Origin of the sequence: Wolbachia endosymbiont (group B) of Schoenobius gigantella, from assembly GCF_964031005.1 — a bacterium.
Taxonomy (GTDB): domain Bacteria; phylum Pseudomonadota; class Alphaproteobacteria; order Rickettsiales; family Anaplasmataceae; genus Wolbachia; species Wolbachia pipientis.
This window is the reverse complement of sequence record NZ_OZ035002.1, coordinates 115343-346028: the sequence shown is the minus strand read 5'-3', so window position 1 is coordinate 346028 and position 230686 is coordinate 115343. Positions and strand designations below refer to the sequence as shown.

207 protein-coding genes, 8 tRNA genes, 1 rRNA gene, 1 other RNA gene and 17 pseudogenes (1 of these 234 only partly in view) are annotated in these 230686 nt (G+C 35.0%); 123 read left to right on the top strand and 111 right to left on the bottom strand.

From position 1 onward, the window contains the following. The 10 genes and pseudogenes from ACQH2O_RS01755 to ACQH2O_RS01710 all read right to left on the bottom strand — a co-directional run. Positions 1–1550 carry the 5' portion of a ribonuclease J gene (locus ACQH2O_RS01755; RefSeq protein ID WP_038198529.1) on the bottom strand. 85 nt of this gene lie to the left of the window's left edge, so 1550 of the gene's 1635 nt are visible here — the first part of the coding sequence; its start codon is at positions 1548–1550; its stop codon lies off the left edge, out of view. Between the two features lie 141 nt (positions 1551–1691). Beyond that, positions 1692–2879, bottom strand: coding sequence for a molecular chaperone DnaJ (dnaJ, locus tag ACQH2O_RS01750; RefSeq protein ID WP_425385237.1), 1188 nt, complete (start codon positions 2877–2879; stop codon positions 1692–1694). Between the two features lie 82 nt (positions 2880–2961). Next, a tRNA-Arg gene (locus tag ACQH2O_RS01745) sits at positions 2962–3039 on the bottom strand. A 63-nt stretch (positions 3040–3102) separates the two neighbouring features. Then, entirely contained in the window at positions 3103–4050 is a 948-nt protein-coding gene (locus ACQH2O_RS01740; protein WP_070356716.1) for a hypothetical protein, read from the bottom strand. Between the two features lie 214 nt (positions 4051–4264). Beyond that, a pseudogene (locus ACQH2O_RS01735) lies at positions 4265–4576 on the bottom strand (Rpn family recombination-promoting nuclease/putative transposase); the annotation flags it as partial. A 95-nt stretch (positions 4577–4671) separates the two neighbouring features. After that, positions 4672–5697 carry a group II intron maturase-specific domain-containing protein gene (locus ACQH2O_RS01730; RefSeq protein WP_197907114.1) on the bottom strand — a complete coding sequence of 342 codons (1026 nt, stop codon included), beginning with the start codon at positions 5695–5697 and terminating at the stop codon, positions 4672–4674. Beyond that, a complete protein-coding gene (locus tag ACQH2O_RS01725; RefSeq protein ID WP_218936969.1) occupies positions 5643–6359 on the bottom strand; it encodes a reverse transcriptase N-terminal domain-containing protein in 717 nt (238 codons plus the stop codon). Before ACQH2O_RS01725 ends, ACQH2O_RS01730 begins: the two co-directional genes overlap by 55 nt. Before the next feature lie 512 nt (positions 6360–6871). Next, a pseudogene (locus tag ACQH2O_RS01720) lies at positions 6872–7174 on the bottom strand (PD-(D/E)XK nuclease family transposase); the annotation flags it as partial. A gap of 52 nt (positions 7175–7226) precedes the next feature. After that, a pseudogene (locus tag ACQH2O_RS01715) lies at positions 7227–8606 on the bottom strand (IS4 family transposase). A 54-nt stretch (positions 8607–8660) separates the two neighbouring features. Then, positions 8661–9273: pseudogene (locus ACQH2O_RS01710) on the bottom strand (DUF6444 domain-containing protein); the annotation flags it as partial. Between the two features lie 424 nt (positions 9274–9697). On the opposite strand from ACQH2O_RS01710, the gene ACQH2O_RS01705 reads away from it, so the two are divergent. From ACQH2O_RS01705 to ACQH2O_RS01670, 8 genes are all read left to right on the top strand, one after another. Beyond that, entirely contained in the window at positions 9698–10339 is a 642-nt protein-coding gene (locus ACQH2O_RS01705; RefSeq protein ID WP_010962336.1) for a protocatechuate 3,4-dioxygenase, read from the top strand. 96 nt (positions 10340–10435) lie between these two features. Next, positions 10436–11938 carry a leucyl aminopeptidase gene (locus ACQH2O_RS01700; protein WP_010962337.1) on the top strand — a complete coding sequence of 501 codons (1503 nt, stop codon included), beginning with the start codon at positions 10436–10438 and terminating at the stop codon, positions 11936–11938. Positions 11939–12632: 694 nt separating this feature from the next. Continuing rightward, positions 12633–13820, top strand: coding sequence for an MFS transporter (locus ACQH2O_RS01695; protein ID WP_425385236.1), 1188 nt, complete (start codon positions 12633–12635; stop codon positions 13818–13820). Positions 13821–13880: 60 nt separating this feature from the next. Then, positions 13881–14186, top strand: coding sequence for an integration host factor subunit alpha (locus ACQH2O_RS01690; RefSeq protein WP_006279881.1), 306 nt, complete (start codon positions 13881–13883; stop codon positions 14184–14186). Continuing rightward, a complete protein-coding gene (locus ACQH2O_RS01685; RefSeq protein WP_006279880.1) occupies positions 14186–14512 on the top strand; it encodes a MerR family transcriptional regulator in 327 nt (108 codons plus the stop codon). The genes ACQH2O_RS01690 and ACQH2O_RS01685 overlap by 1 nt, the downstream gene beginning before the upstream one ends. A gap of 45 nt (positions 14513–14557) precedes the next feature. Further along, positions 14558–15154 carry a murein hydrolase activator EnvC family protein gene (locus ACQH2O_RS01680; protein ID WP_006279879.1) on the top strand — a complete coding sequence of 199 codons (597 nt, stop codon included), beginning with the start codon at positions 14558–14560 and terminating at the stop codon, positions 15152–15154. A 12-nt stretch (positions 15155–15166) separates the two neighbouring features. Continuing rightward, positions 15167–17683, top strand: a complete 2517-nt coding sequence (gene leuS / locus ACQH2O_RS01675; RefSeq protein ID WP_010962340.1) for a leucine--tRNA ligase — start codon at positions 15167–15169, stop codon at positions 17681–17683. 128 nt (positions 17684–17811) lie between these two features. Further along, positions 17812–18447 (top strand): membrane protein, encoded by a 636-nt coding sequence (locus tag ACQH2O_RS01670; protein WP_010962341.1) that lies wholly within the window; start codon positions 17812–17814, stop codon positions 18445–18447. A 429-nt stretch (positions 18448–18876) separates the two neighbouring features. On the opposite strand, the pseudogene ACQH2O_RS01665 reads toward ACQH2O_RS01670, so the two are convergent. Next, a pseudogene (locus ACQH2O_RS01665) lies at positions 18877–19965 on the bottom strand (IS3 family transposase). A 136-nt stretch (positions 19966–20101) separates the two neighbouring features. On the opposite strand from ACQH2O_RS01665, the gene ACQH2O_RS01660 reads away from it, so the two are divergent. After that, positions 20102–20809 (top strand): pyridoxine 5'-phosphate synthase, encoded by a 708-nt coding sequence (locus ACQH2O_RS01660; protein WP_006279877.1) that lies wholly within the window; start codon positions 20102–20104, stop codon positions 20807–20809. Here ACQH2O_RS01660 and ACQH2O_RS01655 read toward each other — a convergent pair. The 3 genes from ACQH2O_RS01655 to rplM all read right to left on the bottom strand — a co-directional run bounded on the left by ACQH2O_RS01655 (position 20802) and on the right by rplM (position 22184). After that, on the bottom strand, positions 20802–21113 hold the full coding sequence (locus tag ACQH2O_RS01655) for an HU family DNA-binding protein (protein WP_010082594.1): 312 nt from the start codon (positions 21111–21113) through the stop codon (positions 20802–20804). The genes ACQH2O_RS01660 and ACQH2O_RS01655 overlap by 8 nt on opposite strands. A 146-nt stretch (positions 21114–21259) precedes the next feature. Beyond that, positions 21260–21715, bottom strand: coding sequence for a 30S ribosomal protein S9 (gene rpsI, locus ACQH2O_RS01650; RefSeq protein WP_006279875.1), 456 nt, complete (start codon positions 21713–21715; stop codon positions 21260–21262). A 10-nt stretch (positions 21716–21725) separates the two neighbouring features. Next, complete coding sequence (gene rplM, locus ACQH2O_RS01645) at positions 21726–22184, bottom strand: 50S ribosomal protein L13 (protein WP_010082596.1); 459 nt, start codon at positions 22182–22184, stop codon at positions 21726–21728. A gap of 129 nt (positions 22185–22313) precedes the next feature. On the opposite strand from rplM, the gene ACQH2O_RS01640 reads away from it, so the two are divergent. The 9 genes from ACQH2O_RS01640 to ACQH2O_RS01600 all read left to right on the top strand — a co-directional run bounded on the left by ACQH2O_RS01640 (position 22314) and on the right by ACQH2O_RS01600 (position 31474). Further along, the gene (locus ACQH2O_RS01640) at positions 22314–23537 is read left to right on the top strand and encodes a TolC family protein (RefSeq protein WP_010082597.1); all 1224 of its coding nucleotides are present in this window, start codon (positions 22314–22316) and stop codon (positions 23535–23537) included. Between the two features lie 19 nt (positions 23538–23556). After that, positions 23557–24132, top strand: coding sequence for a PopZ family protein (locus ACQH2O_RS01635; RefSeq protein WP_010082598.1), 576 nt, complete (start codon positions 23557–23559; stop codon positions 24130–24132). Between the two features lie 76 nt (positions 24133–24208). Next, positions 24209–24787, top strand: coding sequence for an RlmE family RNA methyltransferase (locus ACQH2O_RS01630; RefSeq protein ID WP_010962344.1), 579 nt, complete (start codon positions 24209–24211; stop codon positions 24785–24787). A 1207-nt stretch (positions 24788–25994) separates the two neighbouring features. Continuing rightward, positions 25995–28397, top strand: a complete 2403-nt coding sequence (locus tag ACQH2O_RS01625; protein ID WP_138265074.1) for an ankyrin repeat domain-containing protein — start codon at positions 25995–25997, stop codon at positions 28395–28397. 148 nt (positions 28398–28545) lie between these two features. Beyond that, positions 28546–28857, top strand: coding sequence for an ECH_0659 family protein (locus ACQH2O_RS01620; protein ID WP_425385235.1), 312 nt, complete (start codon positions 28546–28548; stop codon positions 28855–28857). A gap of 136 nt (positions 28858–28993) precedes the next feature. Next, the gene (locus tag ACQH2O_RS01615; protein ID WP_095742630.1) at positions 28994–29542 is read left to right on the top strand and encodes a head-tail connector protein; all 549 of its coding nucleotides are present in this window, start codon (positions 28994–28996) and stop codon (positions 29540–29542) included. A gap of 306 nt (positions 29543–29848) precedes the next feature. Then, a complete protein-coding gene (locus ACQH2O_RS01610; RefSeq protein ID WP_010962350.1) occupies positions 29849–30259 on the top strand; it encodes a hypothetical protein in 411 nt (136 codons plus the stop codon). Continuing rightward, positions 30234–30623: a phage tail tube protein gene (locus ACQH2O_RS01605; RefSeq protein ID WP_010962351.1), complete on the top strand. Its 390-nt coding sequence runs from the start codon at positions 30234–30236 to the stop codon at positions 30621–30623. The genes ACQH2O_RS01610 and ACQH2O_RS01605 overlap by 26 nt, the downstream gene beginning before the upstream one ends. 65 nt (positions 30624–30688) lie before the next feature. Further along, on the top strand, positions 30689–31474 hold the full coding sequence (locus ACQH2O_RS01600) for a hypothetical protein (protein WP_070356729.1): 786 nt from the start codon (positions 30689–30691) through the stop codon (positions 31472–31474). Positions 31475–31937: 463 nt separating this feature from the next. Here ACQH2O_RS01600 and ACQH2O_RS01595 read toward each other — a convergent pair. The 3 genes and pseudogenes from ACQH2O_RS01595 to ACQH2O_RS01585 form a co-directional block, all read right to left on the bottom strand. Beyond that, positions 31938–33017: pseudogene (locus tag ACQH2O_RS01595) on the bottom strand (IS3 family transposase). A gap of 162 nt (positions 33018–33179) precedes the next feature. Continuing rightward, positions 33180–34352: a porin gene (locus ACQH2O_RS01590; RefSeq protein WP_070356730.1), complete on the bottom strand. Its 1173-nt coding sequence runs from the start codon at positions 34350–34352 to the stop codon at positions 33180–33182. 62 nt (positions 34353–34414) lie between these two features. Continuing rightward, entirely contained in the window at positions 34415–35230 is an 816-nt protein-coding gene (locus tag ACQH2O_RS01585) for a PAS domain-containing protein (RefSeq protein WP_010962355.1), read from the bottom strand. A 233-nt stretch (positions 35231–35463) separates the two neighbouring features. Here ACQH2O_RS01585 and ACQH2O_RS01580 point away from each other — a divergent pair, with 233 nt between their 5' ends. Beyond that, positions 35464–36249 (top strand): enoyl-ACP reductase FabI, encoded by a 786-nt coding sequence (locus ACQH2O_RS01580; protein ID WP_006280349.1) that lies wholly within the window; start codon positions 35464–35466, stop codon positions 36247–36249. A gap of 16 nt (positions 36250–36265) precedes the next feature. Here the strand turns inward: ACQH2O_RS01580 and secD are convergent, their stop codons facing one another. Then, on the bottom strand, positions 36266–37708 hold the full coding sequence (gene secD / locus ACQH2O_RS01575) for a protein translocase subunit SecD (protein WP_425385003.1): 1443 nt from the start codon (positions 37706–37708) through the stop codon (positions 36266–36268). Here secD and ACQH2O_RS01570 point away from each other — a divergent pair. Next, positions 37608–37889: a hypothetical protein gene (locus ACQH2O_RS01570; RefSeq protein ID WP_039964338.1), complete on the top strand. Its 282-nt coding sequence runs from the start codon at positions 37608–37610 to the stop codon at positions 37887–37889. The two genes, secD and ACQH2O_RS01570, sit on opposite strands and share 101 nt — an antisense overlap. Positions 37890–37935: 46 nt before the next feature. Here the strand turns inward: ACQH2O_RS01570 and ACQH2O_RS01565 are convergent. The 3 genes and pseudogenes from ACQH2O_RS01565 to rsmA form a co-directional block, all read right to left on the bottom strand. Further along, positions 37936–38916: pseudogene (locus ACQH2O_RS01565) on the bottom strand (IS3 family transposase). Between the two features lie 63 nt (positions 38917–38979). Continuing rightward, positions 38980–40473, bottom strand: coding sequence for an IMP dehydrogenase (gene guaB, locus ACQH2O_RS01560; RefSeq protein ID WP_425385234.1), 1494 nt, complete (start codon positions 40471–40473; stop codon positions 38980–38982). A gap of 116 nt (positions 40474–40589) precedes the next feature. Then, a complete protein-coding gene (rsmA, locus tag ACQH2O_RS01555; RefSeq protein ID WP_425385376.1) occupies positions 40590–41402 on the bottom strand; it encodes a 16S rRNA (adenine(1518)-N(6)/adenine(1519)-N(6))-dimethyltransferase RsmA in 813 nt (270 codons plus the stop codon). Between the two features lie 78 nt (positions 41403–41480). Between rsmA and ACQH2O_RS01550 the strand changes: the two genes are divergently transcribed. Further along, positions 41481–41553: transfer RNA gene (locus ACQH2O_RS01550), tRNA-Thr, on the top strand. Positions 41554–41577: 24 nt separating this feature from the next. Then, positions 41578–42306 carry a triosephosphate isomerase gene (locus tag ACQH2O_RS01545; protein ID WP_015588848.1) on the top strand — a complete coding sequence of 243 codons (729 nt, stop codon included), beginning with the start codon at positions 41578–41580 and terminating at the stop codon, positions 42304–42306. Positions 42307–42380: 74 nt separating this feature from the next. Here ACQH2O_RS01545 and dprA read toward each other — a convergent pair whose 3' ends face one another. Next, positions 42381–43469, bottom strand: a complete 1089-nt coding sequence (gene dprA / locus ACQH2O_RS01540; RefSeq protein ID WP_425385233.1) for a DNA-processing protein DprA — start codon at positions 43467–43469, stop codon at positions 42381–42383. Positions 43470–43530: 61 nt separating this feature from the next. On the opposite strand from dprA, the gene ACQH2O_RS01535 reads away from it, so the two are divergent. The 8 genes and pseudogenes from ACQH2O_RS01535 (at position 43531) to ACQH2O_RS01500 (ending at position 50825) form a co-directional block, all read left to right on the top strand. Beyond that, entirely contained in the window at positions 43531–43905 is a 375-nt protein-coding gene (locus tag ACQH2O_RS01535) for a ferredoxin family protein (RefSeq protein ID WP_010082601.1), read from the top strand. A gap of 193 nt (positions 43906–44098) precedes the next feature. Further along, complete coding sequence (locus ACQH2O_RS01530; protein ID WP_425385232.1) at positions 44099–44884, top strand: hypothetical protein; 786 nt, start codon at positions 44099–44101, stop codon at positions 44882–44884. Positions 44885–44963: 79 nt separating this feature from the next. Next, positions 44964–45917, top strand: a complete 954-nt coding sequence (locus ACQH2O_RS01525) for a D-alanine--D-alanine ligase (protein ID WP_010082603.1) — start codon at positions 44964–44966, stop codon at positions 45915–45917. Then, the gene (locus ACQH2O_RS01520) at positions 45898–46656 is read left to right on the top strand and encodes a cell division protein FtsQ/DivIB (RefSeq protein ID WP_010962363.1); all 759 of its coding nucleotides are present in this window, start codon (positions 45898–45900) and stop codon (positions 46654–46656) included. The genes ACQH2O_RS01525 and ACQH2O_RS01520 overlap by 20 nt, the downstream gene beginning before the upstream one ends. Before the next feature lie 877 nt (positions 46657–47533). Next, positions 47534–48640 (top strand): D-alanyl-D-alanine carboxypeptidase family protein, encoded by a 1107-nt coding sequence (locus ACQH2O_RS01515; protein WP_010082605.1) that lies wholly within the window; start codon positions 47534–47536, stop codon positions 48638–48640. A gap of 117 nt (positions 48641–48757) precedes the next feature. Continuing rightward, complete coding sequence (locus ACQH2O_RS01510) at positions 48758–49054, top strand: DMT family transporter (RefSeq protein ID WP_264711491.1); 297 nt, start codon at positions 48758–48760, stop codon at positions 49052–49054. Between the two features lie 16 nt (positions 49055–49070). Beyond that, positions 49071–49415, top strand: a complete 345-nt coding sequence (locus ACQH2O_RS01505) for a DMT family transporter (protein ID WP_006279756.1) — start codon at positions 49071–49073, stop codon at positions 49413–49415. A gap of 266 nt (positions 49416–49681) precedes the next feature. Further along, positions 49682–50825, top strand: a pseudogene (locus ACQH2O_RS01500) (transposase). A gap of 141 nt (positions 50826–50966) precedes the next feature. On the opposite strand, the gene putA reads toward ACQH2O_RS01500, so the two are convergent. The 3 genes from putA to secB form a co-directional block, all read right to left on the bottom strand. Then, positions 50967–54107, bottom strand: a complete 3141-nt coding sequence (gene putA / locus ACQH2O_RS01495) for a bifunctional proline dehydrogenase/L-glutamate gamma-semialdehyde dehydrogenase PutA (protein WP_190321123.1) — start codon at positions 54105–54107, stop codon at positions 50967–50969. 134 nt (positions 54108–54241) lie between these two features. Beyond that, positions 54242–56827 carry an aconitate hydratase AcnA gene (acnA, locus tag ACQH2O_RS01490; protein WP_425385231.1) on the bottom strand — a complete coding sequence of 862 codons (2586 nt, stop codon included), beginning with the start codon at positions 56825–56827 and terminating at the stop codon, positions 54242–54244. Positions 56828–56841: 14 nt separating this feature from the next. Beyond that, complete coding sequence (gene secB, locus ACQH2O_RS01485) at positions 56842–57345, bottom strand: protein-export chaperone SecB (RefSeq protein ID WP_006279761.1); 504 nt, start codon at positions 57343–57345, stop codon at positions 56842–56844. 164 nt (positions 57346–57509) lie between these two features. On the opposite strand from secB, the gene ACQH2O_RS01480 reads away from it, so the two are divergent. From ACQH2O_RS01480 to ACQH2O_RS01470, 3 genes are read left to right on the top strand one after another with little or no spacing between them, the layout of a single operon-like run. Beyond that, positions 57510–58160: a Tim44/TimA family putative adaptor protein gene (locus tag ACQH2O_RS01480; protein WP_010962367.1), complete on the top strand. Its 651-nt coding sequence runs from the start codon at positions 57510–57512 to the stop codon at positions 58158–58160. A gap of 17 nt (positions 58161–58177) precedes the next feature. Continuing rightward, the gene (gene dnaQ / locus ACQH2O_RS01475) at positions 58178–58873 is read left to right on the top strand and encodes a DNA polymerase III subunit epsilon (RefSeq protein ID WP_010082574.1); all 696 of its coding nucleotides are present in this window, start codon (positions 58178–58180) and stop codon (positions 58871–58873) included. A 44-nt stretch (positions 58874–58917) separates the two neighbouring features. Beyond that, positions 58918–59526 carry an SCO family protein gene (locus ACQH2O_RS01470; protein WP_010962368.1) on the top strand — a complete coding sequence of 203 codons (609 nt, stop codon included), beginning with the start codon at positions 58918–58920 and terminating at the stop codon, positions 59524–59526. A gap of 477 nt (positions 59527–60003) precedes the next feature. Here the strand turns inward: ACQH2O_RS01470 and ACQH2O_RS01465 are convergent, their stop codons facing one another. Continuing rightward, positions 60004–61632 (bottom strand): recombinase family protein, encoded by a 1629-nt coding sequence (locus tag ACQH2O_RS01465; protein WP_425385230.1) that lies wholly within the window; start codon positions 61630–61632, stop codon positions 60004–60006. A gap of 312 nt (positions 61633–61944) precedes the next feature. Here ACQH2O_RS01465 and ACQH2O_RS01460 point away from each other — a divergent pair, with 312 nt between their 5' ends. Continuing rightward, positions 61945–63141: a hypothetical protein gene (locus ACQH2O_RS01460; protein ID WP_007549549.1), complete on the top strand. Its 1197-nt coding sequence runs from the start codon at positions 61945–61947 to the stop codon at positions 63139–63141. Further along, entirely contained in the window at positions 63107–64216 is a 1110-nt protein-coding gene (locus ACQH2O_RS01455) for a hypothetical protein (protein ID WP_012673262.1), read from the top strand. The genes ACQH2O_RS01460 and ACQH2O_RS01455 overlap by 35 nt, the downstream gene beginning before the upstream one ends. A gap of 15 nt (positions 64217–64231) precedes the next feature. Here the strand turns inward: ACQH2O_RS01455 and ACQH2O_RS01450 are convergent, their stop codons facing one another. The 5 genes from ACQH2O_RS01450 to ACQH2O_RS01430 are packed head-to-tail and all read right to left on the bottom strand — an operon-like array spanning position 64232 to position 69345. Continuing rightward, positions 64232–66247, bottom strand: a complete 2016-nt coding sequence (locus ACQH2O_RS01450; protein ID WP_425385229.1) for an AAA family ATPase — start codon at positions 66245–66247, stop codon at positions 64232–64234. A gap of 22 nt (positions 66248–66269) precedes the next feature. Beyond that, positions 66270–67496 (bottom strand): AAA family ATPase, encoded by a 1227-nt coding sequence (locus ACQH2O_RS01445; protein ID WP_264711411.1) that lies wholly within the window; start codon positions 67494–67496, stop codon positions 66270–66272. Continuing rightward, positions 67493–67981, bottom strand: a complete 489-nt coding sequence (locus ACQH2O_RS01440; RefSeq protein ID WP_264337671.1) for a hypothetical protein — start codon at positions 67979–67981, stop codon at positions 67493–67495. Before ACQH2O_RS01440 ends, ACQH2O_RS01445 begins: the two co-directional genes overlap by 4 nt. A gap of 23 nt (positions 67982–68004) precedes the next feature. Next, positions 68005–68802, bottom strand: coding sequence for an ATP-binding protein (locus tag ACQH2O_RS01435; protein WP_264711410.1), 798 nt, complete (start codon positions 68800–68802; stop codon positions 68005–68007). Positions 68803–68853: 51 nt separating this feature from the next. After that, the gene (locus tag ACQH2O_RS01430) at positions 68854–69345 is read right to left on the bottom strand and encodes an RNA polymerase sigma factor (RefSeq protein ID WP_236514589.1); all 492 of its coding nucleotides are present in this window, start codon (positions 69343–69345) and stop codon (positions 68854–68856) included. 876 nt (positions 69346–70221) lie between these two features. On the opposite strand from ACQH2O_RS01430, the gene ACQH2O_RS01425 reads away from it, so the two are divergent. The 30 genes from ACQH2O_RS01425 to ACQH2O_RS01280 all read left to right on the top strand — a co-directional run bounded on the left by ACQH2O_RS01425 (position 70222) and on the right by ACQH2O_RS01280 (position 95504). Continuing rightward, a complete protein-coding gene (locus ACQH2O_RS01425; protein ID WP_077188250.1) occupies positions 70222–70692 on the top strand; it encodes a Holliday junction resolvase in 471 nt (156 codons plus the stop codon). Between the two features lie 135 nt (positions 70693–70827). Next, the gene (locus ACQH2O_RS01420) at positions 70828–71298 is read left to right on the top strand and encodes a hypothetical protein (protein WP_007549853.1); all 471 of its coding nucleotides are present in this window, start codon (positions 70828–70830) and stop codon (positions 71296–71298) included. Between the two features lie 19 nt (positions 71299–71317). Continuing rightward, the gene (locus tag ACQH2O_RS01415) at positions 71318–72796 is read left to right on the top strand and encodes an ankyrin repeat domain-containing protein (protein WP_264711408.1); all 1479 of its coding nucleotides are present in this window, start codon (positions 71318–71320) and stop codon (positions 72794–72796) included. Continuing rightward, the gene (locus ACQH2O_RS01410) at positions 72793–74616 is read left to right on the top strand and encodes a phage terminase large subunit family protein (protein WP_425385228.1); all 1824 of its coding nucleotides are present in this window, start codon (positions 72793–72795) and stop codon (positions 74614–74616) included. The genes ACQH2O_RS01415 and ACQH2O_RS01410 overlap by 4 nt, the downstream gene beginning before the upstream one ends. A 3-nt stretch (positions 74617–74619) precedes the next feature. Beyond that, entirely contained in the window at positions 74620–74844 is a 225-nt protein-coding gene (locus ACQH2O_RS01405; RefSeq protein WP_187297528.1) for a gpW family head-tail joining protein, read from the top strand. Beyond that, positions 74844–76271 carry a phage portal protein gene (locus tag ACQH2O_RS01400; protein WP_264337665.1) on the top strand — a complete coding sequence of 476 codons (1428 nt, stop codon included), beginning with the start codon at positions 74844–74846 and terminating at the stop codon, positions 76269–76271. The genes ACQH2O_RS01405 and ACQH2O_RS01400 overlap by 1 nt, the downstream gene beginning before the upstream one ends. Then, positions 76268–77356, top strand: a complete 1089-nt coding sequence (locus ACQH2O_RS01395) for a S49 family peptidase (protein ID WP_236515170.1) — start codon at positions 76268–76270, stop codon at positions 77354–77356. Before ACQH2O_RS01400 ends, ACQH2O_RS01395 begins: the two co-directional genes overlap by 4 nt. Next, positions 77349–77720 carry a head decoration protein gene (locus tag ACQH2O_RS01390; RefSeq protein WP_164224825.1) on the top strand — a complete coding sequence of 124 codons (372 nt, stop codon included), beginning with the start codon at positions 77349–77351 and terminating at the stop codon, positions 77718–77720. The genes ACQH2O_RS01395 and ACQH2O_RS01390 overlap by 8 nt, the downstream gene beginning before the upstream one ends. 43 nt (positions 77721–77763) lie before the next feature. Continuing rightward, positions 77764–78768 carry a major capsid protein gene (locus tag ACQH2O_RS01385; RefSeq protein ID WP_164224824.1) on the top strand — a complete coding sequence of 335 codons (1005 nt, stop codon included), beginning with the start codon at positions 77764–77766 and terminating at the stop codon, positions 78766–78768. A gap of 83 nt (positions 78769–78851) precedes the next feature. Beyond that, positions 78852–79172: a head-tail joining protein gene (locus ACQH2O_RS01380; RefSeq protein WP_174516711.1), complete on the top strand. Its 321-nt coding sequence runs from the start codon at positions 78852–78854 to the stop codon at positions 79170–79172. Next, complete coding sequence (locus ACQH2O_RS01375; RefSeq protein WP_164224822.1) at positions 79165–79653, top strand: phage tail protein; 489 nt, start codon at positions 79165–79167, stop codon at positions 79651–79653. The genes ACQH2O_RS01380 and ACQH2O_RS01375 overlap by 8 nt, the downstream gene beginning before the upstream one ends. Continuing rightward, the gene (locus tag ACQH2O_RS01370) at positions 79634–80161 is read left to right on the top strand and encodes a hypothetical protein (protein WP_425385227.1); all 528 of its coding nucleotides are present in this window, start codon (positions 79634–79636) and stop codon (positions 80159–80161) included. The genes ACQH2O_RS01375 and ACQH2O_RS01370 overlap by 20 nt, the downstream gene beginning before the upstream one ends. Next, entirely contained in the window at positions 80151–80720 is a 570-nt protein-coding gene (locus ACQH2O_RS01365) for a phage baseplate assembly protein V (protein WP_205517798.1), read from the top strand. The genes ACQH2O_RS01370 and ACQH2O_RS01365 overlap by 11 nt, the downstream gene beginning before the upstream one ends. A gap of 39 nt (positions 80721–80759) precedes the next feature. Next, positions 80760–81212: a PAAR domain-containing protein gene (locus ACQH2O_RS01360; protein WP_425385226.1), complete on the top strand. Its 453-nt coding sequence runs from the start codon at positions 80760–80762 to the stop codon at positions 81210–81212. 5 nt (positions 81213–81217) lie between these two features. Next, a complete protein-coding gene (locus ACQH2O_RS01355; RefSeq protein ID WP_191110937.1) occupies positions 81218–81553 on the top strand; it encodes a GPW/gp25 family protein in 336 nt (111 codons plus the stop codon). A gap of 9 nt (positions 81554–81562) precedes the next feature. Continuing rightward, a complete protein-coding gene (locus ACQH2O_RS01350; protein WP_012673241.1) occupies positions 81563–82360 on the top strand; it encodes a baseplate assembly protein in 798 nt (265 codons plus the stop codon). Positions 82361–82366: 6 nt separating this feature from the next. After that, positions 82367–83584: a phage tail protein gene (locus ACQH2O_RS01345; RefSeq protein WP_264337888.1), complete on the top strand. Its 1218-nt coding sequence runs from the start codon at positions 82367–82369 to the stop codon at positions 83582–83584. Between the two features lie 20 nt (positions 83585–83604). After that, positions 83605–84291 carry a hypothetical protein gene (locus ACQH2O_RS01340; protein WP_264378050.1) on the top strand — a complete coding sequence of 229 codons (687 nt, stop codon included), beginning with the start codon at positions 83605–83607 and terminating at the stop codon, positions 84289–84291. 6 nt (positions 84292–84297) lie between these two features. Further along, positions 84298–86244 carry a DUF4815 domain-containing protein gene (locus ACQH2O_RS01335; protein ID WP_264688624.1) on the top strand — a complete coding sequence of 649 codons (1947 nt, stop codon included), beginning with the start codon at positions 84298–84300 and terminating at the stop codon, positions 86242–86244. 20 nt (positions 86245–86264) lie between these two features. Further along, complete coding sequence (locus ACQH2O_RS01330; RefSeq protein WP_264336323.1) at positions 86265–87461, top strand: hypothetical protein; 1197 nt, start codon at positions 86265–86267, stop codon at positions 87459–87461. Positions 87462–87468: 7 nt separating this feature from the next. After that, positions 87469–87654, top strand: a complete 186-nt coding sequence (locus ACQH2O_RS01325; RefSeq protein WP_174517025.1) for a hypothetical protein — start codon at positions 87469–87471, stop codon at positions 87652–87654. Then, a complete protein-coding gene (locus tag ACQH2O_RS01320) occupies positions 87651–89126 on the top strand; it encodes a hypothetical protein (RefSeq protein ID WP_264688622.1) in 1476 nt (491 codons plus the stop codon). The genes ACQH2O_RS01325 and ACQH2O_RS01320 overlap by 4 nt, the downstream gene beginning before the upstream one ends. Positions 89127–89132: 6 nt before the next feature. After that, positions 89133–89690, top strand: a complete 558-nt coding sequence (locus ACQH2O_RS01315; protein ID WP_208571640.1) for a hypothetical protein — start codon at positions 89133–89135, stop codon at positions 89688–89690. Positions 89691–89705: 15 nt separating this feature from the next. Next, positions 89706–90863: a phage tail sheath subtilisin-like domain-containing protein gene (locus ACQH2O_RS01310; RefSeq protein ID WP_264711403.1), complete on the top strand. Its 1158-nt coding sequence runs from the start codon at positions 89706–89708 to the stop codon at positions 90861–90863. Positions 90864–90877: 14 nt separating this feature from the next. After that, entirely contained in the window at positions 90878–91378 is a 501-nt protein-coding gene (locus ACQH2O_RS01305) for a phage major tail tube protein (protein ID WP_065094343.1), read from the top strand. Between the two features lie 16 nt (positions 91379–91394). After that, the gene (locus ACQH2O_RS01300) at positions 91395–91646 is read left to right on the top strand and encodes a phage tail assembly protein (RefSeq protein WP_015588509.1); all 252 of its coding nucleotides are present in this window, start codon (positions 91395–91397) and stop codon (positions 91644–91646) included. Between the two features lie 112 nt (positions 91647–91758). Next, positions 91759–93930, top strand: a complete 2172-nt coding sequence (locus tag ACQH2O_RS01295; protein WP_264711401.1) for a phage tail tape measure protein — start codon at positions 91759–91761, stop codon at positions 93928–93930. A gap of 3 nt (positions 93931–93933) precedes the next feature. Further along, complete coding sequence (locus ACQH2O_RS01290) at positions 93934–94350, top strand: phage tail protein (protein WP_191110947.1); 417 nt, start codon at positions 93934–93936, stop codon at positions 94348–94350. Between the two features lie 10 nt (positions 94351–94360). Further along, positions 94361–94534 carry a tail protein X gene (locus tag ACQH2O_RS01285; RefSeq protein ID WP_255586148.1) on the top strand — a complete coding sequence of 58 codons (174 nt, stop codon included), beginning with the start codon at positions 94361–94363 and terminating at the stop codon, positions 94532–94534. A gap of 1 nt (position 94535) precedes the next feature. After that, entirely contained in the window at positions 94536–95504 is a 969-nt protein-coding gene (locus ACQH2O_RS01280) for a phage late control D family protein (RefSeq protein ID WP_191110948.1), read from the top strand. On the opposite strand, the gene ACQH2O_RS01275 is transcribed toward ACQH2O_RS01280, so the two are convergent. After that, positions 95481–96017 carry an ankyrin repeat domain-containing protein gene (locus ACQH2O_RS01275; protein ID WP_191110949.1) on the bottom strand — a complete coding sequence of 179 codons (537 nt, stop codon included), beginning with the start codon at positions 96015–96017 and terminating at the stop codon, positions 95481–95483. The genes ACQH2O_RS01280 and ACQH2O_RS01275 overlap by 24 nt on opposite strands. Before the next feature lie 124 nt (positions 96018–96141). Between ACQH2O_RS01275 and ACQH2O_RS01270 the strand changes: the two genes are divergently transcribed. Both ACQH2O_RS01270 and ACQH2O_RS01265 read left to right on the top strand, forming a co-directional pair. Next, a complete protein-coding gene (locus tag ACQH2O_RS01270; RefSeq protein ID WP_264711399.1) occupies positions 96142–96360 on the top strand; it encodes a hypothetical protein in 219 nt (72 codons plus the stop codon). Between the two features lie 4 nt (positions 96361–96364). After that, positions 96365–97280: pseudogene (locus ACQH2O_RS01265) on the top strand (patatin-like phospholipase family protein). Positions 97281–97481: 201 nt separating this feature from the next. Here the strand turns inward: ACQH2O_RS01265 and ACQH2O_RS01260 are convergent. After that, on the bottom strand, positions 97482–97634 hold the full coding sequence (locus tag ACQH2O_RS01260) for a hypothetical protein (protein WP_174516912.1): 153 nt from the start codon (positions 97632–97634) through the stop codon (positions 97482–97484). 517 nt (positions 97635–98151) lie between these two features. Between ACQH2O_RS01260 and ACQH2O_RS01255 the strand changes: the two genes are divergently transcribed. From ACQH2O_RS01255 to ACQH2O_RS01225, 7 genes are all read left to right on the top strand, one after another. Beyond that, complete coding sequence (locus tag ACQH2O_RS01255; RefSeq protein ID WP_425385225.1) at positions 98152–99615, top strand: ankyrin repeat domain-containing protein; 1464 nt, start codon at positions 98152–98154, stop codon at positions 99613–99615. Position 99616: 1 nt separating this feature from the next. Next, a complete protein-coding gene (locus ACQH2O_RS01250; protein ID WP_425385224.1) occupies positions 99617–100753 on the top strand; it encodes an ankyrin repeat domain-containing protein in 1137 nt (378 codons plus the stop codon). 95 nt (positions 100754–100848) lie between these two features. After that, on the top strand, positions 100849–101928 hold the full coding sequence (locus tag ACQH2O_RS01245) for an ankyrin repeat domain-containing protein (RefSeq protein ID WP_174516910.1): 1080 nt from the start codon (positions 100849–100851) through the stop codon (positions 101926–101928). Positions 101929–102300: 372 nt separating this feature from the next. Continuing rightward, positions 102301–109725 (top strand): ankyrin repeat domain-containing protein, encoded by a 7425-nt coding sequence (locus ACQH2O_RS01240; protein WP_425385223.1) that lies wholly within the window; start codon positions 102301–102303, stop codon positions 109723–109725. Between the two features lie 380 nt (positions 109726–110105). Further along, on the top strand, positions 110106–112946 hold the full coding sequence (locus ACQH2O_RS01235; protein ID WP_264954042.1) for an ankyrin repeat domain-containing protein: 2841 nt from the start codon (positions 110106–110108) through the stop codon (positions 112944–112946). A 442-nt stretch (positions 112947–113388) separates the two neighbouring features. Beyond that, positions 113389–113844 (top strand): Hsp20/alpha crystallin family protein, encoded by a 456-nt coding sequence (locus ACQH2O_RS01230; RefSeq protein ID WP_007549102.1) that lies wholly within the window; start codon positions 113389–113391, stop codon positions 113842–113844. Between the two features lie 212 nt (positions 113845–114056). Then, entirely contained in the window at positions 114057–115145 is a 1089-nt protein-coding gene (locus tag ACQH2O_RS01225; protein WP_264688613.1) for a hypothetical protein, read from the top strand. A gap of 310 nt (positions 115146–115455) precedes the next feature. On the opposite strand, the gene ACQH2O_RS01220 is transcribed toward ACQH2O_RS01225, so the two are convergent. From ACQH2O_RS01220 to tnpC, 3 genes and pseudogenes are all read right to left on the bottom strand, one after another. Next, complete coding sequence (locus ACQH2O_RS01220) at positions 115456–115701, bottom strand: hypothetical protein (protein WP_146038228.1); 246 nt, start codon at positions 115699–115701, stop codon at positions 115456–115458. A 72-nt stretch (positions 115702–115773) separates the two neighbouring features. After that, positions 115774–115947 (bottom strand): hypothetical protein, encoded by a 174-nt coding sequence (locus ACQH2O_RS01215; RefSeq protein ID WP_007549098.1) that lies wholly within the window; start codon positions 115945–115947, stop codon positions 115774–115776. 46 nt (positions 115948–115993) lie between these two features. Continuing rightward, a pseudogene (gene tnpC / locus ACQH2O_RS01210) lies at positions 115994–116796 on the bottom strand (IS66 family transposase). A gap of 375 nt (positions 116797–117171) precedes the next feature. On the opposite strand from tnpC, the gene ACQH2O_RS01205 reads away from it, so the two are divergent. Then, complete coding sequence (locus ACQH2O_RS01205) at positions 117172–118137, top strand: IS110 family transposase (RefSeq protein ID WP_425385222.1); 966 nt, start codon at positions 117172–117174, stop codon at positions 118135–118137. 70 nt (positions 118138–118207) lie between these two features. Here the strand turns inward: ACQH2O_RS01205 and ACQH2O_RS01200 are convergent, their stop codons facing one another. The 4 genes from ACQH2O_RS01200 to ACQH2O_RS01185 form a co-directional block, all read right to left on the bottom strand. Continuing rightward, on the bottom strand, positions 118208–118630 hold the full coding sequence (locus tag ACQH2O_RS01200) for a DUF6444 domain-containing protein (protein ID WP_425385221.1): 423 nt from the start codon (positions 118628–118630) through the stop codon (positions 118208–118210). Between the two features lie 31 nt (positions 118631–118661). Continuing rightward, a complete protein-coding gene (locus ACQH2O_RS01195) occupies positions 118662–118994 on the bottom strand; it encodes an ankyrin repeat domain-containing protein (protein ID WP_007549517.1) in 333 nt (110 codons plus the stop codon). A gap of 24 nt (positions 118995–119018) precedes the next feature. Continuing rightward, complete coding sequence (locus tag ACQH2O_RS01190; protein WP_007549519.1) at positions 119019–119636, bottom strand: ankyrin repeat domain-containing protein; 618 nt, start codon at positions 119634–119636, stop codon at positions 119019–119021. 391 nt (positions 119637–120027) lie between these two features. After that, positions 120028–120354, bottom strand: coding sequence for a hypothetical protein (locus ACQH2O_RS01185; protein WP_007549972.1), 327 nt, complete (start codon positions 120352–120354; stop codon positions 120028–120030). Positions 120355–120637: 283 nt separating this feature from the next. Here ACQH2O_RS01185 and ACQH2O_RS01180 point away from each other — a divergent pair, with 283 nt between their 5' ends. From ACQH2O_RS01180 to ACQH2O_RS01170, 3 genes are all read left to right on the top strand, one after another. Beyond that, a complete protein-coding gene (locus ACQH2O_RS01180) occupies positions 120638–122002 on the top strand; it encodes a hypothetical protein (protein ID WP_425385220.1) in 1365 nt (454 codons plus the stop codon). Between the two features lie 9 nt (positions 122003–122011). Next, positions 122012–122521, top strand: a complete 510-nt coding sequence (locus ACQH2O_RS01175; protein ID WP_425385219.1) for a hypothetical protein — start codon at positions 122012–122014, stop codon at positions 122519–122521. A gap of 68 nt (positions 122522–122589) precedes the next feature. Beyond that, positions 122590–124275, top strand: coding sequence for a hypothetical protein (locus ACQH2O_RS01170; RefSeq protein ID WP_425385218.1), 1686 nt, complete (start codon positions 122590–122592; stop codon positions 124273–124275). A 287-nt stretch (positions 124276–124562) separates the two neighbouring features. Here the strand turns inward: ACQH2O_RS01170 and ACQH2O_RS01165 are convergent, their stop codons facing one another. Further along, positions 124563–125585: an IS110 family transposase gene (locus ACQH2O_RS01165; RefSeq protein WP_114517465.1), complete on the bottom strand. Its 1023-nt coding sequence runs from the start codon at positions 125583–125585 to the stop codon at positions 124563–124565. A gap of 617 nt (positions 125586–126202) precedes the next feature. On the opposite strand from ACQH2O_RS01165, the gene ACQH2O_RS01160 reads away from it, so the two are divergent. Then, positions 126203–128983: an ankyrin repeat domain-containing protein gene (locus ACQH2O_RS01160; protein WP_264377396.1), complete on the top strand. Its 2781-nt coding sequence runs from the start codon at positions 126203–126205 to the stop codon at positions 128981–128983. Positions 128984–129435: 452 nt separating this feature from the next. Here the strand turns inward: ACQH2O_RS01160 and ACQH2O_RS01155 are convergent. From ACQH2O_RS01155 to ACQH2O_RS01120, 8 genes and pseudogenes are all read right to left on the bottom strand, one after another. Continuing rightward, a pseudogene (locus tag ACQH2O_RS01155) lies at positions 129436–129555 on the bottom strand (zinc ribbon domain-containing protein); the annotation flags it as partial. Between the two features lie 50 nt (positions 129556–129605). Further along, positions 129606–129782, bottom strand: a complete 177-nt coding sequence (locus ACQH2O_RS01150; RefSeq protein WP_007552506.1) for a hypothetical protein — start codon at positions 129780–129782, stop codon at positions 129606–129608. A 12-nt stretch (positions 129783–129794) separates the two neighbouring features. Next, positions 129795–129842, bottom strand: a pseudogene (locus tag ACQH2O_RS01145) (hypothetical protein); the annotation flags it as partial. 83 nt (positions 129843–129925) lie between these two features. Then, complete coding sequence (locus tag ACQH2O_RS01140) at positions 129926–130045, bottom strand: ankyrin repeat domain-containing protein (RefSeq protein WP_425385375.1); 120 nt, start codon at positions 130043–130045, stop codon at positions 129926–129928. 9 nt (positions 130046–130054) lie between these two features. Next, complete coding sequence (locus ACQH2O_RS01135; protein ID WP_007551899.1) at positions 130055–130186, bottom strand: ankyrin repeat domain-containing protein; 132 nt, start codon at positions 130184–130186, stop codon at positions 130055–130057. A 297-nt stretch (positions 130187–130483) separates the two neighbouring features. After that, on the bottom strand, positions 130484–130858 hold the full coding sequence (locus ACQH2O_RS01130) for a helix-turn-helix domain-containing protein (protein ID WP_007549999.1): 375 nt from the start codon (positions 130856–130858) through the stop codon (positions 130484–130486). 22 nt (positions 130859–130880) lie between these two features. Continuing rightward, positions 130881–131210 carry a helix-turn-helix domain-containing protein gene (locus ACQH2O_RS01125; RefSeq protein WP_007549995.1) on the bottom strand — a complete coding sequence of 110 codons (330 nt, stop codon included), beginning with the start codon at positions 131208–131210 and terminating at the stop codon, positions 130881–130883. 51 nt (positions 131211–131261) lie between these two features. Next, positions 131262–132185: a hypothetical protein gene (locus tag ACQH2O_RS01120; RefSeq protein WP_012673225.1), complete on the bottom strand. Its 924-nt coding sequence runs from the start codon at positions 132183–132185 to the stop codon at positions 131262–131264. Positions 132186–132383: 198 nt separating this feature from the next. On the opposite strand from ACQH2O_RS01120, the gene ACQH2O_RS01115 reads away from it, so the two are divergent. Beyond that, positions 132384–133466: a hypothetical protein gene (locus ACQH2O_RS01115; protein WP_012673224.1), complete on the top strand. Its 1083-nt coding sequence runs from the start codon at positions 132384–132386 to the stop codon at positions 133464–133466. 136 nt (positions 133467–133602) lie between these two features. On the opposite strand, the gene ACQH2O_RS01110 is transcribed toward ACQH2O_RS01115, so the two are convergent. From ACQH2O_RS01110 to ACQH2O_RS01095, 4 genes and pseudogenes are all read right to left on the bottom strand, one after another. After that, the gene (locus ACQH2O_RS01110; protein WP_425385217.1) at positions 133603–133794 is read right to left on the bottom strand and encodes a hypothetical protein; all 192 of its coding nucleotides are present in this window, start codon (positions 133792–133794) and stop codon (positions 133603–133605) included. Positions 133795–133818: 24 nt separating this feature from the next. Next, positions 133819–133905, bottom strand: a pseudogene (locus ACQH2O_RS01105) (helix-turn-helix domain-containing protein); the annotation flags it as partial. A 103-nt stretch (positions 133906–134008) separates the two neighbouring features. Next, positions 134009–134341 carry a helix-turn-helix domain-containing protein gene (locus tag ACQH2O_RS01100; protein WP_041582615.1) on the bottom strand — a complete coding sequence of 111 codons (333 nt, stop codon included), beginning with the start codon at positions 134339–134341 and terminating at the stop codon, positions 134009–134011. 103 nt (positions 134342–134444) lie between these two features. Next, the gene (locus ACQH2O_RS01095) at positions 134445–135104 is read right to left on the bottom strand and encodes a JAB domain-containing protein (protein ID WP_012673223.1); all 660 of its coding nucleotides are present in this window, start codon (positions 135102–135104) and stop codon (positions 134445–134447) included. A 425-nt stretch (positions 135105–135529) separates the two neighbouring features. Between ACQH2O_RS01095 and gyrB the strand changes: the two genes are divergently transcribed. The 3 genes and pseudogenes from gyrB to ACQH2O_RS01080 all read left to right on the top strand — a co-directional run bounded on the left by gyrB (position 135530) and on the right by ACQH2O_RS01080 (position 139709). Then, entirely contained in the window at positions 135530–137917 is a 2388-nt protein-coding gene (gyrB, locus tag ACQH2O_RS01090; protein WP_425385216.1) for a DNA topoisomerase (ATP-hydrolyzing) subunit B, read from the top strand. A gap of 93 nt (positions 137918–138010) precedes the next feature. Then, positions 138011–138268, top strand: coding sequence for a hypothetical protein (locus tag ACQH2O_RS01085; RefSeq protein WP_010962372.1), 258 nt, complete (start codon positions 138011–138013; stop codon positions 138266–138268). Positions 138269–138614: 346 nt separating this feature from the next. Further along, a pseudogene (locus ACQH2O_RS01080) lies at positions 138615–139709 on the top strand (IS3 family transposase). A 186-nt stretch (positions 139710–139895) separates the two neighbouring features. On the opposite strand, the gene ispG reads toward ACQH2O_RS01080, so the two are convergent. From ispG to ACQH2O_RS01000, 16 genes are all read right to left on the bottom strand, one after another. Then, positions 139896–141176, bottom strand: coding sequence for a flavodoxin-dependent (E)-4-hydroxy-3-methylbut-2-enyl-diphosphate synthase (ispG, locus tag ACQH2O_RS01075; RefSeq protein ID WP_070356735.1), 1281 nt, complete (start codon positions 141174–141176; stop codon positions 139896–139898). Between the two features lie 25 nt (positions 141177–141201). Beyond that, complete coding sequence (locus ACQH2O_RS01070) at positions 141202–141822, bottom strand: TRP75-related protein (RefSeq protein ID WP_070356736.1); 621 nt, start codon at positions 141820–141822, stop codon at positions 141202–141204. 197 nt (positions 141823–142019) lie between these two features. Then, positions 142020–142565 carry a hypothetical protein gene (locus ACQH2O_RS01065; RefSeq protein ID WP_095742623.1) on the bottom strand — a complete coding sequence of 182 codons (546 nt, stop codon included), beginning with the start codon at positions 142563–142565 and terminating at the stop codon, positions 142020–142022. A gap of 155 nt (positions 142566–142720) precedes the next feature. Further along, on the bottom strand, positions 142721–144835 hold the full coding sequence (locus ACQH2O_RS01060; protein WP_010962378.1) for an FtsK/SpoIIIE family DNA translocase: 2115 nt from the start codon (positions 144833–144835) through the stop codon (positions 142721–142723). Then, a complete protein-coding gene (locus tag ACQH2O_RS01055; protein WP_006279515.1) occupies positions 144836–145114 on the bottom strand; it encodes a YggT family protein in 279 nt (92 codons plus the stop codon). 171 nt (positions 145115–145285) lie between these two features. Further along, positions 145286–145561 carry a type II toxin-antitoxin system RelE family toxin gene (locus ACQH2O_RS01050; RefSeq protein ID WP_425385215.1) on the bottom strand — a complete coding sequence of 92 codons (276 nt, stop codon included), beginning with the start codon at positions 145559–145561 and terminating at the stop codon, positions 145286–145288. Continuing rightward, entirely contained in the window at positions 145552–145773 is a 222-nt protein-coding gene (locus tag ACQH2O_RS01045) for a hypothetical protein (RefSeq protein WP_006279415.1), read from the bottom strand. Before ACQH2O_RS01045 ends, ACQH2O_RS01050 begins: the two co-directional genes overlap by 10 nt. Positions 145774–145856: 83 nt before the next feature. After that, positions 145857–146168 (bottom strand): type II toxin-antitoxin system RelE family toxin, encoded by a 312-nt coding sequence (locus ACQH2O_RS01040; RefSeq protein ID WP_010962380.1) that lies wholly within the window; start codon positions 146166–146168, stop codon positions 145857–145859. Beyond that, positions 146149–146370, bottom strand: coding sequence for a hypothetical protein (locus ACQH2O_RS01035; protein WP_095742622.1), 222 nt, complete (start codon positions 146368–146370; stop codon positions 146149–146151). Before ACQH2O_RS01035 ends, ACQH2O_RS01040 begins: the two co-directional genes overlap by 20 nt. A 98-nt stretch (positions 146371–146468) precedes the next feature. Then, positions 146469–146675 (bottom strand): type II toxin-antitoxin system RelE family toxin, encoded by a 207-nt coding sequence (locus tag ACQH2O_RS01030; RefSeq protein WP_231115925.1) that lies wholly within the window; start codon positions 146673–146675, stop codon positions 146469–146471. Positions 146676–146742: 67 nt separating this feature from the next. After that, the gene (locus ACQH2O_RS01025; protein WP_006279413.1) at positions 146743–146961 is read right to left on the bottom strand and encodes a hypothetical protein; all 219 of its coding nucleotides are present in this window, start codon (positions 146959–146961) and stop codon (positions 146743–146745) included. A 200-nt stretch (positions 146962–147161) separates the two neighbouring features. Beyond that, a complete protein-coding gene (locus tag ACQH2O_RS01020) occupies positions 147162–147599 on the bottom strand; it encodes a ClpXP protease specificity-enhancing factor SspB (RefSeq protein ID WP_006279412.1) in 438 nt (145 codons plus the stop codon). Positions 147600–147620: 21 nt separating this feature from the next. Continuing rightward, positions 147621–147960: a transfer-messenger RNA gene (gene ssrA / locus ACQH2O_RS01015) on the bottom strand. 124 nt (positions 147961–148084) lie between these two features. Further along, positions 148085–148675, bottom strand: a complete 591-nt coding sequence (locus ACQH2O_RS01010; RefSeq protein WP_425385214.1) for a CvpA family protein — start codon at positions 148673–148675, stop codon at positions 148085–148087. 57 nt (positions 148676–148732) lie between these two features. Next, positions 148733–149329 (bottom strand): riboflavin synthase, encoded by a 597-nt coding sequence (locus tag ACQH2O_RS01005; RefSeq protein WP_010082169.1) that lies wholly within the window; start codon positions 149327–149329, stop codon positions 148733–148735. Between the two features lie 181 nt (positions 149330–149510). After that, positions 149511–151241, bottom strand: coding sequence for a hypothetical protein (locus ACQH2O_RS01000; protein ID WP_138264796.1), 1731 nt, complete (start codon positions 151239–151241; stop codon positions 149511–149513). 146 nt (positions 151242–151387) lie between these two features. Between ACQH2O_RS01000 and pheS the strand changes: the two genes are divergently transcribed. From pheS to metK, 6 genes are all read left to right on the top strand, one after another. Then, positions 151388–152431, top strand: a complete 1044-nt coding sequence (pheS, locus tag ACQH2O_RS00995; RefSeq protein ID WP_425385213.1) for a phenylalanine--tRNA ligase subunit alpha — start codon at positions 151388–151390, stop codon at positions 152429–152431. After that, positions 152432–153724 (top strand): bifunctional UDP-N-acetylglucosamine diphosphorylase/glucosamine-1-phosphate N-acetyltransferase GlmU, encoded by a 1293-nt coding sequence (gene glmU, locus ACQH2O_RS00990; RefSeq protein ID WP_151808042.1) that lies wholly within the window; start codon positions 152432–152434, stop codon positions 153722–153724. It abuts the gene before it with no gap. A 1020-nt stretch (positions 153725–154744) separates the two neighbouring features. Further along, on the top strand, positions 154745–155047 hold the full coding sequence (gene rplU, locus ACQH2O_RS00985) for a 50S ribosomal protein L21 (protein ID WP_010082251.1): 303 nt from the start codon (positions 154745–154747) through the stop codon (positions 155045–155047). 10 nt (positions 155048–155057) lie between these two features. Further along, the gene (gene rpmA, locus ACQH2O_RS00980; RefSeq protein WP_010082252.1) at positions 155058–155327 is read left to right on the top strand and encodes a 50S ribosomal protein L27; all 270 of its coding nucleotides are present in this window, start codon (positions 155058–155060) and stop codon (positions 155325–155327) included. Positions 155328–155336: 9 nt separating this feature from the next. Then, positions 155337–155413 (top strand) — tRNA-Ile (locus ACQH2O_RS00975). Positions 155414–155470: 57 nt separating this feature from the next. Beyond that, a complete protein-coding gene (gene metK / locus ACQH2O_RS00970; protein ID WP_425385212.1) occupies positions 155471–156643 on the top strand; it encodes a methionine adenosyltransferase in 1173 nt (390 codons plus the stop codon). A gap of 193 nt (positions 156644–156836) precedes the next feature. On the opposite strand, the gene ACQH2O_RS00965 is transcribed toward metK, so the two are convergent. Further along, positions 156837–157669, bottom strand: a protein-coding gene (locus ACQH2O_RS00965) for an IS5-like element ISWpi1 family transposase (RefSeq protein WP_264374449.1) whose coding sequence is annotated in 2 segments (ribosomal slippage) — positions 156837–157300 and positions 157300–157669 — 834 coding nt in all. Because the reading frame shifts where the segments join, the coding sequence is not laid out codon by codon here. 115 nt (positions 157670–157784) lie between these two features. Here ACQH2O_RS00965 and ACQH2O_RS00960 point away from each other — a divergent pair. From ACQH2O_RS00960 to ruvC, 4 genes are read left to right on the top strand one after another with little or no spacing between them, the layout of a single operon-like run. Beyond that, positions 157785–158372: a TenA family protein gene (locus ACQH2O_RS00960; protein ID WP_223823049.1), complete on the top strand. Its 588-nt coding sequence runs from the start codon at positions 157785–157787 to the stop codon at positions 158370–158372. Positions 158373–158416: 44 nt separating this feature from the next. Then, positions 158417–159076 carry a TenA family protein gene (locus ACQH2O_RS00955; protein ID WP_425385211.1) on the top strand — a complete coding sequence of 220 codons (660 nt, stop codon included), beginning with the start codon at positions 158417–158419 and terminating at the stop codon, positions 159074–159076. Positions 159077–159123: 47 nt separating this feature from the next. Next, positions 159124–159951, top strand: coding sequence for a cytochrome c oxidase subunit 3 (locus ACQH2O_RS00950; protein ID WP_006279354.1), 828 nt, complete (start codon positions 159124–159126; stop codon positions 159949–159951). Further along, positions 159952–160440: a crossover junction endodeoxyribonuclease RuvC gene (gene ruvC, locus ACQH2O_RS00945; RefSeq protein WP_425385210.1), complete on the top strand. Its 489-nt coding sequence runs from the start codon at positions 159952–159954 to the stop codon at positions 160438–160440. A 47-nt stretch (positions 160441–160487) separates the two neighbouring features. On the opposite strand, the pseudogene ACQH2O_RS00940 reads toward ruvC, so the two are convergent. From ACQH2O_RS00940 to ACQH2O_RS00915, 6 genes and pseudogenes are all read right to left on the bottom strand, one after another. Next, a pseudogene (locus ACQH2O_RS00940) lies at positions 160488–161320 on the bottom strand (IS5 family transposase). A gap of 57 nt (positions 161321–161377) precedes the next feature. Beyond that, positions 161378–161929 (bottom strand): annotated as a pseudogene (locus ACQH2O_RS00935) (sugar phosphate nucleotidyltransferase); the annotation flags it as partial. 112 nt (positions 161930–162041) lie between these two features. After that, positions 162042–163280 carry a hypothetical protein gene (locus tag ACQH2O_RS00930; protein WP_425385209.1) on the bottom strand — a complete coding sequence of 413 codons (1239 nt, stop codon included), beginning with the start codon at positions 163278–163280 and terminating at the stop codon, positions 162042–162044. Between the two features lie 84 nt (positions 163281–163364). After that, positions 163365–163721 (bottom strand): succinate dehydrogenase, hydrophobic membrane anchor protein, encoded by a 357-nt coding sequence (gene sdhD / locus ACQH2O_RS00925; RefSeq protein ID WP_010963113.1) that lies wholly within the window; start codon positions 163719–163721, stop codon positions 163365–163367. Continuing rightward, on the bottom strand, positions 163718–164095 hold the full coding sequence (gene sdhC / locus ACQH2O_RS00920; RefSeq protein WP_010963112.1) for a succinate dehydrogenase, cytochrome b556 subunit: 378 nt from the start codon (positions 164093–164095) through the stop codon (positions 163718–163720). Before sdhC ends, sdhD begins: the two co-directional genes overlap by 4 nt. Positions 164096–164195: 100 nt before the next feature. Next, a 16S ribosomal RNA gene (locus ACQH2O_RS00915) occupies positions 164196–165700 on the bottom strand. A gap of 153 nt (positions 165701–165853) precedes the next feature. Here ACQH2O_RS00915 and ACQH2O_RS00910 point away from each other — a divergent pair. Beyond that, positions 165854–166468: a hypothetical protein gene (locus ACQH2O_RS00910; RefSeq protein ID WP_010963111.1), complete on the top strand. Its 615-nt coding sequence runs from the start codon at positions 165854–165856 to the stop codon at positions 166466–166468. A gap of 879 nt (positions 166469–167347) precedes the next feature. Here ACQH2O_RS00910 and ACQH2O_RS00905 read toward each other — a convergent pair. The 3 genes from ACQH2O_RS00905 to ACQH2O_RS00895 all read right to left on the bottom strand — a co-directional run bounded on the left by ACQH2O_RS00905 (position 167348) and on the right by ACQH2O_RS00895 (position 171609). Beyond that, a complete protein-coding gene (locus ACQH2O_RS00905; RefSeq protein WP_006279814.1) occupies positions 167348–168199 on the bottom strand; it encodes a ParB/RepB/Spo0J family partition protein in 852 nt (283 codons plus the stop codon). Then, positions 168196–169038 carry a ParA family protein gene (locus ACQH2O_RS00900; protein ID WP_006280226.1) on the bottom strand — a complete coding sequence of 281 codons (843 nt, stop codon included), beginning with the start codon at positions 169036–169038 and terminating at the stop codon, positions 168196–168198. Before ACQH2O_RS00900 ends, ACQH2O_RS00905 begins: the two co-directional genes overlap by 4 nt. Positions 169039–169128: 90 nt before the next feature. Beyond that, a complete protein-coding gene (locus ACQH2O_RS00895; RefSeq protein WP_425385208.1) occupies positions 169129–171609 on the bottom strand; it encodes an ATP-binding protein in 2481 nt (826 codons plus the stop codon). A gap of 160 nt (positions 171610–171769) precedes the next feature. Here ACQH2O_RS00895 and hemF point away from each other — a divergent pair, with 160 nt between their 5' ends. From hemF to sucD, 10 genes are all read left to right on the top strand, one after another. After that, positions 171770–172594 (top strand): oxygen-dependent coproporphyrinogen oxidase, encoded by an 825-nt coding sequence (gene hemF, locus ACQH2O_RS00890; protein ID WP_022626154.1) that lies wholly within the window; start codon positions 171770–171772, stop codon positions 172592–172594. Positions 172595–172675: 81 nt separating this feature from the next. Then, a complete protein-coding gene (locus ACQH2O_RS00885; RefSeq protein ID WP_419198757.1) occupies positions 172676–172963 on the top strand; it encodes a hypothetical protein in 288 nt (95 codons plus the stop codon). A gap of 27 nt (positions 172964–172990) precedes the next feature. After that, on the top strand, positions 172991–173473 hold the full coding sequence (locus ACQH2O_RS00880) for a hypothetical protein (RefSeq protein ID WP_425385207.1): 483 nt from the start codon (positions 172991–172993) through the stop codon (positions 173471–173473). A gap of 50 nt (positions 173474–173523) precedes the next feature. Then, a complete protein-coding gene (locus ACQH2O_RS00875) occupies positions 173524–173886 on the top strand; it encodes a hypothetical protein (RefSeq protein ID WP_223823129.1) in 363 nt (120 codons plus the stop codon). Between the two features lie 68 nt (positions 173887–173954). Next, positions 173955–174026: transfer RNA gene (locus ACQH2O_RS00870), tRNA-Glu, on the top strand. A 28-nt stretch (positions 174027–174054) separates the two neighbouring features. Continuing rightward, entirely contained in the window at positions 174055–174741 is a 687-nt protein-coding gene (locus ACQH2O_RS00865; protein ID WP_006279818.1) for a 16S rRNA (uracil(1498)-N(3))-methyltransferase, read from the top strand. A gap of 218 nt (positions 174742–174959) precedes the next feature. Then, positions 174960–175033, top strand: a tRNA-Pro gene (locus ACQH2O_RS00860). Between the two features lie 199 nt (positions 175034–175232). Further along, entirely contained in the window at positions 175233–175433 is a 201-nt protein-coding gene (gene rpsU, locus ACQH2O_RS00855) for a 30S ribosomal protein S21 (RefSeq protein ID WP_006279819.1), read from the top strand. A 37-nt stretch (positions 175434–175470) separates the two neighbouring features. Then, a complete protein-coding gene (gene sucC / locus ACQH2O_RS00850; protein ID WP_425385206.1) occupies positions 175471–176622 on the top strand; it encodes an ADP-forming succinate--CoA ligase subunit beta in 1152 nt (383 codons plus the stop codon). 3 nt (positions 176623–176625) lie between these two features. Further along, the gene (sucD, locus tag ACQH2O_RS00845) at positions 176626–177501 is read left to right on the top strand and encodes a succinate--CoA ligase subunit alpha (protein WP_010963102.1); all 876 of its coding nucleotides are present in this window, start codon (positions 176626–176628) and stop codon (positions 177499–177501) included. An 8-nt stretch (positions 177502–177509) separates the two neighbouring features. Here the strand turns inward: sucD and dapF are convergent, their stop codons facing one another. Together dapF and ACQH2O_RS00835 are read right to left on the bottom strand one after the other, a co-directional pair. Beyond that, positions 177510–178298: a diaminopimelate epimerase gene (dapF, locus tag ACQH2O_RS00840; RefSeq protein ID WP_425385374.1), complete on the bottom strand. Its 789-nt coding sequence runs from the start codon at positions 178296–178298 to the stop codon at positions 177510–177512. Next, complete coding sequence (locus tag ACQH2O_RS00835) at positions 178279–178866, bottom strand: nitroreductase family protein (RefSeq protein ID WP_095742826.1); 588 nt, start codon at positions 178864–178866, stop codon at positions 178279–178281. The genes dapF and ACQH2O_RS00835 overlap by 20 nt, the downstream gene beginning before the upstream one ends. A gap of 85 nt (positions 178867–178951) precedes the next feature. Here ACQH2O_RS00835 and ACQH2O_RS00830 point away from each other — a divergent pair, with 85 nt between their 5' ends. The 6 genes from ACQH2O_RS00830 to petA all read left to right on the top strand — a co-directional run bounded on the left by ACQH2O_RS00830 (position 178952) and on the right by petA (position 184934). Then, positions 178952–179479 carry a biotin transporter BioY gene (locus tag ACQH2O_RS00830; protein ID WP_015589442.1) on the top strand — a complete coding sequence of 176 codons (528 nt, stop codon included), beginning with the start codon at positions 178952–178954 and terminating at the stop codon, positions 179477–179479. Beyond that, positions 179476–179865, top strand: a complete 390-nt coding sequence (locus tag ACQH2O_RS00825; protein ID WP_425385205.1) for a DUF1284 domain-containing protein — start codon at positions 179476–179478, stop codon at positions 179863–179865. Before ACQH2O_RS00830 ends, ACQH2O_RS00825 begins: the two co-directional genes overlap by 4 nt. Positions 179866–180033: 168 nt before the next feature. Next, positions 180034–180909, top strand: a complete 876-nt coding sequence (locus tag ACQH2O_RS00820) for a tetratricopeptide repeat protein (protein ID WP_010082043.1) — start codon at positions 180034–180036, stop codon at positions 180907–180909. A 505-nt stretch (positions 180910–181414) separates the two neighbouring features. Continuing rightward, positions 181415–181487 (top strand) — tRNA-Val (locus ACQH2O_RS00815). Between the two features lie 52 nt (positions 181488–181539). Further along, a complete protein-coding gene (gene gyrA, locus ACQH2O_RS00810; RefSeq protein ID WP_070356997.1) occupies positions 181540–184242 on the top strand; it encodes a DNA topoisomerase (ATP-hydrolyzing) subunit A in 2703 nt (900 codons plus the stop codon). A gap of 92 nt (positions 184243–184334) precedes the next feature. Further along, positions 184335–184934, top strand: coding sequence for a ubiquinol-cytochrome c reductase iron-sulfur subunit (gene petA / locus ACQH2O_RS00805; RefSeq protein WP_010963095.1), 600 nt, complete (start codon positions 184335–184337; stop codon positions 184932–184934). An 18-nt stretch (positions 184935–184952) separates the two neighbouring features. Here the strand turns inward: petA and priA are convergent, their stop codons facing one another. Continuing rightward, complete coding sequence (gene priA, locus ACQH2O_RS00800; RefSeq protein WP_425385204.1) at positions 184953–187295, bottom strand: replication restart helicase PriA; 2343 nt, start codon at positions 187293–187295, stop codon at positions 184953–184955. A gap of 144 nt (positions 187296–187439) precedes the next feature. Here priA and ACQH2O_RS00795 point away from each other — a divergent pair, with 144 nt between their 5' ends. Beyond that, a complete protein-coding gene (locus tag ACQH2O_RS00795) occupies positions 187440–189224 on the top strand; it encodes a hypothetical protein (RefSeq protein WP_010963093.1) in 1785 nt (594 codons plus the stop codon). A 72-nt stretch (positions 189225–189296) separates the two neighbouring features. On the opposite strand, the gene thyX is transcribed toward ACQH2O_RS00795, so the two are convergent. From thyX to acpP, 6 genes are all read right to left on the bottom strand, one after another. Beyond that, on the bottom strand, positions 189297–190151 hold the full coding sequence (gene thyX / locus ACQH2O_RS00790) for an FAD-dependent thymidylate synthase (protein ID WP_010082033.1): 855 nt from the start codon (positions 190149–190151) through the stop codon (positions 189297–189299). A gap of 9 nt (positions 190152–190160) precedes the next feature. Further along, the gene (gene murA, locus ACQH2O_RS00785; protein ID WP_006279833.1) at positions 190161–191438 is read right to left on the bottom strand and encodes a UDP-N-acetylglucosamine 1-carboxyvinyltransferase; all 1278 of its coding nucleotides are present in this window, start codon (positions 191436–191438) and stop codon (positions 190161–190163) included. Between the two features lie 155 nt (positions 191439–191593). Next, a complete protein-coding gene (locus ACQH2O_RS00780) occupies positions 191594–192418 on the bottom strand; it encodes a CPBP family intramembrane glutamic endopeptidase (protein ID WP_022626149.1) in 825 nt (274 codons plus the stop codon). 122 nt (positions 192419–192540) lie between these two features. Next, positions 192541–192666, bottom strand: coding sequence for a hypothetical protein (locus tag ACQH2O_RS00775; protein WP_255322260.1), 126 nt, complete (start codon positions 192664–192666; stop codon positions 192541–192543). A gap of 3 nt (positions 192667–192669) precedes the next feature. Further along, a complete protein-coding gene (gene fabF, locus ACQH2O_RS00770) occupies positions 192670–193941 on the bottom strand; it encodes a beta-ketoacyl-ACP synthase II (protein ID WP_010082030.1) in 1272 nt (423 codons plus the stop codon). A gap of 13 nt (positions 193942–193954) precedes the next feature. Further along, the gene (gene acpP / locus ACQH2O_RS00765) at positions 193955–194215 is read right to left on the bottom strand and encodes an acyl carrier protein (protein ID WP_006279836.1); all 261 of its coding nucleotides are present in this window, start codon (positions 194213–194215) and stop codon (positions 193955–193957) included. A 145-nt stretch (positions 194216–194360) separates the two neighbouring features. Between acpP and ACQH2O_RS00760 the strand changes: the two genes are divergently transcribed. After that, complete coding sequence (locus tag ACQH2O_RS00760) at positions 194361–195368, top strand: polyprenyl synthetase family protein (RefSeq protein ID WP_010082029.1); 1008 nt, start codon at positions 194361–194363, stop codon at positions 195366–195368. After that, positions 195361–196302 (top strand): FKBP-type peptidyl-prolyl cis-trans isomerase, encoded by a 942-nt coding sequence (locus tag ACQH2O_RS00755; protein WP_010963087.1) that lies wholly within the window; start codon positions 195361–195363, stop codon positions 196300–196302. Before ACQH2O_RS00760 ends, ACQH2O_RS00755 begins: the two co-directional genes overlap by 8 nt. A gap of 68 nt (positions 196303–196370) precedes the next feature. Here the strand turns inward: ACQH2O_RS00755 and hslU are convergent, their stop codons facing one another. After that, positions 196371–197861, bottom strand: coding sequence for an ATP-dependent protease ATPase subunit HslU (gene hslU / locus ACQH2O_RS00750; RefSeq protein ID WP_425385203.1), 1491 nt, complete (start codon positions 197859–197861; stop codon positions 196371–196373). A 1-nt stretch (position 197862) separates the two neighbouring features. Further along, positions 197863–198417 carry an ATP-dependent protease subunit HslV gene (gene hslV / locus ACQH2O_RS00745; RefSeq protein WP_006280198.1) on the bottom strand — a complete coding sequence of 185 codons (555 nt, stop codon included), beginning with the start codon at positions 198415–198417 and terminating at the stop codon, positions 197863–197865. 115 nt (positions 198418–198532) lie between these two features. Here hslV and gshA point away from each other — a divergent pair, with 115 nt between their 5' ends. Then, on the top strand, positions 198533–199693 hold the full coding sequence (gene gshA, locus ACQH2O_RS00740) for a glutamate--cysteine ligase (RefSeq protein ID WP_010963085.1): 1161 nt from the start codon (positions 198533–198535) through the stop codon (positions 199691–199693). A 3-nt stretch (positions 199694–199696) separates the two neighbouring features. On the opposite strand, the gene ACQH2O_RS00735 is transcribed toward gshA, so the two are convergent. The 3 genes from ACQH2O_RS00735 to ACQH2O_RS00725 all read right to left on the bottom strand — a co-directional run bounded on the left by ACQH2O_RS00735 (position 199697) and on the right by ACQH2O_RS00725 (position 202334). After that, positions 199697–200494: a hypothetical protein gene (locus tag ACQH2O_RS00735; protein WP_208571599.1), complete on the bottom strand. Its 798-nt coding sequence runs from the start codon at positions 200492–200494 to the stop codon at positions 199697–199699. A gap of 70 nt (positions 200495–200564) precedes the next feature. After that, complete coding sequence (hemH, locus tag ACQH2O_RS00730) at positions 200565–201512, bottom strand: ferrochelatase (RefSeq protein ID WP_010082099.1); 948 nt, start codon at positions 201510–201512, stop codon at positions 200565–200567. Continuing rightward, a complete protein-coding gene (locus tag ACQH2O_RS00725) occupies positions 201513–202334 on the bottom strand; it encodes a hypothetical protein (protein ID WP_182282735.1) in 822 nt (273 codons plus the stop codon). A 113-nt stretch (positions 202335–202447) separates the two neighbouring features. On the opposite strand from ACQH2O_RS00725, the gene ndk reads away from it, so the two are divergent. The 3 genes from ndk (at position 202448) to ACQH2O_RS00710 (ending at position 206130) form a co-directional block, all read left to right on the top strand. Next, positions 202448–202867 (top strand): nucleoside-diphosphate kinase, encoded by a 420-nt coding sequence (gene ndk / locus ACQH2O_RS00720; RefSeq protein ID WP_010082097.1) that lies wholly within the window; start codon positions 202448–202450, stop codon positions 202865–202867. A 1433-nt stretch (positions 202868–204300) separates the two neighbouring features. Then, entirely contained in the window at positions 204301–204906 is a 606-nt protein-coding gene (recR, locus tag ACQH2O_RS00715; RefSeq protein ID WP_010963080.1) for a recombination mediator RecR, read from the top strand. A 3-nt stretch (positions 204907–204909) separates the two neighbouring features. Further along, positions 204910–206130, top strand: a complete 1221-nt coding sequence (locus ACQH2O_RS00710; RefSeq protein WP_010082095.1) for a KAP family P-loop NTPase fold protein — start codon at positions 204910–204912, stop codon at positions 206128–206130. Positions 206131–206175: 45 nt separating this feature from the next. Here the strand turns inward: ACQH2O_RS00710 and ACQH2O_RS00705 are convergent, their stop codons facing one another. Both ACQH2O_RS00705 and ACQH2O_RS00700 read right to left on the bottom strand, forming a co-directional pair. Beyond that, the gene (locus ACQH2O_RS00705; protein ID WP_007550761.1) at positions 206176–207000 is read right to left on the bottom strand and encodes a hypothetical protein; all 825 of its coding nucleotides are present in this window, start codon (positions 206998–207000) and stop codon (positions 206176–206178) included. A 69-nt stretch (positions 207001–207069) separates the two neighbouring features. Further along, positions 207070–208434, bottom strand: a complete 1365-nt coding sequence (locus tag ACQH2O_RS00700) for a pyruvate dehydrogenase complex dihydrolipoamide acetyltransferase (RefSeq protein ID WP_425385373.1) — start codon at positions 208432–208434, stop codon at positions 207070–207072. A 220-nt stretch (positions 208435–208654) separates the two neighbouring features. Here ACQH2O_RS00700 and ACQH2O_RS00695 point away from each other — a divergent pair, with 220 nt between their 5' ends. Continuing rightward, positions 208655–208996 carry an SH3 domain-containing protein gene (locus tag ACQH2O_RS00695; RefSeq protein WP_010082091.1) on the top strand — a complete coding sequence of 114 codons (342 nt, stop codon included), beginning with the start codon at positions 208655–208657 and terminating at the stop codon, positions 208994–208996. Here ACQH2O_RS00695 and ACQH2O_RS00690 read toward each other — a convergent pair. From ACQH2O_RS00690 to ACQH2O_RS00655, 8 genes are all read right to left on the bottom strand, one after another. Next, complete coding sequence (locus ACQH2O_RS00690; RefSeq protein ID WP_010082090.1) at positions 208993–209478, bottom strand: WBM0748 family T4SS-associated protein; 486 nt, start codon at positions 209476–209478, stop codon at positions 208993–208995. The genes ACQH2O_RS00695 and ACQH2O_RS00690 overlap by 4 nt on opposite strands. Positions 209479–209598: 120 nt before the next feature. Beyond that, a complete protein-coding gene (locus tag ACQH2O_RS00685) occupies positions 209599–212460 on the bottom strand; it encodes a hypothetical protein (RefSeq protein WP_182282585.1) in 2862 nt (953 codons plus the stop codon). Further along, positions 212441–214795 carry a hypothetical protein gene (locus tag ACQH2O_RS00680; RefSeq protein WP_010082026.1) on the bottom strand — a complete coding sequence of 785 codons (2355 nt, stop codon included), beginning with the start codon at positions 214793–214795 and terminating at the stop codon, positions 212441–212443. Before ACQH2O_RS00680 ends, ACQH2O_RS00685 begins: the two co-directional genes overlap by 20 nt. Positions 214796–214839: 44 nt before the next feature. Then, complete coding sequence (locus ACQH2O_RS00675) at positions 214840–215214, bottom strand: hypothetical protein (protein ID WP_022626145.1); 375 nt, start codon at positions 215212–215214, stop codon at positions 214840–214842. A gap of 101 nt (positions 215215–215315) precedes the next feature. Beyond that, positions 215316–216083, bottom strand: a complete 768-nt coding sequence (locus ACQH2O_RS00670; protein ID WP_425385202.1) for a hypothetical protein — start codon at positions 216081–216083, stop codon at positions 215316–215318. Beyond that, positions 216074–216538: a hypothetical protein gene (locus ACQH2O_RS00665; protein WP_425385201.1), complete on the bottom strand. Its 465-nt coding sequence runs from the start codon at positions 216536–216538 to the stop codon at positions 216074–216076. Before ACQH2O_RS00665 ends, ACQH2O_RS00670 begins: the two co-directional genes overlap by 10 nt. Positions 216539–216660: 122 nt before the next feature. Beyond that, a complete protein-coding gene (locus ACQH2O_RS00660) occupies positions 216661–217689 on the bottom strand; it encodes an NAD(P)H-dependent flavin oxidoreductase (RefSeq protein WP_010082023.1) in 1029 nt (342 codons plus the stop codon). A gap of 5 nt (positions 217690–217694) precedes the next feature. Continuing rightward, on the bottom strand, positions 217695–218216 hold the full coding sequence (locus tag ACQH2O_RS00655) for a cytochrome b (protein ID WP_010082022.1): 522 nt from the start codon (positions 218214–218216) through the stop codon (positions 217695–217697). A gap of 823 nt (positions 218217–219039) precedes the next feature. Between ACQH2O_RS00655 and ACQH2O_RS00650 the strand changes: the two genes are divergently transcribed. The 3 genes and pseudogenes from ACQH2O_RS00650 to ACQH2O_RS00640 all read left to right on the top strand — a co-directional run bounded on the left by ACQH2O_RS00650 (position 219040) and on the right by ACQH2O_RS00640 (position 221513). Then, the gene (locus ACQH2O_RS00650) at positions 219040–220236 is read left to right on the top strand and encodes a phosphoglycerate kinase (protein ID WP_010963073.1); all 1197 of its coding nucleotides are present in this window, start codon (positions 219040–219042) and stop codon (positions 220234–220236) included. Positions 220237–220285: 49 nt separating this feature from the next. Next, positions 220286–221065, top strand: a pseudogene (locus tag ACQH2O_RS00645) (EndoU domain-containing protein). Between the two features lie 97 nt (positions 221066–221162). Further along, on the top strand, positions 221163–221513 hold the full coding sequence (locus ACQH2O_RS00640) for a diacylglycerol kinase (RefSeq protein WP_007549043.1): 351 nt from the start codon (positions 221163–221165) through the stop codon (positions 221511–221513). 11 nt (positions 221514–221524) lie between these two features. On the opposite strand, the gene ACQH2O_RS00635 is transcribed toward ACQH2O_RS00640, so the two are convergent. The 3 genes from ACQH2O_RS00635 to ACQH2O_RS00625 all read right to left on the bottom strand — a co-directional run bounded on the left by ACQH2O_RS00635 (position 221525) and on the right by ACQH2O_RS00625 (position 226381). Further along, the gene (locus tag ACQH2O_RS00635; protein WP_425385372.1) at positions 221525–222469 is read right to left on the bottom strand and encodes an RluA family pseudouridine synthase; all 945 of its coding nucleotides are present in this window, start codon (positions 222467–222469) and stop codon (positions 221525–221527) included. Then, positions 222460–224157: a hypothetical protein gene (locus tag ACQH2O_RS00630; protein ID WP_010082004.1), complete on the bottom strand. Its 1698-nt coding sequence runs from the start codon at positions 224155–224157 to the stop codon at positions 222460–222462. Before ACQH2O_RS00630 ends, ACQH2O_RS00635 begins: the two co-directional genes overlap by 10 nt. Before the next feature lie 61 nt (positions 224158–224218). Then, on the bottom strand, positions 224219–226381 hold the full coding sequence (locus ACQH2O_RS00625; RefSeq protein ID WP_265017999.1) for a ComEC/Rec2 family competence protein: 2163 nt from the start codon (positions 226379–226381) through the stop codon (positions 224219–224221). 62 nt (positions 226382–226443) lie between these two features. On the opposite strand from ACQH2O_RS00625, the gene ACQH2O_RS00620 reads away from it, so the two are divergent. Continuing rightward, a tRNA-Met gene (locus ACQH2O_RS00620) sits at positions 226444–226520 on the top strand. A 3-nt stretch (positions 226521–226523) separates the two neighbouring features. On the opposite strand, the gene pdxH is transcribed toward ACQH2O_RS00620, so the two are convergent. Together pdxH and mutM are read right to left on the bottom strand one after the other, a co-directional pair. Then, positions 226524–227117: a pyridoxamine 5'-phosphate oxidase gene (gene pdxH, locus ACQH2O_RS00615; RefSeq protein ID WP_022626142.1), complete on the bottom strand. Its 594-nt coding sequence runs from the start codon at positions 227115–227117 to the stop codon at positions 226524–226526. Between the two features lie 16 nt (positions 227118–227133). After that, positions 227134–227949, bottom strand: a complete 816-nt coding sequence (mutM, locus tag ACQH2O_RS00610; RefSeq protein ID WP_010963068.1) for a bifunctional DNA-formamidopyrimidine glycosylase/DNA-(apurinic or apyrimidinic site) lyase — start codon at positions 227947–227949, stop codon at positions 227134–227136. A 247-nt stretch (positions 227950–228196) separates the two neighbouring features. On the opposite strand from mutM, the gene ACQH2O_RS00605 reads away from it, so the two are divergent. Further along, positions 228197–228269, top strand: a tRNA-Thr gene (locus ACQH2O_RS00605). Between the two features lie 53 nt (positions 228270–228322). Here the strand turns inward: ACQH2O_RS00605 and ACQH2O_RS00600 are convergent. From ACQH2O_RS00600 to ACQH2O_RS00590, 3 genes are all read right to left on the bottom strand, one after another. After that, positions 228323–229849 carry an acyl-CoA carboxylase subunit beta gene (locus tag ACQH2O_RS00600; protein WP_425385200.1) on the bottom strand — a complete coding sequence of 509 codons (1527 nt, stop codon included), beginning with the start codon at positions 229847–229849 and terminating at the stop codon, positions 228323–228325. A gap of 107 nt (positions 229850–229956) precedes the next feature. Then, the gene (locus ACQH2O_RS00595; RefSeq protein ID WP_010963066.1) at positions 229957–230259 is read right to left on the bottom strand and encodes a hypothetical protein; all 303 of its coding nucleotides are present in this window, start codon (positions 230257–230259) and stop codon (positions 229957–229959) included. A gap of 24 nt (positions 230260–230283) precedes the next feature. Next, the gene (locus ACQH2O_RS00590; protein WP_223823154.1) at positions 230284–230640 is read right to left on the bottom strand and encodes a hypothetical protein; all 357 of its coding nucleotides are present in this window, start codon (positions 230638–230640) and stop codon (positions 230284–230286) included. Between the last annotated feature and the right edge of the window lie 46 nt (positions 230641–230686).

Sequence of the window (230686 nt, the reverse complement as noted above, 5' to 3'; positions counted from 1 at the left end):
TTTTTAATTTTTTTTGTTGGCTGCAAACTAAACAACGACTCAACTTTCTTGACAATTTTCTGTATGGTAGCTGCATCTTCTAGCACTTCAAAAACACCAGGTACAAATACTTTTGGTTTAGCAAGCAATTTATTTTTCTTGTTTACAACTGCTGTTACCACAATAACTCCGGCATCTCTCATTCTTTTACGCATTTTTATAACACTGCTCTCCGGATGACGTAGCAACATACCATCAATACCAAAGTAGTCAACATCAATTGAATCAACCTTTCCTCCGTTCTCCAAATTAACAATATCACCTGGTGCAATCATTATTGCTTTTGCCACACCGCACTCTTTAGCAAATTTTACATGTGCATGCGTGTGAATATATTCGCCGTGAACTGGAATAGACATCTTCGGTTTTATTAAAGAATACATTTCCTTTAGCTCTTCTCTTGTTGGATGCCCAGAAGCATGAACATGCTCTGTTTTTTCAGTAATAACTTCTACCCCCATCTCAATAAAGGCATTGAGCATGTTGTGCGCACGAGTTTCATTTCCAGGAATGATTTTTGACGAAAAGATCATGGTATCACCTTGCTGCATTTTAAATGCTTGATGACTCTTAGCAGCAAGTCTTGCGGTAGCTGCCAGTGGCTCACCTTGACAACCTGTGCAAAGTAGCACCAGTTCTTCCCTTGGAAAATTTACTGCTTCCTTTGCTTCAAGAAACTGAGGAGAATCAGTTAAATAACCACTATCTTGCGCAACTTTCACTATTCTCCATAAAGATCTACCAAGTAAAACTACTTTTCTATTTAGTGCTTTTGCAGCTTGGCTTATCGTTTCAATTCGTGCCACATTTGAAGCGAATAGCGAAACAGCAACTAATTTTTTAGACCGCTTTATTATGTTATAAATATTATTATAAATTTCACCTTCTGACTCAGGGTGATGCTTGCTTAATATATTGGTTGAATCGCAAATTGCTGCAAGCAGGTCACCTTTATCGCCAATTTCTTTTAGACGCTCCATATTAGAAGTTAATCCAACAACAGGTTTTGGATCAAATTTCCAGTCTCCGGTATGGAGTGCACTACCCATTTCAGTGCTAATTAATATTGAATTTGCCTCAGGAATTGAATGAGTTACATTTATAAACTCGACGGTAAAAGGACCCAAATTTATGCTGCCATTTATGTCTACCTCTTTCACAGGCACTATACCTTCCAATCGAAATTCTTTTAGTTTCTCTTTAAGAAAATTAACCGTAAACTTTGTTGTATATATGGAGCACTGCAACTCTTCCCACAAGTGGGGCACTGCACCGCAGTGGTCCTCATGTGCATGTGTAATTATTATTCCAAGTAAATCTTTTTTTCTTTGAGCAATAAAATCTATATCAGCAATGAGCAGCTCAACACCTGGCATAGTTTCATCTGCAAAACCAACACCAAGGTCGATCATAATCCACTTACCTTGGTAATGATATAGGCTAACATTCATCCCGATTCTTCCTACTCCCCCAAGCGGAAGAAATAAAAACTCATTTTTGTTTATATTCATTAAATTTAAATTATTAAAACCTGAGAATAGCAAAACTTCGACCTTAAATAAAGAAATTTATTGCTTTTACATAGTTTTAAGGAACTAAGAAGTTTCTGTTGGCTAATAATAACACTATTGTTAAGTTTTCCATTAATAAGGTCAAAGAATTGCAGGATTAAATGAAAACCCGTAAACAGTTACCCCTTTAATGTCATTTAGCAGATTTCTTATTTTTTTTTTTACTTTACTAAAAAACCCTTCAGATTGCTGTTGTACACTTGCATTTTCCTCTTCTTCAAGCGCTTTTAATAGTTCAATTTGCTTTTTAGTTAAATTTTTTGGATTTAAAGTCTCAACTATTACCTGTACGTATAAATCACCACGAGCATGTGAGTTCATATATGGCATACCCTTTTCCCTACAACGTAGTTTGGTACCAGTTTGAGTGCCTTCAGGGACCTTTACTTTTATTTTAGCTCCATCAATTGATTGAATATCGATTTCACCACCAAGCACTGCTAGTGTCATTCTTATAGGCACTTTACAGTGTAAATCTGCTTTATTTCTAGCAAAGATTTTATGGAAAATTATTTTCACGTATACGTATAAATCTCCACTTTTTCCACCTTTTGTTCCAGCTTCTCCTTTACCACTTATCCTTACCTTAGCTCCTTCTTCTATGCCTTTTGGAATTGAAACGGATATATTTACTTCATCTCTTCTACGTCCACTTCCACCACATTTCTTACATTTGTTTTGTATTATTTCTCCTTCCCCATAGCATGTAGTACATGTTCTTTCGATGGTAAAAAAGCCTTGTTGAGTTCTAATCCTACCGCTTCCCTGGCATGTGTGGCACTGAACTGGTTTAATTGCTCCTTCGCCACCTGTGCCTTGGCATGTATCACATTTTACATTTGTCACATAATGTATAGGCGCTTGTATTCCTTTAAATGCATCTTCTAAGGTAATTTCAAGATCATAACGTAGGTCTGCTCCAGATACTCCTGTTGTACTTCTTTTTGCTCTCGATCTACTTGCACCACCACCGAATCCTCCACCAAAGAAGTCATTGAATATGTCGCTAAAATCTCCTGCAGAGCTAAAGCCTTGAAATCCACCAGAAGCACCTTCGTGGCCATAACGGTCATAGCCTGCCCTTTTCTCAGAGTCAGACAGAACTTCATATGCAGCTGTTACTTCTTTAAATTTTTCCTCTGCTTCTTGATTGCCAGGATTTCTATCAGGATGATATTTTAATGCTAATTTTTTATACGCTTTTTTTATCTCATCAATACTGGCATTTCTGCCTACTTCCAGCAGATCATAGTAGTCTTTTTTGCTCATATATAATAGTTTAGTGCTTAACCTTTAAAGATAGGTATTACATATATTAATTTCAAGTGTGACTTCTGTTTCCTATAAAATGTGGTGCACCCTGAGCGACTTGAACGCCCGACCTTTTGATCCGTAGTCAAATGCTCTAATCCAACTGAGCTAAGGGTGCTTTCACAAAGTTAACTTTAGCAGGTTTTGTAGCTTGATTCAATTAATTTGGCTAAAAATAAAACTATTGATTTCTATCATACGTGAACCCCTCACAATTTTCAAACTGCCGTTTCGCATTAGAATTATCAAATTCACTACAAGGAGGAGCAGTTGGAGTAGTATTAGGATCTTGAGAAAAGTAAGGAGGTGGTGCATCATAACGAGAAGAATCTCCATAACCATGCCCTTGTCTAAGACAGCTATCTACCGCTCCTTTAGCTTTCTCGATATTTTCTAATTCTTCCTCATGCTTCATATGAAAAGCTAAACCACCAGCAAAACATACGAGAGAATTAACGCCAAGGATAGCTAAACCCCACACTGGTAAGACTGGGTAAACAGCACAAGCTACCAAAGCTGCCAAAGAAACAACGCCAACCGCAAATTCTATATTTCTGAACGTTTTAAATTTACTATCCAGGTAATCTATTTTTTCTTCTTTTCTAGCCACTTTTCTGCTGCTGTTATACCAAAAACACATACCAGCATGGAAAGCAACACACACAACTGCAGCTACTATACCCAAAGCTAATAGCTTTCTACTGTCTTCTGATTCTTTTTTATTCTCTTTTCTCCCTTGATGAGTGGTATTACCATTGTTAATATTCGTTATATTATTAACCGTAGTGTGACCACGTCCACCGAATAAAGAATCCATCCAGCATTGTAATAGCAAATAATCCCAAAAGTCTAAACCTCTATTGTGTACATGTATATGTGTAATCTGAGAGCCTGTAGGTTGTGCGTTATTCCCTGCGTTATATTGATCATTTCTGCTTCCTGTATCGTGCCTATTGCTTGAATTTGGATGTGTAAATTCTTCATACACATTTTTAAAATTCTCCTTGCTCCAAGTTAAATTCGGTGTATTATTACAATACTGTAGAAACCCTTCAATATTATTATTATTACCTAATTTCTTTATATAGGCTAACGCATACCTTTTTAAAACACTATCACTTGCTACCATAAATACCCTCTTAAGTTAAGATTAAATTAATAAATATTTATTATAACAAGATAACATCTACTTGTCAACTTGAGCCTGATTCAAGTATCCGTTCAGAGTGTGGCAGAAGAACTTATTCAAATAAAGTAGGTGGTAAAATATAAACATTTTATAAAGTGAAAAATGGACTTTTCAGACCACTGCCGAGCTAAAAAAGCCCTGAAAAACGTGATACTTAGGCCACTTCTTGCTTAAGCTGTACAATTTCAGCTTGAGAAAGGCCAGTGGATTCAGCTATTAAATTAACAGATACACCAGCTTTAAGTAAATTTTTTGCAACTTCGATTTTTCCTTTCTCTATACCTTCCTCAAGTTTGTATTCAAGAATGGCTTCTTCTTTCCGCAGATCCATTATTCTTTCTTCATATGCTACTAAATCTTTTTCATTCCAGCTAAACCTGTCTAATTCATCGTAGGCTAACTTTATTATTGGTGATTTTTCTGCTATATTCCTTAGGTCTTCATCTGTAGTTTCATCTGCATACTGTTGTCTAAGTGAAGAAGGTCGCCCCTCCTCACTCGACTTCAAAACCGTACGTGAGACTTTGCGCCTCATACGGCTTCTCTCTAATTTGGTGCTTGTCATGCACACCTCCTGTGTAATTCATCGTGACAATGCCCATGTAACAAAGATAAATTTTTGATCATATTGTTTCGTCTATTCCGGTCTTTATGATGTATTTCTATTATATCATCACTTTCAAACCATAGTCTACAATTACCGCATTTACTTTGTTGTAACTTCAATAGTTTTATTACTCTCGATGGCTTATCTGGTATTTCTCTAAGACGATTACCCCAATATACCCAATCACCATCATATGGAGATCTGGTTTTTTGCACTTTGATATGTCGTTTAATAACATGATCGCTGTGTATAATAAGATGTATCTTGTTACTTGTCATAAAACGCCAGTTATCGTTATTATACTTTTTAAAGTATTTTCTTTTTATCCAGCATTTCCCTTTGTTTGGGTGCCTAAAGACTGCCCACTTCCAGAGCTTTCTATGTATAGTATTATCCAATGAGCTAAAGATTTTACATGAAACTACCGAAGAGTAATATTGACTCCATCCTCTGTTTATTGGATTGAGATTCCTTATTATTACTTCCTGTGGCGCCCCACGCATTTCTCTAAGTTTATGTTTAATAGCAAATGTATGCTGCTTTATAGAATTACGACTTGGTTTTATTAATAATGTGTAACCTTTTTTACTTTCTTTTGTTGGATATTGTCTTATTGAAAATCCAAGAAAATCAAATCCTGGTTTTGTTTCGTCAATGGTTCTTAATGTATGAGAAATTCTTGTTTTAGAGGGCTTTAATTTTAGTCCAATGGTTTCTAACCATTCTTCAACTAAAATTTTTGCTTTAAGAATAATCTCTTCGTTTTCATGTATGATGACAAAATCATCACAGTAGAAAATTACACTAATAGACTTTTGCGCGTTTTTATGCGATATCCTACCATATTTTCTTTTCATGCATTGAAAGAGTTCGTTTGTTAATGCTTTTTTGACATGTTGCTCTAATCCGTGTAATGCAACACAAGCTAGCAACGGTGCCTCCTTGAATTGTACCACGTTTTGTGGATTGAAGCTTTCCATCTTCCATAACACCCGCTTCTAACCATCCTCTTATGATTTTCTTTAACGCTGGTGTGGTTTTCAAGCAGTTTATTATGGTTAATATTGTCAAAGCATCCAGAAATATCAGCATCTAATACATATGCTGTTTTCTGTTTTAGCACATTAAATATGGCTTCAATTGCATCATGACATGATCTACCAGGTCTAAAACCATAAGTGTTTGGCTCAAGTTTTGCCTCCCATTCTGGTTCCAACACCATTTTTACAAGTGTTTGTTTTGCTCGACACGATATAGTTGGTATACCAAGCGGGCGATATTCCGATGGCTTACCAGGTTTTGGGATCCAGACACGTCTTGATGGCTTTGCTTTCTCTCTTATATCTAAGGAGTTTGCCAATTGCAATCTTTCTTTTTGACTAAGGTTAGCTTTTCCATCAATACCTGCAGTTTTTTTCCCTCTGTTGTCCTGAGTTACCCTTCTAACTGCGATCGTTCTTGCACTTGTTGATTTGAGTAATAATCTCTGAAGGTTGTGCATCTTTTTGATATCATTACATTTAGAGGCTTGGTAAATTCGTTTTTGTAGCTTAAATGAAGATTTCTTCAGCTTTCGCCAAGGAATTCCATTCCATTCATACCTAGCTTTTTGCTGGTCCATAACATATTCACTACTATTCACCACTTTACCTTCCAAATTAAAGTGTTTACGTCTGCATATCCCAGATATTACTTTGTGGGCATTAGCTTCTTAAACAATCCTTCCACATAGCGGCTTGTGGTTGGCTACCTACTTATATTTAATGAATATAAGAGCTTTTATGTGGTTACTCCGTTCCATAGCTTCGTTTCACGTTAAACTTAGATTCCTACTATTTGCCGGAAGCTGGGAACATCAATAACTAAAGTCTTCAATCTTTAGTTCCCCTTTTGCTTCGTACCATTTTGGTCTATGCGTAGTTCAACCTCTTTTCGCATACTATGCTTTGACGACAATTCAAACATAGGTTCCTCTCGTAATCATATCTAACTCTGTTTGCAGGGATTCACCATGAGGTTTAGTGTTACCTGCTTTTATCTCATGCTTGCATCCCAAAGGTTGCCATCCTTTGAAATGTGAGACATACATTATCCCCGATGTCTAGGGAAGATGGAATTTAACCATCACAAAACCACGGCTTTCCGGGTCGCACTGAAGAAAAATAACCAACGATCCACTATGCTTTCTAGCTGTTCTTCCTTATTCTTAGGAAATTTAGGTAGTTCAATAAATACAAATTGAAAATCTTTTAAGTCATGCTCATAGGTTTTCTCACCTCTTATAGTGTGGCTGGATATATAATCAAGCTTATCAGGAAATAAATTACAATTAGAGATAGCAATAAAGAAAACCTTCTTTAAATCAATGTACTTACCAGATTTATCAGCTTGCCTTGAGTAAGCCTTAGCAGCATATAGTTGAGCTCGTTTCTCAAAACCTTTATCACGAGCAAACTGGTCAGGTAAGGAAGCAGTATTACTACTACTCCCTCCCTTAGAAACCTTACTATTACCCACAAATATGAGGTTCATGAGCAAGTCTCCATCCTTCTGCTAGATCAAAGAGACGTCTCCACCCTTTCCAAAGAGTAATTGGTCCTGGTTTTGGGTCGCTTTTTCTTGCTAAATGACCTCCAAGTTCACGAAACGGCTTCTTTTATAGTAGGGGCTATATTTGGACATGGTTTCCTGTGTATTTTAACATATAAAACTTTCCATTCTTCCTCAGCTAATAAGGCAGTACATAGTAATGTTGGGTTAGTTCTTGCAATTGATGTAATAAAGAAAATTCTCCAAGCAATAATGCTCATGACTGTTAAATACCTCATTAATCTTTCTGCTGTTCCAAGTCTACATTCCTCAACTTTGAGACCAGATTTTAAAATCTTATGCAATATCTCTATTTTCCATCTCAAACAATACCAACTAACTTTTTCAACAGCTTCTTCAAAAGTACTGACCGGAAAAAAGCATCCACTCTAGAGGACTTGCTTCGGGAGGAGAGTTTTTTTCAACAACATGAATTGCGTGAAGTTGTAGACTCTGTCGGTTTATATTTTATGTGACCTTCTTTACATTTTATATGGCCTTCATGTGATAAATTTTCCGAATCTAATTTCTAAAAACGCTGTCCTTTTTTGCTTGTTATCTCTAGCAGGGATTTCAACTTCTACTTTTCCAGCGCAAGGGAGGCCTTGGATAAATGACCATAATTTTTGCTTGTTCCTGGTATGCATGAATTTTTTATTTACATTTCTGTTGTGGCGAGCTCTTACTAAAATTGCTGAGTTAAGATTATGTGCAAGTTCAAAAAAATCATGCATATCTGCTTCTCTGTCACATACAGTTATAGCTTCGGTTTGGGCCAGATCTATAATATTATTTGTTTTCTTTAAACTTTCTAGCCATTTCATACTTTCTTTATCCTCAATATGAACGTTGTTACGATGGCTCTTTAGTCTTTTTTCTTCTTCAGAAATGAGTTGCCTCGAGTAAATCTTTTGATCCAGTATTCCCAGCTTCCGTACTAACAGCAAGGGCTGTATGCATTACTGCTCCTTTTCCAGCAATAGTTCCCAATCCGCTTATGGCTTGAGTATGAAATATAAGTTGTATCTTGAATCACAAGAATTCTTTTATGAGCTTTTGTTCTTTCAACTGTTTTATCAATGTGTGAAGCTAGAATATCGACTTCTTTTACGTTCTCATTTTGAAAAAAACGTTATGCTGCTTTTGCTTCTGACCAACTTCCGCATGCCTCATTAATTGAGCTTTCAGGTAAACTTATCAAACTATCAGCAATCTTTACTAATCGGTCAGTTAATCTTTTATCTCCAAGTACAGCATCTCCAAATTCATTTTTAGCCCATTCATTACTCTCGTTTGCCATTTTTATACCCTCAATATTTGCAAACTTTAATATTGTAATACTTTATTTATAAGTACATTTATATTTGTGGGTAATAGTAAGATTTGATATGCTGCCAACACTTATGTTCAAATTAAAAATGTCATTTATGATACTAGCCACTTCACGCTTTGAGTTTTTGTAAAATCCGCTGAGTGCTGCAATTATAGACTTAACCCTTGGACCAAATGTATCTGGCGTAACACCTTCTGGTAACTTGCTACTTTTTCTTTTTCTGCATCTCCAACAACGACCATGTTCCAATTACTACATAAGGCCTAATTTCCGGAAGATCAACTTTTTGGTGAACATAAGGTTTTTCGCATATTACAAGCTCTCCTCCGCATTCGCAAATATTAGGCAACTCTATTTTTACTACTTTATCCGCTTCCATTGTGGCATGAAAATTTCCTTTATGCCCAACCTGATCGCCAACATTCCTTTCGCTTTTTGGCTTGTCCTTTTTTGTTTTGTACAATTCTTTAGAGCTCGGTAGAGATGAATTTTTCGAGTTTAAACCAAGCCTTTCCTTTAATTCAGCGTTCTCTATCTTTAAAGCTTTATTTTCTGCTTTTAAGTTTTCTATCTCTGCTTTCAGTTTTTCTATTTTTTGCTGTAAATTTTTGCAAAGTTCTAAAAGGTTTACCACATTACCTCACTTTTGCTCTATGATTATCTTTATTATCTTGCTTTGTCTACCTTATTCTACCACTCCGCTGAACGGATACAATTTACTAAACAGAAAAAAAGGCAAAAGAAACCCTAGGGTAGCTAGTTATTCACTATCCATTTTTTAAGTTGGCGTTTTTTAATGTTTTAAATAGCGCGTTTCAGCTTGTGTAGGTAAAAACCTAGAAATATTGTGAAGACATAAGGTGCACATAGTGCAAAAAATTAAAAATAAGACGCCAACTACGTTGTTTTCTTGCTGTTTAATCTGCACAGATGAAGATAACTGAATACCTTCAGTTTCATGATAAGGGGGCTGGCGAAGGGTGTCAAGCAAGTTTTTTCGTTTCTATTTCCAATAAAAGTTTGTTATATGGTTATGCAAGAAGTCTATTATAAATGAAATGAATGTGAAAAATATCTTGTTAGCACTTTTAGTACAAATGATATTCAGTTTGCCGCTATTTGCAGCTGATCCTGTTTTGCTCAACTGCATTAAAACTCCGGAAATATATGACCTTGATGCAAGGCCAAAAAATTTTAGCTCTTCAAACAATTTAAGAAGGAAACCTGGTTCTCCAAATAGTGCAATAGGGGAATTAATACACATAGTGGGTAGAATTACTGATATAAACTGCTTACCAATACAAAATGCTGTAGTTTCTATATGGCACGCGAATTCACGCGGCGTGAACCATTACGATAAGAATATAGAGGATGATCTGAATTTTGCTGGATCAGGAAGGTTTGTAGTGAATAATCTTGGCTATTATAATTTTATTACGATAGCACCTGGTAAAATTGGTGATAGAGCTCCACATATCAACTTTCTAGTTCAACATCCGGATTTTCCAGAATTCACAACGCAAATGTTTTTTGCTGACCATAATTGCGATAATTGCGCTGATCCTGTTCTTGAAGATTTTGTTAGTAATGGGCTTGCAAGCCTTCTCATAACACCATTTACTTACAGTGATCAGGTCATAAAAACCTATACGTTTAACATTACCTTGGGCGGATATAATAAGTTCTCTAATAAAAGATAAAAAACCTTGCATGTAAGGGAGTCCATAGTAAACTTAAGTGTTATTGTACTTAGGATGTATATGAAAAATATCTTACTGATGTTTTTGCTGTGTTTTATGTACAGTTTACAATTATTTGCAACGGAGATACCAGCAATGAAAATAACAATTTCTAAAATTTCGCCCGATTTTAAAACAATAGTAATGGGTTTATTTGAAGACAACGAAACCGTAAATGATGGCGGAGTTTTGCAAGGAAAACAGGTCATAGATAATATAAAGCAATTTAGCGATTTCAATGGAAGTTTTGGTGAATTTTTCTCTACTGCTTTGCCAGAAGAAAAAAATGTTATAGTTGTTGGACTGGGTAAGAAGGATGAATGGAATGAAAATAAAGAATTAAATATTGGTGGTAAAATATATTGTGAGCTAAGCAGATTAAAAATTAAAAAAGCAGCGGTTTTAATCGAAGGTAGTGCAGCAAATGTTGCATATGGTGCGTTTCTGCGTAGTTTTAAGTTTGATAAGTATAAAACTAAAAAGGATGAGAAAATTACAGAGGTAGAGGAGATTACCGTATTAGTAAAAGATGAACAATTAAGTAATGCTGAAAGATCATTTGAGCACTTAAGGCAAGAAGGTGAGAGTATATTCCTTGCGCGCTCTTTTATAACAGAGCCTCCTAACATTCTATATCCAGAATCCTATGCTGATCATATAAAAAAAGAACTTACTAAGCTTGGCCTTGAAATCGAGGTGCTTGATAAAAAGCAGATGGAAGAGAAAAAAATGGGAGCCTTGCTTGGAGTTGCACAAGGAAGTAGTAAAGAACCAAAATTAGTAGTGATAAAATGGAATGGAGCTTCTAAAGAACAAAAGCCTATAGCTTTTGTTGGTAAAGGTATAACGTTTGACACTGGTGGAGTATCACTCAAACCTTCACGTGGTATGGAGTCAATGAAATATGACATGGCAGGCTCTGCTACTGTGGTTGGGGTGATGCATGCTTTAGCAGGACGAAAAGCAAAAGTAAATGCGATCGGTGTGGTCGCACTTGCAGAAAATGCAGTGGGTGGTAATGCTCAAAGACCAAGTGATGTAGTAACTTCAATGTCTGGACAAACAATAGAAGTGTTGAACACCGATGCAGAAGGAAGGCTCATACTTGCAGATGCTTTATGGTATACGCAAGATAGATTCTCACCAAAATTTATGATTGATCTTGCAACTTTAACTGGTGCTATAGTGGTTGCACTTGGAAATAACGAATATGCTGGTCTTTTTTCAAATAATGATGAATTAGCAAACCGTCTGATTGATGCAGGAAATGAAGTAAATGAGAAGTTATGGCGTTTTCCTATGAATGAAACTTATGACAAAATTATTGATTCACCGATTGCTGATGTTCAAAACATCGCTCCTGCAGGCTCTGGTGGAGATAGCATAATGGCTGCACAGTTTTTACAGCGTTTTGTGAATGAAACTTGCTGGGCACATTTAGATATCGCAGGCACTGCTTGGCACGAGAAAGGTACTGACATTTGTCCAAGAGGAGCAGTAGGTTTTGGTGTAAGGTTACTTAATAAGTTGGTTGAGAAGTACTACGAAGCCAATGATTAAAGGTCTTTATACTGGATTTATGGCTTAGCTACATGAACGTTTATTTTCGAGGCGCAGCAAATGAAAGTAGCTGATACATATTTCTTTTTTTCTGGATTCCAGTGTCAGCTACTTTCATGACACCCTGACAACCGTCATCCCGCTACTTGTTAGCGGCTGAGATACCGCGAATGAATCGCGGTATGACGGTTCGTGGCGGCGTGACGATAAGCTCGTCATCCCGCTGCTTGTTAGCGGGATCTAGAGATACCGCGGCGGTATGACGTAGGACTGCTGTCATCCCAGTGCTCCTTTTTTTGTCATCCAAGTAGCCTCCTATGGTGTCATCCCAGTGCCCAGACACTGGGATCCAGTTGAGCTATTTCAACAAAAATACTGCATTTTGAGATGAACGTTTATTTTCACCAGATTATTTACAAGTATAACAATTAAAGTCTGGATTCCAGTGTCAAGCACTGGAATGACACCGTCTTGGATGGAAACCAGTGTTGGCTACTCGGATGACATCATAGGGGCGCTGGGATGACACCCTGACAATCGTCATCCCGCTGCTTGTTAGCGGCTAAGAGATACCGCGGCGGCATGACGTAGGGAAACCGTTTTTTGGGTTAGCTATAACAGTAGTCAGGAAACAATAGCTTAAAAAGAGACTTAGTGTTAAATTTCTAATAGATTACTTATAAAAATAAATCTTATGGAAAGCAGAGCTAAGGCTTGGTTCATTTGGCTGATTAGTAACTTGGTTGTTATATTCAGCAACATGCAGATAATTTATACCTTTATAAGTGTAAATCTCGAAAAGGAACTTGGACTTACAATCGCGCAAGTTGCACTGGCTAATTCAGCATATACTTGGACTTTCGCCATCTTACAATTTTTTAGTGGAGCAACGTTTAATGTTTTTTCCAGTAAAAAAATTTATTTTTTCTCGTTATCAACTATGATCTTGGGGTTTTTTGTCCTTATTAATAGTGACAATTTCTCCCATTTGATTTTGTCTCAAGTGTTGATTGCAACTGGAGCATCATTTGGTTTTATTGGTGCTGCTCACACAAGTAGCATATGTTTTTCCGCTGCCCAATTTGGACTAATGTTTTCACTAGTGCAGACAATTTCAAGCCTTTCTGCTTTGGTAATTCAAATACTGTTCTCTAACTTGCTTGCCGAAGATGCATATTGGAAAAATCTGATTGTATGCATAATACTATTTGGTGTGTTGATATTTGTACTTACGCTTTTTTGTCCAAACACACTTCCAGAAAGCAGCTCAGAAAAGCGCACAATAAAAAGCTCTATGAAGACAGTAATGTGCTCTATATTAACAGTGCTAAAATTAAGAGATATCTGGATAACTTCAGTGGTGGGTGCTATTACTTTTGGAACATTTTTAGCACTTAATACCTTGTGGGCTCCAAGGTTACTGGGCAACTCAGAACTCAATGCAATGGAGTCAGGTATAGCAACTGCAATACTATGGCTTGGTCTTGCAGTTGGTGCTCCAATTGCAGATCGAATCTCAAACTTATTTAAAAATAGGAAACATGTAATTTCTGCTTTTGCTTTATTGCAAGGCGTCTCAATTATTATTTTACTATACAGCCATTTAACAGTCCACGTTGTGTACTTTTGTATGTTAATGTTCGGGTTTTTTGCGGGAGGACATATGCTTAATTTTACTGTCGGCAGCGAGATTGTGAAACGAAAATACATCAGCACATCATCATCCATTATCAATGGATTTATGTTTATTGGCAGTGGAGTTATAGTGTCAATGTTAGCACTTTTTAAAGATCATAAAATGGAACTTTTTGCAATATTTGCGATATTGATAGTTGCCGGTATTTTAAATTATGCAACAAAAGAGACATACTCTAAAAAATAAAGTAGCTGAATCTCGAGTCGATTGCTATATTATATTTACGTATTGTAATATTTATCAATAATGGATCACGTTACAACAAAAGACACAACAGTAACTAAGGCAACGATAGCTGGAGATATAAACCAAGAAATAGGATTATCAAAGGAAGACTCTGTTTCGATAATAGATGATATATTGGACGAAATAAAGACAAGCTTGGTAAAGGATGGAATAGTAAAAATATCGTCATTTGGAACATTCTTGGTTAAGAAAAAGAAGGAAAGACCAGGAAATATACCAAATACATCGGAGAAAGTGATGATTCAGGCAAGAAATTCAGTTTCTTTTAGGCCTTCAAAAATTATAAAAAAATCAATCAATAATTAATGAACAAGGAAAAATTATTTTATACGATTGGGGAAGTAGCTGAAGAGCTACATTTGGAACAGCATGTTTTGAGATTTTGGGAAGGTCAATTTCATCAAATTAAGCCTACAAAGCGTAAAGGAAGAAGGCTATATGATCGCAAGTGTATAGAGGCCATAAAGAAAGTAAAATACATGCTATATGATAAAGGATATACAATAAAAGGAGTGCAAAAAGAATTTGGTAATGATATAAAAGTCACAAAGAATTTGTTGCAAGAACTCACCGATTTGAGGGACTATTTAACTAGTAAAATAAATAACGAGGAAAGTAACAAGCAGGCGTGAAACACTACGTCTCGCTAAAATTTTGGAGTTTTGTGAGAGTTTAAAATGTGGCATATAGCCTCATTTCTTATGTTATTAGCAATATTAATAGGCTGTGGCCTGCAAAAACCTGCACCTGTGCTGCTTAAAGGCGAAGAATTTTACGGAAAAAGAGATCTGGAATATACAAGAGAGTACCATTTAATTAGGGAGCCTTCAGTGCAAAAAGAAAGTAGAAAAGCCATCATAAATAGGATATACAAAGATAACAATAATACACAAAATGTGGGGGTAAATTGTAAATTTGTAATGCCAGTTAAAGGTTCAGCTACCTCTTCTGATGAAATGTGTAAGGATGGCATAAAAATTGCTGCTCAAAATGGAACGAACGTAGTTTCCTCTGCACCAGGCAAAGTGATATATGTAGGCAAAGGGCTGAGATGGTATGGGAATTTAATTATAGTGGAACACAAAGATAATTACATGACTGTGTACTCCTATTTAAAAAACATACATGTTGAAATTGGCGATAAAGTAAAGCAAGGTCAAGTAATTGGATCTGCAGGTAAATCAAGCACACAAGATAAAGATCCACAGATGTGTTTCACAATACGACATAATGGCCAAGCGGTTGATCCTTTGATGCATATGAACTGTAATTGAATTTGGATTTATATGAAATATGATTTTAAAAGTGTTGAAAAATTTTATCAAGATAAATGGGATTTTTCTGTAAGCAAGAGTGGTAAACAAGAAAAGTGTTACGTGTTGGAAATGTTTCCATATCCATCTGGTAAAATTCATATGGGACACTTACGTAACTATGCAATAGGGGATGTGATAGCGCGTTACAAGAGAGCTAATGGATTTGAGGTTTTGCATCCAATTGGCTGGGATGCGTTTGGATTACCAGCTGAGAATGCAGCAAGGGATAACAATATTAGCCCCGAAACATGGACAAAAGAGAATATAGATAATATGCGTACACAGTTGAAATCTATAGGTCTTTCTTATAATTGGGAGCGTGAACTCTCCACATGTGAACCTGACTATTATAAACACGAACAAAAATTTTTCCTGGATTTTTTAAAGCATGGGCTTGCCTATCGAAAAGAGTCATGGGTTAACTGGGATCCAGTGGACCAAACAGTGCTTGCAAATGAACAGGTGGTTGATGGAAAAGGATGGCGATCAGGTGCAGTTGTTGAAAAACGTAAGTTGTCCCAATGGTTTTTAAAGATTACTGATTTCGCTGAAGATTTACTCAAGTGCCTGCAAAGTTTGAAAAATTGGCCAGAAAAAGTCAAAACAATGCAGGAGCGTTGGATAGGAAAATCTGAAGGAGCAACTATAGAGTTTGAAGTAGTTGGCCTGAATAAGAAATTAAAAGTTTTTACAACTTATCCTCATACTTTGTTTGGGGCTTCTTTTTGTGCAGTGGCAGCAGAGCATCCTATTGTGCAGGATTTAAAGAATGGTTCTTCTGTTGTCATCCCAGTGCTTGACACTGGGATCCAGGAAATAAAATCAAAAAGAGAGAACGATGAAAAAATAGGAGTTTACACCGGATTAAACGTCAAACATCCATTTCTTGATAAGGAATTGCCGCTTTACATAGCGAATTTTGTGTTGATGGAATATGGGGAAGGCGCGATTTTTGGTTGCCCTGCACATGATCAGCGTGACTTTGAATTTGCACAGAAATATAATTTGCCGATAATTCCCGTTATTTCTTCAGCCCACTTAGGTGTCATTCCAGCGCGTGACCAGAATTCTTACAATGGATCCCAGTGTCAAGCTACTCAGATGACAAAGGAGGCGTATACTGGAGACGGGACAATGTTTAACTCCGAATTCTTAAACGGATTAATGGTTAGTGAAGCAAAGGAAGCCATAGTTAAAAAATTTGAAGAAAAAAAAATAGGCAAAAAAACAATAAACTATCGTTTGCACGATTGGGGAGTTTCAAGGCAGCGTTATTGGGGATGCCCTATACCTATCATATATTGCAAAGATTGCGGAACTGTTCCAGTGCCAGAAAAAGACCTTCCTGTAGTTCTACCAATAGATGTAGAATTTACAAGTGGTGGCAATCCGCTGGATAAGCACCCAACTTGGAAATTTGTTGATTGTCCAAAGTGCGGAAAGCAAGCAGAGCGTGAAACTGATACATTCGACACCTTTTTTGAATCTTCCTGGTATTTTGCTGCATTCTGTAGTGAAGATAAATCAATAGACAAAGATGCATGTAATCGTTTTATGCCTGTTGATTATTATATAGGTGGGATAGAACATGCAATTCTGCATTTGCTTTATTCAAGATTTTTCTGCCGTGCTTTAACCAAATGTGGCTATTTTGATATTAAAGAGCCTTTCTCTACTTTAATCACTCAAGGAATGGTCTGCCATGCAACTTATAAAGACGAAAATGGTAAGTGGCTATTTCCCGCAGAAGCAAAAGAATTAATAGCGCGAGGTGCAAAAGTTCAAGTGGGCAAAGTTGAAAAAATGAGCAAATCGAAAAAGAATACAGTTGACCCAAACTTTATCATAGAAAAGTATGGTGCTGATACTGCTCGCTTGTTTGTGTTGTCCGACACTCCTCCGGAGAAAGATATGGAATGGTCCGATGATGGCGTGGAAGGTTGTTCTCGTTATGTAAATAAATTGTGGCGTATGGTCATGCAGCTAAGACCTGTAAATATACACTATGATAATGAAAATGTTACGGGTGGACTTCTAGAGTACAGAAAAAAAATTCATAAACTCTTACACGGACTTACAGATGACTTGGAAAACTGCAGATTAAACTGTGTAGTGGCAAAATTTCGTGAGATGACGAATTTAATAGCTGAAATAGACGTAAAAACTGGAAAATCTCTTATTGATGAAGGTATATGTATATTAATCAGAGTAATCGAACCATTCATACCACATCTAGCTGAAAGCCTATGGCAAGAAATAGGAGGTCAACCTTGGCCAAAAGCTGATGAATCATTATTAGTTGACGATACGGTAACTATAGCAGTGCAAATCAATGGAAAATTACGTACAACAATCAAGGTGGCAATTAACTTACCTCAAGAAGAATTGAAGAAAATAGCGATAGACTCTGTGTCCAGTAAGATCGATCAAAGCAAAGTTCGCACTGTATATGCTGTACCAAATAAGATAGTAAATATAGTTATATAAAAGACCTGAGTAGTACGTTTTATATAATCTGATTTTATGGCTATACTTTTTTTGACATGTAGTTATATCTTTTTTAATATAAAGGATATATACTTATGCATTATATATTTTTTTGTATGAGGAGTTATATGAAAATAAAGAGATTGTGCGTTTTGGCTGTGTTGCTTACTTCATCTCTAGCAGGTGCAGCTAGTAATAGTGCAAGTAAGTCAGAAGATAAGTACTATGCAGGTTTAAACTTTGGTGCTGGTTGGGGTGGTGGCTTTAAAATGAAACCTGGTGTTGTTCTTGGTTACCATTATGACCAAAACTCTAAATTTGAACTTGAGGTTCTCAGTAATATTAAGTCATTAAAGAGCATAGGAGCTAGCTTATTGGCAAACTACCGCTTCTATCCTGACCTTGATATTGATCCCGTTAAACTATATGTCAGCGGAGGTTTAGGAGGATATCTCCAAATAACACCTTTTGGCTTTGGTGTTAGTGATACAGTTGATGGTGATGGCAATAGTTCACAAGAAGAAAAAGAAAAGGAAGAAGAAACACAAGGTGCTCCAGAATCAGGTGGTGAAGCTGCTGGTTCATCTGTAGTAGATAAAATACTGAGTTCTATTTCCTATAAACTAAAGTTAGGTGTTGATTATGAAATTACTCCGCAGATAATTGGTGCAGTTGGTATGACCATGGGTGGGCAACTAAGTGGTATAAAAGCAAAACAAATACCAGATGCAACTCTAGAGATAGGGGTACGTTATAATTTTTAATGCTGCTACTTAGTTCATAAAGGTAGAGACGATGTTGAGGATGAAATAAACAGCATTAAAAAAAATCCGAAAACGTATTTTCGAATATGGTTTTGAACGCTAGCTATAGATTAGAAAAATAACAAGAAAAAGGGTAAACATACTGTAATTGCTGTTGAATGATGGAGTCCATTATTTTAGCACGAAGTAACGAATTCAGTAGAATAAGTTCTTCAAAAATAATTTAAACTTTTATTAGTAGGAGCAGTCTCATGGAATATTATAGCGATCTCACTAAAAGAAACTTTTATAAGTATCGTTGATGAGAAAGGAAAAATTGTTAAGGAAGAAGTTGTTGCAAGAGAAAGTAAGGCAATAGCTGAATTTTTTCTTGGTCAAGGCAAAAATGACCTTACCCAGAAAAAGTGGAGAGAAAGTGTGGAATGTTTTTTACAAAAAGAATGATGCATCAAATTGTTCTGGAATGCAATAGTTAATAGTGACGTTGTTTGTTATAAAAAATTTCTATGTATTCAAATATTGCAGTTCTAGTTTGTTGAGCAGAGTGTTGTGAAGTATCAATAAGTATTTCTCTTTTCAATGTGAGCTAAAGAAGCTTTCTGCAACAGAATTGTCGTAACAACAGCCTTTATTACTCATCTATATTCTTTACAGCTAAGAGATATTGATACCCTTGCGCAGTATATTGTGAACCTTGGTCACTGTGCAGCAGTAGATTTTTAACAGGTTTACGCCTATTAATGGCCATTAATAAAGAGTTCATAACCAATTGTTTATTTATTGCACTACTCATTAACTACCATACGTGAGAATTATTGCTGCCAAATATAGCCATCCCTCCTTGGTTTTGATGTAAGTAATCCCATACTTTATTTGGTTGATCAACAATAAAGTTTTGATCTAGTATATTGGGAGCTACAGCTCTATTATCTGTTTGTTGTTTTTTAATTTTAAACTTTCTTCTCAGTATAGCCCTGATGTCATTTTTCTGCATAATACTTTGCACCGTTTTCAAATTGCAACTTTTACCCAAAGCCTTCAATTCAGCATGAATTTTAGGAGCTCCATATCTACATTTAGAAACTTGATATATTTTTTGAATAGCTTCGAGTAGCTCTTTATTTGCTGATTCTCTACTGCTTATTTTTCTTGTGGTCCACTTATAGTAGCCACTAGCAGAAAATCCTACATAATTCCTGTACTTTATAGCAGTTACTATATAAAAAAATATTTTACTCTTTTTGACTGGCCAGGGCTTTTTTTTAAATGTCTCTTTCCCTTGTTACTCTTGCTTTGTAAATCAAATCTCTCTTTGTCGTAAGGAGCCATGTTACCTCTACCTGGAAATGCATCTGCTGCCGACTTTTTTTCGTTGTGTTTCTTTATCCATTTTCCTAATAAACCACCCTTTATTCCTAAATCCTTTGCTGTTTTTGTAATTGTTTGACCTACCTTTCTTTGTTCATTTGCCAGCTTAACAGCTTCCAATTTGAACTCTGCCGTATATTCTCTTGCCATTTCTAATCCTCCAAAATTTTATTTTACCCAAAAAAACTCTTTTCTTTCTCTCCACTTTTTCTGGATAAGGTCAAACAATGACTATGCAAAAAACCTAATAACATGTATAATCTATAAATAATTTCTGAGGTAGATTGTGAAACTAGGTGTTAATATCGATCACGTTGCAACCCTCCGCAACGCACGTGGAACTTCTTATCCAGATCCATTGAAAGCAGCAGAAATAGCCATTGACGCTGGAGCAGACTTTATTACTGTACACTTACGAGAAGATAGAAGGCATATTAGAGATGAAGACGTATTTAACCTAAAAAAAAGCATTAGCACTGAGCTAAATCTTGAAATTGCAGCCACGGAAGAAATGCTTGAAATAGCAAAAAAGGTAAAACCCTATTCGATTAGTATAGTACCAGAAAAAAGAGAAGAATTAACAACCGAAGGTGGCCTGGATATCGTGAATATGCACAGTAAACTTTCTAGTATAATAGAGGAAATGCATAGCTCTAGCATAAAAGTCTCACTGTTTATCGATCCAAATATTGATCAACTAAAATATCTTGAAAAGCTAGGGACAAAACCTGACATAATAGAAATTCACACAGGGGATTACTGTGATAATCCATCAGAAAAAAAGTTACAGTTAATTACTAATGCTGCAGAGTACGTCAATAAATTAGGAATAGAATGCCACGCAGGACATGGCATAACTTATAAACACGCTAAGAAGATGACAAGAATACCTCACATCTCAGCTCTTAACATAGGCCACTATTTAATTAGCGAAGCTGTATTTTACGGCTTACACAGCGTAGTAAAAACAATGAAAATGACAATGTCTAACTAACTGCTGCTTTTTCCTTCTCATTTAAAATACTTAAAAGAGTTTGGCTTGCTTTAAATTTTACCCTTGTCTTTTTAGGAACAGTCATGATCTGACCACTTTGGGGGTTACGACATTGTTTTTCCTGACTGATAGCAGTAGAAAACGTTCCTATTCCATGCAAACGTATTTCACCTTTCCCATGCAGCTCATTCTTTATTATTTTAATAAACGCATCATGAATCTTGCTCAAATCAGATTTTGTTATATCTATATTCTGACTAGAACAATCTTCCTTTAATTGTTTTATTATATCTTCTTTACTCATAAATTACCTTAATATTGAAAAAATCACATAAATAGCATATTATGTTGACACCGATAGTCAACTAAATTCATCACAAAAATAGAGGATATCATACATTTTTGCAAATATTTGTATAATACTTACAAAAAAACACCCCTATAAAATAACTATCTCTTAGAAAATTGACACTTTTTCCGAGCTTTATGTTGACCATATTTCTTACGTTCAACAACACGTGAATCTCTAGTTAAGAACTCACCATTACGTAGTATAGAATGCAAATCTTGGCTTACACTACTTAAAGCTCTGCTTATTCCATGAGCTAGAGCACCTGCTTGACCAGATAGCCCTCCACCTTTTACAGTTGCAAATACATCGTATTTATCCAATGTGGAAGTTGCAACAAATGGCATTTTTACTATTTGGCACACTGACTCTCTTTTAAAATAAGAAATTAGATCGCCTTTTTTGTTAACACTAAATTTTCCACTCCCCGGCTTTATCCATACTCTTGCTACAGATTCTTTTCTTCGGCCTGTAGCATATAAACGACCAAGCGAATCAACTGCTGATTTAATTGTCTTTTCTGACCAATCATTGTTATTTATTGTAGAACTCTTCATTTTTACTCCATTACTTTTTATTTTTACGATTCAAAGAGGCAAAATCTATCTTTTCAGGTTGCTGTCCTTGATGCTTATGCTCTGAACCAGAATAAACATACAAATTTTCAAAGCGTCTACGTGCCATAGGCCCATCATCAAGCATCCTTTTCACTGCCATTTCTATTACACGCTCAGGAAATTTGCCATTTAAAATATTATCTGGAGTAGTTTTCTTCAAACCACCAGAATAACCTGTATGCTTATAGTAAATTTTATCTTTAAGCTTCTTTCCGGTGAAATGCACCTTTTCTGCGTTGATAATAATTACATTATCGCCACAATCCATATGAGGTGTATACTCAGGTTTATGCTTTCCACGTAATAGTGTCGCTACAAATGCTGCAAGCCTCCCTACCACTAATCCTTCTGCATCTATGACAAACCACTTTTTATTGATTTGTTTCTCCTTTAAGAAAAAAGTCTTCATTATTTGATCCAACAATAGTAAGCTATGATATACTTAATTTCTCAATAGTGTCAACAATATTAGTTATTGATTATTAAAGTAATTTATGTTAGTAATTGAGCTGCGCAACCAATATGCATAGGAATTAGAATGTTTCGATTGATTATCACACTTGCGATCATTTTTAATACTATAAGTTGCTATGCAACCGATGTGGGAGAAGTGATAAGCAAAGCCATCAAAAATAGCTCAAAAATAAAGTCTCAATTTTACCAATATAAAAGCGCAGAAAAACACTATAAATCTTCTGGGTTAGCTGGATTTTTACCTGACATTAATTTGCAATACAATTTCGATAGTAACTTTAATCTTGATACATCTGAAAAAAAACTTACATTGCGCCAGAAATTAATCGATGGCGGTGGTACCTTTGCCACATTCAGTCGATCAAGCCATCTTCTCAAAGCAGAAAAGATGCGATTTCAGCAATTAAAACAAGAGCTTGCACTTAATGCTGTGAAAGCATATGTTAATGTTTTACAAAAGACAGAAATATTAAAGCTCAGAGAACATAAAGAACGCGTTTCTTTGGAACATTTGTCAGCTATGAAAAAACGCTTTTCCCTTGGAGAGGTAACCAATGCTGAAGTTTTGTTAGCAAAAGCAAAATTTTCGTCTTCTATATCCGAAAGAGTTGATGCTGAAGGTAAATTAAAGTTGGTAAATATTGCTTATTATCATTTGATTGGCGAAGATGCTGATGACCTTTCTGAAGCTAATGATAAACTACCTTCTGTTCCAGAGCTAAATGAATGTTTACAGTTAGCAAAAACCAATAATTTATCTCTAAAAGCAGCAGTTTATCAAAAAAGAGCAGCCGGAATGGAAGTGATTGCTGAAAGCTCCAAGTGGCTTCCTTCTTTAAATCTAAGTGCAAGCAAAAATTTTGGGGAGGATGGTATGAAGGTAGACAAACTATTAGAAAATGTTCATGTAGTTTTTACTCTTGATGTTCCAATCTTTAAGAGAGGAGTTAATGCTTTTGGTGTCAGTAAAGCTAAAATGGATGCAAAAAAATCTACCTACGATTATTATGAAACGGTAAAAAATATAGAACAAGCAGTTGTAAATGCTTGGAATAATGTGTTGACAGCAAAGGCCATTATCAAAGCAAGTCAAGAAGCGGAAAAAGCAGCAGCTCTAGCATTGGAAGGAGTTGAGCAAGAAGTAAACTTAAATTTAAAGAGTACATCTGACCTTTTGGACACTGAAGATGCATTATTTAAAGCACGTTCAGACTTAGTTGAAGCAAAAAGCAATTATGTGATTAGTGTTTACAACTTGCTTTTTATGATAAATAGTATAAACCTCTAAATTTAATGGTATTAGCACTATGCATGATGAACAAGGTAATCAATCTGTAAAAGATATCCTAGAAGATATAAAAAAAGCTATATCGGGTAAAAACGCGAGTAACGATAAAGCAGAAATAAAGGATGAAAATGATGATGTGCTATACCTTGAGGAAGAGTATCCAGAAGAAATAGAAGAAGATGGCAAAAAAGAAAATAATGAAAAAGAGGACATTGATAATGATGACCAAAGTGAGGAAATGGCTTGCAACAATAACCAATTTAATGGCCATAGCTACAATTCAGAAGAAAAAAAAGATATTTATTTGTACGATAATATCCAAATGAGTAATAACAAAGCGAGTAATAGCGGCTTACAAGCGCAAAATAACGATCATCTAATTTTAAAAGAGAATATGGAAGAGATCAAAGCGTTGCTTGGAAAAATGCAAAACGAATTACAGCATAAACAACAAAAAAAAGCGAACCTTACTGTTGAAGAATTAGTTACATCTCTTTTAAAACCTCAGCTCTCAGAATGGCTGAATAAATATCTACATGCACTGGTAAAAGAAGTAGTTGAAAAAGAGCTTAAAGATATAATCAATAATAAGTAGGGTATTAGCAATAAAAACTAGAGTAAAGACGGCTAGAGGCAGAAAACTATCTTCAACAAGGTGGCTACATCGTCATTTGAATGATCAGTATGTGCAAAAAACTAGCAAGGATGGTTATAGGTCACGCTCAGCATATAAGCTGGTAGAAATGGATAACAAATTTAAATTATTCCAAGAAGGGCAAAAAATTATTGATCTTGGTGCTTCTCCTGGTGGATGGTCACAAGTTGCATCTCAGAAAGGTGCAAATGTGGTTGCTCTTGACATAAAACCAATGAACGCAATTAATGGAGTAGAGTTTATACAATGTGATATTATCAATGAGTTTGAAATTTTAAGAGAAAAATTCAAGGATCAAAAATTTGATGTAATTTTATCTGACATGGCGCCCGAATCTTGTGGTTTAAAATCGTTGGATCATATCAGAATTATGCTTTTATGCGAAGCAGCGCTCAATTTTGCAAAGCATTTCTTGAGTCATGGTGGCACGTTTGTAGTAAAAATTTTCCAAGGAGAATCTGACAAAGATTTTTGTAACGAGCTAAAAAAAATGTTTAAAACAGTAAAATACTTTAAACCAAAGTCAAGTAGATCTGAATCTACAGAAATGTATTTGGTAAGTTTAGGCTTTATTGGCAGCAAACCTTCTATATAATATTAATCTAGGTAGTCCGCAGAAACAAAAAACTTGCTTGACAAACCTCGCCAGCCCCCTTATCATGAAACTGAAGCTATTGTATTTGCTTTCGCCAATCTGCAGATTAAAAGGTAAGGATTACTTAATGTATCGGCGTCTTATGTTCAATTTTTTGCAGTATATAGATACTGTATGTCTTTACAAAACTTCATCTACATCTAGATTTTTATCTAAATAAGCTGAACGCGCTTATAAAGCGTTACAAGACATCAAAAAATGCCAATACTCGACAGAGATAGTAAAAGACTAGCTAACTCGGGGATTCTTTGTCTTTTTTTCTGCTTGGTAAATTTCTTAAACATTTGCAGCATAGGTGAGTTGCAATTAAAAGCAGCTAAATCTTGCTTGTCAAGCGTTTAAAACATAAAAAACGCCAATATTTTAAAGCAGATAATAACCCCAGGGCTTCTTTTGCCTTTTTTTTCATTTGGTAAATTTCTTAAATATTTATAGCTAAACGACAATCGTCATCCCAGCGGGATCTGGAGATACCGCGGCGGTATGACGGTTCGCGACGGCATGACGATAAGGTTTATATCTTGTCATCCCAGTGCTTGACACTGGGATCCAGGAATTTTATTAAGTTGGTGAGCATAAAAATAGCTGTTTTACGTTAAAATACAATGTTTTGATGATTATGGAAAGGCTGGATTCCAGTGTCAAGCACTGGAATGACACCATAGGGGCACTGCCATCATAAAGGAACCAGTGTCGGCTACTCGGATGACATCATAGGGGCGCTGGGATGACACCCTGACAATCGTCATCCCGCTACTTGTTAGCGGGATCTGGAGATACCGTGACGGTATGATGAGGGAGAACAGTTAGCGGATGAGATACCGCGAATGAATCGCGGTATAAAGGTTCGCGGTGGTATAGTAACTCGTCATCCCGCTACTTGTTAGCGGGATCTGGAGATACCGTGACGGTATGATGAGGGAGAACAGTTAGCGGATGAGATACCGCGAATGAATCGTGGTATGACGGTTCGCGGTGGCATGATGTAGGACTGCTGTGACACCATTATAGAATGAACCAGTGTCAGCTACTTGCATAGAAAATGTTTATGACTAATTTTTAGATCAAACATGGAATTTCGACAAACTTAACTTTTTTGTGAGATGGTTCAGCAATAATAAATAAATTGAGAGGAAAGGTTACGGCAATGGAAAAGAAAAAGTTTTTTGAAATAATAAATGAGGTAAGCAAGAGTGAAGGTTTAAATGAGAATAATTTACTTGAAAGAATAGGGAATAAGCTAAAAGATGCAGACTCAATAGTATATAGCACTTATAACAATTTGAAGATAGATAAGATGTTCAGTATATTAGATTCAGACAAAATTGTAAATTATATGTTGGTACATCTTGCTGTGGAATGTAACAGTGTACCAATAGTAAAACTCCTACTAGCAAAGGAAGCAAAAGTTAATGAACCAATATATGAACTTGATGAAGCTAAGTCTAAGCTAACTGCTTTGCACATTGCTGCTTTGCATGGTCATCAAGAGATAGTTCAGCTTTTATTGAATAATGACGCAAATCCTTTACTAAAAGATAGTCAAGGCCGAACTCCAAGGGATATTGTCGGCGATGTAGAAGGTAAAAAGGCTATAATAAAAATGTTAGAGGAAGGAGAACAACGTTATGCTGAGACAAGAGCTACGAGAAGACAACCTTATAGACAAGGCACTTTACTGCAGCCTAATAATAAAACTCCAGGAAATTTAGCTTTGAACGGAAATAACGTAACTGCTGCAGTACAAGCATGGGGTGCAAAACATCAGGAAGAGAATAGTAGAATTACACCAAACAACAAAAAAGTCTATGTACAAGATGAGGATGAACAGACTTCTTCAAACTCAATCGTTAATGAAAACAATACAGACAAAGTAGATGATACATTAGAAAAAGAACAGGCTATAAGAGAAAGAGATGCTATGGCGCAAAAGTTGCAAGAGGCAGAACAAAGACTTGCCAATAATCAGAAGCGCATAGAACATAATGACTTGCACAGTCAACATCCAGAGCAGTATACTACATATAATGGGGAACAGACCTTTTTAAATAAAAGTAATAGTGGCGATAGTGGAATATATTTTGATGCAGATGAATCTGAAGCTTTAGGCCAATCTATATTAGAAAATGGAGAAGATATTAATGCACAAGATAAAGATGGCGTGACCCATTTACATTGGGCTATTGCAGATAACAATAAAGAATCAGTGGAACTTTTGGTAAAATGTGGAGCAAAAGTTGATGTACAGGATAAAGATGGACTGACCCCTTTACATTATGCTGCTGCATATGGTTGTGTAGAGATTGCAGAATATCTAGTAGAAGGTGGAGCAAATGTTAATGCACAAGATAAAGTTGAGCATACTCCCTTATATTATGCTCTTGCAAATGACAATAAAAAATTAGCAAAGCTTTTGATAAAGCATGGAGCAGATCGCTCATTGATAAAGGATGAAGACCTAATAGATAGACTAAACAGTATGTGTGATCAGCCATCTGAGGTTGTACCTAGTACCTTTTCTCATTCCAAAACACACAACGCAACGGAAACTCCAGAAAAAGCAGAAAAGGTTGAAAAACGTAAAGCTAAGTTAAAAGAATTACGTACTCAGCTAAAGGATGAGCAGAAAAAGAATGAATTGCTAAAACAAAAAATACAAGATCTAGAAAGTAAAAACACAACGCTTAATAGTGAATTAGAAAAAACAAAAACTAAAACAGACGAAGTACCATTAGAAAAAGCGCAAAAGGAACTAACAGAATTGAAAAGTTATATCACTGGACATGGAGCTAGGCTGGACACACTGGAGAAACTCAATGAAGAGAATGAATCACTAAGACAAGAAATAAAAAATCTAAAAAATGAAAACACAACACTTAAGGGTGAATTAGAAAAAACAAAAACTAAAAAAAACGAAGTACCATTAGAAAAAGCGCAAAAGGAACTAACAGAATTGAGAAATTGTGTCACTGAACATGAGACTAAATTGGAAGTACTGGAGAAACTCAATGAAGAGAATGAATCACTAGAACAAAAAATACAAGATCTAGAAAGTAAAAATACAACACTTAATAGCGAATTAGAAGAAAACGAAAATAAGCATTCTAAAACAAAAGTGTTGTTAGAAAAAGCGCAAAAGGAACTAGCAGAATCAAAAAGTTGCATAGTTGGACATGAGACTAAGTTGAAAGAATTCAATAAAGAGAATGAATCACTAACACAAAAAATAAGAAGTCTGGAGAATGAAAACACACCACTTGATGGTGAACTGGGCAAAACTAAAACAAATGAAGTGTCACTAGAAAAAGTAGGAAAAAGACAATTTTCCCCAAAAGTTGCCTATGCGAGCCTTGCAGCTATGTTAGCAGTAGGTGCTGCTCTTAGTATTGCTTCCGGATTGTCTGCTCTATTAATAGTTGCAGCTTCTGTGGTATCTGCACTGATAGCTGGTGGCATTACATACACAATATCAAAACCCATCGCTGAACCAAAACCTACCACTGAATTGAAAGAAGTGAATATTCAAGATTCAGCACAACGGTGTTTGTAAAATTTAATTTGTACACTTGCTATAGATTCCAGCGCGTGACGCTGGAATGTAGTAAAAAGTATTTGTAAGTTACACAGTAGTGTGAATTTTTTACTTCGGTAGTTTTTCATTGTCATTATAATCATAATAATAGTTGAGTTTAATTGATATGAAAACTTTTACGAAAAATTTTAAAAATAACGAAAAAAAGCTAGAGGAGTTTAATAAGGAAATTGAAGATATAACAACTATAGCTCAAGATAAATTTGCACATGAACTTGAAAATATCGCATATGACAGTGTGCAAAAATTTCGCAGTCTGCTTGCTAAAGAGTTAAACTCCACCTTCAATAATATTCATTCTCAAAATGTCAATCTACTAAAATCCAACCTAGTTGAATATGCTATAAGTTCAAATTTTATCAACAAAAAAGGAGAAACAGCTTTAATACGTTCTCTTCTTAATATATTCATACGATAAAGCACTCAGAGTTGTTGCTGCGCCAATTTAACTTAATGTTGCATGCAAGCTGCATAGCTAAAGTAAGTAAGATTTGCCCCACGCTGTCACGAGGTAAACCTTACTTATTCTAGCTATATCAAAAAGGAGGGTTATTATGTCAATAAGATCTACTTCACCAAGAATATCTGTGCAACGTAAATCTAAGCCTGAATCTTTTCCAGTTACTTTAGAAGAGGTTAAATCTTTTTTACGCATTGAGAACGACCAGGATGATAAGTTGATTTCAGATCTAATTTTTATGGCAACTGATTACGCTGAATGGCATATGGAAAAGTCACTGGTGAAACAAACATGGCAAGTTTCATATGAAGATTATGTACCTCGTAGGATCTATTTAAGCTATGGCCCTGTGAGTAAGATAGTATTGGCTACTGCAATGATGTCTAAAAATCAAGAGAAGAGTACACTTAAGTATTATTTTAGTGATGTAGGGGGCTATGTTGAGTTTTTCAATTGTTTGAATGCAATAAGAGTTGATGTTGTATACGAAGCTGGTTATGACAATGTTCCTGAGCAGATAAAACTAGGTATTATGCGGCATGTTTCTGCTCTTTACAAAAATCGTGAATCGGAGGTAAGTAGCCATTTATCTGAAGTGAAGAAGGTATATTCTCCATTTCGCGAACCAAAGGTTGTTTTGTAGCTCTTTCTGGTCATTCAAACTGGGCTACTACGTCATACCGTTACGGATAGATCTCGCTAACAAGCAGCGGGATGACGAGGTATAAACCTTATCGTCATACCGCCGCGGTATCTCAGCCGCTAACACGTAGCGGAATGACAGCAGTCCTACGTCATACCGTCACGGATAGATCCCGCTAACAAGTAGCGGGATGACGAGGTATAAACCTTATCGTCATACCGCGATTCATTCGCGGTATCTCTTAACATAGATCCCGCTAACAAGCAGCGGGATGACGAGTTTCTATATATCTTTCGAGGGTTAATTATGAAAAAAATTCAAGCTATAAACGAGTTGTACAGTAGCATTTATGAAGCACTAAAAGCAAACTCTGATTTAAGGAAATATGTTACTAACATTTATGACTACTTACCTAAACAGGTCACCATTCCTTACCTGAGATTGTGTGTAGTGAATTATAATAACCTGCATATGCTGTCCAATTTTGCTACAAAGGCAAGATTTTCATGCGACATATATACTTATCATATAGACAGTATGTTTGCCATTATAAGGCATATTAACTTGATACTTAAGAGCATTGAAGGTTTTAATAATGAGGCCATTTTAGAAAGTAATTGTGCTATGGATCAGCACGATGAAATTTTACATTCAACAATTAATTTTGATATTTTAATAAAAGGAGGTGATAATGAGCAAATTACAGCTAAAAATTAAAGATCATGACAATAATTTTATTGTGTTAAATAATATAAGAAACCTAAGGTTTACTTTGCGTAATAACAGAGAAGAGGTGAAAGATATTTCTTCTTTTGGCTGGAGGAAAGTGCTCGATTGTGCTGGAAGCAGACACATTACGATAAAAATTAATGGAATTTTAGACTCTGTATTAGCTGATGAATTATTACGTAATTCTGCTATGCTAAACTCTAATAATGATTATGAAATTAGTTTTAATGCTAAGGAAAAGATAAGGCTTAGGTGTTCAGTTGAATTGTATGAGAGGTATTATGATCCTGTTACTTTTGACAGCTTTACTGTAGTTTTAAATAGTGCTGAAGTTGTAAACGCTTTTCATTAATGTTAATTTAATTTTTTCATATACAATAATAACTGGTGAGAATTTTAACTAAATTAAAAAAAATCATGAATGACGAAAACCTTTTCGAGGAAGACGGTGATAATATTGAAGAAAATAACGATGATAAAAGAGAGAGAAGTTTAGAAAATGAAAATCAGCAAAATCAAGAAGAACAACACAAAGAGGAAGATAAGCAATACATAATACAGTATATTCAAGACTATTTGAAAGTTTTTGAGGATATTCTAAATCAGATCGACGAAGGAATTGATAATTCGGATAGTTACGAAAGGACTATGCAAATAAAGCGAAGCATAGACAGGCTCATAGAGACTTTATATAGTCAGGCTGCGTCCGAAGATATTGATGCAGAATTTGAAACTACCAAACACACTCGCGATAAATCAGAATCTATGAAAAGAGTTAGAGAGAAGAGAAGAAAGCAAGTGATAGAAGAAGTATTAAGTAGCATGTTTGCCCAGCAACAAAAGGAGCTAATGAACGCTAAACACTTAAGTCATGGACATGAAACAGCAAAAGATGGGGATGTCCACGAAGCAAAGGAAAAAGTGAAGTCTTCAATCAGGGGAGTGTTGTTTTCGGTGATTGCTCATAGGATGGATCCAAGAAGGAGGGCAGGGGAAACTGCTGACGGTAACGAAAAGCAAGCTCATATATATGGCAGGGAAGCAGTTGGTGGAGCTTTAGGTGCATTGTTAAAAACGTTTTTAACAGCAGTTATTGCCGTTGTGCGTGAAATTGCTAAGCCACTTCAGAAACCGGAAACATCTTTTGCAAAACAAGTTGAAGAAAGCAGAAACGCAGATTCACAAAAGGGTCGATCTGTGTAGATTTCTCCTTGTAATAATCTTTCGATTCTACTGTCTGTTAATTCAAATTAGGGTTATAAAATTTTAGAAGCCAGCTCTTATATAACCAATTTATAGCAAGAAATTACGATACAAAAATCAGCGTCCGTTAGAAAATAAACATAACACAGGGTGATAGAGTTGCCCCTATCCATAAGCGTCAGTTAAGCTCAAAATTGTAAGCTTAAAATATGGTTGAATAATTATTAATAATAGTATATAATTATTAACGTTTTTCAGGCATTTTTGTTATGGGTGCGCCAAGTAAGCGTTTAGAATACAGTTGGTGAAAATCCAACTTAGGCAAAGTCTAGCCAACAGCCTAGAACAGACCATTATGCTGCGTGAGGTAACGAGCGTAGTAAAGCTAATGGAATGGACAATATAGGGTGCAATGAAAAATGACCTTACCCAGAAAAAGTGGAGAGAAAGTGTGGAATGTTTTTTACAAAAAGAATGATGCATCAAATTGTTCTGGAATGCAATAGTTAATAGTGACGTTGTTTGTTATAAAAAATTTCTATGTATTCAAATATTGCAGTTCTAGTTTGTTGAGCAGAGTGTTGTGAAGTATCAATAAGTATTTCTCTTTTCAATGTGAGCTAAAGAAGCTTTCTGCAACAGAATTGTCGTAACAACAGCCTTTATTACTCATCTATATTCTTTACAGCTAAGAGATATTGATACCCTTGCGCAGTATATTGTGAACCTTGGTCACTGTGCAGCAGTAGATTTTTAACAGGTTTACGCCTATTAATGGCCATTAATAAAGAGTTCATAACCAATTGTTTATTTATTGCACTACTCATTAACTACCATACGTGAGAATTATTGCTGCCAAATATAGCCATCCCTCCTTGGTTTTGATGTAAGTAATCCCATACTTTATTTGGTTGATCAACAATAAAGTTTTGATCTAGTATATTGGGAGCTACAGCTCTATTATCTGTTTGTTGTTTTTTAATTTTAAACTTTCTTCTCAGTATAGCCCTGATGTCATTTTTCTGCATAATACTTTGCACCGTTTTCAAATTGCAACTTTTACCCAAAGCCTTCAATTCAGCATGAATTTTAGGAGCTCCATATCTACATTTAGAAACTTGATATATTTTTTGAATAGCTTCGAGTAGCTCTTTATTTGCTGATTCTCTACTGCTTATTTTTCTTGTGGTCCACTTATAGTAGCCACTAGCAGAAAATCCTACATAATTCCTGTACTTTATAGCAGTTACTATATAAAAAAATATTTTACTCTTTTTGACTGGCCAGGGCTTTTTTTTAAATGTCTCTTTCCCTTGTTACTCTTGCTTTGTAAATCAAACCTCTCTTTGTCATAAGGTGCTACATCTGGAAATGCATTTGCCGCTGACTTTTTTTCGTTGTGTTTCTTTATCCATTTTCCTAATAAACCACCCTTTATTCCTAAATCTCTTGCTATTTTTGTAATTGTTTGACCTACCTTTCTTTGTTCATTTGCCAGCTTAACAGCTTCCAATTTGAATTCTGCCGTATATTCTCTTACCATTTCTAATCCTCCAAAATTTTATTTTACCCAAAAAAACTCTTTTCTTTCTCTCCACTTTTTCTGGGTAAGGTCAGTTTACTGGCCTCTCCATGAGTGAGATTGAAAAATTAAGTGTGAACGGTTACCTTGGATGACAGAAAAGAGTGTTGGAAGGAGGCAATATTAAAAACTTAATTTCAGTCCAGCCAAGAGCACATAACCAGAGTTGTTATTTTCTATTTTAGGTTCTTTGGTACTAAATTTTACAATATCGAAATAGTATGAAGTACCTAAAAAAAGAGAATTTTCAAGGCTTAAAGCATATGATGTTAACTCGTTTGTACCTTCGCCTGCAATATCCCTACCACTACTAAAATATGTTAAGCTTGATTTGTAAGAATCAGAATGGTAAGCGATACCTGCATTCATATAATACGTATTATTTATTTCAGGATTACGCCTCTCACCAGATTCACCACCATTACCATACGAAAAAATGCAATCAAGATCGAACAATTTTAGCTTCAAACCAAAATTCCAGTGCAGTAATTGATTGCGACATTCATAATTTTTAGAAGTTCCATCTGAGCAACCAGTTAAATTTTCTCTTGCAAATTCACCAGTCAAAGCAGTAGTAAAACCTATATCATTTGACAAGCTGTTTTTATAGGAAAGGCCAGCAGCAATTAAATTGCTGTACTGTAAGTTATTTTTTCCTGGAACATAACTGAATCCGAGTTGAAAGTTATAGATTTCAGGGGAGATGTAGTTAATTGATGATTGTTTTAACCCTAGTTCGAGTTCATTATAATCGCTATAAATATTGGGCTTGACCCAGAACACCTTGTCTTGATTATATCCAGGGTCACCATCTTTTTTATGATCACCGCGCAAATTTGCATAGTTTGTCCAATGACCATTTACTCCTCCAGCAGCTGCATAAATTTTTGAAGTGTTAATTAACATGCTCTGACCAACTAAACTTCTTTTACCATATTCAATTGATCCAAGTTCCTGGTTTTTTATGATAAAATACCATTCCTCCATGTCTAACTTTTCTATGTCTAACGCTTTTAGGTTTGCAATACCAGAAACCCCTGCCTTAACATTAACCCCCATTTGAGTATTTGGATAAACTTGCTGTAAATAAAGAAAGCGCAAGTATGAATAACTTGAAGTTTTATCCTTAGGCTTAGCATTGAAAGAATCTCTGTTGAAGGCGTAGCCGAATCTCAAATCTATTTTTCCGTCTAGTTCTGCATAAAATATTTCCTTATCCAAAATTGTTTTAGAGCTAGCACTATTCTGCAAAAACAATGATGAAAGCAGTGCTACCAGGTAGTACTTTAACTTCATAAATAAACTTAAATCTTTATAAAAATTTAAGTTTAAACTCAATATAAATAAAAAACAACTTTTCAGAAGGCACCGCTGGTAGATTTTGCTGCCTGTTTTTGAGCTATATTCCCATAAATTATTGATACACTTGGTAATTTTCGCTTTAATAACTGCTTATTAATGGCAGAATGTATACGATTAATTATTTTAGATATACTTTTTACATCGCAGTTAATCAAAACAAAAAGCACTTTATTCTCATCAATATACCCTAGAAAATCATCACTACGGCAATTTTTATAAAAATGTTCTATGATAACTTTCAGTGCATTATTTGTCTCACTACAGCTACTATTTAAGCCAATCACTCCTATAGCTGCATTAATTTGATGTTGAAAGGCAAAATTTAATATAACGTATAACTCTAGAATAGTGGACTCATTGCCCGGTATATCGAATAAGTCATGGTTTTTATATTTTTTACCCATTAGATATTTATCTCTAAAGATTCCTAGTTTATGGGACAAACTGATATCACGTATTAATAGCTCATAATTTATTTTATTACTGGCAAATTGTGCAGTGCGGAAAACTTTTACTTTTGTCCTGATATCTTCTCCCTTAGCATCAATTAAGGAAAAATCTATCACTTTAGGTAGTATATCAAGTAAATCGTGTCCATTTTCGGTATACTCTAAATAATTCTTCACGTTGTCAGCTGCTCTTGTGCTTAAGATATTAATTAATGGCTTATTAAGCAAATTCTTCTCTTCATATTTTAACAAATCCCTTGCAACTTGATTGAGCCCTAAAATTAACACGTTTTTTTTCTTATTATCCTGACAAACAGATACCACAGCATCATCTTTTCTTCTTGCAGTTATGAAATCATCCATACTTTCATTCTATACAGCGTATTTATAAGTATAATAAGATTATATTAAGATTTACTTACTTATTAATATGCTTAATTGGGTATAGGCAGAATGTCATATGGAATGGCTTTGTTGTAGAAGAATCAAGATTACTGTTTATAGACTTCAAGTTACTGCAAAAAATATTTTAAAACATAGTGATATCTTGACTTTACCTAGTTAATATTCCAAATTATAAAAAAACAGATAGTTCTATGACGACAAGTCTATTACAAGGCAAAAAGGGATTAATAACCGGAATAATAAATAAGAGATCAATAGCATACGGTATAGCAAAAACTCTCTCAGAGCACGGAGCAGAACTTGCAATCACCTACCAGAATGAAATAATAAAAGAAAAACTATCACCAATAGCAGATGAACTAAATGTGGAGCTAATATTACACTGCGACGTTTCAAATGAAAAAATCATAGATAACGCTTTCGAAATAATAGAGAAAAAATGGGGTACTCTTGACTTTTTGGTGCATGCAATAGCATTCTCCGATAAAAATGAGTTAGATGGTAAATATGTCAATACTTCACTGGATAACTTCCTCAATGCAATGCATATATCGTGCTATTCTTTTACTGCTTTAGCGCAAAGGGCTGAAAAAATGATGTCAAATGGTGGTAGTTTACTTACTTTATCTTATTATGGCGCTGAAAAAGTTATGCCAAATTATAACGTTATGGGTTTATGTAAAGCGGCACTTGAAGCAAGTGTAAAATATATAGCATGTGATCTCGGGCCACAAAATATCAGAGTAAATGCAATTTCCGCTGGTCCAATCAGAACTTTAGCATCTTCTGGAATAAGCGATTTTCACTCCATATCAGAATGGAATAGAAATAACTCTCCGCTCAGACGCAATGTTACAATAGAGGATGTTGGCAAGGCAGCGTTATACTTATTAAGCGACTTAAGTAGTGGCACTACTGGAGAAATTTTGCACGTTGATTCAGGATATAACGTTGTGGGAATGAAGGTGGTTGACTGAGATCTAAATCCTTAATTCAAAGCGCTAGTTCCTTCGGGTTCATACACAACTCTATCAGGAGTTTTGTGACTGTGATTGCAGAAAACATCGAACATAAAATTCCTATTGATAGAGTGACAGAAAAGCCTCTTATTGCTCCACTGCCAATAATGAACATTATTCCTGCAGCAATTAATGTAGTGATATTTGAATCCAGTATTGTCTTTATAGCGTTTTTAAACCCTTCTTCAATAGCACGTTCCACTCTCTTGCCAGATTTGATTTCCTCACGAATTCGCTCAAATATTAAAACATTTGCATCCACCGCCATACCAACAGTAAGTGCAATACCGGCAATTCCAGGTAAAGTTAGAGTTGCTTCAAGCAGAGTGAGAATTGATAATATAAGAACTACATTAGAAAAAAGTGCAACAGAGGCCAATACACCTAATTTGCCGTAAGTGATGATTATAAATAAAGCCACGGCTATAATAGAGATTGTTGCTGCCATTTCCCCTGCCTTTATTGATTCTTCTCCAAGACTTGGGCCAATGTTTTTTTCTTCAATTATTTTAAGTGGTGCTGGCAGTGCTCCAGATTTTAAAAGTATTGCAAGTTCGCTTGCTTGTTTTTCAGTGAAATTACCGCTAATTTCTCCCTCTCCATTTAAAATTGGCTCACGTATTGTAGGTACTGTTAAAACTGTGTTATCCAGAACAATTGCAAAAGGCTTTCCTACATTTTCTTTAGTGATTTTCGCGAATCTTTTACTCGCTATACTGTCAAATTTAAAATGCACTGTCGGTTTACCTAAATTGCCGAATCTAACTGATGCGTTAACCAGCGAATCACCACCTATTTCAGTTTTGCGGAATATTGGATAAGAATTACCTAAAGAATCCTTGAGCATGACAGTGGTTTCATGGTCTATATCCTGCACCTTGGCTATGTTAGTGTTTGCCAAATGAAAAGCTAGCTTAGCAGTTTTGCCAAGCAGAGATTTTATCTGCTTGGTATCTTCTACTCCAGGCACCTGCACTAATATTTTATTCTGCCCTTGTTTTTGAACGCTGACTTCCTTTGTGCCAAGTTTGTCCAAACGGCGCTGGACATTGTTTATTGATTCTGCAGCTACTTCACTGATCAAAGAATTTTTATAATGTGGTTTATACGAAATGAGAATCGAAGAATCTTTTCTATTTAGCTCTAAATTTGGATTTATCGCATTAATCAACACAGATGCTTTTTTATAATCATCAATACTATTTAAAGTTATAACGCTATTTTGTACGTTAGATTCAATATTTTTTGTTAGCAATGTCTCTTTTATTTCGTTAGCTAGCATGCTTAGCTTTTCCTTAAAATAGAAGTCTAAGTCTATGTTTAAAAGCAAAGATGCCCCTCCTTTCAGGTCAAGGCCTAAGTTTATTCTTTTTTTCGAAATAAAAAGCTTATTATCAAAGAAATTTGGCAGTGTTATGTATAAAGCAAATAAACAGATGCATAATACTGAAAAAGATTTGACTATAAGTCTGTTATACATAAGTTGTAGGTTTAAAATTGTAATAATTGATTGTAAGTTAAAAATAGATTTTTGTAAAATTCTCTATTTGACCTTACCCAGAAAAAGTAGAGAGAAAGTTAAGACGTTTTTATCATGAGAATAAATTGTGCAGGAATGCAATAGTTAATAGTAGAATGTCTACGTTATTTGTTATAAAAGATTTCTATGTATTCAAATATGGCAGTTCTGGTTTGTTGAGCGAGAAGTATCAATAAGCAGCTCCCTTTTAAGTGAACTTTTCTGCAACAGAGTTATCGTAACAACAGCCCTTATGGCTCATGCTGGAAATGATGTTTTTTGTATTCAATAGAAATTGGTAATTTTGAGAGGTATACTGTGACCCTTGATCGCTATGTAACAGCAGATTTTTATCGGGTTTGCGTTTATCAACGGCCATCAATAAAGAATCTATAACTAATTATCATGTTACTCATTAACCACCATGCGTGAATATAGGTCAATTATTGCCGCCAACAACCTTCTTTAGTTTTTATGTAGGTAATCCCAAACTTTATTTGGCTGATCAGTAGTAAAATTTTGATCCAATGTGTTCGGAGCCACAACTCGGTTGCTTATTTGCTGTTTTTTATTTTTGAACCTTCGTCTAAACTTGGCTTTAATGCCATTTTCTTGCATAACACTTTGTACTGTTTTAATTTTTGCCTAAAGCTTTTAATTCAGCGTGAATTTTAGGGGCTCCATATCTGCATTTAGAAGCTTGATGTATTTTTTGAATATCTGCTAGAAGCCCTTCTTTTGCTAATTCTTTACTGCTTTTTTCCTTAGCAACCCATACCACCAGTACAAAACCCTACATAGTTCCTGTGTTTTATAGCAATTTCTATATAAAAGAATACTTTACTCTTTTTCTTTGCCCAGGGCTTTTTTTAAGATGTCTCTTTCTCTTATTAGCTCTTTTTTTAGATCAAATCTTTCTTTGTCATAAGGAGCCTTTGCCTGGAAATGCGTATGCTACAGACATTTTTCCATTATATTTTCTTACTTAACATACTGCCATCTATACCTAGATCTTTTGCTATTTTTGTACTTGCTTGACCTGTTTCTTTAACCAGCTTAACAGCTTCTAATTTGAATTCTGCTGTATATTCTCTTCTATTTGTCATATTTTGAAAAAACGTTTTATTTTACTCCAAAAACGTTTTAACTTTCTCTCTACTTTTTCTGGACTACTCCGAATCGGTTGACAAATTGGACGTTTGATAAGCATAATTTGGAGCTTCTTGTGTAATGACTATATCATGAGCGTGACTCTCTCTTAATCCTGATGCAGTAATAGTAACAAATTTACAATTTTTTTTCATCTCTTCTATATTCCTATTACCAGTATACCCCATTGCAGCTTGCAATCCGCCAATCAATTGATGGATTACTCCTGAAGCTGGACCTTTGAATGGAACTCTTCCTTCCACTCCTTGTGGAACTAATTTGAGTTTTGAATCTTTATCTTGAAAATAACGGCTAGCTGAACCTCGTTTCATTGCACTAATAGATCCCATTCCTCGATAGCCTTTATATGCTCTGCCCTTATACATAATAATCTCACCTGGGCTTTCGTCAGTGCCAGCAAAAATCGAACCAATCATCACAGAGTCAGCACCAGCTGCAATAGCTTTTGCAACATCTCCTGAGTATTTTACCCCACCATCAGCAATTAGTCTGACGTTTCTTGCTCTACACGCCTCTGCAACATTCTTGATTGCAGAGAATTGTGGCACACCAACACCTGTAACTATTCTGGTTGTACAGATTGATCCTGGTCCTATTCCAACCTTCACTGCATCAACACCCGCATCAATCAACGCTTCAGCAGCCTCCTTTGTTGCAATGTTTCCGCCAATTAATTGCGTATTAGGATACATCTTTTTTATTTCCCTAATGGTATTGATAACGTTTTCGGAATGACCGTGAGCAGTATCCACAACAACTACATCAACTTCTTCTCCGATCAAAGCTTCACATCTGTCTATACCATCTTTTTTACCAGTGCCAATTGCAGCGGCAACTCTGAGACGCCCTTTACTGTCTTTACATGAATTTGGGTATCTATTGTATTTTTCAATGTCTTTAACCGTAATTAAACCTATACAACAAGAATTTTCATCTACGACCAAAAGCTTTTCTATTCTATTTTCATGCAACAATTTCATTGCTGAGGCACTATTCACTCCCTGCTCCCGCACTGTCACTAACTTATCTTTTGTCATCACTTCGGAAACTTTTACATTCATGTTCTGGTCTTCAATAAATCTCACATCTCGGTTAGTTAAAATTCCAGCTAACTTGCGTTGATCGACTACAGGAATGCCAGAATAATTGTGCTCTCTCATTAATGAAATTGCTTCCGCAACTGTTTTATCCGGTGAAATCGTAATTGGGTTATACACGATCCAACTTTCATATTTTTTCACCCTTCTCACTTCTAAAACTTGTTCATCTATTGATAAATTCTTATGTATGCAACCTATCCCTCCATGTTGGGCAATAGCTATTGCAAAGCCCGATTCAGTAACAGTATCCATTGCAGAGGATATGAGAGGGATATTTAGTTCTATACTATTTGTTAAATAAGTTTTTGTATCTGCATCGCAAGGCAATATATTAGAATAGGCTGGCAAAAGAAGTATATCGTCAAACGAATAACAAGCTTCCATTTTTTTCATAGGCTTTATTTAAAGCTTATACGCCAATTAATTAAATTGCAATAGGCAAAATTAGCTAGGAGCCTTTAATTGTATAGCTCTAACTGTTTTTAGGAGATAGAAAAGCTATATAGTTGCTAATACATTTTATTGCACAATAAGCATTCTACATTATTTGCCAGCAAACAGAACTGCTCAATAGTTAAGTTTTCTGGACGTTCATTTCCACTCAATTTAGCGTTTTCAAGGACAGTTTCAGCGTGGTTCGTTATATTTTGCAAGCTATTTCTCAGCATCTTTCTTCTTTGAGCAAAAACAGCACGTATTAATTTTATTAAGGTTTCCAAGTTTACTACAAACTTTGGGGTAGGCAAAGGATTTACTGTAATTACTGAAGAATGTATTTTTGGTCTTGGAAAAAACTCTTTAGGTTCAATATCAAATTCCTTTTTTATATCGCATAGTAACTGGCTTAGCACTGATAGAGGACCATAATCTTTAGAATTGGGTCTTGCTGTAATGCGATCTGCTACCTCTTTTTGAAACATTAATGTCAAACTCGTAAAAAATTTTATACTATCTAACCACTTTAAAAATAACGCTACCGAGATATTGTAAGGCAAGTTAGCAATAACTTTAACTGGGTGCTCTATCAGCTCTTCTTCTATAATATGCAGTGCATCCGCTTCTATAATTCTATACTTTCCTTGATGCTCATTTAGCAGTTGGTCATGGTGTTTTACTAAATCTCTATCTTTTTCTATAGAAAGTAGAGACTTTGGATTATGCACCAATATTTCTCTTGTTAATGCACCATATCCAGGACCAATTTCAATGACATTAAAATTTTCCAGACTACCAGCTAAAGCGACGATTTTTTTTGTTATCTCACTCGATAAAATAAAATTTTGCCCTAGACTCTTTTTTGGCTTCAGTAAAAATTTTTTTATATTATTTTCATTATACAGTATTTTAAAAATTAGTTGACGAAAATTCATTGATAATTGTATATTATTAATGTGTTTAACGCCGGCTTAGCTCAATTGGTAGAGCAACTGACTTGTAATCAGTAGGTTGTCAGTTCAAGTCCGACAGCCGGCACTCTCGCCCATATAAGTAAAGTTGATGTCCTTTTTAATAGTAGCAAATTGGAAAATGAATGGAATGCGTTCTTCATTTGTTGACTTTATAGGCAAACTTAACAACAAGAGCAACGAAATTACCTCTAAGCTAGTGATTTGCCCTCCTTTTACGTCATTTCCAAGCAGTATAGAGTTGAACAATAATATTAATATAGGAGCACAGAATTGCCATCATAAAAAGTTCGGTTCTTACACAGGTGAAATTAGTGCAGAAATGTTAAAAGAACTAGGGTGTACTTACGTAATACTTGGGCATTCTGAAAGGGCTAATGAAAAAGATAGTGAAATAAAACTTAAGTCGGAAATAGCAATAGAATCAGGCTTACACCCAATTATCTGTGTGGGTGAAAATTCAGAAGATTATAAGAATGAAAAAACAAAAGAAGTAATAGAATATCAATGCAAAAACCGTTTGCCAACACACGGTGAATATACCGTAGCATATGAGCCAATATGGGCAATAGGCACAGGTCATGTGCCAAATAATGATGCAATTGCTAAGGTGATAGAGGTAATAAAATTGTGTACTAGTAAAAAACACATTATATATGGTGGTTCAGTCAGTTCAGAAAATATAGAAAATTTGCTCAGTATCTCAAATTTATCAGGAGTTTTAATTGGCAGTGCAAGCTTAGATTTCGATCACTTTTATAAAATTATACAACAAGTTGAAAAAAAGTTTTCTCTTATCAATTCTAAAATCAGCAACTAAGAATCCTATAACAAATGGCATCATTTCAGTGTCAAGCATATGTCTGTACGAGCATCTAGTATAGCTAAAGTAATCTAGAAAATTAACGATATTTTATTCCCCGGTGAACGCTCTATTTTGTTTTCCAACTCTAGTTCTAAAAGAGACATTAGAGCTATGTTGGTAGAAAGTCCGCTTGCTAATATAAGTTCATCTATATCAACAGGTACAGAGTTAATATGATCAACTATAACAGATTTTGCCTGTTGTAATTTTTCTTGTTTTTGGTTAACAAAATGGTGCTCAACATCAAATAGGTTTTTTTGCTGCGGAGGTAAACTAAACCTAATACTCTCTATTATGTCATCAGCGGATTCGATAAGCTTAGCACCGTTTTTAATTAAATAATTACTACCACTACAGCGTGAATCTAAAGGGAAACCAGAAACTGCAAACACCTCTCTCCCTTGATTTAAAGCAAAATCTGCTGTTATTAGAGAGCCAGAACGTTTCGATGCTTCAATCACTGCAACACCTAGCGATAGGCCAGATATAATTCGATTCCTTTGAGGAAAATACTGAGGCTTTGGTTTAGTAGCAAATGGAAGCTCAGTAATTACTAACCCACCGTTCCCAGTGATTTTTTTGTATAGATCAAAATTCTCTTTTGGATACACCACATCAATTCCGCTTGCTGTAACAGCAATAGTGGGATGATTTTTGTATATTACACTGTTTGCTGCAGTATCAATTCCTCTTGCAAGTCCAGAAACGATAATAAAACCAGCTTCGCTTAAATCAAGTGCCAACTTATTGGCAAAATTTCTTCCATTCATTGAAGAGTTACGCCCACCGATTATTGCAATTATCTCACGGCTTAATAATGATATATCACCAAGCGCAGTTATTACAGGAGGACAACTAGGGATATTTCTTAAAAGATCAGGGTAATCTGGGTCACATGCGGGTATAATTTTAGCTCCAATTCTTTCTGCATTATTGATTTCTTCTCGTGCATCTTGAATGCCATACACCTTATCATTAGCCACCCTATTGAGATATTTTAGCACCTCATCTAGCGATCCGTGTGTTCTTAGTATACTAAAAAACTTTATTGGTCCTATGGTTCTAGCCAGGCTTAACCATACTTCTAATTCTTTGTTGTTCAATTTATTTATCTTCATAAAAAGCTTGAATTTCTTATCAATTTAGTGTACCCAAGATAATGCAAATATACAGTGTTTTATGACGCATTTTGTTACAGATAAATGCATAAAATGTAAATATACAGACTGCGTGGAAGTATGTCCCGTTGACTGCTTCTATGAAGGCAAAAACATGCTCGTGATTAACCCAGATGAATGTATTGATTGCGGAGTGTGCATACCTGAGTGTCCAGTAGATGCAATTGTAACTGATGATTCCATAAAAGATATTTTAGAACTAGATGAAGAGTTGCTGAGCAGCGAACAAAAAACTTTCAAGTTATTTTACGATATAAATGTAGAATACTCACAAAAGTGGCCAAATATCACAGCTAAAAAGCAACCCCTCTATACTGCAGAAGAGTATAAGGAAAAAAAGGATAAAACAGCTTATTTTGATGAAAATTTAGAATAATGCTACTGAAGGAAAAGAAACTTTTTGTATTTCAGGGTTGTTGTTTTTGGTTGCTGAAAATAGTTGCGTTATCTAAGTTGTTATGCTGATAAATTAGTATCGATTAATTTAAGGATTAAGGAAAAAGGCTTATTGACTTTTGAAATATTTGATTATAAAACTAGCTGTTAGCATTAAATCTTGGGGGTAAGTTATGAGTATAAATAAAAGAGAAACCATTAAAAAGATTGAAGGGTTACTTTTTCAAGCGGACGGTAATCTTGAAAAAGCATGTGATCTATTATCAACAGTAGAGTTAACCGAAGATGATATTAAAATATTGCTGGAAGAGATGATAAAAGAGTATCATAGCTTGTTTGAAAAGATTTCTTGGAGTTGTGGAATTACTGCAGGCAGTGCACAAGATGCCAACGCAAGCAGCTTCAACGAAGTTTTTAAGCTAGGTTCAAAAGAGTTAGCATTGGCAATGACGTCAGATCTCAGAAAGTCTTATGATCAAGAATTATTTAAGAAATATAAAAAAGAAGAAATGTCTTATCCTGAAGGAGAAGGAGTACAATTTATTAGAGAATTGAGAGTTCTAAGTAGAATACTTACTATATCTTTAATAAGGAAACTTGATGAAGTTTACAAGTTTACTCCAGAAGAAATTGAGCGTTTGAAGGAATATATGTTAGTGAGCAACTATGATATAAGCAAAAGTCTTTCTGATATAGACAAATATATGCATGCACTATCTGCCTTAATTAGAAACTCTTCACTTGATACAAAAAAGATATTTGAGCTAAATAATCGAATGATAATACACACTACAGCCTTAATTGATTTAGTAACTAGTGGAGTAGTGAAAAAAGAAGAAGCAAAAGAACAATCTGCTGAGGATTTAGAAAAGCTTATCTGTGAACAGTATAAAGGTGCAGCAAACACGCCACTACCGTTGCAGAGCACGCTATTTGAAGTGGATAAAAAAAGTGCTTGAAGAAAGTTTATAGTTAGCCAAAGTAGGTATTTAATAAGCTTAATGTAACCATTATGTATGCTATATAGCAAAACATAGAATGCTTATGATTCCAACTATAGCAATTTTAAGTGGTGGATTTTCTTGTGAGAGAGAAATATCGCTTATGAGCGGAAAAGCAGTGAAGAAGGCGCTCGATAGCCTTTCATATAATGCAATAGAAATAGATGTTGACAGCAATATTGCTGAAAAGCTTAAAAAAATTAATCCGGGCCTTGCTTTTATCGCTCTGCATGGACCTTATGGTGAAGATGGCTGCATTCAAGGTTTATTGGAAATCTTAGGTATAAAATATACACACTCAGGAGTTATGGCTTCTGCCGTTGCTATAAATAAAGTGATGTCAAAGCATATATTTCGATCCCTTAATATCGACACTCCAAAAGGTTATGTAATTAGCCGAGAAGATGTACTAAAAAATAATATTAAAATCGATTATCCGTACGTCTTAAAACCAATTAATGAAGGTTCAAGTATTGGAGTGTACATAATTTTCTCGCACGAGGATTACTTAGAACTGAAAAATAATAGTTCTACTATAATGGAAAAGATGATCGTAGAAGAATACATACCGGGCATAGAGTTACATACTGCTGTATTGCTGGATGAAGCAATTGGCACTATAGAAGTACGACCAAAAAATAAATTCTATGATTATGAAGCAAAGTATACAGATGGATTTGCAGAACATATATTTCCTGCTAAAATTCCTGACAATATATATAAAATGACCTTGGAACACGCACTGAAAATACATCAATTTTTAGGATGCAAAACTATTTCCCGCTCAGATTTCCGTTATAATCCCAAAAATAACACTTTAAAAATGCTTGAGATTAATACACATCCTGGCTTTACTGAGTTATCGTTAGTGCCAGAAATTGCAAAATTGGCAAAAGGAATCAATTTTAATGAATTAGTTAAAATTATTATTGAAGATAGTTTGCAGCACAAAAATATTAGGGATTTAAGTCATGTTGAGCAGTATTACTAGAAGCCAAAGGAGTTTTTTGCGTAAGTGTGCCTTGGTTGTTATCACAGCACTTTTTCTTACGCTAATACTTTACAGCTCACTTGATAAAATAATAAATCGATTTAATTACTACTTTACTTGGTACAATGACTGCCTATCTAGTTTATTACTCAGTAGTGGATTTTCAATCGACGAAGTAGTCGTGAGCGGCAATAAATTTACAAACAAAAAGGATATTCTAAGTTTGACAGATAGAACGCAACCTATCCTGTATATATCACTTTCAAAACTTGCCGGTAACATACAATCCGTAAGCAGATGGATAAAACACGTAAGAGTTCACAGAATTTTGCCCAATACTCTACACATTAATATAGATGAGCATAAACCGTTTGCTCTCTGGAAAGATAATAACAAAACCTCGGTAATTGATTTTGAAGGTAAAGTGATCGTAGATGACTATCTAGTAGATGATCTTGTTGTAATTACAGGACAAAACTCATTATCAAACCTAGAATTTGTTAAAGATGTGTTAGAGAGTAAAACTCAATTAAGTGACCACATTTCTTCTTTTGCTTATATAGGGAATAGAAGATGGAATATCATACTTGATAACGATTCCACAGTAAAACTGCCTGAAGATAACCCTTATAGTGCATGGGACTATTTAAACCACTTACACAATACAACTGATTTTACTTTCAGCGATTGGAGTATTATTGATATGCGTATTACTGATAAAATCTTTGTGAAGAGGTGATCTGCTGTAATCCAAGTAGCCCCTTTTCCTGTCATCCCAGTGCCCAGACACTGGAATCCCGCCGCGAACCGTCATACCGTCACGAACCGTCATACCGCGATTCATTCGCGGTATCTCTTAACATAGATCCCTTATTTAACCGCCATACCTTAACATAGATCCCGCTAACACGTAGCGGGATGACGAGGTTATCGTCATGTCACCGCGAACCGTCATACCGTCACGAACCGTCATACCGCGATTCATTCACGGTATCTCTTAACATAGATCCCTTATTTAACCGCCATACCTTAACATAGATCCCGCTAACACGTAGCGGGATGACGGTTGTCGTTTAGCTATAAATATTTAAGAAATTTACCAAACGAAAAAAAAGGCAAAAGAAGCCCCGTGGTTGGCTAATTACTTACATTATACTTTCAAGTATGGCGTTTTTTTATTCTAAACGCTTAATAACCGCGATTTAGCTGCTTTTTAATGCAACTAACCTTTAGTCATAAATGTTTAAGAAATTTACTAAACAGAAAAAAAGGCAAAAGAAACCCTAGGGTAGCTAGTTATTCACTATCCATTTTTTAAGTTGGCGTTTTTTTATGTTTTAAATGCTTTATAAGCGCATTTTAGCTTATATTAGGTAAAAACCTAGAAATTTTATAAAGACATAAGGTGCACATAGTGCAAAAAATTAAACATGAGACGCCAGATACGTGAGTTTTTTTGTCATTTAATCTGTACAGAGAAGATAAATAAATAGCTTCAGTTTCATGATAAGGGGGCTGGCGAGGTTTGTCAAGGAATTTTTATGCAAGAGATCTATTGAAATGCCCCTGTAAAATTATACTATTAATTAGTACACTATAAATTTAAAATTATAGATATGTTAAGCAGATTGGTAATTTTGCTATTAGTTTTTATACTTCCTTTTTCTTCATACTCATACCAGTTTAGAACCAAAGCAAAGCAAGCAGTAGTCTTAGATTTAGCTTCAGACTCATTCATTTTTGACCATAATTCTGATGAAAAAATGGCCCCATCTTCAATGAGCAAGCTAATGACTTTATATATAGCCTTCGATTATCTAAAAGCTGGAATAATACACATGGAGGATAAATTTCGAGTAAGTAGAAAAGCGTGGGAAAGGAGAGGCTCTTCTATGTTTTTGAAAGAAGGTCAATCCGTTACGGTGAGGGAATTACTTGAAGGAATTACAATAGTCTCAGGCAATGATGCCTGCATAACACTAGCCGAGGGCATTGCAGGATCAGAAGAGAATTTTGTGGCTGAAATGAATGAAGTTGCACAAAATTTGAATCTGAATGACAGTCATTTTGTCAACTCAAGCGGGTGGCCAGATGAAGATCATTTTATGAACGCAAAAGACTTGGTAATGCTGGCAAAAAGGATTTTCACCGATTTTCCTGAATATTATGATTTATTTTCCGAACAATATTTGACATATAATGAAATTGTACAAAAGAATAAAAATCTTCTACTTTTTCACGATATTGGGGTTGATGGCTTAAAAACCGGTTATACAAATGCTGGTGGTTACGGCATTGTAGCATCTGCAAAACGAAATGATAGGAGAATTTTTGCTGTCGTAAATGGTTTAAACACTGAGAAAGAGCGAATAGAAGAAGCAAAAAGATTGATACAATACTCCTTAAATCATTTTAACACTAAGAAAATATTCGTTAAAGACAGCGTAGTTGAGGAAGTAAATGTTCTCTATGGAAAAGATAGAAAAGTGCCTATTACAGTTGCAAACGATGTTACCATAACTTACAACCGCAAATTGCATGACCAAATTAAGGTGCGTATTGAATATAAAGATATGATACCTGCACCCATTAAAAAAGGTCAAGAAGTGGGCAAAGTTTTTGTAGAAATACCAGGTATTGAGCAACAAACTACACCACTTTATGCAGCAAATGACGTGCAGGAATTGAATTTCGTAGAAAAGTTTTTTAGGATGTTGTTTTAAGTTTGATATTAAAGCAATTCCGAAAGAGAGATCTATTGCACTTTAGTGTAGTTTTAACTAACAATTTCTGTTACAATACAAGATTGAAATGTTACGAAAATGTGCTGGTTGTATTTGTTGCTGTCTAGTATCCTAGAGATACTGTGGGCTGTAACGCTAAAGTTTAGTAACAGTTTTACTAAAGTTGTGCCTTCGATTGCAACATTGGTAATTATGATCATTAGCATTTACTTTTTATCTCTTGCAGCATGCTTTCTACCTATTAGGGTATGCTATGCAGTTTCCTCTGGAATATGCACAATTGGAATAACTATAATTGGTGCAACCACTTTCACAGAGAATATTAATTTATCTCAAGTTTTATGTATCGTTTTAATTGTAATAGGAAGCATAGGGCTAAAGCTCTCTATTTAAACCTAAAAATTTATGCATGAATTGGATATATTTACTCTTATCGTCACTAATTGAAGTGTTCTGGGTCATAACACTTAAGCATAGTTATGGATTTACTCATCTCGTACCATCAATAATTAGCATACTCTCCATGGCTCTTAGTACATATTTACTTTCGCTCGCTACACGTTCTATACCTATCGGAGTATGCTATGCAATTTGGACTGGAGTGGGCGCTATAGGAGCTTCGATACTTGGAGTTTACCTATTTGATGAACCAGTTAATTTATTCGAAGTAATATGCTTTATTTTAGTTACATTCGGGATTATAGGATTAAAATTGTTTGATACTGCAAAACAAACTGTTGATAAAATGGAATAAAAGATCCCACTGGGATGAAAGAAGCAGATACTCCATATTGTCATGCAAATTGGAATCCAGACTTTTTTCTATATAGCATGGTGAAGACGGGAAACCGTAACCGTTCACACAATGGCGTCAACTTAAGGAAAAATGTCAGAGATTGTGTATAAAATTTCTCTCCAAATTTTTTATCATTAAATTATCCAAAGAGTGCAAGGGACAGCACTTTTGTTTCTGTTTTATTTCAACAAAGAAGTCTAAAATGTGTCCTTTTTAGGTGAAATATGCAAAAAGGAAAAAACCTTATTCTACAAATTAAAAATATAATATACTCGAAAACTTTTCAGAAAATCCATTGTGTTGAGTTTTACACGAACAAGAAAACTTCCTTTTTCGACAGTATTTTCTATGATTTTAAAGTTAGTTAAAAAAAGTTTGGGAATAGAATGTGAACTTATGGAGCCATTGACATGTACCCTCAAAGCAAGCTTTTTCTAAAGCAAGATATAAGATTTGCCATACAGGCTTTCAAGAATTTAAGCATCCAAACAGCCTATCAGGATGAACCTGAGTTGGAGAGGCTATAGACTTATTGCAGCAGATGGTTCTGGTATGAGATTACCCAGCTCTGGGGAAATTGTATCCGAGTTTGAACCAAATGGAACAACAGGCACCATTGGCAATTTGTTTGTTGATTTGTGTACTTCGCTGATTTGCAGTGCTCGTCTTGCAGCTTGGAATATAGGTGAACAAACGTTGGCGGCAGAGCAATTACCCGAAGTTATCACTCAAATGCGTTTATTAAATCAAGAGAAATTATTATTTATCTATGATCGTCTTCAGTAAAATTCATTCAGCAGCATTATAATTTGGAAGTAGATTTTATTTTTCTCTTGCAAAAAAGAAATTATAGTAAGCTATGGGAACGCTGGCGAATTAGATTTTGATTTTATATTAGAAAATGAAAAGCTAAAAAATAAAATGAAAGGACAGAAAGTAAGAGTTATAGTGCTGACATTAGCCAACTGAGAAACAGAGTTTTTGACCGAGACTTTGGAGCAAAGCTTATGTGTTAAGGTGGCACATAGAGAAGTGCTATAAACGACTCAAAGTAGGAGCAGAGTTAGAGAATTTTTCTGGAGAGGCTGTATTACAAGAATTTTGGGCAAACTTGGTCATGTGCAATATATTATCGCTTCATATATGTGATGCACAAGGGCCTTGGAACCCAGATCAAATTACTGAGTATCGTTTAAATTTTTCAGTTTTATTTAGTGTAATGAGACAGAAACTCTATCAGGTACTTATTGCGCCAAAAAACTTTCAAGCCCTTTTTAAGTATACGCGCTAAAGTTAAAATCCGACCGGGACAGCCGCAATAAAGTAGATAAGCCTAAACGCCATCATGTCTTTAGGAGAGTTTGCTAATGAAAGTTCTTAAGTTGACGCCATTGGCTGAACGGATACGATTTATTTCAGTGCATGAGCTGGTCCTTTTCGGGTTTTAGCGCTGTGTACATAACTGCACGAACGTCTAGTTTAGGGGTAAGAAAAATTAGGGCCCGCAAATTAATCCAAACACATAAGTGTAGTGTTACCACCAAATGCTGTAGTGTTAACACTTACAACTTTTTCTGTAGAAAAACGCTGTAAATAATGAGGACCACCAGCTTTTGGCCCAGTGCCAGATAGTCCTCTACCACCAAATGGTTGTATCCCAACTGCTGCACCTATCTGGTTACGGTTGATGTAGACATTTCCAACTGATATTTTTTTACTTATAGTGTCAATTTGACTTTGTATACGACTCTGCAAAGAAAACGTAAGCCCATATCCAGTACTATTTATATCACTTATAACTTCATTTAATTGTGACTTGTTAAAACGTATGATATGTAAAATAGGACCAAATACTTCTTGCTTTAATTGCGAAATTTTTTGTATCTCATAAATATATGGAGGAAAGAAATAACCATTATGAGAATTTGTATCCATGGGTACTTTAAATAACAGATTTGAATCTTCGTCCTCTGACATTTTTTGCGTATGTTGAGTTAGCATATCGATAGATGCTTTGTCAATTATTGGACCAATATCAGTACTAAGTTGTATTGGGTCACCAATCTTGAGTTCTTGCGCTGCACCGCATATCATTTTTATCTGCTTCTCTGCTATGTCCTCTTGAATAAACAGCACTCTAAGTGCAGAACAGCGTTGACCACTGCTACGAAACGCAGAAAGCAAAGCATCCATAGCCACTTGCTCTAAAAGAGCAGAGCTATCAACTATCATAGCATTGAGCCCTCCTGTTTCAGCAATAAGTGGCACAATAGGACCATCCCTATTTGCAAGCATTTTATTGATTATTTGAGCAGTTTGTGTTGAGCCAGTAAAAGCTACTCCGGCAATTCTATTGTCTGGAACTAATATTTTGCCTAAATATCCACCATCCCCAGGAATGAGGTGTAACACATTCTTTGGTATCCCAGCTTCATGTAGTATCTTAACAGCTTCGTAGGCAATAATCGGCGTTTGCTCTGCCGGTTTTGCCAGCACTGCATTACCTGCTGCAAGTGCAGCTGAGACCTGCCCAATGAAGATAGCGAGCGGAAAATTCCACGGTGATATGCATAAGAAAACTCCTCTGCCTTCAAAAAAGATGAAGTTATCTTCACCTGTTGGGCCCGGCAATTTTTTCCAGTCGCTCAGTTCATTTTTTGCTATCATTGCATAATAACGCAGAAAGTCGATTGCCTCTCTTACTTCTGCTATTGCATCGGATAAAATTTTTCCTGCTTCCACAATCAGAATGTAAATTAACTCTTTCATCCTTTCCTCAAGCAAATCTGCAGCTTTTTCAAGGCATTTAGCGCGCTCTTCTGCTGAAACATTCTGCCACTTAGCAAAAGCACTGTGTGCTATTTCAAGAGCGTTTAAAGCTTGATCGCTTGTTGCACTTGACACTTCTCCAATTACATTTTCCAAATGTGCAGGATTCACTACTTCGATAAATTCAGCATTATCAAATAGTGCTTTTCCATCAATTATTGGTCCAATTTGCCACTTTTTTTCACTAAAACCCTTTATATCATCTGCAAATTGTGAGACTATCACAGAATCACTAATATCCATCCCCAAGGAATTTTTTCTTTCTGGTCCCAAAATATCTTGTGGTAATGGAATGCCTGGATGAGGTTCATAATTAAAATTTATAGCTTTTTCCAGTGGATCTGAAATTAACTCATCGATTTTAACGTTAGGATCACTTATTTGATTAACAAACGAACTATTAGCTCCATTTTCAAGAAGGCGTCTTATAAGATAAGGCAACAAGTCACTATGTTCCCCAACGGGTGCGTAGACACGACAGCTAACATTTGTTGCAAGCTCTGACATTGCATAATCATATAAGTCTTTTGCCATTCCATGTAAGCGTTGAAATTCAAATCCAGGGTGGTTTTTATCAGCAAGTTCCATGATAGAAGCAAAAGTATAGACGTTATGAGTTCCAAAGCATGGGTAAAAGCTGTTTGGTTTACTCAAAAGTTTCTGTGCGCACACGAAGTAAGATACGTCAGTATAGCTTTTTCTTGTAAATACTGAGTAATCATTTAATCCCAATTCTTGCGTACGCTTGATTTCTGAATCCCAATATGCACCTTTTACAAGCCTCACCATAATTTTGTGCTTTGATCGGATAGCAACATCTTCAACAAAGTCAAGAACAGATAAAGCGCGCTTTTGATATGCTTGCACAGCCAAGCCAAGCCCTTCCCACTCAGAAAGTGATTCATCAAGCCGTAATTGTTCAAACAAGATTAAGGACATTTCAAGCCTTTCTGTTTCTTCTGCATCTATGCATAATGAAATGTTGTATTTTTTTGCTTCATGACAAAGTTCTAGCAGTTTAGCTCTCAACTCTTCAGCTATATTATCGAATTGACCAAATTCATAACGTGGATGTAACGCAGACAATTTGATTGAAACTCCATGCGATTTAAAACAATCATTTATTTCAGTAGATTCACCTATAGCTTTTATTGAGTGCATGTATGAATTAAAATACTCTTCTGCATCTTCAGCTGTGTGAGCAGTTTCGCCAAGCATATCAAAAGAGTATAAAAACTTACTATTGTCATCTAGTTTTGCATACCTTAAAGCTTCTTCTATGGTTTCTCCAACAACAAAATGATTACCAAGCATAGACATTGCTTGTTTTACTGCTTTGCGAATGATCGGTTCTCCTAAATTCTTAAGTAACTTAGAAATTGCGTAATAGAACTTCGAATCGCCTTCATTATCTCTCAATATACTGCTACCTATCATCAAGCTCCATGTGGAAGCATTGACAAACAACGAAGAAGAGTGCCCTAAATATTTATTCCATTCCTGATTGGCAATTTTATCTTTGATTATTTCGTCTATTGTATAATCATCTGGTATTCTAAGTAGTGATTCAGCAAGGCACATCAATGCTATTCCTTCATCATTGGAAAGCGAGTATTGCTGCATAAAGGAATCTACAATACTTAATTTATTGTGTTTGATTTTTTCAATAACTTGTTTTGCAATATTATAAATTCTATTTTTTGAATCAGCCGAAAGCTCTGCTTTTTCTACAAGATAACGTATATAACTCTTTTCATCAGTACGATAAAATCCTTGTAAACGTTTTCTGAGTTCATTAGGTTCTTGTATAGAGCTTATCATATATAATTATCTCCAAAAAATACTCCGACACCATATGTATGGTGAAATTATATCATAACTTTGCGCAGAGCAAATTGCTATTTACAAAGGGATCAGGGCTGGCTAAAAGAAGTCCATGCAATAACTTCACTAAATCAAAAAGATTGTGCAAGTATGTAGCTCAACACTCCACCACACATCAAGTATTTAGTCTCAGTTGCGGTTTGTACACAGCATTTGAGTTGAATTGATTGTTCAGAATTATCCTTTCCTTTGATGATACATTCTAGATTTCCACCTGGCACTATTTCACCTTTTATGCTTATTACCTTACTACCATCAAATATCTTTCTGGTTATTCCATTTTGGAATATAAGTGGAAGAACACCCATACCAACTAAGTTGGACCTATGTATACGCTCAAAGCTTTCTGCAATTACAACTTTAATCCCCAACAATAAAGTACCCTTTGCTGCCCAATCCCTACTTGAACCTGTGCCATACTCCTTTCCTGCCACAATGATGAGAGCTTCCTTGTAGCGCATCGCCGCATCAAAAATTGGCATAGTTTCTTGAGAAGGAATATATTTTGTATATCCACCTTCGGTGCTAACCATTTCATTTTTTATTCTAATGTTAGCAAAAGTCCCACGCATCATTACATTGTGATTACCACGGCGAGACCCGTATGAATTGAAATCCCGTGGTTCAATTCCAAGCCCTTTTAAATATAGACCGGCAGGACTACTCGAGGCAATATTTCCCGCAGGGGAAATATGATCAGTAGTTATGCTATCGCCAAACATTGCTAATATTTGTGCACCCTTTATATCGATTTTATTATTTTTAGGTGATAAGTTATCAAAATAAGGCGGATTTTGTATGTAAGTACTGTTTGCATCCCAATTATAGATTTCACTTTTTTCACACTTTATCTTCCGCCAATGTTCATCACCAGAAAAAACATCCTTATACTTTTGTATAAACATCTCACGTGTTACCACACTTTTAACACAATCTTCGATTTCATTGTTTGTTGGCCATATATCTTTGAGATAGACATCATTTCCATTCTTATCTTTGCATATTGAATCTTTTGTCAGATCAATTTGCACAGTACCAGCAAGTGCATATGCAACAACAAGTGGCGGAGATGCCAAGTAATTAGCTTTGACTAACGGATGAATTCTTCCTTCAAAGTTACGATTGCCAGATAAAACTGCAGCAACGGTTAAGTTTTTGTTTTTAATGCCATCTTCTATATCTTTATTAAGTGGACCAGAATTCCCAATGCAAGTTGTGCAACCATATCCAACTAGATTAAAACCCAAAGCATTTAGATCTACCTGCAATCCAGACTTTTCTAAATATTCTGTTACAACTTGTGACCCTGGAGCAAGAGAAGTTTTAACCCAAGGCTTTGATTTTAATCCAAGTTTAATTGCATTACGAGCTACAAGACCTGCAGCAATCATCACACTTGGATTTGAAGTATTAGTGCAGCTTGTTATTGCTGCAATAACTACACTTCCATCTTGGAGTTTATCGCTTTCCTTTGACTCATTAACTGAAAATGATTTAGAAAAAGACTCTGCCACTTGTGAAAGAAAAACCTTATCTTGTGGTCTTTTAGGACCAGCCATTACTGGCTTCACGCTCGATAAATCAAGTTCTAGTGCGTCAAAAAATGCTAACTCATTATTGCCACGCCACAATCCTTGCTCTTTCGCATAAGCCTCAACTAACTTAATCAGCTTTTCTGGTCGCCCTGTTAAATGTAAATAATCGAGTGTTTTCTGATCAATTGGAAAAAACCCACAAGTTGCACCATACTCTGGGGCCATGTTTGCTATAGTGGCTCTATCTGCCAAAGATAAATAATCTAAACCATCACCATAAAATTCTACAAACTTACCAACAACGCCTTTTGTTCTTAGGATATTGGTAACCGTCAGCACTAAATCAGTCGCAGTTACTCCTTCCGGCAGTCTGCCAATTAATTTAAATCCAACTACTTCTGGAATCACCATACTAATTGGTTGACCAAGCATCACAGACTCAGCTTCTATGCCTCCAACACCCCAACCAAGAACTGATAACCCGTTAACCATTGTAGTATGGCTGTCAGTACCAACTAAAGTATCAGGATATATGAGTCCATCATTATTACACACAACTTGCGCTAAATATTCAAGGTTCACTTGGTGGCAAATCCCTGTGCCAGGCGGCACTACTCTAAAATTTGTGAAGGACGATTCTCCCCACTTTAAAAATTGATATCTCTCCAAATTTCTTTTTACTTCTAACTCAACATTCTTACTGAATGCGGAAACACTTCCATAACTATCTACTTGAACAGAATGGTCAATCACAAGATCAACCGGTACAGACGGATTTATATTGCTTGGGTTTCCTCCATTTTTCTTAACATAGTCCCGCATTGAAGCTAGATCAACAACAGCAGGAACCCCTGTAAAATCTTGCATCAACACCCTTGCTGGTTTATAGCTAATTTCGTGATTAGTGTGTTTATTAACGCAGTCTGCTAGTACTCTTATGTCATCTAGCTTTACGTTTACTCCATCTTCATTGCGCAATAAACTTTCAAGCAGAACCTTAAGTGAGCAAGGCAATTTAGTCACATCTATTCCTAAAAATTCACTAGCACTACTTAGGCTAAAATAGTTGTATGACTTCCCGTCAATGTTTAAAGTCGTTTTTGCATTTAAAGAATTGTTCATCCTATCACACTATATTAGTTAAAATTGGAATTACTACCGTTACTTTTTTGTTGTTGACCTTGCTGCTCATACATAGTTTCAAAATCTATAGGATCTAGCATCAGTGGGGGAAATCCACCACTACTTGTAACTCTTGCAATTATTTCTCTTGCAAAAGGGAAAAGAAAAGTAGGTCCGCCAATAAACAAAGCTTGTCTTACCTCTTCCTCACTCAACTCTTTTAAATTTTCTATTGAAAAAATGCCACAATATTTCGTCTCACAAATGAAAGCTACACCATCTTTTATGCCTTCATCTTTTACCGTTGCTTTGACTTCTATATGCAAAGTAATTTCATGAAAAGATTTTTCTTCATTCACTTCTTCTTTGTTTTTCGTCCCTTCTAATTTTGCTGAATTGATATTAACCATTACATTAATATCTGGAGCTTTACTAGAAGAAAGGAATGGCGAATTCGGATTCTCAAATGATAGATCTTTAACATATTGACCGTGAATTCTCATTTTTTGTTGTGGCATTTCTTACGTCTCCTTTAATTAAGTTGAGATATTTAATACTTTCTTATATAATATATTCATTTACAAACGAATAGCAAACCTGATTATAAGTTGATATGAAAAACATATTTTCATTAATAATTAATAATGTTCGGATACTTTATATGCCAAGGAGTTGAGTTACTATGATAGAGCTTGTAATATATGCTTTATTAGCGGCGTTCATTTTTTCACGTTTGTATAATTCTTTAGGAAGGTCAGCCAACCTCAACCTAAAAAAGCTAACTAATGTATTGGATGTAAGCCGAAGTAGAGAAGATGTAGTAGAAAACATTGAGGGTTACATTGATAGCAATGATGAAAATTCAATAAAAGTTACTTATAAACAAATATTAAAAAAAAACAAAGATTTTTCTATTTCCCACTTTATAGAAGGTTCAAGCATAGCTTTTGAATTAATAATAAAATGTTTCAATCAAGGAAATTTGTCTCAGTTAAAACCACTTCTCGATAAAGACTTATATGATAATTTTGCAGAGAAGATTAAACATCGTAAAGAGGTGCACGAGTCTATAATTGTTTCTATCGTTTCACAAAAGATTTTAGAAATAAAGCTAGTAAAAAACGCAGTGTTTATTGCAGTATATTTCCTTTCAGAGCAAATTAACTTCGTTAAGAACAATGAAGGAGATATAATATCAGGTAGTACATCCACTATTAATAAAGTTGAGGATGTATGGCAATTCAAAAAAAATGTTAATTCATCAGACCCAAGCTGGTTGCTTGTTTCTATTCACTATAAAAAGACAAGTAACGATAAGACAAATGATAAGTAAGATGAGTTTTATTTGAAATGGAAAGCAAGCTACGCGAAATAGTACTTGACACTGAAACGACAGGTCTTGACACTGAATCTGGTCATCGAATTATTGAAATAGGGTGTGTGGAATTAATTAACCGCATTCCAACAGGTAAAGTATTCCATCGGTACCTTAACCCAGAAAGAGATATACCTTATCACTCGTTTAAGATTCACGGTATTAGTGAAGAATTTTTAGAAGATAAACCATTATTTTCAGATGTTGCACTTGAATTTCTTGACTTTATATCTAATGATATTTTGGTAATTCACAACGCTGAATTCGATGTTAAGTTCCTTAACATGGAGTTAAGCAAGCTGAATGCTAGGTTAATTTCCTCAGACAGAGTGCTAGATACATTACCTCTTGCGAGGAAAAAATTCGCAGGATCACCTGCTTCTTTGAATGCATTATGTAAGCGTTTTGATATATCGCTAGAGAATAGAGAATTGCACGGAGCACTAGTTGATGCTCAATTGCTTGCAAAGGTATATGTTGAACTTACAGGAGGGTTACAAACCTTTCTGTTTGATAATGAATGCAATCAGGACAGTAACTCCACATTCGTTCAGCATAAAGTACGTAATCTAACTCCCAGAGAACATTTACCAAATAGTGAAGAAATTGATGAACATAAGAAACTGTTAGACAAAATTAACAATACACTTTGGAATAAATATATTGAATAGGTTAACCAATAAAGATACAATTCAATTTTACTGAGAGCATTCTAATGGTAAGGTTTATAAGATTATTATCTAATGTGCTAGCAGCATTAGCAGTTGTTTTTTTAGGTTATTGTTATTTCACTAAAAAAGGCATATTTGCCCCAGCAGCGATTCACAACGCAGAAGTTAAGATAGGCGGAGATTTTTCTTTAATTAATCAGGACGGACAGATCTTGCGCAGTAGTGATTTTAAAGATAAATACATGATGATTTTCTTTGGGTTTTCCTCATGCAAAAGAATTTGCCCTATGAACCTTGGAATAATTTCAGAAACACTTGCAAAGTTAGATGAGAAAACTAACAACAAGCTACAAACATTCTTCATCACAGTCGATCCTGAGCGCGATAGTACGGAAAGACTTAAAGAATTTCAGCAGCAATTTGACCACAGAATACAAATGTTAACTGGTGAAAGAGAAAAAATAGACGAAGTAATTGCAAAGTATAAAGTATATGCTAGCAAAGTTGGTGGAGAAGAAGAAATCAACCATTCTTCAATAATGTACCTTATTGGCCCTGGAGGAAAATATGTTACACACTTTGCAGCTGATTTAAATTCAGACGAAAGTCAATCTGATAAGATTTTGGCTGAGATAAGAAAATACGTAAACTGAATTATAGATTTTTCTGTTAATTAGTCGAGCATGCAACTGCATGAGCATTATGATTTGAGAGCAATCTCCATGGGAAGACACACACAACTGTACGAACGTTGTAGTTTGGGAGCAATTCCCACCAGTGGGGTGTCATCCCAGTGCCCAGACACTGGGATCCAGCTTCTATGCAACTTAATTAAAAACGTTTGTTTTAGCGTAAGACAACTACCTTTAGCTCATCAGCTCAGTTATAAGCAAAATTTCTGGATTCCAGTGGGCTTTGTTGCATCGCTACTTATGAAAGGCTAACTATAGTTAGGATTATAAGTAAACTATTGAAAATCTTGTTTTTTTGCAATCAATCTGATCAAATTTAAGAATAGTAATTTATTATTTACATTAATAAATTTAATTCTATTGAAAATAGCTAAAGCATTGAAATTCTTGAATTTTAGCCGGATTAGTGAGTGGTAGTGAAATTTCTTTTACTCAAATTTAGGTATTCACTGACCGTTGACTGCTAGTACAACATTGCATAATTCTATTATGCCTATTTTGATCAAAATTTGCAAGACTTTTTATGCGAAATACTATGTATAAGTGGTTGTGGTTGATTTCAATTTGATGAATTAACATTCTAATAATATTTTGCTTAGTCTGCCAATCTACTTGATCAAGCTTTGATTCAACACTTGAGGAAAAGTTTTTCAAGCTATCTGTAACAAGGCTCAATTCTTGTTGTAATTTCTTTTGATCAAGTACTTTTTCTTTTTCCTCCTCAATTTCTTTCAAATGCTGTTTCATTGTTGTAATTCTTGGCTCAAATTCTTCTTGGCTTATAAACCCTTTGGCATAGCTATCGATAAATTTTTTGATACTTAATCTTAACTTACTTTCTTGCTTTTCACGTGTTTGATTATGTAAAGGTTTTTTGTTCTCTGACAATCTACGTTGATATTCATTTGCAATCCTATCTGGCTCTTTTAATATACTCTTAACTTCCTCCCATACGACTGTATCGAGTACATCAGTGCGTATTGATTTATTATCGCAGATTTTATTGCCATTAAATTTGCTAGAGTTTGTACCAGAGCAACGATAGTAATAATATGTCGACTTTTTATGAACGTGGTTTGTACCACAATAAGTATATTGACAACGTTGGCATACCATTAAACCTTGTAATAAATATGTTTCTCTTCTTTGCCGTACTCTTGCTCTTTGTCTATTTTCAGCTAATTGTGTTTGCACTGAATCAAATAAATTTTCATTGATTATTTTTGGTACTGGAATATAAGTCCAATTCTCTTTATCACTATTAAAGCGACCACTTTTAAGTTTACCACAAGTTCCTTTTTTTGATTTTTTTACTTGTGGTTTTGAGCATGTCCTAGTTTTACCATAAGCTGCTTGTCCTATATAAGCAGGATTTTTTAACATGTTCCAAATAGTGCTCCTTTTCCAATACCTTTTTCCTGTTCGTGTTATTATCGGTATCTTATTCAGTTCATGTACAACTTCTCCTATACTTGCTCTTTCTTGGCCAACCCGACTAAATATTTTACGCACTATATTTGCCTCTTCTTCATCAACCTCAAATTGAGCACTTCCTTCACCTACATGTTTTGCTATGTAGCGATAACCGTAAGGCGCCCTACCCATCACACTTATACACCCAGCTTTGGCCGCATGAAGTTTACCTCTACGGTTTCGTTCCATAATCTTTGCACGTTCATACTCTGCTATTGCTCCCTGAATCTGTAGAAATAAATGGGAATCAGGATTATCATCAAACTTATGATTCAAAAATACTATTTCAGATCCAGCCTTTTTAAACTCTTCGAGTAAGATCATTTGATATGAAAATTTACGTGATAGCCGATCAGGTGAATGAATATATATCTTATCAATCTTACCTTCTGCTACTCTATCACGTAAACTCTCTAAGCCAGGACGTTCTAAATTTGATCCACTATAACCATTATCGACAAACCTGTGCTCATCTAATAACTCATGTCCATCACTACTAATGCGACGCTCCAGTTCTACAATCTGACTCTCTATTGTATTCTCCTGTGCCTGTTGTCTTGATGAAACTCTTGCATACAAGCTTACCGTTACCATTTTCTTCTACCTCCTTTATTTTATATTTCAATAATTGTTCATAAGCATTTGCCAAATATGTACTCGCCAATCTGTGAGGTTCATAACGGCAATTAATAGTTAATTCCCCTTTTTGCATGTTTTTCTTCCTGTGAGTTTTTTTATAAGGTTAGGAGACTCCTATTAAACTAAATCAACGCACACCTTATTTAAGAAAGCTGTCTAGTTCACACAAATTCTCCCTAATAAATATACAAGATTTGAAAAAATTATGTCCAAAAAATCTTTGCTTAAATTATCATATTATATATGATATAGCTTATTTAAAGTATCATGAATGTTTATCCAAGTAATGAATTCTGGGAGAGTGATTTAGAAGTTCCTGTTAACCTCTTACTAGAACGTTTTCAGGATTCTAATGTACGTCAATCTTGGTTAGATTCCCTTTCTGGTAAACAACTTAGCATCATTTTTCAGCATTGCTTTAAAAATCATTTAAATGGGCAACTTTTTCAGGACGGAAATTATGACGATAGATCCACTCAACAAAAACGTAAGATACTTACCAGTTACTCTGACTCTCTTTTTGACTATTATCTCATTAGCTACTTTGATCGTACAAAACTTGAGGCTACAGTTAGTGAAGTAGCAAGATTTGCTCTGACTGAGAAGTTAATGAGATCGTACCTGGTAAAAAACAATACCAAGTATGATAAAAGATCCTTATTGTTTTTACTATTTCACATAAATTGTGAACTTCTAAAATCTGTCTATCACTTTGATAAAGTACAAAAGAGAGGTTTCGTATCATTTGCTCTACAGAAATCACCAAGACAAATAAACACTTCATTCAAGGAATTTATGTCACAAGAAGCTGTAGAGCAGATACTGAAGTTTGAAAACCAATTGCAGGGTTTTTTCCATCATCAAGATCGGATATATATGTTTGTACGTCGAGGAAGTGACATGGATTTACTGCTTAATTCAAACAAAGTTGTTCATGGCCATAAACCTGAGTGGATGATTTTAGATTTTTCGATTGATGGTACAAAGGTTAATCTCTGTGCTAAAAATACCAATAAAGCTGTGGAAATAGCAAATAGTATTGTAAGTGGTTATTTTAACTGCGAATGTACTTTTGTAAATATACAAGATAAGAACTTTCCATTACAAGTGTACAAATTTCTTCAAGCATGTATAGATGGTTCTGACCCTGACATTTGTATATTTGAGTTAAATTTTAAGTCAGATTATTTTAAAAATAGTAATACATATCTTACTTTGAGTGTAAAGCCATATGATCCTATTGCACCAGAGTTACATATTTTAAAGCCAGCTATTGGCAACATACTACAATCTATTCAATCAGCTAAAGTAATGTTCCAAAACAAAAAGGTAACATTTTCTTTCAAAATAAGTGGGGAAGTTTATTATTCAGAGCATCCACTCAATAAAAAAGAAAGAGAGGACCTGAAGAAACATATGGAACAATCTTATGGTCTTAAAATCCTTTCACGAGCAAATTGCTGATCTTTTAAGTTTGAATAATTCCTGGATCAATCCAAGTCAAAATCATATTAAAGCAGCAAGATACTTATTTGATCTTGGATTGATAAAAATGCAAGAAAGGTGCTATATTGTTTGTTCTCGTGAAGAAGATCATCTTGATTGGCCGAATGTAATTGATCCAAGTTGTAGCAATGAGATTTTTATTGATCCAGACTTTGATGAAGCATGTGATGACGCTATTTGTGAAAACTGCTCTCGTCATATTTTGCCTAATACTTATAAAAAACAGAGATTTCATCTCTTATCCATATACTTAAATACAGAGAGAATCATAGACTGGTTTGAAATAAAGTTGAATGATTCAAGACTTATGTGGGAAAAAGTAGAAAAAGGAGTTTATTATATTTGTAATCAAGGTCGCATTGTAAATCTAATAATCCTTGATTTTTGTACTGATGCGATATTTTTAACAATAGATAAACTTAGAGTCCATCCGACAGTTCTAATCACTCTAAAAAAAGATATACCGAATCTATTATTGAGTTTATATGTAGTGCCAATGGTGAAACTGTTTTGTCAGCTTAAAACTTTAACTGAGATATTTCAAGAAGCAGCTAAAAGAGGAGTACCAGAGGTAGTAGAAAATACTTCTTTGCAAGTTTTACCAGCTTCATATATTTCGCTTAAACGTATTGAACCAATTATACCAACAAAGCTTTTGGAGTTACAAGTAGTTAAAGGTATGGTATATGTTAATAGTATTGAAGTTATAAATAAAAAAGCTGCATCATGTCTTAATATTTTTCGAATATTATTTAGGCAATTTTTACATGACTGCGAGAAAGAGTTACCACCTGAAAAACATACGCTTCTCAATATTAATCAGTTAGAAAAGCTCTTGGGACTTAATTTAGAAGCAGATTTAGAACAACAAATCAGAAAACCATTAAATAAAATGCAAAGAACAATCAAATCTATACTTGCTGAGAAATTAGGATTAAGTATTGAACGTGATGATGTAATACAAACACTTGGTTGGCAAAGATCATCACATGGTTATCGTATTAACCCTTTTACTTTGACTATAAAAAAATAGAATCAACTATGTTTTTTAAAAATTTTCAGCTCCATGAGTAAATTTTCCAACTCCACGTGCAAATGGTCCTGTTTTTACATCAAGCCATTTATCTTCTTTTGAACCATTAGCCATTCCTTTAACTATTTGCTTTGCTTGTAAAAGCTCCTGAACTATACGCTCTAGTCTATCCCTTCCCATACTATGAAAAACTTCAGGCAATCTATGTCGTTGTTTATGTATTCCTGCACTTCCTGTATGAGTAAATGGATGTCCTGAACTAGCAGCTCGCGCAATTGAATCAGTAAGATATATTTTAAGATCTTTATCGCTAATATTTTGAGCTTTTAATTGTTCAGTAATGTCTTCCAATAGCCCTGTTTCTTCATTTCTTAGGTAAGTGCGTATGGTACGATCAGCCAGGCCATTTGCCTTAACAACAGCTCCATAAAATAGTGCATTTTGTCTTGGGATTTTTCCAATTGACCTAAAAATCATTGGTTTAGTCATATCTTCAACAGGCCAAAAAGCAAAAGAACACCTGACTCCATTTACGAGAGCAGAAGTACCTCGAATAGCATCTCGTGCTTGCTCTACTGTTGATATAGGCTTTTCTCCCTTCAGCTTTCTCATATGATGTGCAGTAATTATTGAAGCCCCAGTGCTACATGCTAAATCAGATAATAAACACATGAGATAATCCCCTACTGCTGGATCAGCATTTAAATCTGCATGAATGAAAGAAGCAAGGGGATCAAATATAATGAGCTTTAAGTCCTTTATTCTCCTCAGCTGCTTCATTACCGACTCAAATTCTGGAGATATTTCTACAACTTTACCGCGAACATTCTTAAGTATGGCAAAAGATCCTCCTATATTTGGCAGTGGTACAATAAATAGCCTATCTTTATATTTTAATCTTTCACATTTGGGATCAAGTCGTTCTAAGCGACGATGTATTTCATTTGTATCATCTTCTGCAGAAAATACCACAACAGATCCGTGTTCAGTAACAAGTTGGCCAAATCCGCATACCTGATCTATGCTAGCTGCAACCTTGAGGGCTAGGTCAAGAAGAAGCATACCTTTACCAGTATCACCCATTGCAGCTAAAATAGATGTGACACCCAAAGGAAATAATCCTTCAACTAAGAATCTTTGCTTTGGTACTGGACCTACAAAACGCTCCACACTCCAGCTAAAAATATCAAGCGGTGATTTAATAATTATTTTTCTTGAGTTTTTTTCGATGAAGTCAAAAATATCTATATTCTCTTGTACAGCATCAGCAGCATCCCAACTCCTTAGTTTATCTGGTGGAATCCTAAGCGTAGCAAGTGATGCAACACCAAGTTCTAAAAGTTTCTTTTCAGCGTTTTTAGCATATTTATTACTTGCTTCATCATTGTCTGGCCAAATGATAATATGTTTACCTTTTAGCGGAGTCCAATCTGTTTTATCAATAGGTGCATTTGCTCCAAACATTGCTGTTGTTGCAGTTATTCCTTTCTCTATAAGTACTTCTGCGCATTTTTCTCCTTCAACCAGAACAACCTTATCTGATTTTAAGATACCTGGAATGTTGTAGAGTGGCCTTATCTCTGGCTCTTTGAATCTCTGCTTTTTAGCATCAAATGGTTTAAACTGTTTTTTCTCTAAAGGAGGATCATAACGGTAGACTATTACAATCAATTGGTTATTTTCATCGTAGTAGTTCCAACTACAAGTCAGATATTGTTCTAGATCTCTAATATTATTTTTTTCTTTGATGCCAAGCCATTCACTTATTGAGAGCATTACTTCAGGAAATTCTGTTTTCGCATTCTTCCCGTGTACCGTTGCCCAAAGATCAATAATGTCACCACCTTCTCCCGTTGCAAAATCTTTCCATAATCCGGCTCTTTCGCCTGTTAACTCTATTACAGTACTTTTGCCCTTGTTACCCTGTACATCACCTACATAAAACTTATCACCACGAAATGTCCCTCCTGGTAGTAGGTAAAAAAGACAAGATCTGATGTTTTGCAAAAGCTGAGTTTTTAGCTCTAGCATAGTGTCGGTTTTTGTGGATAAATTAAGCCGTAGCTATAACTTTAGAGTTCTGCCAACGCCCATTTACTCTGCTAATGAATTTTGCTGGTATTGATTTACCGTTTCTTAGCTCATATACTACTTGCAAGACATTTGCACGTTTATTTGGTTGAAACATTACCATACCAGATGTATAAAAACTTCTTAAAGCATTAGCACCAATTAAAGCTTGAAAAGGACTTTTTGCGAGTGTAGCTGTGGATACTTTTCTGGTATGACGTGTAATAATTATTCCAGCCATAGGATTAATTATAGAACGTAGTTTTTCTATTCTACTTTGCAGGCCAGAAAATATATTTTCATAGTCAATCGAATCCAAGACGATAAGATCTATCGTTTTAAATTTTTCCCCTATGATCTCTTTTATTCTCTCTATACCTTCATCATTTAAAGTTAATCTCATCTTTGTAGTAATGATCAAGTTTTCTTCTGCTAGATTTGGTAGCCTTTGATTAGTTATGATTTGTTGTATGCGTTCCCTGATATAATTGTACTCCATCTCATTTTGCAGATAGACTATTTTTAGTGGCCTTGCTGACTTCATCTTAAGAAACGACACTCCTGCTGCAAGATGTGCAAGCAAAGAGAGAAGAAAATAACTTTTGCCAACCTTTGGCGTACCACCAATGACTAAAAGACCACCTGGAGTGAGAATTCGTGGAGCTATTATGTCTTCTGGTATTGGTGATTGATCACTTAAGTACTGCTTTACAGAAAATATTTTTTCTTCTCTTTTCCCCCCTTTTTTTTCTCCACTCTTTGATTTTTTATTGAGCCACTTTCTAGCAGAATATATATCACCCTTAATTAAAATCCAAAGATCAATAATATCACCACCAGTTCCTTCAGTAAAATTACGCCAATCACCAGCTTCCTTACCTACTATTTTAACTGTAATTGTATTTCCATTTAAGTCTCCAATATAAGTTTTTTCTCGGTAAAACTCACCATTTGGAAGTAGGTAAGAAACACACTCCTTGATATTATCAATCAATAACATCTTTAACTCTTTTTGCTTTTTAGACATAAAATTCCCATACATATTTTTCATACGTGTAAAGTTGAGATTAGCTAGCTCACAAACAGTTTCAAAAGATTTTGAATTCAGCCAATTAATTGCTTCTTCTCTTAGCTTTGGGTTTTTTCCTACTGCGTCCTGAATACCTCTAGTAACGACAGCAGACCAAAGCTTTTCCTCGTCGTACTTCAAAATGGTACTCTGTCAATTTCATAATTTTTGCGGTATTCTGGAGTAACTACCGAAGCAATTTTGTTCTTCTCTCCATATTCATCAGTTATAACACCTACCTTTACTGTAAACTCTAAGCCATTTAATTCTGCAATTGAATTTAGCTTACGAGCAAGGATTGCACTTTCTGAGTTATCATGTGGATGAATGTCACGTGCTGATTCCAAGATACTGCGAAGCATAGAGCGACCCATTTCTCCCCAAGTATCTTCTGCTTTACTACTTTTAATACCAATTATTTGGTAAATCTTATGCTTTTCATATAGACCTTCAATAACGGTAAATTCTGTATTTAAATAAATGCTACCGGTAGTGGGGCTTTTAGTAAACCAATGCTCATAACCTCCAGGCTTGATTGTCATTTTTACCTTTACTATTGTACCTTTAGGTATTAGTCTACTTTGCGGTTTTACAGTGTTAAAATCAGTTAATAGGTTTTGTAACATATATCACTCTCCATGTTTAAATTTTAAAACTTGCTTTTAATCTTTGTAAGCAGCTTACCTAAGTGTGGTTCTTCAACCATACTCAGACGTCCACTACGATCCTTAGCTGGGTATCCCCAGGGATTTAAAGTGTGGCAAACAAAAGAGCGCTTCTCCGTTCCATCATCTTTCTTGATTCCAACCATACTGATTACTTCGTCAACTATCCCAGGAATTTCACTAGCAGTTTTAGTTCCTTCGCATTGAGGTAGCCAAATTGGACGATTGAAGTCATCGAGATATTGACCTAAAGTGCCAACTATGATGATGTCTTTGTCTCTGATGTGTTGAAATTGATTGAGCCAAGCCATCATCTCCTGAGCAAGTAATCCATAGGCAGCTCTCATGTCCTGTTTTCCCGATCTCTCAGAAAAAGCTTCAGGTTGCATTTTTGCCCATAATAGACATAAACGTGAAGCAACGGTTATGCTATCTACAAAAATGCATCGGTATTTAGAAAACTCAGAGAAAAGATCTTTGTACTTACCAGATACATGTTCATGGTGTCTTTGGCTATATGCTTGATCAGACTTCAGCGCAGGATTAGGCCCCCCTATAAGACAAGCAATATCTCTAGCTTCATTCCAAGTGCGAAGACTAATTGAATCTCCTTGCCAATCTTGAACAGCAAGAAGCCCTGCTTCAAAATCAAGGCAAAGTGTTGGTTCATCTACGGTCTTTAGGAGACTTGTTTTACCAATACCATAAGGACCAAAGATGACCATTTTTACAGTTGATATTGTTTGCAATCTTTCATTATTATTCAAAATTTTAAGAACCATTATTTATCCATGCTACGATGTATATATATACAAGAAAGGCAAAAATTTTGTTCAATTTTTCTTTTTGCCTTCGTAGTAAATAGGAGAAAGTTTGGCACGTATCTTCTTGATAATATTGTTTAAAGTGGTTCTTGAAACGTTGTTCATTTTGGCAACTTCATGTAAGTTAAAAAATTTAAGTTGCTCACATATATTTTGCCATTCCTTTGGTAAAACCGAGATCATATAGTCTACATCAATGCGTTTTGTTATTTCACCCTCAAATAGCTCTGTTACATCAATACTAATGTAATTGTTGATATCACGTTTTGCACATCGCTGTTTCTTTAGCAAGTTAATAGCTTTATTTTCAGTTAATCTTGCTACAAAGGTATTAAAGCTACTTTTGTCTTCATCATACTGGTCAAGATATGGCCAAATTTCACAGAAGAGTTCTTGCTCAAGATCTTCGTGAGCTTCATTAATAAAGCACTTAGCAAGTTTTAGTCTATAAGCTTGATATTTTACATTTTTAATAACTATATGGTAGTTTTGTAATTTCATAACTTTCCTTAAAAACAAATTGATGCTTTTAAGGATGAGAGTTATTAATGCTATTATGTAGGACAGGAGCAAAAATAAATAATACTGATGCGATTTTTAATCTATTGATATTCTGTTATTTTTTTTTGAGAATAATACTGATGCAATTTAAAATAATACAGTTTAGGTTTTTGGAATCTATTTTAAATGGATTTCAATATTTTTAAGAATGGGTAGCTCAGGCTTCCTAAAGTTATATTAAAAATATATAAGAATTTCATATTTTGAAATTCAATATCACCTAAAGAGCTAAAAATGTGGATTTCGCTATTAAAAGAATAGCTTAAATTTTTAAGAGGAAAATAGTTGAAAAGTATGCTCTCTATAACCTTAAGTTCCGTTCCTAATTACTGGCTTCCTAAATCAGGAATTAGGAATCAGGAATCTAGAATTAGCCTGTATGGCGGGTTTTCACCATGCGTTCCTAAAACCGTTCCTAGGAACGGCATATCTGAAGTCCGCCAATATGGAGGATTCTAGCTTCCTGAAACCCTTATATATAATATATATATATAATACATATATAAAAATATACACATATATAAAAACATATAAAATATAAGAGTAGAATAATAAAAACCTCTAAAAGTAGAGAAACCCGTTTGAAAGGTCTTCAAATTCAAGAATTATAAAAAAAAATTCCTAAAAATTTGAAGATTTTTTGGACGAAAATTTTTCAAATCTTGTATATATATGTACACAACAATTGAAAGGCTTGGTAAACAAACTGGCTGTAAAAGAGTTTTTATGTTAGTTGTTAAATTTCGAAAATTAAAGATTTTTTGGACGTAATTTTTTCAAATCTTGTATATATATGTACTCGGCAATTGAAAGGAAATGCTCACCCTAGATCTTGGCAAACAAACCGGCTGGACTATTTTAAATGATGGAATAGTGCAAAGTGGAAGTAAGAGTTTTCATGTTAGCAGGTTTAGTGGTGGTGGAATGCAGTTTTTAAATTTTCGTAATTGGCTTAATTCACTTAAGTATAAATTTCCAGGCATTGAAGTTGTATACTTTGAAGAAGTGAGAAGACACTTGGGAACTGATGCTGCACATATCTATGGAGGGTTTTTAGCACACCTTTCTGCTTGGTGTGAAGAAAGTAATATTCCCTATCAAGGTGTTTCGGTTAAGACTATTAAACGTTTTATAACTGGCAAGGGCAATGCAAGTAAAGCTGATGTAATTGAAGCAGTGCAGGAAAAGGGTTTTTGTCCAACAGATGATAATGAAGCAGATTCTTTAGCATTAATGTTCTATGTTATGAATTTTAGTAAAGATTTCAATACGTTGAAGATATCATAAAAAGTGGGTCCTTTTGGCCAGGCTGGAGGGTTTGGTGGTCCCGACCTCGGGCCTTCTTTAGCGTTAGACATATTTCAAATGTTAACTACTTACGAAATTATAGCTGAGCAGTGCTAAAATAAGGAGAAAAAAAAGGTGAGAATTACGCAAGCAGAATGGGCAAGGGAAAAAGGGTTTTCGAGGCAATATGTCTGTTCTTTAGTAAAAAAAGGAATAGTTGAGCTGGAAGATGGACTTATTGACCGAGAACAAGCAAATGAAGCGGTAGCAGCAATAAGAGATCCAAGTCAACCACTGAGAAGAAAAGAGCGCGGAGAAACACTTTCAACGATATTGCTAAAAACGCGAATAAAAAATGAAACCGAACGTGGTAAACTTTTGGAAGCTAAAGTGAAAGCTGAAATAGGCAAATTTGTGTCAATTGAAGAGGTAAAAACTGAAGCATTTAACGTAGCAAGAGTTGTCCGTAATAATTTGCTTAATATTCCAAATAGAGTTTCAGCATTGCTTGCATCACTGAGTGACACTGAAAAGATTCATATGGTGCTAACTGAAGAGATTACAAACTCATTACAAGAATTATCTAATACTAAATTTCAAATATAAGAAAGATTTTGAATATAAAATGGCTAATAACTTAAGTTTGGAGTTAATAAAGTGTCTCATTAATCAACCTGGATTAGATGTTAATGTCAGAGGATTAAATGGAAAGACACCACTACATTGTGCTATAGAATTTGATGAATTAAGTATGGTGGATTTGTTACTCACGAAGAAGAACATTAATCCTTTTGTGGAAGATAATGAAGGTAAAACATCTCTTGATTACGCCAAAGAAGAGAAAAAAGCAGAAATATTGAAAGCGTTAATTAGTAACAAATACGGGTCAGAACAAGATAGTTTACTTCATTTAGCTGCAATGATAGGTGAAGTTAATGCAGTCAGATATTTGATAGGAAAAGGTATTGACGTTAATGTACGAAATGCTCTGCATCATACGCCATTACATCTAGCAGCAGGAATAGGACATGCAGAAGTTGTAAAGATTTTGATAAGAGAAGGAAAAGCTGAAATAGATGTCTTTGATGCGCGAAATCAGACACCAATGCACTATGCAGTTAATAATAAAAAGTTAGAGATAGTAAAGTTACTGCTGAAACTTGGAGCAGATGTAAATAGTGCACGTATGGGACAAAACTCAATGAAATTGTCGCCTGTTCATATAGCTGTAAGTAATACTAATTACGATGAAAGAGACTTATGTCTTGATATTCTCAAATGCTTAATAAGGGAGCCTAATGCTCAAGTCAATTTACAAGATTACGAAAATAAAACGCCACTACATTACGCTGAAAGACTTAAAACAATAGAGGTTTTACTAACACGAGAAGATATAGACCCTCTGGTAAAAGACGATAGCGGCAAGACACCATTTGATTACGCTAAACCTGAGATAAAGAAGGCTTTGATGAGTAATAAATACGGTTCTGAAAAGAATAGTCTACTCCATTTAGCTGCACAAAGAGGAGAAATTGAGATTGTAGAGTCTATCTTAAAAGAAGAAATTGATATTGATATTTCAAATAATAAAGGTCTATCACCGATTTACCTTGCTGCAGAAAAAAGGCATTTACATGTAGTAAAGTTATTGCTGACAAAAGGAGCAAATTATACACCTGTTCTGCACTTAGCAATCAAGTCAAATAATTTAGAGTTGCTAAAAACTTTATTTAAAGAAAAGAGCATCAAATTACCAGACGAGATAGGCAAGTCTGTACCAGTTTATTATAGGTGTATAGAACATAGAGATGCAAAAGTAAGAAAATACAACAATGTGATCTGTGTTTTTACCTCAGTAAGTGCAGTAGCAATAGCGGTATGTATAGGGTTAACAGCAACAACAATAAGCAGTGCAATCATTTTTGCAACAATAACAGGGATATTTGCGCTTATTATAGCAATAATGATAAGTGAGATGAGCAAAAGATATATAGAAAACGAATTTCAGAAAAAGATGTTTATGGAATTGGAGGAGTGTGGAGGAATAAACTCTACTGTTAACAATATTGAGATAGAACCAATTATGAGTAGATGCAGACAATGATATACGCTAGAGCTTTTTCTGAAGGTTTAAGACCAGATCCAGAGCTTAAAGTATCAGAGTGGGCGAATGAGTATCGAGTTTTAGCGCCAACTGCAGCATCAGAGCCAGGTAAATGGAGAACAGAAAGAACTCCTTATTTAAAAGAAATAATGGATTCACTATCTCCATCTTCGTCAGCGGAGAAAGTAGTATTCATGAAAGGAGCGCAGATTGGGGGAACAGAAGCTGGCAACAATTGGATTGGCTATATCATCGATCAAACACCAGGACCAATGCTAGTAGTACAGCCAACAGTCGAAATGGGAAAACGTTGGTCGAAGGGAAGATTTGCACCGTTGATAGAGAGTACACCATGTTTAAAGAGTAAAGTAAAAGACCCAAGATCAAGAGACTCAGGCAATACTGTACAAAGTAAGGAGTTTCCAGGTGGAATAGTAGTAATAACTGGAGCGAATAGCAGTGTAGGACTTAGATCCATGCCAGTAAAATATCTCTTTCTTGATGAAATAGATGCCTATCCAGGAGATTCAGGAGGAGAAGGAGATCCAGTTCTTCTCAGTATAGCCCGAACTAATACTTTTGCTCGTCGAAAGATTTTTTTGGTATCGACACCAACGGTTCATGGAATAAGCAGAATAGAGAAGGAATTTGAGAGCTCAGACAAACGATACTTTTTTGTACCTTGTCCACATTGTAATTACTATCAGGTGCTGAAATGGCTGCAAATAAAGTGGGAAGATAAAAATCCAAATACAGCGCACTATGTGTGTATAGAGTGTAACGGCAAAATAGAAAATCATCAGAAGACAGAGATGCTAGCTAAAGGAGAGTGGAGGCCTACTAATAGAGTAAAAGGTGAAAAAAAAGGGTTTCATTTATCAAGCTTGTATAGCCCAGTAGGCTGGTATAGTTGGAAACAAGCAGTGGAAGATTATCTGCATGCAAAGGAAAATGAGCAATTACTAAAAGTTTGGATAAATACCACTTTAGGAGAAACTTGGGTAGACAAAGGAGAAGTACCAGATTGGAAGCAATTATTTAATAGAAGAGAATCTTTTCCGATAGGTACAGTACCAAGGGGCGAAGTGGTACTTACTGCAGGAGTAGATGTCCAAAAAGATCGTCTAGAGGTGGAAGTTGTCGCATGGGGAAAAAGCCGTGAAAGTTGGTCAATAGACTACCGAGTATTTGAAGGAGATACAGGAGGTGGAGAAGTATGGGGAAAGCTTTCAGAGCTGTTAAATCATCATTTTATCGGTGAAAATGGGCTTGAATATATGATAAGCATGATGGCAGTTGATGCAGGGTATGCAACGCAGGAAGTTTACAACTGGGTAAGGGGTCATCAAGGCTGTGGAAGAGTAATGGCAGTCAAAGGTGTAAATAAAGCTCTAGTACCACTTAGCAGTCCAAGCAGAGTAGATATAACAGTTGGTGGGCAAAAGCTGAAAAGAGGAATAAAGCTCTGGCCAGTAGGAGTATCAATATTAAAGTCAGAACTTTTTCAATTACTTAATGTTTTAAAAGAAGAAGAGAAAGTGCCAGCAGGGTATTGTCATTTTCCCGAGTATGCACCTGAGTATTTTAAGCAGCTAACGGCAGAGCAGTTAGTCAGCAAGGTAGTAAAGGGATACACCAAACAGGAGTGGCAAAAGGTAAGAGAAAGAAATGAAGTGCTAGATTGCCGAATTTATGCGAGAGCTGCATCTATTGCGCTTGGAATTGATAGGTGGCAAGAAAATAAATGGAATAGTTTAAGTGAAAAACCAGAAAGTAAAAAATCAAAGAAAATAGTGAAAAGTAAGTGGATCAGCAAGTAGTAAATGTATAACGAAGAGTATTTAGTTCAAATTGAAGAAGCGATAAAGAAGCTGCAAAACGGAGAGCGAGTGGTATCAATTGCATATGGTGACCATGTGGTGAGATATGCAGAAGTAGATATAAATGATTTACTAAGCTTAAGACAACGTATTAAGGCTGAACTAAAGATTGTTGGAATGAAGCCGAAGAGGAAAATTATTTTTGCTACTAACAAGGGAGTTTTGTAATGTTACTAAAATCATTCAAACAACTATTTAGCAAGCCAAAAATCAAAAGCTCAGCCTGGGATGCATCTGGCTCAGGAAGAAGGGTAATGTATTGGCAAGGAGAAACGGGAAGCATAAATAATTTACTCTCTCAAAGCCTTGAGCACTTGCGTAGCCGCTCTCGTGATATGGTAAGAAAAAATCCATATGCAGCAAATATCATTGATACAATAGTAAGTAACTCGATTGGAACAGGAATAAAACCGCAATCAAAAGCTAAAGATCCAGAGTTTCGGAAAAGAGTGCAAGAGTTATGGCTGAGATGGACAGATGAAGCAGACAGTAGTGGAGTAAATGATTTTTATGGACTGCAAGCACTGGTTTGTAGGAGCATGATAGAAGGCGGGGAATGTTTCATACGGTTAAGAACAAGAAAACCTGGAGATGGTCTGTGTGTACCGTTGCAATTACAAGTGCTTGAATCTGAACACTTAGATAATAAAACAAATCAAACTTTAGCAAATGGTAATGTAATAAGAAACGGGATTGAGTTCAATAGACTTGGGCAAAGGGAAGCATACTACCTATTTAAAGAACACCCTGGTGAAAGTACGTTTGGAGAATCAGTAAGAGTACCAGCAAACGATGTTTTACATATCTATAGACCACTAAGACCTGGGCAAATTAGGGGAGAGCCATGGCTTTCTAATATACTGCTAAAGCTCTATGAGCTTGATCAATACGATGATGCAGAGCTAGTGAGAAAAAAGACAGCGGCGATGTTTGCAGGATTTATTACGAGACTCGATCCAGAAGCAAATATTTTAGGAGAAGGTGAAAGTAATGAGCAAGGAGTAGCACTATCTGGTTTAGAGCCTGGAACAATGCAGCTTTTAGACCCAGGAGAAGATATAAAATTTTCAGAACCATCGGATGTTGGAGGAAGTTATGAAGCATTCATGAGACAGCAGCTGAGAGCAATAGCAATAGGTACAGGAATAACATATGAGCAACTAACTGGGGATCTAAGTGGCGTTAATTATTCATCAATCAGAGCAGGATTAATAGAGTTTCGTAGGAGATGTACAATGTTACAGCATAACATAATGGTATTTCAGTTTTGCCGTCCTGTATGGGATAGATGGTTAGAGTTAGCACTACTTTCTGGAGAACTAGACATAGGTGAAGAATGGACAAAGGGAAAAGAAGGAGCAAAAAAAGAAGTAAAATGGATACCACAGGGATTTGATTGGGTCGATCCGCTAAAAGATCAGCAAGCACAGCAAATGGCAGTAAGAAATGGATTTAAGAGTCGATCAGAAGTAGTATCAGAAATGGGTTACGATGTAGAAGAAATTGAGCAGGAAATTGCTGAAGATCAAAGACGTGCAAGTGAACTGGGCTTAAGTTTTGATTCTGACGTTACGGCCAATCAAGAGGTGATATGAAACAACAATGGCTAAACAGATGTGTAATGGTAGAACCAAGGAGTTTTGAATTACTGTCACTACAAACAGGAAAGCAGCCTATCTTTAAAAATATAAAACATGCAGTAAGAAATAGTGAAAGAGGAATAATACCGATACATGGAATCTTGACAAAAAAGTCAGAAACTTTTGATGATATTTTTGGAATGACTTCCTATAATCAAATAGAAGCACAAATTACACAAGCAATAGAAGATAGTGATATAGAAACAATCCTGTTGGATATAGACAGTCCTGGAGGAGAGGTCAATGGAGTGTTTGACCTTGCTGATTTTATTTACAGTGCAAGGGGAAAAAAGAGGATAATAGCGATAGCAAATGATGATGCATATTCTGCAGCGTACGCTATAGCTTCTAGCGCTGAAAAGGTATTTGTGAGTAGAACTTCAGGAGTAGGAAGCATAGGAGTAATAGCAAGTCATATAGATCAAAGTGGGTTTGATGAAAAACAGGGAATAAAATATACGACAGTATTTGCAGGAAGTAGAAAAAATGATTTAAATCCACATGAGCCAATAACTTCTGAGAGTTTAGAAAACCTAAAAAGCGAAGTGAATCGTTTATATGGAATGCTGGTTGAGCTAATAGCACGCAATAGAAACCTTTCTGTAGAGGCAATCAAATCAACAGAAGCAGGGCTATATTTTGGCGAGAAAGCAGTAGAAATAGGTCTTGCAGATGGAATTACAATTCTTTCAGAGTTTAAATATATTAATAAAAACAGGAGTATTACTATGAACGAACAAACTATAACTGACCTAAAAGAAGAAACTAATAATTTAACTAAGTATCGTACTGAAGTTCTTGAATTAATACGTTTATGTAATATATCAAAGATGCCAGAGAAAATAGGAGAATTTATTGAGCAGAGTGTAAGTGTTGAGCAAGCAAGGGAAGTTTTAATGGAATTACTTGCAGAAAGAACAAAGAAGACAGAGATAATAAGTACAATACCACAGAATTCAGGAGAAGAGTTGATGATGCAGGTAGCGAAAAGTCGTAGGCATTTAAAATATATAACAAAAGGAGAAAAGCAAAATGAGTAGTATAACAGAACAAAATAACCTTGGTGATCTTCTAAAATATGAAGCATCAAATTTATATTCACGAGATCAAATAACTGTTGCCAAAGGACAGAATCTCAAGCTTGGTGCAGTAGTTGCTAAAAAGACTGAAGATGGTTTTATTAGGGTCTTAAATCTAACAGCAACCGATGGCACACAAACGGCAATAGGAGTAATTTCAAGTGATGTAAACGCAAAGGAAAATGCTAAAGGAGTAATTATTGCTCGCGGTGCAATGCTAGCAGATCATGCAGTTGTATGGCCAGCAAATATCACTGAAGAGCAGAAAAATGCAGCAATAAAGCAACTTGAAACACGAGGGATCATTATCCGTAAAGCAGTCTAAAGCTATATTAAACAATAAAAAACACAAAGGGGGAAAAGAAAAAATGCAAAATCCATTTACAAATACAGCATTTAGTATGACGGCACTAACTAATGCGATGAATATATTGCCGATAAATTATGGACGGGTTGAAAATTTAAATTTATTTCCAAGTAGGTCAGTAAGATTTAGACATATTACCATAGAAGAGCAAAATGGAGTATTAAGTTTACTACCAACGCAAGTACCCGGAGCACCAGCAACAGTAGGAAAAAGAGGAAAAAGAAAGGTAAGAACATTTACGATTCCACATATTCCGCATGATGATGTAGTGTTACCAGAAGAAGTACAGGGAATAAGAGCATTTGGATCAGAAAGTGAACTTAAAGCGCTGGCAGATGTAATAACTGACCATTTGCAGCTAATGAGAAATAAACATGCAATAACGTTGGAGCATTTGCGTATGGGAGCGCTGAAAGGAATAATTCTGGACGCAGATGGCAGTGAATTGTTAAATCTGTACAACGAATTTGAAATAACACCAAAAGTAGTAAATTTTGCACTGGGAGCAGCGATAACTGATGTAAAACGTAAGTGTCTGGAAGTATTGAGGCACATAGAAGATAATCTAAGTGGTGAATATATGACAGGAATTCATGCTTTAGTAAGCCCTGAGTTTTTTGATGCACTTACTTCTCATGCTAAAGTGAAAGAAGCATATGAGAGATGGCAAGAAGGAGCAGCGCTAAGAAATGATATGAGGTCAGGATTTACGTTCTGTGGAATAACGTTTGAGGAATATAGAGGACAAGCAACTGATCCTGAAGGAACCGTGAGAAGATTTATAGAAAGGGATACGGGGCACTGTTTTCCAGTAGGAACAGCAAGCACATTTACAACATATTTTGCACCAGCAGATTTTAATGAAACAGTGAATACTCTTGGACAGCCACTCTATGCAAAACAAGAGCCAAGAAGATTTGATAGAGGGACTGATTTGCATACGCAGTCAAACCCTCTGCCAATGTGCCACCGTCCAGCAATACTAGTCAAGATCGTTGCAACATAGGTAGAGCAAATATAAAGCGGTGTGAGGCAGAAGAATGCTTTACCTCTTCTTAGCATATAAATGTTAGTATATAGCGGAGAAATGTGCAAGAGAATATTAAGAGATTATTTAAAGATTGTTTTGCTCATTTAGGAAAAGTAGCTTTGTATGAATCAAAGGATAAGTCATATATGGTACAAGTACTAAAGCAACAGCCAGATAAATTATACGAGATTGGTGAAGGACAATTTGTGGGAGAGATGCTTTTTCTTGAGGTAAGCGTTTTTGATGTACTCAGGCCAATGGTGGGAGATATTTTTGTTATTGATGGTTGTAAATATAAAGTATATTCTCCGCCACTGCGAGGTAATTCAGGAATAGTTTGGAATATAAACTGTACAGTACTTGGAGAGAAAGATGTTTAAAATTGAAGTTAATGAAAACATTGAGAGAATTACTCACGACATTGATGCTAACAAAGCCAAAGTAGAGTTGGCAGCGGTAAGAGCGCTAAACAAAACGGCACTATGGTTAAAATCTCAGGCTGTCCGAGAAATCAGTGAAGAAAAGCAAATTAGGCTGAAAGTAATTAGAAAAAGACTAAGAATCATCAAGTCAAGAAAAAGCACTTTGAAAGTTTTAATTAGAGCATATCTGTATGATATAAATATAAAACAAGCAAAAATAAGAACAGCATTTAATGATGAATTTATGGCAACAATGCCAAGAGGCTATCGTGGTATTTTTAAACGTGTAGGAAGAACAGCACTACCGATACAGGAGGTTAAACTACCACTTGAACCTGAGGCTTCAAGGATAATAGAAAATCTTGTTAATTATGAAGTTGAAAGGATATTTGAAAAATATTTTACACATGAGTTATTTTATGACGGCATTTTGGACTAATTTACATGAGGCAATTTGTAATACGCTAAAGGCAGAGATACCAGCAATTCAAACTTGTGAGGTTTATCCAGCAATCAGGAAAGAATTGATAGCACCAGCAGTATTTATAGAACTTAGTGGCTTTGAAAAAGGACATGATCCAGGAACAGAAGAATTAGCGCTGAGAGCAAAATTTGAAGCACGAATTGTGATTGATAGCACAATAGAAAATGCACCTATTATTGTCAGAGCATTGGCGGCAGAAGTAGCAAGAGTGGTAAATAAAAACACTTGGAAAGTGAAGAAAATTTCACCAGGAGAATTTATCTCAGGAGGAGGAGATGATTTTAGGCCAGAGCTCGATGCATATTTAGTGTGGATGGTAGAGTGGGTGCATGAAGTACATCTTGGTGATTCAGTATGGGCAGAGAGTAGTATTCCGCCGAGTACTGTTTACATTGGGTTTACGCCTGATATTGGAGTTGCTAATAAGCATAAATATGTAAAGGTTGGCAAAAATGATGAATAGTTTTGAAGATGCGAACTTACTAATAAAACTTAATAACTTGATTAGAGTTGGCACAGTCGAAGAAGTAGGCTGTGGAACGGCTAAGGTACGTGTAAAAATGATAGGTAATATATTAACAGACTGGTTGCCATGGGTAACAGCAAGAGCTGGAGAAGACAGAAGTTGGTCTGCACCAAGTATTGGAGAACAGGTGATAGTACTTTCGCCATCTGGTGAAATTGCCAAAGGGATTGTCTTACCTGCAATTTATTATAAAAAATATCCTATTCCAGAAGGAAGTAAGGAAGAAGTAAGCGGTTTTGTTTTTAAAGATGGAACAGTTATTTACTATGACCGAAATGGTCATAAGTTTACAATTTCTGTCAAAGAAGAAGGAGCTCTTGTTTTTGCAGTGAAAGAAACGCAAATGGAAGTAACTAGTAAGGAAGTTATTTTAAAAACGGGAAAATCAAGTTCAAATATAACTGATGAAAAGATTGTCTTACAGGTTGGGAACTCAAGTCTAGAGATTACTGAGAGTGGCATTAAGTTAAATGCGAAAAAAATAGATTTAAACTAGCCGGAGAAAAATGTTAGAGCTAATAATGATAAGGGTATTATGATTGGTGATATTGAGTATACCTCTCAAACATCAGAATTAAGTGGATATGAATCAGGATGTGAAGATGAGTCAAGAAGAGAGGAGGAAACAAGAGGTTCATTGTTAGGGCAAAAACGACTTTCAGAATCAGACAAAGATTTAAGTTTGGCAAAACAGGGAAAAGTTGTTCGTTTTGGTGATATGTGTAACCAACATGGAGATTATTTACAAAGCCCTGGCATAGGAGGAAGCGGTAATGTGTTTGTAAATGGTAGGCCTGTGCATCGTCAAGGAGATGAATGGTCACAACATGCATCAACAGACCCTTATAAACCACCACATACTAGTCAATCCCTTCTTGAGGGGTCAGATTCAGTGTTTGTAAATGGCAAAGCCATTGCTCGTACTGGTGACCTAATTTCCTGTGGAGCAGTGGCAGAACAAGGAAGCAATGATGTCTTTGCAGGGTAAGTGATATGCGTGGTATGAATTCTGAAACTGGTAAAACAATAAGTGGTATAGAGCATTTAAAACAATCAATAGTTGATATTTTAACTACGCCAATTGGCACTCGTGTTATGCGCCGAGATTACGGATCAAGGTTATTTGAGCTGATAGATCATCCAATTGTACCTGGTTTTGCACAAGAACTTTATGCAGCAGTTGCAGAAGCATTAGAAAAGTGGGAGCGTCGATTTAAGCTTAAACGTGTACAAATAACAGAAATAAAAGAAGGTAAAGTAACTCTCATTTTAGAGGGAATCTATCTGCCAAATGGAAAGCTGATCCGCCTTGATGGTATTATAGTATAAGGTAGTAGGATGAAAACACCAAATATTGTCGAAACATTAAAATTTGAGGAAATCTTTTCGCGAATGAAAGAAGAGTTAGTGCGTCGGAATGCAAGTTTTTCTGCACTAACTGAGAGTGATCCAGCAATAAAGATACTGGAAGTAGCAGCCTGGCGTGAACTTTTGCTTAGGCAAAGGATTAATGATGCAGCACAGGCAAATTTACTTGCTTTTGCAAGAGGTAATGACCTTGATCACTTGGCTGAATTTTATGGTGTGCTGAGAAAGGAGTCAGAGAATGATGAATCCTTAAGGAAGCGGGTAAAAGCCAAAATTGTTGGTTGGTCAACAGCAGGGAGTAAAGAGCATTATCGCTATCATGCATTATCTGCTGACACGAGAGTAAAAGATGCGCAAGTGGTATCACCTATACCAGGAAGTGTACAGATTTCAATACTTTCCACAGAAAATGATGGAGTACCTTCAGAAGAATTGCTAGAGATCGTCAGAAATCACGTTATTCGTGATGATATTCGTGTATTAACAGATACGCTTACAGTTATTGGCTGTGGTATTATTCCCATTACTATTCATGCTAAAGTGCATATTTACCCTACTGCATCAAAAGATGTTATCGAAGCTGTAAAGGAACAATTTATCAAAGATCTTGAATCTGCTAAAGGTTTAGGGTGGAATGTTACCAGATCATGGATTATTGCCCACCTCTTTATAGAAGGTATGCAGAATATAGAGCTTACAGAGCCGATAGAAGACATCGTCGTGCAAGATAATGAATGCGTTACTTTAAATAATTTAAGTGTTAGGTAAAAATTGGTGATACTTCCTCCAAATGCTTCAAAGCAAGAGCAAATACTTACAGACATAATTAATTATTCTCTTGATGCAAATTCTCTACGGGGATTTAAATTTAACCCACAGACTGAAATGTTGCCGTGGCTAGTAGCGGAATACGGCTTGGGAGAAATTTTATCCTGGGGTAAGAAAGCTACTAAGAGTGCATTAAAAGAATGGGTCTTAGCTAAACAAAACGGAATAAGATTTCAACGTTTGCGCGGTACACCACAGTCACTGAAGATGGCGCTGAAATGGGCAAACATTGATAATATTACCATTCAAGAAGAACCACCAGGAGAGCATTTTGCTGAATTTCAAATTGGCATCTCTGATGTTCCTAATGACTTTTTTGTCGATAGTGTAATTGCTCTGGCAAAACTTTCTGCACCGGCAAGATCTCGATTAATGCGAATATTCAATGACTATTACAATGCTCAGCGGTTTATGTTAGATGAAAGTATTTTTGGAGATCTTCTTTCAGACTACTCAGGTGTAAAAATAGCAAAAGAAGGACCAGTATTATCGTTTGGAAGAAAAAACTCATTTGAGCTGAAAATAGGAAATCCAAGATTTAAATTTGGCACTTTTAGATCACATTATGATAGAAGTTACAGTAATGATTTATATAGGTTAGATGTTGCAACATTAGGAGAGACAGAGCCTCACACGAAGAATTACAACGGTACATATGAAAGAAATCATGAGTGGTACAACTTAGAAGCACTATATCCTCTACCACAGAGTTTATTGCCAGAAATTAAGTTTGCTAAAGCATTGATAGTATTGTCAGATAGTTGGAATTTAGGGGATATCAATGCTTGTTTTGCATCAACTACTTATGAAGAAATAGAGCATACATTTCACTTAAGTGAAGATAAACTTTCTGAGCAGATTTGGAATTTTCAACGTACACCAATTTTAGAGCGATTTAGTATAACTTATTACTATGAAGCGAAGAATTTTACTGATCAAAAAATAATAGAGTCTAATTTAGTGGAATATCACGTTGATTGTAAAAATGATTCAGATTCAAAACAGAAAGATCCCATTCATGAGCTAGAAAATTACGTAGCAGCATTCTATCCAGGTATGGTTACTTGGCATGAACATCGCCACTTAAATCGCCCTTGGAAAGATTTTGATCCTATTATTGCAAAAAAATTGGACGTTTTTTCTACGGATCTTGTATATACATAATATCAACTGCACAATCAACTATGTCAGTACTCACACAATCAGGCAGAGCAGCTATTGCTGCGAGCATAAAAGAGCAACCGATACATCTTGCTTGGGGATCTGGAGATTCTACCTGGGAAAGCAGCTACAAAGTTGAAAAAACTTTTGCAGCAGGCGGCAAGATAAGTTTAGATCACCACACTATTAAAGATGTAAAAGTTTATACAGGGCAAACAATTTATCAGTCAAGCATAGATTATATAGTTGATAGTAGCTCAGGCACTATTGAGCGTGTAGAAAATGGTGCAATTATAGCAGATAGCGTAATCACTATAGAGTACACTCAAGACACACCACCGGAACTAATTACTTCTGCAACATTAATTAAGGAAGTTGGACGTCGTGTTGTTGATGAGATACTCTTTTGTACTGGTGATGATGATGGAGAGCTTCTAACTCCCACAGGTAGGTTTAAACCCTCTAATGTACCAACTAATAATCTCTATCTTAAATTTACTTTCGATTTCACGGACGCAGCAAATCAAGTAATAAGGGAGCTCGGGGTTATGGTTGGTACAAAGGTAAAGGAAAAAGTGTCATCTGGGCAGAGATATTTTGAGCCAAAAGACGTGGAAAATCCTGGAATTTTGTTAGTTTTAGAACACACCGTGCCACTTATCAGAACATCTGCAACTCGGGAAACTTTTTCATTTGTTGTAACTTTTTGAAATAAAATGACCTTAAATAGTTATTATAACCGCTTTAATCCTGACAAAGAATACGAAAAAAGTTTGTTTCTTGCTGGAAGAGGTCTACAGTCAGCAGAATTAAACGAGACTCAGGAGTATGCTCTCTCTAAGCTTAAAGGTATAGGCGATGCAATATTTCGTGATGGTGATGTTATAACAGGAAGCAATTGTATTATAGATAGAGAAACTGGTAAAGTTACACTTGAAGGAGGAAAAATCTATCTTCGTGGAGCAGTTAGAAAAGTAGAAGCAAAAGAGTTTGTTATTCCACTGAGTACCACAGTGCGTATAGGTGTTTATTATCTAGAATCTACGATTACAGAACTTGAGGACGAAAATCTTCGTGATCCTGCAGTTGGTACAAGAAACTATCAGGAAGTAGGAGCTGCAAGGCTTAAAGTTTCCATCATTTGGGGATACCAAGTAGAAAGTGTTACTGTTAACTCTACAAATGGCGAATTTTACCCAATTTACAACATTGAAAATGGAGTATTAATAGAACACTCACCGCCACCACAAGCAAATATAGTAACTACAGCTCTTGCTCGTTATGACAAAGAGGCAAATGGTTCCTACGTTGTAAATGGCCTTGAAGTGATGTTCCTCCACAAAGAAGAAAAGGGAGAAGAAGGGGTAAAAAAAGGTAAAAAAGAAATATTTGTGATTAATGAGGGCAAAGCTCATGTTGATGGCTATGAGATTGAGTTACCTCACAGTATTCGCATTTCTTTTGATGAAGATCCAGATATAAAATCAGTTGAATCAGAGCCACATACTTTTCAGCCAAATAGCCAAAGAGTAATGGAACTGAAGGTTAATGATTTTCCAATAAGTGAAATTAAAAAAGTAGATATAACTGTTCAGAAAACTATTACTGTTACTCACGGTTCATATTCTGGAGCTATTGATCCGATACCTGACTCTGCAGTACTTGAGATTATTCAAGTTAAACAAGGCAATGTTATTTATGAAAATAGTATAGATTACAAATTAAACGCAGGAAACGTTGATTGGTCATTACCAGGTAAAGAACCAGCTCCTGGAAGTAGTTATCAAATAACTTACCGCTGTCGTACTCATGTAAGCCCTGAAGATATAAGTGAACAGGGATGCAAAGTAAAAGGAGCAGTTGATAACAGCTTGGTTCTGATTGATTACACCTGGAAAATGCCACGCTATGATTTAATTACTATCGATAGCAAAGGAGTGGTAAGAAGAATAAAAGGAATTTCCCACTCTTGGCGACCATCGATGCCTAAAGCTCCCTCTGGACAACTTTTGCTCTGCTACATTCATCAGACGTGGAAAAAAGGCGAAGGGGTAAAAATAGTGAATAATGCTATTCATGCTGTACCGATGAATGAGCTTGAAGCAATGAAAAAAGGAATAAATGATCTTTATGCTCTTGTTGCACAGGAACGTCTACGTAGTGATGCAAATTCAAGAGAGCCAACCACGAAAAAAGGAGTATTTGTTGATTCGTTTTTTGACGATGATATGCGTGATCAAGGAGTTTCACAGTCTGCAGCAATAGTAAATAAGGAACTAATTTTACCAATAGATGTAACTATTGCTGATATTGATGGGGAAGAAAAAACTTATTTGTTGCCGTATGAACTTGAACCGGTACTGGAGCAGCTTTTACAGACTAAAGGAGAAAAGATTAATCCATATCAAGCTTTTGATCCAGTCCCGGCACAAATTACTCTAAATAAAAACATTGACCACTGGACGGAGGTTACCACGAATTGGAAAAGTCCAGTAACTAGAGTATTTAATGTTAAAGAAACAACAGAGCTGCTGTCAAGCACCTCATACGAAACTGAATTTATGCGAGAAGCAACTCAAAATTTTGAGATTGAAGGTTTTGCAACTGGTGAAAAGCTTAAGGAATTAAAGTTTGATGGAATTTTTATTCAACCTAAAGCATAGAAAATATTTGAAAGAAAAACATGATCGCAACATTTATTGCTGATAACAGAGGAAAAATAAAAGGAAGATTTACTGTACCAAGAAACATTCCTGCTGGGACTAAGTTAGTGCAGTTCTTCGGTGATAAAGGCAGTTATGGAGAAGCAACTTATACTGGTAAAAAAACAATTACCATAGAGGAAAGAAGAAGAGTTATCGCAGCAAGAAGAGTTGATCCTTTAGCGCAAACATTTACTCTAAATGAAAGTAGGCACATAGGAGGCGTGGAACTATGGTTTGTAAATAAAGGCAAAAAACGTGTTGTTGTGCAGATTAGAGAAACAGCAGTGGGAGTGCCCTCGCAAACTGTCATTGCTGAAAGCTATATTGAGCCAAAAGATATAAAGATAGATGGCACAGCAACACGTATAGAGTGGTCACCAGTGTTTTGCCATGCAGGAGAGGAGTATGCAATAGTACTACTTACTGATGATGCAGATACTGCAGTAAAAATAGCAGAACTTGGCAAATATGATGCAGTAAATAGCCGTTGGGTAACAAGCCAGCCATATCAAGTAGGAGTATTACTTTCATCAAGCAATGCAAGCACCTGGACTCCACATCAAAATTTAGATTTAACGTTTCGGCTTTTGGCTGCAAAATTTAGCGAAAATTCTCACGTTATTGATCTGGGAAAAGTTACAGCAACCAATACTTCAGATTTAATTGTTTTGACGAACGTCGAAAAAGTAGCATTTGATACCAATGTGGAATTTATCTTAACAGATGAAGAGGGAAAAGAGAACTTTTTGTCTGATAATTTGCCACTTGCACTGCGTGAAAGACTATCTGGAGAGCTAACAGTAAAGGCAAGCCTAAAAGGAGGGCGAGAAAAAAGTCCAGTGCTATATCCTGGGTTACAGCTAGTTATGGGTAATATAGGGGAAAAAGGAGATTATGTTACAAGAAGTATTACAGCAGGAGCTAATACTAAAATCACCATAACGTACGATGCGCTGATACCTGGCACTGCAGATGTTAAAGCTTATGTACAAAAAAGCAACAGTGATTGGCAATTAGTAAATTTAACATCAGGAAAACCAATTGGAGAAAATTGGGTAGAGAGAACTCATGTGCTGACAAATTTTAATGCTAATGAGACAAGGATAAAATTAGTTTTAAGTGGAACGGTTATTTATCGTCCTAAAGTCAAAAATCTCAGAGTAATAGTAACATAAAATTTAAATGACTTTTGATCAAACCAAACGAGGATATCCTTTGCCGCATCCAGAGAACATAGCTGTAGAAGATGTAGTACGTATTCGCAGAGCCATAGAAAAGATAGATGAAGATATGAGTGAAAGAGAAGATGAACTTAAAAATAATTTTGAACGATTTAGATTTGAAACTTTTTTGAATTTTTGGGAATGAAAGAAGCAATAGAAGCATTACAGCAAAGGATAAAGGATTTAGCAGCAAATAGCACGGCTGATCAACTGGCATATCTTGCAAAATCGCTGGAATTGATAGCAGATAAAAAAGCTATTGCTGACATTGTACAAATAACTGAAGTAAAAGAGATAATTGATGCACTACAGAGAAGGCTTAAAGATTTAGCAGGAAGTAGTACACCAGATCAACTAGCATATCTTGCTAAAGCACTGGAATCAATAATCGACAAAAGTGCGGTTTCTGAAATTGTACAGATGACAGATGGTAAGTTAAAAGAACTCTTGAGCGCTGCAAGGACGCACTTAAGTGACATAAATAGCAATAAGGAAAATTCAATATCTGCAATAACTGAAGCGAAAACAGATTCTGTCAATGAAATTAACAAGCTTAGGGATAATTCCTTAAATACTTTAAAAGCATCATCAGATTCGCATATATCGCTACTTGATACGAGAAAGAATGCCAATATTGCAGCAATAAATAGCATTAGTAACAGTCATAAAGATGGTCTTAAAGGTTTAGTAGAAGATTTTCGTGCTGTTAATAATGTACCATCTGGCTCATCAATTATTAGGGAAATAGAAACTCGTGATAACCAATTAAAAACATCCCTGATAAATGAGGTAAAAACTCGGGATGAACAGTTAAAAGTGTCTCTTATAAATGAAATAAGAAAGCGCAACATGGTTGAACCAGGGTCATTACCTTTCTTATTTGGTGTACTTGGCAGAAAAAATAATTATTTTGGCCACGGAACTTTTACGACAGAGCTTGGAAAGTGGAGTAGTGATATAACAAAAACTGACTATATGTTACAACTACTAGCAGGTAGCCATACGTACAATACAGATTACGTTAGTTTTTATCGGCCAAGACAACTAAGTTTTATAGAGGGAAGTAAAGGAACATTTATTTACGGAGAGTTATGCACAAAAAGTTTTTCGGGTAGTTATGATGAGATATACTATTACCCGTATGCTGCACTTGGAGTAGTATTTGTAAAAAATACAACCAATGTGAACATAAATAAGACAATGGAATTTGTTGGATCATCGTATTCGAGTACGGAGTATGGGGGAGCAGGATTATTTGTGGGAACACCAGATAATACCAATTCTAATAAATCAAGAATTTCAAGAATAATATGGAAAAATGTTTACCAATACACGAGTTCTGATAGCAAATTAGCTGGATCTGGTAATGTGGAGATTCCAGCAGGAAAAACAGTTGCAATATTACTTTACACATCATCTTACCTGTATTCCAGAACACAAGTTAGTCAAGGTATGCTTGCATCAAATTATGTACACAACTATGGTCAATTTATTCAGTGGGGGATTTATAACATACGTAGCAATGTTCTAACTACAGGACTTGAAGTAGATGTGGAGAGAACGCTAAAAGCTTGGCAATGTCCAGGATTATCTAACACGTATGAGATTTGGAGGTAACAAACAATGTCTATCTACATTAGATTTGAAAATGATAAACAAGTAGAAACAACAACACTTGAAAGCAAGCCAACTGAAAATGATTGGTATGAAGCACCAGAAGATTTTGATTGGCAAAAAAGCTATTGTTTAACAGAAGGAGGCAAAATTGCTCAGCGGAATCAAGAAGATATTGAATTGGAGTTACTACAAAATGCGAAGTTTTCTGCACTTTCTAATCTTCATGCTTATTATGATAACTATACTCACCAATACGCAGGATATTCTCATCAGAAGTCTAAGTCGTACGAAATACAAGCAAAAGCCGCAGAGAACATTTTAGCAGCACCAGAATCTATAGACAAAAAAGATGCAGAAATTATAGAGCCATTAGCAAAAGTCCGAGGAATTTCAGTAGTAGAAATGGCAAGAATAATTCAGGAAAAAGCAAAAAGAGCGAAAAAAGCAATAATCAAGTGCGAAGAATTGGTGGATATAGCTGAAAGGGAAATCGGTGAAGCTAAAAGTAAGGAAGAGCTGCAAACTTTGCTAGATAATTGTAAACAAAAAATGCAAGAAAGTTGAAAAGGGGAAAAAGAAATGACAGAACAGTTTCTACATGGAGTAAATGTTATCGAGGTTACCTCAGGAGCGAGGACAGTACGAACAGCTAAATCATCGGTAATTGGAGTAATTGGTACTGCACCTGATGCTGACGGGCAAAAGTTTCCACTAAATAAACCAATATTAATAGCAGGAAGCTTAAAAGAAGCAGCAAAACTTGGTCAATCTGGGACTTTGCCTTCAGCTATTAATGCAATTTTTTCCCAAATTGGTGCAACAGTAGTAGTTATTCGAGTTGAGGAGAAAGTAGAAGAGACGCTCAGCAATGTCATTGGTGGAGTTAACGAAGAAACTGGAGAATATCAGGGAATTCAAGCGTTCTTAAGCAGTGAAAGCATAGTTCATGTTGCGCCAAGAATACTAATTGCACCTCAGTTTACTCATCAATTATCTGGAGATGCTGGAAATCCAGTGGTTAGCGCTTTAATTCCTATAGCAGAAAAGCTAAGAGCAATAATAGTAGCAGATGGACCAAATACCAATGATGAAGAAGCAATAAAATGGAGAAAAAGTGTAGGCAGCTCAAGAGTTTATGTTGTTGATCCGTGGGTTAAGGTTTTTATTGAAGGAAAAGAAGAAATTCTCCCTCCAAGTTCATTTGTAGCTGGTTTAATAGCTAAGATAGATAGCGAGCAAGGCTTATGGCACTCACCTTCAAATAAAGAGATAAATGGTATTGTTGGAACAAGCAGGCCTATTGATTTTACGCTCGGTAATATAAATTGTAGAGCAAACCACTTGAATGAAAATGAAGTAACAACGATAATTCATCAAAATGGCTATAGGCTTTGGGGAAATAGAACATGTTCAAATGACTCAAAATGGGCTTTTTTGTCAGTGAGAAGGACTGCAGATTTAATCAACGATAGTCTACTTCGAGCTCATTTATGGGCAGTTGATCGCAATATTACCAAAACTTATATAGATGATGTGATTGAGGGGGTAAATTCTTATCTTGCAAATTTAAAAGCGCAAGGGGCGATTATTAGCGGAAAATGTTATGCAACTCCAGAGCTCAATACACCAACAAATATTGCAAGCGGAAAAGTGTCTTTTGATTTTGAGTTCACGCCACCATATCCAGCTGAACAGATTACTTTCAGGTCACACCTTGTGAGTGGCGCAATATTGTAAAAGGAGAAAGAGAGATGTTACCAAAGATCCTAAAGAATTTTAACGTATTTGTTGATGGTCGTGGCTATGCAGGAAAAATAGATGAAGTAACCTTGCCAAAACTTACCATAAAAACAGAAGAATACAGAGCTGGTGGTATGGATATTCCAATAAATATTGATATGGGCATGGAAAAGCTTGAAGCAGATTTCACTTTTTCTGAATATGACTCTGAGCTCTTTAGACTTTTCGGATTGATAAACAATAATGCTGTTTCTCTTACTTTAAGAGGAGGTTTGCAGGGAAGTAGTGATGCCGAATCAGTAGTAATTAACTTAAGAGGGCTCTTTAAGGAACTTGATTTTGGTAACTGGAAGGCTGCTGAAAAAGCAACACTAAAATGTATAATTGCTGCCAACTATTATAAGCTTACCATTGATGGCAGAGAATTGATTGAAATTGACGCTGAGAATATGATTCGCAAGATCGATGGTGTTGATCAAATGACTTCTATGCGCACAGCTTTAGGAATTTAACTAAAAGGGTAAAACAATGCAAAAAATTAAATTAACTGAACCAATAAAAATCGATGGAATTTTAGTTTCAGAGCTAACTCTACGCCGTCCAAAAGTTCGAGATCGTTTAGCTGTTGAACGTATGGGTAATAGCGATGCAGAGAAAGAAGTAGCACTGATTGCAAATCTTGCAAGTATTTCAAGAGAAGCAGTAGAAGAATTTGATTTAGCAGACTACAATAAGATTCAAGAAACGTTACAAGGTTTTTTGTCTCAGCAGAAGAATTGAGGTTGAGCATATTATCACTTAGCTCAATGGTTGGTGGTGGAATCAATCAGTGGCTTGATATGGATATTGAAGAATTTATTACTTGGTTTGAAAGTAGCGGAAAATTATACAAATGAAGGCAATTTCTATAGTAATTGGAGCAACACTGCAAAGCAGTTTTAATAGTACGATAGCAGGTAGCACGAAGCAACTTTCTCGTATTGGTAGTACGATAAAACAACTTGAATCATCAAGTAAATCAGTATTCAAGTTTAAACAATTAAGCCACGATGCTCTGCTTGCTAGGCGTTCTTGGAATGAACTAGAAATAAAAACAAAATCTCTTGCTCAGCAGATAAAAAATACAGGAGCACCAAGTAAGAGCCTGCAAAACGAGTTTACAAGGTCTAAAACTGCAGCACTGAAAGCTAAAACAGCTTATTTACAAAAAAGAAGTGCTCTCCACCATTTACGCACGGAGTTCAGTAAAAGTGGTAGAGATATAAAATCTCTTATTGGAGATCAAGTTAAACTTGGCTCTTCTATTGAAAAGCTTAAAAATAACTATACAGCTTTAAATTCCGTAATGCAAAAACGTAAAGGAGTTTTAGCACAAAGAGCAAATTTCAAAGCTCAAATGATGGATGCTGTGGCACTTGGCCTCACCCTTGCAGCACCACTTAAGGCTGCAATTAGTTTTGAGAGTGCCATGGCTGATGTAAAGAAAGTTGTAAAGTTTGAAGATACAGATGTAAATGGCTTAACAAAGCTTGGGGAAACATTAAAGGAAATGTCACGAACAATTCCGCTATCTGCAGCAGAACTTGCGCAAATTACTGCAAGTGGTGGGCAGCTTGGTATTGAAGCTAAGGATCTTACGGTTTTCACAGACACTGTGGCCAAGATGGCAACTGCATTTGATATGTCAGCAGAAGAGGCAGGAGATGCTATTGCTAAGCTCTCTAATATTTACCAAATTAAAATTGGTGAAATGAAAAGCGTTGGTGATGCGATAAATCATATCTCTGATAACACTGCCGCAAAAGCTAAGGACATTGTTCCTGCACTAAACAGAATTGGTGGTACGGCAAGGCAATTTGGCTTAACTGTAGCGGAAGCAGGAGCTCTGGCAAGTAGCTTCATTAGTCTTGGCAAAACTCCTGAAAAAGCAGGTACGGCAATCAATGCAATGCTTAGCAAGCTGCAAACAGCAAGTAAACAGGGTGGAAACTTTCAAAAAGCTTTTCAGCAGCTAAAAATAAATGCTAAGGAATTTGAGAAAGCAATTGGCAAGAATGCACAAGGCACATTAGTTAAGTTTTTAGAAACAATTGCAAAACTAGATAAGCAAGAACGTTCTAGCGTTCTCTTTGATCTCTTTGGCCTTGAATATCAAGATGATATAGCACTACTTATTGGTAGTCTTGATGAATACAAAAAATCTTTACGATTAATAAACGGGGAATATAAGGGCTCAATGCAAAGGGAGTTTGAAAATAGAGCAAATACTACAGCAAACAACCTTCAGTTACTTAAAAACTCAATAGCAGAAGTAGGAATGAATCTTGGTTCTGTACTATTACCACCTTTAAATTTTACTGTTAATCTTCTGAGGTCAGCAACTACACAAGTAGCACTTTGTGCCAAGGAATATCCAGTACTGACTACAGTGATCATAAGTACGATTGCAACATTGATTAGTATTAAAATAGCAGCCATATCTCTTGGATATGCTTGGACTTTTGTAAAAGGTTCCTTATTTGCTCTTTTATCTACTTGGAAAATGTTTGGATCTGTTGTTACTTTGGTAAAAATAGGTCTTTCTGCAGTTTTTCCAGCAATAATTGCTGGATTTAAAGCATTGACAATTGCCGTAATGAGCAACCCTATGGGGCTGATTATTGGTGGTCTTGCTGTTGCTGCAACTTTGATAATTACCAAATGGCAAGTGGTAAAGAACTTTTTTGTTACTATCTGGGAATCGGTAAAAATTGTATGGAAATCTTTTTCTGATTGGGTAGGAAAGTTTTGGAATAATATTACTCAGCCTTTTAAAACAATCAATAATCTATGGAGCAAAAAAAATGAGGCTAAACTAGAAGTTAGATCTGTAAGTAATACTATAAGCGACGCCCTTAAGCACCCAATTGCAGCGCACAATAAGACTATAGAGAATAAAACACACAATAATCACTTTAATGTTAATATTCACCCAAGCTCTGGACAAGACGTACGTAGTATTGCTGATGAAGTAATGGAGCGAATTAGAGAGCAATTTAGTGGCGCACTTTATGATATAAATTAAATTATGCTGTCTCTTGGTCCATATAGATTTTCATTAACTGAGCGAGGTTTCACACGCAGGAATGAATATCGCTGGCCTGCACTTGAGCGTATTGGAGAAAAGCCATTACTTCAAAGTATTGGTCCTGGAGAGGACGTTATTGAGCTTGCGGGAGTAATCTATTCAGGAGGACTGGGGCAAATAAATAATATGCGAAATTTATCGAAACCTCTTTTACTCATTGATGGCCAAGGTAACATTTTAGGCCATTTTGTTATTGTGAAAATAGAAGAAACGCAGAGATATTTTTTTCCAAATGGTGAAGCAAGAAAGATTGAGTTTCACTTAAGTTTGAAGCACTATGATAACGTGTTGTCAGACGGATCACTAAATAATCCAGTTGATGATATACAACTTGATAATGATATATTACAAAACTAAGGAAAATGATATGTTAGATTTAATCTGCTGGAACTACTATGGATTCAGCTCAGGAGCAGTTGAGATTGTGTTAAGAGCTAATCCTGGGCTTTCAGAGTACGAACTTCTTCCTGCAGGATTAATCATTAAACTTCCTGTTATTCAAAAAGAGACACAAAAGCAAGTAGTAAAACTATGGGATTAAAATGACACCAGACTTTAGTATTTCAGTAGAGGGAATTTTAATCACTGAGTTGATAAAAAGTCGGTTAGTATCAATGCATATTACTGATGAAGCTGGAGTAATAAGTGATACTGCTGTAATTCATCTTGATGACCGTGATTCATTATTTGAAATTCCTAGAACTGGGGCAAAGCTAAATATTTTACTTGGGTATAAAGAAACTGGCATTGTGCCGATGGGAGATTACATAGTGAATGAAATTACGCTACAAGGCCCGCCACAAGGACTAAAAATCAAGAGTCATGCAGCGGATCTAAAAGAGTCATTAAAGGAACAAGTGTTTAATGAGTGGCATCAAATCACCTTAAATGATTTGGTAAAAAAGATTGCAGACAAACATGGCTATCAAGCTAAGGTTGCTGCAGAGTTTGCAAATATCATGATATCACATATTGATCAGACTGCAGAGAGCGATATGCATTTTTTAACCAGGCTTGCTCAAATTTATGGAGCAATAGCAAAACCTGCTGGAGGGTATTTACTGTTTGTTTCAAAAGGAAAAGCAAAGTCAGTTACCGGAAAAACTTTAAGCACTATTACTTTAACACCTAGAGATATTACAAATTGGAAAGTAAAATTTAATGAGCGTAATCAATATGGCTCGGTTATTGCTTACTGGTATGATTATGAAAAAGCAGAGACAATAACGGAAAAAGTAGGTGATCAAGAACCAAGCTATATTTTGCGAGATATTTATGCAAGTAGTGATTTGGCACAAAGTGCAGCATCTGCGAAGTTGAATCAGCTGATGAGTAATGCAGCAACACTCAATGTCACAATGCCAGGAAATCCTGAATTATTTGCTGAAGCAAAGATTAATCTTTCTGGATTTCGCAAAGGAGTTTATGGTAAATGGATAATAAATAGGGCTGAGCATGTAATTGATAACCTTGGCTATCGTACTATATTAACAGCAGTTATGGGAAAATAAATTGATAATTTCCTCATAAATATCTTTTTTTTCTTTATTATTGTTTAATTCCTCTACAGCAAGATCTAAAGGAGTTTTTTTATCTTTGTTTTTAGCAAGAGGATTTGCTCCATTTTTCAGTAGAAATTTAACAATTTCCAAGCGTCCTTCCTGTGCAGCATAGTGCAAAGCTGTCCAGCCAAAAGCATCAGTAGTGTTTACATTAATGCCTTCTTCAATTAGAAATTTTACAACTTCCAAACAGCCTCCGCTTGTAGCATAGTGTAATGATGTTGCACCAAAATGATGAGTAGCATTGATATCTACTACATTTTTTATTAAGGATCTTACAGTATCTAAATTACATTTTTCAGCTGCAGTAGATAATGTTTCCAGATCATTGCCACTTGCCTTACTTTTTATTGGCACATCTTTTGATAATTGGTCTGTACTAAAGTGCTGATACAGAACAATAACGCATATCATCGGTATTATTGAACTTGTTAACAATTTCCAAAAAAGGCTAGATTTCATGTTGATTATATTATTTACATCGCTTGTTTAGTGCAACTAATTAACTTTATTTTAGAAAAGATTTTTTGGACGTATTTTTGATGAATCTTGTATATGTATATATACAACTTTTCCTTTAAAAAAGATGACAAACACAGGAAAGATTCCTATGGCAGTAATTGCTACTATGGTGATACAAACAATAGCATTGATCTGGTGGCTAGCTAAGCTCGACTTAAGAGTGCATATGCATGATAAATTTATAGAGCAAAATCAAAGGACTACAGAAATCATCTATCGCCTTGAAGAAAGGGTCAAAAACCTTGCTGAGGAAGTTAATGAACTTGAGCAGAGACAAAAATAAAAAAGTGGCAAAGTATATTTTATCTGTTGATGGAGGTGGAATTAGAGGAATCATTCCTGCCATTATTCTAGCAGAAATTGAATCTAGAACAAGAAAGCCAATTTCCCAGATTTTTGACTTAATGGCAGGAACCTCAACCGGTGGGATTATTGTTGCTGGACTTTGTAAAAGCAATAAACCTCAATACTCTGCCAATGATTTAGTTGGACTTTACCAAGAGTATGGAGCTTATATCTTTCAATCATCATTTTGGAGAAAATCAATTGCTTCTTGGCTGAGTGGTTCTCAGTACTCGTATAGAAATATGGAATTTATTCTCAACAAATACTTTGGTGAAAGTACTATGGCCGATGTTGCAAGTAATCTACTGCTCACCAGTTATGACATTCACAATAGTTGTGAATTTTTCTTCAAAAGTTGGAAAGAAAAAAACATTAAGTTGAAAGATGCACTCAGAGCTACAACAGCTGCTCCAACGTACTTTACACCAAAACGTCTGAAAATTAGCCAAACAGAGAGAGTGTTGATAGATGGCGGAGTGTTTGCTAATAATCCAGCAGCTTGTGCATATGCAAGTGGCAAGAGATTATTTCCAAATGATGAGATTATACTGCTATCAATAGGCACTGGTGGAACAGATAGAAGTATAAAGTATGCTAACTCAAGGAAATTTGGCAAAATAGGGTGGATCAAGCCACTACTGAATGTGATGTTCGCTTCTGGATTGCGTTGATTATCAACTAGAACAAGTAATAGATGATAAATACATAAGAATACAATCGCAATTGAAAGTAGCATCGACTGAGATGGACAATATTACACTCAGAAATATCAAATTTCTTCAGCAAGAGGCAAGTAAAATGATAGAGGATAACCAGAAAGTGATAGACAAATTCTGCAAGCAAAATCGAAAACTATAACTGAGCTAGAAAAACAAAATAAGCGAGTTTCTAGTATCTACTTTAATAAATTTACTAAAATATTTTTTTAATATTATATATTGAATACAGAAGCACAAGAATTTCATCCAGTAATGCAGATAATTAATTATGTAATCACCTTTGTTGGTATTTTAATATATTGTGTAGAAATCAGTAAACTAATGTTGCTTTTAATTCAGGTTAAGTTTTGGAAGCATGATTTTCAAGTTCCTCAATAGATAAATCTGTTATTTTAGAAATAGCATTAACAGAAACGTCCAACATAAGTAGATTATTTGCAACCTTTATTGACTCTGCTTTGTAAATCAGGAATGTTGCACCAAATGTTGACATTAAACTTTATGATATGAGGTATCTTTGATGTTTTTACGCTACTAAATTCATGATATCCATCTCTTGGCGATTTAAGCCTATTTTTAGAGTATTTATAAAAAGACGATAAGACCCCTTCTACATCTAAAGCCTAAAATGCAATTCTCAGATGATCTCTGACAGACGTTTTTTTCATCAACACATTCAAAACAATAAAAAGATTGAATATTTCTTCACAATTGTGTATAATTATTAATGCTTTGGTGCACGTAACGATTATACTTTAAAAAGAATGTTGGCTACTGAGAAGAATGAAGACATCTTCATCAGAAAAAAAAGGGGCAAAAACAGAGAAAATTGATGTAACTACTTAAGGCAGGTGTCTCTATTGCAGCTGAGACAGCTGATCACTCATGATCAAATAAAAAAGTTATAAGCACACAGATTGGATCACAGTATCTTTTTTAAGAAGAAGATTTATCTTGCTTAAAAACTTGTAGATACTATATTTTACATAAATTCTTCATGCGAGGCCTTTATGTTTACTAATAGAATATCTAATAATCTGGATCAGCTGCAATTTTTTGTAGAGTTTTTAAATGAAAACTATGAAACTCAGAAACATCTTAGTCTTACGCCGCTACATTTAGCAGCAGGAAATGGTCAGTTGGATTTAGTCAACACTTTATTAGGAGAGGGTTTAGATATTAACTCAGAGATTAAGTACGATGCCTTTACGCCACTGTATTTTTCAATTGCAAAAAATCGCTTAGAGATGGTTAACTTTCTTATTACTCATGGAGCAGATGTAAACCATAAGACCATTCTAGGCTTTACACCTTTAAGTTTTGCATCCCAGCAAGGATATTTAGATATAGTCAACACCTTGATTGCAAATGGAGCAGATCTTAGTACTAAAACAGATAAACTTAATACACCTTTACACCTAGCAGCAGAGAATGGTCATCTAGATATAGTAAATGTTTTTATTGAAAAGGGATTAGATGTTAATGCTGTAAATAATGATCGAGCAAGACCTTTGCATTCTGCAGTACAAAATGGTAACCTCGAAGTAGTTAAAGCTCTTATTTCACAAGGGTCTAATATTAACGCTGGATCTTCAGGCATAGGTAATCATAAAGTTGATGCAAACATTACACCCTTACATCTGGGAACACAAACTGGTAGGTTAGATATAGTTAAAGTTCTGCTTGAAGCGGGAGCAAACGTTAATGCAAAAACAGATGATAAGATTACACCTCTACATTTAGCGTCTCAAAATGGCTTTTTAGAGTTAGTAGACATTTTACTAAAAGCAAAATCTAATGTTAATGCTAAGGATTATGAGAATCTTACACCTCTACATTTAGCAGCAGAACGTAATCACTTTGGAGTAGTTAAGTCTCTTCTTCTCGTAAGGGGAATTGATGTTAATGCTAAGGACCACGATAATTCCACAGCTTTACATATAGGATCTCAGAATGGTCACTTAGAAGTAGTGAAGCTACTAATAGAGAAAAAAGCCAATGTTAATGCTAAAAAAAACGAAGGTTTTACACCTTTGCATCTAGCAATTCAGCAAAGTCATTTCGAGGTGAGTGATTTTTTAATTAAAAATGGAGCAAACATTAACACCGTGGATGATCAGAATTGGACTCCTTTACATAATGCAGCATATAATGGTTTTTCTTTAAAAATAGTAGAGAGCTTAATTGCAAAAGGAGCAAATATAAATGCAAAGATGGATGATGGTAGAAGAGCTCTACATTTGGCAGCAGAACATAATCGCTTGGAAATAATGAATTTCTTGATTGAAAATGGAGCAGATATTAATGCTCTAGATAACAGAAGTTGGACTCCTCTACATTGTGCAGCATATGATGGTAATTTAGAAGTTGCTAAATCTTTGCTTGATAAAGGAGTAGACATTAATGCTAAAACAGTTAAAAGTACTACACCTCTACACTTTGCAGTAGACCATGATCATTTAGAGGTGGGTTGAATTGCTCTTAGAAAAGGAAGCAGATATTAATGCTTTAGATCACACAAATTGGACTCCTTTACATTTTGCAGCAGAAAAAGGTTATGATCAGATAGCAACCGTTCTATTGAAACATGGTGCTGATGTAAATGTAAAAGAAAATCAAAATAAAGGCACAGCCCTACATCTTGCAGCTCAATATGGTCATCCTAAGGTAGTTAAAACTCTTATTATAAATGGAGCGGATGTTAATGCAAAAATGGATAAAAATGCTACGCCTTTACACTTAGGGGCACAAATTGGTAATTTAGATATAGTTAGGTCTCTACTTATGAGCGGAGCATACTTTAATGCTAGAGCTGAAGGAGGTAGATATGTTTTACCATTACACTTTGCAGAAAGAAGAGGAAACCCAGAAGTTATAAAATTACTAAAATTGACTGAGAAGTTATTTAAGGCTATAGAAGATAATAATTATTTAGGAATTGAGAGTTCCATTAGAGATGGAGCAATAATTGATTCGAAAAACGTGGATGGAAGAACGCCATTACATTATGCTGTTAATAATGGGCACATAAAAGTTGTAAATATCTTGCTAGCAAATGGAGCTGATGCTACTAAAGTTACTAACAAAGGTAATACACCATTACACACTGCTGCTTCCAAAGGTCATAAAGAAATTATTGAAGCTTTGTTACAACGTGTAAGCCACAATAAATTGAGTGATTTTATTAATGCTAAAACAATAGTTAAAGGCACTACATCGTTGCATGTTGCTACTGAAAATAGCTTTTTCGAAGCTGTAAAATCTTTGTTGAAACATGGTGCAATTTATAACATCAAGAATAAAGAAGGTAAAACACCACTTGATCTTTCTCGAGACCAGAATATTACTAACCTATTGAAATTAGTAGAAGAGCTATTTGAAAATGCAAAAAATGGTAATGTTGAAATTATCAGTAAGCTGAGAGCAATAAAACCCGATGAGCGCGTAGCTGTAACAAATGCTCGTGATGATCAAGGCAAGTCATTAGTCCAGGTTGCAGTAATCAATAAACACTCAAACCTTGCAAGTAGATTATTAGAAATATTAAAAAGTCCAGATCAGAGTTTACAAGATGTCAGCGTAGAAAATCGAGTAAAGAGTTTAAAGTTATAGCTCTCTTAAATGAAACTCTAATGAGGGTGCCAAGATCTAGAAAATATACAAAAATTTTGTTACAAAATAGTGAAATTTAGGAGGATTTTAAAAATATGCTAAATAATAATATTAACAAAGAATTAGAAAAAGCAGTCTATGAACGAAACTTAGAAAAAGTTAAAGCTCTTTTGTCTGCAGGTGCTAATGCTAACCTTAGAGTAGAAAGGAATAGAGATACGTTACTTCATACTACTAGTAGTGTAGAAATTACTAAAGAGCTTTTGTTAGGTGGTGCCGAAGTCAATTCAAGAAACATGTATAGTGAAACTCCACTACATTCTGCTATAACACTGGGGAAGGAATTAGAATTAGTTAGAGAACTTCTGAAACATGGTGCTGATGTAAATGCAACAAACCGTAAAGGCAATACTGCACTGAACCATGCTGTAAAAAAAAGTGGTAAAAATCTGGAAGTAGTTAAAGAACTATTAGAATATGGAGCTGATATTAATATAAGAAATCGTGAACGACGGCTTTATGATAATTGTTCCACATCTTTAGATAACGCTGTAAGTGATCTAGCATGCGCTAAATTGTTGATTAAATTTACTTTAGTAAGGAACTTCAATAAGGATTACGGAAAAATTATTGACTTATCTCCTTATAAAGGATGCAGTAATTACAGTAAATTATCAAGTTATCTAGATGACTGTGTTTGTGAAATTCTTCAAATGAAAACAGATGAAATAAAAGATAGCCTTCCACTATATGAATTTGTTACAAATAATTTCAACATACATGTACTATATAATAATCAATTATCTGTAAGACTAGCAAAAATTGATTATTCCATACGCTATCCTATATATAATGATATCATATTAGATAAGGTAAAACCTTTTTTAGAAAGAGCAGATTTGTTAAATAAGTTAAGTAAGATACAATTTTATACTAAATTAGATGTGGCAGATCAAGATGCCAAAGAAAAGAAAATTATTCTGGATCATGATTCTACATATAATATAACTGAATATCTATCTAATGATAACTTGTTAAACTTTATAGTAGCGTTTGATGATTCCAATAAACGTACTTTTCAATCTTTAAGTTCCTTAAATAATCTCGTAGAGCCTGGTACAAGACTTTATGAAACTTCTATAAGTAATGATACCAAACGTGCAAGATTAGAATAAATACATTTTTTGTCAGTACTAGAGTTTTTTATGAACAACAATTAGTCGTATGGTTCCAGAGAGGTGATACATAAGAGATTGCTATAATGCCAAAACACTAAACTTAGTGCTTTTTTATGTAAGTTGATCATCATTTCTCTTTGTTGTTTTCAAACGGGTTATTATTAGTAGGTGTTACTAAAAATTTAAACAACCAACACATTTCCCACACCCAAAATCAAATGTTGTGAAGGCTTTTCGTCCTGAAATTGCAGGATTAGTAGATATTCTCTCAAAAATATTTTATTAACAAAAGATGCTATTTTAAATTTTGCCATATTAAGTAAACTTTGCTATTCTAATACTGGTGTAAATATATCTCAGAGAGGGTTTATGCATGTACCTAAACAACAAACCAGTTTTTATCAAGAAGATAAACAGTTTTTATCACGTTCTTACACATCAAAAGAGGAGTTTATTAGAGAATATAAAAAGCTCTACCGCAGAAAAGCAAAAGCTGAAGAACTTTATCTCCTGGTTTTAACTGAACTCGAAGAGGCAATATCAGATGGTAATGTCGACAGCTTAAAAAAATTAAGCAATTTTATTGATTACATAACTGATGCAGAAGATCAAGTAACTTTGAGAGACTATTATGATAATGCTAACAATCCTGTTAAGAGTACTAACTTAGTTATCTTAGCTTGTAAACACAATAAGGTAAAGATTTTAGAATACCTACTTGGCAATAATAGTAAAATTCTCAGTAATTTATCTGTTGGCATCAGAGAAACTACTATATTACCAGATGATGAGGATGAAACATGCCATAATGCGTTTTATTATGCTATACGTTCAGGTAATGTTGAACTTCTTGATACACTCATTAATAAATGGCCAGGTAATTATTTTGCTGTTCATTTCAGGGAATTAGATGAAATTCTTTCACGAGCTTATGAGGAATTAAAACTAAAGAACGTATTCTTGTCAGAAGAGATAGAAATTTTTGTTGAAAATAAGTTGATAAACCTCCGTTTTTTCTCTAGTGCTTCTGGACAAGATCAGAATGTGAAGAGTTATCTTAATAACATAAGAGAGCGGATTGAGTTAGTACTTCAAAATATTAGCCTGTTAAAGGCAGAGTATTCAAACACAGAAAAAGTAGATGAAAAGTTTTTATTCATAGCAAAATTTATTGCACAAAATATTCATATATTAAAGCGGCAGTTGAAATCAACCTACGATAGACTACCTTGGGAAGAAATGGAATTTTGTTTGATCAGTTTTGTTTCTTCTCACATAAAACGACAGGAAATGAATCTATTCTATAATGCCACATTGAATAAAAGTAAAATACTAGACCACTTGGAAAATTTTGCAAAGAAACTTAAAGAAGAAAAAGATATTATAGAAGGTGTGGACATTGGTAAATTTGCTGATCTCCCGAAGTTAAAACGTGAGAGGGTTGTTGCAGAGATCGTTAGCAATTATCCTCAATTTGGAGAGTTGTATAGCGATTATCAACAAATTAGGGATATTCATTCTTTAGAGAAAATAAGTGATTATATAAAGTTGGCATTATCAGCTAATCCTAAAGAAAGGGAAGGACAGTTAATTATTACAAGGGTTTTACAGGTTATTGGTGAATATTTAAAAAACACTCTAGAATCTCCCAAGTTATCTAGCACTACAAGCGAGCTTCTTCTACTATCATTACCAAAGAACACAAGAGAAGTCATTATAGATTTACGTAACTCACTATCACATGCTTACTCGCTCTCTAAAAGAACAGAGATTGAGGAAAATACAGATGTTAACTTTTTTATTGGTGTTCAAAATGATACTAAAAGAATCGATAATGTAATTACTGATATTCTTTACAATAACAAGATTAAAATAGTCATAATATTGCTAAAGAAAATTACCAGAGGTGAAAACTTAGACGAGATAAAAGAAGTTGCTGGAATATTTAGTAACGTTGAATTAGATGAAATGATTACAGAGAGTTTTAAAGTGATGGAACATGATAAGCTTGAAAAACTCATAAAAGAATTAAGCAATAATATAACTGAAAAGACGAATTATGAAAAGGAGCTGTTTAATAAAATTGATAACATAATCAATTTTGCAAAAACTAAATCAAAAAATATCAGAACTGATTATGTTACGGCGTTTATATCATTAAAGAGCTTAGATGTTGGTTTGAATGACAATAAGATTGACCATAATGTTATTAGAGGAATAAAATTCTTTGCTAATAAAACACTAGAGAATATTCCTTCCCAAATAGAGTCTCACAATCTTAAAGAAATAGCCGAACTATCAATGAAAATTTCTCATAGTGTTAGGTCAAGAATACAGGATGACAACCTTGATAAAGTAAATAGATTAACTTGTGAGATTTTTTACATTGCTGAACTTGGAACAGGTGACCTTAAATGGATTGAGGAATTAAGAAACAAGTTGAATGAGAAAGGTTCGTTTATTCCTATACATAAACAAAGGAAGGCTTACAACATAACAGAAGAAAAATACAATAACCAGCTTGAACTGAAGTTATCTGAACTGAAAAGTATTTTGAGGAATAACGCATTAAGTGGCAAGTTAACTGAAAAGCTTCCTTCCTACAAGAGGAATAAAAAGTTGCAAGCAGTAGTAGAAATGCTTGTTCTGGATATAATGTCAATTTTAGGTAGATCAGAGAAGCATCTAGAAAACAATCTACTTTTTTTAGATGATAACACTCCTTTATTAACTGGAAAATGTTTGCGTAATCATTTAGCACACGATAATACCTTAGTTGATGTATTGTTATCTGATCCCTCAATAGCAGTTATCTTGAACGCTAAAAAACTTATTTCAGAAAATGTAATAAAAAGTAAGAAGAAAATTGGCAAGTCGGTAAGAGATGATCCTTCCAAGCTGAAAGATAAATACGATCAAAACCTTATCACTATTACTAATCAGGAAAAAATGTTTGCTGCGTTGGAAGAAGGAAATCTTGAAGACTTAAAGAGTTATCTCAAAAAAGGAGCAGACATCAATGCTAGAAGTATTAACTCATGGACTACATTACATTTTGCTGCTAAGGGACCTAGTCTTGAAATTATAAAATTTGTTCTTAATCAAAATTTAGACGTTAATGTTAAAGATATTAATGGTCAAAGCCCACTACATATTGCTGCTGCATATGGAAGGAAAAATATTGTGGAATTTTTTATAGGAAAAACAGGTGTATATGTTGATGATCTAGATAATAGTGGCAAAACATCACTACATATTGCAGCTAAAAATGGTCACAAAGATGCTGTTGAAATTCTACTAAAAAATAATGCTAATACTAATACCAAAGATATAGCTGGTTTTTCACCTTTACACTATGCAATAAAAAACAATCATATTGATGTTGCTAAGATTATGCTAGAAAAAGAAGCGAATGTTGACATCAACGAAACTATGGGTGGCTTTACTTCACTACATATAGCTGCAGAAAGTGGTTATCTAGGGCTAGTTAATTTTTTACTGAAAAATGAGGCAAATGTTAATGCAAGAAACGATAAGGAGGGAATACCATTACATACAGCAGCACTAAATGGCCACCTAGAAGTAGTGAATGCTTTAATTCTCAAAGGAGCCGATGTTAACTCCAGAGTTATAGATGGTTGTACACCATTACACTATGCAATAGAAAACGGTCATGAAAAGATAGCTAATATTTTATTGAAGCATGGAGCTAATGTTAATGTTGTTGACAAAACCTATAATAACACACCTTTGCACTACGCAGCAAAAGATGGACATGAGAAAATTGTTAAGGCTTTACTGACAAATAAGGCAAATGCTAGTATTGCCACTGTGGAAGGTATAACCCCACTACATTTTGCAGTGCAGAGTGGCCACTTGAAGATAGTTGTTGCTCTTCTCGAGCATGGGGTTAACATTCGCGCTAAAGATAAAAATAATGCTACGCCATTACACTATGCAGCAGAGAGTGGTCATAAGGCAGTTGCTGAGCTTTTAATAAAAAATGGAGTAGAAATCAATGATAAAGCCAATAATAATCTAACACCATTACATGTAGCTGCTCTGAAAGGTCACAAAGATATTATTGAACTCCTAATAAGAAATAAAGCTGAAGTTAGAGCTCAAGACATTAAGGGTAGTACACCATTACATGCAGCTGCGATGAATGGTAGCAAAGATATTATTGATCTTCTAATAAAAAATAAAGCTGAAGTTGATGCTAGAACTAATGATGGCATGACGCCATTGCATGTAGCTGCTCTAAGTGGACATAAAGACGCTATTGCTTTTCTAATCAAAAGTAAAGCTGAAGTCAATACTAGTGCTAATTATGGTCTTACACCTTTACATGCAGCTATTGTAGGGGGTCACAAAGATATTGTGAACCTTTTAATAAAAAATGAAGCCAAAGTTAATATGGAAGGTATTGCAGGTAGTACACCATTACATGTAGCTGTGGAGGAAGGTTATAAAGAAATCGTTGGAATTTTGGTAGCAAATAGAGCCAATGTTAATGTTAAGAGTAACAACCTAACACCATTGCTTTCTGCTATTAAGCATAATCATAAGGAAATCGTTGAAGTTCTTGTAGAAAATGGAGCTAGTGTTAATGCAGAAGGTGGTGAACCTTTATCATTAGCAGTGCTCGCTGGTTATAGGGATATTGTAGAGATTTTGCTAAAAAACAAGGCCCGTACTAATATGAAAGGTCCTGAAGATGCTACACTATTACATTTGGCTGCTAAAAGAGGCCACAAGGAAATAGTAAATGCTCTGATAGCAAGGGGAGCCAATGTTGATGCTATGACTATTAATAGTACAACACCATTATATCTTGCGGCACAAGAAGGCCATGAAGAAGTTGCTGAAATTTTGATAGCAAACAAGGCTAACGTTAACTTTGTAAATGTTGAAGGTGCTCCACTACATATAGCTGCAGGACACGGTCATGTTAATGTTATTGAAGTCCTATTAAGTAATGGAGCAAAAGTTAATGTTAAGGACAATAAGAGCAGAACACCTTTAGAATTAGCAGTTGCACATGGTCATTTGCAAGTGGTTAAAATGTTACTGCAGTATAAAAAAGTAGATATGAATGCTAAAGGCAATGATGATTGGACTATACTGCACATTGCTTCACAGGAAAGTAACTTGGAAATGGTAAAATGTCTAGTAGATGAAGGGTCTAATATTAATGCTAAAAATGCCTCTGGATCAAAGCCTATACACATTGCAGCTAGAGAAGGTTATAAAGATACCGTAGAGTTTTTCCTTAGCAAGGGGTTGAGTATTAATGAGCTTGGTACAGCTAACCAGACATTACTACACTATGCTGCAATGAAAGGTCGGTTAGAAGTTGTAAAGTATTTGATAGCACAAGGTGCTGACGTTAATGCTAAAGATACTAATGGCTTAACCCCTATGCATATTGCTGCTAATTTTGGTTATAAAGACGTTATTGAAGTTTTATTAAAAAATGGTGCAGTTTATAACGCTGTTGACAAGCTTTGTAGAAGACCATTAGAAATGACTAACGATAAAGACGTTATCAATCTATTAGCATCAACTGAGAAATTATTTGAGGCTGTAAAACGTAATAGCTCTTCAGAGGTTGAGAATTACATTAAAGCAGGAGCGTTTGTTAATGCCAAAAATGCTGATAGTGTAACACCATTATATTATGCTGCATGGAAGGGCTATGATGGAGTTGTCAATATTCTATTACAAAATAAAGCTAATCCTAATGTGGTTGGTAACAAGGGGTTTACTCCTCTGCATTATGCTGCTAAGTTCTCTCACTTAAAAGTTGTAAAGGCCCTATTATCTAATGGTGCAGTATACAATGCTGTCTCTGACAGTGGGAAAACACCATCAGATTTTACTGTGGATAAAAGTATAACTAGCTTATTTAAACTAGTCAGTGAATCATTTAAAAAGGTTAAAGATGGTAATGCTCAAGTTATTAATGACCTAAATAAGATAAAGGATATTGATACAGTAAAAGCAGTGATGAGTGCTCGTAATAGAGAGAACAAAACGTTAGTAGTTGCTGCAGTACATAGTAACTTTTCAAAAGTCGAGCAGTTGAAGCAGATATCGCAAAGTGACGTATCCGCTCAGATTGATACAGCTTTAGTGCTCTTGAATCAAGGCAATTACCAAAAAGCCTTAAGTATTTTCAGAAGCGCATTTGAAAGAAGAAAAGAAATACTAGGACCAGACAATCCTGGTACTTTAGATATTCAGACATATATAGCCAAAGTGCTATATAAGCAAGGAATTTACCAAGAAGCTTTAAATATGCTTAAAGAGATTTTTCAGAAACAAAAAGAAATGCTGGGTTTAAACGATAAGGATACTTTAAGTACAAGAAGTACAATCGCTTTAGTGCTGCATAGACAGGGGAAAGATGAAGAAGCTTTTAATATTTATCAAGAAGTCTATCAGAGACAAAAGGAAATACTAGGGTCAAATCATTCAGATACCTTAAATACTCAGTTTCACATGGCATTAGTATTAGATAAACAGGGAAAATATGAAGAAGCGTTAAATATCAATAGGGCAGTTTTTGAAAAGAGGAAAGAAACACTAGGTACACATGATCTAGCCACTGTGAGTGCCAAAAATAATATAGCAATGGTACTAGCTAACCAAGGTAAATACGAAGAGTCCTTAAAAATCTATAAAGAGGTTTTTGAAAAGAAGAAAATAATTTTAGGTATTAATCATGCTGATACCTTGAGAACGTTACATAACATTGCTGGGGTACTCTTCAATCAAAATAAATATCATGAAGCCTTGAAAGCTTTTCAAGAGGTTTTAAATATCCAGAAAAAAGCTTTACAACAAAATCACCCAGAAACCTTGAATACTCAATACAACATAGCAAATGTACTTTTTGCTCAAGGGAAATGGATCAGCGCACTTAAAGTCTACAGAGAAAGTTTAGATCAAAGAAAAGCTGTTTTTGGACCAAGTCATCCGAGTGTTTTAGATATTTTAAAAAAGATAGAGATGATTAATTTTAGATTTAAGCTTGAGGGTAGCGAAGCATCAGAGGTTCTCCAGCATCTGCAGAAAGATATCAACATTGCTGCTAGTAAAGGTGATATACGAACTGTTCAGCGTCTGTTAAAAGATGGAGCTTATGCCAACGATAAAGATATTGATGGAAGAACACCGTTGCATTACGCTGTTAGCAATGGACACATAGATATTGTAAACATCTTACTAACAAATGGAGCTAATGTTAGTCAAGTTACTAATAAAGGTAATACACCATTACACACTGCTACTTCCAAATGTTACAAAGAAATTGTTGAGGTTCTGTTACAACATATCAGTCGTGATAAATTAAATGACTTTGTTAATGCTAAAACTACTTCTAGTGGTACTACATCACTTCATGTTGCAGCTAAAGGTGGCTCCTTGGAAGTTGTAAAATCTTTATTAAAACATGGTGCAATTTATAACATTGAGAACAAAGAAGGTAAAATACCTATTGATCTTTCTAAGGACCAAAAAGTTACTAACCTACTGAAATTAATTGAAGAATTGTTTGGAGATGCAAAAAAAGGTAATGTTGAAATTATCAGCAAGCTTAAAGCAGTAAAACCTGATGAGTTTATAGCTGTAACAAATGCTCGTAATAATCAAGGGAATACATTATTGCAAGTTGCTATAGCCAATAAACATAAGAATATTGCAACTAAATTGTTAAAAATGCTGAAGGAGCCAGATCAAAATTTACAAGACGTCAATATAGAAAGTGGAGTTAAAAGTTTGAAACTTTGAATAATACTATTGAAATATTTATATATAACCTAAGTTAATATTATACTTAAATCAGTTACAATATCTGAGTTTCAGCAAGCCATAGAGTCAAATTAAGGAAAGTAGATATAGAAAAAAGTACAAATTTTTGGTACATGGGCTACTTTATACTCCACATCACAGCTACAAGTTTACCATTTTATTCTATTAGACATATTTATTGCGTTAAAGGAGAGTATATGTAAACACCTGGATTTATTACAGAAACTAAAACACTGCAAGATAGTAAAAATATTATGTTTAAACTAGTTTGACTTATATTATATACTGTGGATAATATATCATCTATTTATGATTATATTAATATAAGGAAAATGTTATAATCTGGAGGGTAAGTAGTTATGCTAGGCAATGATAATACAAGCTACAGTTTAATTTCTGCAGTTCGTGAAGGAAGACTAGAAAGAGCAAGGGAGTTAATTAATTCTTTTGGACTATCTTATTCACAAGCATGGTCAGAAGGATATGTTTTACTTCGTGATGCTATTGAGAATAAACATACAGCGGTTACTAAACTACTTTTAACAAACGGTTCTAAAGTTAACAGCAAAAACAAAAGACCTTCTAATACTCCACTTCATTTTGCTGCTATAAATGGTGACATAGAAATTGTTAAGATGCTTCTAGACAGAGGTGCTAACATTGATGCTAAAAATCAGTATGGCAGAACTCCGCTTCACAATGCGATTGAAAATAAGAAAATGGAAATTACCGAACTACTTTTAAATCGTGGAGCTAACATTAACGTCAGAAGCAATGATGGTATAACTCCTCTTCATATTGCAGCTGAGAGAGAGTATTTACAGATTGTTGAGCATCTTTTAAAATATGGAGCTTATGTTAATTGTGTGTGTACTTCAACATGGAAAAAAGGTTATGCACCACTGCACTTTGCTGTTGAAAAAGGTAGTAAAGAAGTTATCACGTTGCTTTTAAGTAGAGGTGCTAATGTTGATGTTAAAGGGGAAGATAGTATAACCCCTCTTCATATTGCTGCTAAGAAAGGATATATGCATATTGCCGAAGATCTTCTAAACCATGGTGCTTGTACTCATTCTTTCACATTGAAGGAAGGATATACGCCACTACATTTTGCTTCTGAACTAGGCAATGAAGAAGCTGTGAAATTATTCTTGAATAAAGGTGCTGATATTAATGCTAGCACAAATAGTAATTTAACGCCACTTCATATTGCTACCAAAACAGGACGTAAAACAGTTGTAAAGCTGCTCTTACAACATGGAGCTAAAGTTGATAATCAGGACAAAGATGGTAAAACCACACTACACCTCGCTGTTGAAAAAGGATATTTAATGATTGTTGAGGATGTTTTAAAGTATTGTCCTGATATTAATCATCAAAGTAACAGAAGCTCTCTTAAAATCGCAGTGCACGGCTATGGAGAAGAGTATAAAAAGATTGTTGAGGCTCTTCTAGAATATGGTCTTATTGTTAATCTCGAAGATGCAAATAATCCTAAGTTATTACATGCTGCTGTTGAAAAAGGATATTTGAAAATTGTTGAAGACCTATTGAAGTATGGTGCTGATGTTAATACGTTACACAATTCAACATCTAAAGAAGGTTTTACACCTTTACATAGTGCAGCCAAAAACAAACAGGAAGAAGTAGCTAAATTATTGATAAGCTATGGAGCTGATATAAATGCTCAAGACAAAACTGGAAAAACTCCAATATTTTATGCTACTGAGAATGCCGATTTAAAAATTACCAAGCTACTTTTAACTAATAGAGCTAATGTAAAAGATAATCCTGAGCTATTGAATATTGCTGTTAAGAAGGAATGCATAGAAATCGTTGAAGCTCTTTTGCAACACGATACTGATATTAACGCTAGTGATAAATATGGAAGAACAGCATTGCATTTTACTGCTTTAAGTGAGAGTGAAGGTTTTTTTGGATTTCTTACTAATGAAGATCCTGATATTAATATTAAGGGAGAAATTGCTAAACTGCTTCTAAGTAAGGGAGCTAATATAAATGCTCAAACCAAAAATGGTATTACGACGCTTCATGCTGCTGCTCAGAAAGGATATACGAAAGTTGTTGAAGCTCTTTTAGAATATAATGCAGATGTTAATTCTACAGTTAAAAGTGATATAACACCTCTCCATCTTTCTGCTCAACAAGGAAATGAAGTAATTAGCAAAATGCTCTTGAACAAAGGAGCTAACGCAAACGCTAAGCAAAAAGATGGAATAACTGCGCTTCATATTGCAACTCAAAAAGGCCATAAAGAGGTTGTAAAAGTATTGCTAGAATGCGGTGCTAAAGTTGGTTCTAAAATTAAAAGTGACATAACACCACTGCACCTGGCTGCTCAAAAAGGTTACCAGGAAATTATTGAGACTGTCTTGAAATTTGGTGCTGATATTAACTCTAGAGATGAGTATGGCAGAACAGCACTTCACATTGCTTCTAAAGAAGGACATGAAGAAGTTGTTACAACTCTTTTGGAATATGGCTCTGATATTAATATTACGAGTAGAAATAATCATACACCACTTGATTCTGCTATGGCTGGTATAAGGTCATTCTATAGTCAACTCAACAACTATGACTCTGATGATGATGGTTATTACGATCCTGATCGTGGTGTCTGTTCGTGTGAAGTAACTGCTGAAGCTCTTAAACGCCACATAGTTAAAATGAAAACCGCAAATTTATATGTAAGTGAAAAAAATTTACTATCAATGAGTATCAGTGGTGAAATAAGTGGCTTTCAGGATGAATGTGAGGAAGAAATAGCAAGGATGAAGAGTGAGAAGATTAATAATCCTAACATTTCATTTTATGATATCTTGGCAAAAGGTACAAGCTCATTAGCAATATATATGAGGAATGAAAATATAGTGCAGGTTTTAAAATCAGACGACTATAAAACAAAATTTCCAATATATGCTAGTATGATCGAAAGTCATTTCAGAAAGGGTATGGAAAGAAAAGAGTTACTTGAACAAGGCAATAAAATTTTCCATTTTCTCTTTAACAATTTTCCTGAGTTACCATATGACTGTACTGAAAAAATATTTAGCTACCTGAGTAACGAAGACTTAAGAATTTTGATAGATGCTTGTAACCCTCTTAGCATCAGTAATCCTAATACTAATATTAACAATGTAGTGATTACCTCAAGTACATCTCAAGTACAGTACGTTTAAGTTAAGGAAAAATAGCAGAACAAGCTACTTTCAACATTAAGTAATGGCTTTAGTAATTTAAAGATTATTTTAAAGGTTTTATGGAAATATTCAAAAAAGTATACGTGTCAAGTTAAGGAAAAATGAGCAAATTTAGTGCACTAAAAGTTGGGGAATATTAAATAAATCATTGGAGGTAAGTTTGGAAAGTAAAATACTTATCAAATGAAGATGAAGAAAATAATCGCAGAAATGGGAGGAATGCAATAACTCTACGTACTACAATTAATCTAGTTTATAGCATTACCCATGGTAATCCAAATAAGATTTTTTTCTCATAATCAAGTCATAGTAAATTGGAACAACTTTTCACATCTAACAAAAGCTCTGACTTTAGATTTAGGATTGAAATTAGTAAGTAGAATGATTACGTAATGCATATATTAGTGAAAGGAGGTACAACATGAGTAATATAGTTCATTCAAATAAAAACAATAAATGTGATAACTTTAGTGTAAGAGGACTACAAAGAGCCGTTGATAACATATTTGATAGCTTCTTTACAGGATGGGACTCAGAGCTTTCCAGAAGAGGTAGTAGTCTATTACCAGCTTGCGATTTTTATGAAACAAAAGAAAGCTATTGTCTCTCACTAGAGCTACCAGGTATTTCCAAAGAAAGCATAGACATTAGTATATCTAGCGACAGCTTAATAGTGAAGGGTGAAAAGACGTGTAATAACGAGTCAAAAGATAAGCAGTTTTACCATCGAGAAAGATACTATGGATCTTTCTATAGGTCTATTCAGCTTCCAGTAAATGTAGAGCAAGATAAAGTGTCTGCTAATTTTTCAGATGGAATATTGCACGTAACCATACCTAAGTCGGAGAAACATATCAAGAGAATTGATGTAAAGTAACCAGTAAGTAATAGCAGGCTTCTAGTTTGAGGCTTGCTACTTTAAATTATTATAGATGGAATGTAATAAAGTTCAATTATCTTTTCTAGATCTAAATTTTTGTCTTAGCGTATTTATTATACAGATAGTGTAAAGCCTTTGTTAAGCTTACATATTGTCAATAATCTATTAATAACTCTTATGGTATAATTGACTTTGAAGAAAGAGGGAGTATGAGTGAGGCAAATCCAATAGTTACATTGAAGGCTAAAATTAAAGAATTTGGTTTTAGTGAATTAAAGGCTGGTGAGAGCAATAAATCAGCAAACTCTGGTGAAACAATGTATTTCGATTTTCCAAGAATGAACTTTGTTATTAATGGAAAAATTATAGATACAGTTTTAACCTCTGCATTAATTGAAGGAGCTCAATATCGCAAAAGCAACCTTTTTAATAGTTATGATATATACAGTAGTGAAACCGCAAGAGAAAAACAAAGAGAAATAGATACAGATTATGGTAGGGCTTTTGTTGATTCAGTCCTCAAGGATCTTGAAAAGGAACTTGCACATAATGCGTTATGTGAATTATGGAAAAGTCACTGCAAAAATTCTGAAATTCCTGATTATCAGAAAACCACCTCATATGGGAAAGATTTTGAGAGATTTTACAATGCTGGAAGAGAGCATCTGCATCTATTACTAAAAGTAGGAGATGAGAATAAGAACTATCGCCCATTTGTAAAAGAAGTCTTTAAGGAAATGTTCCAATACGCAGAAGCAAGTGTTCCGAATGACCCTATTTTAGAAGAAATAATCACTAATTGTAACCAAGCGGGGTATGAATTTGCTGTAAGCATCCCTATTCTTGAAAGTTCACTCTTGGAATATGGATTAAAAGGGGAATATAGCAAGAATAAAACAATGTGTATTGATTGTGCTGATCCAATCAGTACAAAAGTAAAATCTGATATGTTAGTGTTCGTAACGAAGTTTGATAACCCAGGAGAAAAAATATGCGATCTATCGACTTCACTTGAATTTGTACTTGAGTCTCAAGATGGTAAAGATGGTGTAACCTATAAAGATGGCAAATTATTACTTACTATTCCTAAGGAACTAAAAAATTATAAAGGGGAAAGTAGAAACTTGTTTGATGTTATTAAAGAATATTTTCAAAAATTCTGCGAAAAATTAGGATTTAAATTCGAGATAAAAACACAAAAAATAGAGCATGATTTGGACGATTCGCTGAAAGTAAATAGTCATCTTGAAAGCCTAAGACCACCTATTTGTAGTAATAATTATGCTCTTGGTCATTAAGTACTTTAAACCATAAGCTCAAGTTAGAGAGAATGGCACAAATGTTATTAAACAATAAAAGTTATAGTTGTATCTGGTTACTTAAGTTAGCTATAGAATGCCTTCTGTGTATATTAAAAGGGTATTTATTTTGTTATTTAAGTTTCCTCTTTTGGAACATAGAAACATCCTAGGAATAATCCTACTGAATTCTATGATATTATTTTTTGTAACATTGTTATATACTTCATAAGAAAGCTTATATCTCTCACCGCCATCTTTAAAGAAGACATCATTATCTTTAATTGTTTCAACCAAAATTTCCTTTCCTTTATTTTTTTTGCACTTTCAACTTTTTTACTGCATCTTGTGTTCTGCTTTGATCTAGATCAAAATCAATGTTGGTACAAATAACAAAATCTTTCAGTTCACCATTGATAAAGTCTTGATTGTATTTAATCTTTAAGTAGGAAATGAAATACTTTGCCAAATTAAATTCACCATCTTTATTTTTTGTGAGTAAATCGCTTATTCCAATTTTATTATCCTCCTTATTTTGCTTGTGTTTTGCTTGCAAAAAACGATATATTTTTTTTGATTTTGAATTATTACATATAAAAACCAAATCATCAAATTTTTCAGCATTATTCTACTCTGTAGCCAAACGAAAAGAGTAGCTTTTATCTAGTCCACGCTTTAAAAATAACATTAACAATTTTAGCTGGTAAATGTTGCCATGAAGAGTATTATTTAATCCAGAAGCAAGGTATGTTCTTGATTCATCCTCTTCGATTTTTGTTCCTTCAGGCTCTTCTTTTTTCATGAAGGAAATTCGTAACCGTTCACGGATTGTGAGAATGAATAAAGAACTAAGCAGTGACAGCTAGTAGATTCTGTAGCTTTTGAAAGGGGTTTTGGCCATTTAGACGTGATGTCAAAAATATTGACAACATTCTTTCCACGAATCTTTCCCCACGTTCTGACCAGGTGAAAAAGCTGTTTTTACGATAAATTACGTACCGTCTAATTTGCCGTTCTGCAAGGTTGTTGGTTGTTTCTATCACTTCAGGTTTTCTTAAAAACTTCCACATCATATCCTCAGACCGTAACATCTTAGCGGCCATTCTTGAAGCTTGAGTGCTATTTACAACCCTCGTCATTTTACGCAAAAAATGTTTTACCCTTTTCCGAATTTTTCGCATCAGTCGATAAAATCTCAAATTATCTATCGAATTGTGTTTTTTTGCCTTGTCTACTACAAACACCTTATTGCTGAGCGATTTTAGTGCTTGGCCAATTTTGCTCACTTCAACATTTTTACTATGGGCAAATCTCTCAAAATCTCTTGCCAAATGTGTCCAACATATCTGTCTATTTTCACGATTGAAGTAATTGTATACAGCGTATCTATTGCTCACAACTATGCCATCATATTCTGGCAGTAAACTCTTCAACACCTTCTTACCACGAGACTCGCTTACCTTCAGAAGTGTCAACGCTTTGCTTTGTTCGTTATTACCCAACTCCAGCCTCTCTTTCCTTGATTTCTGTGTCCTGTTTCGTCTATATGCAAATATTCGCTTCCTTGTAACTCTTCCTTCATTTTCTCATATTCAGATGCACACTTCTTCGATGCCCTGCGTTCAGTATTTGAGACTAAACCAAGGCTTATATTTAGATTAAAAATACTGCCTAAAATTTGCTGTACCTCTCTTTTTGAGTTAATAAAAAAGCCGCTAAGGCTGCTTATAATTGTTTTAGCATTAGATCCTAGAAGATCTCTTGCAACACCTTCGGGTAAATTTGCTGTAATTCTTTTATTACATACTCTTATATGTTAAAAACAAGTCTTTATAAATGTCACGAAATGGCGGTATAAAGACACGCAGAGAGGAGGAACCGTACATACTCTTGGTCATAAGGACCGTTTTGCAGCAAGGTTCTCCTCTCTGGTTTATTATACTGAAAGTTCCGAACAACTGGTTGAGCTTTTAGGCTCGTATATAAGGGTGGAAAATGCAGTATACACATTATTTATGGAGGGATTATGAATTTATCAAATATTATTACTGGCATTGATATTAGCAAAAATAAACTAGATATCCATATTCATCCACTTGGACATCATAAAGTATTTGAAAATAACGTTCAAGCTATTGATCAAATAATCGACTTTTTGCGTTTACATAACGTAACCAAAGTTGGACTTGAAGCAACTGGTGGGTACGAAAAATTATGTGCTTATACTTTATTAAGCCATGGTTTTGAAGTATATGTCATTCAACCAAGATGGGTGAGAGATTATGCAAAAAGCCTTGGTATTGCTACTAAAACTGATAAAATAGACTGTAGCATCATCTCACGTTATGTTAGTAATACAGACATGCGTGTCACTCCTTTAAAAGTTAGTAGTATTGACTGTTTGAAGCAAAAATTATCTCGCAGGAATCAACTAGTAGAAATAGCAAAAATACAAAAAACCCAAGCTCATCAAGTAACCGATTTATCTATAATCAAACAAATGGAAGAGCTACTTGCAGTTTTACAAAATCAAATTCAAGTCTTAGAAGATGAGGTAATGGAATTAGTCGATAAAAATCAAAAGCTTAAAAAAAAGTACATGTCAATAACTAGTATACCTGGTGTAGGTGCAATAACAGCTATTACTTTTATTTGTTATCTACCCGAGCTTGGAACTCTCCAACATAAAGAAATATCCAGCCTTTCCGGAGTTGCACCTTTTAATCGAGATAGTGGTTTTAGTAAGGGAAAAAGGTGTATTCAGGGTGGTAGATCACAAATTAGAAAGGTTTTACATATGTGCATTCTTAGTGCGCAAAGGTACAATTCTTATATAAAAATCTTCTTTGATAGGCTATACAATCAATATAAAAAACCATATAAAGTTACCTCTACTGCTGCAATGAGAAAATTACTTATCCTTGCTAACTCTTTAGTAAGAGACGGTAGACTGTTTACTGAGGAGTATAGCCCTAAAACTGCTTCTATATAGCAATAGCATAGCTGTGAATAAGTACGCCCACACAAATTTTAAGTACTTATTCACAGCTACATCAATTTTTCTATTGACTTTTAACACAACTGCTACAATGTCCTCTTTGCAATCTGTACTCAGTTACAGTTGGCTTAATTTCTGGCAATTCTGCCTTCTGATGAATAATTTCATCTTCTAAAGTAACCTTACCTCCACACATACAAATCGTATCAATTGTGCAGCTCACTACCTCGTCTGCAGCCATTAATTCACGCTTATGCCCCTTATGTCCTGGCTGACCTCCTGGTTTTTTATCACTTTTCTTTTTTGCTTTCTTACGATATATATCTCGTGATGGTGGCAGCGATGAATTTTGCGAATTTAAGCCCAATTTGTCTTGTAATTCAACTATTTTTGCTTTCAAGCTGTCATTTTCTCTGATCAGCGCTTTTATTTCTTCCTTGAGATTAGCGTTTTCTGCTACAATCTTTTCTTGCAGCACTTTTGTCATTTACCCATTCCATATTTAGCTTCCTATTTCTTTACACTTTTATATTTACTTTGTAAATCACCTTATCTCTGTGAGCGATTACGGAAATTCTTGGCTTTTTAGAAGAACCAATTTCTGGCTTGTTTTCTCCAGTATTTGCCCTTTTTAGAAGTGAAGCTCTGCCTAATTCTTGAATAATACCTTCGTTATTAAGACTTTTAGCAATATCTAGTGGCATTTTACCTTTACTATTCTTGATTTGTATTGCTCCATTTTTGACAAGCAGCTTAACTACTTTAGGTTCCTGTTTGCGAACAGCCGCATGTAACGGTGTATTTAACTCATAATTAGCGTCCTGAAAATTAATGTTCGCTCCTTTCTTCAAAAGATCTTCAATGTCGTTTGATTTTTATTTTTCTGAGGTGCTACTCTTAACAATTTTTATCAACTCCTCATTAAGATTGGCTTGACTCATAATATCATTATAGTCAGAAGAATGAGAGCTCCTATGTTTAAAAATATAGCTTACCTCTTGATTTTTAGCTAATTCATATGGCTCTTTACCCTCATTATTTTTGATATCACTTCTTGCTTGTTTATCTAGAAGTAGCGATACAAGTTTTTTGTTATTTCTGGAAACAGCAATATGCAAAGGTGTATCACCTTTATTGTTTTTAGCGTTAACATCTGCCTTCCATTCTTGCAGTAATTTTCTAACTATTTCTTTTTTATCCCTTTCAACAGCATAGTGTAAAGGTGTATTATCTTTATTATTTTTATCAATGATGTTAAGCTTTACTCCTGCTTTTAAAAGATCTTGTACTTTCTGCAGGTTGCCATTTCTTATAGCAGAAAATAGCTCTGTATTTTTCTCTCTTTCACCATCACTATCAAACCTACGATAACGTTTAAGTTCAGAAGATTTATAAGCTTGTCCTATACGTTGTACTTTCTCTAATATTTTGGAAGCTTCTGAATTATTTTTTTCTTTTTCTAAGTAATCTATTGAACGCTCCACTTTGAGCATAAATTCCACTGCCTATTTTATATAGAAACCTATATTAGATTTGATTATATGCTAATGAATAACATTAGCAATGCAAGTAGTTTTTATGCATACCTCTTTAGGTTTTACAGAATAGGCAGTTAGAGTAGAAAAACAAGTTCCAAAATAATATAAGACCTGCTGTAAAGTAAATCAGATTTTTTTTGAAAATAACTACCGTAAAAAACAGCAGCTTTCCTTTTGCAACAGGTCTATAGAAGTTGTAATTATAACAAGTAACAAATTTAACTCTATTTCTAGAGAATCTATTTGGATTCACTCTATTTCTAGGTGTCTTTCAAACTGTGTAACTAACTGCTTTACGTTTACATGTGTAATTAAGAGAGCTTTCACAAGGCTCATGATCAAACTGCTACTTTGCAGGATTTTCTAGAGATCTTTTATTTCTCATAAAGGATGACTGAGCTTGGGAAGCAACTTTTAATGGATTTTTCTTTATACCAACATCTGATTGTGCTGCTATAATGGCACTACTTTTAGCGGGTTGCATACCTACACATTCTCTTGCTTGGTTTTGCTCAAAATTTTCCACTGTTGCTTTTACTTTACTTTTCATCTTGCGATTAACCACTATAACAGGCACCTCCACTTTTGGCACTACTTGTCTATAATCTTGATTCTCAGCTCTTAATGGTACTATCGATTTACTTTTAACTGATTTTTTAAGAACCGCTCCCACTATTTTTGGTTTTGCGCTTATTTTTTGATTGTTATAGCCTAGATTTTTAGACTGTGATGATAACGTAAGTATATCTTTTATCGCTTGTGATTCTTGTTTAACTTCTTGAACGGTAAAGGATGTTTTCTTTTGTATTTCTTATAATTCCAATAGAATTTTTGTATTTGTTCGAACATAGAAAATATTTTGCATGGAGTTTTTTCTATCTTTGGTGATTTTAGTGTTGCTATTTAATTCTAACTTTTGCATAGTACTCTCAATATTTTTATATAGGAGGGGTACAATGCCAAAAAAGATGGAGCGTCATGCTGCAGTGCTTAGTAAGTTAAAGAGTGTTATTCAACATACAGATTCCAAGGTCATGGCTAAAAGGCGTTCAGCTATTGAAAGATGGGTAAAAACTTACATTAGGCAGGTAGAATATCTTAAAGATGATAAGCTACAATTCTTATACAACATATTTCGCGATGAAAGTTGTTGGTCAGGTACGAGATTGAACAATACAATCTTAGGACAGAGGTTTACTGAAGAAAAAATAGGCGAAATAAAGAACCCTCTTCCTATATATGATATGGCATGTCGATACTGCGTGATAGATAAAATTCCTTTGCTCTTTCAGAAGCAGTTTGAATCTTACAAAAGTAGCTTCTCTTCTGAAGAGATAGATGATGATGGTAAGCCTGCAACTAGCAATAACAAATATGTAAAGAGTGAGTTGTTGGGTTATATGAAGAGTCAAGACCCTGTATTTAGCTTTTGGGTTGATAAAAAATCTGGAGAATTTAAGAAGCATGTCAGCGCAACAGAAGGATTTAAGAAAGCTATAGAACTTAAGTGGAGCGAAGGAGTAGAATATTTTTATAGCCTTCTAAATGAAAAAGAAAGAGAAAGGAAAATTACTGATGCAGTTACTATATTATCCTCTGTTCAATGTGACCATAATGGTGCTGTTACTTTAGACTTTTGTCTTAGTAAAATGAGCGATCAAGCAAAAAACAAGCTGTTTAAAGATTCTGAGCTATCAAAAAAAGATAAAGGAGTGTACTCTCTCTTTAGCGCGTTGATACATCAAGGTTTTTTTGATACGATGCAAGCTATACTTCCGATGTTTAAAGATAAAATACTGGAGGATAAGATACTTTCACCTAGGAGTTATACTCTTCTTCTCTCCTCACTTTCGGACATGATGCTCGAAAATTCTGAGTCAACTATTCAAGCTAGGGAAGCTATAATGAACCTTATAAAGTGTGGTAATTTCAATAATCATGAGGGGCGTGAGGAAAAAGCTGCGGTATTTTTTTCTAATGGAAGGGTTCCGATTAAGCGTGCGCTTGCAGGATTGATTGTCGATTGGCAACTTGGTTGTACAAAAAAGGAAGAGGTGTTAAAGGTACTACAGTTTGCCAAAGAGTTTTGTGCAGTTGAAAGTTTTATGTATTTTAAAAAATCTGTTGTTGATAACCTAAAAATGGTTGGTAGGGATGGTATGAGAAAAAATATAGACTATGGTAAATTAGCAGAAAAGTTGTTTGCTGAATTAGATACGGTATCCGTGCCTAACGGAAGAGGTGATTTTGGTGGAGCTGGTGACCCACAGTCTACACTAGGAAGCACTGAAGTTAGTAGTTTTTCTGGTCGCAATAAGTAGGAGTATTTTATGCATGGGTTAGTTAGAAGTTTAATAAATGGAAATTGTGGAGAATTCACGGAAAAGTTTGAATATTTCTTGGATTCATGTCCATCTTTTCTGCATTCAGTTGGCAAAGATCACTTTTTTCCTGCGTTCTTTTTTGGCATGTTTGCTACTGCACATGATTCTGGTGTTGCAAACAATGATGAAAGAATCTTCTTTCGTTTTGATAATGATCCAGGTAGTCCTGGAAGGGGAAATCTAAAGGTTGCAATTCTAACAACTGATGGAAATAACAGAAGAGTTGTAAGGTGCTATACTATTGCTGACAGAGAGAATAGCTACGGTTCTAGGTTTAGCCAGCAGGAAAGGGAGCAGCTGGAAGGTATCCTGCGAGATGAAGAGCTTGAATGGCAAGAGTATAAAACATTTATATGGGCGGATAATCAAGGTGAAGATGAAGAAGAGGAAGCAGTAAGATGTAGGATATTTCAGGCAGACAAGGGCCGTTTACTGGAAATCATGCATCTTATTTAACTCGTAGACATAGTTTTCAAGAGATTACCAGAACACCTGGGCTGCAAAATAATTATTTACCGGATTTGATGAATCAGCTAGAAAGTGATGATGCAGATGATGTACACGACACTACTGAGGAAGTGTTTCAGCATATTATTGGTGTCTACGATAGATATAGTCAGGCATTGGACTTCTATGGTAGAGAGTCTGACTATCATGGTTTTGTTTCCGGTGTTTTGATGCATTTTAGATATCGCAATGTAGCCAATATTTACCTTGAGCTGTTTGTAGGTGGTGGATATGCAGATATTACTTCTATTGTACGTGGTACACAGAGGTTAATTAATTCTGTTCCCTGTGTAACTGAACTTAAGGCAGGCAGAAGAGCAGATAGGAATGCTGGCCGTGCATTAGAGCAGGCTGGAAATTATGTTAATGGATGTCCCGTTTCATCCATATCTATTCCAACATTATCACCAAGAGCTGTCTGCGCTGGAGTGAATTTCGATTTTGGTAACCCAGGACGTTTACAGCTTGGTGTGAGGGCTTTTTTAGCAAAAGGTTCTTCTTTAATGGAAAGATTATTTGAACCTGTAGAGGATGAGGAGATTGGAGAAAATGTTAGGGATTATCTACTCCATCCAGCCTTTGGTGTACCTGCTGTACCAGGTATTAGGAATAGGGGTGGTGTTAACGCTAGAGATAGAAGAATATTTCTCTATACAAGTGGATTTGCTTTCGCAAGTATTGCATTTGCAAAAGGAACTGTGCCAATAGAAGGAAATCGTGCAATAGTAGATAAGCACTTGTTTCACTATGACGGTAATGCAAAAATGTTAGATGAGCAAAGATACAATACACAAGTAAATATTGGAGATCGTGCTTTGACTATGGTTTTGCATGTATCACGAGGTAGAGACCAGAAGGAGGAGGTGATCGTATTTCATGTTCGCCACGTATTGGCTAATCAACTTTTTCCGGACAATGGATTGGATCTATCGCGTTGGCCGAATGCTATGGTACATGAAGTGGTGTGTAATTTGACCATAAATAGAAGGACAAGAGGAGTAAATGATAATCTTGGTTTAACTGTTAATGTAGAAACATTTGACTCGCCTGCTGACTACCTGCTTGATAGAGGTAATCAGCCTTTTCAAGGTGAGCTTTTACGAATAGGTGGCGTTAGTAATGTGCATCGCGCTGCAAATGTAATGATGAATACTGGCTGGGAAAATGAAGATCCAGACAGTCATGAACGGTTTTACCAAGCAATTTCCAACGTGCTAAATCCACCCCAGCCAAATAATGCAGGACTCCAATCATTAGCATGGGTAGTGAACAGAGATAATGCTAGAGAAGCTGGGTTTCATGCTGCATTGCATGGATTATTTTACACTTGCGATAATCCTGCTAGGGTAGTTAGTGAATTTCAGGTTGGAGGAGGAGGAAAGTTAGACTTAGTATTGTCACGAGCTATAGGAAGGATGGGAGGTACTCATCCGATTGGAACAGAGCTAAAGTTTGCTGCCACTGAAGCAGACGTACAAAATAGAGAAGAAGAAGCAGATGAACAGGTGGAGGGTTATCTGCAGAGTAGAGGGTTTGATCGCATTACTGATGGAGATAAAATGGTTTTCTCGTATGCCGTATTTAATGATCAAGCGCCAGCACCAGCACAAAATGTCCCAAATACCCTTATAGCAGTTAGTAATGTTCTACGCATAAAAGATAACTTAGGAATTGACACTGTGGACGACTTTCCTTATAGATAAAAGGGATTATTGAGAGTTTAATTGTCTGTCATAAATAGCAGACGCCGTCTTGTCAGTCAACAAAAAATTTATAAAAATTGTCTCATTGCCTAGGCTGTATTGTAAAACTAAAAAATACTTCCAACTCACATCCTGTATAGCGGATACAGATTATAGTTATGTTGATAAGTAAATTTCTGCTGTCTTGTATATATAAAACTAATTTACTTATCAACATACCAATTACATTCAATGAATTTGTGTAAGATGCCATTTTACATAAGATAGAATGGAGGCATTTTTTGATTTTAAAGTACTAAACCTTCAGTTAACCTCCTGGCCCTGTAGTTTTTGATATGGTCAGGATCAAAAGCCTTTTTTGATCTTAAAATACCAAAAACAATATGAAGTAACTTACGCATTGCAGACCCAACTATGGCCATATTATGCTTACCCTTTTCCTTTAATCTCTGGCAAAAGCTCATAATAATAGGATTGTGATTCTTAGCTACTATGGCAGGAAAGAAAAGTGCCTTACGTAATGGTTGTGAACCGGATTTACTTAATCTGGGTTTGGCATATACAGATGAACCTGATGTTATATTTCTCGGTATAACTCCTGCATATGCTGCCAATTGTCTGGCATTTCTAAAAACTTCTATGTCAGGAACCTCAGCTAAAATAGCTACTGCTGATTCCTCTCCTATGCCTGGAATAGTCAGTAGAAGTTGAAAATTTTCCAACAACTCTTTGTGTTGCTTTAATAGTTCACGTACGGAGTTTTTTATTGTTTCTATTTTTTGAGCTATATTCATTGCAAGGTCTTCCCAAGCATTTGCAACTTCTTTGGGCAGTCTCTCTTTTTTTTCTAAGTGGTTATTTACTAATATCAATTCATCTTTTAACGCAACCGAGCAACGATAAAGATGTTTTAATTTTTTCAGTTCAGGAGAAGGTGGTGTCCAACGAGTAGGTTCCTGTCTTTGGCAACAATCAGCAATAATTTCTGCATCAGTCTGATCATTTTTTTGCCGTGTAAGCTTACTTCTTGCGTAGGATTTTATGCAATAAGGATTTACAACACTAACAAAATGTCCAGTATTGTGTAGAAATTCAGCCAAAGCTTCACTATAACAACCGGTAGCTTCCATGCAGGCTTTTACTTGTTCTACATTATGTTTTTGTAGAAAGCTCAGTAAACCTTGAAACCCATGATCATCGTTCTTAAAGCTCCTTTTCCTAGTTTCACGTTTTCCTTTTTTACTTATAAATGAGAGAAAAACATCAAAGCGATCTTTTGATACATCTATGCCAAGAAAGTTGTTGATCATATATAACCCCATACGTTACCATTAAAAATGAAAAGTAAGGCTAACCTTGTTAATACAGAATTAGAACCATTTAGGTCTTTCTAAGACGCCGTCCAGCCTATACTTTTGAGAGGGAGCTCTTATCTGCAAAACAGATTTTATATCTAAGGTTTATATCAGAGTTCCTCCCTTCTCCAACTAATGCTTAAGCTTAAAACATTAGATGCTTTTTTCAAGATACAAGGTTTATAGTTAGAATTGGTTGATAGTGTTATATTGACTACTTCATTTTGTAACCAGATCGGCTTTATTGAGTAGTGGATTACAGATGGGCAGGCAAAAAAATCCGTGTAGTAAGTTCAAAATCAATGTCGGAGAATTTTATAGAAGTGTCAAGTTGAAGTTGATGTGGAAGGAAAGAGACTATAAATTCTGCTATGTTGATTGCTTAACACTCTGAATCAAGGTTGCAAGTTTACTATCCTATCAGGCATCTTTATTAGGTTAAAAGAAAGTTTATGTAAACACCTGAACTTACTACAAAAACTCAAAAATTGCAAAATAATAAAAATATTATATTAAAATCAGCTTGACTCATATTATATATTGTACATAATATATCAAGCTAGGAGGAAAATATGGTTATTGCTGAAGCTATCAACGGGCAAAGTAAACAAGCGAGCAAAAAGCTAGAAGAGAAATTAAGTCCTGGACAAGAGTGGTCAGAAACAGACAAACTATTGGATGAAGAGTACGAGTTAATTAAAAAATATTTATGGGTTCCATCTGAATTAAATGGAGGTAGATCTCTAGTTGATGGTCAATGTTCATTTGAGGAGCTGGTGTGTATATGGCTTGCTCATACAACAAATTTGAACGAGAATCAAAAAAAGTTAAATAAAGAATTACTAAAAACTCTTAAGGGTATAGGTTCTTATCTTCATGAGTACGATACTAAAAAACTTGAAAATTTTTTAAAAAATAACAAGGACGATCAAGATTTAAAAGTTGTTCTTAACCTTAAAAGGGGAGAGTCAGGATTAACGTTATTGCATGCTGCTTCAAGACTCAATGATGATCAGAGCGGTCCTACTTTAGTCAATTTACTTCTACAAGCAGGGGCTGATCCTAATATAGAAAGCAATGAAGGGAAAACACCTTTACATTATGCTGCTGATAGTAACTATAGGTATCTCACTATAAATCTACTCTTGGAGGGAAAAGCTGATCCTAACATACGGGACAATAAACGAAAAACCCCATTACAAACTGCTATTGATAATAATAACTGCCACATTTTAGAATGCTTCTTAACTGACAATCAGAAAAAGTTGAGTAAAGAGCTGTATGATATACTTTTAGGTATACTCTCGCCTGAAGATTATAAAAAACCTCATGTTATAGGTGAAGTTTTTAATCGTCAGGCTATTGAAAATTTAGGCAAGTTTCTGGATAAACATAAGAATAGTCAGGATCTCAAAATGATTTTCATTGTTCAGGATAGAGTAGGTATGTCAAAAGTACTTAGTTATGCTAGAGCTACTTGCAAAGAAGCAGTGGATTTACTTCTAAAGGCAGGAGCAACTGATCCTAAAAAAGATGCAAATATGTGCAATAAGAAGAAAAAGTGTTTGCTTCCACCTAGGACTTTATGGAGTATCCCAAACCAACAGATAGTGCTAGGTGGATTTTTAAATGACATATCTCAAGTTGAAAGTATGGATCAACTGGAAAAAGTTGTAGATAGAGCTATAGATTTCGGAGTAATGTTAAATTTCGCTAAAAAATCTTCTCAAGGTGAAAAGTACAACTTTACAGATTATGTAATAAAAGAAATTAGTAGATTAGAAAAGAATCCTAAAGTTGCAAGTGATATAGTATGTAAGTTGGTATCGTGGGGAGCAGCGTGCTATACTAAAAACAGTATAGATGTAATTGGCGAACTGGAATTAGAATTTAAAGATCACAAAGCTAATATGATAAAAGCTCATGAAAAGTATGTTAATTGTACTCAGAAATTCCTGAAAATCGCAAAAAATGCGACCAACGGCAAGTTAAATCGTGCAAAAATGGATAACGCTACTTTTTACTTAGAATATTCAGAGGACAGTACAATAGATGTTGCACAAATTACAGATGGAACAAGGGATTTAGGGCTAACCCATGGAGATGTAAAGTGTGGAAGAAATATAGTAAAGATCGGTAATAGTGAAGTAGAGATTATCACAAAAGATGGTGTAAGGAATTACACAGATCTTACAGAAGGTGGTGATATAGTATTAACTTTCTATACCATTCAGGGGGAACTAGAGGTCAGGTTATATCCTGATACACAAAATAAAGATCTAATAAGAGTAGAGGTGAACGATCAAGATTTACTGGAGGAATTAAAAAATTGTAACGAAAAAATAGGTAAGAATTGCTTACTAGGGGGGTTACCAGTTGATCAAGCCATAGAACGAGGTTTCTTTACTAGATCAGGAAAACTTTGTCAATATTCCGAAACAGTTAGTTCAGCTGCTCAAACTGTAAATGAAAAGCAACAACTATTACAGGATTTACGCTATATTGAGTCTAATATTGTAAAAAAGGAGAAGAATTTTGACATAAAAACTCACCTGGTAGAAATCTTTAAAACTTTATCTAGATTCTGTGAAGAAAAAGGGGATATTTCTAAAACAGACTTAGCTAAAGCAGCAGAAAAGGAAAGTAAAAAATTGGGGTTAGAAGGTAAATATAACTGGAGTAAGATTTTTGGTTTAGAGAAAGGAGTTATTGAAAAAGCAGAAAAACAAGGTGATAAAGAACAAAAATCAAACATACCTGATAATTTCTATTTAGGACAAGCAATTGAAGATGGAAACTGTTTTTTTGATTCGTTTAGACAAGAACTAGAACAACAATTAGGGATAAAAGCTACTGTTGAGCAATTGCGACAATATTGTAAAGAGTTTGCACGAAATAACCCACCAGAATGGTTCATAAATGCTATTACTAACAGTCATGATAATAATGGCGTGGTGCGTAGGGAAACTCCAGATTTTTATGCAAAAAATATTCTAAATAACAATAGATGGGGTGATCCTGAGGTTGAAGGTAGAATACTTTGCGGAAAGTATGGTGTAAAATTGCATGTTGTAGAGAGTAATCCATTACATGCTACTGATGAACAACAAGATCCATCCTTGCATCAACTAATAGATAGTTTAGGATCAAGAAGTACAGGTGAGTATAATAGGATAGATTATGATGACAATAATGTCTTACATATAGTAAATAAGGGACATGATCATTTTGAACCACTGTTTAATAGTAATAAAATCTTGGCAAAATGCTATTCAAGCTTACCAAGGTGTAGTATGGACGAGTTAAAGATAGAATCTCACCAACATAAGTCACTACTTGTAAGTGGATCATAGCTCCGTATATGACTTGTTACACAGCAATGATGGAGGAAGTTTATTTAGATGGTTAAAAAAGAATTTACTTAGCACTTATGAATTTTCAAGTACGCTTTCAGGTTCAAAGGAAGCTGTAGATTAGTCCACATGTACTACTTTCTCGAGTTGTATGCTGGGATTTAGAGTATTGTACGTTGCATTTTTCGATTTCTATAGAATTTTTCCCCAGATCTATTATTAAAATGTGCAGCTAAAATTCGATACATTTTCTGCCATTGTCGTATCTAGCATGCTAAAATCTTCGTCATTTATATTGATATTTTTGCATAATTGAGTGTCAGCTTTTATAACATTGATTTGCTTTTTTACATCAATCTTGACTTCCTCAACATCTTTTGGAATGGCCCTTCGTATCAGCTCCTTCTGGCACGTACTCTTTCTGTTACTTTTGTAAATTAAGACGCCATTCCTTACAATTTTTCCATCTGCTCACTCCACAACACCGGTATTTCTCTCAAATCAACTAATTTCAAATTTCTTGGCTGCCTCCCATTTACTATATCTTCTTTAATCTTTGGTGCTAAATAATTTCACCTTTTCTTTCCCTATTAAGAACTTCACAAACTCAAGATTTTCATGGTTATAACTGACAGCATGGTGCACAGCCATCTTCTCGACGTACATAATTAACATTAGCCCCTTTATCAAGTTGAGCTTCTACTCCACTGCGGTCTTTTCTCTTGACAGCATCAAGAAGTAATTCATTTCTTAGTAAACTTTCAACTTCTTCATGTCCTCCATCATTTGCAAGTTCCAATGGTGATCTATTATTGGAATTTTTAATATCAATTCTTGCTCCTTTTTCTATGAGAAACTCTACAGCTGATAAATGTCCTTCCTTGGCAGCATAGTAGACTGATCTGTGGTTTTAGAATTAATAAATGATTCTTGTTGTTGCTTTTATATTAGAAGCTTTACAATCCCTAGATATCCTTTATTGCTAGCATAATGCAAAGGAGTCCAATTGTTTTTACCTTTTGTACCAACTTCTACTCCCTTATTAAGAGAAAACTTTACAATATCGATATTTCAAAAATCAGCTGCAATATGAATAGGCTTGTTTTCGTCATTAGTTTTAGCGTTAAAACTTACACCTTTATTATTTACTAAAAATTTTGTTACTTCTAAGCTATCAAACTTAGCTGGATGGTGCACAGCCACCTTGACCAAAAAATCATCCCCCTATCGCGTTCTTATCATTATGCCTTATACGCTGTATTACACCTTCAGATATAGTCATTGCTAACCTCCAACATCCTTGCTAATAAACCCTCGCTAAAACTGCCGAAAAGACTTTATAAGTTAATATTCTAAATCTCAATATTTTATGGTGCAGGTTTTTATTTTTAAAACATTATACTTTGTGTAGGGTATAACTACACGCATCAAAGTGAAAGAAAAGCAAAATGATGAAGAAAATGAAAGTTTAAGTTTTCTTCAACGACTCAAGGAGAGAATTTATGCTTTAAAGCCTGTATTAGCAAGAGCCTTAATCACTAAATGAACAATGTCACGCAGAGTTTCATCCTCAATTTTTCTATATTCCCTCACTAGCCTTGATATTTCTTCGCTGCCTACATCGCTATGGAAGGCCTTATCATGTAAGTCTTCAGAGGCTTTGGTAAAAAAATACGACATATCAACCGATAGTACTTCTGCTAATTTATATAACCTATCAACTACAAGCCTAATCTCTCCGCTTTCATATCCTTGTACATGCTGAAATGAAATTTCAAGCTTTTTTCCTAAGTCTCTTTGACTAAAACCACACATTAGCCTTCTTTTCCTTATTCTTTCACCTATTTGTTTATCGATAGGATGTTGTATAGTCATTTTACGTATCAGGTAATATTAACTATGTATTATCACTTTGAGAAAAAGATTTTACCAATATATAAACTGCACTACGTAACCTTTTGCTCTTAATTTCGTTATATCCTTTGACTAACTTTAGTATTTCTTCATCATAAGCTTCATGTGAGTCAGTGTGCATATCAGTAAAAAAGTTAGCAACATCTATCGATAGTGCTTTTGCTAAATCATATAATCTACTGGCCAAAACACAATTTGAACCATTTTCGTACTTTTGTATCTGTCTATACGAAACACCTATTCTCTTTCCCAATTCGGTCTGTGTCAAAGCACGATCTAACCTAAGTTGTTTTATTTTTTTACCTAATTGCACTTTTCACCTCTTATTCAAATTTACAACAAATTTTATGAAGTGGAAAAAAAGCTAGCAAAGTAATTGCTTTAATAATTTCTGCCTCTCGCTAATTAAATCGTTTGGCCTTACGTATTTTTTCTCAATTTCCCTCATCTCTTTTTCTCGTTCTGCAATGCTATTTCGTATTACTTCAGCCGAGTATCTGCTTTTGCCACTTGCAAACTCTGATCTTAATCTTCTAACCTTGTATTCGAGCTCAGCAAATCTTTCGTGTTGCTCAAGAAGTTCTATCATATGACTAATTTCAGAGTTTAGCTTTTTTTCCTCAACATCTCTTACAATAAAAGAAAGTAGAAGCTTATCTATTTGGTAATCAATATTTGGTTGAGCAGCAAATAGATCAATTATGGCTTTTACGTCAGTAGGATTTGTAACTAGTAAGTTAAAATTACTACATAAAAAACTATAGAACTTTATCGTCTTCTCAAGATAATTTTTCATATCTTGTGATAATTGCAATTCTTTGTGAATTCCTGACAGCAATATTTTCAATTCTTCCAAGTATTTCGTGTCAAAATTACTTACTTCTGTAGGTGAAAGGATCATTAGCAGCTTTTTTACAAGCTCAACATCATTTAACTTTACTGCATTATAAAGAGCTTTTTCTTTATCTTCTTTTAAATCATAAAGCTCTGATGAGTTATCTATGCTGAATAGATATTCAGTATTTCCTTGAGGAGAGTAGATTAAAATGTCCACTTCTCTTAGCGGGTGATCATCATTAAACTTTTCTAGTAACTGCTTATCGGTAGTTTCCTCTATTGCTACAACTGCTTTGCTTACCTCTTTCAACTTTGCAATATCATCTCTTGAGTTTTCAAGTATATCTTTAGCCTTGTCTAGCAGCTGCTCATATAGAACTATTTTTTCTTCATCATCAAGTAGCTGACAATGCTTTTTCAGCTTTTCAGTAGAGTAAGATAGGATATCCATTTTTTTCAATTTTACGATTACGATACCCCATTTTTGTTGAAACTGAAATAATTTTTATAGGATGTGTTTTTCTAGTGTAGATGCCCGCAAAACTTGTTATTATAATATATAGTAAATCAATAAGTCGTATAATATTAACAATTAAATAATATTTATCACGATATGATCGAATAGTAATGAAATTAAATGAGGGTTACAATGAAAAAAATAAATGGTAAAAAATTGTCTAGTAAAATGTTAAAAGCGGTAGAGCGAATAGCAAAAGAAGGGTTATTACCTAATTTTATAAAAGCTGCTCCAACAGCAAATAAAAAGATTAGTAAATTACCTGTCTTAACATATCCTGAGGAGCTCAATCCATTTCGATCAGCTTTATGCAAGATAAGGCTAAGTGAATATGAAAATGTGAAATTAAATGAATTCTTGGAAAAAGCTATTGCAGCTGAAAATCTAGACAAATTAAGTAAAATCGTCGATGAAGCTTTGGATTTAGGAATAAGAGTAAACGCTCGCAACGAAGATGGCTTTAGCTTCACTAACGTTACAATGTTTAAGATGTATCGTGATGAATTCAAAGAAAATAAACAAGAAGATATAATCAGAAAGTTAGCCTTACATGGAGCAGATTTTAATGTACAAGTTGATAAGAAAATAGCTGAAATGTATCAAAAAGTGCAAAAAGAAATTGAGCCACAAATATATAGTAGGCTCAAGAAACTTAGGGAAGTTGGAGAAGACGCTACTATAGAAGGAACTGTTGAAGATGTAGAAATCGATAATAAGACCTTCTATATTGAATTTTCACATAGCTGCATAGTTGATGTTGCCAAAGTTGTAGAAGGTGCAAAAAATTTGGGCTTAAGTAAAGGAGACTTAAACCTTGGCGGTAGTATCATAAAAATAGGTGATGGTGAAGTTGAGGTCAAAACTGGGAAAGACGGTAAAAGAAATTACGTAGATATATCCGATAACAGCGCTTTTACAGTAACACTTTGCACTAGCCTAGGAGAGCTAAATTTAATGGTATATCATGACACAGAAGACTATCATCAAGTACAAGTTGAGGTAGAAGATGAAGAAATGTGGAACGAGTTGCAAGAAATAGGAGAAATCGTAGGAAAGGGTTGTTTATTTGGTGGAATGTCTGTTAAAGAAGTAGTGGAAAAAGGCAGCTTTACTAGATGTGGAAGGTGGGGCGACCAAAATTCTAAAAGTAGTGAGACCTTTTCTTGGGTGAGCAAATTAAAAGATACCAAAACGACATCTGTAGGACGTTCTTGATTGGTGGCTATGTTTTTACATAGCCATAATTATTGCAAAGTAAAGTAGTTCTTGAAATTTAATCAAAATTACCATAAAAAATTTACCTTAACTAGCATTGCTTGTAGAAGTGGATTGAAGATATATTCAGGCAATATTATTTATTGGCAAGCGCTTTTATCACTGAATGCACAATATCACGCAACGTTTCATCCTTAATTTTCCTGTATTCCCTCACTAGCCTTGATATTTCTTCACTACCCACATCGCTACAAAAGGCCTTATCGTGTAAGTCTTCAGAAGCTTTGGTAAAAAAATATGACATATCAACGGACAAAGCTTCTGCCAAATTATACAATCTATCAATTACAAGCCTTACCTCTCCAGTTTCATATCCTTGTATATGCTGAAATGAAATTCCGAGCTTTTTTCCTAAGTCTCTTTGGCTAAAACCGCATATTAACCTTCTCTTCCTTATTCTTTCACCTATTTGTTTATCAATAGGATGTTGTTCATCTTGTACAATTATTTATTAATATATTAACTGAGGTATTGAAGCAATACTAACTCTCATTGTAACTTTGAGAAAAAGATTTTACCAATATATAAACTACGCTACGTAACCTTTTGCTTTTAATTTCATTATATCCTTTGACTAATTTTAGTATTTCTTCATCATAAGTTTCATGTGAGTCGACATGCACATCAGTAAAAAAATCAGCCACATTAATCGATAGTGCTTTTGCTAAGTCGTATAGCCTACTGGCCAAAATTTGGTTTGAACTATTTTCGTACCTTTGTATTTGTCTATACGAAACGCCTATTTTCTTTCCCAACTCAGTTTGTGTTAAACCACAGTATAATCTAAGTTCTTTTATTTTTTTGCCTAATTCCACCTTTCATTACTAATTTTAGCTGCTCAAGCTTATATTGAATTTTTTAATTTATGAAGTAGAAAAAAAGAAGGAAAGTTGGAGAACTTTCCTTCCGGTCTACAGATTACAATAAACCACTATCATAAAAACTAAAGTGGCTCTTCTGTGTTACGATTATGTGATCTATTAATTTCATTCCTACATTTTCGCAGGTTGCAGCTAATGTAAGTGTGTTATCCTCATCCTCCTTTGATGGTTCTGTATCTCCACTTGGATGATTATGTGAAATTGCAATAGATGATGCATCGATCAGTAATCCCTGTTTGATTATTTCTCTCACATATAGAGGTACTCTGTCTATAGTTCCACAGTCTTGAATATACTCGTATATCAAATGACCACTTCGATCTAAGTATATTACTCGCAAGCTTTCCTTTCGTGACTGCCCTATTGCTGTTTTAAAGTATTTTAGTAGCTCTTCTCTGTTATCAAGAATCGACAGCTTTTTTAACTTACCTTTCAGTATCCTATCGAAAATCTCTTTCAGACAAAAGATACTTGCTATTGCTCCATCATTCATTCCTGTAACATTTTTTAGCTCATGAAAGTCAGCGTTAATTACCCTTCCTAAACTACTAAAGAGCTCTATTAGCTTTTTGGCCACTTCTCTTCCTTCTTCACATTCAGATAGAGTACGTTCCAGTAGCTCATGGTCAAGTAAAGACCTGCCTCTACTTGATAAAATGCGAGTTTCCAATTTTTCTTTTCTCTCACTATTATTCATAAAAACCTCCAAGGTCAACATTATATACAAATTCAGCGCCAACTTTCTGACGCAATAGTTCTCGAGGAATAACCCTTTTGAACTCTAAATTTGCAATGTTGTCCTTGTTGCTTTCTTGTTATAAATACCAGAATAATAAGCTACTGATATTCTCCATCTTTTTTATCTTTAATCCATCATAGCTAGCGATGCAACAAAGCCATTCCAGTGTCAAGCACTGGAATGACATCATCTGTTGTGCAATTTACCTTCAAAAATGAATGTTCGTACAGTTATGGAAGACACATTGGAATGACACTATTTGCTGTCTTCAAAAATAAACATTCGTAAAGTTGTGCTTTTAATATGGGTTATCAGTTTAAAAATGTTGCTAATCAGCATATATGAATGTAATATTAATTAACATTCATAAACGAAGCAATACCATGGAAAATAGTTATAATGCCGATGCAATAAAAATCTTAAGGGGTCTTGATGCTGTAAGGAAACGTCCAGGTATGTACATTGGTGACACTGACGATGGATCTGGCTTGCACCACATGGTATATGAGGTTGTTGATAACGCAATAGATGAATCTTTAGCTGGGTATTGTGATAAAATTGAAGTTAGCATAAATAAAGATGGTTCAGTATCAGTAACCGACAATGGTCGTGGCATTCCAACTGACATTCATGAAGAAGAAGGAATATCAGCAGCAGAGGTAATAATGACTCAACTCCATGCTGGTGGTAAATTTGACAGCAATACCTATAAAGTTTCTGGGGGATTACATGGTGTTGGAATCTCAGTTGTGAATGCATTATCAAGCTGGTTGGAATTAATTATTTGGCGCAATAAGAAAGAACACTTTATGCGTTTTGAAGATGGTGAGTCTATTGAACCTTTAAAGGTAGTCAACGAAAATACAAATAAAAGAGGAACTAAAGTCACGTTCATGCCATCAACAGAGACTTTTAATGGCATTAATTTCAGTTACTCAACGCTTGAAAGTCGTATAAGAGAATTAGCATTTTTAAATTCAAATATCGACATTACTTTACGTGATCTGCGCAATGAACCATATACAGAATCTCATTTCAATCAGAGCAATCAATCTAAAGACAATTTTGGTACAGCAAATTTTGTGCAGTATTTAGATAAGAATAAGACACATGTAACTAAAATTGCCAGTATGAAAGGAGATGCAGAAGATCTTGGCATCAGCTTGGAAATATCGATGGAATGGAATGATTCCTACTATGAGAATATGTTGTGTTTCACTAATAATATACGGCAACGAGATGGTGGTACGCATTTGGCAGGATTTAGATCTGCACTAACTAGATGTATCAATACCTATGCAACTAATGAAGGGTTTTTAAAGAAAGCAAAAGTAAATTTAACTGGAGAGGACGTTAGAGAAGGTTTAACTTGTGTTTTATCTCTTAAGATGCCTGATCCTAAGTTTTCTTCACAAACAAAAGATAAACTAGTTAGTTCTGAAGCACGTGCAGTTGTAGAAAGTATAGTTTCTGATAAATTGAGCACAATCCTTGAAACTGATCCCAAATTGGCAGCAAGCATAGTAGAAAGAGCAATCAGGTCAGCAAAAGGAAGAGAAGCTGCAAGAAAAGCGCGCGAGCTAGTTAAAAGCAAAAACAATATTGATATTGCAACTCTGCCAGGAAAGCTTGCTGATTGTCAGGAAAAAGCTCCTGAGTTATCGGAATTATTTATAGTAGAGGGTAATTCAGCAGGTGGTACTGCAAAGCAGGGGCGTAATCGTAAAACACAAGCAGTGCTTGCCTTAAGAGGAAAAATTCTAAACGTAGAACGTGTAAGTTTAGATCGTATTTTTTCATCTGCAGAAATAGGCTCTTTAATTACTGCAATTGGTGCTGGAATGGGGAGTGAACACTTCGATATTGAAAAAGCTAGATATCATAAAATTATCATCATGACAGATGCAGATGTTGATGGTTCACATATAAGAACTTTGATTCTAACTTTCTTTTTTAGACATATGCGTGAAGTTATTGAAAAAGGTTACTTATACATAGCACAGCCACCCCTCTATAAAGTTACAAAGAATGCCAAAGACACTTATATTAAAGATGACGAAACTTTTGAAGAGTATATAATAAACTCAGCAGTTAAAAGATTAACACTAAGTGGTACAGCTACAGAATTTAACAACTTGCGCCTTATTTTGAATAAATGCGTTAGCACTTCTAATATTAGCAAAAATTATGATAGAGAAATACCACAAAATCTCTTAGAGTCATTGCTAATTTTAAGTAAAAAGAATGCTCTATCATCGGCTGATGAGATATTAAAGTATTTGAAGTTAATGTACAGCGAATACACTTGGGAAGTGGAAATAAAAGATGAAGAAAAAGAAATTCATATCTCTAAATTGTTTCAAGGATTGGCAGACAAATATATATTTGCACTTAGTATGCTTGAAGGCAAAGATATGCAAAACATATTAAGTTTGCTTGATGGTATAAGTAATTTATTTAATGGTGATTCATTTTTAAAGTCACAAGAAACTGAAATAAGAATCACTTCTCCAAGTACGCTTGCAAAAATAATAATGGACTATGGTAAAAAAGGTTTAACTCTGCAGAGATTTAAAGGTCTTGGTGAAATGAATGCTGATCAGCTATGGGATACTACGTTAAATCCTGAAGCTAGAACTTTATTAAAGGTTGAAATAAAAGATTGTGAAGAAGCTGATTCCATATTTTCAATATTAATGGGTGATATAGTTGAACCACGCCGTGATTTTATTAATAGCAATGCACTTAATGTGCATGATGTTGATATTTGAACTTTTAGCAAAATGTACGAACGTTACGGGTTTAAGCAAAGACTGTGTCATTCAAGTAGCTGACACTGGTTCCTTTATAACGGTGTCATTCCAGTGCTTGACACTGGAATCCAGGTTGCTCACAAGCAAACTAGCATAGAAAGTGGTTACAACGTTTTCGATGAGATTGCAGAAAGGCTGGATTCCAGTGTCAAGCACTGGAATGAAAGCAGTCCTACGTCATGCCGCGATTCATTCGCGGTATCTCTAGATCCCGCTAACAAGCAGCGGGATGACGGTTGTCAGGGTGTCATCCCACTACCTTCTCCTGTCATCCCAGTGCCTCCCTCCCCTGTCATCCAAGTAGCTTGACACTTGTATCTTTATGATGTGAGGCATTAGAGCTAAAATACCTCACAGGGAGGGTGAAGCTGATGCAACGCTAATGCCATTAAGGCCGAATCCCAGATTTTGCTTCCCTCCCATAGAGTTATAGCTCTTCTCATAATAATCCCAATAAGGTAAGAATGGATTTATGGTAGAGGGGTTTGTATGCCAGCAGCGTATAGTTACGACTTAAGGAAAAAAGCAATGGAAGCAATGGAAGCATTGGATGAAGGAGAAAGTAGAGCAACTGTTGCCAAGTGACCTTACCCAGAAAAAGTGGAGAGAAAGAAAGGAGTTTTTTCGGGTAAAATAAAATTTTGGAGGATTAGAAATGGCAAGAGAATATACGGCAGAATTCAAATTGGAAGCTGTTAAACTGGCAAATGAACAAAGAAAGGCAGGTCAAACAATTACAAAAATAGCAAAGGATTTAGGAATAAAGGGTGGTTTATTAGGAAAATGGATAAAGAAACACAACGAAAAAAAGTCGGCAGCAGATGCATTTCCAGGTAGAGGTAACATGGCTCCTTACGACAAAGAGAGGTTTGATTTACAAAGAGAGTTAGCAAGAGTAACAAGGGAAAGAGACATTTAAAAAAAAGCCCTGGCCAGTCAAAAAGAGTAAAATATTTTTTTATATAGTAACTGCTATAAAGTACAGGAATTATGTAGGATTTTCTGCTAGTGGCTACTATAAGTGGACCACAAGAAAAATAAGCAGTAGAGAATCAGCAAATAAAGAGCTACTCGCAGCTATTCAAAAAATATATCAAGTTTCTAAATGTAGATATGGAGCTCCTAAAATTCATGCTGAATTGAAGGCTTTGGGTAAAAGTTGCAACTTAAAAACAGTGCAAAGTATTATGCAGAAAAATGGTATTCAGGCTATATTGAGAAGAAAATTTAAAATTAAGAAACAACAAACGGACAGTAGCTCCCAATATATTAGACCAAAACTTTATTGTCGATCAACCAAATAAAGTATGGGATTACTTATATAAAAACCAAAGAAGGATGGCTATATTTGGCAACAATAATCGATCTATATTCACGCATGGTAGTTAATGAGCAGTTCAATAAATAAACAATTGGTTATGGACTCTTTATTAATGGACGTTAACAAGCGTAAACCTGCCAAAAATCTACTATTACATAGTGATCAAGGTTCACAATATACTTCGCAAGGTTATCAATATCTCTTATCCATAAAAAACATAGATGAGTTATAAAGGTTGTTGTTACGACAATTCTGTTGTGGAAAGCTTCTTCAGTTCTCTAAAAAGGGAGTTACCAATAGACACCTCTCGGCACTCTAAACAGCATATCAAAACTGCTATATTTGAATATATAGAAATTTTTTATAACAAACAACGTCACTATTAACTATTGCATTCCTGAGCATTTTGATTCATCATTCTCTTTGTGAAAAACATTCCAAACTTTCTCTCCACTTTTTCTGGGTAAGGTCAGTCAAACCTCCATTTTTTTTATATCAATTTATTACTTTTTTTTCGGTTTGACACACTTTTTTGAACATTCCCAACGAAAAAAGAAAAACAAGGTTTAATTTTCTTTTTTATTTGCGATTTATCTATTAATTAACCGTGAAAGGTTACGTGTAATGCTTCTTCACATAATTATCAATAATTGCCTTAAATTCTTCAGAGACATTATCACCTTGTAAAGTTTTGAAATATTTGCCGTTTTTGTAGACTGCTGAAACAGGTTTTTCTCCATATCCAGGTAAGCTGATTCCCAAATTTGCGTGTTTGCTTTCTCCAGGACCATTTACTATGCATCCCATAACAGCAATGTTCATATGCTCTACACCTGGATTTTTTTTCTTCCACATCGGCATATGAGTTTTTATATAGCCATTCACCTCTTCAGTTAATATACGAAAACGATCGCTACTCGTGCGCCCACAACCAGGACATGAATTAACCTGAGGGTTAAAGTGTCGCAAGCCTATAGACTGCAATATTTCCTGACACACCACCACTTCATTAGTACGCGATTCACCAGGACGTTGAGTCAAAGAAGCCCGTATTGTATCTCCAATGCCATTTTGCAATAAATAAGTAAGCCCTGCTGCGGTATTTACCACACCTTTATTGCCCATACCAGCCTCAGTTAAACCCAAATGCAGCGCATAATTGGAAGATTTTGCAAGTGCCATATAAACTAAAATTAAATCTTGTACTTTGCTAACTTTACATGAAATGATTATTTTGTTTGAATTTAGACCAATTTCTTCAGCTTTTTTTGCACTATCAAGAGCAGACATTACAAGTGCTTTGCGCAGTATAACATCAGAAGGCCTTGAATTACTAAGCGAAGAGTTTTCATCCATCAATTTTTGCAAAAGGTATTTATCAAGACTACCCCAATTTACCCCAATTCTAACCGGAAGATCGTGCATTATTGCATACTCTATCACCCTTTCAAACTTCTCATCACGTTTGTCGCCAAAGCCTATATTGCCTGGATTGATTCTAATTTTACCCAGCATTTTGATGTTGTCTGGATAATCTTGAACTAATTTATCTAGCTCATATTGACCGCAGCCTACCAATATTTTACCGTCAAAACCTTCTTTATTTATCTCTTCTACTATATAAGGTATTGCTCTTGCTACCTCCTCTGAGTTCAAGGCAATTCGCACCAATTCTGAACCTGTACGCGCTAGTTCTGTTATCTCTTTTGCATAATGTTTTGCGCTACTTTTTATATTATCAGCATCTATATGCACGCCAAGCGCCATAGATTGTACAACTACAGGATTATTTCCGCCTATCTTTACTTTTCCAACTTCTACAACATGAGTTTTGTGCCTGGAAATCTGCGATAATTCATATGTATTATCATTCAATATCAGGTCTTTATCTAGCATATTATTAATGGCCAATATTGTGATACTATTTTACTGTGTCAGCTACACTGCCAAATGAACTTGAACCATTCAAACTATAAGCATCTACGTTATCCAAATTAGCAATAGAATCATGTGAGCACGTTCTTCTTGATGGAGTTTCTTTTATAGTGACATTTATAGGAGAAACTTTCTTTTCTCGTGTTGAAGTAACTTTCTTCTCTTCTTGTTGTTCACTTTCATGCTGCTTATTTTCATACTGGAAAACTGACTCTTGATCTATAAATACAGCACCCCTTAAACGTGCGATATTAATACCATGCTGATTTATCATAGTGCTCTCTTCATCGTCGACTATGCAAGCTTCCATGTCATTTGGCTCATTATCAAGACTAGCAATTTTTTTCTCTTTTAATTTTTTGATTAGATCTTCCTTATTTATAGCTCGATCTTGTAATTTTTTTTTCTTGAGCAATTCCCTACGCTTCTCATACAGTTTATATGACTCAGCAAAATCCTCATCTGTATGAAAGTTTGCACCACCAGGGTTACCAGGAGGTATGTATCTCTTACTGAGCTTAGATTTAGCTTCAGCACTATGCACAGTAAAAAAGCTAGAAACCAAAAACATTAATATAAATAAAATTTTAGAAAAAACCCTAAGCATATGGTGCTATAGTAAATATCGTGTTTTAAAAGATAGCAATTAACAAACTTTAAGTAAACCAGAATCTTTACTAACTTTACAATACAAATATTTTTCTAAAAAGTGATATGTTTGCTATCAAAAAAACCTACGCAGACTAAGAGAAGAGTAAGGTGTTACAAGTTGCGTAACACCTTTTCAAGAAAAGTGTTATGCAGCTATATGTTTGCAACTTTTAAGTTATTCTGTAGTTTTTCAGTACCATCGGTAGTATCTACATTATTAAGTTTTGCGTCTGGCGTATCTTTAGATAAGTCGTTTTTTTTCTCTTTATCAAGCTTAACTCCCTGATAGATACAGAATGCAACAAAACTAGTTATTGCTATTGCGGCAACAGCACTGACTATGATACAAATTGCCATTATTTTTTGTTGATCTGCTACTGCCTCTGCAAGTGTTTCCACTTTTTCTTGCAGGCCGTTTAAGTGCTCTTGCATAGCTTGAAACTGCTTAGTACCAATCTTGTCTTCTAATGCACTAAAAACTTTTTCAAACTGCTCAACATCTATCTTTTGAGCTTCTTGCCATTCTTTTAATGCACTAAATACCTCTTCAAACTGTTTAGCATCTATCTTTTGAGCTTCTTGCCATTCTTTTAATGCACCAAAAACTTTTTCAAACTGCTCAGCATCAATTTGTTGACTTTCCTGCAATGCTGTTATATCTGACTCATCAAAGCCAAGTACCCATTTAGTTATACCCATTTTTAACCCCCTAGTTAATTAATATATTATAATTTTACATTCCAAATGTTTAAATTATTATTAAATCAATTGTCATTATGTATTGATCTTTTAATAATTTCGTTTGACTTGCTTTTTGAAAGTGCGAAAACTTAAATTAAGGTATTACAAGATTGTTATTCAACCAATATCTCTCTTTTCCCTGAGTAATTTGGAGCGCTGACAATACCTTCCTTTTCCATTCTTTCAACGATGTTTGCTGCTCTGTTATAGCCTATTCTAAGCTGCCTTTGAATGTAACTGGTTGAAACTTTTTGATCTCTTTGAATGATGGCCACTGCTTGGTTATAGAGGTCATTTTCTTCATCCTCCGTTTCATCGTGTGACTCTGTAGAAGAATTTTCATCTTCTTTAGTGATTTCCTCCATGTAGTTTGGCTCACCTTGCATTTTCAGATGATCAACTATATCTTGCACCTCATTATCACTTACAAATGGGCCGTGAACTCGAATGATCTTACCACCAGAGGCCATATAGAGCATGTCACCCATGCCGAGCAATTGTTCAGCCCCTTGTTCGCCAAGTATTGTACGGCTATCTATCTTAGAAGTAACAGCAAAACTGATTCTCGTTGGAAAGTTCGCCTTTATCACACCTGTGATCACATCCACAGATGGGCGTTGTGTTGCCATTATGATGTGTATTCCTGCAGCACGAGCCATCTGAGCTAAGCGTTGAATAGAGCACTCTATTTCTTTGCCGGCAACAAGCATCAAATCTGCCATTTCATCCACGATCACTACAATATACGGAAATGTTTCCATCTTGATTGGTATTTTTTCAAACAGAGGTTTGCCTGTTGTTGAGTTAAAGCCAATCTGCACAACGCGCTCCAATTCTATTCCACTATTCATCGCTTCTGTGATTCTTTGGTTATAGTTTATTACATTGCGCACATTTAAATAGGACATCATGCGATAGCGATTTTCCATTTCTTTCACTATCCACTTAAGAGCGACTACAGCCTTTTTTGGCTCTGTTACCACTGGCGTTATTAGATGCGGTATTGCATCATATATTGAAAGCTCAAGCATTTTTGGGTCGATCATTATCATCTTACATTCATCAGGACTTAATCGATAAACGAGTGAAAGAATCATAGTGTTAATCGCAACTGATTTACCAGACCCTGTGGTTCCAGCAACGAGCAAGTGGGGCATTTTAGTTAGATCTGCAATAACTGGTTTTCCACTTATTTCTTTGCCAAGCGCAATTGGGAGATTTAAGTTTGCATTTTGGTATTCTGGGGATTCAAGCAAATCACGCAGCATTACAATTTCCCGTTCCTTGTTCGGCAACTCTATTCCCATAGCATTTTGCCCACGAATTATTGAAATACGTGCAGAGAGTGCACTCATCGAACGTGCAATGTCATCTGCAAGGCCAATTACTCTTGCAGATTTCGTGCCAGCTTGTGGTTCAAGTTTGTACAAAGTCACAACCGGCCCATAGCATACACTGATAATTTTTCCTTGCACGCCAAAATCACTCAGGACTTGTTCCAGCAGAGATAAATTTTTATTGCTCTCCATTTCATTTAGCTGTTTTCTCTGCAAAGACTCTTCTGCTTTAGAAAGTAAATGGATACTTGGAAACTTAAACTCACTTAAAACCTCCTCGGTAGCTTTTTTCTGTCTTTCTTTTGGTTGTTGTTTAGTAGTGATTTTAGTTCTATGTTTTTCTTCTACTACTAATGGTGCAATTGAATACTCAGTAGTTTTATGTGATCTGAAGAATGGAACATTTACAAATAAGCAAGCTATTTTTTTACATAAGAAGAATAGAGAGTAAATTGTTCTCTTCCAACCAACAGATCCTACAAGACCTATTGATGTTACTATCACAAATATATAAAACGGGCAGTTATTAATTAGTGCATTCCCTATTATTCCACTGTGTCTGTACCTTGCAGTGATGCCTAGCGAAAGTTGTGGTAGTATAGCACATATCCCTAAATTGATTAATATTAAATAGAGAATTTTTAGCAGCCTTTTTGATGGCCTGAAGATCAACAAGTAAACTATGGTTGTAGCTATTGTAACACTAGTTAATCCAAGAAATTGAACCAATATATCAGCTAAATATGAACTTACTATTCCACCTAAATTTGTCACTTCCTCATTTGTAGCTGTGTTTAAGGAAGGATCTTTATAGTTATAGCTAAAAACTGATATATATATATATATTAAAAGGGATAGATATATTGCTGATTTTAGATATTTTTTTAACATCTACCTAAAGTAGTAAGCTACTGTATATTTTACAAAGTGAATTGTTATTAGCAATATCATTATAGATAAATCTAATCCGTTGAACGGTGGTATATATCTTCTAATAATCTTTAGTGGTGGATATGTCAATTGGTTCAAGATGTGCATTATGCTACTGACAGTTTCATTATATATGTTCACCATATTAAGTTTAACCAGCCAGTTTAGGACAACCCAACATATTAGAATGAAGCTATAAAGATCAAGTAACGTATTGAGTAGATATATGATTGGATGCATACATATCTATTACACGAAAGTTATATAAAAGACAAGTATTTAGCCTTTTCAAACTCAAAATGTTGTTTTTGCTGAACCAAAAAAAACTTCATTTTTTGAGCTGCGCAAAGCCACCTAAAGTAGAGAATGGACAAGGAAGGAGGGGTGTATAATATATATTAATGTTGATATTTATTTCTTATAAATATCATCTCTATGTCCTATCTCTGTGATAGTTACTATATGATCTAATTGATTTACTCTGTAAATTACACGATAGTCACCAACTCTTAGCCTTCTACATCCTTTTAAGTTATGATGTAGTGGTTCACCAAAATTTATTGGGTCAACTGTAAGACGTTCTTTTATAACCTTTTGAACTCTTAGCCTTATTATCTTTGGAAGGTTTGGTAAATCTTTTTCAACAACACTCTTTAGAGACTTAACCTTGTAACGCTCTAATCCCACTTAATATCTTCAAAATCAACTGTTTCTGCACCTTCAACATCACGCTCATCAGAAATTTTAGATACTAAAAAATCCTCCATTTCAAGCTCAACTGCTTCTCTAAATAGTTTTCCTGCTAATTCTTGAACGGGCTGTTTAGTAAATTCAGATAATTCAGCAAGATGCTTTAAAGTTTCTTCGCTAAGAGCTATGTTAATGCCTGAATTTGCCATATGTTTTACCAAAGTCCACTAATAATTATACAACATTTTTTTTAATTTTTCAATAAAGAAAGGAGTGGTGTATAAAAATATATTTAATGTTTCAGTAGGTCCAATATTGCCTGCTTGTAAATATTGTCCCTGTGTCCTATTGAAACAATAATTACTATACGTTTTACAGTATTTACACGGTAGACAATACGATAATCATCAGCAACTTTTATTCTTCTATGTTCCTTTAATCTCTTGCGTAGCAACACACCGTTACCAATAGGATCAGTCTCAAGATACTCTTTTATTGCATCTTTAATACTTGGCTTTACATCTTCCGGCAAGGAAGGCAAATTTCTTTTAAGAACATGCTTTAGATATTTAATGGTGTATTGCTTATTTCCAGATGTCTTCACTATCCTCTACTTCTTCTGCATCATCAGAATTTAACTCCCTAATAATTTTGGAAAATGCAATATCTTCCGCTTCAAGTTCGATTGCTTCCTTGACTAGCTTTTCTGTTAATTTTTGAACAGACTGCTTGGTGGCTCTAGCTAGTTCAACAAGATGCTGCGAAGTTTCTGGGTTGAAAGTTACACTAACTTTTGAATTTACCATCAGTTTTACTAAAGTCTACTACTATAGCTATTTTACAACATTTTTTTTAATTTTTCAATAAAGGAAGGAGGGCTGTATAAAAATATATTTAATGTTTATCAAGTAGCCTTCTCATAAATGGTGTCTCTATGTCCTGCTGTAGCAACAAATACCTTATGTTTTGCAATATTTACAGTATAAATAATTCGATAATCACTAACCCTTATTCTTCTATACCCTTTTAGCCTGCCACGTAATGGTTTACCAAATTTAATTGGATCAGTTGTAAGCCGCTCGTTTATCGCTTTTGTAATCCTTGATCTTATTGTTTTTGGAAGACTTAGAAAATCTCTTTCAGTAAAGTTTTTTGAGTAGACAATATCGTATTTCAGTTTATGTCCTCTCCCTTTCAGATAGTACTGTATTCCAGTCTACATCCTCACATTCCTTAATAGTTTTATATAACGCAATATCTTCTACTTCGCACTCGATTCCTTCGATGACTAACCTTTTTGCTAGTTCTTGAACGGATTCCTTGGTGATTTCAGCTAACTTAGTAAGGTTATGTGAAGTTTTTGGGTCAAAAGTTATACTAATTCCTGAATCTGTCATATGTTTTACCAAAGTCTACTAATAATTATACAACATTTTTCTGAATTTTTCAATAAAGGAAGTTGATGATATGTAAGAAAAATTTTGCCACCTGCGTTAATAAATAATTAAAGATTTAGCATATTTATCTACCCTCTATTCTATTACTTAAGTTAGACCACTTTTTTCTATTAATATTTTTTGTTTATAAAGATGAGCAGTTACTCATCACGCAGTTGATCTATGGATATAATACTACCGTTTGATAGTTTTTCAGTACATTTTTCACTTTTGTATTCTTTATCAGAGTCGATACTGATTTTGTCAAATATTAAAACATCTCCTGAAATTTTATCACGAAACTCACTAATAGCAAAAAACGGTATAGTAATTCGCTCTTGTTTTCCTTGAAAACTCAAACTGACGCTAAATTTATCCTCAGAAACTTTTAAATCATAGAATTGATGCTGTAATATAATAAGCATTTGAGTAGGGTATGACTTTTTCAAACGATCTGGCATGGTCACACCATTAAAATATGTGAAAAATAATATTTCTAAGTGAGGGATAAAACCATTACCTGATATAACATCTAAAGTCTTTTTGATAACTTGAAACTTAGCAGAATTAAGCAGTTTTTTGTAATCTGTTTGCTCCATATAACTTTCACATACGTAAATTTTGGGGAACTTCTGTTACCCGGCGTTCCCTGAACCGTGCTTATAGCAATGAAGTTATAGTGCTTAAATTAAGCAGCTATTGCGTCGACATTGTCTTCAGCAGCAAAATTATCGTTTGCATTTAAATTATGAACTCTTAGCGGTGGTGTCTAACCGAGCAAAGCTACCATCTTTACTATGCATGTCGATCCTTATTCGTCCCCATATAAATTAAAAAACATGGTGGAGACGCCGAGTACTGCCCTCGGGTCCAATACACCTATTACAAGGTAATTTTATTGCTATAGTACACAAAATGTACATAGCTATTATATAGCAACATTAAATAAATGTCAAGATATTATGACCTTAAGTTGATTTATTGCTAAAACAAAATTAATATTTCCAGTAAAAAATTCTGTGCTCTTAACCTGACACATATGGCTTTTTGAATACTCCCAATGAAAATATTTATAAATAAATATTTACTCTTCTTTTTTATTGTTTTCAGGTTTTTCTTGATCAACCATTTCTCCACCGATCTCTTTTATTTTTAGTATCAACGACTCTGGTACATACATGTCAATTACTTCTTCTGCTGTCACAAATAAAGCCTGATAAGAGTGTGAATTTATTATCCAATTAGGCAATATGTCTTCTGCTTCTATTTTATACTCTCCCTCTTTTTTGTCATATACTGTGTAGCAATATAAGTGCACAGCAAAAAATAATACATAAGAGAGCAATATTCCTTTAAGCACTCCGAGAAAGATTCCAGTAACTCTATCGATAAACCCCAACCTTATGGGTGATAATATGTACATTAGCCAGTTATTTATTATCATGAATATAAGATTAAGTATAATAAATACAGAGATTGTAGAAAGTATGTTTAGTGTAACTTTAGAATCAAAATATTTACTATAATTTGGAGCGAAAAAATCATAGTGATTAGCTGTCAGAAAGACCGATAAAAATAGAAACATTAGTGCGCATAGCTCTTTTATAAAGCCTCTAGTTACCGAGATTATTACGCATAGAACAACAATGAAGATAATTAGGCTATCGAAAAGCATGTTTTATATCTATATGGTTTTCAAGATATAATAGTTGTAAATAACAAGGTTGTAAAATTAATTGTATTTATGCTGCATCAATTGATCTAAATACCTAGCGATCATGTCAATTTCTAAATTCAAATAATCATTTACTTTGTTGTACTGAAAAGTTGTATTTTCCCATGTATAGGGAGTGATATTTACTGTAAATTCCTGATTAATAACTGAATTCACTGTGAGGGAAACCCCATCTAGTGTAACGGAGCTTTTTTTTGCAACAAATTTAATTAATTCTTGTGGGCACGATAGTTTGATTTCATGAGAATCTAAATTTTGATTAATTGTTAAAAATTTTACTATCCCATCAACATGACCCTGAACCAGGTGGCCATCGATCTTATCGCTTAATCTCATTGCTTGTTCGAGATTTATTTTTTTTCCTATTCTCCACGTATTTAAGTTAGCAACCTTCATAGTTTCTTGAGATGCTTGGACTGTAAATGTATCGCTCATTATATCAACAACAGTTAAACACACACCAGAGCAAGCTATTGAATCTCCTTTATTTATAGAGGATAAATTTTGTGTCTTGATATGGAAAATTTGATCAGAGTTGGAGTGAGTGGTAGTATCAGTTATAGTCCCGATATCCGTGATAATTCCTTTAAACATATGGTGAAAATAAATAATTTTACCATGAAAAATTTTTTACAACAACTTATTTCTATTTTGTTATAGTTAAAGTAATTCTGGTTTACCGACAATTTAAAAAACGACAAATTCGTCATCCCGCTACGTGTTAGCGGGATCTAGAGATACCGTGACGGTATGACGTAGGAAAACTGAGCCTGCACTAGCTATAGGCGCGAGAAAGGGGATCGTTTTCACTTACTTGTTCAATAGATTCTATAGAATATTCAGAATATATGAAATAAGCCAAACTCAGAACACATAATGCAGTTAATATTGGTAACCCTATGTTCAATGCTAGCCCAATACTTTCTCTTTTTTCTGGTGGCACTAATCCTTTTAACATTGACACTTTTCCTAACGGAAAATGCCATAAGCAAAGTGTTGATGCAGATGCTACTATTATAAATAGACAAAAATAAGCCTTTTTTGAGGAAAATACAGTTTTTAATGATGATTTGAGTGTAATGTTAGTAGGTGGTAGAGTTTTAGCTTCATTTGTTGCTGGTGAAAGATCTTTAATTGGTAAAGGGTTTGTAGATTTATGAGGAGTATTTTCATGTTGTGGAGAAGGTTGTTGTATATAAACACCTGAAACTAATTTAAGCAATTGCTCTTTTTTTCTATATACTTGTTTTTGTAAATATTCTTTACCTAAAAGTGAGTTACTAAGAGGTTGTGGCCTTTCGAGTATCTGTAATACTTCTGATATCTCGCCTGGCTCTAATATTGCATGTAATTGTTTATCTTGAAAGTAAACAATATTGAATACTGAGCTGAAAATATTGCAAAATGTTTCTGGATCTTGATTTTTGTATCCACTCATCACTTCAATAAATATTTTATCGAGTTTTTTCCCCCTGTGCTCAATTTGGTTATCTATCATAGCTACTCTAGCATCATTTTGTGCTTGTTTTATGGCTAATGGTTTTTCTTTCTCTGATAGTTCTTTGGTCTGCTTTTTTGACTTCTTTTTTCTGTTAGCCTTAAAATACTCTGTGTGCGAAGTAGTTTGACCTACATTCTGTTCTGCTTCTTGAGGTATTGGATTTTCTATACTACCCCCTGTCATCCGAGTAGCTTGACTACTTGGATCCATGTTTCTTTTTTCCTGGTCAAACGCTGGAATAACACCAAATGGTATATTGTTGCTCTGTATAGAAAATTTTGGCAATTGTTGGGAAAAGAATTGTGACGTATTAAAAAAATTGGGTAGACAGAAAAAAGATCTAAACCAGAAAACGTTTTCATGCATTGCAGCAACTACTATCGAAACACGTGTAACTTGTTTTCCATTATTTGTTACATCGAAGCCAAATGAGCCTGTAACTGGTACGATTTGTTTATTTTGTGCATTTTTTTGGTTAGTTTCACTCTGTTCTTTTTTGTCTTCATTTTCAGTTTTTTCTGCATGTTGTAGCTTTTCATTTAGAAATAACTCGATTTGGTACAAGTTGTCCAGGTTAATGTTTTCAACGTCTGTTTGTAGCGTTATCGTTGTGCCCTGCAGAAGGATTTGAGGCGGAGCACTATTTACGAATTCTTCTACAGTTTTATAACTGTTAGTTTTACAGTAGTTATTATATAGTTCACTGCTTTCTTTGGGCACTTTTATGTTGGCTGTAAAATTTTTTTCCCGGGAAAGGCAGATTTTGAAAAAATTAATTAAAGAGTTTATTCGAAATAATCTTATATTAAAGGTGTCTTTATCTGTTGCTGTTAGCTCAAATGAAAATTCTTGTATATTACTTTCAATACTTCTCGAGCGAATAGTACTGATCTTAATTGTTTCGCTAGAAAATGCTTTACTTATGTTTCTGGATTTTTCCTTAAAGAGCTTAGGTAAATCCTCTATTTTATACTTATTCTTAGTTTCAGTATTACTGTTGTGCATAGTTGATACAGCAAATTCATCAACGCAAAGGTAAATAAAAAAGATTAATCAGTCAATAAATTAATAATCAGAATAGGGCAATTTTTCGGATTGTTGATGATATTTAAAATTTCACTATAATGAAAGTTTAAGCCAGCGTTTTTAAGATGAATAAAGAGTTATTAGATGACATACTTTCACTTGAAGATAAAGCAGTTTCCGAAATTGAGAATGCTTCTTCTTTACAAGATTTAGAAAAAGTTAGGCTATCATATTTGGGAAAAAAGGGTGTAATTAAAGCTTATTTTGACAACTTAAAAGAGATAGAAGACGCAGGAAAAAAGCGCAATTTAGGCGAAGTTATCAACGTTTTACGTAATAAGCTAGATCAGCTTATAATGAATAAGGAGAATATACTAAAAGCCGAAGAAGTTAACTTTAAATTGCAGAACGAGGCAGTTGATATCACGTTGTCTGCGAGGCCAGAAAAAATTGGCAAGGTCCATCCACTCAGTAAGGTTCTAAATGAAGTAAAGCTTATTTTTGCACATATGGGTTTTAAGGCAGTTGATGGCCCTGACATTGAAGATGAATTTCATGTATTTGATGCACTGAATACTCCAAGTCATCATCCTGCACGAGAGGAGCAAGATACCTTCTACTTAAAGAATAAAATAGATGATAAAAGAATGGTACTGCGCACTCACACCTCATCTGTACAGATTAGAACCATGGAAAAAACAAAAAAATTCCCAATTAAAATAGTAGCCGCAGGTAGAGTATACAGAAACGACTTTGATGCAACTCACACCCCTATGTTCCATCAAATAGAGGGGTTATATGTCGATGAGAATGTCAATATGGGCCAGTTAAAATTTACTATTCATCACTTCCTTAATAAGTTCTTTGGCGATAAAGGGCTGAAGATACGTTTTCGTAATAGTTTTTTCCCTTTTACCGAGCCTTCTGCGGAAGTGGACATAAGTTATAAAGGTAGTAAATGGGTAGAAGTACTGGGATGCGGTATGACGCATCCAAATGTATTTCAAAATGTTGGAATAGACCATACTAAATACAACGGTTTTGCGTTTGGCATTGGTATAGAAAGGCTTGCAATGCTAAAATATCAAATTAGCGACTTGAGGAGCTTTTATGACAACAAAATCAGCTGGCTTGATCATTACGGTTTTCATTTTTCATCTTTAAGATAAGTGATAAGTAAAACTCATACGTTCGTTATACTTGCTGCAGGGCATGGCAGGCGGATGAATTCAGATTTGCCTAAGGTCCTACACAAAATAGGCAGTTTTTCCATGCTCCAGCATGTCATTTACAATGCAAAACAGTTAAATCCTGAAAATATTGCTGTTGTAGTTGATCAGCCTTTAATTGAAAGACTAAAGTGTTTTAAGGATATACAGTTAATTACACAAGAATTAACACTTGGCACGGGAGATGCGGTCAAAACTGCGATGAGAAACCTAAGAGAATTGCCAGATTCAAGCATAGTTGTTGTGCAGTATGGGGATACTCCGCTCATAAAAAGCAGCACAATAACTAAAATGATTAGTTATTTAGAAGGCAAGGCTCTAGTTTGCCTAGGTTTTAGGACAAGCAATAAAGAATACGGTAGGTTAATTATTGAGAATGGTTCCTTAAGAGAAATCGTAGAAGCAAAGAGTGATAAAAATAATCATGAAGAATTTCTTGCAAATGCTGGAATAATGGTTGCATGTGCAAAGAATTTACGTGAATTGGTGGAGAAAATAGAGTGCAATAGCTCAACTCATGAATATTACTTGACCGATATAGTTTCCATTGCAGTGAAGAGTAATTTAAATGTCGGTTACGTTATTACCGGTGGAGAAGAAGCAACGGGAATAAATAACAGAAATGACCTTATAAAAGCTGAGTTTTACTTTCAAGAAAATAAAAGAAAAATTTTTACCGACTCCGGAGTAACGCTTGTTGCACCAGAGACTGTTTTCTTTTCTCTTGATACGCAAATTGCCAGAGATTCAGTTATTTACCCATATGTTTTTTTCGGTACTGGAGTGAAAATAGAGTCTGGTGCGAAAATACTGCCATTTTCGCATTTAGAAAACTGCTTAATTAAAAGTAATGCTGAGGTCGGTCCATTTACCAGAATACGCGGAAACACAACAATTGGTAATAAGGCAAAAATAGGAAATTTTGTGGAAGTGAAAACAAGTGAAGTTGGTCAAAACACTAGAATAAAACACTTAAGTTATATAGGAAATGCTAAAGTAGGGCAGGAGAGTAATATAGGAGCAGGCACTATTGTTTGTAATTATGATGGGAAAAATAAACATGAAACGAATATAGGGAGCAATTGCTTTGTTGGCGCCAATAGCTCACTAATTGCGCCGCTTAATATTCATGATGAATCTGTAATTGCAGCAGGTAGTGTTATAGTTGAGGATGTACCAGAAAAAAGCCTTGCAATAGCAAGAGAAAAGCAAGTAACTAAGAGAATAAAGTAGTCTAATTTAATTATGTTGTTGTGTCATTTTTAATATTAGACTTCTTGCATAACCATATAACAAACTTTTATTGGGAATAGAAACAAAAAAACTTCCTTGACAAACTCCGCCAGCCCCCTTATCATAACAGTGAAGCTATTGTATTTGCTTTCGCCAATCTGCAGATTAAAAGGTAAGGATTACTTAATGTATCGGCGTCTTATGTTTAATTTTTTGCAGTATATAGATACTGTATGTCTTTACAAAACTTCATCTACATCTAGATTTTTATCTAAATAAGCTGAACGCGCTTATAAAGCGTTACAAGACATCAAAAAATGCCAATACTCGACAGAGATAGTAAAAGACTAGCTAACTCGGGGGTCCTTTGTCTTTTTTTCTGCTTAGTAAATTTCTTAAACATTTGCAGCGTAGGTTAGTTGCAATTAAAAGCAGCTAAATTGCAGTGTTTAAGACTTAAAAAACGCCAATACTGAAAATAGACAATGACTAGGGTTTCTTTTGCCTTTTTTTTCATTTGGTAAATTCCTTAATGTTTATGGCTAAACGACAATCGTCATCCCGCTGCTTGTTAGCGGGATCTATTGCTGAGATACCGCGAATGAATCGCGGTATGACGGTTCGCGGCGGTATGACGTAGGACTGCTGTCATCCCAGTGCGTGACACTGGAATCCCAAAAAAGGATGATGTCATCCTAGTGCTCCTTTTTTTGTCATCCGAGTAGCTGACACTTGGATGACATCGTCATAAAGGAACCAGTGTCAAGCTACTCGGATGACAGGAGAAGGGGCTACTTGCATGACGGTGTCGGTAAACTTAGAGCTATAATAACTATTTGCCTTTTTTCTGCTTAGGTTATGCAAGAAGTCTACTGTCTGAGAAAAGGTAGATAAAAGATGAAAACAGATAGAAGTATTTTAGTAGCTCAAAAAGAACGTTAAGTCATGCTTTTTATTTATATTGACAGCGTATATGACATCGTTTACGATTAAAGTTAATAACAATAATTTATATTTATCATGTTTGCAGTAATTGAGACTGGTGGAAAGCAATATTTAGTAAAAGAAGGTAGTATAATAAAGGTAGAGAAGTTAGAAGCTGAAGAAAAAAAAGAGGTGGAAATCAATAAGGTGATTTGTATTTCAAATAGTGGCTTATCTTATTCATCTAATGCTACTGTTAAAGCTGAAGTGTTGGAGCAGTGCAGGGGGGAAAAAATTATAATCTTTAAGAAGAAAAGAAGAAAAAATTACCGTAGGAAAACTGGTCATAGGCAGTATATAACTGTTCTTCGTATAAATGAAATTAGTCTTCAAAAGTAAGAGGTAAGATATGGCAACTAAAAAATCAGGTGGTAGTTCCTGTAATGGTAGAGATTCAGCGGGTCGTAGGTTAGGAATAAAGAAGAATGGGAAGGTTATTCCTGGTAACATAATTGTGCGCCAAAGAGGCACAAAATTCCATCCTGGAAAGAATGTTGGTATAGGTAAAGATCATACGATTTTTGCTAAAATAGAAGGCTGGGTCAGCTTTAGAAGATCAGCAAATAAAAAGACTTTTATTGATATCTTGCCTACAGATAATATGAAAGCTTCAGCTTGAATAAATCAGGGGTCTGTAGCTCAGGTGGTTAGAGCGCACGCCTGATAAGCGTGAGGTCGGAGGTTCAACTCTTCCCAGACCCACCATTTAGTAGTTACTAACTGTGTTTTCTATAGCGGTTTTGATATTGTATAAGCAAAAACATGAGTTTATATAAAAATTTAGTAACCAGTGAATCAGTGGCGGCTGGTCATCCAGATAAAGTAGCAGATCAAATTTCAGATGCAATACTTGATGAGTACCTTTTTACTGATCCTTTTGCGCGAGCTGCAATAGAGACTTTAGTCACCAAAGATAACGTTATTATAGCTGGGGAAGTGTTTGGGCCTAACATCAAAAATAGCAGGATTGAAAGTATTGTACGGAATACAATAAAAGATATTGGTTACAAGCACGATGGGTTCCACTGGAGAAAAGTGAAAGTAAATATATTGCTGCATGAGCAATCAAATGACATTGCAATAGGGTTGGATCAAGGTGCTGGAGATCAGGGCATAATGTATGGCTATGCAACAACAGAGACAGAAAACCTTATGCCGGCACCCATTTTTTATGCACACTCGATTCTGAAAAATATCATGAGCGCAGTTAAAGAAGCAAAACTTGGTCCAGATGCAAAGTCACAAATCACTTTGGCATATGAGAATAACCTCCCGGTACGTGCTGAAAGTATTATTGTCTCAATACAGCACCCTGAGGATTTGGATCAATCAAAAGTAAAAGAAATAATTTACCCTTACATAGTTTCATCTTTACCTGAAGGATGGATGTGTCCTGAGGAAAATCTCTTAGTCAATCCAACTGGTAGATTTGTTATTGGTGGACCGGTTAGTGATTGTGGATTAACCGGACGAAAAATTATGGTTGATACTTATGGAGGTTATATTCCACACGGTGGAGGAGCGTTTTCCGGAAAAGATGCAACCAAAGTTGATAGATCTGCGGCTTATATGGCAAGATATCTTGCTAAAAATATTGTCTTTGCAGGTTTGGCTGAACGTTGTCTTGTGCAGCTTTCTTATACAATTGGTGTATCAAAACCTACTTCATTCTATATTGATACATTTGGTGCGAATAAGGTAGAGGAAAGAGTAATTAAAAAGTTTATCGAGAATAATATAGATTTATCAACAAAAGGCATAATCAAGCATTTATCGCTTAATCATCCTATATATAAACGTACAGCCTGTTATGGACATTTTGGTAAAGAGTCAGAAAGTGACGGTGGATTTTCTTGGGAAAGCATAAACTTGTCTGCTGATCTTCGTAGAGAATTCAATATAGAAGGTAATAGTAAAATTTCTTTAGATTGCTAAAATTTTTGATTTACAGCCCCATATTTATATACTAGCTTATTGTTAAAGCATAGCACGCTTTTTCATAATAATTATACCATATTAGTAATAATTTTTATATTCAATTTTTATTGTGAGGCTTATAAAGTGTATAACGAAATAGAAGGAGAACTGTACAACGTAATTGTAAGAGGTTGTCCGGAAACTAGTAAATTCAAGCATATTCCCTCTTTAACATAACCCTACTCATAGCTAGGTATATGAAATTCTCAGTGGATGTTGTGAGTAAATCATACTCCTTCGATAGCCTTCTATTCCTATTAACCCAAGCAAAAGTCCTTTCTACAACCCATCTTCTTGGCTGTACTTTAAACCCTTGTTCTCTTGTTGGTAGTAGCTCAGGTGGCGTATCTTTGTGCACCCAAAATCTACATGGAGGCCTTTTAACAATTTCAATATCTATGTCATATTCTTCCTTTATGTGATTCTTTAAATTTCTTCCTTGGTATCCCATGTCAGCCCACATTTTTTTAACTTTAGTATATTTTGTTCTCATATTGTTTAATGCTATTTTAATACCATCTCTATCATTTTCGTTAGCAGCGCCTACGTAACAACCTAGTATAAAACCCTGAGTGTCTGTAATTATATGCCTTTTTCTACCCTTTACTTTTTTACTTCCATCATAGCCTTTGATCCCCCCTTTTCTGTAGTCTTTACAGATTGACTATCTACTATACAGGCACTCGGCTGCTCATTCCTTCCTATTTTTCTTCTACTATATTTTGTAATTTCATAATTCATTTTCTCAAAAATTCCCTGCTTCTTCCATTGCCTGAACTGCTCATACACAGTCTTCCATAGCGGAAAATCATTTGGTAAATACCGCCATTGACACCCTGTACGCAATACATAGAAAATTGCTTCTAATATTTCTTTTTTGCTATACTTTGGCAGCCTTCCTCCTTTCTTGTATGATACTCTGAAGTGTTTTTCTATTCTTGCCCATTCCCTTTCGCTTAGATCTGTTGGATACTTTTTTCTCATCTTTACCCCGTACTAAAATTTCAGATATTATAGCCTTTTACTTGTTTCCGGACAACCTCTAAAAGAGTTTTCTGATCTTATTGATAAAATAAAAGAACACCCTTTTAATGTTGAATTGATAAATAATACATTAGATTATGAAAAATTCAAATTCTACCTTCAGCAGGATTTTCTGTATTGTATAGATTGCGCTCGTGCTTTTTTAATTGTTGCAGCTAGAGTTGATGATATTGAAATGATGAGTAGTTTAATCAATTTGGCACAAGGAGCATTTTATGTTCGAGAACAGTATAAAAAATATTTTGAAGATTGTGATCTATCTGATGATCACAAAAAGTCAAGAGCTTGTTCTGCCTTTACTGACTTTTTCATGAGTGCCGCATATCACAATTCTGTTAATGAAGCTTTAGTAGCATCTTATTCTTGCTTTAACATATACCAAATCGTTATACGCCATATGGTAAATGAGATAACAACTAAAGGGGTTAAAAATAACAAATACAAAGAGTGGATCAACATTTATAGTAGCGAAACAGTAAATGCTGTAATTGATGAGGTTACTGATATTACAAATAAGCTATATAAAAAAGCTAGTGACTGTGAAAAAAAGAGGATGTATGAGTTTTTTAAGAAAGGGCTGGAATTAGAAATAATGTTTTGGGATGAGGCATATTACTCTAATATATCTAGCAAAGAATATTAGCAGCGGATTATTTACGTTAACTTGATCTTTTATCGGTAACTACAGTGTTCAGTGGCATAATTAGGAGCTGTTACGGGTCAAATCTTTTAAAGGATATAATTGAGCATCCTTTTAATGTTGAGTTAGCGAATAACACCCTAAATATAGAGAACTTCAAATTCTATGCTCAACAAAAGACGTTGTTCTTAGGTGATTATATTCGTACCACCTTAATTACTGCATCCAAAATGGAAGATTATAGTAGTATTATCTCGCTTGCTGAAGTAGCCCAAAGAGTAGTGACTGTTAATAGAATGCTATATGACTACTACTTTACTATGTACGGTATAAGTCGCGAAAAGAAATCTCTTGAGTGTTTTAATTTCATTAATTTTCTTTTATCCATCTCGCATAGTAATACCTATGAGGCTATGACGGTTTTGTATTCTTGCATGTTTATATACGAGACTGTCGTTGATAGCATGAAAAATAGATTCAAGAAAAATAATAGATATAGGGATTGGTTTAATTTTTGTTACAGTGATTCAGTAAAGTCTGGATGCATTATTTTGGAAAATATTGTTGATGGATATTGCAGCAGAGCAAGAGAAAACGAAAAGAGCAGAATGCTTGAGTTGTTTAGAATAACTGCACAATTTGTGTTAGATTTTTTGAACGGTGCATATAATTTTTCAAGATTCAATCAATTTCCTAAGGAACATTGACAATTTTAAGCTAATTTGTATCCTTAATAAGTATTTTTTAAAATGCTATGAAAAGTAAAGAACATGATTTTCATTTAGTGGATCCAAGCCCTTGGCCAATTGCTGTATCAGCAGCAATTCTTATTCTTGCACTTGGATTAGTTGGCGCGCTTCATAAACAAATTGTCGGAATGTTTTGTTTAGTTTTGGGAATCTCCGCAGTATCAGGGGTGCTGTTTTATTGGTGGAGAGATGTAATAAGGGAGGCCATTTATGACAAATGTCACACTGCCATTGTAAAACATGGACTCAAATTTGCAATGTACTTGTTTATTCTCTCGGAGGTCGTATTTTTTATAGTGTTCTTTTGTTCATTCTTTAAAGCCTGGCTTGATCCAGTTTTTTTATTTGAGGCGTTTTCTCCTGCAAAAAAAGTTGAATGGCCCCCTGAGGGAATTTTGCCACCTGATCCGTGGTCACTACCATTCATGAATACATTAATATTATTGCTTTCTGGTACAACAATTACTTGGGCAAATCACTCTTTACTTAAAAATGATAAAAAGAGCATGATTAAAATGCTGTCCATAACTATATTGCTTGGAGTTTTTTTTATAATAGTGCAAGCAATAGAGTATCATGAAGCGAGTTTTTCTCTACAAGAAACAGGAGAAAAGCTTATTTATACATCCAATTTTTATATGATTACCGGTTTTCACTGCGCACACGTTATAATAGGAATAATATTTTTATCAGTGTGTTTATTTAGAGCACGGAAAGGCCAATTTACACTTCAGGACCATTTGTGCTTTGAGTTTGCCTCCTGGTATTGGCACTTTGTAGATGTAGTCTGGATATTTTTATTTTTGTTTGTCTATTGGTTAAGCGTTTATTAAGTGGTTAAAATAATAGGTCTAGATCCAGGAATAAGCAAGACTGGGTGGGCCGTTATCAGCCTGAACGAAAAAAATAATATTGAATTTTTGGGCGGCGGTACCATATCAACTGATGGTAAATTGGGTACAGGTGAACGCCTACATATAATTTTTGAACAATTAAAGAAAGTAATTTCCCTATACTCTCCGAATGAAGCTGCGGTGGAGAAAATTTTTGTTAATAAAAATCCTAAATCTTCACTAACTTTAGGATATGCAAGAGGGGTTGTAATTTTAGCGTTAAAAATAACAAAGCTAACTATGAATGAATATGATGCAAACTATGTAAAAAAAAGCATTACCGGAAATGGCCATGCTGATAAGGATCAGATTATATTTATGGTGAAGCAAATAGTTAAAAATTTGAGTATAAAATGCCACCATGCTGCTGACGCTCTTGCTGTAGCAATTTGTCATGCTTATACGAAAGGTTCTTGTTTTGTTGAGTAACTTTTATATGGGATTCAGTTTGAGAGGTTGTCCGGAAACTAGTAAATTCAAGCATATTCCCTCTTTAACATAACCCTACTCATAGCTAGGTATATGAAATTCTCAGTGGATGTTGTGAGTAAATCATACTCCTTCGATAGCCTTCTATTCCTATTAACCCAAGCAAAAGTCCTTTCTACAACCCATCTTCTTGGCTGTACTTTAAACCCTTGTTCTCTTGTTGGTAGTAGCTCAGGTGGCGTATCTTTGTGCACCCAAAATCTACATGGAGGCCTTTTAACAATTTCAATATCTATGTCATATTCTTCCTTTATGTGATTCTTTAAATTTCTTCCTTGGTATCCCATGTCAGCCCACATTTTTTTAACTTTAGTATATTTTGTTCTCATATTGTTTAATGCTATTTTAATACCATCTCTATCATTTTCGTTAGCAGCGCCTACGTAACAACCTAGTATAAAACCCTGAGTGTCTGTAATTATATGCCTTTTTCTACCCTTTACTTTTTTACTTCCATCATAGCCTTTGATCCCCCCTTTTCTGTAGTCTTTACAGATTGACTATCTACTATACAGGCACTCGGCTGCTCATTCCTTCCTATTTTTCTTCTACTATATTTTGTAATTTCATAATTCATTTTCTCAAAAATTCCCTGCTTCTTCCATTGCCTGAACTGCTCATACACAGTCTTCCATAGCGGAAAATCATTTGGTAAATACCGCCATTGACACCCTGTACGCAATACATAGAAAATTGCTTCTAATATTTCTCTTTTGCTATACTTTGGCGGCCTTCCTCCTTTCTTGTATGATACTCTGAAGTGTTTTTCTATTCTTGCCCATTCCCTTTCGCTTAGATCTGTTGGATACTTTTTTCTCATCTTTACCCCGTACTAAAATTTCAGATATTATAGCCTTTTACTTGTTTCCGGACAACCTCTAAACACAAATATTCCAGAGTTCCAATAATGATCGTTACTTAACTTACGCTCGGGCTTTTCTGTAAAATCTTTCACTATATGACATTTTTCTTTCTGATCATATACTGCATTTATATAGCCGTATTCAGAATTGAATTCATGAGGCTTAACCCCAAAAGTGACTATAGAGTTAGTTTCAGAGGCTAACTTAGACGCTTTTTGAGTAGAAGCATAAAAACTATTCAAATCACCTATAAAATGGTCTGAAGGCAGAATTAACATTGTCTCGTTTTCATTGCAGAGAAGTGCAGCAATTAATATTGCCGCTGCTGTTCCAATTTTCACTGGTTCGAAAATCACTTTATATTCTTGCAGTGCATGCAATTCCTCCATCACTAATGACTCGTACTGTATATTTGTAGCAATTATGGGCGGCATATAATCGCTTTTTAGCCTCAACAAAGTGTTGTGAAACATAGTGTTCTGACTAAATATTTTCTGAAATTGCTTTGGCTTAGATAAAGGCCAAAGTCTGCTACCACTACCACCACACAATATTACAGGGCGCATTTAGTTAAGATATTAATTATTTAATTAATATCTTATACTGAGGGCAAAATACATGCAAGTTTTTGTTGTGGAATAGTTAATAAAGAAAGTAAATGTTGATTTAAAGTAATTGCTAATGAGAGTGATCATGTGTAGCGCCTTGCCCTTGCTGTGAATTTCTTCTATTTTGTAATTCCTCAACATGACCTTTTCTTTTATCACTTAATATTTCATTACCCTTATTTTGTTCTTCCTCAGGACTCTTTAGTATTTCATTACTCTTGCTAACTTCTTTATCATCCCCTTGTTTCTTTGGCCTTCTAGCGTTAAGCTCATCCCATGTGCCCACTAGTGAATCACGATTCCCATGATCCGGCTTTAGCCTTTCTTCACCTTTAATAACATTAAAGTCACTTTTTGCTTCTTCCAAACATCCTTTCAGTTGGTGTTTCCACATGGTGTAGTAAGCATCACCATATTTTTTCTCATTTGCTACAAACAATAAAATTGGAGCCTTAAGTATGGTAGCTCCCATATCCACTAAATTTTTTACTGCCATTGCAGGAGTAAATAAAAGATAACCAAAAGACTTTGCAATTGGGTTTTGTTCGCTTATTAAATGCTCCCCTAACTTTATAGGAAGAGAAGTCAACAATTTAGTACAAACTTTAGCTAAACTTGTAGCAAAAACGATAGGAACAGATATAAGACTTTTATCTAGCTCTAGATTACCATTCTGATCTCTAATTTCTGAAAAATGGGTGCTTAGCTTCTTGTAATCACTAGTGTATAATAATTCTCCATTTCTTCCTTTTTCATCAACAACTTCCTGAACTTTACCTTCTTTATTTTTTACCTCTTTAGTTAGCACAGAAGAATTAGTTAATTCAAATGGATATTGAGGATCCTTAGTTTTTTCAGCTTCAAAAATTGGCACGTGTTTTTTCAAATCCATTCTCGAAAAGCCTAATGGCTCAAAATATGACTTATGCAACTCATTTATCGGAATTTGCTTACCCTGATTGTCTATATAATTGATAGTAAAATAAGATCTATCATTATCTTTATCTTTGGTAACTAAAGATAATCTGAAACTTGGTTGTTCTCCATTCTCATCTTGTTGACCATACAAAAGTTTATAGGTTGGATTTTTATCTTTATCTAGTATAGCATTTCCATGCACATCCCTGTTTTCTATGATTTTAGCAGACTGTACAATTTGATCATAATTTTTTGGATACTGGCATTTCCTTCCATCATACATCATTACCTTTCTAAGGTCTTCGACGTAAACTTGAGATTCAGGTGAAGTAAGCAGACCTTTTGCTTTAAGTGTAAGATCTATTGCTCCCTTTTTTAATGCTTCAAACATATTGTCAAACCAAAATCGCTATAATGCTATAGTTCAATAATAAAACTAGTACACTAATAATATATTAACACAGCACCGGTGATTTTACAAGAAAATATGCCTGTAGAAGATAAAGATTGTAAAAGCGAGGGTTATATAAGTAATGCTTGATAAGTACTTTATGCATGTAATTGTAAAAATCCTCAAAGGTACGCTGTGTATATAATCTTCGCATACTACCTGCATTCCAAGAACTGCGTGCCAAAAAATGCAAAACAACAATACAACAAAAAATAAAAGCTCTAGAGGGTGATTAATAAATTTTTCACTAAAAGACAAAGAGCTATCAGTATAAAATGTGCAAGAAAATGAATAGATAAACCAAGGAAACAGGAACAGTAAAATTACCGCAGAAACACGCTGAACCCACCAATGATGTACTGAATTTCCAGACTGACTCATATAAACATAAATAAAAAAGCCATAGTAGAAAGAAGTAGCGTTACTGTCAGCAGTATAGCACTCCTTGAAACGCCAGTAATTTCTAAATTAAGCCCAACATCCCACAATAAATGACGAATACCATTAAGAAAATGATATACAAAACTTATAAAACATAAGACATAAGCTAATTTAGCAACAGGAGTGAATAATAATGCATTTAAGTACCTTACTATAAGTAACTCAGGAAAGTAAACATGTAATATGAAATACCAAGAAAGTATCATTAATAAAAGGAATAGCAAGATACCAGTCAATCTATGCATAATAGAGAAAAAACTAGTAACTTGTACTTTATATATTTGTAAATGTGGAGAAAGAGGTCTATCACTCATAAAATTCCGTTATCGGGAAATTAAAATAAAGTAGAAGTAAAGACAGCAGTATAGCACATAACAACACCATCATTAAAAATGGTAAATTATGTGCAAAGCCTAAGGAGGTAATCCAGCTGCAGATTCCCCTACTGCTACCTTGTTACGACTTCACCCCAGTCACCGATCCCACTTTAAATAACTCCCTCCTTGCGGTTAGGTCGTTAGCTTCGAGTGAAACCAATTCCCATGGCGTGACGGGCAGTGTGTACAAGACCCGAGAACGTATTCACCGTGGCGTGCTGATCCACGATTACTAGCGATTCCAACTTCATGCACTCGAGTTGCAGAGTACAATCCGAACTGAGATGGCTTTTAAGGGATTAGCTTAGCCTCGCGACTTTGCAGCCCATTGTAGCCACCATTGTAGCACGTGTGTAGCCCACTCCATAAGGGCCATGATGACTTGACATCATCCCCACCTTCCTCCAGTTTATCACTGGCAGTTTCCTTAAAGTCCCCAGCATTACCTGATGGTAACTAAGGATGAGGGTTGCGCTCGTTGCGGGACTTAACCCAACATCTCACGACACGAGCTGACGACAGCCATGCAACACCTGTGTGAAACCCGGCCGAACCGACCCTATCCCTTCGAATAGGTATAATTTCCATGTCAAGGAGTGGTAAGGTTTTTCGCGTTGCATCGAATTAAACCACATGCTCCACCGCTTGTGCGGGTCCCCGTCAATTCCTTTGAGTTTTAATCTTGCGACCGTAGTCCCCAGGCGGAATGTTTAACGCGTTAGCTGTAATACAGAAAGTAAAACTTCCCATATTTAACATTCATCGTTTACAGCGTGGACTACCAGGGTATCTAATCCTGTTTGCTCCCCACGCCTTCGCGCCTCAGCGTCAGATTTGAACCAGATAGACGCCTTCGCCACTGGTGTTCCTCCTAATATTTACGAATTTCACCTCTACACTAGGAATTCCTCTATCCTCTTTCAATCTCTAGATTAGCAGTTTTAAAAGCAATTCCAAGGTTGAGCCTTGGGATTTCACTTTTAACTTACTAATCCGCCTACGCGCCCTTTACGCCCAATAATTCCGAATAACGCTAGCCCTCTCCGTATTACCGCGGCTGCTGGCACGGAGTTAGCCAGGACTTCTTCTGTGAGTACCGTCATTATCTTCCTCACTAAAAGAGCTTTACAACCCAAAGGCCTTCTTCACTCATGCGGCATGGCTGGATCAGGCTTTCGCCCATTGTCCAATATTCCCCACTGCTGCCTCCCGTAGGAGTCTGGACCGTATCTCAGTTCCAGTGTGGCTGATCATCCTCTCAGATCAGCTATAGATCATTGCCTTGGTAGGCTATTACTCCACCAACTAGCTAATCTAATATAGGCTCATCTAATAGCAATAAATTTTTCCCCCGTAGGGCGTATACGGTATTAGTTGCCGTTTCCAACAATTATTCCGTACTACTAGGTAGATTCCTATACATTACTCACCCGTCTGCCACTAAGTTATACCATAGCAAGCTACAATATAACTCCGTTCGACTTGCATGTGTTAGGCCTGCCGCCAGCGTTCATTCTGAGCTAGGATCAAACTCTCAAATTTAGACTTCAACCTATAAAAGGTTGAGGGTACATCGGATAAATCCGACAAAAAATAATTTAGCTTAATACTGCTGTCTTTATTTCTACTTTAGAAATATTTTAATCTCCAACTATTCAAACAACTTTAAGAATATTATTATGTGATATAATCACTATGTCAATATGTTTTTGCAAATCAAAAGCATTAATGTATAAATATATAACTATTCAGAATATTACCATGAAAAAATACATCTTTCTGCTTGCACTCGCGCCAATGTTAGTTGGCATCACATTATACTTATTGCGCAACATTGATAACACAAAACAATCTATAACTGCAGGTGACAAGTTTTACGAAGTATTATTCTTAAAAAAAGATAATAAGCCGCTGCTAGAAGAAATAGATTCAAATTGGGAGTATTTAGCAAATTTTGAACGCGCATTCAATCATATCTCAGATTCAATGCCAACAGACACAGCATCTATTTATAATGATTTGGCAGATGATAAAGATGCTCCTAATGTTTTGCGTGAGTTAGCACAATATTTAGAAGTAATGAGCTTACTTCACTCCAACGGTGAAAAAATAAATAAAGACAAAATTGATAATTTAGAATCAAGCACAGTGTATCCTTATTCAAGCCAAGAAGCTATCGCTGTAGTAAAGATACATAATAACGACATTAAAGGTGCAACTGAAATATTGCGTTCCCTATTAAATGATAGAAAATGCCCTATCCTAATCAAAGCTAATGCACAAGAATTACTCAGGATATATGGGAGTTAACTCATTGGACTTTTTGCATAGCTTTTGGCAGCGCATCGGATGAAACGAAAAAACTTACTTGACACCCTTCGCCAGCGCCCTTATCATGATAGTGAAGCTATTGTATTTGCTCTCGCCAATCTGCAGATTAAAAGGTAAGGATTACTTAATGTATCGGCGTCTTATGTTCAATTTTTTGCAGTATATAGATACTGTATGTCTTTACAAAACTTCATCTACATCTAGATTTTTATCTAAATAAGCTGAACGCGCTTATAAAGCGTTACAAGACATCAAAAAATGCCAATACTCGACAGAGATAGTAAAAGACTAGCTAACTCGGGGATTCTTTGTCTTTTTTTCTGCTTGGTAAATTTCTTAAACATTTGCAGCGTAAGTTAGTTGCAATTAAAAGCAGCTTAATCTTGCTTGTCAAGCGTTTAAAACATAAAAAACGCCAATATTTTAAAGCGGATAATAACCCCAGGGCTTCTTTTGCCTTTTTTTTCATTTGGTAAATTTCTTAATATTTATGGCTAAAGATTGCACGAATGTTGCAATTACAAAAACGATTTCTACTAGGGTGTCATCCCAGTGCGTGACACTGGAATCCAGCCTTTATTATGCAGCCACTTGGTTGAAATTAAGTCTTCTGGATCCCAGTGTCAGCTACTTGGATGACACCATTCTTTTTCCTGGATCCAAGTAGTCAGGGCACTGGGATGACAGCTACCCTGACAATCGTCATCCCGCTGCTTGTTAGCGGATACCGCGGCGGTATGACGTAGAAGTTATACTTTTATGCTTACCAACTTAATAAAATTCCTGGATTCCAGTGTCAGCTACTTTCATGACACCAACAGTTGATATTGGTTTGTTGCTTTGCTAGCCAACTACTAGCTATGCCTCAAGTTTCCTATTCAAAATTTTCAATATCAAATCCAATTCATTTGGATTATCATACCGTATCATAACTTTACCCTTAGAATTGTTGTCATTAATTTTGATCTTTAAACCAAGTTGAGAAGATATAGCGCCTTCTATTACTGTCATATCTTGATTTCTAGTATATCTCTGCTCTTTTTGATTGTTGTTTTGATGTAGGTCCTTTATCAGTTTTTCAGTTTGTCTAACGCTTAAGCCCTGAGAAACTATTTTTTCTGCAATACTTTCCGCATTTTCAACATTAATCAACGCTCTTGCATGACCCATAGACAATTTTTTCTCATTGATCATTGTTTTCACCCTATCAGGGAGCAACAACATCCGAATCATATTGGTTATGTGGCTGCGGCTTTTGCCTATAGCTGAAGCTAATTCCTCATGTGTATAGAAAAACTCATCTATCAGTTTTCTGTAAGCTTCACCTTCCTCTATTGGATTAATATCTTGCCTTTGTATGTTTTCAATAATGGATACTTCCAAGCATTCCTTGTCGCTCAGATCTTTTATGATAACCGGTGCACTATCAAGATTTGCAATCTTGCTTGCTCGCCAACGACGTTCTCCAGCTATTATTTCATAACCATCATCATTTGAATCTTTGCGTACCACGATAGGCTGTATAATGCCACTTTTCTTTATCGAATTTGCAAGTTCTCTTAATGACTCCTCGTCAAAATGTTTCCTCGGTTGAAATTTGCTTGGGTGCAGTAATGAAATAGGCAAATGCTCTTGTCGATCTTCTTTATTATCATAATTATCGCCTATGAGGCCGGCAAGACCTCTGCCGAGGCGTCTATCATCCTTCATACTACGCCCTCGCTTACTAGTTTCTTCTCCTTACAACTGCTCGCGTGCTTTTTTAAAATTTCCCTTGCCAAACTTATATATGCTTGTGCACCAGGACACTTAAGATCATACACAATAGCGGGTTTTCCATGAGAAGGCGCTTCTGATAACCGTACGTTACGTGGAATAACAGTCTCATACAATGGGATGATAGTTTTGTATACTTTATCATTTAAATACTGGCAAATATCGTTTTTAATCTGTTCACTGAGTTTGTTGCGCCTGTCATACATTGTTAACACTATCCCTTCTATTGCCAAAAAAGGGTTTAGGTTATTCCTTTTTATTAGCTCCACAGTTTTAACTAAATGGCTTAATCCTTCCAGAGCAAAAAATTCACACTGAAGAGGAACAATAATAGAATTAGCAGCAGTCAAAGCATTTATGGTCAGAAGCCCAAGTGATGGAGGACAATCGATGATTATATACTCATAATTATCGCGTATCTTCTCCAATGCGCTTTTTAGTACGAATTTTCCTCGCTCAAGTTGCGATAATTCAATTTCTGCAGCTGACAAATCAACTACTGACGAAATTAGCGATAAATTCGGAATTTCCTTTATATTGAAAATTGCCGATTCTATCAATTTATTTTCGCTGCTTAGTAGTATTTTGTATATGTTTTTTTCTTCCCTACTACGATAAGAAATCCCGAGTCCGGTGCTAGCATTTCCTTGAGGATCAAGATCTACCAATAAAGTGCTTTTTCCCACAGCAGCAAAGGCTGTCGACAAATTTATACTAGTTGTGGTTTTGCCAACTCCACCCTTTTGATTTACTATTGCAATAATCTTGCTCACGCCTTTTATCTTATGTATAAAATAATTCTATTGTATATATGCAAGAAACTTTTGCATTAGAAAATTTTTTTGTTGCTAACCACACTAAAATTAGACTGTCTTTTTTGCTTTGTGTAACACACTTTGAACCTTGTTTCCTAATTCATTCAGAGTGAATGGTTTTGGCAAAAAGTGAAAATCTTCTATATTGATGTCATCACTCTTTAAAAAAGCATCTTCTGCATACCCAGAAATAAAAATAACGTTGATATTTGGCCTATGGATCAATGCTTCTTTAACTATTTCTGGGCCGCTCACCTCTGGCATGATTACATCAGTGATTATAAGATCTATATGTTGACTTTTTTTACTGATTATTTCTGGCGCCTCGCTGCCTATGCTTGCTTCTATTACATCAAATCCTTTTCTTTTGAGTGCTTTAGAGATGAATTCCCTTACTGAATCTTCATCTTCGATTAATAAAATTATACCATTACCTTTAATTTCACTTACTACCGGTTTTTCTGTTTCTTCACTATCTTCCTCTCTATCATTTTCATCTGATATGTAAACCATGGGCAAAAATATGCTAAATTTAGTTCCATAATTTACTTTGCTAGCAACATAGATGTATCCTTCAGTTTGTTTAATAATGCCATATACAGTAGAGAGGCCAAGACCTGTACCAGAGGTAATATCTTTGGTAGAAAAAAATGGATCAAAGATCTTTTCAGTTGTATCACTCGTCATTCCACATCCAGTATCAATTACTTCAATCACAACATAATTTCCATGTTCAATCGCTTCCTTGTCTGGAGAAAACATATCCTGAGGTGTAGAATTTAATGAGTCAATCTTTTGATTAAAGGTTCGTATAGTTAATTCTCCGCCCTTTTCCATAGCAGCACTAGCATTGACTGCTAAGTTAAGTATAACTTGCTCTAATTGCCCTTGATCAGCCCTAACAGCACCCAAGTCTCTACCATAATAAATATTAAATTTTATATTTTCACCTATTAATCTTTTTATCATTTCATAAAGATTAGCTATAGTATTATTTACATCAATAATTTTTGGCTGCAAGGTCTGTCTTCTTGAGAAAGCAAGCAATTGTCTTACTAAATTTGATCCACGCTTTGCATTTTGCTGTATCTGTATTATATCTCCAAAAGATGGGTCACCAGCTGAGTGTTGGAGTAAAAGCAAATCGCAAAATCCTATTATCCCAGTCAATATATTGTTGAAATCATGCGCAATACCACCTGCTAACTGCCCTATAGCTTGCATCTTTTGATAATGCTCAAGCTTTATCTCTAGGTTTTTGTGTTCAGTATTGTCAATAAAATAACAAAGTATGAAGATCATTTTATTATGAAGAAACTTATTGAAATATATTTTTATGTTATTACCGCCGTTGAGCTGTACATCAAAAGACGCATTATTTATTCTATTACTCGAAAAATATTCACGTATTTTCACATGATAACTATCCAATATCAACGTAAAGATTGAATTATTATCTGACCCTGCAAGCTTTATTAGTGCCGTATTTTTCTTTACAAAGTTGCCGTTTATGTCACATTGTGCAATAGCAATTGATGAATTTGCAAAACAAGGGTGTAATTGATAATCAACAATATTTGATTCGGTTGGTGTTATAAAGCCATATATATAGCTATGGTTGTATTTATCACAAAATATAGCAGTGCTCATATAAGCCTTGAATGGAATACCACTTATAGTAAAAAACAAAATTTCATTATCGGTTGTTGTATTGTTATATTTAGATTGAGATATAAAATCACTGATTGAGCTACCTTTTTCCAGTTTTTTTAGTTCAAATATGTCTAAAAATCTTTTATTTACAGATAAAACCACCCCTTTGGCATTTGCAATGTAAGTTCCTATGCTGTGTTTTTCTATTAACTCTTCATATATCTGCTCCTTGTTTATCTGTGTTGCTTTTAATACAAAATACCCATCTGGCCTTGCTATTGGCACTAATGATAAATTTAAAATCTTATTACTATTTATAGCAATTTGGGGATTATCTGGTATCGGCTCAAAGAGCAAAAGAAAGTTAGATACTCTATTCTTCTTGTTTAAGGAAATGCATACCTGTACAGAAGAGTTATTTTTTAGTGCATGATAGAGTACTTTTTTGTCTGCTTCTGAAACATCTCCTATTTCAAGAATCTTGTCTAACGTAATGTCATCATCTATATGATCTTTAAACCTTTCGTAGAACCTTGCATCAGCATAAATAATACCTTCATCTTTATGTAAAATAAGGCAAAATTCTGTATTATGATTTAGTGCATTTGCAAATATTGCATTTTGAAATTCTATAGTATTAAGTAGGTATCTGTAGCGTTTTACATTATACATCATAAAGAGAGTTGTTAGAATGCTAACTAATAAATTAATCTCTATATTAATATGCTGACTATATATATCAAAAAAGTAGAGTATCGATATTGCTACTGGAGGTAAGAGCATAATAACTGCCATCACAACAATTGACATTCCATAATTTCTTAGTATGAAGTCAACCCTGTTCTCTTTTTTGTTATCTATGTATCTTTTATTCATTATTGTTACTTGGCATTGTTGTACATACGAAAATGTTCTATTATATTGATTTAATTATTATAGATTTATTAACGTCTTTGATAGATAATTATCATCCAAATCTAATTAAGTTCCTTAAATATCAGATATAACAATGTTAATAAGCTAGCAAGAGGATATTATGGAAAAACAAAAAACACAAGCATTTAAATGGTTCTGTGCACTAAGAGATAAGATTATAGAATCTTTCTTATTAATTGAAAAACAATCATCCGCAGAGCCAAAAATCGAAAAGAGAAAGTGGGATCGCCCAGGTGGTGGAGGTGGTGAATCTACAATTATTTTTGGTAATGTTTTTGAAAAAGTTGGAGTAAACGTTTCAAAAGTACACGGAAAATTTGCAGATTCAGCCATTAATGAAATTCCTGGTGCAAGTGAAAGTAACGGAGAGTTCTGGGCAAGCGGTATATCTTTAGTGTCTCATATGCAATCGCCCCTTATCCCTGCAGCACATATGAACACAAGGCTGATATATACTTCAAAACAATGGTTTGGTGGAGGAATGGATTTTACGCCAATATATAAAAATGAAGAAGATTGCAAGTATATTCATGAATCAATCAAAATGACATGTGATAGATTTGACACCGGATATTATCCAAAATTTAAAGAGCAATGTGACAACTATTTTTTCTTACAACACAGAAAAGAGCCGCGTGGTATTGGTGGCATTTTCTATGATAATCTGAGTTCTAGCAACTGGGAAAACGATTTTGAGTTCACAAAAGCAGTAGGTGAAGCCTTTTTGGAAATTTATTTGCACATCATACGTAAACATATACAAAAATCTTGGACAAAAGAACAACGAGAAAATCAATTAATAAAACGTGGCAGATATGTAGAATTCAATCTGTTATACGATCGTGGCACAAGGTTTGGTTTAATGACTGACGGCAATCCAGATGCAATTATGATGTCAATGCCACCACTTGTTAAGTGGTTATAGAGAGCTGCTATTAGTAGAAAATAAATCATCATAGTTTAAAATTGTACCATGGTAGTGAGCTTTTATATAGGGGGTATAATCATGGGCATAATAGATAATTTTTTAATTAAATCTGTCAAAAACAATGACATAAAAGGTGTTAAACTGACTCTAATTCTCTATGATGCATTAAATAGTTTTAGAAAATTCTTTTCAAAGACTATGTCTCTCAAGAATACAGGATCATTTGATATAAATAATAATCAAGCTTTAAATCAGGCTTTAGGACATGCTACAGATCACAAAATAATGGAATTGCTGATTAATCGTGGAGCTGATATCCACTCAATAGATGAGAATGGAAAGAATGTTATAATTCGTGTTATTTAGAGTTTAGCAGAATCAAAAAATCTAAAATTGGATAGTGAGAAAAACTTACCAGCAGAGATAATTCTTCACCCCACAGTTTCCTTTTTACTAGGAAAAGGCGCAGAGTATTATTCTACAGATGATTTGAATGTTGAAGCTATACAACAAAAACCTCCTAGAACCTCTGAATATGAGCCAATAACTATGTACGCTGAGGTGAACAACAATGTAATACCACCTCAAAAACCTTCTAGAACTTTTGAGTATAAGCCAAAGAGCACTAATTATGATGCTTTGCCTTCAAAAGAGCCAATTTACGCTGAGGTGTATGATGCTAAGGTTAGTAACTCATTAGGGGAGAATGGTTATTTGAGTGTATCAGAAGAATCTATTTATGCTGAAATATATGATTCACATAAAAAATCCACTGAAAATTTATCATTGGAAGATAGTGGTTATTTGAGTATATCAGAAGAACCTATTTATTGCACTATAGATGATCTTTCAGAACAAAAAAGCCTACTAGCCTAAAACAGAAAGAGCCAGAACAGTCGTCAGAACCTATTTATGCTAGGGTAGATTTGTCCAAGAAAAGAGCAGAAAGAAAAGCAAAAGACATAAAAGCTAATTCTGGAACTTGCCATGGGTTAGTGCAAGATAAAGTGAATGATTGGCAAGTGAAGCTAAATGAGCTAAGTGCTAATAAGTCGATAAGTCAGCAACAGACTAATGATCAAAAAATTAAGACCAAGGCTGGCTTTAGTGTAGAAGAAATAAGGCAGAAATATGAGCGTAGAGATTCTGGCTACGATTCTGGCTATGATTCCGATACAAAAGTTGAACAACAATTAGAATTAGCTCCTAAATCTGAGATAGGTTCAGTGAGTATTGAGCATGGAGTAATAGGAGGCTGTCGATATAAGATTACTGATATATCCCTCTAACTATGTGATTCAAAATAATTGAATTGACTTTATATATGTAATCGATATAACCTAGTTAGATTCAAGTTGACTCTTTCGTCTAGTGGTTAGGACACCACCCTTTCACGGTGGTAACACGGGTTCAAATCCCGTAAGAGTCACTCAAGTAGAATATAATTAAAGTTTTGAATGGGAAAAATTAGGCTCTATGTTGAAGAAGCTTTATCACAAGGCGTGAGTTTAGCACTTAATCCACAACAAAGTCACTATATTTGCAATGTAATGCGGCTTAAGAAGTATGATAATCTCTCTCTTTTTAATGGAAAAGATGGAGAATGGTTAGGAGAAGTAGTTAATATATCGCGTAAATTGACAGAAGTTACACCCAAAGAATGCACTAAACAACAGCAATATGAGGAAAATTTATACCTGTATTGTGCCATGGTAAAAAGTGCTGCTTTGAACAACATAGTAAGACAGGCAACTGAAATGGGAGTAATCTGCATTCAATTTATTTCAACGGAACGTACAGTGGTAAAAAATATTAACCTAAGTAGAGCAAAATTACAAGCAATCGAAGCAGCGGAACAATCAGGTAGGATAAGTATACCAGAGATTTTGCCTCCTATTAACTTTTGTGAGTTACCTGATTCCCAGAGTAAAAATTTTGTTTTGTGTGATGAAACAGGTAAAGCTGACAAAGTGCTGAAAGGCAAAAAAAATGTTGCTATTATTGTTGGCCCTGAAGGTGGTTTTTCATCTTATGAACTTGATCTTGCCGATAAGTTTTGTCAAAAATTGAGTCTAGGAAAAAGAATTTTAAGGGTCGATACTGCTGTAGTTGCTGCACTCACTTTCACCAATTGGTGTAGCTAGATTTTTAAATATGACTAAGGTTTGGGTCATAAAGAAATCTGGTTCAGTGTTGCGCGCACAAAAACCCTGTAGACTTTCTACGAAGCAGTCTGTTGTTAAAGAGGAGCTAATAAAAAACATATTCTAAGATAATATTAAATCTCATATTATATTTTTTCTAAAGTAAACAAATGAATCTTGCATTTTGCCTGAGTTATTGATACTCTGAGTAAAGAAGTCGGGGCGTAGCGCAGCCTGGTAGCGCATTTGGTTTGGGACCAAAGGGTCGGGAGTTCAAATCTCTCCGCCCCGATGTTAGTATAATTGTAAGAACGCTGTAACATAAGAGCAATCTCCATCAGTAAGCAAGTAGCTGACACTGGAATGACATTATTTACCATGTAAATTATGGCATATTACATTTTAACGCTCAAGTTTATAAAATAATTGACAATGTTAATTTTCTAATTTATAAATAGATTTTGAAATGATTACCGAAGGAGGTATAGAGTTTGATAGAAGTATCAGTCCATTATGGTGATGTAGACAGAGCTCTTCCAGTATTGAAAAAAACAATTCAAAAGGAAGGAAGAGGGTTGAAAATGAAAAAACAATATCATGAAAAAAAATCAGAAAAAAGAGCTAAAAAGAAAGCTGAAGCTAAAAAAAAGAGGTACCAACAAGAGTGCAGAAGGCAACGTTATGGTTGGTAGTTTGTACTCAAGTTAATAGTTTATCATTGGTTATTTTATGAATATTCACGAATATCAAGCGAAAGAAGTTTTGCATAAATTTAATGTCCCAGTGCCAAAAGGTTTTGTTGCTACATCTGCAGAAGAAGTAAAGACTCAAGTAAGTCAATTAAAATCTGACGTGTTTGTAGTTAAAGCTCAAATTCATGCAGGTGGTAGGGGTAAAGCCGGTGGCGTAAAGCTAGCAAAGTCAGTTGAAGAAGCTCAACAGTTTGTAAAGGACATGATTGGTATGGCTTTAGTTACTCATCAAACAGGGCCAAGCGGGCAGCAAGTAAGAAAAGTGTACGTTGAAGAAGGCTCAAGCATTAAGAAAGAGTATTATTTAAGCCTGGTAATCGACCCGAAGCTCAGTAGGCCAATATTCATATTTTCCTCAGAAGGTGGAATGGACATCGAAGAAGTGGCAAAAAATTCTCCTGCAAAAATTGTGAAATTTGATATTGATCCTGCTACAAGTTTTGATAGCAGCAAGTTAAGCAGCAGTTTTCATTTGAGTCCAGAACAAATAGAAAAGATATCGAACATTGCAAAAAAAATATATGATGCGTTTATTGCAACTGATGCGAGCCAAATTGAAATTAATCCACTGGTTGAAACAAATTCTGGAGATTTTATTGCGCTCGATGCAAAAATTAATTTCGATGATAATGCTTTATATCGTCACCCAGAAATTATGGAACTTCGTGATTATGATGAGGAAGTGAAAGAAGAGATAGAGGCTTCAAAGTATGGGCTCAGTTACATCAAAATGGATGGCAGTATTGGTTGCATGGTAAATGGTGCAGGTCTTGCTATGGCAACAATGGATATAATAAAATACTACGGAGCAGAGCCTGCTAACTTTTTGGATGTTGGTGGTGGAGCGAGTAAAGAAACTGTAACTGAAGCATTTAAAATCATATTGTCTGATAGCAACGTAAAAGGAATTCTGGTTAACATATTTGGTGGTATAATGCGTTGCGATATTATCGCAAGTGGAATTGTTGCGGCTGCAAAAGAAATGAGCATTAAAGTTCCTCTAGTGGTTAGATTATCAGGTACTAATTTTGAAGAAGGAAAAAAAATTTTAGAAGAGTCAGGATTAAATATTATTGCTGCAGATGAGCTAGATGAAGCTGCGCAAAAGATAGTAAAAGAGGTAAAATAAAGCATGTCCGTTTTAGTAAACAAAGATACAAGATTAATATGCCAGGGTTTTACTGGCGCACAAGGCACATTTCATTCAGAGCAAGCAATTGATTACGGAACGAAAATGGTGGGAGGTGTAACTCCTGGAAAGGGTGGGAGCACTCACCTTAATTTACCGGTTTTTAATACTGTAGCAGAAGCCAAAGAAAAAACCGGTGCAAATGCTACAGTTATATATGTACCTGCTAAATTTGCTGCTGCTGCAATACTTGAAGCAATAGATGCAAAAATAGAATTGATAATTTGTATTACAGAGGGCATTCCTATACTTGATATGGTGAAAGTTAAGCGTGCGCTTATCGGCTCAAAAAGTCGATTGATTGGTCCCAACTGCCCGGGAATTATTACCCCTGAAGAATGCAAAATAGGAATTATGCCTGGCCATATCCATAAGCGTGGACACATAGGAATTATGTCTCGCTCCGGAACTTTAACTTACGAGGCAGTAGCACAAACAACCGCTGTTGGTCTTGGTCAATCCACGTGTATCGGAATTGGGGGGGATCCAGTTCATGGTATAACATTTGTCGACTGTATGGAGCTCTTTTTAAAAGATAACGATACTCATGGTATTGTAGTTATTGGTGAAATAGGTGGAAACGAAGAAGAAGATGTATCACATTTTGTGAAAACAGAAAAAACTAAAAAGCCAATCGTTGGTTTTGTAGCAGGCCAAACGGCACCTCCAGGAAGACGTATGGGACACGCTGGAGCAATCATCTCTTCCAGCGGTGGAAGTGCTGGTGCAAAACTAGAAGTTATGCGGAGCGCTGGAATTGCAATTGCTGAAACCCCTGCAGTAATTGGTAAGAAGGTATTGGAAGTAATGCATCACTAGAATTAGGGTCACAAAAACCCTATATCACCGGTCATGAATACGTTATTTGCCCATTCGATTAATAACTTGCCTCCTGGTAAATTTACTGAAGTCTGTTGGGCAACCAGATACCCACGTAGTGTGGATGCAACAAGTGCTGCACAGGCTGCACTACCGCATGATGCAGTAATGCCTGTACCTCTTTCCCAAACTCTTAAAGCTATTTCTCCAGACTTTTCAACTTGTGCAATACTAACATTAATTTTCCGAGGAAATAATGCGTGATTTTCTAGCTTTGGTCCTAAATTTCGCAATGGTATTTCACTTATGTTATCAACAAAAAAAACTATGTGAGGATTGCCAATATTTACTGCAACAGGATCTTTTAGCATTTCAAGCTCTATAGGTAAGTGAAGAGTTTCACACTCAGTAGATAAGGGAATTTCATGCCATTTTAGCAAAGGTTTACCCATGTTAACCTTTATGGATTTATCACCCACTTTAAAACACTCTAAAATGCGTTTGCTTGTTAGCTCAATAATGGAGTATTCAGCACCTTTTTCTGACATTATCAAATATCCAACACAGCGTGCTGCGTTTCCGCACATTTCAGCTCGACTGCCATCAGCATTATAGATATGCATAAAACAGTCTGCAGCATTAGACATTGTTATAATTATCACTTGATCACAACTGCTTTGATCAGCAATTTGTCTATGGTTCCAGTCTAAATTGTTTGTTGAACGTGAGTCTATGATAACGAAATTGTTACCAGTGCCGTGCATTTTGATAAAATTTTCAGAATTTTGGCCACTCATCATAAAAAAATATTTCTTCTATTGGTCTTCTTTTCTTCTTACTTGTTTCAGCACCCTCTTCTTCGTAACCAACCGCTATCACTGACATTACGTTAAAGTCATTGGGTATATTGAACTCTTTCACTATTTTATCTCTATCAAATCCACCCATTTGATGGGCCATTAAGTTCATAACTGCAGCTTGTAACATAAGTCCATAATTCGCTGCACCAGTATCGTGATTAGCCCAAAAATTTTCACCTTTATCAGATTTGCGGAAATTCTTAGCGCTTAAAGATATGATTAACACTTGTGCATCTTTTGCCCATTTTTGATTAGATTCATCAAGGCAATTTAGCAGCTTTTCCCATGCGCTTTGATTGTTCTGTTTGTTGCATATTACGTATCTCCAGGGTTCATCACCAAAACATGAGGGAGTCAGCCTTACAGCTTCCATTAAAATATCCATGTCTTCCTGAGATATTGCTCTTGTAGGATCGTATGAACGTCCGCTGTGTCTTGCTTTCATCAACGATAATAGATCTTGTTTACTCATCATTTTTAATTTAATAGTGCATAAATAATTCATTGTAGCACAATATAAGCAAAATTTAAATTGCAAAACCTCTCATACACATATATTACATTTAATAAGTTATTTTTATTGGGAAGGTATGTTTATAACACAATCTAGCAGCAGATCAACACTGGCTGAAATATTGTCTTGCGTTTTACTTTTATTCTTGATGGCTCAAATAAGTATACCATTGCAGCCTGTGCCTATCACATTGCAAACTTTAGGAGTAATGCTTATTGGGCTTAAATTTAACCGCAGAACAGCATTCTATTCTGTGCTTACATATCTATCACTTGGTGCAGCAGGATTGCCTGTTCTTGCAAATTTTTCTGGTGGTTATCACGCTCTCCTTGGACCAACAGGTGGATATTTAATTGGCTGTTTAGCTGCTGTTATGGTAATGAGCAAAGTAAATGAATTACTGAACTCTAAATATAAATCATTTGTGTGTAATTCTTTAAGTTGTCTGGCTGGTACAGTTGTAATCTTTATTTGTGGTGTTAGTTGGCTTGCTGTTTACTTGGGTCTGGGACAAGCAATAATGGTGGGTGTTTTACCATTTATCCTTCCTGGTTTGATAAAAATTTTTCTACTTGTAGCAGCTTTGCAATATTTGAAAAAATGATAAAATTTCGCCCTCATCATTTTATGTGCACCCTCGCGTTTCGGGGATATGGGTATTCTCAGGGTTTTGTAGAAAATTATAGGAAGATAGCAAGTGAAGTGGTTAGTACTCAAATCGAAGTAGTTGGTAACCTTGATAGTATTTGTAGTGCTTGCCCAAACCAGACTAAACAAGGTAAATGCACCGAACAAGCTAAAGTTTTAGGGCTAGATAGAAGGCATATGGAAATTTTAGGAATTAAAATTGGCGAGACTTTGACCTGGAGTGAAGCGGTAGAAAAGATTAGGGAGAAAATGTCTTTAGAGAAATTCGAGTACGCATGTGAGGGGTGCAACTGGCAGCCATATGGAATATGTAAAAATGCCCTTTTAAATCTACAAAGGTAGTTGACAAAATGTTAAGATAAATTGAAGCATTTTTGTGGAAATAAAGCGAAATATGGAAGACAAAAGATAAATGCATTCTGAAAGGCTACACAGCATGTTCGTCCCGCTAATTAATAATATCTTTATTATTGTATGAGATAGGTAATTTAGCATTTATGAATTTGTAATGTGTTGCATATAGCTCAAAGAAATAAGGTTTACTGGTTACACGCTGCAGCCAATGCCACAACACTAGGACCTATGTTTATCTGCATGTTAATTTGCGTTGTGATTTTATGGAGGTCTTCTGTTACCTATGCTAGTGAAAATTTGGAGATACAGAAGGCCTTTGATAGTGTTGTCAAGCATATAAAAGCTGATAAAAAATATAAAGATCTTGATGTTATTGAGAGAAAAAGTGATAAATTTAACATCAAAATTGCGCAGAATTCTGGCAAGAGTTTTGACATATACTCTACTTTAAAAAAAGCAAAAGATTCCTTTGAATCAGGAGATAATGAAACAGCTATTTCTCTCCTTAATCAGATCATTGCAAAGTTTCCTTATCATAAAAATGCTTTAATTGGATTGGGAAATATTTATTACGCTAATAAAGAATACAAAAAAGCTGTAGAGATTTACACAAGACTGTTAAAAGAACACCCTAGTAACCCTTACATATTAAAAAATTTTCTGACGATAATCTCACAATATAATCCTGATCTGGCGTTGAGTGAAATGTTAAAATTGTATGATATACATAAAAATTATGCTCCTTTATTAGCAAATTTAGGTATGATCTATATGAAAAAGGAGGATTATGTAAAAGGTAAAGAGTATATGATAACTGCTATTTCCCTCGATGAAAACAATATTTTTTATACTTATAATTTAGCTGTTATTCTAGATAAACTTTCAGATTTTCAAAATGCTACAATATTCTACTTAAAATTGTTGAACATGGCTACAACTTCGAAAGATGTGAGTGAAAAAATACCTTTATACAAAGTGACAGCAAGACTAAAATTTATAAAACTTCACAGCACGCACTCAAAGATTTCATAAAAGCTTATAGCTCACCTAAATCTAATTTATCGTATCTGTTCAAGGGAGTGGCTAATGTGCAAATATTGAAGCAAAGTGTGTGAAACACAGATGTACGAACATTTGTTTGCAAAGGTAATTTACACAACAAATGCATAACTGTACGAACATTGTGATTTTGGCCCATCAGGAGGGTGTCATCCCAGTGCTTGACACTGGGATCCAGGAATTTTATTAAGTTGGCGAGCATAAAAATAGCTGTTTTATGTAAAAATACAACGTTTTAATGATTATGAAAAAGCTGGATCCCAGTGTCAAGCACTGGAATGACACCATTCTTTTTTCTGGATCCCAGTGTCGGCTACTTGGATGACACCATTTATTGTAAGGACTTACCTCACATTTACTCTATGATTATCTTTTTAGATCACCTTGTCTACCTATTTTGCCACTCTGCTGAACGGATACAATTTATTGCTATTTTTGTTTACAATAATAATATTGAGCTATAGAATTAGATCTAAAGGGGCAATTAGCTCAGCTGGTAGAGCATCTCGTTTACACCGAGGAGGTCGGCAGTTCAAGTCTGTCATTGCCCATTTGCTTAACTGAATGTTAGTATTATTAATTACTTCAATTAAAGTATAGAAAATGCAGGATAATATAGTACCAATCTCAATAGTAAAAGAGCTGGAAGATTCTTATCTTTCCTACGCAATGAGCGTTATCATAAGCCGGGCTATACCTGACGTGCGGGATGGATTTAAACCTGTTCACAGGCGCATATTATATGCAATGTCAAGAGCTGGATTCGATGCCGGTAAGCCATATAAAAAGGCAGCTCGTATAGTTGGGGATGTAATGGGGAAATATCACCCACATGGTGATGCAGCTATTTACGATTCCTTGGTTAGAATGGCCCAAGATTTCTCTCTTCTTTTACCACTTGTTGATGGGCAAGGTAACTTTGGTTCGATAGATGGAGATCCACCAGCTTCAATGCGATACACAGAAGCAAGACTTCAAAAAGTGTCGCACTTTTTACTGAATGATATTGATGAAGATACAGTTAATTTTAGGCCAAACTACGATGGAAATGAAACAGAACCAGTTGTGCTGCCTGCAGAGTTTCCGAATCTATTGGTAAACGGTGCAAGTGGTGTTGCAGTTGGTATGGCAACCAATATTCCTTCTCATAATCTTGGAGAAATAATAGATGCTTGTATATTATATGTAAATAATCCTGAAGTTACTTTGGATGAGTTACTTGAAGTGATGCCAGGGCCGGATTTTCCAACTGGGGGAACAATTCTTGGAAGGTCTGGAATAAGATCAGCATTTGCAACTGGTCGTGGATCAATTGTTGTGCAAGGCAAGACTCATATAGAAGATCTGCCACAAGATAGGCAAGCAATAGTGATTGATGAAATACCTTACCAGGTAAATAAAGTAAAATTAATTGAGAAGATAGGTGAGCTTGTAAAAGAAAAAAGAATTGATGGTATAACAGAAATTAGGGATGAGTCCGATAAGTCTGGTATTAGAGTAGTAATTGACCTCAAAAGAAATGCTGAAGCAAGTTTTATACTTAATCAAATATTGGGGCTAACTCCACTAAGAAGTAGTTTTAGTGTTAACACTTTAGTGCTCAATAACAACAGGCCTGCTTTGATGTCATTGAAAGAAATCATAACTGCTTTTGTTGATTTTAGAAAAGAAGTATTAATCAGGAGAACAGAATTTCGTCTAAGAAAAACGAGGGAAAAAGCTCATATATATATAGGGCTCTACATTGCGGTCCTCAGCATAGATGAAGTGATAAAAATCATCCGCGGTGCAAAAGATCCTGCGGAAGCAAGTAGAGAACTTTTAAATAAAGAATGGAAAACTTCGAATGAAATCAATACTATTATCGAGTTGATTTCAGATAGCGCAAGCTTTTTGAAAGATGGAGTGTATAGATTAACTGAACTACAAATTAAAGCTATCCTTGATATGAAACTGCAGCGTTTAACAGGCCTTGAAAAAGACAAATTAGAAGCTGAGCTAAGTTCAATGATCAACCTGATAAAAGAATATATCGCTTTTCTTGGCTCAGGAGAGAAGTTGATGAAAGAAATAAAAAACAATCTACAAGAAATAAAGAACAGATTTGCTGTGCCGCGAAAAACTTCAATAGAAGAGTCAGACGCGGACATTGAAGCTGAAGATCTAATTCCACAAGAGGATATGGTGATAACCGTAACTATGAATGGTTATATCAAGCGTGTAAAACTTTCTCACTACAGAACTCAGCGTCGTGGTGGAAAAGGAAAGCTAGGACAGGGATTAAAAGAAGAGGATGTAATCACAGAATTATTTGTTGGAAATACCCATACTAGCTTTTTATTCTTTTCTAACATTGGTCGAGTTTATAGATTAAAAGTTTATAAGTTACCTCTTGCAGAGCCAACCGCACGTGGAAGAGCACTTGTTAACATATTTCCGCTTAGCGATGGTGAAACTATAACTAATATCATGCCATTGCCAAGTGAAAATGACGAAAATCAAAACATAGTTTTTGCTACTGCCTATGGAAACATAAGGCGTAACTCCTTAGCGGACTTTCACTATATTCCAAGCAATGGAAAAATAGCAATAAAGCTCGATGAAGGAGACAAATTAGTATCGGTTAAGGTATGTAATGAAATTGACCATGTTTTACTTTCAACAACGCTTGGAAAAAGTATCAGATTTGTTGTAAGTGATGTGCGTCAATTTAAGAGTCGCAATTCAGATGGCGTAAGAGGTATCAAACTTGTAAAGAATGACAGCGTGATATCCATGACCATATTAAATGGGATAGGTGTAGCAACAGAAACAAAAGAACTTTACTTAAAAGTTCCACTTGCAAAAAGACTGGGGACTGCAATTAATAACTCCATTGATTCTAAATTGGAAAAGACTTTGAATGATTTAGGAATAGATAACGAATTATTCTTAAAACTTGCAGTGAATGAGGAGTTTATATTAACTATTACTGAAAATGGCTTTGGTAAAAGAACTTCTGCGTATGAGTATAGAGTAACTAACAGGGGTGGTGTTGGTATCACCAATATTCTTACTACTAGCAGAAACGGTAATGTTGTTGCTAGTTTTCCAGTTGAGCAGGGTGATAATATAATGCTTATTACAGATAAAGGAAAGTTAATTCGCATTTCGGTCAATGAGATTAGAATTGCAGGACGCAGCACTCAAGGAGTCACTCTGTTTAAAACAGAAAGTAGAGAAAAAGTGGTGTCAGTAGCGAAAATTGAAGATCCTGATTCCACTGAAGATAGTATTTTTGAAGTTGAAAACTCTATCGCTTCTTAACCGTAGTATAGGTTAAACAAAAAGCGCAAGTTTTTGTTGATTAATACGCAGTATTTAAATTAAAATATATACTTATGGCTAAGTAAAGATCAATGGACAAAAAATTAACTAAAAATAAAAAACCACTGGCAGACAAAGAGGATAAAAAAACACCTCCTGTTAAAGATCTTACTAAAAATAAGAGTAGGAGAGATTTTATAACATTAACTACATGCGCTATGGCAGGTATAGGAGCTGCAAGCGGACTTTGGCCACTGGTTAAATCTATGAATCCTTCTGCTGAAGTTCTAGCAACTTCCACAGTGGAGGTGAATTTGTCTGGAATTCAGGAAGGACACGGAGTAAAAGTAAAGTGGCAAGGTAAACCAGTATTCATTCGTAGACGCACAAAGCAAGAAATTGAGGCTGCAAGAGCTGTGAATGTGAAGAGCTTGAGGGATCCTCAATTAGATGAGCAGAGAGTATACGAAGGAAAAGACGAATGGTTAATTATGCTTGGAATATGTACACATCTTGGGTGTGTACCGGTTGACCACGCTACAAGAGATGGTAATGGTTGGTTCTGTCCTTGCCACGGTTCATATTATGATACATCAGGTCGAGTAATTGGGGGTCCTGCACCGAAAAATATGGCTGTACCTGATTATTTTTTTCCCAGTGAGAATGTTGTGGTAATTGGCAAGAAGGCTTAACGAATATAAATAAACTCGTTAAAAAAAACTCACAGGATCAACATCTATTATCACTGCAATACTCGAATTCAAGTTACAATTTTTAATCCAATATTTCAGCTTTTTTTGTATGGATAGACTATGCTTATTGTGTATTTTTAATAATACCCTATACCGATACTTATTATTTAAAAAATTTATCGCTGCTGGTGATGGGCCAAGAATTTCAAATTCCTTTTTGTCTACACCTACATTTTTTTCCTGGATACAAATAGTTGAGCTACTTGAATGACAGAGAAGAGATTTTACTATTTCATTCGCTGCTTTTTGTGTTGCAATCTGATTCTTACCACAGATTATAAGCGCTATTAATCTGCTAAATGGTGGCATTTTGGCTTCGCGTCTTGACTTAAGTTCGATTTCATAAAATGAGTCTCTTTTTTGATGCAGCAATGCTTTTATTATTGAACTTTCAGGATTATTGGTTTGCACTATTACCATTCCTTTTTCATTAAACCTTCCTGATCTGCCTGCAACTTGGTGCAATAATTGATACGTCTTTTCCGCTGCTCTCAAATCAGAATTTTCGAGACTCAAATCTGCATTCATTACTCCAACCAAAGTTAATTTGGGAAAATTGTGCCCTTTAGCAATTATTTGTGTGCCGATTATAATGTTCACCTCTTCTTTCAATATCAAGTCAATTACGTTACTAACCGACTTCTGATCGCTGCTTATCATCGCAGTTTTTGCGTTTGGTATTAATTTCACCATTTCTTCAAGCAACCTTTCAATTCCTATGCCGTAGAGGGACAATGGCTGTTCACTTTGGCAATTAGAGCATTTCTCTGGAAGTTTTAATTGATAAGAGCAATGATGGCACAAAAGAGCATTTTTTTTCTTGTGATATGTAAGCCAAACAGCACAATTTAAGCAGGAAATTTTATATCCACACTTTTTACAAATTGCCAGTTGTGCATACCCTCTGCGGTTTAGAAAAAGCATAACCTGCTGTTTTTTCTCTATGGTTTGTTTGATGCTTTCAAAAAGCTCAGAGGAGATCCATTGCTTGTTGTTCCTCATATCTACTACTTTAATGAGTGGCAATTCTGCACCACCAAATCGTTTAGTTAGCTTTACATGATTGTAATTCCCGTTTTTAACATGATGAATCGTTTCAAGCAGTGGAGTAGCTGATGATAAAATAATCGGAATATTTTCAAATTTGGCTAAGATTATCGCCATATCTCGAGCATTATATATAATTCCCTGTTCTTGTTTAAAAGATGAGTCGTGCTCTTCATCAACGATAATCAATTTTAGGTTTTTATAAGGCAAAAAAAGTGCTGATCGTGCACCAATAATTATCTGCGCATTTCCACTTGCTATATTGAGCCAATTATTCCGGCGAGTTTTTGGAGTGAGTCCTGAGTGCCATTCAACTAAGTTTTTTGATATCTGACCGCGAACACGATTTACCAATTGTGAAGTTAAAACAATTTCAGGTAGGAGGATTAAAATTTGTGTATTACCTTCTCCTGATGTCATTTCAACATATTCTGGTGTCATACTAGTACGTGGCAAAGACGGTATGCTAAATGTTACAGTGGGTTTTGCCTTGAGTATAAAGGTGTCATTCCAGCGCTTGACACTGGAATCCAGGAATTTTGATTGTAAATTAGGTATTGGTTTTAAGTTAAAATAAACATTTGTAATGAGGTTATATGAAAAACTGGATCCCAGTGTCAGGCTACTCGGATAACACCCTCTTGGTAGACCCAAATCACAATGTTCGTACAGTTGTGTCTCTGGGCACTGGGATGGTAAAGTCTGAGCAGCATTTGGAACGGCAGTGTAATTCTTAATCAATTGTGCAATCACAGAGAGATAAACTTCCGTTTTTCCAGATCCTGTCTCACCATCAAGCAAAGTCACTGAATACTCATTCAAACTGCTGATTATTTTATCACTAGCTACCTGCTGTTCAGGGCTTAATTGGCAACTTATTTCACTTATTTCCTGCTTCTGCTTAGCACAAACCAATTTATCTATGTGATTTACTTTTAACACTCCTCCCATTATCACTTTGGCAAGCATACCAACAGGTATTAAGTTATACTGCGCAACCCACTCTGCAAATGCGATCAATTTTGGTCTAATATTTAGTAAATCAATTTTTTGCTCAATAAATTTTAATTCTCGGTTACTTTTATCACTGTATTTCCAAACTATTCCGATTAAGCGTTTTTTGCCAAATGGCACCACTACGTAATCTCCAAGTAAAATCTCAGTATTTTCCTCAATTGCATATGAAAATAACTGATCAATTGGAAGTGGTAGTAATACGTCAACTGTTTTTGCCATAGTGATTGAGTTTAACATTGTTTTAAAGAGCTTGTAACTTTATTAAGCTTGGCAATATAGATGAATCGGTACAGAGAAAATCTTAACGTTTAACACATTTTTCATAGTACAGACCGTATGATTGATAAATAAAATGATTTATAGAATTTGTGGAGGCTACCAATGGTCAACGACAAGATTACTTTGAACTTTGAAATAGAAAAAGGCGAACCTATAGATCGATACTACTTTTCTGCACATATAAAGCTTACAGATGAAAGCAAAAATCTTTTGCGCGAGAAGCTTGGCAGTACAATTCAATTCGATAATCTAGATGATCACTTCAATCTTAACCATGAGAATTTTTATATCTACTACAACAAATATAGTGAGCACAATGGTAGAAGTGAGCTACACGTTAGGGATGATAACGGTAAATATTTAACCTCCAATCTTCCACTTAATTACTATGGATTCTCAATGGAACTATCACCTGACGGAGCGTCAATTGCAGATTATGGTTTTTATCCTCTGTATGCAATCTATAACCCAAATCACTATGATAAAGCAAAGGAAAAAGTATTTGATGATCACGGTGAATTGTCACCAATTGCATCAAATGTGTTAGATAATTTTTTAAGCAACACAAATAGCTTAACCACACAAGATATATTACAAAATGTATTCTCACAACTGCAGAAGAAAGCTGATGAAGAAGCAGAAAGATTGGCAAGAGAGAGAGAAGCAGAAAGACAAAGGGAGGAAGAGTTAAATGAAAAGAACGAGGAGTTAAAAGAACTTGTAGAAAAGGATGAGATTAAAATATTCAAAGTGGTAAAAGGTAATGATTTAGGTAATGGGCATTCAGCAGTAGTTTTACAACTTGATGGGGAAGAAGGTGACAAGATACCTCTCGACTCTAGTAAATACTACATAGCAGAGTATAGACACCACCCAGAATGGGAAGGCGATGAATATTTAAATTTTGTTAGCCCTGATAGTGATATGCTGGTTAATTATGAAAACTTATTTTTTGTGCTCAATCAAAGCTCCTACTCAGACTTTGAAAGTGGGTTTTATTCAGAAAACAGAACCGATCCCCATAATTATGCTAAATATTCAAAGGAACCATATTTGAGTGGTGACCAGCTATCTGAAAAATTATCTAATGAATTGGAGGAAGATAGCAATCAGATAGGTACTGAATTTACAATTGATGATGAGCAAGTAGACGAAGAAGTTGTGGTAGAGAGTGAAGCCAAGTCTGGGGAGAAAGGAACGGTTGGTGAGGATAACGCAAAAAATACTATACAGGAAGAAGAATCTAACTATATAGATCAAATGCAAGCGGATGATAGCAGCAGTTATAAACCAGCTTTGCAAAGCAATCGTGATGATTATGCTGATACGAAAAAAGCTCTGCAGGAAAAATTGCATGGAGATGAAATACACAAGCAAAGTAATGAGAAAGCTCAAAAAGATATAGAAGTAAAAAAAGTAACTGTGGAAACTGACAGTAGCAGTAATAAGACTGAAAAACAAACAAAACCAACAGAAGATGAACAAGAAACTGTTATGGCAAGTGTGATAGAAAATATGGATAAAAATTCTGATATTGAAGCAGAAACTTCTAACAGTGTTGCAAATTCACAACATCCCTTAAAAATAAAGACAGGAAGTCCTCTTGAAGTGGGAAAGTATAAGGTGGAGCTGCAAGTGACATATGATGATGTAAAGAATTTTTATGATACCGTACGTGGTAAATATCATGCTGGCGATGGATATAACTACGAACAAGTAATGGTTTTATATAATGAAATTGTTAGGCCCGCTCACAATCATCATTACGAGCTGTTTACTCTTGATGAAGCACATGTTGCTAATGATCACCTGTTTATCAAGGGTCAGGATTTTGGAACTCTAAATGATTTTAATGAGATGTTCTATAAAAGTGATGAGTTAATGTGATGTAAAAAGCAAGATTCAATCTGGTGAACGAGAGTTAACTGACAGAGGAGATTGACACGTATGCCTTTATCTTTAAGATTGTTTATCAAGTATAGACATCAGCTCGCCCCATTCTCTTTTACCAATATTACTTTCTTCTCTAGTAACGTTTTCCCCTTTAATTAATTTGCGAATTATTTCTAGACCAGTTCTTGAAATACAGGCTGATTCTAGGCAATATTCAACAAAGGCATTGTAGGCCAGTGGAACCCATTTTTTTATTATATCCAGCATAACTTCTGCATAAACTCTGATTTCATATTGGGCATGCTTATCAGCTCTAAGCTTCAAAAAATGAAGGAGATTATGCAGATCTATTTTCCAATAAAATTGCGTGTAGTAATTAAGCATTAGGTTAGTTCTGGCAATTTCTCTTGCAAGCCCCTGCTCAATAAATTTTTCATAATGAGAATATACTAAATTAGAGTCATTTATTAGAGAATCTATTATTTCCTTTGAGGTATCTGGATCAAAAGCTTCCCCGCTACCTTGTTTATTATTGTCAGATTGTTTTGCAACTTGTTCTGGTTTAGGTGTATAAAATTCATTATCAAGTATTGAATACCTTGCTGAATATTCATTCACATTTGCAGTTCTATGCCTTATCCATTGCCTTGCAACAAAAATTGGAAGTTTCACGTGAAACTTAATTTCACACATTTCAAATGGAGTTGTATGATGATGTCTCATTAAATACTTTATAAGTGCTTCATCCTGACTTATCTGTTTTGTTCCCTTGCCATAAGAAACACGAGCAGCTTGAACTATAGCGCTATCAGAGCCCATATAATCCACTACTCGAATAAATCCATGGTCTAATACCTTATGTTCTTCATATAAGATTGCATCTATTTCTTTTACTATAGTTCGTTTGGTTGCTTCATTCATAAAATATCCTCAAGACGAAATGGAGATATCAGCTCCACATGAATTGAGTTTTTCATGCATTGCTTCATATCCTCTCCATAAATGATGTGAATTGTTTATTATAGTTTCTCCACCGGCTACCAAAGAAGCAAGCACCAAAGCTGCTGTTGATCTTAAGTCAGTAGCATATAGATTAGCTCCAGATAAGCTTTTTATTCCACTTATAGTAGCTTTGCTTTTCTCGATGCTGATATTAGCACCTAACTTTCTCAATTCATCTGCATGTGTAAATCTGTTTTCAAAAATGTTCTCTTCAATTACTGATATCCCATCAGCGATGCACATTGCAGACATCAGTTGTGGTTGCATATCACTGGGAAAATTGGGATATGGATCTGTCGCAACGTTAGCAGACTTAATAGAGCCATTTTTTCTGGAAATAACAATGCCTCCATCATACAGTTCAACCATAGCTCCTATAGTCTCCAACTCATTTGTAATACACCTTATATCAGATAGATTTATTCCTTCCAACTCCAACTTACCACCGGTTATTATAGCAGCTAGTGCATAGGTGCCTGCTTCTATGCGATCTGGTATTATTTTATGAACACATCCATTTAGTGCTTCAACTCCTGTTATTATGACCTTTGTATTATCAATTTCAATATCAGCACCCATTTTCTTCAGAAAATCTATTAAATCAAGAACTTCCGGCTCAGTTGCAGCATTGTTTATTGTTGTCACTCCTTCTGCAAATGTTGCTGCCATTATTACATTTTCTGTTGCGCCAACACTTATTTTCTCAAATGTGATTTCTTTTCCTTGTAGCTTTCCTTTCACTGTTGCAATTATATTATAGCCGTCAATTTCAATTTTAGCTCCCATTTCTTCTAATGCTTTAATATGCATATCAACGGGACGCTTTCCAATGTTGCATCCACCAGGAAATGCTGTTCTCGCTTTGCCAAATCTGCTAAGCATTGGACCCAATATTAGAAAAGAAGTTCTTAGCTTACTTGCGGTTTTATATGGCATCACGTGATTGTTGATATTGCTGCAGTCAATTTTCAAAGTATGGTTCGCTTTATAATTTTTATTGTGCATAAAGTTCACTTCTGCTCCAAGACTTTCAAGCAACTTAGACATTAGATGCACATCAATTAAATCAGGTACATTATGCAAAATTACCGGGGAGCTACTTAATAGACTTGCTGCCATTATTGGTAAAACAGCATTTTTTGAGCCATTAATCTTGATTTTTCCGACCAAAGGTTTGTAGTTATTTCTTATTAATATCTTGTGCATTTAATTAGATATAAAGTATAATTCATTAGTTTATTGAAGTCTTACTAAGTATAATAGATTGACCGTAAAAGGCAAAATTTGCTTTTTCTTCCTCATCATCCCAGTGTCATGCTACCTGCATGACACCTGATGCGAATTGCCCCCGAAATTTTATACTATGAATTACTCAAATGACGCTCTCGAGCTTTATCAAACCAAATAACACCAATTGCAACAATGAAATAACCAGCTGCTCCTAATGTAAGGCGAATTACTGCATCGAAAGTTGACAGAGGAGGAGACGGCATTAGAATGCTCAAAACACTATACACAAGATTATTTGTTGCATGAGCAATAGTTACTGGCCAAATCGAGTTGTCTTTTTCAAACAACCAGGTAAACATTATAGACATTGCACAAATATAAAGGGTATAAGCACAAATAGTCGGGAATGTAAAGCCATCCTTCCACAAAGCTGAGCCAGCAACCACATAAGTTGGTATGTGCCATACTGACCAAATAATACCGACAATAATTGCTCTGATATAAAAATTTGATATTTTGCTTTTAAGATTTTTCAAAAGATAGCCACGCCAACCGATCTCTTCACCAAGAGACATAATGATCCACATCACAAAGGTTGATAATAAAACAAATAACATCACTAATGGACTCAAAACTGCACTCAAATCCTTTACACGGTCTAACGTAAAAGACTCTCGGAAAAATGAAAAACCGCAATAAATTGACAAAAGACCATTGGAAATTAGCATACTTACCAGAATAAGTATAAACCCTAATAGACAGTTTTTTGGCGAACTAAGTTTAAAAAGATCCCTTACCTTCTGTTTATTATAAATGGTTAGCAAAATTGCAACTGAAGCCGGAACAAATGTTGTTAATAATGTTATGTCTTTGAAAGGTAAGCACCAAGCTATAATGCACGTCAAAAAATATGTAATTACAACAAATAATGTACAATTAATAGTGGTTAAATTCATGCATACGCCCATCAATTCCTTTTCTGCATTATTGATCTTTATTCATAAATTGTCAATAAAATACTTCTTCAGGGATGAATAGAATATTTTTTCTTTTTGAATTGCTATTGATAGTTTAATTTTTATATGTATTCCCTTTCACAACCGTTTGTCATCCCAGTGTCACGTGCTGGGATGACAGTAGGAGAGCTGCTTGCATGACAAGAGGAGGGTACTGGAATGACAAGAGGAAGACACTGGGGTGACATCAACTAAACTTGTCCAAATATGAGCGATGCATTAGTGCCACCAAAACCAAACGAATTAGAAAGTGCATATTGAATTTTATGCTCCTGAGCTTTAAACGGTACAAAATTTAAATCACATCCTTCTGAAGGCTTGTGTAAATTTAAGGTTGGCGGAATAATTCCATTATTTAACGCAAGAATACTGAATATTGCTTCAACGCTCCCTGCAGCACCAAGTAAATGTCCTATAGAAGATTTAGTTGAAGAAACAGGTATTTTATAAACGTAGTCACCGAATAACTGTTTCATTGCTATTACTTCAATTTTATCTCCAAGTGGCGTTGAAGTTCCATGTGCATTGATATACCCTACTTGATTGGGATTAATTTGTGCGCTCTTTAAAGCAAGCTGCATTGCCTTAAATGCGCCTCTTCCTTCTGGATGTGGTGCTGTAATGTGGTGCGCATCTCCTGTGAGTCCGTACCCAACCAGTTCAGCATGTATTTTTGCCCCCCTTTTTTTCGCATGTTCGTATTCCTCCAGCACCAATATACCTGCTCCTTCACCCATAACAAAACCATCGCGTTCTTCATCCCATGGCCTTGAAGCTTCTTCCGGTTTATCGTTAAATTTAGTTGATAACGCCTTCATAGATGCAAAACCTGCAATTCCAACTCTACACAGTGCACTTTCTGCTCCACCTGCAATCATAACATCCGCTTCACCAAGTTTTATAGTTCTTGCTGAGTTTATGATTGCATGCGCACCTGTTGCACATGCGGTTACTGCTGAATCGTTTGGACCTGTAAATTCGTATTTAATAGAAATATGGCCAGATATCAAATTTATTAGACTTGCAGGGACAAAAAATGGACTGACACGTCTGGGCCCTTTTTCCTGCATGGTAATAACATTTTCCTGAATTGACGGAAGACCACCTATACCAGAGCCAATAGTCACACCAACACGTTCCCGATTGATATTTTGGCTTTCCAAAATTAATGAATCATCTACTGCCTGAATAGCTGCTGCAATACCGTAATGGATAAAACGATCTGTCCTTTTTGAGTCTTTCTCAGAAATATAATCTAGTGGATTGAAATGGTGCTCAATGTTGTCTGATTGCAACGGCACCTGCCCTGCAATTTTGCAAGCAAGATCAGAAGAGTCAAATCTATCCGTATTGATTGCTTTTATGCCAGACTCACTTTTTATTAGCCTTGACCAAGTGTTGTCAACATCTGCCGCTAGTGGAGTGATTAAACCAACACCAGTGACTACTACTCTTCTGCTCATTTAACACTAACTATTAGCCTTTTTTATTATTAATGTACTCAACTATTTGCTCCATAGTTTCCATTTTTTGTGCGTCTTCATCTGGAATTTCTATTCCAAACTCTTCTTCTGCTGCCATGATGATTTCAACTGCATCTAAGCTGTCTGTACCATGCTCCGAAAGCTTTGAAGAGCTGTTGAATTTCTCTACATCCTTACTAATATGCTCTAGTATAATCTTTTTCACTTTTTCTTCTATGTCTTCTCTAGTGCTCTTTGCTAGTTCGCTATTCACATTTCTTACCAAAAAAATAACCTATTCTTTGATGTTATAAAAAATTTTTATGTTTGCAATATCTTTTATAACTGGTAAACTACAGTAAAGTTTTCTACTGCCCTAGCTGGCTAGCGTTACGTGCTAAACAATTAACAATTCAAAAATGCTAGACGAAACAACAAAAAATTTGCTTATTGTAGAAGTAAATAAACTCTTACCCGAAAATAGCGAGAATAAGCTTATATCAGCTATGCGTTATATACTCCTTGCTCCTGCAAAACATATACGCTCCTTTTTAGTCGTAGCTTCATCGCGAGTGTTTAACGCGGAAGCTAAAAAAGTAATATCAGTTGCTGCAGCAATTGAATTTGTTCATGCTTACTCTCTAATTCACGATGATTTACCGTGCATGGACAACAGTGATACTCGCAGAAGCCAGCTAAGCTGCCATAAAAAATTTGATGAAGCAACAGCAGTGCTTGCCGGAGATGCACTACTTACTCTGGCTTTTGAGGTATTATCTTCGTTAAATGAGAAACGCTGTGAGATCATAAAAGTTCTTTCTCAGGCAATAGGAATTAGGGGAATGGTGGGAGGACAGGCTTTAGATATTAACAGTGAGCATATAGATTTTAGCCCCCAACCCTCTGTCATTCAAGTAGCGGACACTGGGATCCAGAAGGCTTTGCCTACAAGCATTTCGTGCAAAAAGCCATGCGATAGTGGAGCTGAACATGAAATGGATTCCAGTGTCAGCTACTTGCATGACACCCTTTCTACCTTAAAACTACAACATTCGTACGGCTGTATGTATGACGCTGGAATGACGTCGGGCCAAGCTGATAAAATAAAAGAAATTCATTTGATGAAAACCGCAAAACTATTTGCAGCTTCATGTGAAATAGGTGCTATAATAGGGGGTGCTACAGACAAGCAACGTAAAGCGTTATATAACTATGGAATAAATCTAGGGCTTATCTTTCAAGCTAAGGATGATATTGAAGACTACGAACAAGATAAAACAAATAATCTTATGTCTGTGCTTGGTAAAAGTGAAGTAGAGGACTATATAGACGGCCTCTTTAAACAAGGCTTGGATAATTTGAGTGCGCTTTCAGGGGATACTAATTATTTATATGATTTATTGAATCAAGTAAAGAAAGATGGTTAGAAAAATTATATTACAAATGCTTATTTCCGTAGTAATGATTCTCACTTTAACTTCTGCTTTTGTGTTTACTATTGTCTATATAAACAAAGGTAAACCGGAAAAAAAGGACAAGCTTTATGAGATAAATGCCACGCATGGTGGTTTGATACAGACGATAGCACATTACCTAGTGAAGCCAATACTTGAATCAGCACTTGACCGCTATATTGAAAAGCATGGGCTGACAGAATATTTAGAAGAAATAACGCAGCAAAAGGAAGAAGATTCAATAAATTTTTATGAAATTACTGAAGGCAGTGGCAGCAAGGCTTTTTGTGGCCTGGAAGTCCTATTGCAAATATATAAAATTTCTAATAATAACTCAGCAACACTCCCTAGCAAAGTTTCTGATGTTACTTTGAAAATAGGTCAAGATGACCTAAAAGAAGTGAGTTTAGGGGTAATAGGTATGAAAGAAGGCGGAGAGCGTGTAGTTACTATTGCCAATGAGAACAAAATGAATTTTAATTCTTATTACGTCAAACTGATCGAAGTAAAGGATAAATATCCCGACTCAGTAAATAATCTGATGGTTTTTAATGACTTAATTAACAAGACTGGAAAACAAGTAAGGTGCGGTGATGAGATATCGGTTAAATATAGCGTAAAGGAGCATAATGGGGAATATATAGTCAAAGATCAAACAGTGCAATTTAGGGTTGGCGATAAAAAAATACCACTTGCTATAGAGCTTGGAGTTGTGGGAATGAGAGCTGGTAATAAAAGAACTATTCTTTCTCCGCCTGACCTTTTGACTATTACTGACGATATGTTAATAAAAGACATAGATTATGATGAAGAAAATATCTCAATAATTGACTTAAGCTTAGATGTTAAGCAAGAGGTCGCAGCACACCATTCTACTGTTGAAAAACAGCCTAAAGAATATAGCTGAAATTTTAGGTCTACTGGCTAATCTTCTGAACACTCTCTATACTACTTAAAGTAGGCTTTTCGTTTTTCCTAAAGTATAAACTTAGATAAATCAAGCTGCTTCGAAATTGACTCAAGTTTATCTTTTACATACTTGCTGTCTATAATGAATTTTTCGCTATTTTTCTCAGAAGCAATGAAACTTATTTCATCTAAAAGCTTCTCCATGACAGTGTGAAGCCTTCTTGCGCCTATATTTTCCACTTGCCTATTAACTGTAAACGCTATTTCAGCTATGGTTTTTATACCATCATCAGTGAACTCAAGTGTCACATTTTCTGTTTTCATTAAAGCTATGTACTGCTTTAACAAACTAGATTCTGGTTCCTTTAATATTCTTATTAAATCCTCTTGAGTAAGTGCCTTAAGTTCTACCCTGATCGGTAATCTGCCCTGCAATTCCGGTAAGAGGTCAGATGGTTTAGACTGATGAAAAGCACCAGATGCAATAAATAATATATAGTCTGTTTTTACATGGCCATACTTAGTTGTAACAGTTGTTCCTTCAAGTAATGGTAACAGATCGCGTTGCACTCCTTCTCTGTTTACTTCACCTTTTACTTCTGTACGCGCTGCAATTTTGTCTATTTCATCCAAAAATACTATACCGTCATTACTAACAAGATCAATGGCTTCTTTGATTATCTTATCTTCATCCATTAGCCTTTCACTTTCTTCATTAATTAATATTTCACGCGCTTCTTTTACCTTCACCGTAATAGTTTTTGTTTTTTTTCTCCCGTTAAACATCTTGCCCATTATTTCTGTTACATTCATCACACCAACTTGCCCACCTGGCATGCCTGGTATATCGAAAGTAGGTAACATACTCTTGCTCTCTCTGACGTTAATAGAAACTTCTCCGTCCTCAAACTCTTTATTCCTCAACCTTTCTCTAAAAATTTTTTTACTCTCTTCGGTTGCATTTTCGCCTACCATAGAGTTTACTATTGTTTTCTCAGCTAAAATTAAAGCCTTTTTAGCTAAGGCTTTACGGGCTTTCTCTTTAACTAAAACTATTGCTGCATCAACTAAATCGCGTATTATCGAATCAACTTCACGTCCAACGTACCCTATTTCAGTAAACTTCGTTGCCTCAATTTTTATGAACGGTGCACCGGCAAGTTTTGCTAAGCGACGAGCTATTTCAGTTTTACCAACCCCTGTATGACCGATCATCAATATATTCTTAGGTATGATTTCATCACGCAATGGAAATGGAACCTGATTGCGACGCCAACGATTTCTGAGCGCAATAGCAACAGCACGCTTTGCATCATCCTGTCCGATTATGAATCTGTCCAATTCTTTAACTATCTTCTGTGGTGGCAGGTCATCTAACAAAACTTGAGTGCTGTCATTAACTTGAACATCGCTGTCATTTGAATCAAAACCACTCTTAGTATCTTTATAGAGGTTATCTTTTTCATCGTAGGTGTCACTACTACAAGACCGCCCTTCTGAAAGGGTTATGGGCTGATTGGAAAAATTGGTGCATAAAGTTTTTTGCTTGGAAGACATATCACTCCTCTATCTTTTCAATAACTACATTATGATTTGTATAAACACATATATCGCCAGCTATCTTCATAGCCTTTTTCGCAATTTCCTCTATTGATATTCCTTTAATGTCAATTAAAGCTCTTGCTGCAGATAGAGCAAAATTTCCCCCAGAGCCAATAGCTGCGACTCCATCTTCAGGTTCAAGAACATCACCTGTTCCCGTAATTACTAATGAAATAGATTTATCTGCAACGATCATCATAGCTTCTAATTTCCTCAGATATTTATCCATTCTCCAGTCTTTTGCAAGTTCAACACATGCTCTCATTAATTGCCCTGGGTGCTTGTCAAGTTTAGATTCTAATCTTTCAAAAAGAGTAAATGCGTCGGCTGTTGCCCCAGCAAATCCAGCAATTACGGAATCACCAGAAAGACGCCTAACTTTTTTTGCTCCAGATTTTATAACAGTGTGGCCCAGTGAAACTTGTCCGTCACCTATTACTACTACACTTTTATCTTTTCTAATTGATAATATAGTAGTGCCATACATTTTATTGTTATCGTGTTGAATCATTTTTCTATCACTTTAAATAAGAATCTCATTATACTTTAATCTTTAGTCAAATTTACTAAATATGTTCAACTATAGCTTATAATATAATACCTTCCTTATAACATTTAAAGTGCAGATGCAAAACATAATTCACCCAGATTTGGAAAAAAGTATAAATAATTGGTTCGAAGCAAAATTTAATGGCCTTACATCGCCATTTTATAGCTCTATAGATCTTAGAAACTCTGGCTATAAAATCGTTCCAGTAGACGCTAATTTATTTCCTGCGGGGTTCAATAACTTAAGTGAAGAATCAAGAACGATGGCAGCAAGATTGATAAAAAGCTATTTTAAAAGACATCAATACAAAAAGGTTCTTATAATACCGGAAAATTATACACGCAATAAAATGTATATAGAAAACGTATTTGTTATAGAGAAAATACTACAACTCGCAGGTTTTGAGACTAGAATTGGCCTTTTATATAATGAAGTATACAATTTAATAGAACAGTATGAAACTGTTGTGAAAGAAAACTCTCTGCTAAAGACAACTTCAGGATTTGTGCCTGATGTTATTATACTGAACCGTGATATGACGAGCCACATTCCAGACACGCTGAAAGACGTAAAGCAAGATATAGTACCAAGCCCACTATACGGTTGGCATAGCAGGCAGAAATTTAAGTATTTTGAAATCTATCAAGAATTAGCATCTGAGTTTTGTGGCAAATTTAAAATAGACCCATGGCTAATTTCTGTGCTTACAGAGAGCTGTGATGGAGTTGATTTTGATGATGATTTGTCACTAGGAGCAGTAGCAACTAAAGTTGACCAAATATTATCTCTAGTGCAAAAAAAATACGAAGAATATAAAATAAAAACACAACCTTACGTTTTTATCAAAGCAAGCAATGGCACATATGGGATGGGCATTATAACAGCAACAAGTGGAGAGGAAATATTAAACCTCAATAAAAAAAAGCGTCATAAAATGAAAAAGATAAAAGAAGGAATAGCAATCAATAGCGTTATTATACAAGAAGGTGTACCAACCATTGACATGTTTAAAAGCAGTTCTGCAGAACCGCTAATATACTATATAGGAGATACTTCAACATGTTACTTATACCGATGTAATAGCAGAAAAGATGTATATTCTAGCTTGAATGCCACTGACTGTGAGTTTCATGATGTTAGCCAGGTTGTAGAAGGTAAAATTCTATCACTTTGGAGTATTGTTAGCAAATTAGCAGTACTAGCGTTGGCAGTAGAAATAAAATCTTTTCATCCCTAATTCTTATACCTCTACAGTGCTGTCATTAGAATGACCGTTTATATTATGAACATCATCAAGTTCAGTGGAAGGATCATCATTGACAGGTTGATTAAACAACTTATCAAGTTGAACTGCAAGAAATACTGCACTATATATTATGCTGACTGTTACGCTTAAGTTGAAATTATAGATTATACCACTACCCAAGTTTATTGGTATAGTTGGAGTTTCTATCCTTCTTAATATGAAGTTTAATAAACCTAACGACAAAGTTAATGTGCTGATAATAAGGTCCTTCTTACACTTAGCAGACTTTTCAGGATCCTTATTATCCAGATATTTCTTGCATGTATAATAATAGCTTATAGGTTCTGAAATGAACAAAAATAGGATCGTTGATGTTGAACTAATATAACTTGTTACATCTGCATTACCTCTAGCCAAAAAATGGATGACTTTCAACATCATCAATGCTTCTATGGTGCTGCTTGCAAGATTAGCCGATTTACCCACAATTTTTGCCAGCTCTTTTTTACTCTCAGGGTTTCTGTAATCCTTAATTAGATCCTGTAGAGTAAATGCAGAATGGGCAATGTATAGAATAGATGTCGGAAACTTTACTAGTCGAGCAACATTCCGTATAAGAAAGATATTGGATCTATTATTGTCAATGAACTCGCAGCAAAATTGCAGTGAAATCTTACACAATAGGGCTGTTAAACCTGTTGTGATGCAGATTACCTTCCTGAAATCATGATCATAAATATCATGCACCCTTTGTGCGAGTATGTTAGATTTCTTTTTTAGCTTGTTTGGCATGAAATAGTTAATAACTTCCTGTTATTCTATCACATAAAATCCTAAAAGAAAAGCCCTATGAATCAGGACTTTAAGGGAGATTTATGCACAAATCGGCTAAGCATTTTATAAACAAGGGATCGGTACTGAGAGTTGGCACACGAAAGTAATATCCATCCTTGATAATTGCTTTATATTCTATATCAAGTTCAACTAGAGTTTCTGAATGCTCAGAAACAAAAGATATAGGTGATAGAACTACAGGTACACCATCAGCTTTTGCGCGTAATAGCTCACTTTCAGTGCTTGGCTCTAGCCATTTTACAGGACCAATCTTACTCTGATAACATATTGACCAATCTAAGTTATTGATAGCTAACTTTTCTACTATTAACTCTACGCTTCTTTCTACCTGTGAAGCGTAAGGGTCGCCCTTTTTAATGATACTAAGAGGTAAGCTATGGGCTGAAAATAGGACTCTTGGTTTACCGATTTTTCTAGCCAATTTATAGTACTTAGCTATCAGATTAGTGTGAGCTTCAATAAAATCTTGGTTATCATAATAACGGTGAATCATTTTTGTATTGCATTTTAGGCCATACCGTTTAGCATTTTTTTGCCAATTCTCGATGGATGACAGAGTTGTGGTAGTTGAATATTGTGGATACAGTGGCAGCAGAATTACTTCGTCAGGATCAAACTGTTTTACACTTTCAATAACTTCGTCAGCAAATGGACGCCAATAGCGCATGCAGATGAATACCTTGTGTACATGGTTTCTATTTTCGTTTAATTTTAGTTCTGAAGCATTAGCTTGCATTTTTGTATTCTCTAGAATTGGCGATTTACCTCCAATTTCCTCGTATATTTTTCGTGCAGTATTTTCTCGTTTCGCAGATATAAACTTTGCTAAAAGAAACCGAAAGGGATTCGGTAGATTGATTATTCTCCTGTCATAAAAAAGGTTGAATAAAAAAGGACGGACCGCATTTAGTGAATCAGGCCCGCCAAGATTAAATAAGATAACTGCCTTTTTCACCTACGCACTACTACAACAAGTTACTTCTGGGGTGCCTATAAAATTAGCTACACACTCATCAAATTTAGTTATAGGCACTAAATTTCTTACACTGGCATACAATAAGTGGCCTGATCTCTTCAGGTTACTCTTGGTGGATGTGAAGTTCCAATCGAAAAATGTATCGACAAAAAGACTTGGTACCGTTTCAAGAAGTTCAACAGCAGCTAAAGATAGCATTATACAACTTTGCAGGACATTCAGAAGAACCTTGAGGGGAAAAAGTAAAACTTTAACGAAAAGAGAGGTGCTACTTGTTTCATCCAGTAGTCGCCCTGAGTTAGGCGAATTATACTCGGTGTGTTTTCTATTTTGATCAAAGATAGGAAATTTTATAGTATCTTTCTTAAATTCCGCGTCTATTTCTTTTCTACTATGGTTAGTGATTTTTTCCATTAACTTCTCACGCAGATGAAAAGTTCTGACAATAAAACATGTGGCAATCATTAAGGAAGCACATAAAAGTGCGCATTGCATGAGGCTCATACTGCCTAGCATAGCTGGCAGTGCAAAACAAACAAGCGGTGCTATGATTGTCATTTCAAGAAATGGAATAGTGTTTCTTTTCATTGCAAAGGCAGCACCTTCTTTTAATTTTGTATTATGATGTGAACTATATTCCAAATAACTTAAAAATGCCAGACTAAAAGTCAAAAACCCTTTTGTTCCACAAAAAAGTGATGACTTAAAGTTACTTACTAATTTTTTAGTAGTAGATTTAGCTTGTTTTTTAGTGGTAGGCTCAGCTTGTTTAGTAGTGTTATTTTTACAACATTCACCCATACAATACCTCCTTGATGGTTTATTCTTAACTATAAATAAAAAACTGCTTTTATCAAATCAAAATTTACAATAAAATAAATCTATAAATATACTATTTTATATAAGGAAATAATATGGCAATTGAGAGAACACTTTCGATATTAAAACCTGATGCAGTAAAAAATAATATTACAGGCAATATAAATTCCTACATCGAACAATCTGGGCTGAAAATCACAGCACAAAAAATGATGTTACTAACAAAAAAACAAGCAGAGCTGTTTTATGAAATTCATAAAGATAGGCCTTTTTTTGGGGAATTAGTAGAGTTTATGACCTCTGGTTCTGTGGTAGTTCAAGTTTTAGTTGGTGAAAATGCAGTAAGTAAATACAGACAAATCATGGGAGCTACCGATCCAAAGCAGGCAGATAAAGGCACAATCAGGGGTGATTTTGCTGATGATATTAGTGAAAATAGAGTTCACGGCTCAGATAGTCTAGAAAATGCTCGTAAGGAGATAGCTTTCTTTTTTGCTGAATGTGAGTTGGTGTAGTCAACTCAGATTGGCGTCATCCAAGTAGCTGACAACATAGAAACGAAAAAACTTCCTTGACAAACCTCGCCAGCCCCCTTATCATGAAACTGAAGCTATTGTATTTGCTTTCGCCAATCTGCAGATTAAAAGGTAAGGATTACTTAATGTATCGGCGTCTTATGTTCAATTTTTTGCAGTATATAGATACTGCATGTCTTTACAAAACTTCATCTACATCTAGATTTTTATCTAAATAAGCTGAACGCGCTTATAAAGCGTTACAAGACATCAAAAAATGCCAATACTCGACAGAGATAGTAAAAGACTAGCTAACTCGGGGATTCTTTGTCTTTTTTTCTGCTTAGTAAATTTCTTAAACATTTGCAGCGTAAGTTAGTTGCAATTAAAAGCGGCTGAATCTCGCTTGTCAAGCGTTTAAAACATAAAAAACGCCAATATTTTAAAGCGGATAATAACCCCAGGGCTTCTTTTGCCTTTTTTTTCATTTGGTAAATTTCTTAATATTTATAGCTAAAGTAATTTAAAAGTCCGTGAAGGGTGTCATGCCAGTGCTTGACACTGGCATCCAGTTTTCCATATAATCTCATCAAAAATGTTTATTTTCTAGCTACTTTTATACTTATCAACCCAGTATGCTTACTTACAATTAAAATTTCTGGATCCCAGTGTCTGGGCACTGGGATGACAGCTAGCCTGACAACCGTCATCCCGCTACGTGTTAGCGGCTAAGAGATACCGCGAATGAATCGCGGTATGACGGTTCGCGGCAGTATGACGTAGAGCTCACGTTAGCTATACTTTTATGCTTACAAACTTAATAAAATTCCTGGATCCCAGTGGGCTTTGTTGCATCGCTACTTATGAAAGGCTAACTATAATTAGGATTATAAGCAACTTATTGAAAATCTTGTTTTTTTTGCAATCAATCTGATCAAATTTAAGAATAGTAACTTGTTATTTATATTAATAAATTTAATTCTATTGAAAATAGCTAAAGCATTGAAATTCTTGAATTTTAGCCGGATTAGTGAGTGGTAGTGAAATTTCTTTTACTCAAAATTAGGTATTCACTGACCGTTCTTGTTATAAATACCAGAATAATAAGCTACTGATATTCTCCACCTTTTTTATCTTTAATCCATCATAGCTAGCGATGCAACAAAGCCATCCCAGTGTCTGGGCACTGGGATGACAAAAAAGGAGGCACTAGGATGACAAAGGAGAGCTACTCGGATGATACCTTTTTTCTACTTAGTTTGGATTATGCAAGAAGTCTATTATAATCAGGCTTTAAGTGTGCGGAAGTAATTTTTTGCGTTAGAGTAAAAAATTTTTTCTATAGCTAATCAAAGTGGGATCAAGAGAAACTTACCACTTTCTTTACAAAGGGTTTGATGTTACCATTTGACTGCCTATTCTGAATTTATTGAATGAACGTTAACATAAAGAATCTAGTTCATGCTTTCTCTAAATTGCCAAGTTTAGGGCCATCATCATCACGCAGGTTAGTTATACATTTACTCCAAAACAAAGAAAAAGTTATGCTACCACTTGCATCTTTGATTAAAGAGCTAGCAGATCTTATAATAGAGTGTGAAGTTTGCGGAAATCTAGATACTAAGTCACCTTGTTCTATTTGTACTAACCCAAAACGTGACACTAAGTTACTGTGTGTAGTAGAAGAATTAGGTGATCTATGGGCGTTTGAAAAAGGAAATATATATTCAGGTTTATACCATGTTTTGGGTGGCAGATTGTCTGCAATAAATGGCATAGGTCCAAAAGAACTCAACCTTGACACTATTCTGAAAAGAGTGACAGAGTCTAAAATTGAAGAGATAATTATCGCAATTAATCCGACATTAGAGGGCCAAGTTACTGCACAATATATAATTGAATTGCTAAAAAATTTGGATGTGAAAATATCACGCCTTGCTTGCGGCATACCAATGGGCGGAGAAATTGACTATCTTGATGAAGGAACGCTGAGGATAGCACTTACTTCAAGACAAGAATATGAGTTAAATATAAAATAAGACATGTGCTTAAAAAAACTTATATCGCTAATAACATTCAAAAAGAAAAAAATAGTGCCACCACTTAAAGTGGTGGCTTGGGAAAATAACCACCTAAACTATAAGCAATTTTCAGGTAAATTCAACACTATAATTAAAACAATTGATCAGTCTTTTACAATAATATCTTTGGAAGGATATGATGGATGGGGCAAGACGTTTTTTTTGAAAGAATGGGTAAAAGAGTTAAAACAGCAAAATGAAATTGCAGCTTATTATAGTGCATGGGATATCAATGCATTGGACCAACCACTGCCTTCTTTTTTAAATTTCCTATTTGAAGATTTATTTGTATCGTATAAAGTAAAAAGAAGTGTTATACAACAGTTCAAGAACATAAACCAAGAGCTATTTTCTCTAAACACACTAGGAAAGCTGATCAGTAAATCTCCACTTGCTATGCTTTCAGTATTTCTTGATGCTGCAAAAGAGGCTGATAAAAAAGACATAGGTTTTGTCTTGAGTGAATTAAGTCTTCTCCAAAGAAGAAAAGAGAGTACTAGAGATTTTAAAACACAGTTAGCGGATGTGGTTAATAAAATCAGAAAAGACAAAAACATTTATATAATGGTGGATAATCTTGATGTGTGCCGTCCTAAATTCGTTGTCGATTTTTTGGAATCTATAAAGTATATGCTTGATGTGGAGGGGCTGGTTTTCATTATTTCTGTAAGTAAAGATAAGAGTAATGTACAAAGAGCAATCAGCACAATACTTGGACCAAATTTTGACCTAAAATCTTTTACTGATCTCTCTTTACATTTGCCAAAACAACCGATAGAAAAATTTACAAAAGAACTATTTGAAAATATTAAATTACCGAAAAAGTCAAAAAATTTGATTGTAGATAGTTTTATATTTTATGCAGAAAGCCTGTCACTATCGTTAAAAACAATAGAATACTGCGTAAAAAAAATAAAGCTGTGTCTTCTGAATCACACAAGAGAAGAATTACCTGATCCGAATTTGTTTTCATTTTTGGTAATACTGCAATCGATAAATATTGATATATATGAGGAATTAGGTTTTTCATATCAAAGAGCATTGGAAAAAATTGAAAATGAATATAAATCTTTAGTTCTAAATGGTCAAGAAGAATGGGAAAAACTTAAAACCTCTCTAGAAACTGCTTTTGCAGAGAGGGAGTCAAAAATTAACAAAGCTATAAAGGATATACTATTTTGAAAAGATACCCTACCTTTACATATACAAAGATAGGGTAACATTTGATTAACGCCCTTTTACTATGTCATTACCTTGTTCAAACTTTCTGATTAATTCGCTTACATTGACATTAGATAATTTTTTACCTGCAGATTTGTCATTATGTGAAGCATCAGGTTTACGAAGGTCTTCCTTACTGTTACTCCTAGTAATATTACATCTAACAATGTTTGAATTATTAGACTTATCGCTTACATCTGAAATATTGCTTTTTTCACTACATGAAGACGAATTACTCGACATATTGCCTAAGCTAAAGAGCTTTTTACCTTGATAGATTGGATTCCAATCAAGTGGATTATAAGTTTTTTTGCTAGTCTCAACCTTTTGGTTATTTTGCTGTTTAGGAGAAAAACCAAGTTTTTCTCTTTCTTTCTTGCTTAGCGTTTTGAGAAATTTTACGGTTTCTAATTCATCAGTTGCTTGTACTTTATGTAAATCAAAGCTTTTTTGATGGTTATCCTGCTTAACATTTTCCATCATTTTATCTTTTATTGTTCTATCCTCATCATCAGAAGTGCTGCTACTAATATCACTGATACCACTATCCCCTGAATTGCGGCGTTGTTTGTTAGGAGTGCTATGAATGTTGTCTTCCATGAGTTTTTGCATTGTTGGGCCAAATGTTCTTCCAAGATTGCTACTCACTGTTTTATTACTATCATTTGCTTGAGAATGAGGTACATTTCGCTCAAAAATTGCTTTTATTCCAGCAAATTTAGCTTGGGAAGATTTCGGAGGAACAGGTGGGGCAACCATGCCTTTTGAGTTAATCTTTCCTTCATTTTGAGGAAAAATTTTTGGATTATTTTTTTCTACTGTAGTATTCATTTTTTTACCTCTAAACCTATTAACTAATAAAAGTATAAACTTAGAGGTATTAATTTTGTAATAACAATGCTAATAGATTACCGCAGTTTCAATAAGCATCACCAGAGGATTCTCTATATAATGCTTAAAGGCATTTAAAAACTTTGCTCCGAGTGCCCCATCAACTGCTCTATGGTCAACAGAGAGCGTTACTGTCATTATTTCTGCTATTTCTATTTTCTCATTCATAACAATTGGTTGTTTTTTAGATGCACCAACTGCCATAATGCAAGATTGCGGCGGATTGATTATAGCACTGAAGGCTTTTATACCAAACATCCCTAAGTTGGAGATAGTAAACCCTCCTCCTTGAAACTCTTCAGGTTTCAATTTTCCAGATCTTGCTCTGCTTACTAAATCTTTCACTTCTTTTGATATAGATAAAATACCCTTTTTATCAGCATTTTTTACTATAGGAGTAATTAGCCCATCTTCAAGTGCCACAGCGATTGAAATATCTATATTTGAATATCTCAGTATTTTATTATCTATCCACGAAGAATTTATATCAGGAAATTTTTTCATGCTGAAAGCTGCAGCTTTTATGATTAGATCATTAATTGTTACTTTATTGTTTTCATCTGCTGAGTTAATCTCGTTTTTTAACGATATTAACTTATCAACCTGGCAGTCTACAGTTAAATAAAAATGTGGAACATTCTGTTTTGATTCAGTCAGGCGCTGTGCTATCACTTGGCGCATGTTGCTTACTTCAACTATGGTATCTTTCTCAGGACTTTCAGTATGTATACCACTGCCTAAAAACTCCAACACATCAGCCTTAATTATGCGACCATATGGTCCTGTACCTTTTAATTGCTGCACATTAACCCCTTCATTTTGAGCTATTTTCTTAGCTAATGGGCTTATTTTTGTTCTACCTTCTGCATAACCCTCTGTCATCTGAGTAGCTGACACTGGGATCCATTCTTCTTTTCTAGATCCCAGTGTCAAGCACTGGGATGACATTGAGGGGTTGGATTCCAGCGTCACGCGCTGGAATGACACCGAAGAATGACTTATTGGCTTTCCGTTTAAATCTTGGTGTTCTGATTTTTGATTATCAACAGCACTTTTTGTCACTTCCTTTTTAACTGCACTATTGATGGAAGTTGAAGTATAGTTGTTAAGTGCACTTTCATCTTCTCCTTCTTCCAGCATTAAAGCTATTGGTTGATTTACAGGCACGCCACTTGTTCTTTCTGTTACTAAAATTTTTGCTAAAACTCCTTCATCTATAGATTCAAACTCCATTATGGCTTTATCAGTCTCTATCTCAGCAATTACGTCGCCTACTTCAACTTTGTCTTGTTCTTTTTTATGCCACTTTACAATTTTTCCTCCAGCTTTGCTCATTGTTGGTGAAAGAGCAGGCATTAATATTTCTATAGGCATTGATTTTGCATTTAAAGATCTATTCAATTTTTAATTTACTCTTTATCTTATGTCAACCTAATCGTGAATTATGATGAATAAGTCTGTTACACTATCCCTCACGTTATCCCAGTGCGTGACACTGGGATCTTGGTTCAGTACTATTATCCTATTGTTTTTATTATTTAGCCATAGCTTGTTTGCTAACAACTTTGTTTCAACCAAATCAAATAAGATCAACATGAGAACGGGGCCAGGGTTTCACTATCCTGTAAAATGGATATACACTTGCAAAAATCTGCCCCTGAAAGTGATAGAAGAGTTTGAGAGTTGGAAAAAGGTCTGCGATATAGATGAAGACTGCGGATGGATAAAAGGCAATCTTCTTAGTGATAAGCGCTACGCGATTGTAAAAGAAGATACTTATGGATATCAAAAACAGAGTGTAGACAGCAAGATTACTATGAAAATAGACAAGTTTGTTGTGATGAAGATAGAAAAATGCAACGAAGAATGGTGCTTTCTTTCCACCCCAAAACGCAAAGCATGGGTACAAAAAAAACATATATATGGGGTTGATTAGGTTGACAAAAGATCTGAATTAACACTAGTTTCTGGGCCTTCTGTAGCATGCTCTTCAGATGAAGCAGAGGGTTCTTGAGGCTCTGGAGACTGTACAGGGCTATCACAGAAACTCCTTAACATCTCCTCAGCGGATGAATCTAAAATTTGTACAATAGACTTTTCACTCTGCTCTTTTAGCGATTGATCCACTCTAGAAATCAACTCAGAAAACTCGCTACCTGATTTTTCAGCTTCACTTTTTATTTTACTTTCTATGCTTGCAATATTACCTTGGTCAATTTCTTCTTTTGTTATGTTGAATGACTTTGCAACATCTTGATATCCAATCTTGCAATTTCCACAACCAATTATGCAAAAAGTAATAGAATCAGATATTTCGCTTGCAGCCCAATTATGTATAGTGTAAGCCAAATAATTGTCATGGTATTTAATGCTAAATTGTTGTTCTATTAACTCAGAAATTTTATTCTTTAGAGACATAAAGCACCCTCCTACATTCGTTATACCTTTTTGTTAAGATACAGCAATTACACCATTTACTACATGCTTTACTTTAATTAATTATTAAAACAAGAGCATCATTTCCAGAGCTATATCTTTTTACCTTGATAATTCTTTTTTGACTTCCTCTTTAATTATCCCACTTATATTCACGTTAAGATCCCCTACCCAAAAATCAGTCATAGTTTCAAGATCGTATAGATCCTCTATTACTTTTTTAATAGCAGCATTTATTTCTTCTTCGTCAAATTCCTTTATAATAGGTCTAATCTTCACATACCCTGGAGAGCCTTTACCATAAATTCCTTTGCTTTTATTAATGCAGCCACCTGCACCAGATCTACTGCTTCTCAAACCACTTCCACACTCTACTGTTTCATACTTGATTTCACCATTTTCTATATATGCTATTTGATTGTCTTGTGTAGACTTCAGTTTATCTGCCTTTACAATTTTCTCCTCTAGCTTTAAATCTTGCTTATGAATTACTGTTTCCTCATAACCCTTACCACCGTATGTTCTATACTCACCTCCACCTGCAACAGTAATCAGTTGCTGGCAATGTTGCTTCTGCGAATTGCACATTTCTATGAAAACAGGTCCCCCGTCCTTATCTGAGAAGTTACTTTCCTGGTTACCCCCTCCCTCTGTGACTTGCACCTTAATTATAGGATAATTAGGATCGATTTTCAGTTTAGCTTTAATATAATCTCCTGGCATCCCTACTCTGCTTTCAGTAGAATGGCATTTTTGATTGTCACAGCCACTACCTTGTATATGACCTGCTTCACCACTTCCCCACGCTTCTATTTTAATACGATCAAATTTTATTGATAAGTCATCTGTATAAACATCTTTATTTTTATGATCATAGGATTTTTCATTATTTTTTTCAAGATCTGGTTTCTTATTTTTCAGATGTTCCTTGATTATCTCTTTTAATTTTTCTTTTAATTTCTTTTTGAGACCTTCTAAATCGAACCTACACAATTTATCAGCGTAAAAAACCTCTGTTCTGTTTGCTTTAATCAGTTGATCTTTTAATTGTGTACACTTTCGTACTTCATTTTTTTCATCTCTTAATACTTTACCATCCTTATCTTTACAATCCACTTCCTCATACCTTAAGTAGAATGGCTTATCATCTTCATTTTTATTCAAATATTGTTTTGAACGGCTACACTTTCCATCAAAGCAGATGCAACCATCATCACCTTGCTCACATCCTTCTTTATGCTCTACATCCGTCAATTTGTATACTACTTTCAGTCCTTCACCAGATTTTAATTTTTCGTCTATTTTGCTATCTTTCTTCACACAATAACTGCATTCTTCCTTCTTCTGCTCATTTTCATCAGGGAAGAAAACATACTCTTGCTTATTAAATATTATTTTATCCAACCTCTCTTGAGTTTCTTTCAAAGGGTAAACTATTTCCTTGCTTGGAAGATAATAGAACTGATTTGATTCCTTGGAGTAAACAGCATTGTATTTAGTATATCTTGTTCCCATTAATTTTAGTGGTATTATTTTATTTTCTCTTTTAAGAACAAACTCCTCTGGTTCTGGCTGCCATCCAGAAAGACAAAGCATTTTACTGTTAGAATTTCCTTTATACTTTACTTCTATTTCCGGCTGCCCAGAGTTATTAAATTCACATTGAATAGATTTGTCTTTTAACTTTTTCTCAAAATCATTAAAACTATAAAAACTTCCGCCTTTAGAACATTTAATTTGCACATCAGGAACATAGCCATATTCTTTCAGAACTTTAAATTGTTGCGGATTACTTTCTAATATACCTTCTATAATATTATCAATATTACTATCAGTTGTTTTTGCTACTATTGCTGGTTTTACTACTTTTAAAGATAGGGGGCCAATGTTTATAGGATGGTTGAGGTCAGTATTAACATTAAAAGTACAGGAACCATTACTATAGGTTCCATGTGCTTTAGCACAAGTGCTCTCACTCATCTTCATTTCTACTTTCAATGTATTTGCATTTACTATCTCCACTATCTCAGGTTCTGGAGCAGGTGGTGCAGGAAAACAGCGGATGAACTGTGGATTGTTTTCATCTATACTTTGAGTTCCAAGGTATTCAGCGCAGAGCTTATCTTTTTCTCTATAAGTTTTGAAGTAGTACGTGATGCCATCTTTGTCTAAAATAGAGCGCCACTCAGCTTTATTTTCTCCATACCCTTTAGGGAAATCTAATTTTTCTCCAATCTCTCCGTCTCTTCCTTTCAGATCACCAATGATTACCTTAACCTTAGGATTAAAGTAATCATTGTCTTTATCTGTTATAGGAACAATTCTAACTTGTGGAAGCGACATTGCAAGTTGTTCACAAAATGGAGGGGGGCCAGGTGCAAGTGGAACAGGAGCACATTTTACTGCCGTTTGGTAGCAGGTATCACAGACTTTTTCCATCTCCCCAGGACGGAAAATATTCTCACCCGAAAATACTCTAGAACCCCATGAAGAAATTCCTGACATACAAGCCCCTTTTTGACTGCAAGCACATATTTTAGGAGAGTTAGCGAATCTTCTTTTTTCCTCATCAGTAACACCGTCTGCCCATTCCCATTTAAGACCCCGAGCAATTTCTCCTCCAGCTTTTGTTTTATCTCCTTCCCAGTCGATAAAAGCTGCAGCAGAAACTCCAGCTCCTGTACCTTGCGTTCCATATATCTGGCGGCAGGATTCCCCACTTTGTAAGTCATAACAATAACTTTGTCCATCATAAGCACATACTCTAATTTTGGGATTAAAGTAACCATCAACTCCTTGATCTTTTATTGCTTGCACCTTAATTTCCTTTACCCAATCTCCACCAACTATTGCTTCCCACCAAGTATTACTTTCTACAAATGTTGGACAATCAGCATATCCTTGATACGAAAGACCAAGTATCAAAAAAAATATCAATAAGAAATTAAGCCTTACACTTCTCATAAAATACCGGTAACCACTCATTAACTTCTTCTCCTTTTTCTTTTATTGCCTCATACATATACTTTATAGTCTCTTTGTTAGCTGAAAGTACATGTATTTCTTGCATATCCTTCAAATCCAGATTTAAGGTTACTAATCCTTTGTACTGTTTTATCAAAAATAAACCTTCCTGTGTTGGCGTCTGCAGAATTATATTCAGCTCCTCTTTCGATAGAGAAAATGCCTTCATGTATAATCTATTTGCATTGACGTTCGGCATCAAGATTCTTGTATCAACATGTTTATCTAAATATTGAGTAAATTTGCTAGCAAATGCGAGATTTAAATTCTCAGTACTTAGGATTACTACAACATTTAGTTCCGTCATTCTTTGCATCCAGTTATCAAACTCTTTCTCTGTAGGAAAAATATTACTTATCTCCCATGCTTCATCCAAAACAAGTATTGCAGGCGAGCCATCACATTTTGCCTCAAAAGAATATAAAAAATAGTAAAGTATCACGGACATACATTCCTTTTGTTTTGTAAGGTTTGCGGTGTTGAGAGATATAATTTTTGTTTCCCAGTCAATATCTGATTCATCACCATCTTGAAATAAGTAAGCAAAGTCACCATCGTCACACCATCTACTTATCTTACCCCCAAGGAGCAAGAGCACCTCAGAAATTTGTGAAATAGAACGTGATTCCTTGGGTATAGCAAATATAGAATCCACAATTTTTCTTATCTTTTCTTCTACGTCCACCAAGCTCGTATCGGCTACCATTCTTCTGATCAGTTCAACCAACATATTGCGATTGGAAGCACTATCTTCAATGTTTAGTGGATTAAATTTTAGGCTTTTGTCCTTATATTTTGGATCGATTATGTAATATTTACCACTCACTGCTTTAGTAAAAATTATTGATTTTCCAGTGTTATCCAATATGACAATTCTTGGGTTAAACTTTCTTGATTCTGATAATAGAAAATTAATGAGTGAAGTTCTGCCTGAATTTGGAGCTCCGAGTATCGTAGTATGGCCATTATTTCTTTTTCCATGAAAATTAAAGAAGTAAGGATTTCCTTTTTTTGAAAAAAAAATCATTACCGCTTCTTTCCACCTTCTTCCTTTTAATGTACCTGACGTAAAATCGTGCAGCATAGCAAAGCTGCAAGCGTATTTTGTTAAGATATTTTTCGGTTGCGTAATAAAAGCAAAATTGCCTGGAAGTTGTGCCCAAAAATGACTTTCCATATGTAAATCAGTTCTAAACATCATGAAGCCAACTAATGACATTATAGAAGATAAATCACTAATACTTTCAGCTAACTTATTCCTATCATCTGCAAATATTGTAAAAATAATTTTCTGTTGGCAGAAGTCTATACTAGAGGTCTTTTCAAGCTCTATTATTTCTTCAATTCCTGAGCTTTTAAGTAAGGTATTATCCTCACTAATTTGCAGCATGTTGATTTGTTTTTTAAATTCTTTTATTGCTTTGTTATTACTAGTAAATATCATTATTTCTGTAATGATAAATTCAGATTCAAGCTGCAAGCATCTATCTATATTACCTAAAGAGATTTCCCGGTATTCTTTTATGCTGAAAATAGAGCCAAATTTCTGTTGATTTTCAAATATTGTTTGAAACGTATTGAAACCAAAAGCTATTTTAAAATTTCTAATATATTGCGACAGGTCCCTTTCATGTATTGGATAATCTTTGTGCGTTAATGTAACAATATAGTGGAGAAATTCTATCATTTCAGAATATATTTTACCTTCACTAAACCTTAGACTCAGTTTTTTAGCTCCAAAAGGTCCTAAATCATTTTGAATTACGTCAGTTATCTTTTGCAACTCCTGATGGCTTTCTTGTAAAGACAACTTATGCTTATTCTTTATTCTATTGAAAAAAAACGAATTATTAGTATGCTTGCCAAAATCGCTAAACAATATTACAATGTATAGTTCATTTATATACTGTAATTTACTATCAGTTAGTTTATTAAACCACGTTGAATGTAGGTTGTCAGAGAAGTCTTCAGTTTTATTCCATTTCAAGCTCAGTTTATTGCGCTTTCTAACGGTATGAATCCAAACGGTAAAACACAGGCTATTAATATTTTTTGATATGCTTTTTCTAATTTCAGTTCTGAGGTCGCTGTAGTTATCAACAGAAGAATAATCTTCTAACTTGATTATTTTTAACAATTCTCCCTGTTTTGTTAGTATGGTTTCTTCATCGTAATGACAAGCATAAGGAACAAAATCTAAATCAATGCTTTCTAGTAATGCTAAGTTGTTCTTTTTTTTAAGCTTAGAGTTAACTGTTGGTACTTTTAACTGCATATGCGTATTCAATAAAGATAATTAAAAAAGATAAAAATACTATCTTAATTTTTATCTTTTTTTTCGCTATCGGATTGTAATTTTATATCTTTTGCAAAGTTAAATTTTTCTTTTAAGTAGTCTGTTGCCTTTTCTGTACTACCGAACATCAGGACCAGTACACCAAACATTATCATAAAAAAGATTAGACCTCTGAACACTACTGCAAGTATCACTGCAGCTATACACAACCCTATGATTGTTGAAGGACTCATATTTTCTACAGTATCTTTAACTGAAAATGAAGAAATAAAATTTTTTACCGTTTCTTGTATACCCTTTAATTCATCACTCGCCGAACTTGCTTCGCTAGAATATGATGCAAAAATGAAACTTAATAAGGCTATAAAAACCAAAACTTTATTCAATTGAATGCGCATCAACTAAATACCTTTTAAACATTTCTTAAATATAACAACTTTTATATCAATAGGCAAGAACTGAATTCACTTATCCACTACAAGTAACACATATTTAATTTTTACAGACGTGAACATGCTGTAAGCTCTTTATCATCAACAAGAGGACTCACATTAATGGATGTTAATTTACTTGATAGGAAGTTTGAATGCAATTCAGCTACTGCTGCTATAGCAAACACTGCAGCCATAGCAAGTAGTCCTGCTCCTATCAATCCTGATGTCATTGCTCCTGCAACAATGCACCCTATTGTGGAGAGAGCACAACCTGCTACAAGTGCAACGTGAAGATTTCTGTTATTGGGTTGGTTTTTAAGTAGGATATCTTTCTTAACTTGATCTGGATTTGCTTGACCATCTGAGTTTTCATTTTCTTGCATTTTTGGCTCTTTTTTTACAGTCTGCTCTGGCTGCACTTGAGTCTCGTTTTCTTTTGGGGATTCCAAATTTGATTCTAATAACTCAGTTTTTTCTCCACCCTCTGGTTGTAAGCCATTATCTCCTTCAACAGAGCTCAATGTTGAGTTTAAACTTTCCTCAGATGAAGTACTTGTTACTAAAGTTAAACTGCTCCTTCTGCTACTTACTGGTGATTTCAAACTTTCTTTACTCGTTCTAGGTGAGTCTATTCCACTATCTGAGTCATTGCCACTACTGAGTTTAGAAGTTTTCTTCTCCTCTATTTCTTTCACAACCTTGCTATATTTTTCAAACACTTCCTCTGCAACATCTGAATTACTAAGTATTTTATTATCACCACTTTTTTTCTCAGCTACATTCAAGGGTGTTTCTTGTGTGTTGTTTTGCTCTTCAATATGTTTTAGCTGCATTTGATCTTCAATATTTTCTTCACTTCAACAGCATTTGGTATTGAGCTTACACTGCTGCTCCTGTTAGTAATATCCAAAATTATTTTTACTATTTTTCCTCTTATTGTTTGTGGTCTTTGTGATTGTTCTCTTTCATTGTTAAATACTGTAGGTACAGCTAGTTCTTCTGATTTTATTACTTCATCTTTCAATGCAGGAAGAAAGTTTTCGATATAATACTTATAATGTTTTTGATATTCCTCTTGTTTTTCTGGTGATTTTTCTAATTGTTCTCTCAGCGATTTTTCTAATTCAGTTAATACCTCAGGACTAGCTCCTTCCTTGAACAACTCTATGCATTTTTTGATAGTTCCATCTCCCTTTTGTGGGCTTCCATATTTATGATTTTCTTTTGTTACCTTTTTGTATATAGTGTCGTGCAATTGTTGGTTAATATCTTTTTTAGAACTTAGCATAGACTCCTCCATACATAACAAAATGTATAGATACCTCTTTAGCGTTAATTTTACATTAAAACTGGGCAATTATGCCATATTATAAATAATTGCGGCAACTTGCTTATTGGAAGGTCGCTTAACTATTTGCTTTCTGGGCTTTCTACTTCTACAGATTTGCTATTAATATGATTCTTTGCTTGTTGAACTAACATATCCACTACTTCTTTTACAGGCTTTTCCTTATCAACCATGCCAACACTTTGGCCAGCCATTAAAGATCCCGTTTCAACATCTCCATCAATTACTGCTCTTCTTAAAGCTCCAGCCCAGAATTTTTCTATTTCAAGCTGCCCATCTTCTTTTGAGATCTGTCCCTTTTGGTATTCATCAATAACTTCTTTTTGACGCTTCATAAAGTCATCGCTTGCTTTGTTGGCTATAGCTCTTACTGGAATTACAGGAAAATCAGCACTTATCTGTACAGAAGGTATTGCATTACGTGCGGCCGATTTAATAAACACTTCCTTAAAATTTTTGTGGGCAATTGACTCATTAGTGCAGACAAATAATGTACCTATTTGACAGCCACTTGCTCCCATTTCCAGGTAATTAACTATCATTTCACCTCTTCCTATTCCACCTGCAACAAACACTGGTATTTGTTCATTTTTAAAATGAGGCAATATCTCTTGTGCAAGAACAGAAGTGCTAACTGGACCTATATGCCCACCTGCTTCCATTCCTTCTATTATTAATGCATCTACTCCCATTTTTACTAACCTTTTCGCAAGGCTTAATGCTGGTGCAAAGCACATAACTTTAATGCCTGCACCCTTGATTTTTTCTATATTAGGCTTTGTTGGCAGTCCACCGGCAAGCACTATATGGCTCACTTTCGTTTCAATACACACATCTATCAACTCACTCAACTTTGGGTGCATAGTAATTAGATTTACACCAAATGGCTTGTTAGTTAATTGCTGCGTCTCTATGATTTCTTTTTTTAGCAAGTCTGGAAACATTGCACCACATGCAATCACACCAAAACCACCAGCGTTTGAGATTGCTGAGACCAAGTTTCTCTCTGAAACCCAGCTCATAGCACCACCCATTATAGCAAACTCACTGCTAAGAAAATCTGTTCCTTTTTTCCAGAGGCTACTTAACATATAACCTATATCATACGTTTAAAAATGTTTTGTTTATCTATAAATGTGTGTTTTAAGGCGCCAAGTATATGTAAGATTATAAAGAGTACCATAAAATATGCAAGCATCGAATGTAGCTCGTTAGCCGTGTTAGCTAGATCTTTGTTTTGATTAATCAACAAAGGGATATGAAAAAAATATTTGATCTGTTTGCCAGAAGCAGAAGACATGACATAGCCAGATAGTGGCATTAGCACCATCAAAGAATATAAACCAAAGTGTACTGCTTTACTTATATTGATTACAAACCGAGAAAAATTTGCTGGAAGTGGTGGAACATAAGTAAAGACGCGAAAAAATATGCGTACTATGATTAATCCAAGAATAGTGATACCGCAAGCCTTATGAATAGCGTATATGTTGAACTTAATTTCATTGCTAAGTGGCAGGCTTTTCATATAAAGTCCAGAACAAAGCATACCGATAATAAAAACAGCCATCAACCAATGGATAACTCTTAAACCTAGGCTATATTTATCGTCTTCCATTTTGATTACCCTAAAGTAGCATTTATATAATAGAAAAACTATTTTTCAATCAAAATCATTAAAGCAATTTAGATTTACCGACAATGTAGCTATACAAATTCGACCCAGCCGGAAGTCAAGGGCACCTAAATCAAGAAACGGATTAAACGAAAAACTTACTTGACAAACTCCGCCAGCCTCCTTATCATGAAACTGAAGCTATTTATTTATCTTCTCTGTACAGATTAAATGACAAAAAAACTCAACGTATCTGGCGTCTCATGTTTAATTTTTTGCACTATGCACTCTATGTCTTTATCAAATTTCTAGGTTTTTACCTATACAAGCTGAAATACGCTTATAAAGCATTTAAAACATCAAAAAACGCCAACTTAAAAAATGGATAGTGAATAATTAGCTACCCTAGGGTTTCTTTTGCCTTTTTTTCTGTTTAGTAAATTTCTTAAATATTTATGACTAAAGGTTAGTTGCATTAAAAAGCAGCTAAATCGCGGTTATTAAGCGTTTAGAATAAAAAAACGCCATACTTGAAAGTATAATGTAAGTAATTAGCCAACCACGGGGCTTCTTTTGCCTTTTTTTCTGTTTAGTAAATTTCTTAAATATTTATGGCTAAACGACAATCGTCATCCCTGTAAAGGTCAAGTATCCCGCTACGTGTTAGCGGCTAAGAGATACCCGGCGGTATGACGGTTCGTGATGGCATGACGATAAGGTTCCAGTGTCAAGCGTTTGGCATGCAAATTTCCTTAAACGTTCGTAAGCTTAAAACTTTACTTTAGATCAAACTGCTGTATAGTGACTTTATAGCTTCAATTTTGTAATGAATATACCTAGTATAGAAAATTGTGATCTTCACAATAAAACCGTCTTACTCAGAGTTGACTTCAATGTTCCTATAAAAGATGGAGAAATTCGTGACGTCACTCGTATTTTGAGAGCATTGCCTACTATTCAGTATTTAGTGAATGCGAGTGCAAAGATTATTATTATATCACATTTTGGACGCCCAAAGGCCAGAGACAATAATCTGTCGCTAAAAAATGTAATTGACACTTTATCGCAGTTACTAAATAAAAAAGTGAAATTCATTGACGATTGCTTTGGTGAAAAAGTACAAAGAGCAGTAAGTGTTATGGATGCAGGAGATATAATATTACTAGAGAATCTAAGATTTTATAAAGAGGAAGAGCAAAGTGACTCAAATTTTGCCAAACAACTAGCATCTCTAGCGGATATATATGTAAATGATGCATTTTCTTGCTCTCACAGAGCTCACGCTTCTATTTCACGCATTACAGAATTTTTACCCTCTTATGCAGGGTTTTGCTTGCAAGATGAGCTAAAGTATCTTGAAAAAGCTGTATCGTTTAAAGCTAAACCTATTACTGCGATAGTTGGGGGAGCTAAAATATCAACTAAAATAAAAGTGCTTATGAAGCTAACAGAAAAGGTTAATTACCTAGTTCTAGGTGGTGCAATAGCCAATAATTTTTTGTCATTTAGCAAAGTAAATATAGGGAAATCTTTCTTTCAAAATGGTGTTGACGACCTTCTGCATAATATTCTTGAAACAGCAAATAAAAACAATTGCAAAATAGTTGTGCCAGAAGACGTTCTGGTTGCAGTAAACTCTGATTACAGCACTAGTATTTCAAGAAGAACTGAGTCCATTTTGGACGGTGATATAATTTTGGATATCGGACCACAAACTTTGAGTACAATAAGCAGTATAATAGCAAGCAGTAAGACTCTGCTGTGGAATGGACCTATTGGTGTTTTTGAACATTCAGCTTTTGCAAGCGGTACAATAGGGGTAATGAAAATCGTAAGTGACTTAACGCACAAAGGAAAGTTAACCAGCATAATAGGGGGAGGCGATAGTCTATCTGCAATAAGCGCTGCAGGCCTTGCCGATAAGGATTTTACATATGTTTCCACTGGTGGAGGAGCATTTTTAGATTGGTTAAGTGGCGATGAAATGCCGGGAGTTGCTGCTCTGCAAAAACGATTAGATTAAAACTTTTTTAAATTATTTCTTATAGGCTAGCTTTTTTGTGAACGTGATTATGTCGAAGACAGTTAAACTAATTTTGTGTTTAATAATACCAATAATAGGATTTATTTTTTATATTAAGGATCATTATTTTCACACCGGCTATGTAGAAGAAAATGTTGAAGTCAATTTTGAACCATTTTTCAGTTCACAACCAGCCACCGTTTCAGAATTAACTGACTTCGATAGAGGAGTGTTGAAAGTTTGTGGAGATTGGGGAGCACATCCAGATAAAGAAGATTTCAAAATTTTACTTAGTTGTCCGCAGCATCAAGAAGTAGTGAAAGGAATATATAAGTGATTACGCCAGATGCGGATTTGGAGTTACTTAAAGATGAACTGGCTAACATTTGGTTTACAAATAGTGGAAGTGAAAAAGAAACTATAGGGTTTGGACATATTTTTTGTGGTGAGCCAAACGATAAATTAGGTGGTATGCATTTTGTAGGTAGATATGTTGAAGCTCAAGAGGATAAATGGGCAGTTGGAATCCTGTGCAATGAATCAGATATTAAGCCGCCGGTTTATACATTTGGAATGAAATATTTGGGTAAGGATGGGGAAGTGAAAGTTAAATGCCCAAATGGATACGCATATAACCTTCATGCCGATAATTTCTGCAACTAAGGCGTTTAAGGAATTAGGAAAAGATGGAATGTGTCTATATGAAATGGAAGATGACAATTATCAATCAGTGTTTGTAAGAAAGAATGATGCTATACTCACGTTCTATCCTGACTTAACACCAAAATGTGATGATAAGAGTACTTATTGTAGTTGCGGTAAATCTTAATTTCAAAACCAATAGGGTGAACAAATGATAAAAATGCTATAGGGTGTAGCAAATCTAAATGAGTTAAAATTTTGATTAAAGGGTTTTGTGAATAATAATGAAGAAGGGCATTATTCGTCTAATAAAAGCAATTCAATACTCTTGTGAAGGAATAAAATCAGCTTTTATATCAGAAATTGCGTTCAGACAGGAGTTACTGCTTTTTATAGTATGTGTCTCAATTTTGTTTGTTTTGGATGTAAGTAATCTAGAACGTGCAGTAATGATAAGCAGCCTATTCCTGGTGTTAATTGTGGAAATTGTTAACACTGCTTTTGAAACGACAATTGAGCGTATTTCCAGTGAACAACACATACTTTCAAAAAAGGTGAAAGATCTAGGTAGTGCAGCAGTTTTTCTTTCATTAATTAACTTCCTGATAACATGGATGATAATATTGATAGGTTAATACGAATGTTATTAAGATATGTTGTCAAACTCACCAATTAAAGTTTTTATATCTTGCGGTAAATCAGAGACAAATTCCATGTATTCCTTACTTTTTGGGTGGTATAAGCCCAGTGTATAAGCATGTAGTGCTTGTCTATTGAAATTACGAATGAAACTAGAGTTTTTAGCATATTTTGTGCTTTTACTACTATTTTTTCCATAAACTTGATCACCAACTATGGAATGTCCTATGTGGCTCATGTGGACTCGAATTTGGTGTGTTCTGCCTGTCTCTAAAGTGCATTTAACGAGGCTTACTTGTCCTATAACTTTTTGCACTAAATAGTGAGTGATTGCTAATTTGCCTGTGATTTTTGTTACACACATCATTTCTTTATTACCGCGTTTGGGAGCAATGTTAGTTTTTATCGTGCCTTGCTGAGAAGATAATGTTCCCCAAACTACTGCTAAGTATTCCCGCTTTATTTTGCGATTCGATAACAATTCAGACAAAAAACTATGGGCTGCTTCATTTTTTGCAATTACCATTAGCCCACTAGTATCTTTATCGAGTCTATGAACAATTCCTGGTCTTACATTAAGGTGAGCGATAACTGCGTTCAAAAGCGTATCATTGTTTGTCCCAGCACCTGGGTGCACTGTTAATCCACTTTGTTTACTCAGAACTATAATGTCCTCATCTTCATAGACGATATTAAGTTTTATGTCATAATTAAGCTCAATTGATGTGGATATGTCAGGTTGAACGAGATGCACCACATACTCTTCATCTGGTTTTACTATGTAGTCATTATTAATTATCGGTGTGCCAAGTAATTTCACCTGCTCATTTTGTATCAATCTTTGCGCTTTGCTGCGTGATATGTTGCATTTTTCAGCTATATAGGTGTCTAACCTTAATTTCTCTTTATCATTATTAACACTTAAGGTTATTATTGAGTAATCTATAGTGATTTACCCCGCGCCATTTCCCATGCTGCTTGAACATTTGGGTCTGTAAACATTGTTGCACTAGACTCAATTTGCAGATCACCTTGTTTTTTAATATGGCAAATTGTTTGAGAGCCATCTTTCCAGTAGATTGTAACTTTATTATCAAAATCTCGTAATGTTGCCTCAACCTTTTTTTCTTTATTATCTTTTTCTTCCAGCTTAATAGATTCTAATAAATAATATAAGAATTCACTTGGTTTGCCGTTGATTTTTTCTTTCCATTCATCTGTTTTTTCTTGTTCAGATTTTTTTTGCTCTAACTTTTCCTTCTTTTGCTGCAGCTTATTTTGTTCTGCTTCCAGCTCTAACTTTCTAACTGTGTCACGTAGTTCTTTGACTTTATTTTCTAATACTAATAATTTATTAGTATTATTTCCATTGTTAGCTTCTAAATCAGGCGTACTTGGTTGAGCTTGCTTCTTTTTTATTTCTTCTAATTCATTCCTTACTACGTTTAATTGCTCCTTCAATTCCGTTTTTTCCTCTTCTGTATCCTCTTTTAACTTTTTTAGCATGCTAAGGAACTCGTTATTATTAGACTGCGTAGTTGATTGAAGCCAGCCTACAAAGCGGCTTGGTTCAAATCGTTCAATTTTATCTTCAGCAATTTTAATAGCATTCTCTAACCTAGAAAAAGTACCTTCAATATCTAGTGAATGTGCTTTTTTTGTCAATTCTTTAGTGTTGTTTAAAACTTCTGAAATTTCTGCATGTAGCCAATCTAAATCTTTTTTGATGTCTTCTCTGATTTTTTTTAGGTGATCAAGCGTTTCTTTAATGTTAATATTTGCAGGCTTTAAAAGACTATTATCAAGTAAATCGCAAGCTTTTTTAAGGTTACTGTCAAATGAGTTGCAAAGCGGACTAAGTAGTTTTTTCATTAGAGATATTAGTTCATTTTCCCTTTTACCAAGCTTATTTTCTACTACTGATACAACCATGCCCTTTCCAGACCAGTATGGAAATAGAAGACCTAAAGAACTGTGTTTTCTAATAGTATGATTTTCATGATCCACGCTATTACTTATTAGATTGCTAAGTGTTGATATGATGCATAAAAGAATAGCGACTAATAAAGCTATTAATATTATTGGAGCATTAATGGATTGTGATATTGCTGAAACTACTATAATAGTACCAAATACATATGATCCAGTAAACAAGAGAATCCTATTTCTATTTTCTGCTTCTATATCTTCTAGTATTTCTCTCTGCGTCTTAGAAATTGGTAAAACTATTGAAAGCTTTTCCCCCTTTTTATCTAAATTTGTTACAATTTCAATTTTTTTAGCTTCTTGAGCAATCTGGCTGTACTGTTCATCAACTTGATAGTTTCCTATTTTTTTATCTATTTCATTCTCTTTTATTTTTTGTGTATTTATAAAGTTTATAACAGCAGTAAATAAGAGAACTATAAGAGGAATAAAGGCAAGAGGTGCTGGCGTGAACGCAAACCCAGCAATACTTACTGTAACAGGCTGAATAGAAAAGGCAGTAAATGCTATAAGAGTAGCAATGGTACTTGCTATCGATATAGTACCAGAATACTTTCTTATAGAGCTCAAAATTCTACTGGGCTGGTCAGAAAGTTTTCTAAATCCTAAAAAATCAAAATAGTCTTTGAAAGGATCTTGAGTGTCTGTAACCATAACATTTTTCTAGTTTAAACTTATTTAGGTATACGTTAACCAAACCTTAAAATCAAGTTTCTTAATTTTTCAACATGTGCCAAGGCCTATTGGAGCGCACTGTATTAATCTTTACGTAACGATTTGTTAACCAAACAGAATGTGTGCCATACGTTTCTAGATCAGCATGTTTAATAATTTTAGCGTTGCAAGCTGAATAGTCGAATTCACTTAATTGAATTGTTAAATCAACTTTATCACAATTTTCTGAAATATCTTCTTTTTTATAAGCTAGCAGCACTAATTTATTATTTCCTTTATTATATATGCAGCCATAATCGTTACACTTTAGCCTTTTATCTGAGTTATTGTATTTTTTATGATTCAAAATTTGGTTCTGCCCATTTTGCTTCGCCCATGTTTTGACAACAAAGTTCCTATTTTTTCTGGTGAGAGAATATAGTAAGTTATCACTCTCCTTTGCAGCAACATTATCAGCATTTATCAAGATATCAGGAGTTCTATACATAGCACTAGAGAAAATACCCAGCACAATAAAGAAAATTCCGAAGAAACGCCAATTTCTTTCCCACAAGCACAGCCACAATAACCCAAATGTTATTATAATAATTGATGAGGCAGGAAAAGTACGAATGGGAATAACCAAATACTGAAGACTAGCGATTGCATTTGTTATATACAAAATGCTGTCAATTGGGCGCTCTATAAATGGCGCTATAATCCATTCAACACCCAAAGGAATCAACAAAACATAGATTATTCCAAGTGGAATAATAATTAATGTAACTATTGGTATAGCAACTAAATTTGTGATAATGCCACTAATTGAAAAATAATTAAAATTATATATCGTATACGGAACAGTTGCTAAACTTGCTATTACTGAGCTGATCATTATCGACACAAAATATTTCATTATTTTTATTTTGAACAACTTATTAGCATTAATTTGATAACTGGCAACCAGTGCCAAAACAGCAGAAAATGACATCTGAAAGCCAGGCTTTAAAATTGCTTCTGGTTCTACTGAGAGTATCACTGAAGCAGCAAACGCAATTGCTATTAACCCTCGATATTTTCTCTCTATCATTATTGCAACGAGTACTAAAATCACCATAATGTAGGCACGCTGAGCAGAAATTTGCATACCGGTAATCAATAAATAAAACGTGGTTGGCAAGATAGTAAGGAATGCAGATATTTTCTTGGTGTTATACTTAAGAGTCAAAGTTTCAGATATTGCGAATAAATTACGAAACACTACAAAAAACAGACCAGCAACAAATGATAAATGCAAACCAGATATGGCAAACAAATGTGCTATACCTGAATCTCGTATCGCGTCCATAGTTTTTTGATCTATGCCATCTTTTTTACCGATCAGTAATGCAGAGATTATATCCGCATGTGGTTTTTTGATATTTTGCTGCAGGTTTTCATAAATGTATTGACGGAAAGATTCTATATACTCTAGAAATTGCCTTGCTTCAGCCTTTTTGTGTAGGGCTATTTTGCTTGTTGCAAAACCTGTTGCACTTATTTTCTGGTAATATGCTATTCTTGCAAAATCGTATGCATACTCCGAAGGTGCAATCTTTAGAGGGAAGAGTTTTGCTGATAATTTTACTTGATCGCCTATTTTAATGCCTTTTTCCACTTTGGTTCTAACTGATATTCTGATGTTATCTAGAGCTCTATCCGGTGTCATTCCAGCGCGTGACGCTGGAATCCATATCTTTTTTTTCTGGATCCCAGTATCAAGTACTGGGATGACAAAAGGGGGCGCTGGGATGACAGGAGAGGATTTTGAGATAGTAGGGGATTTTTCAACAGAAAGCAGAAATTGTTTATATGAGCCCCTGTCGTTAATATCCTTCACTGTGGCAACGATATTTTTTACATACCTCTCTTTATCAAGAATTTGAGTATCAACTAAAGCTGTTCTTAATTTACTGGCTGTAAATCCTATGAGCACTGCAATTAAAGCAATGCATAATATTGCGTACTTTCTGTATAATATTGCAATCAAAATTAGTGTGGGTAAAAGCAAAAGAAAAATAGATATGCAGCTTGGTTCAAAACTTAGGGAAAAATATGTTAAAATTCCTGCACACTGAAGAACAGGAAACCACAGTATCAAGTTATATTGTTCATTGCGCAGATTGTTACGTATATAACTAACTATTATGTCAAGAAAAGTTAATAAGTGTGTCGATATTTGCATGTGGTGAAATTTTATTTTTCTTTTTTCATTATTTGTATATATAATAACTAAATAAGCAACGACGCGGGATGGAGCAGCTCGGTAGCTCGTCAGGCTCATAACCTGAAGGTCGTAGGTTCAAATCCTACTCCCGCAACCATTTTTAAGGATATAGTTGTTCCACTTTCCAATCGCTTCCCTCAACAAGAGTGTATCTAAATCTAATATGCTTCCTATATTCACCTTCTTGCCAAAATTCAATTACTTTTGGGATTACGCAAAATCCCACCCAAAAATCAGGACGAGAAACTTGTGTATTGTGAAATTCTTTTTCCTTCAATTTTATAGCTTGCTCAAAATCTTGCCAATCTTTCAGAATGCTCGATTGTTTTGAGCACCATGCGCTAATTTGACTACCCAGCGCTCGAGAAGAGAAGTATTTGTCAGTTCTTTCATCGTTTAGAAGTTTAACCTCTCCTTCAATTCGCACTTGCCTAGCAAATTCTATCCAATGAAACACTAACGCAGCTTTGGGGTTCTCAGTCAATTCTTTCCCTTTTTTACTGTTTACGTTAGTGAAAAACACAAAACCTTCTTTGCTATATTCCTTTAGTAATACCACTCTTGCAGATGGAATACAGTCTTTGCTACAAGTTGCTAGCGTCATTGCAGTTGGTTGTTCACACGGAGAATTAAGTACTGCTTTGTACCACTTTGAAAACAAATCAAATGGATCTTTTTCAAGTGAAAATATCATATCAAAAAATAAAATCTTAATTCTGGCACGCGTTGCAAAAATAAGTGCTACGGCCATTTTGTCGTATAAGTGTTATGATATTATTGCAAATCTTGCAAGGTTTTTGAACTTTACCATATACGTAAAAGTTATTTTGAAAGTATCCAGCAGATCCAGATGGCTGTGCATAATCTTTCAGTGTTGAACCACCTGCAGCAATTGCATCACTCAGAGTATTTTTTATTTCAGCAGCAAGTTTTTCGCACTCTCTATAGGTCAAGTTTTTTGCTGACCTGAGTGGTGATATACGGGCTCTAAACAAGCTCTCAGAAGCATATATGTTGCCTACGCCAACTATTGATTTATTGTCCATTAACGCTGATTTGATATTCACTTTTTTGTTTTTCAGCAACTCCTGTAAATAGTCTCCACTGAATTCATCCGTGAGGGGCTCTATTCCAAAATCGCTAAAAAAATCCGTTTCTTGTTCTTTATTTAAAACGATAACTAATCCAAATCTTCTTGGGTCATTAAAAATTATTGAAGTATTGTCAGAAAATAAAAATACCACGTGATCATGCTTATTCCGCATTTGATCGTGGTCAGCATATATAAGCTTTCCGCTCATGCCAAGATGTATGATTACAGCCACACTACCATCTGTATTCCAGATGGTATACTTACCTCTACGCTTGATGTTGCGTATGACTTTGCCCTTTAGCATATCATCAATATTTTTTGTTATTGGGGCACGTAAATTCCAATTATTCACTATAACATTACTGATTTGCTTGTTTTTAATTTTATCAAGCAAAAAATTAGAGATTACTTCCACTTCCGGTAGTTCTGGCATGATACCTCCTTCAAAACTTAAGTTTCTGATGGTAATTTTGTCGTTCTCAAATACATTCGAGTATTCTGCGGTGCTTTCTCCTAAAAATTCCTCACCACAAACGAGTTTTGAAAGGGTTCTCTGTCTACTCTGTTGCTGCTTTTTTCTTTTCAAAATATTTTGCTTTAAAGCTTTCGCTAATCTTTTTTTCTCCTCTTCTTTTTCCTTATTCTTTTTTGTGTTATTCATTATCATAATATATAAACTTGCCGTTGTAGCTCAGGTGGTAGAGTACGTCATTGGTAATGACGAGGTCCCAAGTTCGAGTCTTGGTAACGGCACACTGATTATACTTATAATATTGCATAACTTGTAAGCAAGGCTTAGAAGAAAGTTACAGAGGTAAGTTGTCATGCTTTTTCCATATCCTTTCTACCTTCTTGTTTTTGAGTAGCTCTAATGCTTTACAAAAGTGATACCTTGTTTTACTTGGCACTATAATGTCATCAATGTATCCATATGATGCAGCAAAAAATGGGTTAGCAAATTTTTCTTTATATTCTTTAATTAACGTTTGCTGATCTTTTTCGTGTCGAAATATAATCTCAACTGCACTTTCAGGGCCCATCACAGCTATTTCAGCAGTTGGCCAGGCATAATTTATATCACCTTTTAGATGTTTCGAATTCATAACAATGTATGCACCACCATACGCTTTTCTAGTGATAAGGCTAATTTTCGGCACGGTCGCTTCAGCGTAAGCGTAAAGCAGTTTCGCTCCGTGTTGTATTATATTATTGTATTCTTGATTTGTACCCGGCAAAAATCCTGGAACATCAATAAGTGTGATGATCGGAATGTTAAATGCGTCACAAAACCTTACAAACCTCGCAGCTTTTCTTGAAGAATCAATATCCAAACATCCTGCAAGGTGCATAGGTTGATTTGCAACAATACCGACAGTATTTCCTCCAATTCTACCAAAACCAGTTATGATATTACGAGCAAAATCAGGTTTCAGTTCAAAGAAATTCCTTTCATCACAAACTTTTTCAATGAGTTCATACATATCATAAGGAGTATTAGGATTGGTAGGAATTAGAGTGTTTAAGGATTCATCAATGTCGTCAACATCATTACAGATTGGTGCAGATTTTGGTGATTCTTGATTATTTGCTGGTAAGAAAGTAAAGAATTCACGCATTTTTAGCAGCATTTCAACATCATTATTGAATGCAAAATCCGCTACTCCTGTTTTGCTTGTATGAATTTTTGCTCCACCGAGGTCTTCGAAACTTACATCTTCGTAGGTAACCTTTTTTACTACATCTGGCCCGGTTATAAACATATATGAACTGTTTTTCACCATGAAAGTAAAGTCAGTTAATGCTGGGGAATAAACTGCACCTCCTGCACATGGGCCCATAATTAAAGAAATTTGTGGTATAACACCCGATGCATTTACGTTTCTTTGAAAAATTTCTCCATAACCAGCAAGAGAATTTACTCCTTCCTGAATTCTGGCTCCACCAGAATCATTTAGTCCGATAATTGGAACTCTGGCATTAATTGCCATATCCATAATTTTGCATATTTTTTTTGCATTTGACGCACCAAGTGAACCACCAAAGACAGTAAAATCCTGAGAATAAACAAAAACTTTTCTGCCATAAATAGTACCATGACCAATCACTACCCCATCACCTAAAAAATTAGCATTTTGCATGCCAAAATCATTTGCATGATGTTTTACGAATTTATCGTATTCTGCAAAAGAACTTTCATCGAGCAATATACTGAGCCTTTCTCTAGCAGTTAATTTCCCTTTTTCATGTTGTTTGGTAATCCTGTCAGAACCGCCTCCTTTTTCAGCTTCTAGTGCTTTGGTTTTTAGATTTTCTAGTATTTTAAAGTCTTGCATACAATAAAGTAGTTTTCAAATTAGTTGTAGACTTTATTAAGTTTACAAACCCTACTAACTATACACATACACTATTGCTATATGCAACAATGTATGTATGATAATTGTTAATGCTCTGGTGATTCATGGTCACTACTTTGAAAATGTTGCGATGTGTCAACTCTTTTCATATTAGAAAGAGGTGGACTAACTGCACTGCTTTTCGTTTGTGCAAAACTTTTAGCAGCTTCAACAACCTTGCTTATACGAGGTTCTTTTTCTAGCTCTTTTAGGTACTTTGAGAAGATTTCACAACTTTTGTCATCCATATGTACCATTATTTTACCAAAACTTTCAGCTTTTTCAGAAGATAAAATCATTTCGATCTTTTCATCGCCTACCCTAAAGGTCATTTTTACTTTGCCTTGCATATCATGATATTGCCAGCTTTTTATTCAGATTAGATTATCTCCTTCTCCTATTCGCAATGCACCATATTCTAAGTCCTTAAATTCCGGGGAGTTCATAAATTTTGCAGGAGTGATCACACTTTTTTCTGGACACTGTACATAATAAAATTTATTATCTCTTTCTACTACAATTCCTTTTTTTTTGTCATTTTCAATACTATCACTTACAATTTGTTTTAGACGTGACAAATATTCGCCGCGTTCTTTCAGTATATCTTCTGGCAATAATCTCCGAACTTCTTGGCTCACATCAGTGCCTGTTGAAACTAGATTAAACATTTCTAACATAAGAGGCCGTAGTTTTTCTTTTCCAGTCTCAGTAACATTTTTATCTTGCTCCATGAGGTGGTATAAGATCAGTATCGAATAATCTATTATTGATGACTTT

Excerpts from the sequence above, each read along its gene's own strand:
- dnaJ (WP_425385237.1), bottom strand. The coding sequence starts at position 2,879 with ATGAGCAAAAAAGACTACTATGATCTGCTGGAAGTAGGCAGAAATGCC.
- ACQH2O_RS01740 (WP_070356716.1), bottom strand. The coding sequence starts at position 4,050 with ATGGTAGCAAGTGATAGTGTTTTAAAAAGGTATGCGTTAGCCTATATA.
- ACQH2O_RS01730 (WP_197907114.1), bottom strand. The coding sequence starts at position 5,697 with ATGGAAAGCTTCAATCCACAAAACGTGGTACAATTCAAGGAGGCACCG.
- ACQH2O_RS01705 (WP_010962336.1), top strand. The coding sequence starts at position 9,698 with ATGAATGTGAAAAATATCTTGTTAGCACTTTTAGTACAAATGATATTC.
- ACQH2O_RS01700 (WP_010962337.1), top strand. The coding sequence starts at position 10,436 with ATGTACAGTTTACAATTATTTGCAACGGAGATACCAGCAATGAAAATA.
- ACQH2O_RS01695 (WP_425385236.1), top strand. The coding sequence starts at position 12,633 with ATGGAAAGCAGAGCTAAGGCTTGGTTCATTTGGCTGATTAGTAACTTG.
- ACQH2O_RS01690 (WP_006279881.1), top strand. The coding sequence starts at position 13,881 with ATGGATCACGTTACAACAAAAGACACAACAGTAACTAAGGCAACGATA.
- ACQH2O_RS01685 (WP_006279880.1), top strand. The coding sequence starts at position 14,186 with ATGAACAAGGAAAAATTATTTTATACGATTGGGGAAGTAGCTGAAGAG.
- ACQH2O_RS01680 (WP_006279879.1), top strand. The coding sequence starts at position 14,558 with ATGTGGCATATAGCCTCATTTCTTATGTTATTAGCAATATTAATAGGC.
- leuS (WP_010962340.1), top strand. The coding sequence starts at position 15,167 with ATGAAATATGATTTTAAAAGTGTTGAAAAATTTTATCAAGATAAATGG.
- ACQH2O_RS01670 (WP_010962341.1), top strand. The coding sequence starts at position 17,812 with ATGAAAATAAAGAGATTGTGCGTTTTGGCTGTGTTGCTTACTTCATCT.
- ACQH2O_RS01655 (WP_010082594.1), bottom strand. The coding sequence starts at position 21,113 with ATGAGTAAAGAAGATATAATAAAACAATTAAAGGAAGATTGTTCTAGT.
- rpsI (WP_006279875.1), bottom strand. The coding sequence starts at position 21,715 with ATGAAGAGTTCTACAATAAATAACAATGATTGGTCAGAAAAGACAATT.
- rplM (WP_010082596.1), bottom strand. The coding sequence starts at position 22,184 with ATGAAGACTTTTTTCTTAAAGGAGAAACAAATCAATAAAAAGTGGTTT.
- ACQH2O_RS01640 (WP_010082597.1), top strand. The coding sequence starts at position 22,314 with ATGTTTCGATTGATTATCACACTTGCGATCATTTTTAATACTATAAGT.
- ACQH2O_RS01635 (WP_010082598.1), top strand. The coding sequence starts at position 23,557 with ATGCATGATGAACAAGGTAATCAATCTGTAAAAGATATCCTAGAAGAT.
- ACQH2O_RS01625 (WP_138265074.1), top strand. The coding sequence starts at position 25,995 with ATGGAAAAGAAAAAGTTTTTTGAAATAATAAATGAGGTAAGCAAGAGT.
- ACQH2O_RS01620 (WP_425385235.1), top strand. The coding sequence starts at position 28,546 with ATGAAAACTTTTACGAAAAATTTTAAAAATAACGAAAAAAAGCTAGAG.
- ACQH2O_RS01615 (WP_095742630.1), top strand. The coding sequence starts at position 28,994 with ATGTCAATAAGATCTACTTCACCAAGAATATCTGTGCAACGTAAATCT.
- ACQH2O_RS01610 (WP_010962350.1), top strand. The coding sequence starts at position 29,849 with ATGAAAAAAATTCAAGCTATAAACGAGTTGTACAGTAGCATTTATGAA.
- ACQH2O_RS01605 (WP_010962351.1), top strand. The coding sequence starts at position 30,234 with ATGAGCAAATTACAGCTAAAAATTAAAGATCATGACAATAATTTTATT.
- ACQH2O_RS01600 (WP_070356729.1), top strand. The coding sequence starts at position 30,689 with ATGAATGACGAAAACCTTTTCGAGGAAGACGGTGATAATATTGAAGAA.
- ACQH2O_RS01590 (WP_070356730.1), bottom strand. The coding sequence starts at position 34,352 with ATGAAGTTAAAGTACTACCTGGTAGCACTGCTTTCATCATTGTTTTTG.
- ACQH2O_RS01585 (WP_010962355.1), bottom strand. The coding sequence starts at position 35,230 with ATGGATGATTTCATAACTGCAAGAAGAAAAGATGATGCTGTGGTATCT.
- ACQH2O_RS01580 (WP_006280349.1), top strand. The coding sequence starts at position 35,464 with ATGACGACAAGTCTATTACAAGGCAAAAAGGGATTAATAACCGGAATA.
- ACQH2O_RS01570 (WP_039964338.1), top strand. The coding sequence starts at position 37,608 with ATGTTTAAAAGCAAAGATGCCCCTCCTTTCAGGTCAAGGCCTAAGTTT.
- guaB (WP_425385234.1), bottom strand. The coding sequence starts at position 40,473 with ATGAAAAAAATGGAAGCTTGTTATTCGTTTGACGATATACTTCTTTTG.
- ACQH2O_RS01545 (WP_015588848.1), top strand. The coding sequence starts at position 41,578 with ATGTCCTTTTTAATAGTAGCAAATTGGAAAATGAATGGAATGCGTTCT.
- dprA (WP_425385233.1), bottom strand. The coding sequence starts at position 43,469 with ATGAAGATAAATAAATTGAACAACAAAGAATTAGAAGTATGGTTAAGC.
- ACQH2O_RS01535 (WP_010082601.1), top strand. The coding sequence starts at position 43,531 with ATGACGCATTTTGTTACAGATAAATGCATAAAATGTAAATATACAGAC.
- ACQH2O_RS01530 (WP_425385232.1), top strand. The coding sequence starts at position 44,099 with ATGAGTATAAATAAAAGAGAAACCATTAAAAAGATTGAAGGGTTACTT.
- ACQH2O_RS01525 (WP_010082603.1), top strand. The coding sequence starts at position 44,964 with ATGCTTATGATTCCAACTATAGCAATTTTAAGTGGTGGATTTTCTTGT.
- ACQH2O_RS01520 (WP_010962363.1), top strand. The coding sequence starts at position 45,898 with ATGTTGAGCAGTATTACTAGAAGCCAAAGGAGTTTTTTGCGTAAGTGT.
- ACQH2O_RS01515 (WP_010082605.1), top strand. The coding sequence starts at position 47,534 with ATGTTAAGCAGATTGGTAATTTTGCTATTAGTTTTTATACTTCCTTTT.
- ACQH2O_RS01505 (WP_006279756.1), top strand. The coding sequence starts at position 49,071 with ATGAATTGGATATATTTACTCTTATCGTCACTAATTGAAGTGTTCTGG.
- putA (WP_190321123.1), bottom strand. The coding sequence starts at position 54,107 with ATGATAAGCTCTATACAAGAACCTAATGAACTCAGAAAACGTTTACAA.
- acnA (WP_425385231.1), bottom strand. The coding sequence starts at position 56,827 with ATGAACAATTCTTTAAATGCAAAAACGACTTTAAACATTGACGGGAAG.
- secB (WP_006279761.1), bottom strand. The coding sequence starts at position 57,345 with ATGCCACAACAAAAAATGAGAATTCACGGTCAATATGTTAAAGATCTA.
- ACQH2O_RS01480 (WP_010962367.1), top strand. The coding sequence starts at position 57,510 with ATGATAGAGCTTGTAATATATGCTTTATTAGCGGCGTTCATTTTTTCA.
- dnaQ (WP_010082574.1), top strand. The coding sequence starts at position 58,178 with ATGGAAAGCAAGCTACGCGAAATAGTACTTGACACTGAAACGACAGGT.
- ACQH2O_RS01470 (WP_010962368.1), top strand. The coding sequence starts at position 58,918 with ATGGTAAGGTTTATAAGATTATTATCTAATGTGCTAGCAGCATTAGCA.
- ACQH2O_RS01465 (WP_425385230.1), bottom strand. The coding sequence starts at position 61,632 with ATGGTAACGGTAAGCTTGTATGCAAGAGTTTCATCAAGACAACAGGCA.
- ACQH2O_RS01460 (WP_007549549.1), top strand. The coding sequence starts at position 61,945 with ATGAATGTTTATCCAAGTAATGAATTCTGGGAGAGTGATTTAGAAGTT.
- ACQH2O_RS01455 (WP_012673262.1), top strand. The coding sequence starts at position 63,107 with ATGGTCTTAAAATCCTTTCACGAGCAAATTGCTGATCTTTTAAGTTTG.
- ACQH2O_RS01450 (WP_425385229.1), bottom strand. The coding sequence starts at position 66,247 with ATGCTAGAGCTAAAAACTCAGCTTTTGCAAAACATCAGATCTTGTCTT.
- ACQH2O_RS01440 (WP_264337671.1), bottom strand. The coding sequence starts at position 67,981 with ATGTTACAAAACCTATTAACTGATTTTAACACTGTAAAACCGCAAAGT.
- ACQH2O_RS01435 (WP_264711410.1), bottom strand. The coding sequence starts at position 68,802 with ATGGTTCTTAAAATTTTGAATAATAATGAAAGATTGCAAACAATATCA.
- ACQH2O_RS01430 (WP_236514589.1), bottom strand. The coding sequence starts at position 69,345 with ATGAAATTACAAAACTACCATATAGTTATTAAAAATGTAAAATATCAA.
- ACQH2O_RS01425 (WP_077188250.1), top strand. The coding sequence starts at position 70,222 with ATGCTCACCCTAGATCTTGGCAAACAAACCGGCTGGACTATTTTAAAT.
- ACQH2O_RS01415 (WP_264711408.1), top strand. The coding sequence starts at position 71,318 with ATGGCTAATAACTTAAGTTTGGAGTTAATAAAGTGTCTCATTAATCAA.
- ACQH2O_RS01410 (WP_425385228.1), top strand. The coding sequence starts at position 72,793 with ATGATATACGCTAGAGCTTTTTCTGAAGGTTTAAGACCAGATCCAGAG.
- ACQH2O_RS01405 (WP_187297528.1), top strand. The coding sequence starts at position 74,620 with ATGTATAACGAAGAGTATTTAGTTCAAATTGAAGAAGCGATAAAGAAG.
- ACQH2O_RS01400 (WP_264337665.1), top strand. The coding sequence starts at position 74,844 with ATGTTACTAAAATCATTCAAACAACTATTTAGCAAGCCAAAAATCAAA.
- ACQH2O_RS01395 (WP_236515170.1), top strand. The coding sequence starts at position 76,268 with ATGAAACAACAATGGCTAAACAGATGTGTAATGGTAGAACCAAGGAGT.
- ACQH2O_RS01390 (WP_164224825.1), top strand. The coding sequence starts at position 77,349 with ATGAGTAGTATAACAGAACAAAATAACCTTGGTGATCTTCTAAAATAT.
- ACQH2O_RS01385 (WP_164224824.1), top strand. The coding sequence starts at position 77,764 with ATGCAAAATCCATTTACAAATACAGCATTTAGTATGACGGCACTAACT.
- ACQH2O_RS01375 (WP_164224822.1), top strand. The coding sequence starts at position 79,165 with ATGTTTAAAATTGAAGTTAATGAAAACATTGAGAGAATTACTCACGAC.
- ACQH2O_RS01370 (WP_425385227.1), top strand. The coding sequence starts at position 79,634 with ATGACGGCATTTTGGACTAATTTACATGAGGCAATTTGTAATACGCTA.
- ACQH2O_RS01365 (WP_205517798.1), top strand. The coding sequence starts at position 80,151 with ATGATGAATAGTTTTGAAGATGCGAACTTACTAATAAAACTTAATAAC.
- ACQH2O_RS01360 (WP_425385226.1), top strand. The coding sequence starts at position 80,760 with ATGATTGGTGATATTGAGTATACCTCTCAAACATCAGAATTAAGTGGA.
- ACQH2O_RS01355 (WP_191110937.1), top strand. The coding sequence starts at position 81,218 with ATGCGTGGTATGAATTCTGAAACTGGTAAAACAATAAGTGGTATAGAG.
- ACQH2O_RS01350 (WP_012673241.1), top strand. The coding sequence starts at position 81,563 with ATGAAAACACCAAATATTGTCGAAACATTAAAATTTGAGGAAATCTTT.
- ACQH2O_RS01340 (WP_264378050.1), top strand. The coding sequence starts at position 83,605 with ATGTCAGTACTCACACAATCAGGCAGAGCAGCTATTGCTGCGAGCATA.
- ACQH2O_RS01335 (WP_264688624.1), top strand. The coding sequence starts at position 84,298 with ATGACCTTAAATAGTTATTATAACCGCTTTAATCCTGACAAAGAATAC.
- ACQH2O_RS01330 (WP_264336323.1), top strand. The coding sequence starts at position 86,265 with ATGATCGCAACATTTATTGCTGATAACAGAGGAAAAATAAAAGGAAGA.
- ACQH2O_RS01325 (WP_174517025.1), top strand. The coding sequence starts at position 87,469 with ATGACTTTTGATCAAACCAAACGAGGATATCCTTTGCCGCATCCAGAG.
- ACQH2O_RS01320 (WP_264688622.1), top strand. The coding sequence starts at position 87,651 with ATGAAAGAAGCAATAGAAGCATTACAGCAAAGGATAAAGGATTTAGCA.
- ACQH2O_RS01315 (WP_208571640.1), top strand. The coding sequence starts at position 89,133 with ATGTCTATCTACATTAGATTTGAAAATGATAAACAAGTAGAAACAACA.
- ACQH2O_RS01310 (WP_264711403.1), top strand. The coding sequence starts at position 89,706 with ATGACAGAACAGTTTCTACATGGAGTAAATGTTATCGAGGTTACCTCA.
- ACQH2O_RS01305 (WP_065094343.1), top strand. The coding sequence starts at position 90,878 with ATGTTACCAAAGATCCTAAAGAATTTTAACGTATTTGTTGATGGTCGT.
- ACQH2O_RS01300 (WP_015588509.1), top strand. The coding sequence starts at position 91,395 with ATGCAAAAAATTAAATTAACTGAACCAATAAAAATCGATGGAATTTTA.
- ACQH2O_RS01295 (WP_264711401.1), top strand. The coding sequence starts at position 91,759 with ATGAAGGCAATTTCTATAGTAATTGGAGCAACACTGCAAAGCAGTTTT.
- ACQH2O_RS01290 (WP_191110947.1), top strand. The coding sequence starts at position 93,934 with ATGCTGTCTCTTGGTCCATATAGATTTTCATTAACTGAGCGAGGTTTC.
- ACQH2O_RS01285 (WP_255586148.1), top strand. The coding sequence starts at position 94,361 with ATGTTAGATTTAATCTGCTGGAACTACTATGGATTCAGCTCAGGAGCA.
- ACQH2O_RS01280 (WP_191110948.1), top strand. The coding sequence starts at position 94,536 with ATGACACCAGACTTTAGTATTTCAGTAGAGGGAATTTTAATCACTGAG.
- ACQH2O_RS01275 (WP_191110949.1), bottom strand. The coding sequence starts at position 96,017 with ATGAAATCTAGCCTTTTTTGGAAATTGTTAACAAGTTCAATAATACCG.
- ACQH2O_RS01270 (WP_264711399.1), top strand. The coding sequence starts at position 96,142 with ATGACAAACACAGGAAAGATTCCTATGGCAGTAATTGCTACTATGGTG.
- ACQH2O_RS01260 (WP_174516912.1), bottom strand. The coding sequence starts at position 97,634 with ATGTCAACATTTGGTGCAACATTCCTGATTTACAAAGCAGAGTCAATA.
- ACQH2O_RS01255 (WP_425385225.1), top strand. The coding sequence starts at position 98,152 with ATGTTTACTAATAGAATATCTAATAATCTGGATCAGCTGCAATTTTTT.
- ACQH2O_RS01245 (WP_174516910.1), top strand. The coding sequence starts at position 100,849 with ATGCTAAATAATAATATTAACAAAGAATTAGAAAAAGCAGTCTATGAA.
- ACQH2O_RS01240 (WP_425385223.1), top strand. The coding sequence starts at position 102,301 with ATGCATGTACCTAAACAACAAACCAGTTTTTATCAAGAAGATAAACAG.
- ACQH2O_RS01235 (WP_264954042.1), top strand. The coding sequence starts at position 110,106 with ATGCTAGGCAATGATAATACAAGCTACAGTTTAATTTCTGCAGTTCGT.
- ACQH2O_RS01230 (WP_007549102.1), top strand. The coding sequence starts at position 113,389 with ATGAGTAATATAGTTCATTCAAATAAAAACAATAAATGTGATAACTTT.
- ACQH2O_RS01225 (WP_264688613.1), top strand. The coding sequence starts at position 114,057 with ATGAGTGAGGCAAATCCAATAGTTACATTGAAGGCTAAAATTAAAGAA.
- ACQH2O_RS01215 (WP_007549098.1), bottom strand. The coding sequence starts at position 115,947 with ATGAAAAAAGAAGAGCCTGAAGGAACAAAAATCGAAGAGGATGAATCA.
- ACQH2O_RS01205 (WP_425385222.1), top strand. The coding sequence starts at position 117,172 with ATGAATTTATCAAATATTATTACTGGCATTGATATTAGCAAAAATAAA.
- ACQH2O_RS01200 (WP_425385221.1), bottom strand. The coding sequence starts at position 118,630 with ATGACAAAAGTGCTGCAAGAAAAGATTGTAGCAGAAAACGCTAATCTC.
- ACQH2O_RS01190 (WP_007549519.1), bottom strand. The coding sequence starts at position 119,636 with ATGCTCAAAGTGGAGCGTTCAATAGATTACTTAGAAAAAGAAAAAAAT.
- ACQH2O_RS01180 (WP_425385220.1), top strand. The coding sequence starts at position 120,638 with ATGCCAAAAAAGATGGAGCGTCATGCTGCAGTGCTTAGTAAGTTAAAG.
- ACQH2O_RS01175 (WP_425385219.1), top strand. The coding sequence starts at position 122,012 with ATGCATGGGTTAGTTAGAAGTTTAATAAATGGAAATTGTGGAGAATTC.
- ACQH2O_RS01170 (WP_425385218.1), top strand. The coding sequence starts at position 122,590 with ATGAATCAGCTAGAAAGTGATGATGCAGATGATGTACACGACACTACT.
- ACQH2O_RS01165 (WP_114517465.1), bottom strand. The coding sequence starts at position 125,585 with ATGATCAACAACTTTCTTGGCATAGATGTATCAAAAGATCGCTTTGAT.
- ACQH2O_RS01160 (WP_264377396.1), top strand. The coding sequence starts at position 126,203 with ATGGTTATTGCTGAAGCTATCAACGGGCAAAGTAAACAAGCGAGCAAA.
- ACQH2O_RS01130 (WP_007549999.1), bottom strand. The coding sequence starts at position 130,858 with ATGACTATACAACATCCTATCGATAAACAAATAGGTGAAAGAATAAGG.
- ACQH2O_RS01120 (WP_012673225.1), bottom strand. The coding sequence starts at position 132,185 with ATGGATATCCTATCTTACTCTACTGAAAAGCTGAAAAAGCATTGTCAG.
- ACQH2O_RS01115 (WP_012673224.1), top strand. The coding sequence starts at position 132,384 with ATGAAAAAAATAAATGGTAAAAAATTGTCTAGTAAAATGTTAAAAGCG.
- ACQH2O_RS01095 (WP_012673223.1), bottom strand. The coding sequence starts at position 135,104 with ATGAATAATAGTGAGAGAAAAGAAAAATTGGAAACTCGCATTTTATCA.
- gyrB (WP_425385216.1), top strand. The coding sequence starts at position 135,530 with ATGGAAAATAGTTATAATGCCGATGCAATAAAAATCTTAAGGGGTCTT.
- ispG (WP_070356735.1), bottom strand. The coding sequence starts at position 141,176 with ATGCTAGATAAAGACCTGATATTGAATGATAATACATATGAATTATCG.
- ACQH2O_RS01070 (WP_070356736.1), bottom strand. The coding sequence starts at position 141,822 with ATGCTTAGGGTTTTTTCTAAAATTTTATTTATATTAATGTTTTTGGTT.
- ACQH2O_RS01065 (WP_095742623.1), bottom strand. The coding sequence starts at position 142,565 with ATGGGTATAACTAAATGGGTACTTGGCTTTGATGAGTCAGATATAACA.
- ACQH2O_RS01060 (WP_010962378.1), bottom strand. The coding sequence starts at position 144,835 with ATGTTAAAAAAATATCTAAAATCAGCAATATATCTATCCCTTTTAATA.
- ACQH2O_RS01055 (WP_006279515.1), bottom strand. The coding sequence starts at position 145,114 with ATGCATCCAATCATATATCTACTCAATACGTTACTTGATCTTTATAGC.
- ACQH2O_RS01045 (WP_006279415.1), bottom strand. The coding sequence starts at position 145,773 with ATGGCAAATTCAGGCATTAACATAGCTCTTAGCGAAGAAACTTTAAAG.
- ACQH2O_RS01035 (WP_095742622.1), bottom strand. The coding sequence starts at position 146,370 with ATGGTAAATTCAAAAGTTAGTGTAACTTTCAACCCAGAAACTTCGCAG.
- ACQH2O_RS01025 (WP_006279413.1), bottom strand. The coding sequence starts at position 146,961 with ATGACAGATTCAGGAATTAGTATAACTTTTGACCCAAAAACTTCACAT.
- ACQH2O_RS01020 (WP_006279412.1), bottom strand. The coding sequence starts at position 147,599 with ATGGAGCAAACAGATTACAAAAAACTGCTTAATTCTGCTAAGTTTCAA.
- ACQH2O_RS01010 (WP_425385214.1), bottom strand. The coding sequence starts at position 148,675 with ATGCTTTTCGATAGCCTAATTATCTTCATTGTTGTTCTATGCGTAATA.
- ACQH2O_RS01005 (WP_010082169.1), bottom strand. The coding sequence starts at position 149,329 with ATGTTTAAAGGAATTATCACGGATATCGGGACTATAACTGATACTACC.
- ACQH2O_RS01000 (WP_138264796.1), bottom strand. The coding sequence starts at position 151,241 with ATGCACAACAGTAATACTGAAACTAAGAATAAGTATAAAATAGAGGAT.
- pheS (WP_425385213.1), top strand. The coding sequence starts at position 151,388 with ATGAATAAAGAGTTATTAGATGACATACTTTCACTTGAAGATAAAGCA.
- rplU (WP_010082251.1), top strand. The coding sequence starts at position 154,745 with ATGTTTGCAGTAATTGAGACTGGTGGAAAGCAATATTTAGTAAAAGAA.
- rpmA (WP_010082252.1), top strand. The coding sequence starts at position 155,058 with ATGGCAACTAAAAAATCAGGTGGTAGTTCCTGTAATGGTAGAGATTCA.
- metK (WP_425385212.1), top strand. The coding sequence starts at position 155,471 with ATGAGTTTATATAAAAATTTAGTAACCAGTGAATCAGTGGCGGCTGGT.
- ACQH2O_RS00950 (WP_006279354.1), top strand. The coding sequence starts at position 159,124 with ATGAAAAGTAAAGAACATGATTTTCATTTAGTGGATCCAAGCCCTTGG.
- ACQH2O_RS00930 (WP_425385209.1), bottom strand. The coding sequence starts at position 163,280 with ATGTTTGAAGCATTAAAAAAGGGAGCAATAGATCTTACACTTAAAGCA.
- sdhD (WP_010963113.1), bottom strand. The coding sequence starts at position 163,721 with ATGAGTCAGTCTGGAAATTCAGTACATCATTGGTGGGTTCAGCGTGTT.
- sdhC (WP_010963112.1), bottom strand. The coding sequence starts at position 164,095 with ATGAGTGATAGACCTCTTTCTCCACATTTACAAATATATAAAGTACAA.
- ACQH2O_RS00910 (WP_010963111.1), top strand. The coding sequence starts at position 165,854 with ATGTCAATATGTTTTTGCAAATCAAAAGCATTAATGTATAAATATATA.
- ACQH2O_RS00905 (WP_006279814.1), bottom strand. The coding sequence starts at position 168,199 with ATGAAGGATGATAGACGCCTCGGCAGAGGTCTTGCCGGCCTCATAGGC.
- ACQH2O_RS00895 (WP_425385208.1), bottom strand. The coding sequence starts at position 171,609 with ATGAATAAAAGATACATAGATAACAAAAAAGAGAACAGGGTTGACTTC.
- hemF (WP_022626154.1), top strand. The coding sequence starts at position 171,770 with ATGGAAAAACAAAAAACACAAGCATTTAAATGGTTCTGTGCACTAAGA.
- ACQH2O_RS00885 (WP_419198757.1), top strand. The coding sequence starts at position 172,676 with ATGGGCATAATAGATAATTTTTTAATTAAATCTGTCAAAAACAATGAC.
- ACQH2O_RS00865 (WP_006279818.1), top strand. The coding sequence starts at position 174,055 with ATGGGAAAAATTAGGCTCTATGTTGAAGAAGCTTTATCACAAGGCGTG.
- sucC (WP_425385206.1), top strand. The coding sequence starts at position 175,471 with ATGAATATTCACGAATATCAAGCGAAAGAAGTTTTGCATAAATTTAAT.
- sucD (WP_010963102.1), top strand. The coding sequence starts at position 176,626 with ATGTCCGTTTTAGTAAACAAAGATACAAGATTAATATGCCAGGGTTTT.
- dapF (WP_425385374.1), bottom strand. The coding sequence starts at position 178,298 with ATGAGTGGCCAAAATTCTGAAAATTTTATCAAAATGCACGGCACTGGT.
- ACQH2O_RS00835 (WP_095742826.1), bottom strand. The coding sequence starts at position 178,866 with ATGAATTATTTATGCACTATTAAATTAAAAATGATGAGTAAACAAGAT.
- ACQH2O_RS00830 (WP_015589442.1), top strand. The coding sequence starts at position 178,952 with ATGTTTATAACACAATCTAGCAGCAGATCAACACTGGCTGAAATATTG.
- ACQH2O_RS00825 (WP_425385205.1), top strand. The coding sequence starts at position 179,476 with ATGATAAAATTTCGCCCTCATCATTTTATGTGCACCCTCGCGTTTCGG.
- gyrA (WP_070356997.1), top strand. The coding sequence starts at position 181,540 with ATGCAGGATAATATAGTACCAATCTCAATAGTAAAAGAGCTGGAAGAT.
- petA (WP_010963095.1), top strand. The coding sequence starts at position 184,335 with ATGGACAAAAAATTAACTAAAAATAAAAAACCACTGGCAGACAAAGAG.
- priA (WP_425385204.1), bottom strand. The coding sequence starts at position 187,295 with ATGTTAAACTCAATCACTATGGCAAAAACAGTTGACGTATTACTACCA.
- ACQH2O_RS00795 (WP_010963093.1), top strand. The coding sequence starts at position 187,440 with ATGGTCAACGACAAGATTACTTTGAACTTTGAAATAGAAAAAGGCGAA.
- thyX (WP_010082033.1), bottom strand. The coding sequence starts at position 190,151 with ATGAATGAAGCAACCAAACGAACTATAGTAAAAGAAATAGATGCAATC.
- murA (WP_006279833.1), bottom strand. The coding sequence starts at position 191,438 with ATGCACAAGATATTAATAAGAAATAACTACAAACCTTTGGTCGGAAAA.
- ACQH2O_RS00780 (WP_022626149.1), bottom strand. The coding sequence starts at position 192,418 with ATGAATTTAACCACTATTAATTGTACATTATTTGTTGTAATTACATAT.
- ACQH2O_RS00775 (WP_255322260.1), bottom strand. The coding sequence starts at position 192,666 with ATGTCACCCCAGTGTCTTCCTCTTGTCATTCCAGTACCCTCCTCTTGT.
- fabF (WP_010082030.1), bottom strand. The coding sequence starts at position 193,941 with ATGAGCAGAAGAGTAGTAGTCACTGGTGTTGGTTTAATCACTCCACTA.
- ACQH2O_RS00760 (WP_010082029.1), top strand. The coding sequence starts at position 194,361 with ATGCTAGACGAAACAACAAAAAATTTGCTTATTGTAGAAGTAAATAAA.
- ACQH2O_RS00755 (WP_010963087.1), top strand. The coding sequence starts at position 195,361 with ATGGTTAGAAAAATTATATTACAAATGCTTATTTCCGTAGTAATGATT.
- hslU (WP_425385203.1), bottom strand. The coding sequence starts at position 197,861 with ATGTCTTCCAAGCAAAAAACTTTATGCACCAATTTTTCCAATCAGCCC.
- hslV (WP_006280198.1), bottom strand. The coding sequence starts at position 198,417 with ATGATTCAACACGATAACAATAAAATGTATGGCACTACTATATTATCA.
- gshA (WP_010963085.1), top strand. The coding sequence starts at position 198,533 with ATGCAAAACATAATTCACCCAGATTTGGAAAAAAGTATAAATAATTGG.
- ACQH2O_RS00735 (WP_208571599.1), bottom strand. The coding sequence starts at position 200,494 with ATGCCAAACAAGCTAAAAAAGAAATCTAACATACTCGCACAAAGGGTG.
- ACQH2O_RS00725 (WP_182282735.1), bottom strand. The coding sequence starts at position 202,334 with ATGGGTGAATGTTGTAAAAATAACACTACTAAACAAGCTGAGCCTACC.
- ndk (WP_010082097.1), top strand. The coding sequence starts at position 202,448 with ATGGCAATTGAGAGAACACTTTCGATATTAAAACCTGATGCAGTAAAA.
- recR (WP_010963080.1), top strand. The coding sequence starts at position 204,301 with ATGAACGTTAACATAAAGAATCTAGTTCATGCTTTCTCTAAATTGCCA.
- ACQH2O_RS00710 (WP_010082095.1), top strand. The coding sequence starts at position 204,910 with ATGTGCTTAAAAAAACTTATATCGCTAATAACATTCAAAAAGAAAAAA.
- ACQH2O_RS00705 (WP_007550761.1), bottom strand. The coding sequence starts at position 207,000 with ATGAATACTACAGTAGAAAAAAATAATCCAAAAATTTTTCCTCAAAAT.
- ACQH2O_RS00700 (WP_425385373.1), bottom strand. The coding sequence starts at position 208,434 with ATGCCTATAGAAATATTAATGCCTGCTCTTTCACCAACAATGAGCAAA.
- ACQH2O_RS00695 (WP_010082091.1), top strand. The coding sequence starts at position 208,655 with ATGAGAACGGGGCCAGGGTTTCACTATCCTGTAAAATGGATATACACT.
- ACQH2O_RS00690 (WP_010082090.1), bottom strand. The coding sequence starts at position 209,478 with ATGTCTCTAAAGAATAAAATTTCTGAGTTAATAGAACAACAATTTAGC.
- ACQH2O_RS00685 (WP_182282585.1), bottom strand. The coding sequence starts at position 212,460 with ATGAGAAGTGTAAGGCTTAATTTCTTATTGATATTTTTTTTGATACTT.
- ACQH2O_RS00680 (WP_010082026.1), bottom strand. The coding sequence starts at position 214,795 with ATGCAGTTAAAAGTACCAACAGTTAACTCTAAGCTTAAAAAAAAGAAC.
- ACQH2O_RS00675 (WP_022626145.1), bottom strand. The coding sequence starts at position 215,214 with ATGCGCATTCAATTGAATAAAGTTTTGGTTTTTATAGCCTTATTAAGT.
- ACQH2O_RS00670 (WP_425385202.1), bottom strand. The coding sequence starts at position 216,083 with ATGCAGCTAAAACATATTGAAGAGCAAAACAACACACAAGAAACACCC.
- ACQH2O_RS00665 (WP_425385201.1), bottom strand. The coding sequence starts at position 216,538 with ATGCTAAGTTCTAAAAAAGATATTAACCAACAATTGCACGACACTATA.
- ACQH2O_RS00660 (WP_010082023.1), bottom strand. The coding sequence starts at position 217,689 with ATGTTAAGTAGCCTCTGGAAAAAAGGAACAGATTTTCTTAGCAGTGAG.
- ACQH2O_RS00655 (WP_010082022.1), bottom strand. The coding sequence starts at position 218,216 with ATGGAAGACGATAAATATAGCCTAGGTTTAAGAGTTATCCATTGGTTG.
- ACQH2O_RS00650 (WP_010963073.1), top strand. The coding sequence starts at position 219,040 with ATGAATATACCTAGTATAGAAAATTGTGATCTTCACAATAAAACCGTC.
- ACQH2O_RS00640 (WP_007549043.1), top strand. The coding sequence starts at position 221,163 with ATGAAGAAGGGCATTATTCGTCTAATAAAAGCAATTCAATACTCTTGT.
- ACQH2O_RS00630 (WP_010082004.1), bottom strand. The coding sequence starts at position 224,157 with ATGGTTACAGACACTCAAGATCCTTTCAAAGACTATTTTGATTTTTTA.
- ACQH2O_RS00625 (WP_265017999.1), bottom strand. The coding sequence starts at position 226,381 with ATGCAAATATCGACACACTTATTAACTTTTCTTGACATAATAGTTAGT.
- pdxH (WP_022626142.1), bottom strand. The coding sequence starts at position 227,117 with ATGATATTTTCACTTGAAAAAGATCCATTTGATTTGTTTTCAAAGTGG.
- mutM (WP_010963068.1), bottom strand. The coding sequence starts at position 227,949 with ATGCCAGAACTACCGGAAGTGGAAGTAATCTCTAATTTTTTGCTTGAT.
- ACQH2O_RS00600 (WP_425385200.1), bottom strand. The coding sequence starts at position 229,849 with ATGCAAGACTTTAAAATACTAGAAAATCTAAAAACCAAAGCACTAGAA.
- ACQH2O_RS00595 (WP_010963066.1), bottom strand. The coding sequence starts at position 230,259 with ATGCAAGGCAAAGTAAAAATGACCTTTAGGGTAGGCGATGAAAAGATC.
- ACQH2O_RS00590 (WP_223823154.1), bottom strand. The coding sequence starts at position 230,640 with ATGGAGCAAGATAAAAATGTTACTGAGACTGGAAAAGAAAAACTACGG.